Annotated in this window: 164 protein-coding genes and 1 rRNA gene; 67 read left to right on the forward strand and 98 right to left on the reverse strand. The window is 68.7% G+C overall.

The genetic code is table 11. The annotated features are described in order from the left end of the window. A 5S ribosomal RNA gene (gene rrf, locus U9J66_RS22370) occupies nucleotides 1-109 on the forward strand; the annotation flags it as partial. Nucleotides 110-320: 211 nt separating this feature from the next. On the opposite strand, the gene serB is transcribed toward rrf, so the two are convergent. From serB to U9J66_RS22385, 3 genes are all read right to left on the reverse strand, one after another. Further along, the gene (gene serB / locus U9J66_RS22375) at nucleotides 321-1532 is read right to left on the reverse strand and encodes a phosphoserine phosphatase SerB (protein WP_014912366.1); all 1212 of its coding nucleotides are present in this window, start codon (nucleotides 1530-1532) and stop codon (nucleotides 321-323) included. A 101-nt stretch (nucleotides 1533-1633) separates the two neighbouring features. Then, nucleotides 1634-2293 carry a DUF1707 SHOCT-like domain-containing protein gene (locus tag U9J66_RS22380; RefSeq protein ID WP_014908908.1) on the reverse strand — a complete coding sequence of 220 codons (660 nt, stop codon included), beginning with the start codon at nucleotides 2291-2293 and terminating at the stop codon, nucleotides 1634-1636. 211 nt (nucleotides 2294-2504) lie between these two features. Continuing rightward, nucleotides 2505-3266: a hypothetical protein gene (locus tag U9J66_RS22385; protein ID WP_017532963.1), complete on the reverse strand. Its 762-nt coding sequence runs from the start codon at nucleotides 3264-3266 to the stop codon at nucleotides 2505-2507. A 55-nt stretch (nucleotides 3267-3321) separates the two neighbouring features. On the opposite strand from U9J66_RS22385, the gene U9J66_RS22390 reads away from it, so the two are divergent. The 3 genes from U9J66_RS22390 to U9J66_RS22400 all read left to right on the forward strand — a co-directional run bounded on the left by U9J66_RS22390 (nucleotide 3322) and on the right by U9J66_RS22400 (nucleotide 6275). Next, complete coding sequence (locus U9J66_RS22390) at nucleotides 3322-4107, forward strand: ABC transporter ATP-binding protein (RefSeq protein ID WP_326338617.1); 786 nt, start codon at nucleotides 3322-3324, stop codon at nucleotides 4105-4107. Between the two features lie 323 nt (nucleotides 4108-4430). Further along, nucleotides 4431-5357, forward strand: a complete 927-nt coding sequence (locus tag U9J66_RS22395) for an SPFH domain-containing protein (protein WP_014913130.1) — start codon at nucleotides 4431-4433, stop codon at nucleotides 5355-5357. Nucleotides 5358-5516: 159 nt separating this feature from the next. Further along, nucleotides 5517-6275, forward strand: a complete 759-nt coding sequence (locus U9J66_RS22400; RefSeq protein ID WP_014911264.1) for a sulfite exporter TauE/SafE family protein — start codon at nucleotides 5517-5519, stop codon at nucleotides 6273-6275. Nucleotides 6276-6294: 19 nt separating this feature from the next. Here the strand turns inward: U9J66_RS22400 and U9J66_RS22405 are convergent, their stop codons facing one another. The 3 genes from U9J66_RS22405 to U9J66_RS22415 form a co-directional block, all read right to left on the reverse strand. Then, nucleotides 6295-6918, reverse strand: a complete 624-nt coding sequence (locus U9J66_RS22405) for an HD domain-containing protein (RefSeq protein WP_014912646.1) — start codon at nucleotides 6916-6918, stop codon at nucleotides 6295-6297. A 199-nt stretch (nucleotides 6919-7117) separates the two neighbouring features. Further along, nucleotides 7118-7996, reverse strand: coding sequence for an alpha/beta hydrolase family protein (locus tag U9J66_RS22410; RefSeq protein WP_161110896.1), 879 nt, complete (start codon nucleotides 7994-7996; stop codon nucleotides 7118-7120). Beyond that, nucleotides 7990-8580: a TetR/AcrR family transcriptional regulator gene (locus U9J66_RS22415; protein ID WP_017532965.1), complete on the reverse strand. Its 591-nt coding sequence runs from the start codon at nucleotides 8578-8580 to the stop codon at nucleotides 7990-7992. Before U9J66_RS22415 ends, U9J66_RS22410 begins: the two co-directional genes overlap by 7 nt. A gap of 450 nt (nucleotides 8581-9030) precedes the next feature. Between U9J66_RS22415 and U9J66_RS22420 the strand changes: the two genes are divergently transcribed. Further along, the gene (locus U9J66_RS22420) at nucleotides 9031-10491 is read left to right on the forward strand and encodes an aldehyde dehydrogenase (NADP(+)) (protein ID WP_326338618.1); all 1461 of its coding nucleotides are present in this window, start codon (nucleotides 9031-9033) and stop codon (nucleotides 10489-10491) included. Between the two features lie 145 nt (nucleotides 10492-10636). Then, nucleotides 10637-11668 carry an adenosine deaminase gene (add, locus tag U9J66_RS22425; RefSeq protein ID WP_161110894.1) on the forward strand — a complete coding sequence of 344 codons (1032 nt, stop codon included), beginning with the start codon at nucleotides 10637-10639 and terminating at the stop codon, nucleotides 11666-11668. 45 nt (nucleotides 11669-11713) lie between these two features. Here add and U9J66_RS22430 read toward each other — a convergent pair whose 3' ends face one another. Further along, a complete protein-coding gene (locus U9J66_RS22430; RefSeq protein ID WP_326338619.1) occupies nucleotides 11714-12886 on the reverse strand; it encodes a DUF418 domain-containing protein in 1173 nt (390 codons plus the stop codon). Nucleotides 12887-13168: 282 nt separating this feature from the next. Between U9J66_RS22430 and U9J66_RS22435 the strand changes: the two genes are divergently transcribed. Next, a complete protein-coding gene (locus tag U9J66_RS22435; RefSeq protein WP_042285799.1) occupies nucleotides 13169-14176 on the forward strand; it encodes a TetR/AcrR family transcriptional regulator C-terminal domain-containing protein in 1008 nt (335 codons plus the stop codon). Nucleotides 14177-14278: 102 nt separating this feature from the next. Further along, complete coding sequence (locus U9J66_RS22440) at nucleotides 14279-16261, forward strand: amino acid transporter (protein ID WP_326338620.1); 1983 nt, start codon at nucleotides 14279-14281, stop codon at nucleotides 16259-16261. Nucleotides 16262-16304: 43 nt separating this feature from the next. On the opposite strand, the gene U9J66_RS22445 is transcribed toward U9J66_RS22440, so the two are convergent. Further along, nucleotides 16305-17420 carry a CapA family protein gene (locus U9J66_RS22445; RefSeq protein WP_326338621.1) on the reverse strand — a complete coding sequence of 372 codons (1116 nt, stop codon included), beginning with the start codon at nucleotides 17418-17420 and terminating at the stop codon, nucleotides 16305-16307. Between the two features lie 832 nt (nucleotides 17421-18252). Here U9J66_RS22445 and U9J66_RS22450 point away from each other — a divergent pair. The 5 genes from U9J66_RS22450 (at nucleotide 18253) to U9J66_RS22470 (ending at nucleotide 22512) form a co-directional block, all read left to right on the forward strand. Continuing rightward, nucleotides 18253-19326, forward strand: a complete 1074-nt coding sequence (locus U9J66_RS22450) for a chaplin family protein (protein ID WP_326338622.1) — start codon at nucleotides 18253-18255, stop codon at nucleotides 19324-19326. A 115-nt stretch (nucleotides 19327-19441) separates the two neighbouring features. After that, a complete protein-coding gene (locus tag U9J66_RS22455; protein WP_199806192.1) occupies nucleotides 19442-20293 on the forward strand; it encodes an SURF1 family cytochrome oxidase biogenesis protein in 852 nt (283 codons plus the stop codon). Nucleotides 20294-20300: 7 nt separating this feature from the next. Continuing rightward, on the forward strand, nucleotides 20301-21134 hold the full coding sequence (locus U9J66_RS22460; protein ID WP_014909176.1) for a class I SAM-dependent methyltransferase: 834 nt from the start codon (nucleotides 20301-20303) through the stop codon (nucleotides 21132-21134). 83 nt (nucleotides 21135-21217) lie between these two features. After that, nucleotides 21218-22027, forward strand: coding sequence for a TIGR02452 family protein (locus U9J66_RS22465; protein WP_326338623.1), 810 nt, complete (start codon nucleotides 21218-21220; stop codon nucleotides 22025-22027). Next, a complete protein-coding gene (locus U9J66_RS22470; protein WP_014912757.1) occupies nucleotides 22027-22512 on the forward strand; it encodes a GNAT family N-acetyltransferase in 486 nt (161 codons plus the stop codon). The genes U9J66_RS22465 and U9J66_RS22470 overlap by 1 nt, the downstream gene beginning before the upstream one ends. Nucleotides 22513-22570: 58 nt before the next feature. On the opposite strand, the gene U9J66_RS22475 is transcribed toward U9J66_RS22470, so the two are convergent. Further along, complete coding sequence (locus tag U9J66_RS22475; RefSeq protein ID WP_326338625.1) at nucleotides 22571-23188, reverse strand: TMEM175 family protein; 618 nt, start codon at nucleotides 23186-23188, stop codon at nucleotides 22571-22573. Nucleotides 23189-23454: 266 nt separating this feature from the next. Beyond that, nucleotides 23455-24462, reverse strand: coding sequence for an STM4015 family protein (locus U9J66_RS22480; RefSeq protein ID WP_326338627.1), 1008 nt, complete (start codon nucleotides 24460-24462; stop codon nucleotides 23455-23457). A gap of 173 nt (nucleotides 24463-24635) precedes the next feature. Between U9J66_RS22480 and U9J66_RS22485 the strand changes: the two genes are divergently transcribed. Continuing rightward, nucleotides 24636-24887, forward strand: a complete 252-nt coding sequence (locus tag U9J66_RS22485; RefSeq protein WP_014912425.1) for a Smr/MutS family protein — start codon at nucleotides 24636-24638, stop codon at nucleotides 24885-24887. A 299-nt stretch (nucleotides 24888-25186) separates the two neighbouring features. Then, entirely contained in the window at nucleotides 25187-26338 is a 1152-nt protein-coding gene (locus U9J66_RS22490) for a DUF308 domain-containing protein (protein WP_326338628.1), read from the forward strand. A 136-nt stretch (nucleotides 26339-26474) separates the two neighbouring features. Here U9J66_RS22490 and U9J66_RS22495 read toward each other — a convergent pair whose 3' ends face one another. Together U9J66_RS22495 and U9J66_RS22500 are read right to left on the reverse strand one after the other, a co-directional pair. Continuing rightward, nucleotides 26475-27950, reverse strand: a complete 1476-nt coding sequence (locus U9J66_RS22495) for an ATPase (protein ID WP_017532977.1) — start codon at nucleotides 27948-27950, stop codon at nucleotides 26475-26477. Nucleotides 27951-28062: 112 nt separating this feature from the next. Then, nucleotides 28063-28992, reverse strand: a complete 930-nt coding sequence (locus tag U9J66_RS22500) for a PfkB family carbohydrate kinase (RefSeq protein WP_326338629.1) — start codon at nucleotides 28990-28992, stop codon at nucleotides 28063-28065. Nucleotides 28993-29142: 150 nt separating this feature from the next. Here U9J66_RS22500 and U9J66_RS22505 point away from each other — a divergent pair, with 150 nt between their 5' ends. After that, nucleotides 29143-29943, forward strand: coding sequence for a VOC family protein (locus U9J66_RS22505; RefSeq protein ID WP_326338631.1), 801 nt, complete (start codon nucleotides 29143-29145; stop codon nucleotides 29941-29943). A gap of 97 nt (nucleotides 29944-30040) precedes the next feature. Continuing rightward, the gene (locus U9J66_RS22510) at nucleotides 30041-30832 is read left to right on the forward strand and encodes a VOC family protein (protein WP_017532980.1); all 792 of its coding nucleotides are present in this window, start codon (nucleotides 30041-30043) and stop codon (nucleotides 30830-30832) included. Nucleotides 30833-30871: 39 nt separating this feature from the next. On the opposite strand, the gene U9J66_RS22515 is transcribed toward U9J66_RS22510, so the two are convergent. From U9J66_RS22515 to U9J66_RS22535, 5 genes are all read right to left on the reverse strand, one after another. Next, nucleotides 30872-32443 carry a long-chain-fatty-acid--CoA ligase gene (locus tag U9J66_RS22515; RefSeq protein ID WP_042285822.1) on the reverse strand — a complete coding sequence of 524 codons (1572 nt, stop codon included), beginning with the start codon at nucleotides 32441-32443 and terminating at the stop codon, nucleotides 30872-30874. 72 nt (nucleotides 32444-32515) lie between these two features. Then, nucleotides 32516-33406, reverse strand: coding sequence for an amidohydrolase family protein (locus U9J66_RS22520; protein WP_161110882.1), 891 nt, complete (start codon nucleotides 33404-33406; stop codon nucleotides 32516-32518). Between the two features lie 83 nt (nucleotides 33407-33489). Next, nucleotides 33490-34131, reverse strand: a complete 642-nt coding sequence (locus U9J66_RS22525) for a hypothetical protein (protein ID WP_326338632.1) — start codon at nucleotides 34129-34131, stop codon at nucleotides 33490-33492. Nucleotides 34132-34192: 61 nt separating this feature from the next. Continuing rightward, the gene (locus U9J66_RS22530; protein WP_017532984.1) at nucleotides 34193-35032 is read right to left on the reverse strand and encodes a DMT family transporter; all 840 of its coding nucleotides are present in this window, start codon (nucleotides 35030-35032) and stop codon (nucleotides 34193-34195) included. A gap of 71 nt (nucleotides 35033-35103) precedes the next feature. Next, nucleotides 35104-35580 carry an Lrp/AsnC family transcriptional regulator gene (locus U9J66_RS22535; RefSeq protein WP_014910270.1) on the reverse strand — a complete coding sequence of 159 codons (477 nt, stop codon included), beginning with the start codon at nucleotides 35578-35580 and terminating at the stop codon, nucleotides 35104-35106. A 188-nt stretch (nucleotides 35581-35768) separates the two neighbouring features. Between U9J66_RS22535 and U9J66_RS22540 the strand changes: the two genes are divergently transcribed. Both U9J66_RS22540 and U9J66_RS22545 read left to right on the forward strand, forming a co-directional pair. After that, a complete protein-coding gene (locus tag U9J66_RS22540; RefSeq protein ID WP_042285824.1) occupies nucleotides 35769-37076 on the forward strand; it encodes an MFS transporter in 1308 nt (435 codons plus the stop codon). Nucleotides 37077-37598: 522 nt separating this feature from the next. Continuing rightward, a complete protein-coding gene (locus U9J66_RS22545) occupies nucleotides 37599-38888 on the forward strand; it encodes an MFS transporter (RefSeq protein WP_017532985.1) in 1290 nt (429 codons plus the stop codon). A gap of 69 nt (nucleotides 38889-38957) precedes the next feature. Here U9J66_RS22545 and U9J66_RS22550 read toward each other — a convergent pair whose 3' ends face one another. From U9J66_RS22550 to U9J66_RS22570, 5 genes are all read right to left on the reverse strand, one after another. Continuing rightward, nucleotides 38958-39698, reverse strand: a complete 741-nt coding sequence (locus tag U9J66_RS22550; protein ID WP_326338636.1) for an anti-sigma factor — start codon at nucleotides 39696-39698, stop codon at nucleotides 38958-38960. Then, on the reverse strand, nucleotides 39692-40282 hold the full coding sequence (gene sigK / locus U9J66_RS22555) for an ECF RNA polymerase sigma factor SigK (RefSeq protein ID WP_084570331.1): 591 nt from the start codon (nucleotides 40280-40282) through the stop codon (nucleotides 39692-39694). The genes U9J66_RS22550 and sigK overlap by 7 nt, the downstream gene beginning before the upstream one ends. A 154-nt stretch (nucleotides 40283-40436) precedes the next feature. Then, a complete protein-coding gene (locus U9J66_RS22560) occupies nucleotides 40437-41075 on the reverse strand; it encodes a fasciclin domain-containing protein (protein ID WP_326338639.1) in 639 nt (212 codons plus the stop codon). Nucleotides 41076-41130: 55 nt separating this feature from the next. Further along, nucleotides 41131-42756: a molybdopterin-dependent oxidoreductase gene (locus U9J66_RS22565; protein ID WP_326338641.1), complete on the reverse strand. Its 1626-nt coding sequence runs from the start codon at nucleotides 42754-42756 to the stop codon at nucleotides 41131-41133. A 109-nt stretch (nucleotides 42757-42865) separates the two neighbouring features. Further along, on the reverse strand, nucleotides 42866-43456 hold the full coding sequence (locus U9J66_RS22570; protein WP_042285836.1) for a fasciclin domain-containing protein: 591 nt from the start codon (nucleotides 43454-43456) through the stop codon (nucleotides 42866-42868). Between the two features lie 274 nt (nucleotides 43457-43730). Between U9J66_RS22570 and U9J66_RS22575 the strand changes: the two genes are divergently transcribed. Continuing rightward, nucleotides 43731-45323: an OmpA family protein gene (locus U9J66_RS22575; RefSeq protein WP_017532987.1), complete on the forward strand. Its 1593-nt coding sequence runs from the start codon at nucleotides 43731-43733 to the stop codon at nucleotides 45321-45323. Nucleotides 45324-45392: 69 nt separating this feature from the next. Here U9J66_RS22575 and U9J66_RS22580 read toward each other — a convergent pair whose 3' ends face one another. Then, nucleotides 45393-46181 carry an SDR family NAD(P)-dependent oxidoreductase gene (locus tag U9J66_RS22580; protein ID WP_326338643.1) on the reverse strand — a complete coding sequence of 263 codons (789 nt, stop codon included), beginning with the start codon at nucleotides 46179-46181 and terminating at the stop codon, nucleotides 45393-45395. Nucleotides 46182-46318: 137 nt separating this feature from the next. On the opposite strand from U9J66_RS22580, the gene U9J66_RS22585 reads away from it, so the two are divergent. Further along, the gene (locus U9J66_RS22585; RefSeq protein ID WP_326338645.1) at nucleotides 46319-46972 is read left to right on the forward strand and encodes a TetR/AcrR family transcriptional regulator; all 654 of its coding nucleotides are present in this window, start codon (nucleotides 46319-46321) and stop codon (nucleotides 46970-46972) included. On the opposite strand, the gene U9J66_RS22590 is transcribed toward U9J66_RS22585, so the two are convergent. The 9 genes from U9J66_RS22590 to U9J66_RS22630 all read right to left on the reverse strand — a co-directional run bounded on the left by U9J66_RS22590 (nucleotide 46969) and on the right by U9J66_RS22630 (nucleotide 58393). Beyond that, nucleotides 46969-47571: a mismatch-specific DNA-glycosylase gene (locus U9J66_RS22590; protein WP_017532990.1), complete on the reverse strand. Its 603-nt coding sequence runs from the start codon at nucleotides 47569-47571 to the stop codon at nucleotides 46969-46971. The genes U9J66_RS22585 and U9J66_RS22590 overlap by 4 nt on opposite strands. 14 nt (nucleotides 47572-47585) lie before the next feature. After that, on the reverse strand, nucleotides 47586-48275 hold the full coding sequence (locus U9J66_RS22595; protein WP_014911397.1) for a hypothetical protein: 690 nt from the start codon (nucleotides 48273-48275) through the stop codon (nucleotides 47586-47588). Between the two features lie 193 nt (nucleotides 48276-48468). Further along, nucleotides 48469-49875 (reverse strand): dihydrolipoyl dehydrogenase, encoded by a 1407-nt coding sequence (gene lpdA / locus U9J66_RS22600; RefSeq protein ID WP_326338647.1) that lies wholly within the window; start codon nucleotides 49873-49875, stop codon nucleotides 48469-48471. A 127-nt stretch (nucleotides 49876-50002) separates the two neighbouring features. Beyond that, nucleotides 50003-50923 carry a DedA family protein gene (locus tag U9J66_RS22605; RefSeq protein ID WP_161110873.1) on the reverse strand — a complete coding sequence of 307 codons (921 nt, stop codon included), beginning with the start codon at nucleotides 50921-50923 and terminating at the stop codon, nucleotides 50003-50005. 131 nt (nucleotides 50924-51054) lie between these two features. Continuing rightward, complete coding sequence (locus tag U9J66_RS22610) at nucleotides 51055-52707, reverse strand: hypothetical protein (protein ID WP_326338649.1); 1653 nt, start codon at nucleotides 52705-52707, stop codon at nucleotides 51055-51057. Nucleotides 52708-52781: 74 nt separating this feature from the next. Beyond that, the gene (locus U9J66_RS22615; protein ID WP_326338651.1) at nucleotides 52782-53885 is read right to left on the reverse strand and encodes a winged helix DNA-binding domain-containing protein; all 1104 of its coding nucleotides are present in this window, start codon (nucleotides 53883-53885) and stop codon (nucleotides 52782-52784) included. A gap of 93 nt (nucleotides 53886-53978) precedes the next feature. After that, complete coding sequence (locus U9J66_RS22620) at nucleotides 53979-54470, reverse strand: hypothetical protein (protein WP_017532995.1); 492 nt, start codon at nucleotides 54468-54470, stop codon at nucleotides 53979-53981. 89 nt (nucleotides 54471-54559) lie between these two features. After that, a complete protein-coding gene (locus U9J66_RS22625) occupies nucleotides 54560-56938 on the reverse strand; it encodes a trehalase-like domain-containing protein (RefSeq protein ID WP_017532996.1) in 2379 nt (792 codons plus the stop codon). A 723-nt stretch (nucleotides 56939-57661) separates the two neighbouring features. Beyond that, the gene (locus U9J66_RS22630; RefSeq protein ID WP_014911906.1) at nucleotides 57662-58393 is read right to left on the reverse strand and encodes a class I SAM-dependent methyltransferase; all 732 of its coding nucleotides are present in this window, start codon (nucleotides 58391-58393) and stop codon (nucleotides 57662-57664) included. A gap of 123 nt (nucleotides 58394-58516) precedes the next feature. On the opposite strand from U9J66_RS22630, the gene U9J66_RS22635 reads away from it, so the two are divergent. From U9J66_RS22635 to hisG, 3 genes are all read left to right on the forward strand, one after another. Continuing rightward, nucleotides 58517-59347 carry an SDR family NAD(P)-dependent oxidoreductase gene (locus U9J66_RS22635; protein ID WP_026124706.1) on the forward strand — a complete coding sequence of 277 codons (831 nt, stop codon included), beginning with the start codon at nucleotides 58517-58519 and terminating at the stop codon, nucleotides 59345-59347. Between the two features lie 120 nt (nucleotides 59348-59467). Next, the gene (locus U9J66_RS22640) at nucleotides 59468-59731 is read left to right on the forward strand and encodes a phosphoribosyl-ATP diphosphatase (RefSeq protein WP_014913038.1); all 264 of its coding nucleotides are present in this window, start codon (nucleotides 59468-59470) and stop codon (nucleotides 59729-59731) included. A gap of 94 nt (nucleotides 59732-59825) precedes the next feature. Beyond that, complete coding sequence (gene hisG / locus U9J66_RS22645) at nucleotides 59826-60680, forward strand: ATP phosphoribosyltransferase (RefSeq protein ID WP_017532998.1); 855 nt, start codon at nucleotides 59826-59828, stop codon at nucleotides 60678-60680. Between the two features lie 52 nt (nucleotides 60681-60732). Here the strand turns inward: hisG and U9J66_RS22650 are convergent, their stop codons facing one another. Then, nucleotides 60733-62202: a cellulase family glycosylhydrolase gene (locus tag U9J66_RS22650; RefSeq protein ID WP_326338654.1), complete on the reverse strand. Its 1470-nt coding sequence runs from the start codon at nucleotides 62200-62202 to the stop codon at nucleotides 60733-60735. Nucleotides 62203-62256: 54 nt separating this feature from the next. Here U9J66_RS22650 and U9J66_RS22655 point away from each other — a divergent pair, with 54 nt between their 5' ends. Next, nucleotides 62257-62796 carry a hypothetical protein gene (locus tag U9J66_RS22655; protein WP_017533000.1) on the forward strand — a complete coding sequence of 180 codons (540 nt, stop codon included), beginning with the start codon at nucleotides 62257-62259 and terminating at the stop codon, nucleotides 62794-62796. A gap of 42 nt (nucleotides 62797-62838) precedes the next feature. On the opposite strand, the gene U9J66_RS22660 is transcribed toward U9J66_RS22655, so the two are convergent. Next, nucleotides 62839-63714, reverse strand: coding sequence for an NAD(P)-dependent oxidoreductase (locus U9J66_RS22660; RefSeq protein ID WP_326338655.1), 876 nt, complete (start codon nucleotides 63712-63714; stop codon nucleotides 62839-62841). Continuing rightward, complete coding sequence (locus U9J66_RS22665) at nucleotides 63711-64589, reverse strand: NAD(P)-dependent oxidoreductase (protein WP_161110867.1); 879 nt, start codon at nucleotides 64587-64589, stop codon at nucleotides 63711-63713. Before U9J66_RS22665 ends, U9J66_RS22660 begins: the two co-directional genes overlap by 4 nt. Nucleotides 64590-64662: 73 nt before the next feature. Between U9J66_RS22665 and U9J66_RS22670 the strand changes: the two genes are divergently transcribed. After that, a complete protein-coding gene (locus U9J66_RS22670) occupies nucleotides 64663-67737 on the forward strand; it encodes a BTAD domain-containing putative transcriptional regulator (protein WP_326338657.1) in 3075 nt (1024 codons plus the stop codon). 136 nt (nucleotides 67738-67873) lie between these two features. Continuing rightward, nucleotides 67874-68587 carry a spermidine synthase gene (locus tag U9J66_RS22675; protein ID WP_161110865.1) on the forward strand — a complete coding sequence of 238 codons (714 nt, stop codon included), beginning with the start codon at nucleotides 67874-67876 and terminating at the stop codon, nucleotides 68585-68587. A gap of 64 nt (nucleotides 68588-68651) precedes the next feature. Here the strand turns inward: U9J66_RS22675 and U9J66_RS22680 are convergent, their stop codons facing one another. From U9J66_RS22680 to trxA, 7 genes are all read right to left on the reverse strand, one after another. Beyond that, entirely contained in the window at nucleotides 68652-68870 is a 219-nt protein-coding gene (locus tag U9J66_RS22680; RefSeq protein WP_017533003.1) for an EF-hand domain-containing protein, read from the reverse strand. 131 nt (nucleotides 68871-69001) lie between these two features. Further along, nucleotides 69002-69907, reverse strand: a complete 906-nt coding sequence (gene pstA / locus U9J66_RS22685; RefSeq protein WP_161110864.1) for a phosphate ABC transporter permease PstA — start codon at nucleotides 69905-69907, stop codon at nucleotides 69002-69004. Then, nucleotides 69904-70908, reverse strand: coding sequence for a phosphate ABC transporter permease subunit PstC (gene pstC / locus U9J66_RS22690; protein ID WP_017533005.1), 1005 nt, complete (start codon nucleotides 70906-70908; stop codon nucleotides 69904-69906). The genes pstA and pstC overlap by 4 nt, the downstream gene beginning before the upstream one ends. Nucleotides 70909-71028: 120 nt before the next feature. Beyond that, the gene (gene pstS, locus U9J66_RS22695; protein ID WP_017533006.1) at nucleotides 71029-72126 is read right to left on the reverse strand and encodes a phosphate ABC transporter substrate-binding protein PstS; all 1098 of its coding nucleotides are present in this window, start codon (nucleotides 72124-72126) and stop codon (nucleotides 71029-71031) included. Nucleotides 72127-72530: 404 nt separating this feature from the next. Then, on the reverse strand, nucleotides 72531-73313 hold the full coding sequence (locus U9J66_RS22700; protein WP_014908144.1) for a response regulator transcription factor: 783 nt from the start codon (nucleotides 73311-73313) through the stop codon (nucleotides 72531-72533). 49 nt (nucleotides 73314-73362) lie between these two features. Further along, nucleotides 73363-74235, reverse strand: coding sequence for a phosphate ABC transporter ATP-binding protein PstB (gene pstB, locus U9J66_RS22705; RefSeq protein WP_014912682.1), 873 nt, complete (start codon nucleotides 74233-74235; stop codon nucleotides 73363-73365). Nucleotides 74236-74646: 411 nt separating this feature from the next. Next, a complete protein-coding gene (gene trxA, locus U9J66_RS22710) occupies nucleotides 74647-75018 on the reverse strand; it encodes a thioredoxin (protein ID WP_014912214.1) in 372 nt (123 codons plus the stop codon). Nucleotides 75019-75315: 297 nt separating this feature from the next. Between trxA and U9J66_RS22715 the strand changes: the two genes are divergently transcribed. Together U9J66_RS22715 and U9J66_RS22720 are read left to right on the forward strand one after the other, a co-directional pair. Next, entirely contained in the window at nucleotides 75316-75672 is a 357-nt protein-coding gene (locus U9J66_RS22715) for a DUF202 domain-containing protein (RefSeq protein ID WP_017533007.1), read from the forward strand. Further along, nucleotides 75669-76034 carry a DUF202 domain-containing protein gene (locus tag U9J66_RS22720; protein ID WP_014913454.1) on the forward strand — a complete coding sequence of 122 codons (366 nt, stop codon included), beginning with the start codon at nucleotides 75669-75671 and terminating at the stop codon, nucleotides 76032-76034. The genes U9J66_RS22715 and U9J66_RS22720 overlap by 4 nt, the downstream gene beginning before the upstream one ends. 269 nt (nucleotides 76035-76303) lie before the next feature. Here the strand turns inward: U9J66_RS22720 and U9J66_RS22725 are convergent, their stop codons facing one another. The 3 genes from U9J66_RS22725 to U9J66_RS22735 form a co-directional block, all read right to left on the reverse strand. Continuing rightward, nucleotides 76304-77287, reverse strand: a complete 984-nt coding sequence (locus U9J66_RS22725) for an NAD-dependent epimerase/dehydratase family protein (RefSeq protein ID WP_014908572.1) — start codon at nucleotides 77285-77287, stop codon at nucleotides 76304-76306. 101 nt (nucleotides 77288-77388) lie between these two features. Continuing rightward, nucleotides 77389-78102, reverse strand: coding sequence for a PIG-L deacetylase family protein (locus U9J66_RS22730; RefSeq protein WP_014912052.1), 714 nt, complete (start codon nucleotides 78100-78102; stop codon nucleotides 77389-77391). Nucleotides 78103-78217: 115 nt separating this feature from the next. Continuing rightward, on the reverse strand, nucleotides 78218-79036 hold the full coding sequence (locus U9J66_RS22735) for a WbqC family protein (RefSeq protein ID WP_042285860.1): 819 nt from the start codon (nucleotides 79034-79036) through the stop codon (nucleotides 78218-78220). Between the two features lie 271 nt (nucleotides 79037-79307). Between U9J66_RS22735 and U9J66_RS22740 the strand changes: the two genes are divergently transcribed. Further along, on the forward strand, nucleotides 79308-80849 hold the full coding sequence (locus U9J66_RS22740) for a glycosyltransferase family 2 protein (RefSeq protein ID WP_014911317.1): 1542 nt from the start codon (nucleotides 79308-79310) through the stop codon (nucleotides 80847-80849). A 161-nt stretch (nucleotides 80850-81010) separates the two neighbouring features. Beyond that, nucleotides 81011-81406, forward strand: a complete 396-nt coding sequence (locus tag U9J66_RS22745; RefSeq protein WP_014913372.1) for a DUF3817 domain-containing protein — start codon at nucleotides 81011-81013, stop codon at nucleotides 81404-81406. On the opposite strand, the gene U9J66_RS22750 is transcribed toward U9J66_RS22745, so the two are convergent. The 3 genes from U9J66_RS22750 to U9J66_RS22760 form a co-directional block, all read right to left on the reverse strand. Beyond that, nucleotides 81382-82182 (reverse strand): SURF1 family protein, encoded by an 801-nt coding sequence (locus U9J66_RS22750; RefSeq protein WP_326338662.1) that lies wholly within the window; start codon nucleotides 82180-82182, stop codon nucleotides 81382-81384. The genes U9J66_RS22745 and U9J66_RS22750 overlap by 25 nt on opposite strands. 455 nt (nucleotides 82183-82637) lie before the next feature. After that, nucleotides 82638-82832: a type II toxin-antitoxin system VapB family antitoxin gene (locus U9J66_RS22755; protein ID WP_014909542.1), complete on the reverse strand. Its 195-nt coding sequence runs from the start codon at nucleotides 82830-82832 to the stop codon at nucleotides 82638-82640. 104 nt (nucleotides 82833-82936) lie between these two features. Continuing rightward, the gene (locus U9J66_RS22760) at nucleotides 82937-83467 is read right to left on the reverse strand and encodes a DinB family protein (protein WP_326338663.1); all 531 of its coding nucleotides are present in this window, start codon (nucleotides 83465-83467) and stop codon (nucleotides 82937-82939) included. 152 nt (nucleotides 83468-83619) lie between these two features. Between U9J66_RS22760 and U9J66_RS22765 the strand changes: the two genes are divergently transcribed. Next, nucleotides 83620-84387, forward strand: coding sequence for an alpha/beta fold hydrolase (locus U9J66_RS22765; protein WP_161110861.1), 768 nt, complete (start codon nucleotides 83620-83622; stop codon nucleotides 84385-84387). A 34-nt stretch (nucleotides 84388-84421) separates the two neighbouring features. Here U9J66_RS22765 and U9J66_RS22770 read toward each other — a convergent pair whose 3' ends face one another. After that, nucleotides 84422-84865, reverse strand: a complete 444-nt coding sequence (locus U9J66_RS22770) for a VOC family protein (RefSeq protein ID WP_014908197.1) — start codon at nucleotides 84863-84865, stop codon at nucleotides 84422-84424. A gap of 252 nt (nucleotides 84866-85117) precedes the next feature. Here U9J66_RS22770 and U9J66_RS22775 point away from each other — a divergent pair, with 252 nt between their 5' ends. The 3 genes from U9J66_RS22775 to U9J66_RS22785 are packed head-to-tail and all read left to right on the forward strand — an operon-like array spanning nucleotide 85118 to nucleotide 87199. Further along, nucleotides 85118-86086 (forward strand): ABC transporter ATP-binding protein, encoded by a 969-nt coding sequence (locus tag U9J66_RS22775; RefSeq protein ID WP_326338664.1) that lies wholly within the window; start codon nucleotides 85118-85120, stop codon nucleotides 86084-86086. Then, a complete protein-coding gene (locus U9J66_RS22780; protein WP_326338666.1) occupies nucleotides 86083-86940 on the forward strand; it encodes an ABC transporter permease in 858 nt (285 codons plus the stop codon). Before U9J66_RS22775 ends, U9J66_RS22780 begins: the two co-directional genes overlap by 4 nt. Next, a complete protein-coding gene (locus U9J66_RS22785) occupies nucleotides 86930-87199 on the forward strand; it encodes a helix-turn-helix transcriptional regulator (protein ID WP_014911179.1) in 270 nt (89 codons plus the stop codon). Before U9J66_RS22780 ends, U9J66_RS22785 begins: the two co-directional genes overlap by 11 nt. A 93-nt stretch (nucleotides 87200-87292) precedes the next feature. On the opposite strand, the gene U9J66_RS22790 is transcribed toward U9J66_RS22785, so the two are convergent. Further along, nucleotides 87293-87958: a class II aldolase/adducin family protein gene (locus tag U9J66_RS22790; protein ID WP_014910374.1), complete on the reverse strand. Its 666-nt coding sequence runs from the start codon at nucleotides 87956-87958 to the stop codon at nucleotides 87293-87295. A 315-nt stretch (nucleotides 87959-88273) separates the two neighbouring features. Here U9J66_RS22790 and U9J66_RS22795 point away from each other — a divergent pair, with 315 nt between their 5' ends. The 7 genes from U9J66_RS22795 (at nucleotide 88274) to U9J66_RS22825 (ending at nucleotide 98079) form a co-directional block, all read left to right on the forward strand. Next, the gene (locus tag U9J66_RS22795) at nucleotides 88274-89800 is read left to right on the forward strand and encodes an aldehyde dehydrogenase family protein (RefSeq protein WP_161110858.1); all 1527 of its coding nucleotides are present in this window, start codon (nucleotides 88274-88276) and stop codon (nucleotides 89798-89800) included. Between the two features lie 173 nt (nucleotides 89801-89973). Next, complete coding sequence (locus tag U9J66_RS22800; RefSeq protein WP_017533015.1) at nucleotides 89974-91551, forward strand: GMC family oxidoreductase; 1578 nt, start codon at nucleotides 89974-89976, stop codon at nucleotides 91549-91551. Beyond that, the gene (locus tag U9J66_RS22805; RefSeq protein ID WP_017533016.1) at nucleotides 91548-92714 is read left to right on the forward strand and encodes a quaternary amine ABC transporter ATP-binding protein; all 1167 of its coding nucleotides are present in this window, start codon (nucleotides 91548-91550) and stop codon (nucleotides 92712-92714) included. The genes U9J66_RS22800 and U9J66_RS22805 overlap by 4 nt, the downstream gene beginning before the upstream one ends. 1 nt (nucleotide 92715) lies before the next feature. Further along, complete coding sequence (locus tag U9J66_RS22810; protein WP_326338668.1) at nucleotides 92716-94677, forward strand: ABC transporter permease; 1962 nt, start codon at nucleotides 92716-92718, stop codon at nucleotides 94675-94677. Beyond that, nucleotides 94670-95641 (forward strand): glycine betaine ABC transporter substrate-binding protein, encoded by a 972-nt coding sequence (locus U9J66_RS22815; protein WP_026124709.1) that lies wholly within the window; start codon nucleotides 94670-94672, stop codon nucleotides 95639-95641. The genes U9J66_RS22810 and U9J66_RS22815 overlap by 8 nt, the downstream gene beginning before the upstream one ends. Nucleotides 95642-95779: 138 nt before the next feature. Continuing rightward, nucleotides 95780-97660, forward strand: coding sequence for an endonuclease/exonuclease/phosphatase family protein (locus U9J66_RS22820; protein WP_161110856.1), 1881 nt, complete (start codon nucleotides 95780-95782; stop codon nucleotides 97658-97660). 98 nt (nucleotides 97661-97758) lie between these two features. After that, on the forward strand, nucleotides 97759-98079 hold the full coding sequence (locus U9J66_RS22825; RefSeq protein WP_326338671.1) for a helix-turn-helix domain-containing protein: 321 nt from the start codon (nucleotides 97759-97761) through the stop codon (nucleotides 98077-98079). A gap of 63 nt (nucleotides 98080-98142) precedes the next feature. Here U9J66_RS22825 and U9J66_RS22830 read toward each other — a convergent pair whose 3' ends face one another. Continuing rightward, the gene (locus U9J66_RS22830) at nucleotides 98143-98391 is read right to left on the reverse strand and encodes a hypothetical protein (protein ID WP_161110854.1); all 249 of its coding nucleotides are present in this window, start codon (nucleotides 98389-98391) and stop codon (nucleotides 98143-98145) included. A 174-nt stretch (nucleotides 98392-98565) separates the two neighbouring features. Between U9J66_RS22830 and U9J66_RS22835 the strand changes: the two genes are divergently transcribed. Further along, complete coding sequence (locus U9J66_RS22835; RefSeq protein ID WP_326338673.1) at nucleotides 98566-99126, forward strand: hypothetical protein; 561 nt, start codon at nucleotides 98566-98568, stop codon at nucleotides 99124-99126. A 75-nt stretch (nucleotides 99127-99201) separates the two neighbouring features. Here U9J66_RS22835 and U9J66_RS22840 read toward each other — a convergent pair whose 3' ends face one another. The 7 genes from U9J66_RS22840 to purS all read right to left on the reverse strand — a co-directional run bounded on the left by U9J66_RS22840 (nucleotide 99202) and on the right by purS (nucleotide 107041). Continuing rightward, entirely contained in the window at nucleotides 99202-100458 is a 1257-nt protein-coding gene (locus U9J66_RS22840; RefSeq protein WP_326338675.1) for an outer membrane protein assembly factor BamB family protein, read from the reverse strand. 49 nt (nucleotides 100459-100507) lie between these two features. Next, nucleotides 100508-101935 (reverse strand): hypothetical protein, encoded by a 1428-nt coding sequence (locus U9J66_RS22845; protein WP_326338677.1) that lies wholly within the window; start codon nucleotides 101933-101935, stop codon nucleotides 100508-100510. A gap of 195 nt (nucleotides 101936-102130) precedes the next feature. After that, entirely contained in the window at nucleotides 102131-104425 is a 2295-nt protein-coding gene (purL, locus tag U9J66_RS22850; RefSeq protein ID WP_326338679.1) for a phosphoribosylformylglycinamidine synthase subunit PurL, read from the reverse strand. A gap of 81 nt (nucleotides 104426-104506) precedes the next feature. After that, the gene (locus tag U9J66_RS22855; protein WP_042284306.1) at nucleotides 104507-105034 is read right to left on the reverse strand and encodes a hypothetical protein; all 528 of its coding nucleotides are present in this window, start codon (nucleotides 105032-105034) and stop codon (nucleotides 104507-104509) included. Nucleotides 105035-105093: 59 nt separating this feature from the next. Further along, the gene (gene purQ, locus U9J66_RS22860; RefSeq protein WP_014913193.1) at nucleotides 105094-105789 is read right to left on the reverse strand and encodes a phosphoribosylformylglycinamidine synthase subunit PurQ; all 696 of its coding nucleotides are present in this window, start codon (nucleotides 105787-105789) and stop codon (nucleotides 105094-105096) included. A 286-nt stretch (nucleotides 105790-106075) separates the two neighbouring features. After that, the gene (locus U9J66_RS22865) at nucleotides 106076-106561 is read right to left on the reverse strand and encodes an ATP-binding protein (RefSeq protein ID WP_017533028.1); all 486 of its coding nucleotides are present in this window, start codon (nucleotides 106559-106561) and stop codon (nucleotides 106076-106078) included. A gap of 237 nt (nucleotides 106562-106798) precedes the next feature. Beyond that, entirely contained in the window at nucleotides 106799-107041 is a 243-nt protein-coding gene (gene purS, locus U9J66_RS22870; protein WP_014910038.1) for a phosphoribosylformylglycinamidine synthase subunit PurS, read from the reverse strand. Nucleotides 107042-107317: 276 nt separating this feature from the next. Between purS and U9J66_RS22875 the strand changes: the two genes are divergently transcribed. Next, a complete protein-coding gene (locus tag U9J66_RS22875) occupies nucleotides 107318-107953 on the forward strand; it encodes a sigma-70 family RNA polymerase sigma factor (protein WP_017533029.1) in 636 nt (211 codons plus the stop codon). A 252-nt stretch (nucleotides 107954-108205) separates the two neighbouring features. Here U9J66_RS22875 and U9J66_RS22880 read toward each other — a convergent pair whose 3' ends face one another. From U9J66_RS22880 to U9J66_RS22890, 3 genes are all read right to left on the reverse strand, one after another. Next, nucleotides 108206-109273: a CPBP family intramembrane glutamic endopeptidase gene (locus U9J66_RS22880; protein WP_326338683.1), complete on the reverse strand. Its 1068-nt coding sequence runs from the start codon at nucleotides 109271-109273 to the stop codon at nucleotides 108206-108208. Nucleotides 109274-109398: 125 nt separating this feature from the next. Then, nucleotides 109399-109785 (reverse strand): VOC family protein, encoded by a 387-nt coding sequence (locus U9J66_RS22885; protein ID WP_017533031.1) that lies wholly within the window; start codon nucleotides 109783-109785, stop codon nucleotides 109399-109401. Continuing rightward, a complete protein-coding gene (locus U9J66_RS22890) occupies nucleotides 109782-110075 on the reverse strand; it encodes an ArsR/SmtB family transcription factor (protein ID WP_017533032.1) in 294 nt (97 codons plus the stop codon). Before U9J66_RS22890 ends, U9J66_RS22885 begins: the two co-directional genes overlap by 4 nt. Before the next feature lie 468 nt (nucleotides 110076-110543). Between U9J66_RS22890 and pdhA the strand changes: the two genes are divergently transcribed. Genes pdhA through U9J66_RS22905 form a run of 3 tightly spaced genes read left to right on the forward strand, consistent with a single transcriptional unit; the run spans nucleotide 110544 to nucleotide 114048 of the window. Continuing rightward, nucleotides 110544-111659: a pyruvate dehydrogenase (acetyl-transferring) E1 component subunit alpha gene (gene pdhA, locus U9J66_RS22895; RefSeq protein WP_014912602.1), complete on the forward strand. Its 1116-nt coding sequence runs from the start codon at nucleotides 110544-110546 to the stop codon at nucleotides 111657-111659. A 3-nt stretch (nucleotides 111660-111662) separates the two neighbouring features. Further along, nucleotides 111663-112643, forward strand: coding sequence for an alpha-ketoacid dehydrogenase subunit beta (locus U9J66_RS22900; RefSeq protein ID WP_326338684.1), 981 nt, complete (start codon nucleotides 111663-111665; stop codon nucleotides 112641-112643). Nucleotides 112644-112662: 19 nt separating this feature from the next. Beyond that, on the forward strand, nucleotides 112663-114048 hold the full coding sequence (locus tag U9J66_RS22905; RefSeq protein ID WP_161110846.1) for a dihydrolipoamide acetyltransferase family protein: 1386 nt from the start codon (nucleotides 112663-112665) through the stop codon (nucleotides 114046-114048). A 212-nt stretch (nucleotides 114049-114260) separates the two neighbouring features. On the opposite strand, the gene U9J66_RS22910 is transcribed toward U9J66_RS22905, so the two are convergent. The 8 genes from U9J66_RS22910 to eccCa form a co-directional block, all read right to left on the reverse strand. Continuing rightward, on the reverse strand, nucleotides 114261-115193 hold the full coding sequence (locus U9J66_RS22910; RefSeq protein WP_326338685.1) for an AEC family transporter: 933 nt from the start codon (nucleotides 115191-115193) through the stop codon (nucleotides 114261-114263). A gap of 77 nt (nucleotides 115194-115270) precedes the next feature. Further along, a complete protein-coding gene (locus U9J66_RS22915; protein WP_014913479.1) occupies nucleotides 115271-115714 on the reverse strand; it encodes a GerW family sporulation protein in 444 nt (147 codons plus the stop codon). A gap of 110 nt (nucleotides 115715-115824) precedes the next feature. Then, the gene (locus U9J66_RS22920) at nucleotides 115825-116940 is read right to left on the reverse strand and encodes a hypothetical protein (RefSeq protein WP_326338686.1); all 1116 of its coding nucleotides are present in this window, start codon (nucleotides 116938-116940) and stop codon (nucleotides 115825-115827) included. Between the two features lie 124 nt (nucleotides 116941-117064). Then, complete coding sequence (locus U9J66_RS22925) at nucleotides 117065-119398, reverse strand: serine/threonine protein kinase (RefSeq protein ID WP_326338687.1); 2334 nt, start codon at nucleotides 119396-119398, stop codon at nucleotides 117065-117067. Nucleotides 119399-119450: 52 nt separating this feature from the next. Next, nucleotides 119451-119810 carry a hypothetical protein gene (locus U9J66_RS22930; protein WP_042284323.1) on the reverse strand — a complete coding sequence of 120 codons (360 nt, stop codon included), beginning with the start codon at nucleotides 119808-119810 and terminating at the stop codon, nucleotides 119451-119453. An 11-nt stretch (nucleotides 119811-119821) separates the two neighbouring features. Then, nucleotides 119822-120115 (reverse strand): WXG100 family type VII secretion target, encoded by a 294-nt coding sequence (locus U9J66_RS22935; RefSeq protein ID WP_042284325.1) that lies wholly within the window; start codon nucleotides 120113-120115, stop codon nucleotides 119822-119824. A 46-nt stretch (nucleotides 120116-120161) separates the two neighbouring features. After that, nucleotides 120162-120500 (reverse strand): hypothetical protein, encoded by a 339-nt coding sequence (locus U9J66_RS22940; protein ID WP_159068798.1) that lies wholly within the window; start codon nucleotides 120498-120500, stop codon nucleotides 120162-120164. Between the two features lie 296 nt (nucleotides 120501-120796). Further along, a complete protein-coding gene (gene eccCa / locus U9J66_RS22945; RefSeq protein ID WP_442789871.1) occupies nucleotides 120797-124717 on the reverse strand; it encodes a type VII secretion protein EccCa in 3921 nt (1306 codons plus the stop codon). Nucleotides 124718-124997: 280 nt separating this feature from the next. Between eccCa and eccD the strand changes: the two genes are divergently transcribed. The 8 genes from eccD to U9J66_RS22985 all read left to right on the forward strand — a co-directional run bounded on the left by eccD (nucleotide 124998) and on the right by U9J66_RS22985 (nucleotide 137057). After that, nucleotides 124998-126338, forward strand: a complete 1341-nt coding sequence (gene eccD / locus U9J66_RS22950; protein ID WP_161110838.1) for a type VII secretion integral membrane protein EccD — start codon at nucleotides 124998-125000, stop codon at nucleotides 126336-126338. Nucleotides 126339-126473: 135 nt separating this feature from the next. Beyond that, nucleotides 126474-126794, forward strand: a complete 321-nt coding sequence (locus U9J66_RS22955; protein ID WP_161110837.1) for a hypothetical protein — start codon at nucleotides 126474-126476, stop codon at nucleotides 126792-126794. Beyond that, the gene (locus tag U9J66_RS22960; protein WP_326338688.1) at nucleotides 126764-129373 is read left to right on the forward strand and encodes a TPR repeat region-containing protein; all 2610 of its coding nucleotides are present in this window, start codon (nucleotides 126764-126766) and stop codon (nucleotides 129371-129373) included. The genes U9J66_RS22955 and U9J66_RS22960 overlap by 31 nt, the downstream gene beginning before the upstream one ends. Nucleotides 129374-129406: 33 nt before the next feature. Next, entirely contained in the window at nucleotides 129407-130789 is a 1383-nt protein-coding gene (locus tag U9J66_RS22965; protein WP_326338690.1) for a hypothetical protein, read from the forward strand. A gap of 77 nt (nucleotides 130790-130866) precedes the next feature. Continuing rightward, nucleotides 130867-132198: an outer membrane protein assembly factor BamB family protein gene (locus tag U9J66_RS22970; RefSeq protein WP_326338691.1), complete on the forward strand. Its 1332-nt coding sequence runs from the start codon at nucleotides 130867-130869 to the stop codon at nucleotides 132196-132198. A gap of 655 nt (nucleotides 132199-132853) precedes the next feature. Continuing rightward, a complete protein-coding gene (locus U9J66_RS22975) occupies nucleotides 132854-133177 on the forward strand; it encodes a hypothetical protein (protein WP_042284337.1) in 324 nt (107 codons plus the stop codon). 98 nt (nucleotides 133178-133275) lie between these two features. Continuing rightward, the gene (locus U9J66_RS22980; RefSeq protein WP_159068802.1) at nucleotides 133276-135675 is read left to right on the forward strand and encodes a TPR repeat region-containing protein; all 2400 of its coding nucleotides are present in this window, start codon (nucleotides 133276-133278) and stop codon (nucleotides 135673-135675) included. Beyond that, the gene (locus U9J66_RS22985; RefSeq protein ID WP_326338692.1) at nucleotides 135675-137057 is read left to right on the forward strand and encodes a hypothetical protein; all 1383 of its coding nucleotides are present in this window, start codon (nucleotides 135675-135677) and stop codon (nucleotides 137055-137057) included. The genes U9J66_RS22980 and U9J66_RS22985 overlap by 1 nt, the downstream gene beginning before the upstream one ends. Nucleotides 137058-137127: 70 nt before the next feature. Here U9J66_RS22985 and U9J66_RS22990 read toward each other — a convergent pair whose 3' ends face one another. From U9J66_RS22990 to U9J66_RS23025, 8 genes are all read right to left on the reverse strand, one after another. Beyond that, on the reverse strand, nucleotides 137128-138942 hold the full coding sequence (locus tag U9J66_RS22990; protein ID WP_326338694.1) for a protein kinase family protein: 1815 nt from the start codon (nucleotides 138940-138942) through the stop codon (nucleotides 137128-137130). Between the two features lie 299 nt (nucleotides 138943-139241). Beyond that, a complete protein-coding gene (locus U9J66_RS22995) occupies nucleotides 139242-141272 on the reverse strand; it encodes a protein kinase domain-containing protein (RefSeq protein ID WP_161110832.1) in 2031 nt (676 codons plus the stop codon). Between the two features lie 455 nt (nucleotides 141273-141727). Next, a complete protein-coding gene (locus tag U9J66_RS23000) occupies nucleotides 141728-143764 on the reverse strand; it encodes a tyrosine protein kinase (protein WP_326338696.1) in 2037 nt (678 codons plus the stop codon). Nucleotides 143765-143810: 46 nt separating this feature from the next. After that, nucleotides 143811-145862, reverse strand: coding sequence for a serine/threonine-protein kinase (locus U9J66_RS23005; RefSeq protein WP_326338698.1), 2052 nt, complete (start codon nucleotides 145860-145862; stop codon nucleotides 143811-143813). Between the two features lie 16 nt (nucleotides 145863-145878). Beyond that, complete coding sequence (locus U9J66_RS23010; protein WP_161110829.1) at nucleotides 145879-147978, reverse strand: WD40 repeat domain-containing serine/threonine protein kinase; 2100 nt, start codon at nucleotides 147976-147978, stop codon at nucleotides 145879-145881. A gap of 195 nt (nucleotides 147979-148173) precedes the next feature. Then, complete coding sequence (locus U9J66_RS23015) at nucleotides 148174-150243, reverse strand: protein kinase domain-containing protein (RefSeq protein ID WP_326338699.1); 2070 nt, start codon at nucleotides 150241-150243, stop codon at nucleotides 148174-148176. A 151-nt stretch (nucleotides 150244-150394) separates the two neighbouring features. Next, nucleotides 150395-151585: an N-methyl-L-tryptophan oxidase gene (gene solA, locus U9J66_RS23020; RefSeq protein WP_326338700.1), complete on the reverse strand. Its 1191-nt coding sequence runs from the start codon at nucleotides 151583-151585 to the stop codon at nucleotides 150395-150397. A gap of 74 nt (nucleotides 151586-151659) precedes the next feature. Further along, the gene (locus tag U9J66_RS23025; protein WP_014910506.1) at nucleotides 151660-152031 is read right to left on the reverse strand and encodes a hypothetical protein; all 372 of its coding nucleotides are present in this window, start codon (nucleotides 152029-152031) and stop codon (nucleotides 151660-151662) included. 584 nt (nucleotides 152032-152615) lie between these two features. Between U9J66_RS23025 and U9J66_RS23030 the strand changes: the two genes are divergently transcribed. Together U9J66_RS23030 and vapB are read left to right on the forward strand one after the other, a co-directional pair. Continuing rightward, nucleotides 152616-153908, forward strand: a complete 1293-nt coding sequence (locus tag U9J66_RS23030; protein ID WP_017533053.1) for an MFS transporter — start codon at nucleotides 152616-152618, stop codon at nucleotides 153906-153908. A 99-nt stretch (nucleotides 153909-154007) separates the two neighbouring features. Next, nucleotides 154008-154229 (forward strand): type II toxin-antitoxin system VapB family antitoxin, encoded by a 222-nt coding sequence (gene vapB, locus U9J66_RS23035; RefSeq protein WP_042284504.1) that lies wholly within the window; start codon nucleotides 154008-154010, stop codon nucleotides 154227-154229. A 104-nt stretch (nucleotides 154230-154333) separates the two neighbouring features. On the opposite strand, the gene U9J66_RS23040 is transcribed toward vapB, so the two are convergent. Further along, nucleotides 154334-155146: a VanZ family protein gene (locus U9J66_RS23040; protein ID WP_326338701.1), complete on the reverse strand. Its 813-nt coding sequence runs from the start codon at nucleotides 155144-155146 to the stop codon at nucleotides 154334-154336. Between the two features lie 388 nt (nucleotides 155147-155534). Between U9J66_RS23040 and U9J66_RS23045 the strand changes: the two genes are divergently transcribed. Beyond that, complete coding sequence (locus U9J66_RS23045; protein WP_326338703.1) at nucleotides 155535-157034, forward strand: DUF4190 domain-containing protein; 1500 nt, start codon at nucleotides 155535-155537, stop codon at nucleotides 157032-157034. A 106-nt stretch (nucleotides 157035-157140) separates the two neighbouring features. Here the strand turns inward: U9J66_RS23045 and U9J66_RS23050 are convergent, their stop codons facing one another. From U9J66_RS23050 to U9J66_RS23115, 14 genes are all read right to left on the reverse strand, one after another. Next, nucleotides 157141-158958, reverse strand: a complete 1818-nt coding sequence (locus U9J66_RS23050) for an acyl-CoA dehydrogenase (RefSeq protein ID WP_014913041.1) — start codon at nucleotides 158956-158958, stop codon at nucleotides 157141-157143. 257 nt (nucleotides 158959-159215) lie between these two features. Then, nucleotides 159216-160916, reverse strand: coding sequence for a thiopeptide-type bacteriocin biosynthesis protein (locus tag U9J66_RS23055; RefSeq protein ID WP_326338705.1), 1701 nt, complete (start codon nucleotides 160914-160916; stop codon nucleotides 159216-159218). Beyond that, nucleotides 160913-162328, reverse strand: coding sequence for a hypothetical protein (locus U9J66_RS23060; protein WP_442789870.1), 1416 nt, complete (start codon nucleotides 162326-162328; stop codon nucleotides 160913-160915). The genes U9J66_RS23055 and U9J66_RS23060 overlap by 4 nt, the downstream gene beginning before the upstream one ends. Continuing rightward, on the reverse strand, nucleotides 162280-164103 hold the full coding sequence (locus tag U9J66_RS23065; RefSeq protein ID WP_326338708.1) for a YcaO-like family protein: 1824 nt from the start codon (nucleotides 164101-164103) through the stop codon (nucleotides 162280-162282). Before U9J66_RS23065 ends, U9J66_RS23060 begins: the two co-directional genes overlap by 49 nt. An 11-nt stretch (nucleotides 164104-164114) precedes the next feature. Further along, nucleotides 164115-165710 carry a hypothetical protein gene (locus tag U9J66_RS23070; RefSeq protein WP_326338709.1) on the reverse strand — a complete coding sequence of 532 codons (1596 nt, stop codon included), beginning with the start codon at nucleotides 165708-165710 and terminating at the stop codon, nucleotides 164115-164117. Next, nucleotides 165703-166857, reverse strand: coding sequence for a lantibiotic dehydratase C-terminal domain-containing protein (locus U9J66_RS23075; protein WP_042284370.1), 1155 nt, complete (start codon nucleotides 166855-166857; stop codon nucleotides 165703-165705). Before U9J66_RS23075 ends, U9J66_RS23070 begins: the two co-directional genes overlap by 8 nt. Nucleotides 166858-166861: 4 nt before the next feature. Beyond that, complete coding sequence (locus U9J66_RS23080) at nucleotides 166862-169543, reverse strand: lantibiotic dehydratase (protein WP_326338711.1); 2682 nt, start codon at nucleotides 169541-169543, stop codon at nucleotides 166862-166864. Further along, nucleotides 169540-170430 carry an ABC transporter permease gene (locus U9J66_RS23085; RefSeq protein ID WP_014912034.1) on the reverse strand — a complete coding sequence of 297 codons (891 nt, stop codon included), beginning with the start codon at nucleotides 170428-170430 and terminating at the stop codon, nucleotides 169540-169542. The genes U9J66_RS23080 and U9J66_RS23085 overlap by 4 nt, the downstream gene beginning before the upstream one ends. Further along, nucleotides 170427-171344 carry an ABC transporter ATP-binding protein gene (locus tag U9J66_RS23090; RefSeq protein WP_017533063.1) on the reverse strand — a complete coding sequence of 306 codons (918 nt, stop codon included), beginning with the start codon at nucleotides 171342-171344 and terminating at the stop codon, nucleotides 170427-170429. The genes U9J66_RS23085 and U9J66_RS23090 overlap by 4 nt, the downstream gene beginning before the upstream one ends. Nucleotides 171345-171432: 88 nt before the next feature. Next, a complete protein-coding gene (locus U9J66_RS23095; protein WP_017533064.1) occupies nucleotides 171433-171615 on the reverse strand; it encodes a thiazolylpeptide-type bacteriocin in 183 nt (60 codons plus the stop codon). A gap of 159 nt (nucleotides 171616-171774) precedes the next feature. Beyond that, nucleotides 171775-171957 carry a thiazolylpeptide-type bacteriocin gene (locus U9J66_RS23100; RefSeq protein ID WP_017533065.1) on the reverse strand — a complete coding sequence of 61 codons (183 nt, stop codon included), beginning with the start codon at nucleotides 171955-171957 and terminating at the stop codon, nucleotides 171775-171777. Between the two features lie 208 nt (nucleotides 171958-172165). Beyond that, complete coding sequence (locus U9J66_RS23105; RefSeq protein WP_326338712.1) at nucleotides 172166-173182, reverse strand: hypothetical protein; 1017 nt, start codon at nucleotides 173180-173182, stop codon at nucleotides 172166-172168. A 152-nt stretch (nucleotides 173183-173334) separates the two neighbouring features. Then, the gene (locus U9J66_RS23110; RefSeq protein WP_017533068.1) at nucleotides 173335-174033 is read right to left on the reverse strand and encodes a DedA family protein; all 699 of its coding nucleotides are present in this window, start codon (nucleotides 174031-174033) and stop codon (nucleotides 173335-173337) included. A 111-nt stretch (nucleotides 174034-174144) separates the two neighbouring features. Continuing rightward, nucleotides 174145-174981, reverse strand: a complete 837-nt coding sequence (locus tag U9J66_RS23115; RefSeq protein ID WP_042284380.1) for an aldo/keto reductase — start codon at nucleotides 174979-174981, stop codon at nucleotides 174145-174147. Nucleotides 174982-175129: 148 nt separating this feature from the next. Here U9J66_RS23115 and U9J66_RS23120 point away from each other — a divergent pair, with 148 nt between their 5' ends. Beyond that, the gene (locus tag U9J66_RS23120) at nucleotides 175130-175732 is read left to right on the forward strand and encodes a suppressor of fused domain protein (RefSeq protein WP_326338713.1); all 603 of its coding nucleotides are present in this window, start codon (nucleotides 175130-175132) and stop codon (nucleotides 175730-175732) included. Between the two features lie 50 nt (nucleotides 175733-175782). On the opposite strand, the gene U9J66_RS23125 is transcribed toward U9J66_RS23120, so the two are convergent. Further along, nucleotides 175783-176298: a hypothetical protein gene (locus U9J66_RS23125; protein WP_161110816.1), complete on the reverse strand. Its 516-nt coding sequence runs from the start codon at nucleotides 176296-176298 to the stop codon at nucleotides 175783-175785. A gap of 82 nt (nucleotides 176299-176380) precedes the next feature. On the opposite strand from U9J66_RS23125, the gene U9J66_RS23130 reads away from it, so the two are divergent. Continuing rightward, nucleotides 176381-177040: a TetR/AcrR family transcriptional regulator C-terminal domain-containing protein gene (locus tag U9J66_RS23130; RefSeq protein WP_326338714.1), complete on the forward strand. Its 660-nt coding sequence runs from the start codon at nucleotides 176381-176383 to the stop codon at nucleotides 177038-177040. Between the two features lie 302 nt (nucleotides 177041-177342). On the opposite strand, the gene U9J66_RS23135 is transcribed toward U9J66_RS23130, so the two are convergent. From U9J66_RS23135 to U9J66_RS23150, 4 genes are all read right to left on the reverse strand, one after another. Beyond that, the gene (locus tag U9J66_RS23135; protein WP_326338716.1) at nucleotides 177343-182355 is read right to left on the reverse strand and encodes a DNA repair ATPase; all 5013 of its coding nucleotides are present in this window, start codon (nucleotides 182353-182355) and stop codon (nucleotides 177343-177345) included. 11 nt (nucleotides 182356-182366) lie between these two features. After that, the gene (locus U9J66_RS23140; protein ID WP_326338717.1) at nucleotides 182367-184412 is read right to left on the reverse strand and encodes a flotillin family protein; all 2046 of its coding nucleotides are present in this window, start codon (nucleotides 184410-184412) and stop codon (nucleotides 182367-182369) included. 201 nt (nucleotides 184413-184613) lie between these two features. Further along, nucleotides 184614-185258 (reverse strand): OB-fold-containig protein, encoded by a 645-nt coding sequence (locus U9J66_RS23145; protein ID WP_017533073.1) that lies wholly within the window; start codon nucleotides 185256-185258, stop codon nucleotides 184614-184616. Between the two features lie 239 nt (nucleotides 185259-185497). Then, nucleotides 185498-185938: a nuclear transport factor 2 family protein gene (locus tag U9J66_RS23150; protein WP_161110814.1), complete on the reverse strand. Its 441-nt coding sequence runs from the start codon at nucleotides 185936-185938 to the stop codon at nucleotides 185498-185500. Between the two features lie 349 nt (nucleotides 185939-186287). Here U9J66_RS23150 and U9J66_RS23155 point away from each other — a divergent pair, with 349 nt between their 5' ends. Beyond that, the gene (locus U9J66_RS23155) at nucleotides 186288-189278 is read left to right on the forward strand and encodes an AfsR/SARP family transcriptional regulator (RefSeq protein WP_326338719.1); all 2991 of its coding nucleotides are present in this window, start codon (nucleotides 186288-186290) and stop codon (nucleotides 189276-189278) included. Here U9J66_RS23155 and U9J66_RS23160 read toward each other — a convergent pair. Beyond that, complete coding sequence (locus U9J66_RS23160) at nucleotides 189247-189384, reverse strand: hypothetical protein (protein ID WP_014911456.1); 138 nt, start codon at nucleotides 189382-189384, stop codon at nucleotides 189247-189249. The two genes, U9J66_RS23155 and U9J66_RS23160, sit on opposite strands and share 32 nt — an antisense overlap. A gap of 317 nt (nucleotides 189385-189701) precedes the next feature. Between U9J66_RS23160 and U9J66_RS23165 the strand changes: the two genes are divergently transcribed. From U9J66_RS23165 to U9J66_RS23190, 6 genes are all read left to right on the forward strand, one after another. Continuing rightward, nucleotides 189702-191027 carry a helix-turn-helix domain-containing protein gene (locus U9J66_RS23165; RefSeq protein WP_161110812.1) on the forward strand — a complete coding sequence of 442 codons (1326 nt, stop codon included), beginning with the start codon at nucleotides 189702-189704 and terminating at the stop codon, nucleotides 191025-191027. 57 nt (nucleotides 191028-191084) lie between these two features. Next, nucleotides 191085-191591 (forward strand): cobalamin B12-binding domain-containing protein, encoded by a 507-nt coding sequence (locus tag U9J66_RS23170; protein WP_326338722.1) that lies wholly within the window; start codon nucleotides 191085-191087, stop codon nucleotides 191589-191591. Further along, entirely contained in the window at nucleotides 191588-192850 is a 1263-nt protein-coding gene (locus tag U9J66_RS23175; protein ID WP_326338723.1) for a methylaspartate mutase, read from the forward strand. Before U9J66_RS23170 ends, U9J66_RS23175 begins: the two co-directional genes overlap by 4 nt. A 58-nt stretch (nucleotides 192851-192908) precedes the next feature. Further along, nucleotides 192909-193913 (forward strand): asparagine synthetase A, encoded by a 1005-nt coding sequence (locus U9J66_RS23180; RefSeq protein ID WP_326338725.1) that lies wholly within the window; start codon nucleotides 192909-192911, stop codon nucleotides 193911-193913. Beyond that, nucleotides 193910-195175: a glutamate synthase-related protein gene (locus U9J66_RS23185; RefSeq protein ID WP_326338726.1), complete on the forward strand. Its 1266-nt coding sequence runs from the start codon at nucleotides 193910-193912 to the stop codon at nucleotides 195173-195175. The genes U9J66_RS23180 and U9J66_RS23185 overlap by 4 nt, the downstream gene beginning before the upstream one ends. A 100-nt stretch (nucleotides 195176-195275) precedes the next feature. After that, a partial coding sequence (locus U9J66_RS23190) for a condensation domain-containing protein (RefSeq protein ID WP_326338727.1) occupies nucleotides 195276-197202 on the forward strand: 1927 nt, incomplete at its 3' end.

Below are 197202 nucleotides of genomic sequence, written 5' to 3' on the forward strand. Positions count from 1 at the left end.
GTTATTGCTGGAGGGTCACACCCGGTCTCATTCCGAACCCGGTCGTTAAGTCTCTTTGCGCTGATGGTACTGCCCTGTGGTGGGGTGGGAGAGTAGGTCGCTGCCACGGTTTTTCTTGGAGGAAGGGATGCCCCTGTTGTGGGGGTGTCCCTTTCTTTTTTGTGTGTTGGGGGGTGCCTTGGGGTGCCCCCCTTTTTTTGTGCCCGAAGGTCGATTCGACGGCACCGTGTTCCCCGGATGGACGAAGGCCCCTGGAAGAGGCTGTCCCTCTCCAGAGGCCTGGATGGTCGGTCGGGCTCCCGCCCCTGCCGGGGCGGTTCTCAGCCGTGCAGGTCGGCCGCTTCGATCTCCTCGCGGGTGATGCCCAGGATGAAGGCGATCGTGTCCAGGTAGGGCACGTTCACGGAGGTGTCCGCCTGCTCGCGGACCACCGGTTTGGCGTTGAAGGCCACGCCCAGACCCGCGGTCTGGAGCATGTCCAGGTCGTTGGCCCCATCGCCGATGGCGACGGTCTGGTTCAGTGGGACCCCGGCCTGTTCGGCGAAGTCCCGGAGCGTGATGGCCTTGCCCTTGCGGTCGATGATGGGGCCGACCAGTTCACCGGTCAGGACGCCGTCGACGACCTCCAGGGTGTTGGCCGCGGAGTAGTCCAGCCCGAGACGTTCCACCAGGACGTCGGTGATCTGGGTGAAGCCCCCGCTGACGATCCCGCACTCGTAACCCAGGTGCTTGAGGGTGCGCACGAGGGTGCGGGCTCCCGGCGTCAACCGGATCTCGTCGCGGACCTTCTCGATGGCGGATGCGTCCAGCCCCTTCAGGAGGGCCACCCGTCGGCGGAGGGACTCCTCGAAGTCCAACTCGCCGCGCATGGCCTCCTCGGTGACCTTGGCGACCTCGTCCTCGCAGCCGGCGTGCGCGGCCAGGAGTTCGATGACCTCGCCCTGGATCAGGGTGGAGTCCACGTCCATGATCACCAGGTGCTTGCTACGCCGGTGCAGGCCACCGGCCTGAACGGCGACGTCCACACCCTGGGTGGCGGACTCCATGGCCAGTTCGGCCCGGAGCTGGTCGGCGTTGCCGCCGGAGATCTCCATCTCGACGGAGGTCACCGGGTAGGCGGAGAGTCGTTCGATCCGGTCGATGTTCGCGCCGGAGCGGGCCACGCACGAGGCGATGGCGCCGAGAGCCCCCGGTCGCAGTGGAGAGGCCAGCACGGTGACGTGCAGCCGTTCCTCTCCGGAGGCGTTGACACGCCCGTTGCCGTCCGCGTACTCGACGTCCATCTCGAGGTCGATCGCGGTCTTGTCGAGGGCCGAGCGGACCTCTTCGTAGACCCGCCGGTGACTCACCCCCGGGGCGACCCGTTCGTCCACTTCGAGAACGGCGCCCAGGACGAGGCGACCACCGAGGACGACCTGCTCCAGGTCGACGATGGTCACCGGAAAGACGGAGAGCGTGCTCAGAAGACGTGCGCTGATGCCCGGGCGGTCGTGCCCGGTCATCGTTACCAACAACGTGGATTCATCACTCATGGCATACTCCACGGTACTCGGCCGCGGTGTGCGAATGATGTCGAGGGGGCGGAGTTTGCCCAGCTAGTCCAGCATGTGGACGGTCGATCGGGAGGCGTGGGTCACTTCTCGCGACGGTCCTTGCGCTTCTTCTTCGACTTCTTGGCCTTGACGTCGACCCCGCCCAGCATGCAGGATCCGGTCAGATGTACGACGGGGGCGTTCGGGTCGGTGACCTGGTCCGTTCCGTGCAGATCGGCACCCCCCAGAATCGCCGACGTGTTGTTGATCACCCGGACGCCGTGCGGCACGGTGATGTCGACCCCGCCCATGATCACCGCGAGCTGGATGGTCACCTCGTGGCGGCTCAGCACCGCCTCGCGCAGGTCCAGTTCGACCCCGCCGCAGAGCACCGACACGTTGGTGCGCGGTTCGACCAGCCAGCGGCCACGGCGCTCGGCTCCGCCGAACACCGCCACGAGGTTCTCCGACCCCTTGCTCTGTCCGGCCAGGTCACGGGCGTCACTGCCGAGGATCTCCATGCCGTCGGGACCGTCGGAGCGGTCCGTGCCGCCGTATCCCGGTACGGGTCCGGGGGCGCCGGGCGAGGGCAGATCGGACACGATGGGCGCGAGTTCGCCGATGGTCTTGGCCCGGTAGAGGGTGTCCAGTCGTTCCTCGTGTTCGACGGGGGTGAGGCGCCCCTCGGCCAGGGCCTCCCGGAGCCGTTCGGCAACCTGGTCCCGGTCCGCGTCGGAAGCTCGGATGTGCTCGGGTTGCATGATGACGGCTCTCCTCCTCGGTGGGTCGACCATGAAAGGTCTCACACCCAAGTATCGACGTGGGGGCGTGGTTCGGGATCAGGTGTCGCCCCTGGTTCATCCCGGAGACTCCCCGCGCTCGATACCAGGGTCCCACCCGGTGCCCTCGGGGGCCAGACCCTTCTTCCGGCTCACGAGGGACGCGGGGGCGGGTTGCCGGTCGGGAGCGCTCTCAGGGGAGCGCGATGGCGGCGTGGGCGGCGATGAGGGCGCGACGCACGCTCGCGTCCAGTTCACGTAGGGCGGCGTCTCTCAGGCCCATCTGGTGCGCGCTCACGCCGCGCCCCCGGCCGGGTTCGGCGAGCCGCAGCACGCGGGCCAGTCGTTCGGCCTGGGCGGCGACCCGATGGGCCCGGGGCGGATACCCGTGGGCGAGGGGCGGGGTTCCCATGTCGCCGAGGTCGTCCAGGGCCCGGTGGACGGCCGGCCCGAAGGAGGCGATGTCGTCCACTCCCTGGAGGCGTTCGGCGGTCTCCATGAGGGTGAGTTTCAGTCGACGTTCCGCTTCGGGCAGATCGGGCACTCGGGGTGTGACGTTGTTCGCCGGATATGGGGTCCAGGAGACACCGACATAGGATGAACCACGCCGGTCGGCGGAGGGTACGAGTCCCACCTGTCGGTCGGACAACTGCACCAGTACCCCCTCCTGAGCCTCGATGGCGGCCTGGTTGAGCTCGGCCGGGCCGACCAGGCCGCAAGGGTCACCCCAGGTGGGCAGTGCCAACCGGAACGCGGACAACCCCAGACCACGAAGGCGTACCAGCGCGCCGCGCAGCGGTACGTCGCTGTCGAAGGGCAGGTCTCCCGGGGGTACTGTCCCGATCAGGTTGGGGCCGCCCCTGCGTTCGACGGCGTCGACGGCGTCGTCCAACCCGACGTGTCCCGACAGCCAGGCGTTGCCCCAGGCGACGAGCGGTGCGGACGTTGATTGCATTGCTTCAGGGTAGGGCGGCCCGTGCACCGGCGTGGGACGTGAGCGAAGGAGGATGATGGACGGGCGTGTTCTGGGCCTGAACGGGGTCACGGTACGACGTGGCGGGGGCCACCTGCTGGACGGCGTGGACTGGTCGGTGCTGGAGGGGGAGCGCTGGGTGATCCTGGGCCCCAACGGCGCGGGGAAGACCACTCTGTTGAACGTGGCCTCCAGCCAGACGTATCCCACCGCGGGCGGTGTGGAGATCCTGGGGGAGCGGCTCGGCGGGGTCGACGTGTTCGAGCTGCGTCCGCTGATCGGTTACGCGGGTGCCTCGGTGTCCTCGCGGATCGAGGAGGACACCCCGGTCCTCGATCTGGTCCTCAGCGCCGCCTACGGCTATCTGGGCCGTTTCCGGGAGGAGTACGGCGTCCCCGACTACGGTCGTGCCCGGGCCCTGCTGGGGCACTGGGGCGTCGGCGATCTGGCGGATCGTTCCTTCCACACGCTCTCCGAGGGCGAGCGCAAACGGGTCCTGATCGCACGTGCGCTGATGTCCGATCCGGAGTTGCTGCTCCTCGACGAGCCGGCGGCCGGGTTGGACCTGGGCGGGCGCGAGGACCTGGTGCGCCGGATGGGCAAGCTGGCGATGAGCGATGTGGCTCCGGCGCTGGTGGTGGTCTCTCATCACGTGGAGGAGATCCCCCCGGGCTTCACCCACGGTCTGCTGCTTCGTGAGGGGCGTGTGGTGAAGGCGGGTCCTCTGGGTGAGGTGATGACCGCCGAGCACCTGAGTGAGACTTTCGGGCTTCCGTTGAAGATCGAGCGTGATGGTGATCGTTGGACGGCCCGGGCTATCTGATTCCCCGTTCGTCTCGTGTTCCGCTCCGTGTACCTCTGGTACCGGGGCGGTACTCATGTGACGAAAGTGATTGGGGATGCATTTATGACAGAAAATTATTGTCCGTAAATCCTATTTCCGTCCGGATGTGGTCGACCCGGATGGGTATGGGGTAGCGTCGACGTTCAGTGAGCGGATCGCTCTATTTCGGCGCGCCCGACGCGGATCGCTGGAGCGGGTCCGCTCCCATGCTGCCTGTCACCCCCGTCAGGAGATCCGGAGCCGCCGCAGATGCCGCCACTGAACAACGCCACCCGGTCCGACGCCGGAGGGGGCCGGTAAATATGACCTCCATCATCATCGTCGCACTCTTCGTCGCCGTCCTTCTCATCATTTTCTGGCGCAGCGTGCGTATCGTCCCGCACTCGATGGAGGACGTGGTCGAGCGTTTCGGTAAGTTCCACCGCACGCTCAGCTCCGGTTTCAACATCGTGATCCCCGGGGTCGACCAGGTTCGAGAGCGGATCGACCGCCGTGTCCAGGTGGTCAGCTTCCCGCCGCAGTCGGCCATCACCGAGGACAACCTCGCGGTCGAGGTCGACTCCGCCGTGTATATAAGGGTCGCCGACGCCTACCGGGCCACCTATGAGGTCGCCAACTTCATCCAGGCCGTCGAACAGCTCACCCTGGCCACCCTGCGCAACGTCATCGGTGGCATGAACCTGGAGGGCACGCTCACCTCGCGTGACCAGATCAACCGCGAGCTCAAGTCCGTCCTGGACGAGGCGACGCGGGACTGGGGCATCGAGATCAGCCGTATCGAGCTCAAGGGCATCGAGCCGCCGTCCTCCGTGCAGGAGGCGATGGAGATGCAGATGCGCGCCGATCGGGAGAAGCGCGCGCAGCTCCTCAGCGCCGAGGGCGAGAAGCAGGCCGCGGTGCTGCGGGCCGAGGGTGAGCGTTCCTCCTCCGTGCTGAGGGCCAAGGGTAACGCCGAGGCGCAGATGCTCACCGCCAAGGCGGACGCCGACGCCCAGACCCTGCGGGCCCGTGGTGAGGCCGACGCCATCCACATGGTCTTCAAGGCCCTGCACACCAGCCGGGTCGACCCGGACGTGCTGGCCTACCAGTACCTCCAGAAGCTTCCGGAGATCGCCAAGGGCGACGCCAACAAGGTGTGGATCGTCCCGGCCGAGATGGGCCAGGCCCTTCAGGGCGTGAGCAGCGCCTTCGAACGCATCCAGAGCGAGGTCGTCAGGCTTCCGACCTGACCCGGACGAGAACGTCGAGGGCCCGCCGTGTTCCGCACGGCGGGCCCTCGTGCGTCCGGCTCCGACAACGCGCCCCCGAGCCGATCACCGGATGATCGTGTCTCGTAGGCTGTTCGGGCCCTCGACGGTCGGGGTAGCGGCTGAACGGAAAGCGACGCGATGGAACTCTGGGAGGCCGCGGCCATCCTTCTCGCGGGGATCGCCGCCGGCGGTATCAACGCGATCGCGGGGTCGGGGACCCTGTTCACCTTTCCCGTGCTGCTGGCGCTCGGCTATCCGCCCATCACCGCGACCGTCTCCAACAGCATCGGCCTCGCTCCCGGTTCGCTCAGCGGGACCATCGCCTATCGGCGGGAGCTGGTCGGACAGCGTTCCCGGCTGATCCGGTTCGGCGGCATGTCCTTCATCGGCGCGATCACCGGCGCGATGTTGCTCATCTATCTGCCGCCGGGGGTCTTCGAGGCGGTGGTGCCGTTCATGATCGGCGCCGCCTGTGTCCTGATCGTGCTCCAACCCCGGATCACCAGGTGGGCCAGGTCGCGTAGGCCCGCCTCCAAGGACGGCGGCCCCTGGATGCCGGTGGGCGCCTATGTCACGGGCACCTACGGCGGGTACTTCGCCGCCGCGCAGGGGATCCTGCTGATCAGTCTCCTGGGCGCGACCCTGGACGAGGATCTCCAGCGGCTCAACGCCCTGAAGAACGCGCTCACCACCATCGCCAACAGCACGGCCGCCGTGTTCTACATCGTGCTGGCCTCGCCCGCGTGGGCGGTGGTCGGGTTGATCATGGCCGGGACGATCATCGGGGGTTACCTGGGCGCCCACTTCGGGCGCAGGCTCAGCCCCACGGCGTTGCGGGTGTGCCTGGTGCTGGTGGGGCTGACCGCCGCGATCCAGCTCCTCATGGGTCGGGTCTGACCGAGGTCCGCCGCCGGGTTCAGGCGCCGAGGTAGCCGCGTCGGGTGGCGTCGTCGATCAAGGCGGTCGCGTACGCGCCGAGCGCCTCGGAGCCCTCCGTGATGAGCTTCACCTTCGCCATGACCTCGGCGCGGGTGATCCCGAAGCGCACCCAGGTGCCTCCCTCGTTGTGCCAGTTGGCGAGCATGGGGGAGAGGCGGTCGATCGCCCGGGCGAAGCGTGCCTCGGGGGTGGTCCTGGCCTCGAACTCGTCCCACAGTTCGCGGGCGCGCAGGGCCTGGTCCTCGGGGAGCAGCGGGAAGAGTCGGTCGGCGGCGGCGCGCTCGCGCTCGGCCTGGGACTCGGAGTCGCGCTGGTCGTAGACGAAGGTGTCGCCGGCGTCGATCTCCACGATGTCGTGGATGAGGAGCATCTCGGTGACGCGTTCGATGTCGGTGCCCTCGGGCGCGTACTCGGCGAAGGTACGGGCGGAGAGGGCCAGATGCCAGGAGTGTTCGGCGGAGTTCTCCCGGCGGGAGCCGTCCACCAGCAGGTTCTGCCGTAGGACGCGCTTGAGTTTGTCCACTTCCAGGATGAAGCGCAGTTGCGCGTTCAACCGTTCGTTGTCGACCCCGCTGGCAAAGACCGGTGCCGGTTCCGTCACGTGGTTCGCCCTCCTGAAGGATGAACGGATCAGGTGGGACCGCTGGGCGCGGTCGCCACTGGATGATCCCATGGAACACGCGCCGCCTGTCGCGTCGGCGACCGGCGACCGACCTGAGAGAGAAGGCGGCGAGGTCCCTTGGGTGAACGCGCGGTGACCCCGGCTCTTCCGGGTTCGCCCGGACACCGAGGGGGAGCGCTCATCCTCCGGGGTCCGTGCGGACCTGGGAGGAAACGGTCAGGTTCCTATGGAACCATTCTGTCAGCGCCCGGTCGGTGAGGACCCCCGCCGGAGTGATCGGTCCGGGTTCGAGGCCCGGTTCGGGGCCGATCGAATGCGCCAGGTCCGGTACGACGATGTGACGGAGCGCATGTTCTCCGTCCTGATGGGCGAGCCGATCGTGGAGGGCCCGGCCCGAACGGGGCGGGGCGACCTCGTCCCGGCCGCCGTTGATCACGAGCAGGGGCGTGGAGCCCGGGGAGAGCTCCTCGGCCCGTGCGATCAGGTGCAGCCGTTCGTGGGCGCCCCGGGCCCGCGGTGTCCATGGGTAGGGGACACCGGTGCGTCGTTCGCGTGCGGCCATCAAGAGGGCCGGATCGACGATCGGGTTGATCACGGCGGCGGCGCCCACCGGCATCCGTCTCTCGGCCAGGGCGAGAAGGACCGCGGTGGCTCCGGCGCCCACGCCGACCAGGCCTGTGGGGGCGTCGGTCACGGGAAGGGCGGACCGGAGCTCTTTCTCGACCTCGCTCAGTTCGGCGGCGGCCCGCTCGACCACGGGGCCGAAGAGTTCGGTGAGGTAGTCGCGTTCACCGAGCCCGTTGACCTCGGCCACGCCGCCGGGGGGCAGGCGTGCTCCGAACAGGGGCAGACCCAGGTAGACCCGCCAGGCCGGTAACGAGGCCATGGGGACCGTCCCGGCGAGGGCGGCCTCGCTCCGGGGCGGTTCGAAGGCGTGCAGTCCGATGACGAGGGGCGCCGGGGCCTCGGTGGGGGCGGCCGGGGGCAGGACGAGGTAGGGGACGCCCGCGGCGGTGCCGGTGCGGGGCGCCGCGAGGGTTCTCGCCTGGTCTACCACGGATGGTCGCTCCCCTCCTGCTCGGAGAACTGGGACAGGTAGCCGCTGACCAGGCGCTTGGCCTCGTGGATCAGGTCGGGGTCCCCTTCGGGGTTGCCGCGGAAGGCCAGTTTGAGGACGGCGTCGGCGGCCTCCACGGAGACGTGGATGGCGCGGTCGAGTCCCTCGTCGTCCGAGATCTCCGCGGAGGAGACGATGATCTTGCGCAGTCGCTCCGAGATGACCCGGTTGTTGTCGCTGCCTCCGTTGAGCAGCCGTTGGTCGACGATGTCGCCGAAGTGCAGGCTGCGAAAGCCCGGGACGTTCCGGTGCATGTCGATGTACTCGTCGATGATCGCGTCGACGGCGACGGTCCAGTGGGTGAAGGAGACGTCGGCGAGGCGTTCGGTGACCCTGGTGCCGAACTGGTCGAGAAAGCGCAGGCCCAAGGCCTGGGTGATCGCCTTCTTGTCCGGGAAGAACTGGTAGACGGAACCGATGGCCACGCCGGCCCGTTCCGCGATCCGCGTGGTGGACAGGTTGTCGTAGCCGACCTCGTCGAGGAGTTCGGCGCAGCAGTCGAGCATGCGCTGCACGCGGACCATGCTGCGTTGCTGTGCCGGCAGCCTGCGTAGAGGGGCTTGCGCGAACGCGAGATCGTCGTGGGCGACTCTGTCTGGTCCACGGCTCTCGCGCCGTGTGGAGGTCCCCTTCTCCGACTCGGGGGACCGTCGCGCGCGGGGGGGTGCTGAGCTTCGGGAATTCGTCGTCACACCACCTATGATGCCTTTCCGGAATCACCTGGTTCCGGGAAATTCGAGTTTCGTTCGAGCGGCCTCCGGAAAGCGTGGTCGTCTTCTCTCTTGGTCGGTGTTCGTGCAGGTGAAACCGGTTGGAGAGGTATCCACCGCCCTCTTTTGTCGGGTTTCTCCAGGGCGTCGCGGTGTGTGACCGCATCGTCGCTCACCGAACGTTCGCCCCCGTGCGCTTCTTCGATGCCCGTGGCATCGTGGTGCCGTACCGCGTCGTCGTACCCACCCCCTGGAGGTTCCGGCATGACCGATGAGACGTCCGAGACGACGATGGAGGAACTCGACTCCGTCCTGCGGCGCGCGGCCGAGGCGGCGCCGCTCCTCGCGTCGACCACACCCGCCGACCGGGCCCGGATGTTGCGTTCGGTGGCCGACGCCTTGGACGGTGCGGCCGATCGGCTGGTCCCCGTGGCCATGGCCGAGGCGCACTATCCCGAGACACGTTGTCGGAGCGAGCTGGGCCGCACCACCTTCCAGCTGCGCCTGTTCGCCGACGTGCTGGAGGACGGCGGGTACCTGGAGGTCATGGTCGATCCGGCCGATCCGGAGTGGGGGACGCCCCGCCCCGACGTGCGCCGGTTGCTCGTGCCCCTGGGCCCCGTGGTGGTGTTCGGGGCGAGCAACTTCCCCTTCGCCTTCTCCACCGCCGGGGGCGACAGCGCCTCCGCCCTGGCGGCCGGCTGTCCCGTCGTGGTCAAGGCCCACCCCGGCCATCCGGAACTGGCCCGGCTCACCACGGACATCGTCGTGGAGGCCCTCGCCGAGGCGGGGGCACCCGAGGGTGTGTTCGCCCTGGTGAGCGGGTTCGAGGCGGGGCGCGCCGCGGTGCTCCACCCGAATACGCGCGCGGTCGGCTTCACCGGTTCCATCCCCGGCGGCCGTGCCCTGTACGATCTGGCGGTCTCGCGCCCCGATCCGATCCCGTTCTACGGGGAGCTCGGCAGCGTCAACCCCGTCTTCGTGACCCGGGCGGCGATGGCCGGGCGCGGTGCGCGGATCCTGGAGGAGTACGCCGCTTCGGCCACGTCGGGGTCGGGTCAGTTCTGTACCAAGCCGGGGGTCGTCTTCCTGCCGGAGGGGGCCGAGACGGAGTCCCTGGTGGCCGACTTCGAGGCGCGCGCGGCGGCTCCGCTGCTCAACGACCGGGTGGCCGACGGGTTCGCCCGAGGGTTGGACGCGTTGGCCGCCCATCCCGCCACGAAGGTCCTGGTCCAGGGCGTGCGGACCGAGGAGGGGTGGACGCCGAGCCTGTTGAGCACGGACCTGGACTCCCTGTTGGAGCACTCCGAGGAGTTGCTGAACGAGTGTTTCGGCCCGGCCACGCTCGTGGTCTCCTACCCGGACGAGCGGCGTCTTCTGGAGGTGGGCGGTGTCCTGCACGGCCAGTTGACGGTGACCGTCCATGGCGAGGAGGACGATCCGATGGCCCCGGCGCTGTTGGCCTTGGGCGCCTCGGTGGCGGGTCGGGTGATCTGGAACGGTTGGCCGACCGGGGTGGCGGTCACGCACGCGATGACCCACGGAGGCCCCTATCCGGCGACGACGGCCTCGACCCACACCTCGGTGGGCTCGACCGCGATCCGTCGGTTCCTGCGTCCGGTCACCTACCAGGCGGTGCCGGAGGCCCTGCTGCCGGCCGAGTTGCGGGACGCCAATCCGCTCGGCGTGCCCCGGAGGGTGAACGGGGGGACCCCATCGGCCTGAAGGCGCGCCGGCGGTCCGGTTCGTCCGGACCGCCGGCCCGGCGGTCCTGCTCCCTCACCGCCGTGGTGGGGGCTTTCTGACGGATCGGCGTGAGGTCGGGCCGCGAAGGGTCGGGAATCGGTCTCCGCGTGCGTACGCTCACGCCATGAACAGCCACGCGACCGCCCATGACATCGAATCGTTCGTCCGCGAACTGCCCAAGGTGGAGCTCCACGTCCACCTGGAGGGCTCGATGCCCGCCGAGACCCTCTTCGAACTGGCCGCGCGCCACGAGGTCACCGAACTGCCGGACACACTGGAGAAACTCAGGGAGTGGTACGCCTTCACCGACTTCCCGCACTTCGTGGAGGTGTACCTGGCCTCGGTGCGCACTCTGCGGGAGGAGGCGGACTTCTCCCTGTTGGCCTCGGTCGTCGCCGAGCGCCTGGCGGCGCAGAACGTCCGCTACGCCGAGGTCCACGTCAGTCTGTACACCCACTTGATGCGCGGGGTCCCGGCCAAGGTCGTCTTCGACGGGATCGAGCAGGCCAGGATCAGGGCCGAGCGTGAGCACGGGATCCGGCTGCGCTGGATCCCCGACTTCCCCTCCGACTTCGGGCCGGAGGCGGCCGAGGCGACGGTGGAGGCCGTACTGCGGGACGGTCCGCCGAGCGTGGTGGGTTTCGGGGTGGGCGGGATCGAGTCCCCGATGGAGCCCTACACCGAGGTGTTCGCGCGGGCCCGGGCGGCGGGTCTGGCGAGTCTGCCGCACGCCGGGGAGCACGGTGGGCCGGTACGGGTCCGTGAGGCTCTGGACCTGCTGCGCGCCGAGCGGATCGGGCACGGGATCGACAGCATGAGGGATCCGGAGCTGGTGGCCCGCCTCGTCGATGAGCGGATCCCGGTGGACGTCAGTCCCACCTCCAACCTCCGGACCCGGGCGGTGGAGCGGATCGAGGATCATCCCCTGCCCGCGATGCTCGACGCGGGGCTGGCGGTGACGCTCAACAGTGACGACCCGACGATGTTCGGCAGCGACCTGACCGGCGAGTACCTGCTCGCCCACGATCTTGTGGGCGCCGAGGGGCTGGTGCGGCTGCTCCGTAACGGGGTCGAGGCCTCCTATCTCGGAACGGCCCATCGACACGCCCTCCAGACCGAGATCGACGGGGTGGTCGAGCGGCACGGGGTGGCCTGAGCGGCTCCGGGCCCGGGGGTCTGGTCTCCCGGGCCCGGGAGACCCCTATCGGGTGGGGCCGTAGGTGAGCCGGCGCAGGGCGGTCTCGGCCGGTCCGCGTCGGTCGCCACGACGCATGAGGTCGGCCAGTAGCACGGTGGCCCCCCATACGGCCACGGCGATGGCGACGCCGAGGGCGGAGGAGGTGAGCTGCACGTGGAGCGCGTAGGAGGAGAACAGCACCGCCCACACCACCGACTGCGCCAGGTAGAAGGTCATGGAGCGTTGCCCCAGGGCGGACAGGGCGTCGGTCACCCGCCCTCGCCGGTCGTTCAGGTGGACCGCGATCAGGGCGATGAGCGCCGCGTAGCCCAGACCTCCGGCGTAACCGGTCACCTGGTGCAGCGGGGTGATGAGGAGGAGGTCCAGTGGTGTGGCGTCGGTCCACACGCCGGTCTTGGTCAGTGCCAGGGGGACCCCGCCCAGGACGGCCAGGGGGATGCCGACGAAGGCGGTGGCGCGCAGTAGGCGCAGGTGTTCACGAGGCTTCTCCAGGACCCGGTGCCGGGCCGCGAGGACCCCGACCAGGAACGGCACGACGGTGCTGAGGAACATCAGCACGATGAGGAACGGGTAGAAGGACAGGCGGAAGAGGAGCTCGTCCACGAACCCGTCGGGCATCAGGGGCGTCCCCTGGCCGTTCATGGCCTCGTCGGCGGCGAGCAGGGCGTGGGCGGCCGCGGCCAAGGGCAGCCAGAGCGACGCCAGGATCACCAGGGTCCGGTCGCGGAGACGCAGCACCCCGACGAAGAGCAGGGCCACGATGCCGTAGACGGCCAGGATGTCCCCGAAGAAGAGCAGCGCGGCGTGGGCGATCCCGAAGACGATCAGCCAGAGGCCGCGTCGACGTAGGAGGGCCCGGGTCGGACGCCACTCGTGTCCCTGATCGGTCCGACGGCGGTGGATCTGGGCGAGGCCGTAGCCGAACAGCGCCGCGAACATCGGGTACGCGCGCAGGTCCACGAACACGATGGTGCCGCCGGTGGCGATCCGGTCGAGGACGGTGGGGGCGGTCTCGTCGCCGCCGATGAACACGGTGAACAGGTGCGCGTGGGCGAGCGCGATGAGCAGGAGCATGATCCCGCGCGCCAGGTCCGGAGCGAGCGATCGGTCGGCCGCGGGGAGCGGGCGGTTCGTGGTGTCCGGTGCGCGGGGCACGGACGCGGACGTCTGGGACATGGCGGACTCCGGACGATCGTGGGTGAGGGGGTGGAACGGTGTACGCGATCAGGGTCGATGAACGCGGTGCCAGGGGGTGGTGCGCCTCGTGCGTACACAATAAACAAGAAACTCCCTCCATGAAAATCCTCTGTAAATCGGGAATAACATCGCAAGTGCACTAGTGCTCTCTGGGGAGGCCCAGGTGCGGAGCGGGGAGGGTGCGCATGTGTCGCGACGCTCTTCAAGGGGTGGTGCACTAGTACACTTGAGGTTCTCGTCGTGTGATCCGAGAGGAGGACGATGAACGAGGACACGGAATCGGGACTCGCGCCCTACGCGCGGATCGTCGCCGATATCCGCTCGTGTATCGACACGGGGGAGCTGCGACCGGGGGACCGGGTGCCCTCGACCAGGGAGATCACCCGACGATGGGGGGTCGCCATGGCCACCGCCACCAAGGCGCTCACCGTCCTGCGTCGAGAGGGGCGGGTCGAGGCCGTGCGCGGAGTGGGGACGGTCGTTCGAAGAGCACCCACGACGGACCCCGTGCCCGCCGACCCCGCCGGACCCGTGGCCGAGACGTCCGAAGACGGAGGATCGAGGGGACGATCGCGTACCACCCCGGGCGCGGAACGTCGGCCCCACCCCGAACCGCACCTGACCCGCGAGGGCATCGTGCGGGCCGCCATCGCCATCGCCGACGACGAGGGCATCGAAGGCCTGTCCATGCGTCGGGTCTCGACCGAGCTGCGGGTCAGCACCATGGCCCTGTACCGGCACGTCGCGAGCAAGGGAGAACTGCTGACGGAGATGGTCGACCATCTCTACACGGTCGACGCTCTTCCCGAGCCCCCGCCCGATGATTGGCGGCGAGCGCTCGAGGTGGCCCTGCTCGGCGAGTGGGAGATCTACCGCAGACATCCCTGGGCGGCGCGGCTGACCGTGATGGCGGGCGGTGTCGTCTCTCCCGGGCTCATGAGGAACGCCGAGTGGATGATGAGGGTGATCGTCGCTCAGGGCAACACGCCCGACGAGGCCTTGGAGATCCTCACCATCGTGTCCGCCTACACCTCCGGCATGGCCTTGCAGGCCACCCGGGTGGCCTTGGAGGAACACGAGATCGGCATGGACGCCGCGCAGTGGTGGTGTCACCGGGGGCCGGATCTTCATCGACTCGCCGATCAGGGCGCCTATCCCACCATGTTCGGTGTGTCCGGCCCACCCGACGTCGACGGGATGTTCGAGCCCGGAATGCGAAGGCTCCTCGACGGGATCGCGCCCCTGATGGAGAGGACCGGGACGCTCTGAGGTCCTCCCGGTCGCTCCGGAAGGACCGACACGCCCACGACCTGCCCTCCTTCGACCGTTCGGCCACGCAGACTTGGGCGAGGACGTTCGGTCGGGGGAGACGTGTTGAAGCAGGACGCCGCGCGGGACGGTTACCACTGGGAGGTCCCCTGCCGGGGGCGCAGGCTCGGACGGTGGTCGGCCCCGGTGGCCCGGTGGATGACGGCGCACCAGGTCGACGACGTGGGCGGCGCGGGCTCCCGCCCGCGGGCGGAGCGACAGCACGCCTGGTGGAAGGTCATGTGCCTGACCGGGGTGGACTACTTCTCCACGCTGAGCTACCTCCCCAGCATCGCCCTCCTCACGGCCGGAGCCCTCTCCCCGATCGCCACCCTGCTGATCGTGTTGCTGACGCTGTTCGGCATGTTGCCGATCTATCGGCGTGTGGCCGAGCGCAGCCCGCACGGTCAGGGGTCGGTGGCGATGCTGGCGCACCTGTTGCCGGAGTGGCGGGGCAAGTTCCTGGTCCTGTGTCTGCTCGGGTTCGTGGCGACCTCCTGGATCATCACCATCACCCTGTCCACGGCCGACGCCACCGCCCACCTGGCGGCCAACCCCTACACGCCCGCGATGATGGCCGAGCACCCGGTGCCGGTCACCCTGGTTCTCCTCGCCCTGCTGGGGGCGGTGTTCCTGGCGGGGTTCAAGGAGGCCGTGAGGTTGGCGATCCCTCTGGTCGTGCTGTTCCTCGCGTTGAACCTGGTGGTCGTGGTGGCGGCGTTGGGTCACATCGCCGCCGACCCGCGGCTCCTGTCCCAGTGGGAGGGCGGCCTGTTGGACGGCGGTCTCTGGTCGACCACCACCGTCGTGCTGCTCGCCTTCCCGCTTCTGGTCCTGGGGCTGTCCGGGTTCGAGACCGGCGTGAGCATGATGCCTCTGGTGCGCGCGGAGGGGGAGACCGCCGAGGAGCGGCTACGGGCGCGGATCGCGAGCACCCGCAGGCTCCTCACCACCGCGGCGGTGATCATGAGCGTCTACCTGCTGGCGACGACCTTCGTCAGCGGGGTACTGGTCCCCCGCCAGGACGTGGTGGCCGGCGGCCCGGCGGCCGACCGCGTCATGGCCTACCTGGCGCACGACCTGCTCGGACAGGGGTTCGGTACCGTCTACGACGTCTCCACGATCCTCATCCTCTGGTTCGCGGGCGCCTCGGCGATGGCCGGACTCATCAACATCGTGCCGCGCTACCTGCCCCACTACGGGATGGCCCCGGCCTGGGGGACCGCCGTCCGACCGGTGGTCCTGGTCTACACGGCCCTGACGATGGTGATCACGATCGTCTTCGGCGCCGGGGTGGACGCCCAGTCCGGCGCCTACGCGACCGGCATCCTGGCGATGCTGGTGACCGCGGCCGTGGCGGTGACCGTCATCGTGCACCGCAAGAGGGCGAGGTGGGCCACGCTCGGGTTCGCGGTCCTGACCTTCGTGTTCGGGTTCGCGCTGGTGGACAACATCGTCACCAGGCCGGACGGGTTGGCCATCGCCCTGCTGTTCGTGGTGGCGATCATCGCGGTCTCCCTGATCTCCCGGGCTCTGCGCAGCACCGAACTGCGCGCGCACTCGGTGGATCTGGACGCGACCGCCCTGCAGTTCGTCCGTGAGGCCGCGCGTCACGGACGCCTCTTCCTCTTCGCGAATCGGCCGCGTTCGGGCGAGGCGGACGAGTACGCGGCCACCGAGGCCGAGCAGCGCCGACTCAACCCGGTGTCGCTGCGTGTGCCGCCCCTGTTCGTCGAGGTACGGGTCCACCACCCCTCGGACTTCGAGGGGACGCTCGGTGTGAGCGGTACCTGGGTCCACGGGCATCGTGTGCTGAGGGTGAGCAGCCCGGCGGTCCCCAACGCCCTGGCGGCCGTCCTGCTGTGCCTGCGCGACGCCACCGGCACGATCCCGCACTGTTACTTCGCCTGGTCCGAACGGTCGCCGGTGCGGGCCTTCTTCCGCTTCCTGATGCTGGGCAACGGAGGCACCGCCGGGTTCACCCGGGAGATCCTTCGGGAGAACGAGCCCGACGCCGAACGCAGGCCCGTGGTGCACGTCAGTTGAACGGGCGGGCCCGGGACGAGCCGTCCCGGGCCCGCCCGTCGTGTCAGACGGGGGAGTCGCTCAGGGGCAGGTCGCACTGGACGCGCATATCGGTCCAGGTCCGTTCGGCCCGTTCGGCGTCGACCCCCTCGTAGGGGATCGGGACACCCTCCTGGATCCGGGCGGGGGTCCAGTCGGACTCCAGGACCCGGCCCTCGTGGAAGGTCAGTGTGAGCACGCCGGTCTCGGCGGTCGGGCCGCTGAAGTTGTAGAACACGAAATTGCTCAGGCCGTAGTGGGCGTATCCCTCCCCCTGGAACCCTCCCGGGGAGAGCACGTGGGCATGACCGCCGACGACGGCGGCGGCCCCCGCCTCGAAGAGCTCGTCGGCCAGTGAGGGGGCGTGCGGAAGCGGGCAGTGCGCGCCCTCCAACCCCCAGTGCAGGAAGACCACAACGTTGTCGTGCTCGTCGGCGGCCTCGGAGACCGCCTCCAGCATCCGCTCCCTCATCTCGCCCTTGGTGGAGGCCAGCCCCGGTGAGCCCTCTCCCGCGGTCCACTCGGGGATGAGGTGGTCGTCCATGACGTCCGTGGCGCCGAACAGGGCGACGGTCTGTCCGTTCACCTCGGCGACGTGCGGTGTGTAGGCCTCGTCGATGTCACGGCCGGCGCCCACCAGGGCGACCGGAGACCCGTCCCCGTGGTCGAGGGTGTCGAGCAGGCCCGACTCTCCGTAGTCCATGCCGTGGTTGTTGGCGACGGTGGCCACGTCCACGCCGGCGGCGTCCAGGGCCTCCAACGCGCTCGACGGCGCGCGGAAGACGAACTCCTTACCGGGTACGGGGACCCCGCCCTCGGTGACGGCGGTCTCCAGGTTGACCATGGCCAGGTCGGCCGCCGAGAGGTGTTCGGAGACGGGGCCGAGCGCGGTCGCGGGGTCGGCGAGACGGGGGCGGAGGATGCCCTCGAACATCACGTCCCCGCCGAAGGCGATGGTGAAGGGCTCTGTGGCGGGTTCGTGGGAGGACTGTGGGGCCGCGGTGGCCTCCTCTTCGTCGACGGAGCCCCGTTCGAGTGGTTCGGGGGTCTCGTTCGTCGAGCAGGCGGCGGCGAGGACCAGGGCCGAGAGAGCGGCGCTCATGGTGAGGAGCCGGCGCGGTCGTGGCTGTTCGAGGTTCATGCGTGCTCCAAGAGGGGGACGGAGGGCATGGCCGTCGGTGGAGCACGCGGCCGTGGAGCCCGGTCGTCCGTGGGGTCGGATGCCTGCGGTGATCTTCGGCCCCGTCGTCGCCTCGTGTCCCGGGTGCCGGAGACGGTCGGACTCTCCTCTCGGGGCAGGGGAAAGTGTCGGGAGCGGACAGGTCCAACGTCAGGATAAACGCTTCTGACCAGCGAATTCATTGTTCTTTCCGTGGTGTTCCGGGGTTCTGGTGGGCAAAGGTTCGGAGGGGGCCCTTGTGCCATGAAGAGGCGAATCGGTCAATTTTCTCTCTTCGGACTTCTGTCTTTTTCAAGACGATTATGGACGCAAGGAATGAGGCGCTCTCCTGGGGTGGGGAAAACGAATCTACGAAGTCCTTTCGTAGTCTTCTTTTCGATGAACTCCCGAAATTTTTTCACCCCGAGTCGTGACACAGGGTCACTGTAATGCGACTTGTAGTAGCTCTATGCAACCCTTGGGCCTGCGAGTATGCCCGTTCGTAGTGGAGCATGAGCATATGGTGATGATGTGTGTGGTGGGCGATTCCTGAAACGGCCTGCGCGCCCGCCCGCTCTGCTCTAACGTTTCGGTCCGTTGGCGGTCGTCCATGGAACGAACTCCGAAAGGGTCGAACCGTCACCCCTGCACGTATACGCGGGCCACCCCGCCGTCCCGACTCCGTCGCGGACGGGCCCGCCCACCGTGCGACCCGTCCACGCGGCCGTACAGAGACCGCCGGGAATCGGGCGCACGGACCTCGCGCTCCGCTCGGCGCGTCCTCTGGCAGTCTTCAGAAAGGTCCAGCCGCACCATGCGCAACACGTTCCGTTACTCCTTCGCCACCGCTTTGACCGCGGGTCTGGTGATCGCGCCGCTCAGCGCCGCCTTCGCCGACGCCACGACCAGCGGTGCCGGCGGTGTGGGAAGCGGCAACCAGATCGTCGTCCCCGTGGACGTCGAGGCCGACCTGTGCGGTAACTCGATCGCGGTCCTCGGCATCTCGCAGGCCCAGTGCACCAAGGTGTCCGAGGTCCTCTACGAGACCAGCGGCCAGAGCGCCTCCACCGACGGTTCCGGAGGCGCCGCCTCCGGCAACCAGATCGTCGTCCCGGTCGACGCGGCCCTGGACATGTGCGGTGACTCCGTCGCCGTGGCCGGTGTCTCCGAGGCCGACTGCGTCTCCGTCGTCGAGGCCCTCCAGGAGGAGTCGGAGAAGACCCCCTCCACCCTCGACACCGACGGTTCCGGCGGCATCGCCTCCGGCAACCAGCTCAACGTTCCGGTCGGCGCCGCCATCGACATCTGCGGCAACTCCGTCGCCGTCCTGGGCGGGGCCAGCGCCGAGTGCACCACCATCATCAACATCATCCAGGCCACCCCGGAGAACACGGGGAACCCGGCCAACAGCGCCTCCACCGACGGTTCCGGAGGCATCGCCTCCGGCAACCAGGTCTCGGTCCCGGTCTCCGCCGCCGTCCAGATCTGCGGCAACGCCGTCTCCGTCCTCGGCATGGCCGAGGCCGCCTGTGTCACCAAGATCTCCGACGAGCGCGAGAAGCCCGAGGAGGAAGAGGAGCAGGAGGAGACGGAGACCGAGGAAGAGACCGAGACCGAAGAGGAGACGGAGACCGAAGAGGAGACCGAGCAGGAGAAGGGCGAGGAGAAGGAGACGGAGAAGGAGGAGGAGAAGAAGGAAGAGGAGACCTCCTCCGGCACCTCCGACGACAAGCCCGCCCCCGTCGACCAGGCCGGTGGCTCCGAGCTCGCCGTCACCGGCGGTGCCCTGAGCGGTCTCGTCGCCGCCGCCCTGGCCGCCATCGGCGCCGGTGGCGCCGGTCTCTACTTCGCCCGCCGCAAGCGTCGGGCCGCCGCCGAGGAGATCTAGGCTCCCGCGCCTCGGAAACGACCCCGACCGGGGGAACACCGCTCCGGCCGCATTGACACCTCCCCGACACGGGGGCGGTGTGGTGCGGTCGGAGCCGTCTCATAACCTCGAAGACGTGCTCAAAGTCCTGTTCTCCCGTCGCATGCTGGCCTTCCACGCGCTGGTCGTACTGCTCGTGCCCGCCTTCATCTGGCTGGGCTTCTGGCAGCTCGACCGGGCCGGTCAACGCGCTTCGGCCGTCGACCTCCAGCGGGGCAACCTCGCCGCCGAACCCGTCTCGGTGGACGAGATCGCCTCCGTGGACGAACCGGTCTCCCGCGACGACCGCTGGCGCACGATCGAGGCCACCGGAACCTGGGACACCGACCACCAGCTCCTGCTGCGCAACCGGGACGGCTCCCAGGGGGTCGGATTCCACGTCCTCACCCCTCTGATCACCGAGGACGGCACCGGCCTGCTCGTCAACCGGGGCTGGATCGAACGAGGGGAGACAGCACAGGACACCCCCGAGATCCCCGAGGTGCCCGAAGGAACCGTCGAGTTGACCGGGCGCCTCCAGATCGGCGAGACCGAGGAGAACACCGGCCTGCACGGCCGCGACGGACTGCCCGAGGGGCAGATCATGATCGTCGACGTGGCGGAGCTCTCCGACGAGCTGCCGTACCCGATCTACGACGGCTACATGGAGCTCACCGGCCAGGACCCGGCGCCCGAGTTCGTCCCCGAGTACGTCGAACTGCGCGAAGAGGACAGCGGGATGAGCGCCTCCTACGCCGTCCAATGGTGGGTGTTCAGCGTCGTCGCCGTCATCGGGTGGATCGTGCTCATCCGCCGTGAGCTGCGCGATGCCCGACAAGAGGACTCCGAGGGCGACGGCGCGCTCACGAACGGCGACACTGGTGGGGGACCCGCCGGGGAGACCTCCGGCGTCGACGAAGAGGAACAGGTCCCTCGGACCCGGACGTAGGAGCGGTGTGCACGACAGCGTGAACGAGGAGCCGGAGTACCCGACGCCCGGCGGGGTGGAACGGCGTTCGATGACGACCGAGGAGAGCGCCAGAGCGGGACGCCGCTGGTGGGACGGGGCCGCCGACGCCTACCAGTTCGAGCACGGCGACTTCCTGCGCGACGTCGGGTTCGTCTGGTCGCCGGAGGGCGTCGACGAGGCCCGTGCCCGGCTGCTCGGCGACGTCGCCGGGGCTCGGATCCTGGAGATCGGCTGCGGGGCCGGGCAGTGCTCCCGTTGGCTTCGCGACCAGGGCGTGGGCGAGGTCGTCGCCTTCGACGTGTCCCTACGGCAGCTTCAGCACTCCCGTCGGATCGACGAACAGACCGGACTGCGGGTGCCCACGGTCCAGGCCGACGTCCAGAGGCTGCCGTTCGCCGACGCCTCCTTCGACGTGGCCTTCTCCGCCTTCGGGGCGTTCCCGTTCGTGCCCGCGGCCGAGGCGGCGCTCGCCGAGACGGCCCGGGTCCTGAAGCCCGGCGGTCGCTTCGTGTTCTCGGTGACCCACCCGATCCGGTGGTGCTTCCCCGACGATCCGACCGAGCACGGGATGACCCTGCGCCAGTCCTACTTCGACCGCCGAGCCTACGTCGAGGAGGACGAGCACGGTCGGGCCCTGTACGCCGAACACCATCACACGGTGGGCGACTGGATCCGCGGTCTCGTGGCGGCCGGCCTGGTCGTGCGCGACATGGTCGAACCCGAGTGGCCCGAGGACAACGATCAGGTGTGGGGCGGCTGGGGGCCGGTCCGCGGCCGTGTCCTCCCCGGTACCGCCATCTTCGTCACCACCAGACCCTGACCTCCCGCCCCGGGCGCGGTGAAAATCGCTTGGGGGCGGTGGGGCCGGTTCGTTAGCGTCGGGGGCCGATGAGAGGAGCGACGGTGTCCCAACGCTTGCGTGAGGTGTGGCGACAGACCAGGGAGGCCTACGAGAGGGGCTCCTACCCGGTGGAGGGGCGGGAGGTGGACCTGACCGCGCCGCTGACCGAGATGCGGTCCGGCACCCGCCTGCACACGCCCGAGGAGATCGCCTCGCTTCCGCTGCCCGAACCGCGGTTCGAGACCCGGTACGAGGTGACCGGAGAGGACACCCTCGCGGCCGCGCGAAGACTGACCGTCGAGACCGGCGGCCGTGTCGCGGCGCTCAACTTCGCCTCCGCGCGCAACCCCGGCGGCGGTGTGGCCAACGGCGCGCGGGCCCAGGAGGAGAGCCTGGCCCGATCCAGCGCCCTGTACGACTCGCTGATCCGGTGTCCGGACTTCTACGCTCACCATCGGGCCGAACGGAGTCTTCTGTACAGCGACCGGGTGATCTGGTCGCCGAGCGTGCCCGTCTACCGCGACGCCCGGGGAGACTGGCTGCCCGAGGCGGTGCCGGTCGACATGCTCACCTCGGCCGCGCCCAACCGAAGGATGGTGGAGCGCAACCAGCCCGAACAGGCGGATTCCGTGTCGCCCGCGCTGGAGTCCCGGGCCCGCGCGGTGCTCGCCGTGGCGGCCCACCACGGGGCCTCGCGCCTGATCCTGGGGGCCTGGGGATGCGGGGTGTTCGGCAACGACCCGGCCGACGTCGCCGGAGCGTTCGGGAAGGGGCTCCACGGAGAGTTCGACGGGATCTTCGAACGGGTCGTGTTCGCGGTGTTGGACCGCGATCCGGGGGTAGGGCGACCCTTCGAGGAGGTCTTCACCTGATGAACGCGTGGAGCGGTGACTGGGAGAGCGAGGGGCCCGAAGGGGTCCTGATCAGGAACGCGGTGCCCGAGGACTACGGGCGGATCGTCGCGGTCTGTGACGAGTGGTGGGGGAGACCGGTGGCGCACATCCTGCCCCGGCTGTTCCTGGACCACTTCCACACGACGATCCTGATCGCGGAGAAGGGCGGGGAACTGCTCGGTTTCCTGGTGGGGTTCCCCAGCCCGACGAAGGCGGACGAGGCCTACGTGCACTTCTCCGGTGTGGCTCCGGAGCAGCGTCGGTCGGGGCTGGGCCGGGAGATGTACCGGCTGTTCCTCGACGCCGCGAGGGACGACGGACGAACCGTCGTCCGGGCGGTCACCTCTCCCGTCAACGAGCGGTCGATCGCCTTCCACCGTTCGATCGGGTTCGCCGTGACGGGGCCGCACGAGGGGTACGACGGCCCCGGCACGGATCGGATGGCCTTCGAACTGCGGCTCTGACCGGGCCCGGAGGGCAGGAGACCCCGCGCCCGATCCGGCTTCGCCCGCTCCGTCCGGACTATGCGTCCCGCTCGGGGCTCTCTCGGTAGAAGCGGTGGATGCGCCGGTCGGGGATCACCCAGAGGACGGCGACGAGCACGAAGGCGACGAGCGCGATCCCGATACCGACCCCCGCCTCACCGGGGTCCAGGATCGCCGCGACGATCCCGACGAGATACAGGACGGGCGAGGCCTTGCCCTTCCAATCGCTTCCGATGGCCCTCTTGAGGGGGGAGTCCTTCCCCTGGACCCGGATGATCGTGCTCTGGAGGACGAAGTAGGCCAGGGCCATCAGTAGAAGAACGACGCCGTAGAGGATCACAGGGACCTGCGCGAAGCTCGTACTGTCCATCCACGAGGTGGTGAACGGCAGCAGGGAGATGAAGAACAGCAGGCCGAGATTGGCCCATAGGACCCTGCCGTCGACGCGGTCGGCGACCTGGAACATGTGGTGGTGGTTGTTCCAGTAGATGCCGACGTACACGAACGACAGCAGATAGCTGAGCAGGCCGAGGCCGGTGGTGGCGAAGAACGACTCGAAGGTCGCGGCCTCGGGCTGGACCAAGCCCAGCACCATGATCGTGATCACGATGGCGAGCACGCCGTCGCTGAACGCTTCGATCCGTCCGGTATCCATCGCACCCGTCCCGCGAGTCGGCGAGGCCCCGCCGGGAGCCCCGTGTCGAGGCGGCCTCGATGATCGGTGGAAGGCGAGCACCATCGACCAGGGCTGAGCGGCCCCGGCGAGGAACCTTCACTCTTCCGATGCTGCCACCCTCGGCGTTCTCGGCGATGTTCCTCGGCGCGTGTCCGTGTCTTCGAAGGTGGAGGACGGGCCCCGGGAGACCCTCCGGTCTTCGAGGCCCGCCTCGACACACGAGTGGGGCGGGATGCCCCCGCTCTCTATTCGGAGGCCGAGGTGTAGTACATGGGCCCCTCGTCGGGATCCTCGTCGTCCGGCTCCAACCGGTCCGACAGGTCGACCTCCACACCGTTCTCGGCGAAGGCGGCGCGCACCCGCTCCTCCATCTCCTCGCTCAGGTAGTGGTGGTGCAGGTCGAGTTCGCGCAGCCCGGAGAAGGCCGCGGCCCGTTCGACGAGCACCCGACCTCCCTCATCGGTGAGGATGCCCAGGGACAGGTCCAGCACCTCGAGCCGCTTCAGGAGGGGCGCCTCGGCCAGGACCGGGATCCACTCGTCCAGCCTCTCGGCGTTGCGCACGCCCAGATAGCGCAGCTCGGGGAAGCCCTCTCCCGAGAGCAACGGGGCCAGGTCGCCGGGTGAGGTGTCGCCGCCGTAGTCCTCCACCCCCAGCCACAGCTCCAGGCGCTCCAACGCCGGCAGTCCGGAGGAGGCGATCCCCCGGGTGGCGGAACCGGGCAGCCCACCGCTCTCGACGGTGAGGGAACGCAGCGACCCGTGCGAGGGCACGTGCAGGGAGAGCTCTCCGGTCCTGATGGCGCCCGCGGCGCCCCGCACGCCCAACTCCTCCAGGTGGGGGAAGGCCTCCAGGAGAGGACTCAGGTCGGTCTGGCAGATCCAGGAGAGTTCGCACTCGTCCCAGCCGACGTCGCCGACGAAGACGGAACGCAGGTTCGGAAACGCGTCGGCGTGCTCGACGAGCAGATCCACCGGCTCGGCCATCTCCCTGCCGCCCCAGAGACCGAGGGTCATCGCGGACACCCGCTCGCCCCCGACCTCGGAGAGGAAACGGGTGAGGTGCCGGGCTCGTTCGTCCGGCTCCATCCACGAAGTGCCGTCGACACGCAGCCGCCAGGCCACGGAGCCCACGTCGGCGGGGGTGCCATCAGAGCCCGCGGCCTGTCGCAGTTCGCGCCGCCACTCCTCCTCCGTCGTCTCTTCGGGGAAATCCACCACGGGCAGGCCTGTGAACTCGGTGAGGTTGTCCAAGGGAACTCTCTTCTCAGGAGGTGAAATGCCTCCCATGCCTAACAGTTCCGGGCGACAGATGGACACGGCCTCGGTGGAGACCTTGTGGCCTCGCCCCGGGGCGGGTGGCGTGCGCGGGCCCTGCGGGGACCGTGCGCGTATCATCCGTGCCAACCGGACCGGGAGGTACGAACGTGCGACTCAAGCTCGACCTGCATGACATTTTCAATAAGGGACGTGACATCGATCGGGCACTCGACGACATCATGGACGAGGCCGAACGCAAGAAGGCCAAGACCATCGAGATCATTCCGGGCAAGGGATCGGGCCAGTTGAAGAAGCGGGTCCTACGCTTTCTCGACCGGAAGGACGTCAAAGCGCGCTACCACCGTGTGGAGAAGGACTCGAAGAACTTCGGCCGTCTGTTCGTGCACTTCAAACACTGATTCATGTTCTCGGAGAGCGTCGAATCGGAGCGTTCTCGAGGTGGGCCGTCCCTTCCGTGTCCAAGGGTCTTGAGCCACCTCTGAACTGGGAAGACGCCGATTTTCGCTCTTGGTCGTCCTGTTCATGGACGGAAAGCGGAGCGGTGCTCGTTCCGTCTCGGCGTCGACGCTTTCGAGGCACGGCAGGGCGGTTCGAGTCGAGTATCACCCCGCGAGGCGGCCGTTTCCACGGAAAGGCCGCTGGTACTTTGTGCTCTGATGCGCCGAGCATCCTCCACCCCCCTCCCCGAGGAGCACGAATGAACTCGCCCGGGCCACGCGATCCCGCCGGGTATTCCGCCCAGGAACTGGCCGACCCGCGCATCGACTCCGAGACCCTACGGCGGATCGCCGCCGTCCGACCGGACCTTTGGCCGTCGATCCTGCGTCACCCGAACTGTGATGGAGGCCTGGCCGCGCACATTCGGCAGAACACGCCCCAGGCCGCCCCGCCGTCGCAGACCGGCCCCCGCCCGCCGATGGGAGGGCCGCCGCAGAGCGGTCCCCAGGCCCCTATGGGCGGTGGCCCCCTCCAGACCGGCCCCCAGGGGCCCGTCGGCGGGCCGCGGAACGGACCCGTGCCTCCTGTGGGCGGACCCGGGCGGCCCGGGCAACCTCCGATGGGGGGAGCGCCGCAGACCGGGGCGCAATCCTCGCAGGCGGCCTCCGGTGCCAAGGACCTGGCGAACGGCGCGAAGACCTACTTCGCCGACACCGTCGCGCCCGCCGCCATGAGCGCGGCCCGGACGGTGAGCGAGAGGTCCGGTGAGGGTTCGGGCGCCGTGCACTGGACGATCTGGGTCCGCTTCGCCGTCCCCGTGCTCGCGCTCATCGGGGTCATCTCGCTCTTCATGCCGATCGCCTCCGCGTCCTACCGGGGCTACTCGGTGAGCGTCAACTACTTCTCGGAGGAGGCGCCCCCCGGCGAGGGGGCCGTCATGCTCATCGGGTTCATCGCGGTGATCGCCTTCTCCGTGGTGTCGCTGATGACCGGTAAGAAGTGGGCCGTCATCACCGCGGGCGTCCTCGCCATCCTCTTCGGCCTCGTCGGTACGATCAACGGCTTCGGCAGCGGCTCGTCCGCGAGTGGTCAGGCCTACGCCTCCGCCGGTTCGGGCGCGATCCTGCTGGGGATCTCGGGGCTCCTGTTGCTCATCGCGGCGATCGTGACGCTTCTCCCGAAAAAGGTGTTCGCCGCCGGGCAGCAGCCCGTTCGGCCTCAGGGGTTCGCCCCGCCGCAGCAGTACCCGCAGCAGCAGGCGCCTCCGCCTCAGCAGCCTCAACAGCAGGGCTTCCCGCCCCGGCAGCAGTTCCCCCCGCCTGGGCAGTACCCCCAGCAGGCGCCTCAGCCTCAGCGGCCCCCGCAGCAGCAGGAGCCTCCGACCAGGCCCTTCCCGCCGCAGCAGCCCTGACGGGAGCGGAGACGAACCGATGTGCCCCTCGGCCCCGCCGAGGGGCACATCGCCATCTCGGACCGTTTCGCCCACATGCCTCTTGAGGAGCGCGGAGCGTTTCGTGCGCCGGGGAGATCCGGACGCCGGTGAGAACTCACGCCCGACCGTACAGGGTGGGTAGGTCGATCAGTCGGATGTCGTGAGACGTCTCCGCCTCGGCGCGGGCCTTGTCGTTGAAACCGCCACCGCTGAAGCAGAACAGGCGGGTTCGCTCGGTGTCGTAACGTCCGCCTCTGGCGATCAGTTCACGGATATGTCGGAGACGCTCGATGTGGGCGGCGCCCATGGTGTCGTTCCACTTGGCCTCACCGATACCCAGCAATGGCGGCCTCCGGCTTCCATCGGGGATACCGACGATGGCCACGTCCACCTCATGACCGGTGCGCGCTCGAGTGTCGTGCACGATTCCGTGTCCGACCCGGGCCGGCAGGCCGCCGAGAAGATCAGGATCGGCGTGATGCAGGGCCCACTCACGACAGACCTGCTCGAAGTGCGGCCCCAGGACGTTGCTGACGAAACGGCGACGGCTCGCCTGCCAGACCCGGGACGCGCTTCCCGGGCGTTCCAACTGGTCCCATACGGGGCGCATGATCGCGTGGTAGAAGGCGATCAACGGTTCGGAGATGCGATAGGTGGGGCGGTTCTCCCGAAAGGCGTCCGAGTCTTTGTGCAGTAGGCCCGCGTCTTCGAGAACGTTGATGGGGTGGGCGATGTCCGTGGCCTTGCGTTCCATGTGGCTCGCGATGCCACCGCGAGTGGCGTTGCCGTCGGCCACGGCTCCCAGAACCGAGAGATAGAGGGCGGTATCGCGCAGATCGGGTTCCTCCGCCAAGAGATAGCGTGCCTCTCGGAAGAGCGGGGTCTCGGGGTTGAGGACAGTACGGACGACCCAGTCGTCGAAGTCTTCCGGCCCGCTCGGTGAGTCGCCACGGGCGAACTCACGACGGTAGGCGGGGGTGCCACCGACGATCGCGTTGACCTTCATCGCCAGATGGGGGTCGGTGATGTCCCAGAATTCGGCGGCGAGTCGATGATCGAGAGGGCGGACGACCAGTTCCAGGCCGGCGCGCCCTCGAAGGGGAGCGTTTCCGGACAGCAGCCTGCCCATGAACGACAGGGCCGAGCCGCACAGCAGCATCCGGGTACGTGAGGAGGCACGCTGTTCACGCAGTGGACGGAACGCCTCCTGGATGATGGAGGGGAGCTCCGGATTGGCCTTGACCAGGTAGGGGAATTCGTCGATGACCACGGGTACCGGCCGCTCCGCTCCGAGTGCCAAGAGCGAATCGACGACCTCTGACCAGTCGGCGAAGTGGTAGGGGGTGGGGGGACGGACATGCGCGGTGAGCGCGGCACTGATTCGGCGCAACGACTCGGTATCCGTTGCCTCGGTCGCTCCGAAGTAGAAGCCTTCCTCGGCCCGACAGGCGGCGTCCAGAAGGAAGGTCTTGCCCTGACGGCGACGCCCGGAGACGACACCCAGGGTCGCGCCGGGCTGTTCGTCGGTGATGAACCGGGACAACGCCGACCACTCGTAGTCGCGGTCGAACATCTCGGAGGGCTTGCGCATGACGACCACCCTGAGCGATTAATAGAAGTACAGTTAATAGAAGTGTACTCCTATATTTGATCCAGGCTATGGATCGTCCCGCTCAGCGGCCTGAATCGTCCTTCGGGAACCGCTACCGGCGGTGCTTTGCGAGGAAGGCCTCCAGCTCCTCGACGCGGGGGGAGGTCGACGGGCCTCGGCGGGTGACGGCGAGGGCGGCGGCCGCGTTGGCGCGGCGGGCGGCCTCGACCGGATCGGTCCCCCGGGACAGCCCCGCCGTGAACACGCCCACGTGGGCATCGCCGGCGCCGTTGGTGTCCACGGCGGACACCGGGAACGCCGGAACCGGGACGACCCCGGTCTCCTCCCGGGCGACCAGGCAGCCCCGGGCGCCCCGGCGCAGCACCACGACACCGCCGGGGGCGATCCGCTCGACCAGCAGGGCGGCGGCCTTCTCCTCGTCCGTCTCGTCGGAGAGCGTCGCGGCCTCGTCGGAACCGAGGCTGAGGACCTCCACTCGGGGCATGACCCGCTCCAGGGTCCGTGTCGGGATCATGCCCGCGACCGGGGCCGGGTCGAGCACGAGTCGCGTCCCGTCGGCGAGCCCTTCGAGCCAGGTCGCCAGTTCGTCCGCGCGTTCCCCTGGCAGGAGCGAGTACCCGACCGTGTAGACGAAGTCGCCCGATGCGGGGCGCAGCCGCCGCAGATCCGCCAAGGGCAGGTCCACCTCGGCCCCGAGCCTCGTGACGAAGGTGCGTTCGGCGTCGGAGTCCACCATGACGACGCAGAAACCGGTGTCCTCCGGCCTGGGCGGGTGCGCCACCGCCACCCCTTCGTCCCGAAGGGCGGCCCTGACCAGGTCTCCGTTCGGCCCTGTGCCGTGCGCCCCTCCGTAGACGACCTCCATGCCGGCCCGGGCGGCCGCCGCGATCACGTTGAACCCGCCGCCCGGCAGTGTTACGGCCGAGCTCGCGAACGCGCCCCCGCCGGGCACGGGCACGGAGTCCACCTCCATCACGACGTCGATGATCACCGGTCCCACATGGTGGAGGCGTCCGTGCACGGAGGGTTCCTTCCTCGAAGGGCGGTGGTTACGTCCGATGATCATCCCGCACTTCTCACATGGGGTGATTGTCGAGTTTTTGCCGGTCGATCTCCTTCCGGTGTGCTCATGCGCCTCAGACTCGTGGGGGAGGCGAGAAGGAGGAAGCACATGATCACCACCGACTTCGTCGTCGGCTCGCCCCGCTGGCTCGAGTTGGGGTCCGACGCCCCGATCGTTTCGGCCGACTTCTACGGGAGGGTCTTCGGCTGGCGCACCCAGACGATGGGGGAGCGTTTCGGGGACTACCTGGTCATGAGGTCGACGGGGGAGGCCGTGGGCGGGATCGGTCCGCGCATCGTCGACGACGAACCACCGGCCTGGACGCCCTACTTCCACACCGACGACGTGGAGACGAGCGTCCACCGGGCCCGCGACCTGGGCGCGACCCTGGAGGTGGAGCCCACCGACGTGCGCGAGCTGGGACGTATGGCACACCTGACGGATCCCCAGGGAGGCTGGTTCGCCCTCTGGGAGCCGGGGACGTTCTCCAGCCTGCAAGCGGTCGACCGGCCCAACACCCTGTGCTGGGTCGAGATGTGGACCCCCGACGTCCAAGGCGCCAAGGAGTTCTACCGGGGCCTGTTCGGCTGGCGCTACGACGACATCCTTCTACCGGGCGGCGACAGCGCGTACACGACCCTGCGGCCGATCGGCATGGGCGAGGAGCGCTATTTCGGCGGGTTCATGGGGGTCGCCCCGGAGCAGCTCCCCAGGACCGACGGCGCCGCCGACTGGCATCCGATCTTCCAGGTGGCCGACTGCGACGCCACCGCGAGCGCGGTCCTGGACGCGGGAGGCCGGGTGCACATGGGCCCGGAGTACGCGCCCGGGGTGGGTCTGACCGCGGTGTGCTCGGACCCGTCGGCGGCGGGCTTCGTGCTCCTGGATCCGGAGGGCGGCCACGGCTGATCCGGGGCGAGGGATTGTCGAGACTTTGCCGGTCGGATCCCCGGAATGTCGGCGTCGCGAAGCACACTCGTGGGGGAATCTTCACTGGAGGCGGAGCATGATCACCACCGACCATCTTCCCGGGTCACCCTGTTGGATCGACGTGGCGAGCCCGGATCCCGAGATCACGGCCGAGTTCTACCGGCGCCTGTTCGGTTGGGAGGCGGAGTCGGCCGGTCCGGAGGCCGGCGGGTACGTGAACTTCAGGCTGAACGGGGCCCTGGTGGGGGCGATCAGCCCCACGAGGGACGAGGAGCAGCCGATCGTCTGGTCCATCTACCGGTACACCACGGATCTGGACGAGACCCTGCGCGAGGCCACCGCTCTGGGCGCCACCGTCCACGTCGAGCCCATGGACGTGCTCGATCTGGGCCGGACCGCCTACCTGACCGATCCCCAGGGGGGAGATCTCTCGCTCTGGCAGCCCCGTTCGTTCTCCGGCCTGGAGTTGACGGACGCGCCCGGCGCCCTCATGTGGACCGAGATGTGGACGCCCTCCGCCCAGGGGACCAAGGACTTCTACGGTGGCCTCTTCGGCTGGGAGTTCACCGACATCGAGCTGGAGGGCTCCCAACGGTACTCGATGATCCGTCCGGCCGGCACGGGGGAGGACCGGTACTTCGGCGGGGCCATGGAGATGACGCCGGACCAGCTGCCGCAGACCGACGGGAAGGGCGACTGGCATCCGGTCTTCCACGTCATGGACTGCGACGCGGTGATCGCCGAGCTCCGGGACGCGGGCGGCCAGGTTCTCATGGGGCCGGAGGACGCCCCGGGCGTGGGACGCCTGGCGGTCTGCTCCGACCCGTTCGGGGCCGGGTTCGTGCTGCTCACCCCGTCGCCGATGTGAGGGCGTGGCGCCCGGCGTCCGACGCCGGGCGCCACGACGCTACTGGCGGGAGACGGCGGAGGCGCCGCCGCGCAGCACGTACTTCTGGATCTTTCCGGTGGCGGTCTTGGGCAGGCTCTCCACGAACTCCACCTGGGTGGGCGCCTTGAAGTGGGCGAGGTTGTCACGGGCGAAGGCGATGATCTCCTTCTCCGTGGCGGTCTCCCCCTCGCGCAGGACCACGGAGGCGCGCGGGGTCTCGCCCCAGCGTTCGTGCGGCACCCCCACGATGGCGACCTCCAGGACCGCGGGGTGTCGCAGCAGCACCCCCTCCACCTCGACGGAGGAGATGTTCTCCCCGCCCGAGATGATCACGTCCTTGATCCGGTCCTGGATCTCCACGTAGCCGTCCGGGTGGGTGACCGCGGCGTCACCGGTGTGGAACCAGCCGTCGCCCATCGCCTTCTCCGTGGCCTCGGGGTCGTTGTAGTAGCCGCTCATCACGACGTTGCCGCGCACGGTGATCTGGCCGACGGTCCTTCCGTCCCAGGGCACCTCGACGCCTTCGTCGTCGACCACACGCAGCTCGCCCGAGGTGATGAGCTCGACCCCCTGCCGGGCCTTGAGGGCGCCGCGTTCGCGCGTGGACAGCCCTTCGTGCTCGGGTCGTCGCTCACAAACGGTGATGAAGGGCGTGGTCTCCGTGAGGCCGTACACGTGGGTGACGGTCCAGCCGAAGTCGCCCTCCAATCGCTCGATGGTTTCGGCGGCGGGAGAGGCGCCGGCGGTGACCACGTGCACGCCGGACGGCACGTCGCCGCGCACCCTCTCGGGGGTGTTGGCGAGCATGATGAGCACGGTCGGGGCCGCGCACAGCCAGCTCACCTCCTCCTCCCTGATCAGTTCGAACACGCGTGCCGGGTCCATGGCGGGCAGGCACACGTGGGTGCCTCCGGCCGCCGTCACCGTCCAGGTGTAGGTCCACCCGTTGGCGTGGAACATGGGCAGGGTCCACAGGTAGCGCTGTCCCAGCTCGATCCGCAGGTGCAGCAGGGTGCCCACCGAGTTCATGTACGCGTTGCGGTGGGTGATCATCACCCCCTTGGGGCGGGCCGTGGTCCCCGAGGTGTAGTTGATGGTGAGCAGGTCGGTCTCCGAGATCTCCGGGCGCTCGAAGCCGGGGGAGGCGTCGGCGATCAGCGCCTCGTAGTCCTCCCAACCCTCGCGGGCGCCCTCCAACGCGATGAAGCGCTCCACCCCCGGCATCCGGTCCCTCACCGAGTCCACGGCGTCGAGCTGATCGGCGTGCACGCACAGCACCTTGGCGCCGGAGTGCTCGACGATGTAGACGAAGTCCTCGCCGGTCAGCCGGAAGTTGACGGGGACGAGCACCGCGCCCAGCTGGGGCACCGCGTAGAACGATTCGAGCTGGGCGTGGGTGTTGGGCGCGATGTAGGCGACCCGGTCGCCCTTGACGACCCCCATGCCCTGGAGGACGGACGACCAGCGGTCACAGCGGTCGAAGAACTGCTCGTAGGTCAGGCGTAGATCCCGGTCGACCACCGCCTCGCGCTGCGGGTACAGCCTGCGGGTGCGGCGGGCGAACTCCAGGGGGGTCAGGGTGAGCTCCACGGTGCCCTCTCTCCTTGGACGACGTCGTTGCGAACGTGGACGGATGATGGTTCTCGGGCCGGCGGGCCGGTCTCAGATCCCGAACAGGGCGGCGGCGTTGTCGTGCAGGACGCCGCGCAACCGTTCGGGCCCCAGATCGAGCGCGATCAGGGAACGGATCTGCTCGACGTAGGCGTAGGGGATGTTCGGGAAGTCCGTCCCCAGCAGGACCCGGTGGGAGAGGTCCCGCAGCCGGGGGAGTTCGGCGCGTGGGAAGGGGGCCGAGCGTTCGGTGTAGGGCGTGAACGCCATGGTGGTGTCCAGGCGTACCTGCTCGTACCGCTCGACCAGGTCGAGGAAGGCGGAGTACTCCGGAGCCCCGGCGTGGGCGACGATCGCGGTCAGGCGGGGATGGTCGCGCAGAACCTCGGAGAAGGGGCCCGGGCCGGTGAACCTGCCGGGCAGCGGGCCCGAACCGCAGTGGACCACCACCGGGGTGCCGGAGTCGGCGAGGGCACCCCACACGTCGGAGAGCAGTGGATCGCGGGGGTCGTAGGCGCCCACCTGGAGGTGCGCCTTGAAGATCCGGGCCCCGGAGGCGATCTCCTCGGCCACGTAGGTCGCGGCGTCGGGCTCGGGGTGGAAGGTGGCGCTGCGCAGACAATCGGGGTGGTCGGCGGCGAACCCGGCGGACCAGGAGTTGAGCCATCGCGCCATGTCCGGACGGTGGGGGTAGGACAGCGCGGTGAAGCGTCGCACCCCCAGGTCGCGCAGGACCGCGAGACGTTCGTCCTGGTCGAACCGGTAGGTGATGGGCCACACGCCCTCGCCGAGGGCGTCGAAGTAGGCCCAGACCTTGCGCAGGACGTTGTCGGGCATGAAGTGCGTGTGCACGTCGACGAGGCCGGGGAGTCCGAGTTCGCGCTGGATACGGCGGACCTCGGCGGCTTCGCCCACTTCGTGCGGTGATGAGACTTCGGTCACAGGGCACACCCTACGCCGCCCCCGAGCCGGGTTCGGGGGCGGGTGGATCCGAGGGTGTGTCACCGGAGGACGCGGGCGGAGGCTCAGACCCCGTCGATGGAGGTCACGCCCAGGAACATGGTGATGAGAAAGCCGTTCTCCTCCCACTCGTCGGAGGGGCATGAGGCGCTGACCAGGAGCTCGGTGTCGTCGAACCACTGCGCCGCCGCGCGGACGGTGCGGTTCTCCCCGTCGCTGTCGAACGTGGCCAGCCTGGTCTCGAAATCGAAGGTCTCACCCGATTCCGCCATGAGGGAGAGGGGTTCGGTGGGCTCCTCGACCGGGGTGTCCCCGGTCTGTTCGGCGACGGTCGTCAGCAGCCGGTCCACGGTGTCGATCGGCTCGTGCCCCTCCTCGCCGGCCCTCGCCACCCCGGTGGTCCGGCTGTGCATGACGTCGCAGCCGGTGTCGTCCAGCGTGGACCGGTACAGGTCCTGATCGGCGTCGTAGGTGGTCGTCCACTCGGTGCTGTGCGGTACCAGCCACACCACCTCTCCGGCTTCGGACGCCTCGGGGGTGGTGGCGGAAGAGGTCGCCTCGGCCTCGGGGGAGGACTCGACCGGCTCGGCCGTGGGGGAGCCGTCGATCTGAGCGGGGGAGAGGGGCGGGAACGTGCAGCCGGTCAGGAGCAGGCCGGCGCCGACCGTCACGAGGAGGGCGGAGGGGAGGTGCCTGTGCGTCTTCATGTCCGGTGAGACCACCGACGACGGGCCCGCGCCTCTGAGTACTTCTACTCACCCTGTCCGTTCACAGGGCGAGCAGGAGGACCCCCGCGACCACCACGGCCGCGGCCAGGATCCGCACCGGACCGAAGCGTTCGCGGAAGAACACCAGGCCGATCAGGGCGGCGAAGACGATGCTGGACTCCCGCAGGGCGGCGATACCGGCGACGGCCCCCGACAGTTGGGCCCACAGCACCAGGCCGTAGGCGCCGGCGCTGACGGCGCCGCCCGTCAACCCGACCTTCCAGATGGGGCGCAGCTGCGCCACCAGCCTCCGCCGTCGGGTGGCGATCGCGACCAGGAGGAACACCGGCCCTTGGAGCATCATCACCCAGGTGATGTAGCCGAGCGGATTCTGGGTCAGTCGCACGCCGTAGGCGTCCACCACGGTGTAGCAGGCGATGGCCAGGCCGGTGGCGAAGGCCGCCGCGAGCGCGGGGACGTGGTGCCGCTTCGGCATGCCGCCGGCGAACACCAGCACCATCAGACCCGCCGAGATCACCAGTACCCCGATGAACTCCCGAGGCGGCAGGGTCTCACCGAGGAACACCACCCCGATGAGGGCGACCACCCATGGGGCCGTCCCCCGGGCCAGCGGATACACCTGCCCGAAGTCGCCGGTCCGGTACGACAGCATCAACAGGCCGAGGTAGAGCAGATGGGTGAGGAGGGAGCCCAACAGGATCGGCCAGGCCTCGACCGGCGGCAGGCCGACCACGAACAGGAACGGCAGGGTGGCGAGCATCCCGCCCGCTCCGATGAGGGCGAACCCCAGGAGACGGTCGGTGATGGAGTGCGCGATCGCGTTCCAGGAGGCGTGTAACAGGGCCGCGATCAGGACCGCGACGACGATCGGTGTGGTCATGGGGCCTTTCGAGCCGGGAGCGAGGACGCCGCAAGGCTAGCCCCCGCCGCTCGGAGCCCCGCCGACCGGGGTCAACGCCTCCGTGTGTTGGTGGGGGTGACGCGGTGGTTGCGCAGATGTTCGTAGACGATCGACGCGCGCACGTCGGCGACCTCGGGTCGTTCGGTGAGACGGTCCACCATGAACGAGTACAGGCTGTTGTTGTCGGGGAGGGCCACGTGGACCAGGAAGTCCTCGTCGCCCGAGGTGACGAAGACCGACAGGGTCTCGGGCAGGGAGCCGACCCAGTCGCGGAAGGACTCGATGTTGTGGCGTGAGGGCTTCTCGACACTGACGGTGACGAGCGCCTGAACCGGCCGGCCGATCTCCTCCAGGTCCACGTCCAACAGTGCGCCGCGGATCACACCCTTCTCCCGCAATGCCCGGGTCCGATCCAGCGTCGTGGTGGGGGAGGCGCCCACCGCCGCGGCCACGTCGCGGTTGGTCTTCCGTGCGTCCGACTGGAGTTCGGCCAGAATCGCCGCATCAAGTTCATCAAGATCAGCCATATGGGGAGTTTACACGTACTTAATACGGTGCTTTGTTTTCTGGTCCGGCGTGTGCATAACATCTAAGGGAAAAGGTCGTATTTGGCTCGCCAGGGGGAGAACCTCACCTGGCAGGCACCGTCGCCCGCCGGTCGGCCCAGCAACGGTGCGATGACGCACCACCGCACAACAAAGGGACGTCCGTCACCATGAGACCTTCCTCTGTCGCGGCCGACACCGACCGACCGTCGGTGCGCCCTGAACCCCGGGGCCGGGTCCTGGCCCTGGTCGCGATCGTCTGCGCGGCGCTCAACCTGCGCCTCGTCGTCACCTCCCTGTCGCCCCTGTTGACCACGGTGGGCGACGAGTTCGGCTTCGCCGCCACCGTCATCGGTGTCTTCGGCACCCTGCCCCTGGTCGCCTTCGCGATCTTCGGGCTGATCACACCGGCGATCATGCGCCTGCTGGGCCCCGAGGCCACGGCGGCGCTGAGCATGCTGCTCACCGGGGTGGGCCAGGTCCTGCGCGCCTTCGCGCCCGATACCGGAACCCTGCTCGCGCTCACCGGTGTCGCGCTCACCGGAGCCGCCCTGGGCAACGTCGTGCTGCCGCCGCTGATCGCGCAGTACTTCCCCGACCGTCTCGCCGCCCTGAGCACCGTCCAGATGGTCGCGATCCACCTCGGAGCGCTCTTTCCGCCCCTGGTCGCGATCCCGCTGGCCGAGCTCGCCGGTTGGCGGATCGCTCTCGGAGCGTGGGCGGGCATCGCCCTGATCGCCTCCCTCCTGTGGATCGCCCAGTGGGTCGGTCGCGGCCGTGGAGGAACCGGAAGCCGGACGGCCACCGCCACGGGAGGTCCGGCCCTGGCCCGACCGATCCTCCGGATCGGCATGGCCTGGCGGATGGCGTTGCTCTTCGGCATGGTCACCTGGAACGTCTTCACGCTCTTCACCTGGTTGCCCACCCTGTTGAGCGACGCCGGGCACAGTCCCGCCGCGGCCGGGAGCCTGGTCTCCCTGATGGTGGGCGCGAGCCTGATGTTCGGGCTGGTCGCGCCGACGATCACACTGCGCGCGGGCAACACCTTCCCGATCGTCGCCCTCGGTCTGGCCGGCTACGGCGTCGGTTACCTGGGCGTGGCCCTGGCGCCGGGGTTCGCCCCGTTGTGGGTGCTCTTCCTCGGTCTGGGCACCAGCCTGTTCGTGGTCACCATGACCATGATCAACGCCCGCAGCTCCACACCGCGAGGCGCCGCCGCCCTGTCCGGTTTCGTGCAGGGGGTGGGGAGCGGCATCGCCCTCGGCGGGCCGCTGCTGTTCGGACTGCTCGGCGAACTCACCGGTGGGTGGACCGCCTCCTACGTCCTGGTCGCCGGGGGATCGCTGCTGGTGGCGTTGGTCGTCGCCTACGTCGAACGCACCCCGTGGACCATCGAGGCCGCCGCCGAGAGCGCACGTCCTCCGCGCGCCTCCCAGGAGCCCCGGACGGCCCTGGACCCGCTCCCCCTCCGCGGCTAGGTCGAAGGGTGTTCGTGCCGCTCGGCTTCGGGAACACGGGGGTCGTGCTTCGAAAGGTCGCGTGAGGGGCACACGAAGAATACGGAACCCGGTGGTACGCGGTGCCCCGCCGGGTCGGAACACCCGAACACGGTCGGCGTGCCCTTTCGGGGCGGCCGTCGTCGCGATCCGAGGGATCGAGGGAAGGACCTCGGGTCACATCGCCGGTGACGTCACGCGTCGGTGGGTGGACGGGGACGGTACGTGTGCGCGCGGAGTCGTTCCGTGCGCCTGAGCGGCCGATAGTGGCCATTCGCCCGGAAAAGTCAGTCATACAGTCCGAGAACCTGGCAAGTGTCCACAATGTGCGCATAATGACGACATGAACACCCCGCCCTCCGACCCCTCCTCCGTGGCCCCCGTTCTCCGCCCCTGACGGTCCCACAGCGTTCGAGGCACCGGCGATGTGGGTGGAGCAGACCGATCAGTGGGTCCGAGCCCCTCTCCGGTACCCGACGGCCACATCACGGGAAGCCGCACGCCATGACCACGGACCGGCCACAGCCGTACCTGTCCCCAGGACAGCCGGAGGACGGGGAGGGCGCGACCACCCCGCTCATCAGGAACCAGGACTTCCAGGCCCTGTGGACCAGCCGCTTCCTCGCGGGGCTGGGCAAGGAGAGCGGTGAGGTCGCCTACCCGCTCCTCGTCCTCCTCCTGGCCGGATCGGCCTCTCAGGCCGGGGTGATCGGCGCCGTCCAGGTGGCCACCACCATGATCACGGCGGTGGTCGGCGGGGCCCTCGCGGACCGGGCCGACCGTCGCGCCATCCTTCTCTTCTGCGACCTGGGACGCCTCGTACTGCTGGTCTCCTTCGCGGGACTCCTCCTCGGCGGCGACGACGTCGGGGTGCCTCTGGTCATCGGAGTCGCGGCCGCCTCCTCCGCTCTGATGGGCGTCTCCAACCCCGTGGCGGTGGCCGCGATCAAACAGCTCGTGCCCGCCTCCCAGATGGCCGACGCCTCGGCACAGAACCAGATCCGTTTCTTCAGCACCACGGCGCTCGGAGCGCCCATCGCCGGTTCTCTCTTCGGCCTGGGGCGGGCCTTCCCGTTCGTCACCGAGGCCGTCTGCTACCTGCTGTCGGCCGCGCTCCTGCTCCGTATCCGCAGACCCATGCAGGCGTCCAGGGAACCCGAACGGGAACCGTGGAGCCCGCGCGAGACGGTGAGCGGCTTCGTCCTGCTCGCCCGGCACCCCGTACTCCGCCCGATGATCGGATGGATCGTCGGATTCAACATCGCCTTCGCTCAGGCGGGGGTCTTCCTCGCTCTCATCGCCACCGCGGACGAGCGCGGCGCCTCCCACCTGGTGGTCGGTCTGACCGTGTCGCTGGCCGGGATGGGCGGGCTGGTCGGCTCCCTGCTCGCCGGCCCGGTGGTGCGGCGGCTGAGCCCCACCCGGATCTTCCTGATCACCGCCTGGTCGGCGCCGGTCTGCGCGCTCGCGCTCGTCGCCGTCCCGGGAACGCTCCCCCTCGGCCTCATCGTGGCGGTGGTGTTCGCGTTGGTGCCCGGTGTCAACGCGGTCTTCTTCGGCTATGTCGCGGCCGCCGTCCCGGACGGCTACCAGGGGCGGGCTCTGGGGGCGGTGACGTTCATGTCCCTGCTGTCCCAGCCGATCGGCATCGTCGGGATCGGGGTGGTGTTCGACCACGCGGGCCCGGTGCCGGTGTTCCTGGTGATGGCCTCGGTGTCGGCGTTGGCGGCCCTGTTCACCCTCGGCCCCACCATGCGCTCACTGCCCCCGCCGGAGGAACTCGTCGTCGCCTGACACTCACGTGCGGGACGCGGCCCCCACCGGGGAGGACGGGGGCCGCGGGTTCGGGGAGGGCTCGAGAGGTCAGTCGGTGACCGGCATCGCCATCACCGGATCCGAGGTGGGGTGTTCCGAACCGCCCTCGGGCTCGATCGTGACCGCGATGCCCTCATCCTCCTCACTCGGAGCCGCCAGCACCGGCGACACGAATCCGGAGGCGTCGACGGAGAGCACCCCCGCAGAGACGACGCCGCCATCGGCCCTGGTCAGCCAGAGCTGGTAGTCCTCCTCATCGAGGGCCTCCAGGCCGTGTGCGCTGAACACCAGGGCGCCCTGGATCTCGGAACTCACGACGGTGACGCTCACCCCCTCCATGGGTTCGGCCCTGGTGGAGATCGAGTCCGGAGAGGCGAGTACGGCGGCGATCCGCTGCTCCTCGGCCCGGAGTTCGTCCACCTGACGGCTCTGGTCGATGACGACCGCGCCCAGGACGAGGATCAGGAGCAGGCAGGCGGCCAGGGCGAGCGTCGGGAACAGGGAACGACCACGTCGTCGCGGTTCGGGGAGGCGTTCGGGGGCGGGGGCCAGCTGTCGGGTCTCGGCCACCTCCGCCAGTACCCGCTCCCTCAGCCCGGGGGGCGGGGTCCGAGCGGTGGCCGACGCCAACAGCGCCGAGGTCTCGAAGAAGCCGCGCACCTCCTGAAAACAGGACTCGCAGTGGGCCAGATGGTCCTCGAAGCGCAGGCTCTCACTCGGAGTGAGGGCGTTCAACGCGTAGGCACCCGTCAAGGTGTGCGGGTCCTGGTTCAGCGTCCTTCTCACCATTCCACCCCCAGACAGTCCCTCAGCCGGATGAGCCCGTCGCGCATGCGCGTCTTGACGGTCCCCAAGGGAGCGGAGAGCAGGCCGGCCACCTCACGGTAGGAGTATCCGCCGTAGAAGGCCAGACGTACCGACTGCTCCTGGAGTTCGGTCAGGGTCTCCAGACATCGGCGCACGCGTTCCCGTTCGAGCCGCCCCGTGGCCTCCTCGGCCACCTCGTCGTAGGGGCGTTTCGTGTCGGTGGCCGCGGCGCGGGCCTCACGGTCCCTACCGGCCTGTTCCGATCGCACGCGATCCACCGCCCTGCGATGGGCGAGGGTCATCACCCAGGCACGCGGACCGCCACGCCGTTCGTCGTAACGGCAGGCGGTGCGCCAGACCTCGACCAGGACCTCCTGGACGACCTCTTCCGACTGGGCCGGGTCGCGCAGGATCCGGCGCACCACGCCGTACACGGAAGGGGAGATCAGATCGTAGACCCGACCGAAGGCCTGTTCGTCGCCGCGCGCCACGAGGCGCAGCAACTCCTCCAGCCCGAGCGGGGCGGGATGGGCCGCGTCCTGCGGCGCGGTCACTGCCCTGTCCATCCGGATCCTTCTCGTCTCGGGGATGAGGCTCTTGGTTCGGGCGGGATACGGGAGCGACGTTCGGCCCCGGCCCGTGGTCGTGATCGGTCGGAGGGCCGGACGGTCCACGCGTCATCGCGTGGACCGTCCGGGGCCGGTTCGGTCCATCCTCCTATCAGGAGGGCATCAGCACCGTGTCGACGATGTAGACGGTCGCGTTGGAGGTCTGGACGTTGCCGCAGACCACCTTCGAGTCTCCGTCGACCGTGAACTCCTCGCCCGCGCCCTCGGTGGTGACGTTCTCGCCCTGGAGGGAGGTGAACGTGCCGTCCTCAAGCGCCTCGGGGGCCTGCTCGCCCTCCACCACGTGGTAGGTCAGCACCTCGGTGAGCCGCTCCTTGTCGTCCAGCAGGGCGTTCAGGTCCTCCTCGGGGATCTTGGCGAAGGCGTCGTCGGTGGGAGCGAAGACGGTGATGTCCTCGGCCGTGTTGAGGGTGTCGACCAGATCGGCCTCTCCCACGGCGGTGACGAGGGTGGACAGGAGCGGGTTGTTCGACGCGGCGGTGGCGACCGGGTCCTGGGCCATACCCTCGAAGCTCCCGTCGCCGTCCTCGGGCACGGCGGCGCAGCCCGGTCCGAAGTTCTCACCCGCGACCTGCGTTCCTTCGTCCATGCCTCCGCCGGTGGTCTCCTCGGTGCCGCCCGCCTCGGTGTCCTCCTCGGTGGCGGAGCCGTCCATCCCCCCGCAGGCGGTCAGGCCGAAGGCGATCGCGGCGGCAGCGGCGGCGACGGTGAGCGTGTTCTTGCTGATCATCGTTCTCTCCTCGGTGGGTGTTCGTGTTCTCGGGTTCGTGAGGCCGACGTCGGGTTCAGTCGGCGGTGAAGCGGATGCGGTGTCGGCCCGTCGCCCCGTCGGGGATCGGGTCGACACGCTCGGCGGTCTGGGTGTAGCCGGTGGAGTCGGTGGCCCTGACCTCGACCGAATGGACCCCTGGGCCGACCGTGGTCTCGGCGATCCATTGGACCCAGGTGTCGATGCCGGGCACCTCGGCGAGTTCGGCCTCCCACCAGTCGCCGTCGTCCACTCGGACCTCCACCGCGTCGATCCCGCGGTGCTGGGCCCAGGCGACCCCGGCCAGGACGACGTCTCCGGCCTCGACCCGGCCCAGCGGGGCCGGTACGTCGACGCGGGACATGGTCTTGATCGGGGCCTGTACGCCCCAGCCGCGCCGTGCCCAGTAGGACCGTTCGTCGGCGAAGCGGGTGAGCTTGATGTCGGTGACCCATTTGGTCGCGCCGACGAATCCGTACAGGCCGGGCATCACCATCCGGGCGGGATATCCGTGGACGTGGGGGAGCGGCGCGCCACCCATGCCCACGGCGAGAAGGGCGTCGCGACCGTCCATGACCGCTTCCGTGGGAGTGCCACAGGTCCAGCCGTCGGTGGAGGTACTGAGGATCTGGTCGGCGTCTGAACGGACACCGGCCTCGCGTAGAAGGTCGGCCAGGGGGAAACCGAGCCAGCGGGTGTTGCCGATGAGGTCCCCGCCGACCTGGTTGGACACACATGCCAACGTGATGTCCGCCTCGATCACGTCGCGCGTCATGAGTTCGTCCATGTCGATCTCGAAGGGGCGGTCGACCATGCCGTGCACGCGCAGTCTCCATCGGGAGGAGTCCACCCTGGGGATGGTGAGCGCGGTGTCGATCCGGTAGAAGTCCCGTTCGGGGGTGGTGAAGGGGGTCAGCCCCGGGACGCCGAGGTCGGTGCCGGGAGGTAGGTCGGACAACGGTCGGGCCGGGATCGGCAGGGCCGCCCCGGGACGGGAGGCGGCATCGGCCCCCGCCAAGGCCGACAGGCGCCCGAGGACACCGGCGGAACCGGAGACGGCCAGGACCCCCGCGGCCGTGATGACGAGACCGCGTCTCCCGGGCCCTCGGTACTCCTCCGGAGCGGGTGCGGGAAGCGGGTCGCCCCCCGTGTCCGCCGGTGTCCCGGTCTCCCTTCCTCCCTCTGGTCCGAAGCGGCGGCGCTCGGCTCGCAGCAGGAGCGTGAGCGCCGCGGCCCCCGCCACCGCTCCGGCGACGACGGCCGCGGCCGCCCCGGGGTCGTCGGAGCGGCGGAGGGCGACGGCGGCCAGGCCGGCCGCCGTGAACAGCCCCAGCCCCACGTATCCGACCGCGGGACGGATCGACGCCATGATGCCCAGGACCGCCCCGACCAGGACGAGGACGGACAGGATTCCGGCGATCAGTACCGCCTTGTCGGCGGTTCCGAAGAGCGAGATCGCCCACTCCATGAGGAGAGGGGGGCTGTTGTCGACGAGCGCGTCGCCGACCGTGACCACCGGGGACGTCACACGGAAGAGCCCCGCGGCCAGTTCGCCGAAGCCGAGCGAGGCTCCGACGACGAGCAGGCCGACGCCCGCCCCGACGGCGGTCCGTCGTCGCCCTTCGTGTCGCGGGGCCCGCCCCCCGCTCGTCTCGTTGGTCACATGGGGGGTTCGGTGCCGGACACGGACCGGATGGGTGAAGGGACGATCTTTTTCGAGAATTCTTCGAGCGTGCTCGGCGGGCGCCGTTCCGAGACCGTGTTACGTCGGGTCAGGTGGGGATGAGGAGCATCCCCACCATGTGCACGGTGGCGTCGGTGGTGCGGACGTCCGCGCAGACCACCGGGGAGTAGCCCTCGATCGTGTACTCCCCGTCCTTCTCCGCGGTGCTGATCCGGTCTCCGCCGAAGGTCGGGAGGGAACCCTCGACCAGATCGCGGCTGCCGTACTCGCCCAGGGTCACGTGGTGGCCGATCAGGTAGGCCAGCAGGTCGGCGTCGTCGAAGAGCTCCCGTACCTGTTCCTCGGGGTAGATGTCGAAGGCGTCGTCGACGGGTGCGAACACCGTCATGTCGTCGATCTCGGCCAACTCCCGCTCCAACCCGCTCCGTTCCAGGGCGGAGGCGAGGCGGCTCAGTCCCGGGTTCTCGGCGACGGCGGTGAGGAAGGGCTGTTCGGCCATCGAGGCGAGACTGCCGGGGCCCTCGCTCGGGAGGTCGGCGCAGTCCGGTCCGAAGGCGGTGGACTCGACGGGGCCCTTCGAGGCCTCCCCGAGCTCGTCCGGCGCCTCGGTCCCACCGGAGCACGCGGTCAGAGCGAGGGCGATCACGACACCGCAGCCCGCCAGGGTGGTCCGACGCATCCGAGGCCCCTCACCGTCGCACGTCCTTCCGTCGTCGACCCATGACGTTACGTGCCCGACGTGGGAGGACGGGGCTTCGACGCGCCCCCCTTCACGGGGCGGAGAGGGACGACGGGTACCGTTTCCGGGCGGTATCGGCGAAGAATCTCCCATAGGGGTCGTCGCTGGCCAGGCCGGTGCCCGAAGCCCGTGACAGGGCACTATGGTCGGTTCGACCCCGCGAGTACAAGAGGATGTTTCCGGTACGTCCTCTCAATGATCGGAGTTCCCCCACATGGCGCGCAAGACGCCCCTCACCGTGGTCGCGCTCATGGTCTCGGGCAGCCTCCTGCTCAGCGGCTGCACCGTCGTGTCCGACTGGTGGTCCGAGACCTTCGGAGAAGCGTCCGGCCCGCCCGAGGTCAAGGAGGAGTTCCCCTACGTTCGTGAGGGACGCATCTTCCAGGACACCGGCCAGGACGCCGAGATGCGTTTCGCCATCACCGGCCTGGAGCGCACCGACGACTACACGGTCATGCACTACGAGGTCTCCTACCCGGACGACTTCTCCGGACCCAACCGGAACCTGAGCATGGCGCACACGCTGGTCGACCCCCTGACCGGCCGCGTGTACCGGCAGTTCCTCGACGACGAGGGCCTCAAGTACGGCTCGGAGAGCCCCAACGAGGACGGCCTGTACCCCGTGCACGATGGGGTCACCAACGAGTACACCCGCTACTTCCCCCGCCTGCCCGACGAGGTGTCCCAGGTGACCTTCGTCGGCAGCGGTCTGGGCGCCATGACCGGCATCCCGGTCCAGGACGTGGAGAACGAGCGCGAGGATCCGGAGGACCCCAACGGGCCGAAGCACCTCACGCTCGACGACCCGCCCCCGCGAGGCGAGAACCTCACCTTCGCCAACCGTCGGCCCGACGAGGACGCGGTCGCCGACGAGGGTTGGGTGCAGAGCTTCGTCGACTCCGAGATCGCCTCGACCACCCGTGACGGGGATCGGGAGATCATCTCCCTGCACTCCGACGTGATGTTCGAGTTCGACCGCTCGGATCTGACCGCCGACGCCGCGGACGTGGTCCGGCGCGCCGCCACCACGCTGGCCCGCAACGTCGACCCCGACGACCCCACGATCACCGTGGTCGGTCACACCGACGGCATCGGAAACGACTCCTACAACGACAACCTGTCGGTGGAGCGCGCCGAGAGCGTGCGCGACCTGCTCGCGGAGGAGCTCGGCACCGACTACAAGCTGGAGGTCGAGGGGCGCGGCAAGCGCGAGCCCATCGCCCGCGAGGGCGGCCCCGACGACGAGGAGGCCCGCGCCCGTAACCGTCGGGTGGAGTTCTCCTACGTCTTCAACCCGACGGTCGAGGCCACCGAGGACGAGGAGTACGACGACGACGGTCTGGGCGTGGCCCAGCGCAACGTCACCTGGCCCGCTCCTTACAGCGACGACCCGGGTTCCGTGGTCGCCGACGGCGAGAAGGACGGCATCCGGCTGGAGATCTACCCGCTCCGTCGGGACGGCGCCTACGTCATCGGCACCGTGGCGATGACCAACACCACCGATGAGCCGCTCGCCCCCGAGCTGGGCGGCAGCGAGACGGTGGCGGGCGGTCCCGAGCAGTTCAACAAGGGCACCCTGGGCGGCTTCCAGCTGTTCGAGCCGGAGAGCGGCCTGGTCCGTTACGTGGCCCAGATGGACTTCGGCGAGAACCGCTACAGCAGCTTCGCCGAGGAGGTGCACACGATCCAGCCCGGCAACACCCACGAGCTGGTCGCCGTCTTCCCGGCGCCCCCGGTGGACGTCGAGGAGCTGACGCTGCGCGCCGGACCGTTCGGCGAGTTCGAGGAGATCCCGGTCGAGTACTAGGAACACACGGAGAAAGGGGGGGCCGTCGACATCGTGTCGACGGCCCCCCTTCTCGTGTATCCGGGGCGGTCAGAAGTGGGTGCCGCCGTCGACGCGCAGTTCGGTCCCGGTCACGAAGGCGGCGTCGTCGGAGGCGAGCATGGCCACGATCGAGGCCACTCGGTCGGCCCCGGCGAAACCGCCGTCGCCGAGGGCGGGGGAGAGCTTCGCGAACAGGCGCATGTCGGCGTCCTCGGGCAGTCCGGGGCCCCGGCTCAGTCCGCTGGCCCCGCTGCCGTCGGTCATGCCGCTGGAGACGGAGCCGGGCTGGACGGAGTTGAAGCGGATCCCGTCCCCGGCGTACTCGCTCGCCAGGGCGTGCGTCATGGACTGGATCCCGCCCTTGCTGGCGGCGTAGGCCGCCATGTACGGGTGGGCGAAGGCGGCGGAGGTGGAGCTGAAGTTGACCACGGCGGGGCCTCGGCCGCCGCGCAGCGCCGGTAGGGACTCGCGGATCACCAGGAAGGTGCCGACCAGGTTGATCCGCAGGATCCGTTCGAAGTCCTCGAGCGAGGTCTCCTCGGTGTGCGACGAGCGCAGGACGCCGGCCGCGTTGACCAGAGCGTCCATTCCGCCGAGCGTGTCGACGGCGGAGCGCACCCCGGAGCGGACGGAGTCCTCGTCGGCGATGTCCATGACGAGGGTGGTCAGCCGGTCGACGGCGGTGCCGGCGCGGGCGAGCGTGTCCTTCAGTCCGGTCTCGCTCACGTCGGCGGCGACGACGGTGCCGCCCTCGTCGAGCAGGCGCAGCACCGTGGCCTGGCCGATACCCGAGCCGGCGCCGGTGACCAGGGCGCGTCGTCCTTCGAAGCGGTTCATGGCTTCCTCCACTCTTCCGGCGGTCGGGCCCTCTGTCCGGCCGCACGTGCGACGACTGCATAATATGCCTTGATGGCACAATGTGCCACAAATGCATGAAAGGTCACCCTGGCAGTGGTGGGCCTACCATGGCGGTGATGAACACCGAGAACCCACGAGAACGGGGCCGGCCCTCGCTCACCGAGCGACGCAAGGCCATGACCCAGCTGGAGATCGCCCGTACGGCCGCGGAGCTGTTCACCGAACAAGGTGTCGACGGCACCACGGCGGAGGACATCGCCCGCGCCTCCGGGGTCTCTCCGCGCACCTTCTACCGCTACTTCCGCACGAAACAGGAGGCGGTCGCCCCTCTGCTGGTCACCGGGGCCGATCGGTGGCGTGAACGGTTGGTCTCCTTCGAGCCAGGGGGGAACCCGGCCGAGGCGGTGGAACGCTCGATCCTCGCGGAGCTCACCCCCGAGAGCGCCGAGGAGACGGAGGAACTGGAGAGGGCGCGAGGGCTGGTCCGCGCGGCGCGGGACGACGTCTCCCTGCGCGCGGTCTGGCACCGGGTCAACCGGGAATCGGAGGTGCTCCTGGTGCCCGTGCTCGCCCGGCTGACCGGGCGGGAGGAGGACGACATCGTGCTGAGACTGGCCGCGGCGGCCGTCACCGACGCGGTACGGCTGTCGATCGAGGACTGGGCCGCCTCGGACGCTCCGGAGCGGGGCGGGGAAGGGCCCGCGGCGCGTGTCGCGCGCTGTCTACGGGCCCTGGACACGGGGTTGTGGGGCGCCCCGGCGGTCGGCTAGGAACGTCCTGTGGGGAGGGATCGGTCGGGCAGGCCCGCCGCGGCACGCAGCCGGCCGAACTCCTCCGCCAGCCCCTCGGGCGTCCAGTGCGCGTTGCGTCCGCTCGGGTTGGGCAGCACCCACAGCCGGGTCCCGCCGATCGTGGTCTCCTGAGGACCGACCTTCGCGCGCCGGTCCCCGAACCCCGCCCTGTACCCGGTGATCCCCAGGAAGGCCAGCCACCCCGGACGCAGTTCGAGGACCTTGCGGCGCAGCTCCTCGGCACCGCGGACGAACTCCTCGGGCTCCAGCTCGTCCGCACCCCGGGTGGCCCGGGCCACGAGGTTGGTGAAGCCCATCCCCAGCTCCGGAAGAGTGCCGTCCCGGTCGGGGGAGTAACGGCCCGGGGTGAACCCCGAGCGCGCCAGGGCCGGCCAGAACCGGTTACCGGGTGAGGCGAAGTGGTGCCCCCGGACCGCGCTGGTCAGCCCGGGGTTGAGCCCGCAGAACACCACCGGGAGCCCTTCCGAGAGGACGTCGGGCAGCAGGAGGTCGCGCCCGGCCTCCAGCTCGGCCCGACTCAGTCCGCCGACCCCGCGTACGGGCCCCTCCCGGTCCACTCCGGCCCCCTTCGTCAGTTACGGATCTGCCCGGCCGCCTGGAAGACGACACGCTCCAGGTCGCCCCGCTCGACGTCGTCGAAGTAGGCGATGGCGGTGACGTAGAAGTCGCCCGGCAGTTCCAGGTACAGGTGGCGGCTGGAACCGTCCACGGTGCCCACGTACTCCAGGTCGCCGCCGAGGTCGTCGGACTCCTCCGTGTGGTAGGTGTCGACGTCCACGTCGACGTCCACCTCCCAGTTCATCTCGGCCTCGGCTCCGGGCACCTGGACCAGGTCCGGGGAGGCGCTCGGGTCCGCGCCGGAGGTGAAGACGATGGTGAAGGAGGGGGTGCCCGGCTCGGTGCCGCCCTCGCTGAAGGTGCAGGAGAGCTGCTCGGCGTCCTCGAACCCGTCGATGGGCCCGCTCTCCTCGCTGAGGACCGGGCCGGGGGCCAGGTCTCCGACGATCTGGGCGGCGGAGGCCGCCTCACAGGACTCGGGGAGCCCGTAGGACGAGGCGTCCTGCTCCTCCTCGTCCTCCGCTTCGGGGCTCGGGGAGGCGCTCGCCTCCTCGTCCGGGGCGTCCGCGCCGTCCCCACTGGACAGACTCAGGTCCAGGTCGAGGTCGACCACGTCGCAGCCGACGAGTACGACACCGCCGATGACGACCGCGGCGACGGCCGTGCCCAGGCACGACAGGGGTGTGGACGGGATGAGGCGCATGGGTGGCTTTCGGTTCGGGGTGCGCCGTGCTCGTGTGAGGGGAGACGGCGGGGGACACAGGGAAACTTAGCAAGTCCCGCGTCCTCGGGGAGCCCGGACCTCTCCGCCCCCGGAGGCCCCGAGGATCGCCCGCCCGATACGAAGGGGCCGGCCCCGGGACGACCCGGGACCGGCCTCGACGAACGACGTCGGATCAGAAGTTGATCATGTGACCGGCCAGGCCGTGCACGGCCTCCTTGACCGCTTCGCTGAGCGTCGGGTGGGCGTGGATGTTGCGCGCCACCTCGTGCACGGTCAGGTCCCACTGCTGGGCCAGGGTCAGCTCGGGCAGCAGCTCGGTGACGTCCGGCCCCACCATGTGGGCGCCGAGGAACTCGCCGTACCTGCCGTCCGAGACGATCTTGACGAAACCGCGGCTGTCGCCCAGGCCGTGCGCCTTGCCGTTGGCCACGAAGGGGAACTTGGCGACCTGCACGTCGTAGCCCGCCTCCTTGGCCTCGTTCTCGGTGTAGCCGAAGGAGGCGATCTGCGGCTGGCAGTAGGTCGCCCTCGGGATGAACCGGTAGTCGATCTCCTGGGTCTCGGCGCCGCCGATGGTCTCGGAGGCGACGATGCCCATGGCCTCGGCGGTGTGCGCCAGCATGAGCTTGGCGGTGACGTCGCCGATCGCGAAGATGTGCGGGACGTTGGTGCGGCCCCGGGAGTCGATGGCGATGGCGCCGCGTTCGGTGAGCTCCACACCGGTCCGCTCCAGGCCGTAGCCCTCGACGTTGGGGGAGAACCCGATCGCCTGGAGGAGCTTGTCGGCCTTCAGGACCTGCTGCGCGCCGTCGGTGCCGGTGACGGAGACCTCGACCCCCGAGCCGGTGTCCTCGACCTTCTCCACCCGGGTGGAGGTCATGACCTTCACGCCGAGCTTCTTGTAGGCGCGGGCGATCTCCTTGGAGATCTCCTCGTCCTCCATGGGCACCACGCGGTCGAGGAACTCCACGATGGTGACGTCGACCCCGTAGTTGCTCATCACGTAGGCGAACTCGACGCCGATGGCGCCCGCGCCCGCGATGATGATGCTCTCGGGCAGCTTCTCCTCGAGGATCTGCTCCTCGTAGGTGACGACCCGCTCGGACAGCGAGGTGCCCGGGATGAGCTTGGTGGAGGAGCCGGCCGCGATGATGGCGTTGTCGAAGGTGACCGTCGTGGTCTCCCCGTCCGCGCCCCGTACCTCGATGGTGCGGTCGTCGAGGAAGGTGCCGCGCCCTTCGAGCTCGGCGATCTTGTTCTTCTTCATCAGGAAGTGAACGCCCTTGACCCGGCCGTCCGCGACCTCGCGACTACGGCTGAACGCCTTGCCGTAGTCGAACTCGACCTTGCCCTCCACCTTGATGCCGAACGTGTCGGCGTCGTTGTGGAACAGGTGCGCGAGCTCGGCGTTGCGCAGGAGCGCCTTGGACGGGATGCAGCCGACGTTGAGGCAGACACCGCCCCAGTACTTCTCCTCGATGACCGCGGTCTTGAGGCCGAGCTGGGCGCCTCGGATGGCCGCGACGTAGCCGCCGGGTCCGGCTCCGAGGACCACCAGGTCGAAGTGTTGCTGTCCCATGACGGGATCTCCTTGAGAGTGTTGGTGACGCACCAGGTGCAGCCGGCGTTGCCCAAGGTGACGGATTGCCGTCTGCCAGCCTATCCGCGTACGCCCCACCTGTGGGCTACCCGTGGTCGCGGACGGGTCACCGAGGGTTCTCTTCGCCGGTGGGGGCGGTCGGAGCGATGGTGGACTCCGTGGAGCGGCCCTCGGCCTCCAGACGGGCGGTCTCGGCGTCGTACTCGGTGGCGGCCTTCTCCAGCGCGGCCGTCTTACGGGCCTTCTGATCGCGGCTCGCGGTGAACGTCGGGTACAGCGCCATGCCGAAGATGAGCGCGAGCATGATCCACAGCGCGTACTTGTCGATCAGCAGCACGACGTCCACGCCGGTCTGACCGGAGGAGTGGCCGACGAGGGCGACGATGGAGGTGACGAAGGCCGCGCCGAGCGCGTTCAGCAGCATGTAGACGTGCAGGCGCATCCCGTTGGCTCCGGCGATCACGTGGGTGATGCCCGCGGGGACGCCCGGCAGGTAGCTCAACGGTACGAGGGCCCGCATGACCCAGGGGTTCATGGTCTCCAGACGGTCGGCGAAACGGCGCCCGCGCTCCCCCTGGATCAGGAAGTTGACGATGCCGCGCCCCCAACGTCGGCCCAGCCACCAGAAGATCCAATCGATCTTGATCTTGCCGATGACACCCGCCAGGATCACCACCCACAGGGCGCCGCCCTGCCCGACGCCGATGAAGGCCGAGGCGGCGCCCACGGCCGCGTGGCTTCCGGTGATCAGGGCCAGCGCCAGCGGGTGGTCGGCGATGAACAACGGGCGCAGCGGCAGGGTGAGGAGGAGCAGCGCGGGGAGCAGGAGCGCCACCGTCAACAGGACCTTGTCCTGCCGCTGGGCCTTGCCCTTCCACGGCTTGAGGGAGCGGAGCGCCTCGCGGCCGAGCTCCTGCTCGTGCTCCATCCAGGCCTGCTCGGCGGCCTTGAGGGCCTGTTCACGGGTGGGCCGGTCGTCGCCGGACCTATCGGAGTCGGAACGGGGAGCGGGCGTCGTCGTCATCATGTACCCAGATTCTCGCCGGAGCGCTTCTCACGACAGTCGCATCGGTCACCGACTCCGTGTGAGAGAAGCGTGGGATCGGCATGACAACTGTCATATGCGCTCTTCACGGGTGGTGTGGGGCGCGGTTCGGGTCAGGGACGCCGCGGCGGGGCGGGCCACTTCCAGTGCGGAGCCCAGGAGAAGCTGTCCGAGACCCCGGGAGGAAGAGGCGGCAGCAGGCGGGAGCCGGGGGCCGGCCCCTCGGTCTCGACGTTCTCGGGCGTTCCCTCGTCCGAGGTCGTCGAGGGCGGCGGGTTCTCGTTCTCCACCGGGGCGGGGGAGAAGAGGTCGGACGTCGCCTCGGGGCGGTCGTCGAAGAGGTCGGAGGGCGGTTCGATCGGTCCGCCGAGCGGATCGGGGTCGCGGAAGGGGCCCGCGTCGGGGACCGGGAAGAGGTCCTCCTCGTCGATCCGGGTCACCGGAGCTCCGGCCCAAGGGGCGGCTCCGGGGAACTCCTCGTCCTCGTCCTCGTCCAAGGGCTCGGGGTCGGGGTCGAAGGGGAGGGCGGAGGACGGTCCGGGCTCCACGAGCGCGGCCGCGTCGGGGCCGGAGGGATCCGCCTCCGGGGACAGCGCCGGGAAGGGCACCGACGAGGGGCCGGGGTCCACCTCGGCGAAGTGCGCGGCCTCCCCGAAGTGACGGGGGGCCGGGTCCGTGCCGGCGTCGTCGTTCTCGATCGGCGGGGCCTGCGGGTGACGGACCGCCCCGGCCGGATGGAGACGGGTCCACCAGGAGGCCGCCTCGTCCGGGGTCAGTTCGGACAGGACGGTGAACTCTCCGGTGATGTGCGGGTGGCGCCGTCCGGCACGCCACGAGTGCAGCAGCGACTGGGGCTCCAGGACCAGGACCCGCTCGCCGTTCACCTCGGGGATGTCGCCGGGGCAGGCCTCGTTGCCGACCCAGGTGCCGTCCCCGCCGACCAGGTCCCACTCGCCGCGCACCACGTCGGCCAGCGGGTCGACCGGGGCGTCCAGAGAGGCCGCCACCCAGCGGGGGTCGGGGCGGGATCCCGGGAGTCGCATCCCCTCCTTGCCGATCAGGGCGTCGGCGAGCAGGGTGTGGAGCTGGAAGTTGTCGCCGACCCCGTCGAAGCGCACCCGGAACCCTCGTCGGGAGGCGCGGTCCAGGACCAGGACCCGGCTGACCTCGGCCATCCGCAGCAGTTCGGAGATCTCGCCGAACTCGCTCAGTCGCGTCGAGAGCGCCTGGACGATCTGACCGAGCCCCTTCATCGCCCCGGCGTCCGCGCGGACGGCGGAGCGCACCCCCGCGTCGCACAGCATGGCCTTGGCGGCCAGGCCGTAGCGCTGGACGGTCCACCAGCCCATGGTGGCCAACGGGGCGTTCTCACCGAGGACCTCCTCGACCCTCTTCTCCTCGGTCTCGCTCACCTCGGAGGGGGCGGGAAGGGGGCCTCCGCCGGTCTTCTCCCACGCGTGCAGGAACGCCACGGCGGCCTGTCCGTAGCTTCCGACCTGACGCAGTACTTCGAGACCGACCTGGCCGGCGGGGGCGCCCGACTCGACCAGTGCTCCGGCGAGGACCGAGAGGTCGGCCGCCACACCCGGGTAGGGCTCGCAGTCGCCCAGCACCGGGGCCAGCGCCTCCAGGGCCGTCTCCAACTCCTCGGTGGGCACGTGGGAGGACAGCCGGAAGGCTTCGCGCACGGCCTCGGGGAAGTCGGGTGTCTGGCCGGCGGCGGTGTCGAGCACGCGTTGGAACGCGGCGCGGAACTCTTCAGTCACCCTCGAATCCTGTCACATACCCGTGTAGGCCCCGTGATCCGGATACATATGTAGAAAACGGGTGAAGCGCCGGGTCAGTCGGGGGTGACGAACTCGATCCGGCCGTCGTCACGGTCCGGCCGGAGGAAGGCGAGGAGCGCGAGTCCCTCCTCGGCGACCCGCTCGGCCTCGCCGGAGGGGAGGGGAGCGAAGGGGGCCACCTCCACCACCGGGGCGGTGCCCCGGAGCACCCTCCAGGTGGCGGCCACGGATCCGTCCATGAGCACGGTGGCCGGGGGCATGCCGTTGCGTACGGCGATGCGTCGCAGCCCCTCGTCGGAGATCACCCGGCTCCGGTCGGCGTGGGCGCGCAGCAGATTGTCGAAGTCGTAGAGGAACCGCGGCGGGGCGGGGACGTCGGGCCCCGGACGCGGCGCCTCGGGCAGGTCGAACAGCTCCACGCCCCGCTCGTCGTGGAAGGACACGAGCCGGTCCCGCATCCCCTCCACCACCGCCTTCAACCGGGTCAGCCCGGACCATGCCTGTACGTCGCGCACGCTCGCCGGTCCGAAGGCGGCCAGGTGGCGCAGGACCAGGCCCTCCCGGTCGGGTTCGACCTCCATGTCGAGCCCGGTCCACCGGTCGGCCGGGGCCAGCAGGGGGCGTCCCGAGGCGCCCCAGACCCCGCGCGGCGGTGTCTGCACGACCGGGAGCAGACAGCGCACCACGTAGGCCAGGTGCTCACCGGGAACGTCCGGCCAGTCCTCGCCGAGCCGTTCTCCCAGTTCCCGCGCGGTGAGCGGCCGTTCCTCCAGCAGTTCCCGGCCCCGCGCCACCACCGCGGCGTGGTCCACACCGACGGTGGCCCTGCCATGCCGGCTGTTCCGCAGGTCCCGGGCCATGACCTCCCGGGTGACGGAGCGCAGCGCGCGGGCGTCCTCCGGGGTGACCAGGTGCAGGGTCGAACGCATCAGCGACATGCGCACGAGCGCGCCGTCGGTGAGCAGACGGCCCACCTCCTCCGGATCCGGTCGGATCAGCCGGTTCTGGAAGGCGACGTACCAGCTGTGGGTGGTCTGTGCCTGAAGCCCGGCCAGGTGGGAGACCAGGTCGGTGACCGGCCGATCCACCCTTTCGAGCAGGAACTGGCGTGCCAGGGTGGCGCGGTTGAGCGCGCGGCGATCGAGGACGGCGACCATCCGGGGGCCTCTCAGGTGTCCGATGGGTTCCGGAACCCTACCCGTCACCAGGGACATTCCACCGTGGCGACGCCCCGGACCCCCGGTCCGGGCTCAGTGGGCGCGGCCGAGCAGGGTGAGCGGCGGGTAGCGGTGCTCTTCGGTCGGATCGTCGAAACGCACCGTGTACGCCCACCAGCGGCCCGAGTCGGGGGAGGGGCACGAGTCCGACCAGTAAGTGACCTGTCCGGCCGGGACGACGACGCTCTCGGTGTGCTCCATGGGAGACCCGGGCGTCCCGACGTCTTCGGGCGGCATGACGTGCCGACAGGCGGTCGTCGGGTCCAGGACGAGGTCGGTGTCGCCGGGGTTGTGGAGTTCGACGCTCCAGGTCACCAGGTGCTCTCCGTCCTCGTGGGTGTGCGCGATGCTCAGCAGCCTCACCCCGAGCCCGTTGGCGAACTCGTGCGGCCTGTCGGCCGGGACGATCGGGAGGACCGACGGCCCCACGAACGCCTGGAAGCCGATGACGGACAGGGCGAGGAGCAGGAAGGTGACCAGGACCTTGTTCGGAGCGGAGGTCCTTCGGGCGCGCGGGGTCGACATGACTTCTCCTGGGGGAAGGGAGACGGGGCGTCCCGTGCGGGACGCCCCGTGGGGTCGGTGTCGACGCTACCGGTCGAGCGGGGTGGCGCTCAGAGGTGCGTGTCCAGCAGGCGGGCGCAGCGGATCAGGCCCAGGTGCGAGTAGGCCTGCGGGTGGTTGCCCAGCGCCCGCTCGGTGACCGGGTCGAACTCCTCGGGGATGAGACCGGTCGGACCCGCGGCGTCGACCAGGTGCTTGAACAGCTCCTCGGCCTCCGCGCGGCGGCCCGTGAGCAGGTACGCCTCGATCAGCCAGGTGGTGCACAGGTGGAACCCGCCCTCGCCGCCGGGCAGACCGTCGTCGCGGTGGTAGCGGTACACGGTCGGCCCGCTGCGCAGCTCCGCCTCCACGGCGGTGACCGTGGACTGGAAGCGCTCGTCGGTCGGGTCGATCATTCCGGACAGGCCGATGTGCAGAGAGGCGGCGTCCAGGTCGGTGCCGTCGTAGGCGGTGGTGTAGGCCTGTACGGTCTCGTTCCAGCCCTTGTCCAGCACCTCCTCGGCGATCTCCGCGCGCAGACCCGCCCAGGACGCCTCCGCCCGACGACCGTAGGTCTCCGCGAGGGTGAGCGCCCGGTCGAGGGTGACCCAGCACATGACCTTGGAGTAGACGCGCTGACGGGGTTCGTCGCGCTCCTCCCAGATCCCGTGGTCGGGCTCGTGCCAACGACGGGCGACCGCCTCGGCCATGGAGCGGACCAGCTCCCAGTCGCGGTCGGCCAGCGTGCCGCGCTCCCGGGACAGGTGGGCGATGAGTTCGACCACGGGGCCGAACACGTCGAGCTGGACCTGGCGGTCGGCGAGGTTGCCGATCCGGACCGGGCGGGAGCCCGCGTACCCGGACAGCGACTCGATGACCTCCTCGGGGCCCAGGTCGGTGCCGCGCAGGGAGTACAGCGGACGCAGGAGCTCCGGGCCGGGCAGGGAGTCCACGACACGGTGGACCCATTCCAGGAAGGCCTCGGCCTCGACGGTGGAGCCCAGGGTGACCAGGGACTGGACGGTCAGGGCGCCGTCGCGCAGCCAGCAGTAGCGGTAGTCCCAGTTGCGGACGCCGCCGATCTCCTCGGGCAGCGAGGTGGTGGCCGCGGCCATGACCCCGCCGGTGGGGGTGCACAGACCCCGCAGCGTCAGCGCGGAACGCTCGGCCAGGGCGCGCTCGGTGGCGGGGAGCTCCAGCGTCTCCAGCCAGTCCGACCAGTGGTGCGCGGCGAGCTCACGGCGCTCGGACTCGGTCCGCTCCTCTGCGGCCAGGGAGTCGGTGCCGCAGCGCATCTCCAGGATCACGGGGCGCTCGGACCTGGGGTGGACGGTGGCCCGGGCGATGTCGTCGGTGCCGTCGTGGTCGATGTGCCACTCCACGCCGGGGGAGCGCAGCACCATCGGGAAGTCGGCGCCCTGGACGCGCAGGCCCTCGGGCTCGACGGTGATGCGGATCGGAGCACGGCCGAAGTCGGGGCGGGGGGCGAACTCGATGGTGGCGGGGGTGACGCCGCCGATCACCCGCACCAGGTCGGTGCGTCCGGGCTCGGTGTCGTGGGTGAGGTAGTCGGTGACCTCCAGGCGCGACCAGCGGGTGCGCACGGTCATCGTTCCGGGCAGGTAGCGCTGGCCGAGGGGCAGCCCGCCGTGCGCGGGGGCGATCGAGAAGACCCCGGCCTGGCGGCCTCCGAGCACCTCGGCGAACAGGGCGCCCGAGTCGGGCTCCGGGTGACAGAACCAGAGCAGGCGCGCGTCCGGGCCGACCAGGGCCACGGAGGCCTGGTTGGACAGCATCGACATGCGCTCGATGGGCGTGGGACGTTCGCCGAAGACCCAGGAGCGGCGCTCGGTGGCGAGCAGGGCCAGGAGGGTGGCGGCGGTCGGGGTGTCCGGGACGCTGTGGGAGGCGACCGTGGGCTCGGCGCCGACACGGATGCCGGCGTCGGCTCCGGTGTTCAGGTTCATGAACACCGGCTCCTCGCCCTCGCCGCCTCCGATGTAGAGGAGCGCGGTGGCGTCGACCTGCTCGCGCAGCAGTTCGAGGGCGGCGGACTTGTCCGAGGGCGGGGCCCCGGGACCCGGACGCGAGGGGTCGATGGTCAGGTCGGTGTCGAACTCTGTGCCGTAGGCGCCCACCAGCCGGACCTCGGCCGGAAGCCGGGAGAGGACGGCGAGGTCGCGCAGGGGACGGGAGGAGACGACCGCGCACACGGTGCCGGGCAGGTCGGCGAGGTCGCGCAGGGCGCGGACCGCTCCGGGGAGCGGCCCGTGCCGGTCGGTACCGAGGGGGGCCAGCGCGCCGTCGTAGTCACAGGCCACGAGGAGCCGTGAGGTTCGCGCGAGGGCGGAGACGCGTTGGCGCACGTCGAGGGGCATGGCTTCGAGCGTGGTGTCGGTCGCCCTCGTGGGCGTGACCGAAGCCCCCTCGACCGCCTGGGTGAGCGTCACGTTGCCTCCTCCGCTGGTCTATGGCATGACCTGGGAAAATAGGTGAGATATGGGACTCCGCGCGCATGCTTTCCGTTCACACGGGTTTGGTGTGAAAAACGTAGACGCAGGGATGGTGGCGCGGGATGAGCCTCGGGGGACTTTGAACAGACATCAGGAACTTTTAACGCCCGCTCTGGCGAACCGGGTGATGCCGGTCGTTCCGGAAAAGGTCATCTCCCCCAGAAGTCAACGCGAGACTACCGGCGTCACAGAGGACACGCGACTCGAGCTTCCGGTGATGCGGCCCACAAGCTGACCTGGGGTGGGTCACTCGTCGCGGAGTGCAGTGACGCGGGCTTCGGGGTGTGGCCTCCGAGGCCGGGGAGGCGCTCGCTTCTGTGGAACCTCTCCGCTCTGACCTGCTTCGATGTGCTTCCTTCCCGCTCGCCCCTCATGGTGCGCGGAACTCTGAGGGTGGGCGGGAGGGCGTGGGAAAAAAAGTCGTCCACAGCCTGTGGACGATCTTCGAGGGTGCTCGACGTGGGGAGGTCGAGGTCGGCGCCCTTCCGGTCATTGCACGCAACTCGGGTGCATCAATGGGTAAAATTCCGACATTTCCCCGCAAAGCGCGCACAATTGGCTTGGTTCGTGAAGAGACGACCAAGGTCCCGCCCCGGACGAACGGCGTGGTGGCCGTTCATGCGAGACGGGACCGGAACATATCGGGTCGGGAACCGGGGATCAGAGTGCGCGCGGACGCTCCCCGGAGGACTCCCATTCCGGTTTGCGCAGGTGGTGCACCCAGGCCGGTGGGATGTTGGCGTAGACCCTCGCCGAGTCGATCCGGTAGCGGTCGATCCAGTCCTGGACCACCCAGCCGCTCCGGGCCTGACGGAGGTAGTCCTCGCGCTTGGCGATGACCGCCTTGACCTGCTTCGTGTACAGGTACCCGTAGAACGACAGCGTTCCGCCGGGGCGGAGCACCGTGAAGTAGTGGTCGAGGATGCTCTCGACCTGCTCGGCGGTGAAGTTGGCGAACGGCAGCCCGGAGACGATCACGTCATAGGTGCGGTCGGTCCCCATGTCGTTCACCAGGCAGGCGTGCACGGCGGCGGAGTCGGCGACCCGGGACATCTCGGGGTCGGTCTTGAGCAGCTCCTCGACGTGGGCGGCGAACTCCGGATTGGCCTCGACGAGGTCGATCGTGTCGCCGGGACGCATCGCGGCGGCGATCCCGCGGCTGATGGCGCCCGTGCCCGCGCCCGCCTCCAGGATGCTCAGCGACTGTTCGGGGTCGGGGCGTCGGCGGACGTACTCGGCCATCTCATAGGCCAACGCGCCACTGCTGGGCACGATGGAACCCGTGGCGTGGAAGGTGCGCAACGCCTGGCCGAAGAACAGCCTGGTGTCACGCAGACGTTCCTCCAGCCTGAGAGCGGAAAGGGGTCCGGCAGGGCTCTGTGTCTCGGACATGGTTGAACGCTAACGCCTCGTCGCCCCCATGGGGAGAGCGAGGAAGGGTTTGTCCGGGAAACACCGGGTGGTCATCACCACGGCGCCATCGGGAACCGAGGGCCCACGCCCTACGCTGGAGCCATGAGCGAAGCGGACAGGACCCGAAACCGGCCCGACCCGTCCCGTACGGCGTTGGTCACCGGCGCCTCCCGCGGCATCGGCGAGGAGTACGCGCGCAGCCTCGCTCAGCGCGGCTACTCCCTGGTCCTCGTGGCGCGGAGCCGGGAGAACCTCGAAGACCTCGCAGGGGACCTTCGCGGGAGCTACGGCACCGACATCGAGGTCCTGGCCGCGGACCTGGGCACCCCCGAAGGGCTCGCCACCGTGGTCGAGCGCGTCTCCGCCCACGGCTCGGACGGGACCGCCCCCATCGACCTGTTGGTCAACAACGCGGGGCGCGGCGACGGCGGCGTCTTCGTCGACCAGGAACCGGACGACATCGACGCGATGATCGACCTCAACGTCCGCGCCGTCCTCCATCTGACCCGCGCCGTCCTGCCGGTCCAGATCGCCCGCGCCGCCTCCGGAGCGGACCGTCGGCTCGGTGTGATCAACGTGTCCTCCATGGCCGGGGAGGTCCCCTCCAACCCCGGAGGGTCGGTCTACGGCGGGGGCAAGAAGTTCATCGCCCTGTGGAGCGAGAGCGTCTCCGCCGAGGTGCGCGGAAAGGGCGTGTACGTCACCACGGTGTTCCCCGGGTTCGTCCGCACCGACATGACCCGCGGCGTCCAGGAACAGGGGATGCCCGAGTTCGCCTTCGTGGCCAAGGAACAGGTCGTCCGGGACTCCCTGAGGGCCTGGTCCGCGGGGCGCTCCGTGGTCGTCCCCGGGGCCGCCTACAAGACCGCCGATGGGCTCTTGCGCGTGCTGCCGCGCTCCCTGGTGCGGGCCGTCGCCCGTCGTATGGCCTGAGCTCCGACGCCCGCTCGGCGCGCCGGCCCTCCCACATGGTGAGACTTCCGGTCCCCGGTTGGTCACCGGGTGTCGGAAGCGCCTACCCTGGTAGCGCACTGTCGGTCGAGGAAAGAGACCATGAAGACCTTCGAAGAGCTGTTCGCCGAGCTGTCAGAGAAGGCACGCTCCCGCCCCGAGGGGTCCGGGACCGTCGCCCAACTCGATGCCGGCGTCCATGCCATCGGCAAGAAGGTCGTCGAGGAGGCGGCCGAGGTCTGGATGGCGGCCGAGTACGAGTCGGACGAGCAGGCCGCCGAAGAGATCTCGCAGCTCCTCTACCACCTCCAGGTTCTGATGCTGGCCCGTGGCCTGCGCCTCGAGGACGTCTACAAGCATCTCTAGGCCGCTCGTGCCCCACCGCGCCCACCCGGGTGCGGGACACGCGCCGGCCACAGACGTCCCCGTACACGCGAGAGCCACAGAAGGAACCCAGAACATGCCCGACATGCTCCGTATCGCCGTGCCCAACAAGGGGCAACTGTCCGAACCCGCCGTCCAGATGCTCACCGAGGCCGGGTACCGGCAGCGCAAGAGCAGCCGCGACCTGGTGCTGGTCGACCCGGACAACAACACCGAGTTCTTCTTCCTGCGCCCCAAGGACATCGCCGTCTACGTCGGTGAGGGCATCCTCCAGGCGGGGATCACCGGACGCGACATGCTGCTGGACTCCGGCGCCCCCGTCGACGAGGTCCTGGCCCTCGGCTTCGGCGGCTCCACCTTCCGTTTCGCGGCCCCCGGCGGCGGCTCGATGAGCGTCGCCGACCTCGACGGCAAGCGCATCGCCACCTCCTTCGACGGTCTGCTCCGTTCCTACCTCGACGCCCAGGGCGTGGACGCGCGCGTCATCCACCTCGACGGCGCCGTGGAGAGCTCGGTGCAGCTGGGGGTGGCCGACGCGGTCGCCGACGTGGTCTCCACCGGGACCACGTTGCGCAACGCCGGAATGGAGACCTTCGGCGACCCCATCCTCGTCTCCGAGGCCGTCGTCATCCGGCCCACCGACGCCCCGGACGACCCGCAGATCGACCAGTTGCTGCGGCGGCTGCGCGGTGTTCTGGTGGCGCGCGACTACGTGATGATGGACTACGACGTGCACGCCGAGAACCTGGAGGCGGCGGTCGCGCTCACCCCGGGCATGGAGGGGCCGACGGTCTCCCCGCTGCACCGTGAGGGCTGGGTCGCGGTCCGTTCGATGGTGCCCCGCAAGGAGGCCCAGCGGATCATGGACGACCTGTGGGGTCTGGGCGCCCGCGCGATCCTGGTCACCGACATCTACGCCTGCCGGCTCTGATCCGGTCCGTCGGGCCCGGCAGCTCCTTGGGGGCCGCCGGGCCCGAGGTGTCTCACTCGGGGGTGACGGTGAGGACGGTCTCGTCTCCGTCGGCGGCTCCGGTGACGGTCACGCGCAGGACCCGCATCCCCTCGTCCCACTCGGCGTCCCAGGAGCCGTCCCCGCCGAGAACCACGGTCGGCTCGTGGCCCTCTCCGAAGACGTCCGAGGGCAGGTACAGCTCGGTGGCCCCCGACACCCCGTCCCGTTCCGTGTAGCGCACGGTCAGCTCTCCGGCCTCGGCGTCGTATCCCCAATCGAGGGGTTCACCTGCCACGGCGCGCGGGTAGGCGCGGTTCATCACGTGGGCGAGCGGACCGGGGTCGAGCCCGCCGTCGTCGGCCTCCTCCCACGGTCCCCAACCGTCCAGGTCGTTGGACCAGTAGGTGCGGCCCGCCGCCATCGTCTCGGTCTCCTCCAACATCCGTTCCACGAACTCCGGGGCCCCGGCACCGGACATGTCCAGCCCGAACTCGCCGAGCACGATCGGGGCCTCCAGCCGTTCGCCGACCAGACGGACGTGCTCGGACCACGCCTCGACGCTCGCGTCGATCCCGCCCTTGGAGTCGCCTTCATAGGGCTGTCCCAGGTCCATGGGCAGGGCGTACATGTGCGGGGCGTAGACGACGCGCGGCTCCCCCTCGCGCGGATCCTCCAGGTGGGGGAGGGCGGAGGGCAGACCCCAGTTGACCCCCACGGCCTGTCCCTCGACGAAGATCCACGTGTCCTGGTCGACCTCGCGGATCCGCTCCATGGAGCGTCGGTAGAGCTCGGCGAGGGGACCGGCCTCGAAGTCGGTGCCCTGGAGGCTTCCGCCGAAGGGCTCGTTCATCAGGTCGTAGCCGATCACGGCCGGTTCGTCGGCGAACCGGCCGGCGACGTGTCGCCAGGCGTCCGCGTAGGCGTCCATGAGGTCGGTGTCTCCGCCGGCGGTGCCCCAGAAGTGGTCGAAGGCGCGCATCACGCCGGGTTCGAGGTAGACCAGTTCCCACTGTTCCCGGGGCCGTACGGGCAGGCCGTCGGTCCTGGTGGCCCACTCGGGGGCCCCGTTGCCGGAGTGCTGCTCGGTGTTGGTGAAGCGGCCGTAGAGATCCTGGTGCATGTCGAGGAGGACGTGGTAGCCGCGTTCGGCGTACCAGTCGACCCGTTCGGCGACCTCGTCGAGGTAGTCCTCGTCGTAGGCCCCCTCCTCGGGTTCCAGGGCCTGCCACTGGATCAGGAAGCGGACGAAGTTGGTCCCCATGGCGTCGTACTCGGTCTGGACGTCCTCCTCGGTGATCCAGGGGAGACGGTCCGGATCGTCCTTGGCGGAGCCGGAGGTGTTGAGACCGTGGAGGAAGAGGGCACGCCCCTGGTCGTCGGTGAGGTATCGGACGGGCGCGTCGGTGTCGTGCCGGGTGAGGGCCGCGACACCGCTCCCGAGAAGGAGGACGAGGACGATGAGGGCGGCGGGGACGAGCCCGCGCTTTCCGGGGGGCTGCATCTGGCTCCTGTGGACCGGACTCGGGGGTGTGAAGATGAGACCTGGATCACTAGAATGCAGAAGGTGAATAATATTCGCAATCCCCTGCCCCCCATCGCCGGACTGTCCGCCCTCCTCCCCTGCCTCCTCTTCGGGAACGTCGCCTTCGTGACCTGGCTGGGCGCGCGTGCGGCCTGGCTGCTCCTGCCCACTTCGCTGGGCGTGCCCTTCGCCTTCCCCCGACTGCGGTTCGTCGCCTTCGTCGGTCAGCCCGGCTGGAACCTCACGGTCGAACTCCTGGCCGTGGCCGTCCTGGCGGTGGTCGCCGCCTGGTGGGTGCGCAGGGCGGGTCTGCTGAGGCCCGCCGCCAATACGTGGAGGGTCTTCCTCTCCTCCTGGGCCGGGGTGGTCCTCGGCCTCGCCGCGGCCAACGCCCTGCGGTCCGGGGCGGCGGTCCTGGCGTTGGGTTCGGGACCCCTGTTGTTCCTGTCCTACGTTCTGCTCGGGGCCGTGACCGGGGCCCTGTGGGCGATCGCGCTCGGCTGGCCGTGCGCCCTCCCCGTCGCGCTGGCCCACCGGTTCCGCCGCTCCCCGGCGACGCCCGTCCCGGCCTGAGCCCTCCCCTTGCGGGGAGAGGCCCGGGCCGGGAGGCGACGCTCACTCCGAGCGGTGCGTCCGCAGCACCCCGATCAGACTGGTCAGGCTGTCCCCACCGTGTCCTTCGGCGATACCGCGCCCGACGAGGTCGATCAGGGCCCGGGTGAGGAGACCGTCCACACCCGAGGACTCGCCGGTGTGGAGGACGTGCTCCAGACTCGCCCGCCCCATGGTGAGCGTGTCCACGTCGCCACCGTGCTCGCCCGCGTCGATCCGCGCGGCGTAGAAGCGCAGGAAGTACCCGAAGTCCATGTTCTTCAGGGCCCGGGGGAGGAACTCCTCCGCGCCGATCCCGTTGGCCTGGGCGAGCGCCTGGCCCTGGACGTAGCCGAGCAGGCCGGACCAGAACATGGAGACGCCGATCTGGTAGTACAACGGAGCCAGGCCGGGGTCCTCGCCCAGGTGATCGAGCCCGGTCAGGACCTCCAGGGCCGCCCGGTGCTCCTCCAACGCCGCCTTGGAACCGCTGTAGTAGCTCACCGCGTCGGGTGTACCGATCAGCGGCGGCGGCACCTGGACGCCTCCGACCAGGTGGACCGCGCCCTTGGCGGACATCCGCTCCGTCGTCCGCCGGGCCCGCTCGGGGGTGTCGGAGGTCAGGTCGGCGATGGTGCTTCCGGCCAGGGCCGCGTCGGGGACCCGATCGAGGATCGCGTCCACGGCGTCGTAGTCGGTCAGGCTCATCACCACGGGGCCGCCCGCGCCGAAGGCCTCCTCCAGGGTGTCCGCCCGGTGTGCACCCTCCCGGACCAGGTCCCCGGCCTTCTCCGGGGTCCGGTTCCACACCGTGACGGTGTATCCGGCGGACAGGTAGGCCCGCGCCATGGCCCGGCCCATCGGCCCCAGGCCGATGACGGTCACCTTGCGATCGCTCATTCGGAGTCCTCCTCCTTCTTCAGGACCTCGACGAGGGCGGCGATGGAGTCGTCGTGGTGCCCCAGGTCGACCGCGCGCTGAAGGAGGTCGTGGATGGGTCGGTGCCACTCGACGTCGAGGTTCCCCTCGACGCCGATCTCGTGGTCGCCCGGAATGGTGTCGTAGAACAGGCCGAGGGCGGACTCGGGCTCGCCGTAGTCGCGCTCGTCGATCCGACGGGCCTGCTCGGGGAGGAGCGCGATGATCATCTCCAGCCACTTCGTGGCGTAGGGGACGATGCTCCGCGCCGTGACGCCCCGGGAGCCGACCAGGGCGGCCCCCTGGTAGAAGCCGAGGAGCGAGGGCAGCAGGATGCCGCCGACGCCCAGCTCGTGCAGGGCGGCCAGGTCGGGGTCGGCGCCCAGGTGGACGGTGTCGCCGCCCATCACTCTCAGGGTCTCCTCGTACTCGTCGAACACGTCGCGGTCGCCGCTGTAGTACAGGAGCGTGTCCGGCAGACCGACCGCCGAGGGGACGTTCTTGACCGCTCCGCCCAGGAAGCGGACCTCGCGCTCGGCCGCCCACTCCGCCATGGCACGCGCACCCCGAGGCGTGCCGGAGTTCAGGGTGACGAGGGTGCGGCCGGCGGGCTTCGCCTCGGCCAAGGCCTCCATGGTCGCCTCGTAGCCGGACAGGCAGGCGATCACGAGATCGTTCGCCTCGACCGCCTCGGCGGCGGTGGCGGCGCCGATCGCGCCTTGGGCGACGAGCGGTTCCATCCTCTTCGCGGTGCGGTTCCACACCGTCGTGGGGTGTCCGGCGTTCAGGTAGGCCTCGGCCAGGGCGGTGCCCATGGCGCCGAGGCCGATGATGGTGACGGGTCTCTTCGATGTCATGTCGTCAGCGTGCGCGGGGCCGCTCTCGAACCGCTCTCGGTCCGCTCTCGGCCCGGGTGGATACCATGAGCCGGTGCGTTTCGAGGTGCTCGGCCGGCTCGTCGTCCGATCGTCGGACGGTGAGGCCGTGGGCGTTCCCGAGACGAGGGTCCGGGCGCTGCTCGCCGACCTGCTCACCGTCGCCGGCCGCCCGCTCTCGGTCGACCGGCTCGTCGACGACCTGTGGGACACCCCTCCGGCCAGGCCCGCGGCGGCGGTGCAGACCAGGGTCTGGCGGTTGAGACGGGCGCTGGAGGCGGCCGAACCCGGAGGGCGGTCCCTGGTGGTCTCCGGACCGGCCGGTTACCGGCTCGACGTTCCTCGGGAGGCCATCGACGCGCACCGCTTCGAGGACCTTCTGACCCGAGCGCGGGAGGACGGGGACCTCGCGAGGCGGGTCGCGCTCTTGGACGAGGCGCTGGGGCTGTGGCGGGGGTCCGCCTACGCCGACTTCGGCGACGAGACGTTCGCCCTTCCCGAGGTCCGGCGGTTGACGGAGCTACGGATGCTCGCCCTGGAGGAGAGCGCCGAGGCGCGTCTGGCCCTGGGCGGGCACGGACCGCTCGTCGGTGAACTCGCCGTCCTCGTGGCCGAACACCCGTTGCGCGAGAGACTGCGCGCGGCCCACATCCGGGCGCTGTACGCCTCGGGACGGCAGAGCGAGGCCCTGGAGAACCATCGCGATCTGAGCGAACGGCTCCGTGAGGAGCTGGGAGTGGACCCCTCCCCGGAACTGGTCGACCTCCAGCGCGCGATCCTCACCCAGGACCCGGCGCTCGAACCCCGTGGGCGGGACGAACCCCCCGAACCGCTGACCGAGCTGGTCGGGCGCGAGGACGCGGTCGCCCGGGTGCGGTCGCTCTTCGACGAGGGGCGTCGTCTGGTCACCCTCACCGGACCCGGTGGCGTGGGAAAGACCCGTCTGGCGTTGGGGACCGCCACCCGGGCTCCCGAGACCTTCCCCGGGCGGGTGCGGCTCGTCGAACTGGCCGGCGCGGGCGGTGTCGCCGAGATCGTCGACACCATGGCCGCCGCCCTGGACCTGCGCGAGGACGCGGTCGTGGGTTCTTCGGCCGTCGAACGCCTGGTGGAGGCCCTCCGCACACGCGAGACCCTTCTCATCCTCGACAACTGCGAGCACGTGATCGGACCGGTCGCCGAGCTCACCGGCCGCCTGCTCCGGGAGTGCCCGAGGCTGCGCGTGCTCGCCACGAGCAGGGAACCGCTCAACCTCGCGGGGGAGACGGTGTGGCCGGTGCCTCCTCTCGACCTCGCCTCGGCGACACGTCTGTTCGTCGCCCGTGCCGCCGACGCGGTCCCCGGGTTCGTCGTACACCCTGAACGGCGTGAGGCGGTCGAGGCGATCTGCCGCCGCTTGGACGGTCTGCCGCTGGCCCTGGAGCTGGCCGCCACCCGGGTGCGCGCTCTGGAGGTGCACGAGCTGGCCGACCGCCTCGACGATCGCTTCCGGATCCTGGACGTCGGTCGGCGCGGCGTCCCCGAACGGCAGCAGACCCTGCGCGCCATGATCGACTGGAGCTGGGAGCCGCTGACGGAGCCCGAGCGCACGGTGCTGCGCCGATTGGCGGTCCACGCCGACGGATGCTCCCTGGAGGCCGCCGAGGCGGTCTGCTCGGACGAGGAACTGTCGCGATCGTCGGTGCTCCCACTGTTGGCCACCCTGGTGGACCGATCGTTGGTGACCGTGGTGCGCGGGGCCTCCGGTACCCGCTACCGCCTGTTGGAGTCGGTGGCCGCCTACTGTCTCGAACGGCTCGACGAGGCCGGCGACCGGGAGGAGACGGAGCGTCGACACGTCGACCACCACATCGCTCTCGCCGAGGAGGCCGAACGCGGGCTGCGCGGTCACGGTCAGCGCGCGTGGTCGGAACGGCTGGACCGGGAGACCGCCGACCTTCGACTCGCCTTGGACAGGGCCGTCCGGTCGGGGGAGGGCGAGACGGCGCTGCGCCTGGTGAACGCCCAGGCCTGGTACTGGTTCCTGCGGGGACGCCTCTCCGAGGGCCGTAGATCGCTGGACCGGGCCCTGGAGGTCGCCGGGCGCGGGCCGGACACCGAGGGGGTCCGTACCGCGCGGGTCTGGGAGAGGATCCTGGCGCTGTGGGGCGGCGACCCCGTCCATGGAGACCCGTTCCGGGCCGCGGAGGAACTGGACGGGCCGAGGGAACGGGCCCGGGCGATCTGGCTGATGAGCACCGCCGTGACCGGGGGGCACGACGTCTCCGCCAACGTCGCCCGCTTCGACCGGGCGCTGGAGGCCTCACGGGGAACGAACGACCGGTGGGGGACGGCCGGGGCGTTGGCCGGCCGCGCGGAGCAGGCGATCCTGCTCGGAGATCTCGACGGTGCCCGGCGGGACGCCGAGCGGAGTCTGGCCCTGTTCGAAGGGCTCGGCGACGCCTGGGGCCGTCTTCAGGCCATGGACGTGTTGGCCAAGCACGCCGAGATCACCGAGGACTACGAGGAGGCGGCCCGACTGCACCGTGAGGGGCTGGGGGCCGCCGAGGAGCTCGCCCTGTGGCCCCAGGTCTCCTATCGACTGTCCGGCCTGGGCCGTATCGCCCTGCTCACCGGTGACCTCGAAGCGGCCCGGAGCCTGCACGAGCGGGCCCTCCGGGTCGCCGTCGACCGGTCCGCGACCAGCGCCGAACAGTTCGCCGAGGTCGGACTCGCCATGGTGGCCCGACGGCAGGGACGTCTGGACGACGCGGAACGGTACCTGCAACGGTGGGTCGGCTGGCTGGACGATCTCGCCGGAGACGCGGGGACCGCTCTGATCAAGGCCGAGCTCGGGTTCGTCGCCGAACTGCGCGGGGACGTCGCCACGGCGTACCGGAGGCACGAGGAGGGGCTCGTCGCGGCCCGACGCACCGGGGACCCTCGTGCGCTCGCGCTCGCGATGGAGGGGCTGGCGGGGGCCGAGGCGCTGGCCGGCCACCACGAGAAGGCCGCCCGCCTTCTGAGGGACGCCGCCGAGGCCCGCGCTTCGGTCGGGGTGCCGTTGCCCGTGGCCGAACGCGGTGACATCGACCGGATCACGGCGGTGGTCCGCGAGGCCCTCGGCGCGCACGACGGGAAACCGGTGTGAATCGTGAGGTCCATGGCCCCGACCTGCCCGGTCGCTCCTCTCGACCCCCGACCGGCCGGCACGCGTCGCGCCGTGCCGGTCGCCGAACGCCCGGTACCGGACACACACCGTACGGGCCATGGGCACAATGGGGGCCATGAACCAGCGAACGCGGGGCCTCGCGCCCGAGGAGGAGACGGTCACCCTGGCCCGGGTGACCGGTGAGACCGGTGGTGACCTGGTACTACGCCGGGTGGGTGCCCACTACGAGATCTACTCCAACGGCGTCTTCCTCATGGACACTCGGGACGGGACCTCGGAACGGGAGATGGTGCGGGCGAGCCTGGCCGCCCTGCCGAAGGGCCGCTCGCACGCCCGTGTACTGATCGGTGGTCTGGGCGTGGGCTTCTCCGCCCGTGAGGCGCTGGACCATCCGAGGGTCTCGCGGGTGGACGTCGTCGAGCTGGAACCGCAGGTGATCGCCTGGCACGACGACGAGCTGGGAGAGGCCGCCGACCACGTCCATCGGGATCCGCGTTGTCGTGTGTACAACGCCGACATCGTCGCCTGGCTGGCCGAGGCCGCGTCCGCCGCGGAACCCGTCCTCTACGACGTCATCTGCCTCGATACCGACAACGGCCCCGACTGGACCGTGGTGGAGAACAACGACCGTCTGTACGAGGCGGCCGGGATCGAACGGCTCTCCCGCCTGATGGCGCCTGAGGGCGTGCTCGCCTTCTGGAGCGCCAACGCCGTCGACGCCTTCGAGGGGCTGCTGCGCGACCGCTTCACGTCGGTGGAGGTCGTGGAGGTGGTGGTCGCCCGGGGCGTGCCCGACGTCGTCTACCTCGCCTCGGACCCCCGGAGCTAGGCGGAGACCGACCCGGTGGTGATCGCCGTCCGTGCGGTCACCACCCGGGGACGGTGGGGGTGCGTCAGTTCCGGCCGCTCGACATGTAGCGGGCGAACTCCTCCAGGGAGATCCGCTCGTCGCCGTCGGAGTCCATCGCCCGGACCACCTCGGCGGCCTGCTCGTCGGTGGTCTCGTCGCCCAGGTTGCGCATCAACCGGGACAGCTCCTGAGCGGAGATGAGGCCGTCGCCGTCCGCGTCCACGAGGGCGAAGGTGGCGGCGTACTCGGTGGTGTCGGGCATTCGGGGTCACTCTCCGTCTGGTGCGGGGGCGTCGGCTCGCGCAAGGCTACCGCCGTCGGACCGCCCCTCGAAAGGCCCGGGGGGCCGCGCTCCCGAAGGAACGCGACCCCCCGGATCGGATGGTCGTACGGTCAGCCGTTGGTGGAGGCCTTGGAACCGATCCACCGGGCGACGATGGTGAACGCCAGGACCAGCAGGAACAGGCACAGGGCGGCGCCCCAGGCCCGGTCGATCCCCGCCTCGAACGGCTGGGCGGCACCCCGGTAGAGCTGCATGGGCACGGCGCCCTGCGGAGAGCCCTGGAGCGAGGTGACGATCAGACCCGAACCGAAGGCGGTCAGCAGCAGCGGCGCGGTCTCACCGATGCCTCGGGCGATCGCCAACATCGAACCCGTGGTCAGACCGGGCGCCGCGGCCGGCAGTACCGTGTGCACGATCGTCTGCCACTTGCGGGCGCCGAGACCGTAGCTGGCGTTACGGATCTCGTGGGGGACCAGCCGCAGCATCTCCTCCGCCGACCGGGTCACGATGGGCAGCATCATCACCGCGATGGCCACCGCGCCCACGAACGTACCGAAGCCCATGCCGCCCCAGCCGATCACCAGCAGGCCGTACACGAACAGACCCACGAAGATCGACGGGATACCGGTCATCACGTCGGTGAAGAAGCGGATCGTCGAGGTCAGCCGGTTGGGCCCGTACTCGACGATGTACACGGCGGTGGCGATGCCGAACGGGATCGACATCAGGACGGCCAGCGCCATGATGTACAGGGTCCCGAAGAAACCGGCCGCGTAACCGCCGCCCTCGCGCCGGGGCGGGGGCTCGGTCTGGGTGATGAAGTCCAGGCTGAGCACGCCGATGCCGCGCCGGGTCACCTCGAAGATGATCAGCACGAGGGGGATCATCGCGAGGATCATCGCGCCGGTCAGGGCGACGGTGGCGGCGCGGTCCTTGAAACGTCGGTACGAGGAGCCCGGAGGGCGGGTGCTCAGCGGAACGTGCGGACGCGGGGGAGTCGTGGTCATGGTGCTCATACGGCGGCGTCTCCCGTCATGCGCCCCAGACGCCAGACGATGACGCGGGCGAGGATGTTGACGATCATCGTGACCAGGAACAGCGCGACTCCGATGGCCATCAACCCGGTGCGGGCCTCGGGGCCCGCCTCACCGAAGGTCGCGGCGATGTGCGAGGCCATGCTGCTGCCGGTGCCGAACAGGCTCGCGCCCCAGGACTGGGAACCGCCGATCAGCATGAGGACCGCGATGGTCTCGCCCAGCGCGCGTCCCAGGCCCAGCATGGCCGCGGCCACGATCCCGGAGAAGCTCGCGGGGAGGACCACCTTGCGCATGACCTCCCAGCGGGTCGACCCCAGGGCGTAGGCGGCCATGCGCTGGTCGATCGGGTGCACCGCGATGACCTCGCGGATGATCGCGGTCATGATCGGCAGGATCATGATGGCCAGCACGATGCCGGCGGACAGGTAGCCCACGCCCCGGATCGGGCCTTCGAAGAGGAAGAACCAGCCGAGGACGCTCTCCAGGACCTCGAAGAAGGGGCGCAGCACGTTCGGGAGGAACCAGTGCAGACCCCAGAGGCCGAAGATGACGCTGGGCACCGCGGCGAGCAGCTCCACCGTGTAGGAGAGGGGCTTGGCGAGCCGGCGCGGCGCCAGGTGGGTGATGTAGAAGGCGACCATGATCGCCAGGGGCAGCGCGATGACGATCGCGATGGTCGAGGTGACCAGGGTGCCGTAGATGAAGGGCCAGGCGCCGTAGGTGCCGGTGATCTCGGTACGGGAGTTCCCCGTGGTCCATTCCTGGCCGAAGAGGAACCCGAAGAAGCCCTCCTTGACGAAGACCGGCCAGGCCTCTGAGGTGGTGCGGATCACCATCAGGGCGAGAATGACCAGGACGATGGTTCCGCAGGCCGCGACGGCCCACTTGAAGATCGGGTCGGCCATCCTCCCCTTGCCGGAGTGGAGCGACCCTCGCCGGGGTTCCTCCGGGGCCGGGGCCTCGGGGGCCTCAGTGGACATGGTGCTTCTCCTCTTGATGGCTTTCGTGGGAGTCGGAGAGCGGTTCACCCCTGTGACCCCGGGGCGGAGGGAGGGGGTGGGGCCGGGAACCCGCGTTCCCGGCCCCTGAGGGGGAGGGGTCTAGCCCTCGTCGCCGTTCTCGGAGTTGGTCTTCTCCAGTTCGGCGATGACGCGCTCGGTCAGCTCGTCGCCGAGCGGGGCGTAGCCCAGCTCACCGGCGAGGTCCTGAGCGGACTCGTCGGTCAGGGCCCAGGTCCAGAAGTCGATGATGGCGTCGGCCGACTCCTGGTCGTAGCCGCAGGTGTAGGTGAAGATCCAGTTGGTACCGGCGATCGGGTAGCCCTCGCCGCCGATGCCGTCGATCGCGAACTGGAAGTTGTCCGGAACATCGGCCTCCTCGGAGGCGGCGATGGTGGACTCCAGGGTCGGCTCGATCGGGGTGCCGTCGGCGTTCACGACCTTGGCGACGGACAGCCCCGCCTCCTGGGCGTAGGACTGGTTGACGTAGCCGATACCGCCGGGGTTCTGGCTGATGCCCTGGGCGACGCCGTCGTTCTGCTGGCCGCCGACCAGGCCGGAGGCCCAGTCGAGCTCCTTGCCCTCGCCGTACTCGTCGGCCCACGACTCGACCTCGGTGGCCAGGTAGTGCGTGAACACGGCCGTGGTGCCGGAGCTGTCGGAGCGGTGGACCGGGACGATCTCGTCGCTCGGCAGGTCCATGTCCGGGTTGAGCTCGGCGATCGCCGGGTCGTCGAAGCTGGTGATCTCGGTGGAGTAGATGCCGGCGATGGTCTCGGCGTCCAGCACCAGACCGTCGAGGTCCGGGTTGTTGAAGGCGATGACCACGGAGCCGAACACGACGGGGAACTGGACGGCCTCGCAACCGCGGGCCTCGGCCGCGGCCTCCAGGCTCTCCTCACCGAGGTACTCCTCGGAGGAACCGAAGTCGACCGTCTGCTCCAGGAACTGCTCGATCCCGGCGCCGGAACCGACACTCTGGTAGTTGATGTCCACGCCCGACTGGACGTCGGAGTTGTAGGTGTAGATCCAGTCCTGGAAGAGCGGGTCCGGGAAGCTGGCGCCGGCGCCGGTCAGCGACGCGCTGAGGTCGCCACCACCGTCACCCGTCGCGTCGGTCTCCCCGCCCCCGTTGCTGCACGCCGCCGCGAGCAGAGGGATGGCCGCCAGAACGGCGAGCTTGGAACGCCCGTTGCGCATGTCGTAGTTCTCCTCGTTGAATCACCGCTGTCGGGGCTGACGTGAAACGACAGTAAGCGCGTAGAAAGTCGTGGTGACATCGAAATAGAGGACGTTCGGTAGAAGAAGGGTGAATGCCGGGTGAATCAGTGTCACCATTCGATAACGGGTACGGTGTGTGGTGGCGACGGTGATTCTCGGTGATCGTCCCGATCGAAGCATCGATCCGCCCTGAGCTGCGGTGACGTCGGGGCTCTCGGTCTTGTCACGTGGGTGACCCGGAGATGTCGATGACACCTCGGATTTCTCTTCGGTTCACCTCTCCATGTGTCTTCGAAGAAAATGACCCGGACATGTGAGAAGGGCCTCCCCGGTGTTCACCGGGGGGCCTGTTCGAGAAATCCTTGGATGCTTTTTCGGTGCGGTCAGCCCTGTCCGGTGTCGAGCCGGTAGCCGATACCGCGCACCGTGTGGATGAACCTCGGGCGGGCCTCGGAGTCACCGAGCTTGTGCCGCAGCCGCCGGATGTGCACGGCGATCGTGTTGTTCACCGGAGGCAGCGGCTTGTGCCACACCTCGGTCCACAACTCCTCCCGGCTGACCACCCGTCCGCTGTGCCGGAGGAGGAAGTCCATGATCCCGAACTCCCGCAGCGCCAGGTTGACCGGCTGTCCGTCCACGAACAGGCGGTGTCCCAGGGCGTCCAGCTCCAGGTCGCCCGAGCGCAGCGCCGTCGGCCGGGGCGTCCCCACCTCGGGGAGCCCCTCCGAGCCGGGCAGCGAACCGCGCAACAGCGCCGCCAGCTCCGGGATCCGGTAGGGCCGGCTGACGCAGGCGGTCGCGCCCGCGGCCAACGCCCGGACCGCTCGCTGGGAGTCGCCCGGCCCCACCCCGATCAGTATCGGGATGTCGATGGCCCGGCGGGTGACCCGCACCAGCGTCTCCAGGTCGACCTCGGGCGGATCCGCACTGGTCAAGAGGGTGTCCGGACGCAGCATTCCGACCCGCAGCAGGGCCTCCGCGCCGTCCACGCACACGGTGATGTCCACATCGTGCCCGCTCAGCGAGAGCACCAGCCGGTGGGACTGCTCCGACTCCGGTTCCACCAACAGCACCCTGAGCGGACCCTCCATCCGCTCCACACGTCCTTCGTCGTCCGGCGCGCCCATAGGGGAGGGGACCGGGGAGGAAGAGGTGAGCGCGGTCATGAGCGGGGTCCACTTCGTCGAGGGGGCGGTCGGGTGGAACGCGGAGGGTCTACCCGAAGCGGCCCGAGATGTAGTCCTCGGTGCGCTGGTCGGCGGGCTTGCTGAAGATCTTGGCGGTCTCGTCGAACTCCACGAGGCTGCCGTAACGCTCGTTGTCGTCGTCCACGGAGGCGGTGAAGAACGCGGTCCGGTCCGAGACGCGGGCCGCCTGCTGCATGTTGTGGGTGACGATGACGATCGTGTACTCGGCCGCCAGCTCGTACATCAGGTCCTCGATCTTGAGCGTGGCGATCGGGTCCAGAGCCGAGCAGGGCTCGTCCATGAGGATGACCTCGGGGTTCACCGCGATGGTGCGGGCGATGCACAGGCGCTGCTGCTGGCCGCCGGAGAGGGCGAAGGCGCTCTCCTTCAGCTTGTCCTTGACCTCGTCCCACAGGGCCGCCTTGGTCAGGGTCTCCTCGACCAGGTCGTCCATGTTCCCGCGCATCCCGTTGATCCGGGGACCGTAGGCGATGTTGTCGTAGATGGACTTGGGGAACGGGTTGGGCTTCTGGAAGACCATGCCGATCCGGCGGCGCACCTCGATCGGGTCCACGTCGGGGGCGTACAGGTCCTCACCGTGGTAGGTCACCCTGCCCTCGACCCGGGCGCCGGGGATGAGGTCGTTCATCCGGTTCAGGGTGCGCAGGACCGTGCTCTTGCCACAGCCGGACGGGCCGATCATCGCGGTGATCTGGCGCGGCCCCACCTTCATGTTCACATCGCGCACGGCCTTGTTGGTCCCGTAGTGGATCGACAGGTCGACGATGTCGAAGACGGGGTCGCCCAGGCCGGGGACCTCACGGTTGTACCGGACGGTGTCGGGGGCGATCCCGCGGCCGGACTCGGTGCCGCGAGCGGACGCGGTGTTGCTGACAGACATGGGGCCACTTCCGGTTGGGACGGTGCTTGCGCGGTGGTGTCGTTCGGGGGGTGGAACCCGCGGAGCGCGGTCGAGTCCCATGGAAAAGGGTGTGCATGAAGCGAAGGTGAACGAACCTCGTGGCCAAGATGAACGTGGGCGGTGGAGTGGGAAGCATCCGGTGACGTCTCGGTGTCCTCCCACTCCGGAGAGCGTCCGAACGTCCTGCGGCGCACCGGATCGGACAGTGACCGGCGGGTCCGGGCGGGTCTCGCGAAGGGCGCGGTACGGCGGCGCGTGCGACCTCTTCGGCGGGGCGATGGTGATCGGGGCGCGGGGGACTCCCCCCGGAATGACATGCGCCCCGGTGGGCCCTCCGAGGGGGCCCGCCGGGGCGGGGTCGACGTGCCCCGTTCCCGGGGCGGCGCCTCGTTACTTCTGTCCTTCGCCCTGCTCGGCGATCTTCTGCTTGACCTCGTCCATGTCGAGCTCCTTGGCCTGGGTGATCAGGCTCTCCAGGGCCTCGGAGGGCAGCGCACCCGGCTCGTTGTAGATGACCGTCTGGTCACGGACGATCATCAGGGTCGGGATGGACTGGATCTTGAATTCGAAGGCGAGCTCGCGCTGGGCCTCGGTGTCGACCTTCGCGTGCACGATGTCGGTGTGCTTGTCCGAGGAGTTCTCGAACACCGGGGCGAACTGCCGGCAGGGCCCGCACCAGTCCGCCCAGAAGTCGATGAGAACGAAGCTGTTGTCCTTCAGCGTTTCGGCGAAGTTGTCCTTGGTGAGTTCGACGGTGGGCACGTGGTCTCCTGCTCTTCGTTCGTACTGTGGTGTCGACCGGTGGCCAACTGCCATCCTCCTGGGTGCTACAGCGGTCGTGCCCGCTCGTTTGTTCCGCATGCCCGATAAGACGACCGAATAGCCGGACGGCCAGGGTTTTTCCTACCCAACACGTGGTTCATATCTGTTTGGGAGGAAAGCCCTCGCGAGGTTAGTGTCGGCCGGAGCGACATGAGTTCATCGTCGTGACCGTGGACTTCGGTCGGGGGACCGGATCCACGCGAGACAGGGATCGAACACGAACCGTCCGGGGGAGCGATGGGCACGGAGGACGAGGGCGGCCCCGAGAAGGCCGGAACCGTCGACTACCGCTTCACCCTGGCCAATGAGCGCACCTTCCTGGCCTGGATCCGCACCGCCCTCGCCCTGTTGGCGGGGGCCGTCGCCGTCCTTCACCTGCTGCCGCTCGGATGGGCCGAGGGCCCGCGCACGGCGGTGGGACTGCTCCTGGCCCTTCTCGCCGGGGCGGTGACCGTCTACGCCCCGGTGCGCTGGTACAGGGTGCAGCGGATCATGAGCAGTGGCGGCACCCTCCGGATGAGCGGGCTGCCGCTCATCACCGCCTTCGCGGTGGGGCTGGTGTGCCTGCTCGTCCTGCTGGGCAACCTGCTGTGACCGAGGAGGGGCGGGACCCCGGCCTCCAACCGGAACGCACCCTGCTGTCCTGGCAGCGCACACTCATCCTGCTGGTCCTGGTGGGGTTGCTCTACCTGCGCGGCCCCCTGGTGCCCGGGGCCGCCGTCCTGCGCGAGGCCCCGGTCCCGCTCCGTGTGGGCGTCCTGGCCCTGGTCCTTCTGCTGGTCGCGCTCCTGGGGCTGCATCTGTGGCGGAGATGGCGACGGACCGACCATGGTCTGCGTGAGCCCGGAGGAACCGGACCGCCGGCGAGTGTGGCCCGCCCCTGGGCCATGGTCCTGTTGGGGATCGGCGTCCTCTCCCTCACCGTGGCCGTGACGATGACGGCGATCCTGCCCTGAGAACGGGCCGAACGGGGGCGCCGTCCTTCGCGGTCGTGGAGCCCGGTGCCATGCCCTGGAACGGGCGGAACGGGCCGGAGGAGAGAACGGTCGGTGCCGCCTCCCCACTCCCTACGACGGGTGTGGTCCTCGTCCGAGGCGATACGGGGGAACGGGCCCCGTGCTCGCCCGGTCTCGCGGTTCGACGCGCGACGACGGCCGGTCATGGGAGAAAGGGGTCGGGCGGCGGGGCGCCCGGTTCGTTCCCCTCCACGGCGGCCGGATGCTCTCTAGGCCGGCGTGGGCACGGCCTCGACGGAACGGCGGTACTCGATGATGGAGTCGATGATCGCGTTCAGGTCCCGGGTCGGCTCGTAGCCGATCAACCGTCGGGCCAGCGAGGTGTCGGGGTAGCGACGCTGCATGTCCTCGTACCCCTCCCCATAGGCCTCTTCGTAGTCCATGTAGGTGATCTCGCTTTCGGATCCGGTCAGCTCCACGACACGGTCGGCCAGCCCCTTGATCGAGATCTCCTCGTGCCCGCCCAGGTTGACCGCCTGGTGGTAGGCCTCCGGGGTCTCCAGGAGACGGGGCAGCGTGGGGACCACGTCGAACACCGAACCGAAGCAGCGGCGCTGGGTGCCGGTGCCGTACACGGTGATGGGCTCACCGGACACGGCCTGGTCGACGAACCGCGGGACGACCATGCCGTAACGGCCGGTCTGGCGGGGCCCGACCACGTTGAAGAAACGGGTGATGACGCAGGGCACGTCGGACTCGGTCCCGTGGACGTAGGCGACCAGCTCGTCCAGACCCTTCGCGGCGGCGTAGGACCACCGGCTCTTGAGCGGTGAACCGTAGATCCGGTCGTCGTGCTCGGTGAGACCGTCGGCGTCGTTCTTGCCGTAGACCTCGCTGGTGGAGGCGACCATGTAGGGGACGCGGTGACGTACCGCGGCCTCGACGACGTTCTCGGTCCCGTGCAGGTTGGTCCTCAGTGAACGGAGCGGGTTGTCGACGATCGTGTGCACGCCCACCGCGGCGGCGAGGTGATAGACGGCGTCGGCCCCCTCGACGAGGGAGTCCACCAGATCTCGGTCCAGGATGTCCCCTTGGACGAAGCGCAGCGCCGGTGAACTCCGGATCCGGGACAGGTTGTCCAAGGAACCGGTCGATAGATCGTCGATGACGACGACCTCGTGCCCTTGGGCGATCAGATGGTCGCTCAGGTGCGAGCCGATGAAGCCGGCGCCGCCGGTGATGACAGCCTTCATGGTTTCCCCTCCACTACGGGCGATGTTGGTTGGTGCTCTTCACAAGGGATGAGAGTTCGGGTGACGGGTGGGGGAGCCCCGATGGGTGTCCCGGGGCGTGCTCATGCCAGGTGGCGCAGCACGTGATAGCCCTCGCCCAGACAGACCCCGGCCTGCATGCCCCGCAGGACGGAGAGACTGCGCAGGGTGAGTTCGGAGCGGGTGTGCGGGTGCGAGTGGGTCTGGGAGCCGTACAGCTCCATGCCGTGGAGCTTGGCCAGCAGGTCCTCCTCCTCCAGTTCGACGATGAGGTTGGGAGAGTCGGCGGGCTCGGCGCGCCACTGGTCGGCGGCCTCCTCGTAGGCCAGGACCAGGCGCGGGTGGTGTCGCAGGCGGGTGTCGGAGGGGCGCAGCGCGGTGTGCACCGCCTCGGCGGTGGCCTGGTGGTCCTGGTTGTAGCTGGTGCGATGCGGTACGAGCACCACGGTCGGTTCCAACCGCGCGATCGATATGGGGCTCTCCCGTTCGATCAACCGGGTCAGGTCCACCCGGGGGACCGAGTCGAGCCGCAGGTGGTAGGCGTCCCCCGGCAGCGCCATGTGCCAGTCGTCCCAGAGGAAGTGTTCGGAGACCTTCTTGATCTCGGTGTGCCGTTCCATGGCCGTGGAGAAGCCCTTGGGCGACTCGTCGGCGGTGTCCCCGACCGTCATGAACTGCACGTAGACCTCGGCGCCCGCCCGTTTGGCCTTGCTCATGAGACCGCCACAGCCGAGGGTCTCGTCATCGGGGTGGGGAGCGTAGATCAGGAGGCGTTCCTGAGACCAGTCCGTCGTCATGCTGGGTTTCCCGTTCTTAGCCGAATGATCAGGGCGATCGTGGTCACCCGGGCCGTCGTCGAACCGCACCGCGATCGTGGTCCGGGAGATCGGTGATCCATGTCACCGAACTTTGTCAGGTGCCGGTTCTCGCTTGTCGGAGGACATGCAGTGAGTTCGGTCCGGCGTTGAGCAGGAGATCGATCGCGGACAAGCGGGGAACGAACGTTTCGGTGGCCTTACGGGTGTGCTGTGGATATCGCGGATGGCGGAAGTCCTGCCATTCGACCTCCACCCCGTAACGCCGCAGAATCTCGGGGTCCAGGTAGCCCCTGGCCCCGTTTCCCGAGATCAACGTGTTCGCCCCGACCTTGGCGCAGATCTGGGCCAGCAACTCGCTCTTGGTCCCGGGGAAGTCCCCGAGCTCTCCGGCGCGCAGGATCGGCGTGTCGATGCCGAATCCGCGCAACAGCAGGCGTGTGGTCGCTATCGCCAGATCGGACAGGTCCTCCCACTCGCTCTCGTACAGATGGGCGATCTCCTCTTTGTGGTCGTTCCAGTACGGTGCCTTGCGGTAACAGTGTTCCGCGAGTGCTCTATAGTGCTTCTCTCTCCATTTTCGAGTGTTATCGATCTTTTTGTCCCGAATGAGCTCGGAGCGACTCTCCTGCACCACGGGCACGGTGAGCAGCACCGGTTCCCCGGTTCCCGATATGTAGTTCCGGTTCTGCCAGCCCCGACGTTCGAACTGAACCGTGTCGAGCATGACGAAGTGGTCAGAGCGGTCTATCTTGTCGATAAGCCCCGACCAGGGCCAATAGTGGGGCTGGTGGATCGCCACGCGCGTACGTCTTTCGTTTTCGCAGGTGGCGTCGGTGTTCTCGCGATCGTTCCGGAGGTCGGGGTGGGCAGGATCGGGCGAGGATGAACGCGATTCGCCGATCATGCCGGTCATTCTCCTTCTTCGTTGGCTCACGATTGACGAGGATTTTCCTGATTCCATAGCGGAAGCGGATAAACCGGTGGTAGTAGTGCTCCTCCGGAGTCTCGCCACAAATTATCCTCTAATGGTTACCACTGATCGCATCCCGATGTATACGATTTTCGTGGCCTACATAGGACGTGAGGTCGGGTGAACCTCGCGCCCGCGTGGGGCGTCAACCTAACGCCGACATCGCGGGTTAATGTCGGGCCGAAACCGATAACTTTCGGAGGGTCCTAGGGCTGTGCGTATCGCGCGTTTCATCGGTGGCCTGCTGACCGGGTTGACAGCCCTGGTCCTGGTCGTCGCACTCTTCGTCTTCTGGTTCGATTTCGCCACGGGGCTCGCCGCCGCCTCCGGTCTCGGAGCCCTCGGCTACGTTTTCCTGTGGATGGCCTTCGGGCTCAACCTGTTGCTGTGGACGATCCTCGGCCTACTCCGCCTGGCCGAGGACGGTGCCAGGTCCGTGTTCCGTCGCGGGCCCGAACGTCGCGGAAGCCGGACCGCGGTCCGCGGCCGCGAACACGAGAAGGTGCTCGTCGGGGCGGGCGGACCCGTCGAGATCGCCGGTTCCGACACCACGTCGGGCGACGAGGGCGGCGCCCTCGCCGCACCCGACTCCTCCGGCGGCCTCGCGCCCAGGGACCCCGATGACATCACCATCGCCGTCATCATCCCCGCGCACAACGAGGAACCGGTGATCGACACGGCCATCTCCTCGGCTCTGGGACTGTTCCCACGCTGGGACGTCTACGTCGTCTCCGACTCGTCCAAGGACGCCACCGCCGACATCGCCGCCAAGACCGGGGTGAACGTCCTCGAACTCCTCACCAACCGGGGCAAGGCCGGCGCCATCGAGGCGGTCATCGAGGAGTTCTCCCTGACCGATCACTACGACGGGGTCCTGATCCTGGACGCCGACACCGAACTCGACGCCGGCTACGTCGAGGGGGCCAAACGGCAACTCGCCGACCCCTCGGTGGCCGCCGTCGCCGGCTTCGTGGTCTCGGAGTGGAAGCCGAGGGAACGCTCCCTCGTCGGGCGGATCATCTCGGCCTACCGGGACCGCCTGTACTTCATGCTCCAGTACTTCATGCGTTTCGGTCAGACCTGGAAACGCGCCAACGTCTCCTTCATCGTGCCGGGCTTCGCCAGCGTCTACCGCAGCAGCGCGTTGGAGAAGATCACCGTCAACCCGCCGGGGCTGGTGATCGAGGACTTCAACATGACCTTCGAGGTGCACCACAAACGCCTCGGCCGTGTCTCGATGAACCCGGACACCAAGGCCTACAGCCAGGACCCGTTCACCTTCCGCGACTACCGGAAACAGGTCGGCCGCTGGACGCTCGGCTTCTGGCAGACGATTCGCCGCCACCGCCTGTGGCCCGGCCTCTTCTGCCTCTGCCTGGTGCTCTACGTGATCGAGGTCGTCCTGGTCTCGCTGATGTTCCTGTTCACCGTCGCGCTGGCGGCCTTCGTGCTGCTCGGCACGTTCGCCGGGGACCTGCTGTCGGGGGTCCCGTTCTTCACCGACTCGTTCACCGCGGTGACGGCGCTCCTACCGCTGACCGCCCTGGCCATCGGTCTGCTGGTGCCGGACTACATCCTCACCTGCGTCATGACCATGGTCCGGCGTCGCCCGTCCTACCTCTTCTACGGGCTGTTCTTCTTCCCGATCCGGGTGGTGGACGCCTACCTGTCCCTGAGGATGATCCCGAAGGCCTGGACCGCCAGGTCCGACGGACGCTGGAGCAGTCCCGTGCGGGTCTCGGGCAAGGGTCGTTGACGACGGCGCTCCGGGGTGGGGCGAACACGGATGTGAGATTGTCCGGGTCGTGCCCACCCCGGCGTCGTGCGGTTCCGAACAGCGCTTAGCCTCGATGGAGGGGAACCCGACCCTCCTCGGGTGAAGTCGTCGAATGGGTGTGTGCAGTGGACAAGAGCCGTGTGTCGTTCACGTTGTACCGGGTGCTGGCGTACGTGACGGGTGTCTTCCTGCTGGGGTTGACCTTCCTGGCCATGCCCGCCAAGTACCTGGTCGGCGAGAACTCCATGTTCGCCCTGGCGCCCGCCCCGCGGGGGGCCGAGCACTGGTTCGGGCCCGAGTCCCCGCTCATGCTCTTCATCGCCATGCCGCACGGCTACATCTACATGCTGTACGTGCTGGTCGTGCTGTGGGTGGCGCTGGACCGGCGTTGGGGGGCCGGTCGCACTCTGGGCGTGGTGCTCGCGGGCACCATCCCGATCCTCGGCTTCGTGGTGGAGCACCGTGTGGTCAAGAGTGAGCGGGCCAAGGAGGCCGCCGCCCTCGCCGGCGCTCAGGAATCCGCGCCCACCGGCTGATCCGGCCGCGCTCCGTCGTCCTTCGAGGCCCCACCCGACTCCCGGGTGCGGGCCTCGCTCGCTTCACGGCGCATGAGGATGATCCAGAAGACCACTCCGGAGACCCCGAACATCGCCCACTGGATCGCGTAGCTGAGGCTGCGCCAGTTGATCTTGAACTCGGTGGGCGGCTCCGGCGGCGGCACCGGGGTGAGGCCGTCCCCTCCGGCGGCCCCCTCGGGCAGCGTGAGGTAGGCCGCGTACAGCTGCTCGTCCCACGAGGAGGTGAGCACGGAGGGCGCGATCCGCTCGGCGGTCCCCTCCGGCGGGTCGCCCATGGGGATGTAGCCCTCCGAGGCGTCCTGCGGAGGCTGGAGCCATCCGGTGACGGTGACCTCTCCCTCCGGGGGAGCCGGAACGGCCTCGGGGTCCTCGACCCAGCCCCGGTTCACCGGCATCGCGGCGTTCTCGTCGGTGACCAGCGGGATCACCACGGCGTACCCTTCGACCCCGTCCAACAGCCACGGGACCAGCAGCTGCTCTTCGACGTGGAAGTCGCCGGTGATCTCGACCGCGGTGTTCGCGGTGAGCGCCGGGTGCAGGTAGGCGCCGGGCTCGCCCAGGTCGTCCACGGGGATCGCGTCGGCGAGCTCCTGGACGGGGTTGGTGATGACGTCCCGGTCGGGCTCGAAGGCGCGAGTGCCCTGCCAGTAGGTACCGGCGGTGCACACGACGGCCACGAGCACGGCCGCCAGGTGGATGCCGAGCCAGCGTGGATTGAGGAGAGGTGAGCTCACCCGTCCAGGCTATGCGTGACCTTCGAGGAGGCGCCCATGACCCCTGGTTGACGATCGCCACAGTGGCTTGGCGGTTCATGCCCCGAGGAATGACGATCACTTTAAGTGATTTCTCGTGACGGAGGGTTGTTCTTCGTGGTCGTGGTGGGTACTGTTTCTATCAACGCGGAACGACAAGGTCGCTTCCGCGGAGAGACCTTCCAGGCCGCGACTCCAGGGGGGAGGAGTCGTGGGCCGCTTCCCAGAGCGGGGGTCGCCTCCGTACTTTGAGGGGGGATGCGGAGGCGACCCTCGCCACCTCGTAACGGGGGCGTTCTCACCGAAGGGTGAGGGCGCCCCCGTCGCCTTTCCCGTGGTCTCGTCCGCCTCGTGCGCGAAAGTCCGTCCGAGGGACGACGGGCGCCCCGGCCGAAGAGGCTTCGACCGGGGCGCCGTCTTTCCGGGGGCGTCCGCCGTCAGTCCTCCGGGGCCCGACGTTTGGCGGCGGCCTCCGCCCGGTTGCGCTCGTGCATCGTCTCGGCCCGGCTCCGGTGGCGGGCCGCGTAGACCCGCAGGGCCAGGTTGACCGCCTCGTCCTCGCTCCGGGCCCCGGAGAACCGTATGGTCTCCCGGAGGGCCTCGTCGTCGATGTCGATCCAGGTCGGGCTCACTCCGCGCTCCTCGGGCTCTCGGGGGTGGGACGACCCCATCGTCCCGCATGCGGAGGGTGACGAGCGCGCTACGGAGAAAAGCGACCCGGGCGTGTCGCGGGTGGTCAGCCCATGGTCTTCTGCCCGTCCAGGGACTCCCGGACGATGTCCGCGTGACCACAGTGCTGTGAGATCTCACGGAGCATGTGCAGCAGGACGTCGCGCGCGGTCCAGGAGACACCCTTCTCGAACCAGGGGGCCTCCGGAAGCGGGTGCGAGACCTCCAGGTCGGGGAGCGAACGCACGTACTCCTCGGTGGCCCGGGCGGTCTCCGCGTACTCGGCCAGGATTCCCTCCAGGGTCTCGCCTTCGAGGAGTCGGAAACCGTTCTCGTGCTTCTCGAAGGTCTCGGGGTCCTCATAGTCGACCTCGACGGGCCCGTCCTGGATGAACGCGATCCAGGAGCGTTCGACCTCGTTCAGGTGCTTGACGATCCCGGCCAGGTGCAGGGAGCTGTCCGTGGTGCGCCGGGTGGCCCGCTCCTCGTCGAGGCCCTGGAGAGTGGTGAGCAGGAACTCGCGCTGCTCGGCGAGGAACGTCAGGAGCGCCTCCCGCTCGACGTCGATGGTGCCGTTCACGCTGCTGTTCGTCGTCATGGTGGTTCCTTCACAGCTCGCCGTCTCGGATGCCTCGACACTAGAGAGCGTGGCGGTCGATTCCCGTCCTCCACTCCACGCGGGCCCTGGAACCTTCTGGCCCTCCCGAAAGCACTACGGATAACCTGGCGTTCCGGCGACCCGGAGGTTCCATGGCTCTGATTCCGCTCCAGTACCGACTCGACGGCCCCGCCCACGCCCCCGTGGTCCTGCTGGTACCGCCGTTCGGCACGACGATGTCGGTCTGGGAACCACAGCTTCCCGAGCTCACCCGCGACCGGCGGGTCCTTCGGGTCAACCATCGGGGCCACGGACTCTCGCCGACGCCGGAGGGGCCCTACTCCGTCGAGGGTCTGGCCTTGGACGTGCTGGGGCTCTTGGGAGAGCTGGGCTTCGGTCGGGTGGCGGCGGTCGGGGCCGGTTTCGGATCCTCGCTCCTGCTGTGGATCGCGGCCAACTCCCCCCGCTCCCTGGACCGGCTCGCGCTGCTGGCGTCCGCGTCGCGCACCCCGCCCATGCACCACTGGGCCCGGGTCGCCGACCGGGCGCGTGAAGGTGGGATGGAGGCGGTGGTCGAGGAGGTGACCCTGCCCTGGTTCACCCCCGGCTTCACGGCCGACGCCCCCGAGGTGGCGGCTCTGCTCACCGATGAGCTCCGCGGGGTCGACCCGGTCGCCTACGCGTCGCTCTGTGACGCGATCGTCCATATGGATCAGCGCGACCTGGTCTCCGGTGTGCGGGTTCCGACCATGGTGCTCTCCGCCGCGCACGACCCCCTGCTCCCACCCGGACACGGGCGCAGACTGGCCGACGGGATCGCCGATTCCCGGTTCGAGGTGGTCTCCGGGGCGGCGCACCTTCTCGGTGTGGAACGCGCCGACCGGGTCAACGAGCTGCTGAGGGAGTACGTGGCCTCCTGAACGGCCGCGTTCCGGTCGGCCCGGGTCGGGCGGCTCAGCCCTCGGAGGACTCCATGTCCCGCACGGGTTCGTCCAACTCGACCATGGGGATCAGGGGCCGGTTGATCTCCAGGAGGTAGCCGTCCGGGTCGCGGAAGTGCGCGGCCCGGATGCCCCAGGCGGTCCAGTCCCGGGGCTCCATCACCTGGCGGGCTCCGCCGGCGGTCAGCCGCGCGGCCTCCTCGTCCACGTCGTCGACCTCGAAGATCACCGCGAGTCGATCCTGGTGGGGCAGTTCGGGGTCGGCCGTGTCGGTCTCCAACGCCTCGGCCATGACCTCGCGCTGGTTGAGGGCCAGGCGGGTCCCCGAGCGCACATCGAATTCGGCGTACCTGCTCTTCTCGTCGCCCCAGAGCACCGGGAGTCCGAGGACGTCGGAGTAGAAGTGGAAGCAGGCCTCGTAGTCGTTCACGAGAAGCCGGATGTAACTACAGCGCATGGGAGCCTCCTGCCGTGCGGGTGGGTGGTCGGCACCATTGTCATGTCCGAGAGTGGCGGATTCCCGGCTATCCGTACCCGCATCCCGGGTGGCCGAATGTGGTCACGTCCTTTCATTCCCCCATCGACCTGCGTGGACGGGTCCGGTTCTCTCTGATCTTCGCATGTGCTCGCCAACAGCGGCTGTACTCATAGATGTAGTACACCTACTATCAAAAGAAGAAGAGATCCTATGGATAGGAGGAGGTGCGCTATGGGAACACCGGTCACACGACGGTCCGAGGCCCTGGCCGCCGGAGTCGAAGCGGAGATCGTCCTGCGCGTCGAGGACCTGCGGATGAACTACGGGAGGAAGGAGGTCCTCAAGGGGATCGACCTCACCGCCCGGCGCGGCGAGATCATCACGCTCCTGGGTCCGAACGGGGCCGGGAAGACCACCACTCTGGAGGTCCTGGAGGGCTTCCGGCGCCGCTCCTCCGGGAAGGTCGACGTCCTCGGTTCCGACCCGGAACACGGGGACGAGGCCTGGCGGGCGAGGTTGGGCGTGGTCCTCCAGTCCTGGCGCGACCACGGCGCCTGGAAGGTCCGCGACCTGCTCCACCACTTCGGTCGCTTCCACGCCCCCTACTCCACCCCCGACCGGCTCCGCCCCTACGACACGGACACGCTGCTGGCCCTGGTCGGCCTCACCGAGCACGCGGGGCAGCGGATCAAACACCTCTCCGGTGGACAGCGGCGGCGCCTGGACGTGGCGATCGGCGTGGTCGGTCGTCCCGAGATCCTCTTCCTCGACGAACCCACCGCGGGCTTTGACCCGAAGGCCCGTCAGGCGTTCCACGACCTGCTCTTCCGGCTGGTCGACGAGGAGGACACCACGATCCTGCTCACCACCCACGACCTGGACGAGGCCGCGAAGCTCTCCGACCGCGTGCTCCTCCTCGCGGGCGGCAGGATCGTCACCGAGGGCAGCCCCGACGAACTGGCCGCCTCGGTGGCCGGGGACAGCGAGGTCACCTGGACCGTCGACGGGCGGCGTCACGTGCACGGCACGGACGCCCCGGCCCGGCACATCGCGGAACTGTACGCGGTGCACGGCGACGGGATCACCGACCTGAAGGTCACCCGGACGTCCCTGGAGGACGTGTACATGACCATGGTCCGGCGGTACGAGAGCGGGGACGCGGAGGTCGCCCCCGCCGACCTCGACGAGGAGAACCGATGAACCCCACTCTCAACGCGGTCCGCGCCGGTCTCTCCCGCGGTCGGATCGAGTACGGACTGTCCTTCCGCAACGGTCAGGAGCTGTTCGGCTACCTGTACATGCCGTGCCTGTTCCTGGGGTTGGCCCTCATCTTCCAGACGATGGGTCTGGGGGAGGGCGAGGTCCAGATGCCCGGGGCGTTCGTCCTCAGCGGCGGGTTGGCCTTCTCTCTGACGATCCTCGGTATCGCCACCGTCCTACAGACCCTGGCGAGCGAACGTGAGGACGGGACGCTACTGCGTGCCAAGGCCGTCCCCCGCGGGCTCTTGGGCTACACCGTCGCCAAGTCCACGCACATCGCGGCCGTGGCCGTCACGATGGCGCTCCTCACGGTGGTGCCGGGGCTGCTGCTCGTCGACGACTTCGGTTTCGAGCGGTGGACCGACGTGCTGGTGCTGCTCTGGGTGTGCGTCCTCGGGGTGCTCGCCCTCGCGCCCATCGGCGCGATCATCGGCGCTCTGGTCGGAAACGCCCGAACGGGTGTCTCTCTGGCGATGCTGCCCACCGTCGTCGTCCTGATGTTCTCCGGCCTGGTCATGCCCTTGACACTCATGCCCGACTGGATGTTGGACATCGGCCGTCTCCTGCCGGTGTACTGGCTCGGCCTGGGGCTTCGCGCCGCCCTCCTGCCGGACTCCTACGCGGCCTTCGAACTCGCGGGTTCGTGGGAGTTGCCGTTGGTCGCCGGTGTCCTGGCAGGCTGGGCGGTGGTCGGACTCCTCCTCGCACAGTGGGTGCTGCGGAGGATGGCCCGGAAACAGTCGGGGTCGAGGGTCCAGGAAGCCCGGGAGAAGGCGATGAAGCGTGCCTGGTGAGAAGAGCGTCGGTCGCCGTGACAAGGCGTCCACCGAGATCATCCACAACCGGATCGCGATGCTGCGGGCCGAACGCGGGGTCTCCCGTCGGCAGCTGGCGGAGGCCCTGGGCGTCCACTATCAGACCGTCGGCTACCTGGAGCGGGGCGAGTACAGTCCGAGCCTCCACCTGGCGCTGCGGATCTCCCGCTACTTCGAGGTCCCCGTGGAGGTCGTCTTCTCCATCGAGCCCTTCCCCCGTATCGGCCACCGACCGTAGATCCCCCGACCCGACCGGAACGAGGGGTCGGCCTTCACGGGAACGGGGCCCGCGACATCGTCGCGGGCCCCGTGGGCTTCGGTGGGGGAGGAACTAGAGGAAGGGGTCGGGTCCGGCCCAGCCGTAGGTGTCGCGGTGACGGATCTCGGCGAGCTCCTCCTCGGACAGCACGCGCGGTTCGCCGACCTGACGGGCGCGCAGGTAGGTGCCACTGAGCCAGTCGAGCAGCCGCAGGTTCTCCAGGGCGTGCTCCAGGTTCCGGCCGAGGGCGAGACCTCCGTGGCCGGCCAACAGGGCGGCGTCGCGCCCCTTGAGGGCCTTGACCGCCTGGTCGGAGATGTCGCCGGTGCCGTAAGGGGCGTAGGGGGTGACGGCGACGGCGCCGCCCAGACCGGCGGCGCGGTGGTGGATGGGAGGGAGCTCGACCAGCACGGTCGACACGGCCACGGTGTCGATGGTGAAGGCGTTGACGACCGCGCCGACGTCGCGACCGTGTTCGGCCGCGTCGCGGTGGACGGCCAGGTGGAGGGTGGCCTCGGCGGCGGGGTCGCGCCGTCCTTCCAGCACACGGTCGTCCAGGGACATGACGGGGCAGTCACCGGGGCCGAGCTGTTCCAGGGGGATTCCGTGCGGGGTGACGACCACGAGGTCCCCGCTGCGAACGCTGATGGTGCCCGCCTCGCCGGGCGCGGTGCCGGGGTGTCGGGCGATGGACCGGGCCGTCAGGCAGACGTCGCGACGTTCTTGTTCGAGCAGCATGCGTTCCTCGATCGGGTTCGCGGTCGGCACTCCAAGGGGTGCCCCGGATGAGCGGGACGAACCGACTTAGGTACACCTAAATGTACGTCAAAGTCTCGTTCCGGTATTCCCCAGTGCGGTGTGTTCCAAGACCGTGAGCGCGGGGTGGGACGTAGGTCTGTCCTCGAAGGGCCGGTGATACAGACCACCAAGGGGTGTCCCATAGTCCACCGGTCGGCGTTTCGCCTGATCAGTGATGCCTATGGCAACGTTGGGGTGAGTGTGACTTATGAGACGAGGCAGTTTGTGACTACCGATCTTGGGCAAAAGGGATCCGTGAAGCACCCTTACGTAACCCTGCCGTCCGCGCCGTACCTGGCAGAGCCCGGTTCGGCCACCGCCACCAGCCTCTACATCGACGGTGAGTGGCGAGCGGCGAAGAACGGGCGGGTCCGGGAGATCCTGGACCCCGCCGACGCCTCCGTCCTGACCATCGTCAGCGAGGGCGGAAGAGCGGACACCGAGGCGGCCATCGCCGCGGCCCGACGCGCCTTCGACACCGGTGAATGGCGTCGTACCTCCGCGGACGAACGCGGACGCGTCCTCGAGAAGATCGCCGACCTGCTCCAGCGCGACCGTGAAGAGATCGCGATCATGGAGTCGTTCGACACCGGCAAGACCATCGAGGAAGGCGGGATCGACGTCGACGACGTCACCAACGTCTTCCGCTACTACGCCGGTCTCGCCGACAAGGACGCGGGCCGTCTGGTCTCCGCGCCCGAGGGCGTCCACAGCAAGATCGTCTACGAGCCCGTCGGTGTCTGCGGCATGATCACGCCGTGGAACTACCCGCTGCTCCAGCTCGCCTGGAAGATGGCCCCGGCGATCGCCGCCGGCAACACCATGGTGATCAAGCCCAGTGAGGTCACCCCGGTGACCACCGCCAAGCTGGTGGAGCTGTCCACCGAGGCGGGCATCCCCGCCGGTGTGGTCAACCTGGTGATGGGCAGCGGCCCCGACGCGGGCGCGCCCCTGTCCGAGCACCCCGATGTCGACCTGGTCTCCTTCACCGGTGGCCTGGTCACCGGGCGCCGGATCATGGCGGCCGCCTCCGAGACGGTCAAGAAGATCGCCCTGGAACTGGGCGGGAAGAACCCGAACATCATCTTCCCCGACGTCGACCTGGACACGGCCGTGGACTACGCGCTCAGCGCCGCGTTCTTCCACTCCGGCCAGGTGTGCTCGGCCGGCGCGCGACTCATCGTGCACAACGACATCCACGACGCCTTCACCACCGAGCTGGCCCGCCGCGCCGAGGCCATCCGGATCGGCCGAGGCCAGGACGAGGGCGTGCGTTGCGGGCCCCTGGTCTCCGCCGAGCACCGGGCCAAGGTCGAGAAGGCCGTGGCCCGAGGCGTGGAGGAGGGCGCGCGGGTGATCGCCGGAGGCAGGCGCCCCGACGACCCCGGGCTCCAGGACGGCTACTTCTACCGTCCCACCGTGTTCGTGGACTGCGACCGCGCCATGGACATCGTGCAGACCGAGGTGTTCGGTCCGGTCGTGACCGTCGAGCGCTTCGAGACCGAGGCCCAGGCGATCGAGCTGGGCAACGACACCGACTACGGCCTCTCCGGCGGCGTATGGACCGACGACACCGCCCGTGGTGAGCGTGTGGCGGCCGCCCTGCGCCACGGCACCGTCTGGATCAACGACTACGGGCCCTACTTCCCGGGTGCGGAGTGGGGCGGCTTCGGTCGTAGCGGCGTCGGCCGCGAGCTCGGCCTGGCCGGTCTCGACGAATATCGCGAGGCCAAGCACATCTATCGGAACCTGGCTCCCGAACCGCAGCGCTGGTTCGGCTGACCTTCCCAGGCCCCGGGGTTCGAACGATCCCGGGGCCCCGCCCGTTCGGGGGCACGAGCGCTTCCGCCGTGCCCTCGGCCGGGCCTTTCCACGAGAAGAAGAGACACCCGACGCAGCACAGGTCGGTTTCCCCCGACGCCCCCCATGCGTGACACAACGAGAGGAACCGGGTCGTGTCCAACGAAGAGACCGTGTACGACTACGTCATCGTCGGTGGTGGCACCGCGGGTTCGGTGATCGCCAACCGGCTCACCGAGGACCCCGGCACCACCGTCTGCGTGATCGAGGGCGGACCCGACGACCGGAACCTGGAGCACGTGCTCCGACTCCGCGACTGGCTGAGCGTCCTGGACGGTGAACTCGACTACGGGTACACCACCACCGAGCAGCCCAACGGCAACTCGCACATCCTGCACTCGCGCGCCCGGGTCCTGGGCGGCTGCTCCTCGCACAACACCCTGATCAGCTTCCGGCCTTTCGCCGAGGACCTCGACGAGTGGGTCGCCGCCGGCGCCGAGGGCTGGGACAACGCCACCGTGCAGTCCTACGCCGACCGGATCAAGTGCAACATCATCCCGATCGCCGAGAAGGACCGCAACGACATGGTCAAGGACTGGGTGTCCTCGGCCTCGGAGGCGGCGAACGTCCCGGTGATCGAGGACTTCAACGCCCTCACCTCGCACGGCGACGGTTTCTCCGGTGGCGCGGGCTTCCTGTCCATCGCCTACGACCCCTACACCGGCTACCGCTCCTCGGCCTCGGTCGCCTACATGCACCCGATCATGGACGTGCGCGAGAACCTCACCGTGCTGCTGGAGACCTGGGTCGGACGGATCCTCTTCGACGGCGACCGCGCCACCGGGGTCACCGCCACGACCAAGGACGGCGAGCGGATCACCGTCAAGGCCCGTCACGAGGTCATCGTGTCGGCCGGCGCGATCGACAGCCCCCGACTGCTGATGCTGTCCGGTGTCGGTAACGCCGAGGAGCTGGGCGCCCTGGGCATCGAGTCGCAGCACGACCTGCCGGGTGTGGGGGAGAACCTCCAGGACCACCCGGAGTCGATCATCATGTGGGAGACCACCCGTCGGATCCCCGAGAACACCGTGATGGACTCCGACGCGGCCCTGTTCGTGCGACGTCACGAAGGCGACGACCCGCGCCCGGACCTGATGTTCCACATCTACCAGATCCCCTTCGACGACAACACGAAGCGGCTGGGCTACGACTCGCCCGAGGACGGTTACGCGGTCTGCATGACCCCGAACATCCCCCGGTCCCGCTCCCGAGGCAGGCTCTACCTCACCAGTGGCGACCCCGAGGCCAAGCCCGCCCTCGACTTCCGCTACTTCACCGACCCGGAGGGCTACGACGAGCAGACCATCGTGGACGGCCTGAAGATCGCCCGCGAGGTCGCCGAGACCGAGCCGTTCAAGTCCTGGATCAAGCGCGAGGTCGCCCCCGGGCCGAAGGTCCGGACCGACGAGGAGCTCTCCGAGTACGGCCGTCGCGCCGCGCACACCGTCTACCACCCGGCGGGCACCTGCCGTATGGGCGCCGTCGACGACGACGCGGCCGTGGTCGACCCCCGCCTGCGCGTGCGCGGGCTGAAGGGGCTGCGCGTGGCCGACGCCTCGGTGTTCCCGACCCTGCCCACCCCGAACCCGATGGTCATGGTGCTCGCGCTCGGGGAGCGCGCCGCCGACCTGATCCGCGAGGATCGGCGGGCCGAGGAAGGTGAGGCCCGATGAGCGCGCAGACCGCCGAGGAGAGCACGCCCCCGGGCGCCACGGACGTCACCTTCTCCGTCCGCAACCTGTGGAAGATCTTCGGTAAGAACGCCGACAACGTCATCGGCACCGAACTGGAGCGGGCCGACCGCGACCGCATCAAGGAGGAGACCGGCTGCACCGTCGCGGTGCGCGACGTCTCCTTCGACGTGCGCCCAGGCGAGACCTTCGTGGTCATGGGGCTGTCGGGGTCCGGCAAGTCCACGCTCATCCGCTGTCTGACCCGCCTGATCGAGCCCACCTCGGGTTCGGTCCTGCTCGACGGCGAGGACATCGGGGACGCCTCCGACCAGCGTCTGCGCGAGCTGCGTCGGCGCAAGATGGCGATGGTCTTCCAGCATTTCGGACTCCTGCCCAACCGCAAGATCATCGACAACGTCGCCTACGGGCTGGAGGTGCGCGGAATGCCGCGCGCCGAACGCTACGAGCGGGCCCGCGAGATGATCGAGATGGTCGGCCTGAGCGGGTACGAGAGCTCCCGTCCCGGCCAGCTCTCCGGAGGTATGCAGCAGCGCGTGGGCCTGGCCCGCGCCCTCGCCGTCGACCCGCAGGTGCTGCTGTTCGACGAGCCGTTCAGCGCGCTGGACCCGCTGATCCGCCGCGACATGCAGAACGAGGTCGTCCGGCTCCAGAAGGAGCTGAACAAGACCTCCGTCTTCATCACCCACGACCTTCAGGAGGCGCTCAAGCTGGGCGACCGCATCGCGATCATGCGCAGCGGAGAGATCGTCCAGGTGGGCACCCCCGAAGAGGTGGTCGGTCGTCCGGTCAACTCCTACGTCGCCGACTTCACCTCCGACGTGGCCCGCACGACCGTGCTCACCGCCCGATGGCTGGTCCGCGACGCCTACCCGGAAGAGCGCACCGACGGCCCGACCACCGAACCCGGCACCGTCCTGGCGGAGGTCCTGCCGATGCTCGCCGCGAGCACCGCCCCGGTCCGAGTCGTGGAGGGCGACACCCTCCTCGGCTACGTGGGCCGCGACGACGTACTGCGCGCCATCGCGGAGGATCAGCTGGAGGGCTCCGAGCAGGTCGACGCGATCGTCGAGGAGACGGTGGAGGAGATCTCCGACGACGTCGTCGACCCCGGGGGCGCCGCCTCGACGGGGAACGGTGGGTGACATGGCCACGGTGACCGAACCCGCCGGCACCAAGGAGGCCGGCACGGAGAACACGGAGAACGGCGACGGCGGGCTTCTGCGCAGGAGCTGGTTCCAGGCCCTGCTGGTGGTCGTGGTGCTGATCCTGGGCTACCAGCTGACCCGCCTGATGGGCTCCCCGTCCTGGGCGGGCGGCTTCCCGGGCGCCACCGGCAGCGCCTTCATGGCCTGGCTCGACGGTGTCTACGCCTGGATCGTCGCCAACCGCAACGACAGCCCGCTGTTCCTCTACTTCTTCAACTACATCTCCGTGGGCCTCGGATCGGCCGTCGTGCTGATCAACCAGGTCCTGAACACGTTCACCTGGCTCGGCGTGACCGTCATCGGCGTGCTCGCCTCCTGGCGGGTCGCGGGATGGCGGGTGGCCCTGCTGGTCCTCGCCACCTTCGCGGTGTTCGCGCTGACCGGGCTGTGGAACGAGTCGATGACGACGTTGTCGCTCATCATCACCTCGGTGTTCATCGCCCTGCTGTTCGGCATCCCGCTCGGCATCCTGGCCGGTCGGAGCGAGGGGTTCTACCGGGCCATCCGTCCGGTGCTGGACTTCATGCAGATCATGCCGGCCTTCGCCTACCTGCTGCCGTTCGTGCTGCTCTTCGGCATCGGTAACGCGTCGGCCGCCGTGGTGACCGCCGTCTACGCGCTCCCGCCGGTCGTACGGATCACCGCGTTGGGCATCCGCGAGGTGAACAAGGGCGCCATCGAGGCGACGACCTCGTTGGGCTCCACCCCGTGGCAGATCCTCACCAAGGTGCAGCTGCCGCTGGCCAAGCGCACCATCCTGTTGGGCGTCAACCAGACCATCATGCTCGCGGTCTCCATGGTCGTCATCGCCTCGGTCATCGGAGCGGGCGGTCTCGGCGACGCCATCTATCAGGCGCTGTCCAAGATCAACGTCGGTCAGGCGTTCCAGGCGGGTCTGGCGATCGTCATGCTCGCCATCGCCATGGATCGGGTCACCGGCGCGGTCGGCCACGGAGCGCACACACCGCGGATCGAAGCACGTTATCGGCTGCCGCTCCTGGGCGGCATGCTCGCCGCGGCCGTCGCGGCGATGGTCGTGGGCCGTCTCCTCGACCTGGGAGGCTGGCCGCGCGACCTGTCGCTCCGGATCGACATCCCGGTGAACGCCTTCGACAAGGCGATCGAGGCGGCGATCGGCCCGGCCGCCGCCGCTCTGGGCTCCTGGACACAGAGCTGGATCCTTGGACCGCTCGACAACCTGCTCAGCGGATCGCCGTGGTGGTTGGTGACGCTCGCCGCCGCCGCGCTCGGGCTGATCTTCGCGGGCAGGCGGGTCGCGGTGATCTCCGCGCTCTGCTTCATCGCGATCGGCCTCCTGGGTGTGTGGGACAACGCCATGGCCACGCTCTCCCAGGTGCTGGTGGCCACGGTGGTCACCATCGCGCTGGGCGTGGTCCTCGGTGTCCTGATGTCGCGCAACGACGTGGTCGCCGTGGTGTTCCGCCCCGTGCTCGACTTCATGCAGACCCTGCCGCCGTTCGTCTACCTGATCCCGGCGGTGGCCCTGCTCGGACTGGGCCCCGTGCCCGCCCTGGCGGCCGCGGTCATCTTCGCCCTGCCCCCGGTGATCAGGTTGGTGAACGACGGTATCCGCGGGGTGCCCGAGGGCACCCTCGAAGCCGCCGTCTCCCAGGGCTCCACGAAGTGGCAGCTGCTCACCAAGGTGGAGCTGCCCATGGCGCGCGGCTCCCTGCTGTTGGCGGTCAACCAGGGCATCATCCTGGTCCTGTCCATGGTGGTGATGGGCGCCCTCGTCGGCGCCGGCGCGCTCGGTAACGACGTCGTCCTCGGGCTGGCGCAGAACGAGCTGGGCCTGGGTATCGCCGCGGGCCTGGCGATCGTGTTCCTGGGTCTGTTCCTGGACCGGGTGACGCAGGGAAGGAGGGCACCCCGTGCCTAGGTTTCTGAAGAGGGGCGTCCTGCTCCGGTCGCTCGCCGTGGGGTTGGCTCTGGTGATGGTGAGCTCCTGCGCGGTGCGCACCGATCAGATCGCCCGCGACCCCAACACCGTCCGGATCGCCGTGAACGGCTGGGTGGGCTACGAGGCCAGCGCCGAGGTACTGGCCAACATCCTGCGGGAGGAGATGGGCTATGAGGTCCAGCTCATCCGCGTGGACGAACAGCCCTCCTGGCAGGCGCTCGATCAGGGCGTCATGGACGTGATCGTGGAGAACTGGGGCCACGAGGAGCTGTTCGAGCTGTACGGACCCGACGGCAACGGCACCGCCGTGGACGGCGGTCCCAACGGCAACGAGGGTGTGATCGGCTGGTACGTCCCCGCCTACCTCGCGGAGGAGTACCCGGAGATCACCACCCTGGAGGGTCTGAAGGCCAACACCGACCTGTTCCGGACGGCCCAGACGGGCGACAAGGGCGAGTTCCTGGCCGGAGCCCCCGGGTTCGTCAGCCAGGACCAGGGGATGATCAACGCCTTCGACCTCGACCTCGAGATCGTCTACGCCGGGTCGGAGGCCGCGCAGATCACCGAGGTGCGGCGCCGTTACGCCAACGAGGAGCCGGTGCTCTTCTACTTCTACGACCCGCAGTGGTTCCAGGAGGAGGTGGACCTGGTCAAGGTCGACTTCCCCGACTATCACGAAGGTTGCGACGCCGACCTGGACGACGTTCCCTGTGACTACCCGGTCTACGACCTGAACAAGATCTTCAGGGCCGGTTTCGTGGAGGAGGACGACTACGCGTACCGCTTCCTCGACAACTGGAAGTGGACCAACTCGCAGCAGAACGAGGTCGCGCAGATGATCGCCGACCAGGGGATCTCTCCGCCCGAGGCGGCCGAGATCTGGGTGAGCGAGAACCGCGACGTGTGGGAGAAGTGGCTTCCGGAAGGCCACGAGACCCGCTGACGCGTGGACGACGAGTGGGGGCGGCGACCGGTGTGGTCGCCGCCCCCACCCGTGCCCGGGGTCTTCGCCCTTGCCACGGGCCGGGGGAGAAGGTGAGAATCCTTCGGAACCTCGCCTGCCCCCACAGAGCGGAGCACCATGCGTCAGGGACGCCTCGCCACACTCCTCGGAACCGTCCTGCTGCTGGACGTGCTCCGGGTCTTCCTCCCCTCGCTCATCACCCTCTTCGGGCAGGCGGGCTCGACCGGCCCCGAGGTCATGGGCGCCTACGCCCTCGCCTGGTTCCTGCTCCCCTTCCCCGCCGTACTCCTGACCCGGCGGGTGCCGCCCGCCACCCTCGCCCTGGTCACGGCGGGCCTCCTCGCGATCGGTCGGATCGCGCTCCAGGCCACCGAGGGAGGAGACCCCCAGCTCTACCTGTCCTCGGCCCTCGTGGGGCTGGGCGTCGTCTGGCTGACCTGCGTCGTGGCCGCCACCGCCACCGACGGTCGAACGAACGCGCACGAGGTGATGATCGGCGTGGTCGCCGGTACGGCCGCCTCGACCGTCGCGCACACGGCGCTCGGCACCGTCGACCCGCTCTGGCGCGAGGGCGTCCTCGTCTGGACCGGGGTCGTGGTCGTGTGCGCGGCCTTCCTCGCCGCGTCCCTGTGGACCCTGCGGGCCGAGGCGGGAGAACCCGCCCCCGTCGGCCCCCGCGCCTGGCTCTCCCTGGGGCCTCTGCTCTTCCTGACCGGCCTCTACACCGCCAACCCGGCCGTGGCCCGCACCCTCGCCGAGACCCCCTACGCGTCGGTCGTGATCGCGGTCGTCGCGGTCCTGTCCGTCGCCGTCACCGCCCGACCCCGCGCCTTCGTCCCGGGCCCCCTCGTCCCCTTGACCTTGATGCTCGTGGTCCTGACGGCGTTGTCGCTCGCGTCCTCACTCGACGGCGACGTGCCCGGAGTGCCGCCCACCTGGACCTGGGCGCTCCTCGTCCCGGGACAGCTCGCCCTGGCCGCCTGCGCCGGGCTGGCGGTGTCCCGCCCCGCCCCTGGGGCCACCGCGGCGCGCACCGGGACCCTCGCCGCCTCGGGGCTCCTGCTCTTCGTCGTCCTGGTGTTCGCCTTCTACGCCGCCTACGACCTGCACATCCCCAACACGTACGTACCGTTCCTCGCTCTGCTCCTCCTCGCCGCGGCGCTCCCGCTCCGCCCCGGAACGGACACGACCCCACCGGCCCGGACCATGCCCGGGGCCGTCGGCGCCGCCGCCCTCGCCCTGGTCGTCACGCTCGCACCCCTCTTCGTCCGAGCCGAGACCACCCCCGCCGAACCCGGCTCCGAGGGCCTACGGGTGGCCGCCTACAACGTGCGCATGGGGTTCGGCATGGACGGACGCCTGTCCACCGCCGAACAGGCCGAGACCCTGCGCGCTCTGGACGCCGACGTCATCGCGCTCGGCGAGGTGGACCGGGGCTGGCTGCTCAACGGAGGTCACGACCACCTGTCTGCGCTCGCCGAACACCTGGGCATGACCGCCTACTGGGGGCCCGCCGACGGCCCGTTCTGGGGAGACGCCCTGCTCACCGACCTTCCGGTCACCGAGGTGCGCGGCCACACCCTTCCCGCGAGCGGACCCACCGGCGCCCAGGCTCTGGAGGCGACCCTGACCTGGCGGGGCGCCGATGTCACGGTGATCGCCACCCACCTGCAACCCGAGGGCTACGACCTGGCCGACCCGAGCTCCCGAGCCCAACTGGCCGCCCTCATGGAGATCGCCGAGACCGCCCACGGCCGCGGCACGCCCGTGGTGGTCGCGGGCGACCTCAACCTCGAACCCGAGGACCTGCCCTTGGGGGAGACCCTCCACGACGCCTTCGCCGACGCGCGCCCCTTCCCCACCATGGTCGCCGCCGCCCGCTCCGAGCAGCAGATCGACCACATCCTGGTCACCGACGACTGGAGGCCGAGCGACCCCGCCGCCCCGGACGTGCCCCACTCCGACCATCGCCCCATCGCCATCACCCTCCACCCCTGACGGTGACGGAGCAGGGTTCTCCCGATATCCCCGAACAGGGGCTTTAGGATCTTCTCGAACCCTGCACCGCATGGGGAACGGCGAGAGGCGGACGAGGCATGAGCATGGGCCGAAGCCGGCGTGACAGCGGCCATCTGGAGAAGGCCGTCGAGACCTCTGGCGGGGTGGAGCGGTTCGAGGCCGAGGTCGCCCGTTTCCAAGACCAGGCCAGGGCTTGGCGTCTGGTCGAGATGCGGAGGCATCGAGGGCTGGGGCAGGCCGAGGTGGCGCGTCGAATGGGGGTCTCGGTCTCCAGGGTCTCCCAGATCGAATCCGGTGACATCTCGACCCGCGATGTCCTCGACCGTTACGTCACGGCCTTGGGCGGAACACTCGTTCTGGTGGCCGACTTCGGGGACGAACAGCTGAAGGTCGGCTGAACGGAGAAGGGGGAGGCCGGAGCGGCTCCGGCCTCTACCGTCCTCTTCGCCCGACGGTGTGGATCAGTGGTGCGGGCGCTCGTAGTGGAGCCGCCGGTTCACCCAGTAGACGTTCACACAGGCGGCGACGAAGCCCGCGCCGAGGAGCACCGCCAGCCAGAGCTGGTCGGTCCAGAGCACGGCGGCGATGGTGCCCAACAGGAGTACCAGGGCCCCGAACACCGCCAGGACCCGCCGGAAACCCAGGGCGCTGGCCGGGCGGTCATGGCTGCCGAGCGCGCCCTTCAAGCTGCCACGTCTGGCGCGTTCCATCTTCCTCCACCTCCTCCTAGTAGTCCTACCCCAGTGGGACCGGGTCCTTCCTCCGGGGTGCCCTTCAGGCAGGGGCCGTTAACGCGCACGGCGGGGGAGGGGCGGTGCGCGGTGGGCCCGTCTCCTTCAACAGAATGGGGTGGACCTTCCGACCATCGCCCCCGAAGGAGCAGCTTGTTCCGCCACCCGGGCCGCGGGCCCGCCTTCTCGATCATCGCTCTGTCGATCGTCCTGGCTCTGGCAGGTTGCTCCTCCGCCGAACCCGAGCCCCCACCGGACACCGAGTACGCCTCCGAACTCGTCTCGGTCTTCTGGGTCGAACGTCAGGTGCGGGTGGTCACCCTGGACCGGATGTTCGACGAAGTGGGATCGGACGAGGTGCTCGTGAACATGGGCGGTGCCCGTGAGCTCCTGTTCGACCAAGGGATCATCGTCCCCGAAGGAGGGGGTGACGCGGACGTGGACTGGGAGGCCGGCTACCAGGACGGTGACCTGGACGGGTACGTCGTCGAGCTCGACGAGGACGCCTGGGACACCACGATCGACTTCAGCCGGATCGACGGCGCCCTGAACGACGCCATGTACCACAACGAGGTCACCTGGTGCGGGGACGACGTCACCGGCGAGGAGTTCGTCGACGCCTACATGGACGAGCACCAGGGGGCCTTCGACACCCACGACGCCTACGAGGCGAGCGTCGCCGACCACGTCGACTGCGGCGACGGAAGGATCTGACCCGCCCCGAGGACGGAGAGACCCGCGCCCGCCCGAGGGACTCGGGCCGGCGCGGGCGGGTTCATTCGTAGGTGCTCACCTGAGCGCCACGACGCCCTCGATGGTGTCGATGCCGGCCCCGCGTTCCACCGGGACATAGGCGATGACCGACCCGGGCACGGAGAGCAGCCGACCGGGATCGAGACTGCTCGCCGTGGCGGTGGTGGTCGCGGTGATGACGTCCTCCGCGCCCTCGTCGTCCCAGGGGGTCACCACGACGTCGATCGCGTCCTCGTCGGAGCCGCGTTCCATGTCGATGGTGAGCAGGTGGTCGGGCAACCCGACGGCGGTCTCCGGTGTGTCTCCGGAGAAGCGCCCGTCGGGAAGGGTGACCGAGGAGAGCACCTCTCCGTCGAAGGTCCGCAGCTCGTGGCTCGGATCCTCCGCCAGGTGATCCGGACCGGCGAGGTAGGTGCCGTCCCCGAGCTCCAACACCGGTTTCGGGGACTCGGCGAGGACCTCACCATCGGCGGGGTCGATGATCGTCCACCCCTCCTCACCCGGAAGGTCGGCCACCAGGCGGCCCTGGAGGAGCTTCGCCTCCGCCAGGCCTCGGCCCTCGGTGTCCTCGGCCTCCCGACGCCAAAGTTCCTCGCCGTCCTTCGGGTCCAACGCCACCAGGGCGTTCACCGTGTCGGGGGCGGGAACGCGGAGCGCGTCCTCGGAGGTGTCCTCCGAACAGTGCAGGAGCAGGACGATCGCCTCGGGGAAGGAGAGCGTGGTGATCGTCCGGGAGGGTCCGCCTTCGGAGCAGGTGAGGGACTCCTCCTGCCGCCAGAGGGAGGCTCCGGTCTCCAGGTCGGTCACCTCGTGGAGGGCTTCGGTGGCCTCGCCTTCACGGTGGAACAGGAGCTCGCCGTCCAGAAGACGACCCGCGCCGTTCCAGTCGAGGTCCCGGGCCGCGGCCTCCCCGGTAGAGGTGTCCAGTAGCAGGGCGGGCTCGTTCGAGGCCGAGACGAGGACGCGTTCCCCCGAAGGAGAGAAGGAGGCGGAGAACCCCTCCGCCTCGGGCGTCTGGTAACGCCACAGTTCGTCGCCGGTGTCGCCGCGCAGGCCGACCAGTCCGTCCGTCAGTTCGATGATGGTCCCGGTCGGTCCCGCGTGCACCTTCGAGACACGTTCGCCCTCGCTGGGACTCCACCCCCAACCGACCTCGCTCACGGAGACCACGGCCTCGGGCGTCGTCGGCGAACCGTCGGCGACCCGGTGGATCACGGACCCACCGGAGCCGGTACAGGCAGGTGTCGCCAGGGCCAGGCAGAGCGCGGTCGCGGAGATCCTCCGTTTGTTCATATCGCGGGTTCTCCTCGTGATGCGGGGGTCGAGTGACGGGGGCGCGTCGTCATGCGAGGCCGATGAGGTGGCCCTCGGAGCCGGGCCGATAGAGGACCACGCTTCCAGGGGTCTCCACGAAGACCCCTCTCCCGCTCTGGACGATCGCTTCGACCTTCTCGGACCCGATGGCCCGCGGCGGGGTCTTGCCCTCCCAGGGGAGGAAGAGGACCGTTTCGTCGATGTTCCTCTCCGCGCACTTGTCGACGCATCCCGGCGTGACGACTCCGCCGTCGAGGGGGAGGGAGTAGGAGGCGCTCCCGGCCGGTCGGATCCGGTGGTATTCGAAGGGGTCGCCGCTGAGAGGGTCTTCCGTCGAGGTTCGTCGAAGGATCTCTCCGTCTCCTGTTCTCGTGTTCGTGAACTCGGGGAGGCCTGTGCTCCCGGGTGTCTTTTCGGAGACGACGACGTTCTCGTCGTCGAAGTCGATGATCCTGCCCGGTCCCTCGTCCCTCTGAAGACTCCGGAGGTCATCGTGGAGGACCTCTCCCGTGGCCGGGACGAAGAGGGTGGAGCCGGAGGTCGTCTCGGCCAGGAGCGCGCTCTCGTCACGAGAGACGTTGATACCGGCGGAGTAGGGGACGTCGATCTCCGAGCGGGTCTCCCTCTCGAGAAGGAGATCGTCCTCGACGGTCCAGGAGACCTCTCCGTTCCACGCGTCCAGGACGACGAGATTCCCCGGTGAACGCGGAGCGTCGGGTTCACCCTCCTCTCGATGCTCCTCGCACAGTTCGGCCATGACGTAGTGTTCGCCGCTGGTCGCCACGGAGTAGTCGGCCGTGTCTCCGAAGGTGTTCGATCCACGGAGCGCCTGGATCTCGCAGCCCCGCTCCGGTAGGTGCTCCCAGGCGATGTCCCCGCTGTGCAGGTCGCGGGCGACGATGCCGCCGTCCCGGGCCTCGATCCAGTCGTGGTCGGACAGGTTCAGGAGACTCGGAGGTTCGGAGTCGAGGGGGTATTCGTATCTCTCCTGGATCTCTCCGGTACCGCTGTCCAGCAGGGAGACTCGGTTCTCGCCCTCACGGACCTCCGCGATGACGGCGGAGCGCCCATCGGGGGTGACCGACGCGCTGACATCGGAGCCATCGAGGTCGCTGAGATAGCCCCAGAGCTCCCCGCCGGTGGTCCCGTCGAGTCCGATGACGCCTCGTTCCATGACCACGACCGGTCCGGCGAGCCCGGGCATCACTGTGACGATCGAGTGGTCCTCGGGGGTGTCCCATTCCCAGGCGATGTGGTCGATCTCGCGAGGAACGTCTCCGATCTCGGGCTCTCCGTCGGAGGTGAAGTGTTCGTGGTCGCGGGGCAGGAGCGTGAACACGCCGATCCCGACGATGAGGGCCAGCGCGGCCGCGACCGCCAGGGCCACCTTCCATCGGGTGATCCACGCGATCGGTCCGTGTCCGTCCTCGCGGCGCTTTCGGGGGGTCTCGTTCATGGTCCGGGGGATGTCCTCGTCGTCCGTTCGGGGGCGGTCGATCCGGCGGAACGGGCGAAGGGCGCTGGACGCCGTTCCGGCCGGAACCGCGGTCGTACGATCCCATAGCGTCGCGAAGGGGACCCGGACGGCCTCCCTCTTCAAGACATGCGAAAGGGGGCGCCCCGGCCGGGACGCCCCCTCGGTCGTTCGGTTCTACACGCCGTCCATCAGGGCGGGCAGGGCCGCCTCGTAGGAGGAGCGCAGGTCGTCGAGGTCGACCTCCACGGAGCCGCCGGGGTGCTCGACCACGAGGGCGTCGCCGCCGACGGTGCCGATCCGCCGGAGCGGAACGCCGTGCTCGGCGGCCAGGGCCGTGAACGCCTCCGCCTGCTCGGGGCCGACCGAGACGATCGCGCGCGCGGCCGACTCGCTGAACAGTTCGGTGAACACGTCCTCGGTGACCTCGACCCGGATGCCCCGGCCACCGCGCAGCGCGGACTCGGACAGCGCGACACCCAGGCCGCCGTCGGACAGGTCGTGCGCGGCCGTGGCCAGGCCCCGCTCGGCGGCGGTGGCCAGGACCTCGCCCAGCGCGGCCTCGGCGGCCAGGTCCACCTCGGGCGGCAGCCCGCCCAGGTGCTCGTGCACCACGTCGGCCCAGGCCGAGCCGCCGAACTCGGGGCGGGTCTCGCCGAGCAGGAACACGTGGGCGCCGTCGACGTCGAAGCCCGAACGCAGACGGGCGTTGACGTCGTCGATGACACCCAGCACGCCGATGACCGGGGTGGGGTTGATCGCCACGTCACCGGTCTGGTTGTAGAAGCTGACGTTGCCGCCGGTCACCGGGGTGCCGAGCTGCTTGCAGGCGTCGGCCAGACCGCGGGTGGCCTCGGCGAACTGCCACATGACCCCGGGGTCCTCGGGGGAGCCGAAGTTGAGGCAGTTGGTGACGGCCAGCGGGCGGGCGCCGGTGGAGGCGACGTTGCGGTAGGCCTCGGCGTAGGCCAGGCGGGTGCCCGTGTAGGGGTCGAGTCGAGTGAAGCGGCCGTTGCCGTCGGTGGCCAGGGCCACGCCCCGGTCGGAGTCGTCGGCGATGCGGATCATGCCGGAGTCGTGCGGGGTGGACACGACGGTGTCGCCGCGCACGTAACTGTCGTACTGGCTGGTGACCCAGGTCGGGTCGCCCACACCGGGGGCTCCGAGCACGCGCAGGAGCTGTTCGCGCAGTTCGGTGTCGTCCTTCGGGCGGGGCAGTGCGGCGGCGTCGTCCGACTGGAGGGCGTCCTGTGAGTCCGGGCGCGCGTAGGGGCGCTCGTAGACGGGGCCCTCGTCGGAGGCGGTCCTCGGCGGCATGTCGACGACGGTCTCGCCGTGCCAGGTCATCACGAGGCGGCCACCGCGTTCGGCCTCCTCGGGGGTCACGTCGGTGACCTCGCCGATCTCGGTGGCGAGGATGCCCCACTTGTCGCAGACGGCCAGGAAGGCGTCCATCTTGGCGGGCTCGACGATCGCCATCATGCGCTCCTGCGACTCGCTCATGAGGATCTCCTCAGGCGTGAGTCGGTGGTCGCGCAGCGGGACCCGGTCGAGCTGGATCCGCATTCCGCCGGTGCCTCCGGCGGCCAGCTCGGTGGTGGCGCAGGAGACGCCGGCGGCGCCCAGGTCCTGGATGCCCACCACCATGTCCTCGGCGTACAGCTCGAGGCTGCACTCGATGAGGAGCTTCTCCATGAACGGGTCGCCGACCTGGACGCTGGGCCGCTTGGCCTGCGACTCGTCGTCGAAGGTGGCGCTGGCCAGCACCGAGGCGCCTCCGATGCCGTCGGGACCGGTGGTGGAGCCGAACAGGACCACCTTGTTGCCGGGGCCGGGGGCCTGGGCGAGCTTGATGTCCTCGTGCTTCATGACGCCCACGCACAGGGCGTTGACCAGCGGGTTGCCGATGTAGCCGGGGCCGAAGCCGATCTCACCGCCGATGTTGGGCAGGCCCAGGCAGTTCCCGTAGAAGGAGATGCCCGAGACGACGCCGGGCAGGACCCGCTTGGTGTCGTCGGCGTCGGCGGGGCCGAAGCGCAGGGCGTCCATCACCGCGACGGGGCGGGCGCCCATGGTGAGGATGTCGCGGACGATGCCGCCCACACCGGTGGCCGCGCCCTGGTGCGGTTCCACGTAGGAGGGGTGGTTGTGCGACTCGATCTTGAAGGTGACGGCGTTGCCCTCGCCGACGTCGACGACGCCCGCGTTCTCGCCCATGCCCACCAGCAGGGCGTCGCTCTCGGGGGCCTTCTCCCCGAACTGGCGCAGGTGCACCTTGGAGGACTTGTAGGAGCAGTGCTCGCTCCACATGACCGAGTAGATCGCCAGCTCGGCCGCGGTGGGTCGGCGGCCCAGGATCTCGCGGACCCGCTCGTACTCGTCCTTGGCCATGCCCAGTTCGGCGTACGGCTGAGGGGTGTCCGGGGTGTCGTGCGCCGTGGCGACGGTGTCGAGGCCGGGTACTTCAGACATGCGGTGGTTCCGTTCGGGTGTCGCGGAGTTGCGCGGGTTCTTCGGGCCGGGCCTTGGCCGTGTCCGCCGCCCGGTGTCGGATCAGTAGGCGGGCATGCCCGCGTTGCCCAGCATGAGGACCGGCACTGCGCCGGCGGCCGGGGCGGAGGAGTCGGCGACCAGGGTCTCGCCGTCGGTGAGGACGGAGTCGGCGAGTGCGATGTCGTCCGAGGATTCGGCGTTCTCGGGGAGCTCTTGGCGCCAGCCGTTGCCGAGCAGGTGTTCGTACACCGTCTCGACGGCCTCGTTAGCGTCGACGTCGAGTTCTTCGCCCTCCTCGCCGGCGATGAGGATCAGGCGGAAGCACTGGCCCTGGGCGCAGTGCGCCTCGTCCTGGTCCACGTAGGTGAAACCGGACGGGGGGCTGCCGAGGGCACCGACCTCCGGCGGCGGTTCGGGCTGTTCGCCCTGCGCCTGGGGCGGGGGCTGTTGCCCCTGCGCCCCGGGCGTGGCCACGGGTGCCGAGTTGAACGACTGGAAGAGGCCGATGGCCCCGGAGACCACGAGGCCGATCACGACCAGTCCCACCAGGACGTACATGGTCTTCCGGGAGCGCAGCAGCGCCATCATCGCGAGTCGTCCCCCTGTCGGGTGAGGTCGGTTCGGCGGTCGCGCCGATCCGGTGTGCGTCAGGCGTGGGCCGGGGTTCCGGCCGCCAGGTGTCCGAGGATCGAGGTGAAGAAGCCCAGCCCGTCGGTGGAGGGGCCGGTGAGCGCCTCGACGGCGTGCTCGGGGTGGGGCATGAGCCCGACGATGTTGCCGTGCTCGTTGGTCACCCCGGCGATGTCGCGGCGGGAGCCGTTGGGGTTGGAGCCGACGTAGCGGGCGATGACCCGGCCTTCGCCCTCCAACCGGTCGAGGGTCTCCTCGTCGGCGACGTAGCCGCCCTCGCCGCTCTTGAGGACGACCAGGATCTCCTGCCCCTCGTCGTAGGAGCTCGTCCAGGCGGTGTTCGTGTTCTCCATCCGCAGGACCTGGTCGCGGTTGACGAACCGCAGGGAGGAGTTGCGGGTGAGGGCACCGGGCAGCAGGTGGCTCTCGCACAGGATCTGGAAGCCGTTGCAGATGCCCAGGACCGGGAGGGCGCCCGAACGCGCCGCCGGGATCAGTTCGGACATCAGCGGGGCGAACCGCGCGATGGCTCCACAGCGCAGGTAGTCGCCGTAGGAGAACCCACCGGGCAGGACCACGGCGTCGACCCCCTTGAGGTCGGCGTCCGCGTGCCAGAGGGAGACGGGCTCGGCACCCGCCAGGGACACCGCGCGGGCGGCGTCCTTGTCGTCAAGGGTGCCTGGGAAGGTGACGACGCCCACACGGGCTGTCATGAGCACACTCCGGGGTTGTTGTTCGACGGGGAGGGGTCGGTGCCTGGCCCCGTCACGGGAACGGAGCGTCCGCTACCCCCGCAGCGTACCCGCTCACCTGTACTCGGGTACGACCGTCACCCCTTTCCGAGGCGGTGCTCCTGTGCGATCCTCCCAAGGAACCCCCTTCTGGGAGGGGTGGAGGTGTACGACCGGACAGGTCCGTGGGATGCGTCACGGCGTCCGGAGGGCGGGGTACCGCGCCCCGTGTGGACGGTCCACGGGGCGCGGGGCCGGTGCGGGGGCATCAGGACAGGGCGAGCTGTCCGGACGAGGATCGGTGGTCCCGCGGCGGTGCCCCGTTCGCGGCCGGGTCGCACGCGGTGAGGCGTTTGCGCAGGACGACGGTGGTGTGCGGTTCTCCGTGGAAGGCGACCTCGTCCATGAGGTACCGCATCAGCAAGATGCCCCTGCCCGATTCCGATTCCAGACCCGGGAGGGGCGTGCGGTCCGAGGTGAACCTCGCGGCGAGCGCGCCGGGGTTCGGCGCTCTTCCGGTATGGGAGATCCGGAGTCCGCACCAGCCGGGGGCGAACTCGGCCCCGACCTCGTAGTCGGCGGCGGGGTCGCCGTGCTCGACCGCGTTCGCACAGGCTTCGGAAGCGGAGAGCAGGATGTCGTCCACGCAGGCCCGGCACATCCCCATCCTGTCCAGGAGGGCGCCGAGCACGTCGCGTACGACGGCGACCGTGTACGCCTCTCGGGGGAGGGAGATCGAGAAAACGGTGTCCATCCGTGTACCTCTCGTGCTCCGTGTCGGTGACCGTCTCGGCACGTTAGGGAGCCTTCCCGAGGTCGCTCCGGGTAAAACGAACAGCCGCGCCCTCGGGGGACGCGGCCGAACAAGCCGGACACTTCCGGCACGTGGGACCAACGGTGTGTCCGTTCCCGCCGTCCGATTACCCGTCGAAGGGCGGTCCCCGCCGGTGAGGGCGGGGAAGACCGGGGCCGTTGGGGAGGTCGAGACCGATCAGGCGGGACGGACCTCGAAGTCCTCGATGACGGTGTTGGCGAGCAGGGTCTCGGCCAGACGACGGACGTCGGCGAGCTTGGCCTCGTCCACCTCGCCCTCGACCTCGACCTCGAAGCGCTTGCCCTGGCGGACCTGTTCGACCCCCTCGAAGCCGAGTCGGGAGCAGGCCCCGGCGATGGCCTGGCCCTGAGGGTCCAGGATCTCGGGCTTGAGCATGACGTCAACCACGACGCGGGCCACAGGTCCTCCACAGGAAAAACGGGTATGCCACTGGATCCACCGTCCGAAGGGCGCCTCGTCGGGACGCGCCTGGTGGCGACGTCAGCGTATGACACCGGAGGACGGTGTCGCGTTCCGGCCAGTCGCCACGCGGGACTTTTACCGCACACTTACGGGTATCGGGGACGGTTTCGGTACGTTCGTGACCCGTATCACGGACATTGATGTCATCATTGGGAAGGTGAAGCTGCGTCTAACAAGGTGGAAGTGATCGTTCGGTCGTCCCTAGGGGGAAACTTGACGACTCTCGAGAAAGATCAGACCTCCACGGCCGGTGGAGCCCGCGACGAGGGCCAGACACTGGACTTCGCCACCGCGGTCACGCCGTTCGCAGACCAGCTCTACCCGACGGCTCTGCGTATGACGCGCAATCCGGCCGACGCCGAGGACCTCGTGCAGGAGACCTTCACGAAGGCCTTCGCCAATTTCCATCAGTTCCGGGCCGGCACCAACCTGAGGGCCTGGCTTTACCGGATCCTGACCAATACCTTCATCAACGGCTACCGCAAGAAGCAGCGGGAGCCCCGTCAGGAGACCACCGACGAGATCAAGGACTGGCAGCTCGCCGCCGCCGAGGCGCACACCTCCTCGGGAATGCGGTCGGCCGAGACCGAGGTCCTGGACCACCTGCCCGACTCCGACATCAAGCAGGCCCTGGCCCGTCTTCCGGAGGAGTTCCAGGAGGTCATCTACCTCGTGGACATCGAGGGCTACGCCTACAAGGAGGTGGCCGCGCGCATGGGGACCCCGCTGGGCACGGTCATGTCCCGCCTGCACCGAGCCCGCCGTCAACTGCGCGAGATGCTCGCCGACTACGGGCGTGAGCGTGGTATGAGGGTGCCCGCTCCGAAGGCGCGTACAGCGGCCGAGTGAACGGCCGTTCCGGGCCCGAGGAGAGGGTGGACGAGGGCCCGGGAAGAAGGCCTGGACGAACGCCTTCGCGGCGTTCGGAAAAGGCCGTGACCCCTCTTTCTCCGGACGTTTCCCGGACCGACCGGGAACGACCCCCGAAGAGGCGACGACGAACACGCCTCCGCCGTTATCCGAACCTCCGGATACGGCGGCGAAGGGCGGCCGTCCCCGCGAATGCGTGCGCCCCCTCCGCCTTTTCCCCGAAACGACCCGTCACCGTTCTCGCGGGGCCTCGTGCGTCTCCCTTTCCGAAGGTGTGAGCGCGGGTCCCGTTTCCCGTGTGCGCGCCCACACCACGATGGTGATCAGGATCAGAAGGACGCAGGGCACGAGCATGATCGCCGAGCCGGCGCCCACCGAGCGGTCCATCCCCTCGACGAGGTCGCTGCGGGTGACGAGCGTCAGCAGGAAGGCGATCGTGTTGTTGACCGCGTGGACGACCACCGCCACCTCCAGACCTCCGGTCCGCCACGTGATCAGGGCCAGGGTCACGCCGAAGGTGAGGTAGTAGAGGTTGAGCCACGGATCCAGGGCGAAGTGCGCGAGCATGAACAACAGACCGGAGACAGCGACACCGAGGAGGAGCGCGGCGCGCGGGCCCTTGCCCCAGCTCGCGGCGACCCGGAAGGCGAGACCGCGGAAGCCGTACTCCTCACCGGCCGACTGCAACGGTGTGAGCAGGAGGACGATGCCGAACATCAGGACGAGGTCCGAGGGCCGCCACACCCCCTCCGGCATCGGGGTGAACATCGAGAAGACGGTCATGTAGACCGCCCAGATGGGCAGGATCACCAGGAACGCCCGGCCGAAGACCGCCGGCCTGAAGACCGACAGCACCGAGTGCAGCGAGGCCCCCTTCACCCCGTAGAGCCATCGCTGGATCAGCATGCTCCAGGGCACCAGCAGGGCGAGCCCGATCAGGGCCGACGCCTGGGTGGCCGGGGTGAACTCGTCGCCGCCGAGGAGCACGCTGGGGCGGCCGAGCGCCATGTCGACGAGCGATCCGAGGATCGTGAACCCGAACGAGAAGGCGAGCATTCCGCCGAAGAGCAGGACGAGCGCGGCGATACCCCGCCAGATCCGGCGCCGGTCGTCGGCGAGGACCCGGTGGTACTCCACTCCCGGCGGGACGGGGCGAGGGCCCCGTCGTCTCGGGGCCGGAGCGGCGGCCCCGACGGGGGCCGAGGGCGCGTGGCCCGTCGGGTCGATCCCCGTCGGGGGGAGGCCTCCGGCCGGTTCCGGTGAAGGTGTCGGGGTGCTGCGGTCTTCTTCGCGGTCCATGTCTCGAATCTAGATTTCCGAGGACCACCGCGAGTAGTGGCGCGCGTAACCGGTCGTCTCCGTGTTCCTCATCGGACCGGTGATGACGGATGTCATGCGTCGATCCGAGCCGACACCTCGACCGGTCAGGCCACTCGCATGATCTGGATGAGGTTGCCGCAGGTGTCGTCCAGGACGGCCGTGGTGACCGAGCCCGCGTCGATCGGCGGCTGGGTGAACCGCACCCCGTGAGCGCGCAGGCGTTCGTATTCGGCGTGCACGTCGTCGACGGAGAAGGCGGCGGCGGGGATCCCGTCCGCGACCAGGGCCTCCTTGTACGGACCCACGGCCGGGTGGCCGGAGGGCTCCAGCAGCAGTTCGGGCCCCTCGGGGGCCTCGGGCGAGACCACGGTCAGCCACCGGGCGTCCCCCACGGGGACGTCGTTCTTCTTCTCGAAGCCCAGCACGTCGGTGTAGAAGTCCAGCGCCTTGGCCTGGTCGTCGACGAAGACGCTGGTCAGGTCGATCCTCATGTGTCGTTCTCCCGTGTACGGGGACCGGTCCACCGTTCGACGAGGTGTCGCAACGGCTCGGGGTCCAGGTCGTGGAATCGGTAGCGTCCCTCTCGCCGGATCTCGACCAGCCCGGCCTTCTCCAGCACCGCGAGGTGCTGCGAGACGGCCTGGCGGGACATGGTGAGCCCGTGTCTCATGTTCAGGCGCGAGCAGATCTCGAACAGGGTCTGTCCGGACCGCTCGGTGAGCTCGTCGAGGATGCTCCGGCGTGTGGGATCGGCGAGGGCCTTGAAGATCTCGTCGTCCACGTCGCCACTATAGGCAAGTTTTCACTTGCCTATCAAGCTCTGATCTGCCCGTTCTCGGTAAAGATCGTGCACATGCGAGTGGGATCCGGTCCTTCGACGAGGTCCCCGTCCGGAACGGCGGATACGTCGGGATCGGGGGAGGCTCGAGGTCCTCTCACCCCGAATCCCGGAGGTCCGAGGGTGTTCACGTGGTAGAGCTGGGGCAGGGCGCGGCCACGTTGTCACAAAGTTGTTGGAAGTCCTTGTAAATGCTAGGAAGCCCTGATAATCGGCCTGGCCGGCGATGAGAGAACATGGCTCGCGCAGCGTAAAAGGTGTCGCTGGGGGCTTGCGCTCTCCATAGTGAGTTCTGTCACGATATGGGGAGGACTGTCCGCGCCCATCCGACACCCCGGGTGCGCGTGGACCGTTAAACGGTCGATCAGCGTTCACCCACGCGAAGTCGGCCCCGAGAACCCGAGGAGCGACGTGTCGGACACCGCCGCGCACGAGGAACCGGAGCTCATCCAGCTCCTGACACCGGAAGGGGAGCTCAAGGAGCACCCCGACTACCCCCTGGACATCAGCGCGGAGGAGATCCGCGCCCTCTACCGTGACCTGGTGCTGGTCCGCAGGGTCGACAGCGAGGCCGTCTCCCTGCAGCGTCAGGGCGAGCTGGGCCTGTGGGCCTCGCTCCTGGGCCAGGAGGCCGCGCAGATCGGCTCCGGCCGCGCTCTACGCGCCAAGGACATGGCCTTCCCCTCCTACCGTGAACACGGCGTCGCCTGGTGCCGCGGGATCGAGCCCAAGGAACTCCTCGGCATGTTCCGCGGGGTCACCAACGGCGGTTGGGACCCGCACGAGCAGGGCTTCCACCTGTACACGATCGTCATCGGCAGCCAGACGCTGCACGCCACCGGCTACGCCATGGGCGTCCAGCGCGACGGCGCCGTCGGCGAGGACGGCACCGCCGTCATCTCCTACTTCGGCGACGGGGCCACCAGCCAGGGCGACACCAACGAGGCGTTCAACTTCGCCTCGGTGAACAACGCCCCGGTGGTCTTCTTCTGCCAGAACAACCAGTGGGCCATCTCCGAGCCCCTGGAGCGCCAGGCCCGCGTGCCGATCTACCGACGCGCCGCCGGCTTCGGCTTCCCCGGCGTACGCGTGGACGGCAACGACGTCCTCGCCTGCCTCGCGGTCACCCGCGCCGCGCTGGACAACGCCCGCAGCGGCAACGGCCCCACCCTGGTGGAGGCGTTCACCTACCGGATGGGCGCGCACACCACCAACGACGACCCCACGCGCTACCGGGACGCGGCCGAACTCGACGAGTGGAAGGCCAAGGACCCGATCCTGCGGGTGCGCCGCTACCTCGAACTCAACGGTCTGGCCGACGAGGACTTCTTCACGGCGATCGACGAGGAGGCCGACAAGGTCGGTGAGCGGGTCCGCACCGAGTGCCGCTCGATGCCCGACCCCGAGCCTCTGGACATCTTCCACGAGGTCTACGCCGAACCCAACGTCCACATCGACCGACAGCGGTCCGAGTTCGCCGACTACCTGGCCTCCTTCGAGGACGCCGGCGCGGAAGGGGGCCGCTAGGCCATGGGAACCAACCTCACGATCGGCAAGGCCATCAACGCCGGCCTGCGCGCCGCCATGGAGCACGACCCCAAGGTCCTGGTCATGGGCGAGGACGTCGGCCGGCTCGGCGGTGTCTTCCGGGTCACCGACGGCCTGCACAAGGACTTCGGCGCGGACCGCGTCATCGACACCCCGCTGGCTGAATCCGGCATCGTCGGCACCGCCATCGGCATGGCGCTGCGCGGCTACCGCCCCGTGGTGGAGATCCAGTTCGACGGTTTCTTCTTCCCGGCCGCCAACCAGACCTTCACCCAGCTGGCCAAGATGCGTCGCCGCTCGGCGGGCAAGCTGAGCATGCCCCTCGTCATGCGCATCCCCTACGGCGGCGGCATCGGCGCGGTCGAGCACCACAGCGAGTCGCCCGAGGCGTACTTCCAGCACACCGCCGGTCTGCGCGTGGTCAGCGTCGCCAACCCCGAGGACGCCTACTGGATGATCCAGCAGGCCATCCGGTCCGACGACCCGGTCATCTTCCTGGAGCCCAAGCGGCGCTACTACGAGAAGGCCGAGGTCGACACCGAGGCCTCCTTCCAGGAGGTCACCCCCCTGAACTCGGCCCGGATCGCGCGTTCCGGCACCGACTGCACGCTGCTGGCCTACGGGCCGATGGTCAAGACCGCCCTCCAGGCGGCCGAGGCCGACACCGACCACTCCATCGAGGTCATCGACGTGCGCTCACTCTCGCCCGTCGACTACGACACCATCAACGCGTCGGTCAAGCGCACCGGCCGTCTGGTGATCGCCCACGAGGCCACCCTCACCGGAGGACCCGGCGCGGAGATCGCCGCCCGGGTCACCGAGGAGTGCTTCTACCACCTGGAGTCGCCGGTCATCCGCGTGGCCGCGTTCGACACCCCCTACCCGCAGTCCAGGCTGGAGGAGTACTACCTGCCGGACCTGGACCGCGTCCTTGACGGGGTCGACCGGGCGTTCGCGTACTAGATCGGGGAAACCGCAAGACATGGCGATTCAGAAGAGCACGCCCGCGGTCGACGGCGTGCACGCGTTCAAACTGCCCGACGTCGGCGAAGGGCTGATCGAGGCCGAACTCCTCACCTGGTACGTCAAGCCGGGTGACGAGGTCAAGGACGGTCAGATGATCTGTGAGATCGAGACCGCCAAGGCCGTCGTCGAGCTGCCCTGCCCGTACTCGGGCACCGTCAAGGAGCTGTTCGCCGCCGAGGGCGAGACGGTGGAGGTCGGCACGGTCATCATCACCGTGGACGACGGCACCGGTGGTTCCGGCGGCGGAACCGCCGAGGCCGACACGGGCGCCGAGACCGAGGAGCGGGAGAAGCCGCTGGTCGGCTACGGGGAGAAGGCGGCCTCGACGCAGCGCCGTCCTCGTCGCCGACCCGCCGCCACGGCCCCGACCCCGGCGGCGCCCGCGCCCCGACCGGCTCCGGCCCCCACCACGCCGGAACCCGCGGCTCCCGCGGCCCCGGTCCGGAGCGAGGGACGTCCGCTGGCCAAGCCGCCGGTGCGCAAGCTCGCCAAGGACCTGGGGATCGACCTGGCGACGGTCTCGCCCACCGGCAAGGACGGGATCATCACCCGCGACGACGTCCACGCGGCGGTCGAGGCCGTCCGCGCGCCGGAGGCCGCCCCGACTCCGGAGACCCCGGTCGAGACGGATCGGAGCGCTCGGGAACAGCGGATCCCCATCAAGGGCGTGCGCAAGCACACCGCGGCCGCCATGGTGAACAGCGCGTTCACCGCCCCGCACGTGACCGAGTTCCTCCAGGTGGACGTCACCCGGACGATGAAGGCCGTCGCCCGCCTGCGCGAGCGCCCGGACTTCGCCGACGTCAAGGTGTCGCCGCTGCTCCTGGTGGCCAAGGCGCTGCTCATGGCGATCCGCCGCCACCCGGGGATCAACGCCTCCTGGGACGAGGAGAACCAGGAGATCGTGGTCAAGAACTACGTGAACCTGGGGATCGCGGCGGCCACCGAGCGAGGCCTGGTGGTGCCCAACATCAAGGACGCCGAATCCCAGACCCTGCCGGAACTGGCGGCGTCCCTGAAACGGCTCACCGAGACGGCCCGGGCGGGCAAGACCGGCCCGGCCGACATGTCCGGGGGCACCATCACGATCACCAACGTCGGTGTGTTCGGGGTGGACGCCGGTACCCCGATCATCAACCCGGGCGAGGCGGCCATCCTGGCCTTCGGCCAGATCCGCGACATGCCCTGGGTGCACAAGGGCGAGCTGAAGATCCGCAAGGTGACGACCCTGTCGTTGTCCTTCGACCACCGACTGGTCGACGGCGAGCTGGGGTCCAAGGTGCTGCGTGACATCGGCACCGCGCTGGAGGACCCGGAGCTGACCGCTCTGGCCTGGGGATAGTCTTCCCCAGAGCCACGGACGAGGGGCCGGCACGTCGCGACGTGCCGGCCCCTTCCACGTTGGAAGGGCCCGTCCCCCAAGGGGGTGGGGGCGGGCCCTCGAAGTCGGTATTCCCGCAACCGGACCATGACCAACCTTTGGCCGACGTTTTTATCGACGGATCGCGGAGCCGACCGACGCCGCGTGGGCCCGCCTTCCGTTCAGGGGCCGGATCAGCCGAGCAGAAAGGTGATGGCGAACAGGACCGGGACGGTCAGCAGCGTGGTCAACAGGACCACCTCTCGTGTCAGCACCTCGCCCGTCCGGTACTGGGTGGCGTAGTTGAACACGTTCTGCGCCGTGGGCAGGGCGGCCAGGACCACCACGGAGAACAGGGCGGCGCCCTCCATACCGAACACCAGAGCCCCCAGGACCCAGGCGACCAGCGGCTGGATCACCGACTTCAAGGCGACGGCCAACAGGACCGGGACCTGCTCGGGGCCGCCCTTGCCGGGCATGGCGCTTCCGTGCAGCGAGATCCCGAAGGCCAACAGCATCGCCGGCACCGCCATGCCGCCGACCAGGTCGAAGGGTTCCATCAACGGTTCCGGCGGCACCCACCCCGAAGCCGACACCGCCACCCCGGCCAGGGAGGCGATCACCACCGGGTTGCGCACAGGGGTGCCCAGGGAACGGCGGAACACCGGCCACACCCCGCGCACGTTCCCGTTGTTCAGGTCCAGGACGGTCAATGAGACGGGCGCCAGGACCAACAGCTGGAACAGCAGGATCGGCGCCACCAGGGAGGCGTCGCCGAGCACGTAGGAGGCGATCGGGATGCCGAGGTTGCCCGCGTTGACGTAGGAGGAGCCCAGGACGCCCACCGTGGTGCGGCCGACGCCCCACCTGCGGATCACGCCCACCACGAGGAAGGCCAGGGCCACGACCACCACGCTCAACACGCTCACCAGGACCGGCGGCGAGAGCAGGATCGACAGGTCCGTCCGCGCCAGGATCGTGAACAACAGAGCCGGGCTGGCCACGTAGAACGCCAGCCGACTGAGGACCTCCCTGGCACCCGGCCCGAGGAGGGAGAGTCGGCCCAGCATGTACCCGATGGCCACGATGCTGGCGATGACCCCGAAACCGACGATGACCCCGGACAAGAGGCGACCTCCGTACGACCGTGCCTCACGAGCCCGGTAACGCTACAGGAGGCCGTTTCGCGACGGTACGGCCCAGGTCACATCTCCGGTGATCCGCAGCACGATTCCGACTCCCGACGGGCGGATTCCAGGGCTTTGCGCCGACGCGCCTCACGCAGGGAGACCCCGACGATCCGGGCCGCGGTCAGGGCGCCGATCGCCGCCAACGGCAGGACCAGCCTCGTGACCGGCTGCCGGATCGACCGGTAGGCGGCGCCCTCGGGCGAGACCACCAGGAACCCCGAAGGCCGGGCCCGCACCAGGCCGGTACCGCCGGCGCCGTCGCCGTTCGAGACGACGAACCGTCCCGTGCCGCCGCCCATCAGGGTCAGCGCGCTGATCCGCGCCACCGGCACCACGGTGGTCGCGCCGGACGTGACCGGATCACCGAAGACAGTCGTCGCCCTTCCCAGCGCACGGGTGCTCTCGATCAGCCGGTCCAGAGCGGCCATCGTTCCGCGCGGACGGTCCTGCTTCGACATGATCCGGGTCCTCTCCGGGCATGGGCCATGGAATTTCACGCTATAACCGTTTCCCGCGAGCGTGGGGAAAGGAGGACACCGGTGTGTCCGATGGCCGGAAACGGCCCCGGTCAGTCCTCGGAGGCGTCCGAGGGCTCGGCGCTCGGATCGCCCGGAGGGTTCTGGGCCCAGCGCACGACCAGGGGCCACCCCTCCATGGAGGCGTCCTGGTAGAGAGGGAAGACCTCCTCGGCCTCGACCGCGCCCTCCTCCCCCAGGTCCACCCGGAACCAGGCGTTCTCGGTCTGGAGCAGGACCGCGTCACGCTCCTCGGCCGGCGCGTACTGCACGACCGGTCCGGGCTCGTCCTCCAACAGGCGGGTCGCGGTGTAGCCCTGCCCCTCCGTCGACAACAGGTACAGCCCGTCGGGCGCCTCACCGTTGCCGTCGGGACGCAGCAGCGCGTCGCCGCCGCCCCACACCTCGGTGCCGTCGAAGGTCTGCCACTGCTCGCCATTGGTCGTCAGGGTGGCGTTGACGACGGTGCCGTTGGTCGCCCTGACCACCGCCGAACCCTCGCCGCCGGTCAACTGCTGGGTCGGCACGCTGTTACGGATGTGCAGGGACCCATCGGGTGTGAGGGCCCAGTCGCTGGGACGGTTCCCCTCGCCCAACGCCAGACTCCCCTCCTGGTTGGGGGTGCCGTTGGGCGCCTCCAAGGGGACCGACATGACCTGCGGCGGCTGACCGTCGCCGTTGCCGAGGACGTACCAGAGGCGCTCCCCGTGGATCATCGGCCGTGACACGAGCCCACCCTGAGAGGAGGCGATCGTCTCGACCGGCTGATAGGAGAACCCCTCCACCTCGTCGTCCTCCGCCTCGTCCGGATCGGTCAGGACCGCCAGGTGCACGGCGTTGGGCTCACGGGTGGCGAAGGCGAAGTACTGCCAGTCCTCCGAGAACTGTCCGTACACGGGCACGTCGGGCGACATCGGGTCCACCGCGCCGTCGGGCAGCTCGATCCGCTGGAGCGGAACGCCGCTCTCCGGGTCGTGGAAGACCAGGACCTGGTCGGTCTCCGGGTCACCGCCCTCGAACCCTCGATGCAGCAGGGCCAGGCCGACCAGCCCGTCCTCGGTGAGCTCCTCGACCGTGCCGGGGGTGCCGTCCGAGGAGTCGGAGGAGGAATCACACGCGGTCACGGCGAGCAGACACACGGCCGAGGCCAGAGCGAGGGAACGCCGCATGGGGTCGCCTTTCGGGGGAGAGGGGGCTGAGGAACCTGTCCGAGACATGGGATCACCGATGTCATGCGACGGTTCTCCCGGTTCCTCACGTTATCCGGCGGACGTCACCGGAGCGGGGCCGAACTCAGTCTTCGCTGCTCGGAGAGGGTGCGTCCGACGGCTGGGCGTCCTCCTCCTCTTCCTCCTTCGCTTCCTCTTCCTCCGCCTCGGCGGCGGCCTCCTCCTCGGCCCGACGCTCGGCCTCGGCGCGTTCGGCCGCGCGCGAGGTGCACACCTCGTCGGCGGGTGCCGACCCACCCTCGACCGCCACCACGACGAAGCAGTACTCGGCGACCGTGTTCTCGGTGCTCACCTGCGCCGTCACCGCGCCGGGTCCGGTTCTGGCCAGGGTCATCAGATCGTGCCCCTGCTGCCCGCCGAGCACGAAGTACGACCCCGTGCCACCGGTGCGATCGGTCCAGGTGAGGGTGACCCCGCTGAGCGTGTCGTCCAACGCGACGTCGGTGGGCGGATCCACCGACGGGAGCGGAGAGGGCTCGGCCGTGACCGCGGGGGCCTCGGCCTCCTCGCCCTCGGCCCCTTCGGCGGTCTCCGTCTCCTCGTCCTCCGCCGCCGCGACCACAGGTCCGGAAGAGGAGGTCGCCGCGAACGCGCTGGCCACCGAGGTGACCAGGAGGATGCCGCAGACCGTCACCGCGATGTGCAGGTGTTCCCGCCAACGCGGTTGTCTTCCGGAGGCCGGGTCGGGGGCGTCCCAGACGGGGTCCGTCCCCTCCCGCTTCTCCTCCACGACCTCGTCCACCGGCAGCCGGGAGTCCTCGGCGCCACCGGTCCAGCCCTCCAAGCGGGCCCAGGCCACACGCGGGGAGATCTCCTCGCCCCGAAGACGCGCCATCGCGATCTCGGCCGTGGTGTTGGGCGACTCTCGCTCGGGTACGGCCCCGTGCCGCTCACGCTCCTCCGGGGTGGGGAGCGGACGGTTCGGGAAACGGAGACTCGTGGAGGTCTGGAGGCGGGCCGGGGTCTCGGAGCGCAGGCTCCGCTCTTCGGGCTTCGGGGGGTCGGGCGGGAACCAGGATCCGGCTGGCGGCTCCTCGACGGGCGGTGGTGCTGCGGGGCGCTCGGGGGCCTGGAAGGGCCTCTGAGGTCCGCTCGCGGGCTCTTGAGGACGCTCCTGGTGCACGGGCTCCGCCGGGCCCCGGTGCTCTCCGAAGGACGGAGCCTCGGGGCCGCCGAAGGCCGGGTTCGGACCGGAGAACGGGGCGTGCCCACCGGTGGCGGACGCACCGGTTCCCGGGCCGAAGGAGGCGTTCCCTCCGGTGATCGGGGCGTTCGGCCCGGTCGACCCGGACAGGGACGGATGGGGCCCGGAGAAGGCCGCGTGGCCTCCGGTGGCGCCACCCTGCGGACCATGTCCTCCGGTCGGATGGTTCAGAGAGGCGTTCGGGCCGGAGAGGGGAGGGTTGGGTCCGGAGAACGCCGTGTTCGGACCGGACAGGGGGGTGTTCGGTCCCGAGAACGCCGCGTTCGGTCCCGACAGGGGAGGGTGGCCACCGGACGGATCCCGCACGGGCTCGTTCGGGCCCGACAGAGGGGCGTTCCCTCCGGTGATCGGGGTGTTCGACCCGGACATGGTGGTGGCCGGTCGCGAGGTGCGGGCCTGCTCGAAGGCGGCGCTGAACTCCGCCGCGTTCGCGTAACGCTCCTCCGGACGCTTGGCCAGCGCACGGGTCAGGACCCCGCGCAGCTTCCGCGAGACGTCCTGACGACCGATCGGACGAGGGGCCTCGCCCAACACCCGATTCGCGTAGGCGTGCGGATCGAAGGGGCCGCCGTCGGTGGACGAGAAGGGCGCCTGCCCCGTCAACATCGTCCAGATCGTCGAGGCGAGCTGATAGACGTCGGACGCCGGCGTCCGTGCCTCGCCCCGCAGAGCCTCCGGGGACGAGTGCAGGAACACCTCCTCCGAGGCCTCCGGCGGCGAGAAGGCCTGCCCCACGGGCATCACGAAACCGAACCCGGTCAGCACCGGGGTCCGACCGGCCCGCAGGACGTTGCCCGGGGTGACGTCGTTGTGCGTCAACCCCCGGGCGTGCATGGCCCCCAGCGCCACAGAGATGCTCCTGGCGACCGCCGCCGCCTCCTGGATCGGCGCGGGGCCCACCCGGGAGAGCATGTCGGCGAAGGAACCATCGGGGTAGTGGGGCAGGACCACGAACATGTCGCCCGCGGTGGTCGTCCCCGCGTCCAACAGCGGAACGACACCGGAGACCCCGCCGAGCGTGCGCAGACGGTCGAGCTCGTTGCGCCCCGCGTCGGCGGCCAGCACCTTGAGCACGACGTCGGCGCCGCTGGTGGCGCGGGTCGCGCGCACGATCACGGCACGACGTCCCTGCTTCAGGACGTCCGAGGTGTCGTACCCGGGGGCCCAGGAAGGGCCGGGCGCGGAGTCGGACACGAGAGATCGACCCCCTGTTCATGGTGGAGAGGTGAGAGGGGTCCGACGAACGTCAGACCCGATCCGGCAGCAGGGGGGCTTCGAACACCGAGACCGGGGCCGACTGCTGTCGGAACTGCCCGATCCCGCGTTGTTCGTTGACCTCCTGCTGCCGCTCGAAGGCCCCGATCAGGGCGATGACCCCGCAGACCAGAGCGGTGATGATGAGACCGCCGATCACCGCCGGCCACACCCGTTGCCGACGGCGCCAGTAGCGACTGGAGCCGTAGAGCATCGCCGACCTCAACTGCCGATGCCGGAGAGCGTCCGCCTGGAGGACGTACTTCTCCTCGTCGGGCGTGTAGTGGAATGCCTCCGGGAGCTGAGGATCAGGGTCGGGCGGAGGTGTCGGGGAGGTGGCTGCGGTGGACATCGATTTCGAGTTTACCGGGTGAAGATCGTTTCAAGGTTTTTGTGCAGGTACGACATCTTGTCGATGACCTCGTCGTTGGAGCTGATGAGGTTCTGGAACGCCTGCTGAACTTCTTCGTACTTGGTCTGGAACTCTTCGTTCTCGGTCATCGCGGTTTCGCGACCCGCGCCCTCCCAGGCCCCGAAGGTGGAGTTGGCCGTGGTCATCAGGGCGTCCATGATGTTCTGGAAACGTCCGTTGGTGTCGGACAGGTCCATGGAGGTGTTCTCCATGGTGCTGATCCGGCTGTAGTGCTGATCCGACATGATCGCCTTTCTCTTTTCCTGAAAAGTCTTTTCTCGCTGAAACGGATCAGCGGTTGACGCCGCGGGCCAGGGGGTCGATCTCGGCGGCGGCGGCGCTGTAGGTCTCTTCGGCCTCGGAGGTGAGACGGTTCAGTTCGTTCTGAGCCTCGCCCAGGTTCATCCCGTTGGTCTGGCACCAGGTCAACAGCCCGGAGAAGGCGTCCACGAGGTTCGCGCCCGCAGCGCTGAAGGGGGCCTCGGGACCGCGGAGACCCTCCGGGATGCCCTCGACGTCACCGATGAGGTTACGGATGTCCTGCGTCATGCTGTCGGCCTGGTCGAGGGTGCCCTGGCTGCCCTCGCCCATGGCGTTGACGTTTGAAAAATCGAGATGATCGCTGCTCATGCGCTTTCCTTCGAGGGAAGTGGGGAATTCGGCTACCTGGAACAGGGGCAGGGCATCGCGAACCGATGCCATTCACTACCGGACGTGGAGGACGATAGCCAGTTCGTACTCGCGAGGTCAATGAACCTCATCTCTTCCTCCACACGGTGTGAGTGAGACCCTGCCGGTTGTCACCGGCCCGGGCCGGAGCACGGGCCCGTCCGCTTTTGGGACGCCTTTCCCATCGGGATGGTTCTGATCCATGGGAATCCAGGGGCTCGTGTGTTCACCCGAACCGGGTGAACACACGAGCGGACTCAGGCCGGCGGATCGCTCCATCCGGCCTGGAGGAGCTCCGGTCTGCGCCCCCGCAAGGAGAGCTGGGCACGACCGGGTGGAAGTTCCTTGGAGGCCACGCCGTTGGAGATCCGGCCCTCTCTCCGGTCTCCGGAGAAGAGGACGCCCGGGGTGGCCATGTCGTTCAGAGCCTGCATCACCGCTTCGAACATGGCACGCCCGGCGCCACCGGTACGCCTGGCCACGATGAGGTGCAGACCGAGATCGGCGCCCTGCGAGATATAGGGGGCCAGGGGGGCCAGTGGATTGTTCCTGCTCCCCAGCATGTCCATGTCGTCGACCACGATGTACAGGTCCAACCCCTTCCACCAGCTGCGCTCGCGCAACTGCTTCGGGGTGACGTCGGGGCCGGGCAGACGTTCCTTGAGGGCCTTGGCCAGACTCTTGGCGACGGCCGCGGTCTGGTCCACGTTGGTGCAGTAGGAGAGGAGGTGGTCCTGCGGCACCAGCTCCAGATGGCTGCGCCGGAAGTCGACCATGACCACGCCCACCTCTTCGTGTGAGCGTTGGATGATCTGTTTGACCATTCCTCGGACGAAGGTGCTCTTGCCGCTCTTCGGGTCACCGAAGACGAGCAGGTGCGGGTCCTTGGCCAGGTTGGTCCGCGCGGGGCTCAAGGTGCTCTCGGCCAGCCCCAAGACCAGCTCGTTGCGGCGGGCACTCATCTTATGGCCTCTGAGCAGGCGTTCCAGTTCGACCTTCTCGGGCAGGGTCTTGACACCCTGGACGGCCTTCTGGGGCCAGCGCGTCTTCACCCGTTCGATGAGATCCCGGATGCCATCGGTGACGCTTTCGGCGTCGGTGATCCCGTCCACACGGGGAAGAGCGATCTGGAAGTGACGCTCGTCCGCGCCCATACCGCGTCCGGGCTGGTCCTTGGGCAGGGTCTCCGCGACCCTGCGGCTGAGACCGGAGTCCATGGGGTCGCTCAGACGCAGCTCCAGACGACCACCGAACAGGGCCTGGAGGCGGGAACGGATCTGTGTGTTCGAGGCTCCGGACAGGACACAGTGGATCCCGAGAGAAGGACCCCGCGTGGCGATGTCCATCAGCAGCTCGTCGGCCTCCTCGAAGTCCTCCCGGACCGCGGACCAGCCGTCGATCAACAGGAAGATGTCCCCGATGGTGCCGCTGGGAACCTTGCCCTCGGAGCGAGCCTGACGGAGGGCTGCGGGAGAGTCGAGGCGGTGTTTACGGAAGAGGCGCTGACGACGGTCCAGCTGGGTCTTGACGTCGATCAGCACCCGCTGCACACGCTCGGGGTCGGTCCGCCCGGCCACACCGGCGACATGCGGCAGGTCCTCCATCGCCTGCAGCGCGCCGCCTCCGTAGTCGATCGCGTACACGGCCACTCGGCCGGGCGGGTAACGCCAGGCCAAACTCGTGATCATGGTCCTGAACAGCGTCGACTTACCGGACTGGGGCCCGCCCAGAAGAATGACGTTGCCCTCACCACCGGTGAAGTCCAGCTCGGTGGGGACGACCTTCTGCTCGCGGGGGATATCGGTCAGACCGAGGACCGCGCGAACCTCGGACGGTTCCGGTTCGACCCCTTCGTCGCTCAAACCGGTCCCCTCACCCAGGTGCTCCAACACGGTGTCGAAGGTGAGGAGCTCGGGCAACGGGGGCAGCCAGACGGGACGTACACGCTCGGCACCGGAGGCGACGATGCGGTCGATGGTCACCTGGAGGGTCGTACGGGACTCCTCCTTGGCCTCCTTCTTCGCCTCCTTGGCGTCGATCCGCATGGACTGGACCAGCGACTCGACGAGAGAGCTGTCGGTCCCCATGGCCTTGTCCAGCCCATTGAAGGACAAGAGCGGGAGGATCGGAACGTCCTCCTCGGTCTCCTCCTCCGGGTCCGGCGGGACGTAGGGCTGAGAGACCATGGCGGCCTTGAACCGCTCGAACACCGAGGTGTCCACCTTGAGATAGCCCGAACCCGGCTCCGGAGGCAGATGGTAGGCGTCGCCCACACCGATCGCCTCCCGGCTCTCGGCCTCGGAGAAGGTACGCAGACCCACTCGGTAGGACAGGTGGGATTCCAGCCCCCGGATCTTGCCCGCCTCCAGGCGTTGAGTGGCCAAGAGCAGGTGTACACCGATGGAACGTCCGATACGGCCGATCGCCACGAACAACTCGGCGAAGTCGGGGTGGGCCGTGAGGAGCTCGGAGAACTCGTCGATGATGATCAACAGGTGCGGGAGCGGCTTCAGGTCGGGGTTCTCCTCCCTGGCCGCCTCATAGGCGTGCAGGTTGGGCAGGTTCCCCGCTTCCTTGAGCACCTGTTGCCTTCGCGTCAGCTCACCGAAGGTCGCCTCGCGGAACCGCATGACGAGAGAGTCGTCGTCGGCCAGGTTGGTGATCAGGCCCGCGCTGTGCGGAAGCCGGTCGGTGTCCGCGAAGGTGGCGCCACCCTTGAAGTCCACCAAGAGCAGGGCGAGGTGATCCGGGTCGTGGTTGATCACCAACGACGCCACCATCGTCCTGAGCATCTCGGACTTACCCGAACCGGTCGCGCCGACCACGAGACCGTGCGGCCCCATACCGCCGAAGGCCGACTCCTTCAGGTCCAAGAGCACGACGTTGCCGTGCGGACCCACACCGATGGGGACACGCAGGTAGTCACCGGTGCTACGGGGTCTCCACGTCTTACGGGTGTCCAACTGGGCCACGTCCGGCACGCCCAGGATCTCCGGAAGACCGACGGTCTCGTGCATGGCGTCGTCGGCGTCGCTGACCGAGATGCCGTACGGGGCAAGGGTCCGGGACAGCGTGGTCAGGTGTGCGACCGTGGCGTTGTCGGCCTGCCCCGCCAGAGGGGTGCGATCTCCGTTCTCGGAGTCGTCGGCGTCCTCGACGTCCTCTGTCAGGGTTCCGTCCGCCGAGACCGTCAGCCTCAGATCCACCGCCTCCGGTTCCTCGCGCTTGTCACCGACCAAGGCGATCACGTGGATACCGAGGTCCGCGAGCGAGGTGACGGGGGGCTCGGCCTGGAGACCCGAGAGCGTCGACTGGTGTTCTCCGTCCAGGATGACGACCAGGCGCCGAGTACCGGGGCCGGGCGCCTTGTTCCTACGACGTTGCAGGTCGACGGTGCGGCTTTCGATCTCCTCGGCCATCATCTCGGCCATCTGCATGCTGTTCACGCTGACGAACCGAGCCGGGAACGGCCCGTCCTTGGCCTCATCGAAAGTGTTGTGGGGAAGCCACTTGAGCCATTCCCATTGGGCTCGGAGCTTCTTGTCGCGGACGACGCCCACGCGTAGGTCGTGGGGAGAATGGAAGGTGGCCATCTGTGCCACGAGGGCTCGGGCCAGACCACGACCCGCGGTACGGTCCCCCACGATCGAGATGACACCGTGCTGACGCAGCGGGATCACGAGAGGCATCTCGGGGACGTCGGCGTACAGGTCGATCAACTGCTCCGCAGCACCCTGACAGACGGGGTCGTAGACCACCAGCGGGTTGGAGGTGTCGACCTTGAGCTGCAGTCTCCGTGACAGGGGGCGGGTCCCGACACCGGCCCGCACCTCGAGGAAGTCCGGATCGCTCGCCCTTCGCTCCCATCTTCGAGCCCTCGAGCGGGACGGTTCCGTCAGGAGTTCCGGTCGAGGATGTCGGAAGGCGTTGTCCGCCCGCTGGGTCGAGGCGACCTCACGAATGATCTCTCGAAGTTGATCCAGATAATCGACATAACGTTCCCGTTGTTCACGGATGCGTTTACGCGGTCCGTTGTACTGGGACACGAACATGATGATGCCGACGATGACGCTCGCCACCATGATCATCACACCGGCGACGGCCATGAGCGGTCGATGACCCATGGTGATCGACATCAGCAACGACCCCGAGCCCGTGATGATGGGCATGATGATCATCGCGCCGGAGCTTCCGGCCGGAGTGTTCTCCGGCATCTGCGGCGGCGTCGCTATGACCAGGGGTTTGTCGCCTGGCGACTTGGGGGTGCTGCGGGCGGGCCGCGGGACCGATCTGGTCGCCACAGTTCTCTCTCTTCCGTCCACCGTCGGGGGCTCTGGTGTCTGGTGACTACGCTCGGGGCTCAGGATAATCTCGCGAACGCCGTGAACCATCCTATTCACGGCCGACCTTCGCGAGGTCGGAGTGTCACCCTCAGTCGAGAACAAAGGAACCCTTGGTGTGAGCGGATACTGCCGAGTCACGGTCACCGGCCCGCAGAAATGGGCTGACCTGGCCTTGCCCGGAACAGTCCCTGTGGCGACATTGATGCCTCGGATCATCGAGGTCTGCGTTCCGGACGATGAGAGCACCGAACCGGGGACCTGGACGCTCAGCACCGCCGACGGGGAACCCATCCACGGGGACGAACCCCTGGAGAACGCCGGTGTCTACGACGGTGACGTGCTCCTGCTCAATCGGCACAGCGCGCCGCAGCGCCCACAGAACGTCGACGACGTACGAGGCGCGGTCGAGGACGAGGTCGACGAGCACGCGTGGATCTGGAACTCCACCGTCACGCTCTCCTTCGGCCTGATCGTCGCCGCGGTCGGCCCCCTGTTGATGCTCGCGCTGATGATGTGGCTGCGACCGTCTCCTCTCTACCTGGCGACCGCCTCACTCGGCACCGCGTTCTCCCTGGCGATCATGGTGTACGCGGCACGTCGGCCACTGCCGGTGGTGGCCCACATACTGTTCTCCGCCGCCTGTCTCTGGGGAGCCGCGACCGCCCTGATCGGGGGGCGTCTGGTGAGCGGCCCCGACCCCTTGGTCGCCGGTGCCTTCGCTCTCTCCGGGGCACTACTGGTGGCGATCGTCGGCTGGTCACTGCACAAGACGGGGCTCGCCTACATCGCGGGCCTCGGGGTCCTCGCTCTGGCCGCTGGTGTCCTGGTGACCGTCGGGATCTTCGTGGAACCGATCCAGGGCGCGCGTGCGATGGCCCTGGCCCTGGTGCTGTGCGTGGGCGTGCTGCCCAGGACCGCGATGGTGATGGGCGGGCTCTCCGGCCTGGACTACGAGGTGGGCCGGTCCGGGCAGGTCTCCACCGACCGCTTCGAGGAGACCTTCGGTAACAGCGATCGCCTTCTACTGGGCATCATCACCGGCGCGGGGGTGAGTGCCGGAATGGTGCTGCTCCTCCTCGCCTATTACGCGGACGGTCTCCCCGACCTGTTGCTCTGTGTTCTGATGTCTGCTCTTCTCCTTCTCCGGTCGCGTGTATTCGATCGGATCCGTCACGTCCTCCCTCTGCGGTTGGCCGGGGTTCTGGGAATCGGCGCCGCAGGAGTGGCCACAATCGGTCAATACCAGGTTCTTGGCCCCTGGCTGCCTCCGGCGGTACTGATGGTGGGGGCGACCGTGGGAATCTTGAGCGGTATCCGTCTCACGGATGTCCCGAGAGCCTCTCTGCGGAGGTTGCTCAACTGGACGGAGATCGTCGTCGTTCTCGCCATGGTTCCCATTTTCGCGTGGGGAATGGGGCTCTTCCAGTTCGTCGGCGAACGCACGGGAACCTTCTGATAAGAAACACCATCACAGTAAGAATATCGTGCACCAAGAGGGAACTCCCTGCTCAGGCGGGGAGCTCTTTCTTTGTCGTACCCATGAGGTGGTATGGGTGGAGAACCCAGCCCACCAGAAGAGGAGGACATGAACATGGATGAGTTGAGCGCGAACCCAGAGGAAGGGTTCCTCAAAGGGAACGAGGCCGAGATCCTGGCAGAGGCCATGGTGGGACTCGAAGATACTTTCGAGCTGCTTATGAATGAAGCTGTGGGCAAGACGGGTTCTTTGATCGGCACGGCCTATATATCGTTCAGGAATAATGTTCAGCCCACGATTAGAACCGTCCAGGAAAATGGTCTTGCCCTGGCCAATGACATTCAGTCGGGATCTGCTCAGATAGCCAAAGAGGACTATGAGGCGAGTGAAGTTTACAATGGGGCATGGAACGAGATGCCCGAAGTGAATTTCTGATATTTATTTTTGGAGTTTTTGTGGATATTGTTAGGTCCGTGACCTTCAATGGCGAGACCAGTACGGCCATGGAGGTTTCCAGTTCGACCGGTCTGTACAGTACAAGGTCATTCAATCTATTGATGAACTCAGATCCGGATTTCAACCCTGCGGCCATTAGTAAGCTCGCAGAAGATATGATCGAGTTGGAAGCCAGAATCCTGGGTCGTGCACACGACCTGGGTGGAACCTTCGATGAGTCCGCTCAGGCGTTCACCGACCTTATTCAGTGGAGTATTACGGGTGACTATACGGATGATCTTGACACATGGATGGACGCTGCAGCGAGTATGAGGTTCTGCGCGGCAATTACCGAGGAGTGGTATGACGCTGCAAAGGCCTATAAGGATGAAAGGCTCAGGATCATCAATCGCTGGAACAATGAGGCTCCAGCGCTGGCCGAAGGTCTGGACAAAGCCCCTCCCATGATCTCTTTGATGGGAACGAAATCTCCGGCAGAGAAGGCCGAAGCCGATTTGGATGCTCTAAAGAGTGAGCTGGAGGGTGAAGAAGCAGAAGCCTATAGAACACTTGACTCCACATCCCTAACCTTGGGTGATGATCTGCGTAATGGCCCGACGCCCGATGCTGTACTTCGTCTCATGAACGGCGGATATATCACTTGGTCCTACTTTAATATAACCGGAGACGAGCAAGCTCTCCCTAAGGAATTTGACCCAGAAGAAATGGCAGAGAAGGTGGGTGACGCCTGGAGCCTTAATGATCCGTCTGAGATGGATGAAGAGTATGATGAAATGTTGGCTGTTCTTTCTTCTCTGGGGTGGCGTGCTATGCAGGCCCAAGAGATCGATGAGATCGATATGAGCCCTTCAGAGATGCAGTTTTTGAAGGATTTCTACGATGCTTTGGAAAGACAGAGCAACGGTATTATCTATCTTCCCAGCGCGATCCAGGAGAATTTGGACCCCGAAGACGCTTCAGCAGCGCTCGCAGCGTTGGGCGGGGGACTTCTCGCGCTCTCTGATAAGAGTCTGTCTATTGGTGGATCGCCTGGAGGTTATTCTGATCTTCCAGAGAGCTTTCGGAACGCTGTGGAGGCGAATCAGGAGAACACTCCCATTGGCGTCGATCAGTGGGAGGCGGTTCGTGATCTACTGGCTCACACTCCTTCTGACCTTTCCGGTGGTCGAGGCCTTTCAGTGACTTTGAGTCTTTCGGTAGGTGGGTTCCTGGCCGGAGAGCTCGGGGGAGCCCCGGCAGACCCCGAAACGCGTCCGGACGGAGAGAATATGACCAAGGTTCTCGAGGACATCCTAGAGGTTTCCACGAGAAATAAGGATGCGAACGCCGACCTTATATCAGGGCCCAATAGAAGCGACAACGAAAGCGTGTCGAGTGATGATAAAGACATTTGGTATAACCACCCGAGTGTCGACCCTGATGATCTCGACGAACTGAGAAAAACAGCTCTGGATCACATCCTTATTAATGATTGGGATGATGGAGGAGAAGCTGCGGGAGGCCTTACCAGATGGATTGCGGAAGACGCCTTCAGTGATGATCCGGAAGATAATGAGCGTGCTGGTCGTGCTAGTGCGGACTTCATTGACCATATTACTGATGACGAAGAAAGGAGTATTCGGAGAGATGGAGAGATGGTCACTCGTTTTGACTTTTTGACAAACGTTGAAAACGGAGACAAGGATGATCCGGATCTTTCCTTTACTCAATTGAATCCTGAGCTCGCGAAGTCGCTTCTTCCTATTTTTGACGCCTATCGACATGAATTTGGCGAGGAAGGGGGTGGGGCATCAGTTTCTTATGATGCTGAGAGAGGTAGCTTCGAGGTCGGAGATGAAACTTCCAAGAAGTTCTTTGAAATTATCGCTGGTGGTGAAGAAGCGGCAGTAGCAATGGTTGCCATAGCGGAAACCCGGGTTAATGAAGAGATTGAAGAGCTGATCAGGCTTGATGGCGACTACGATGCGCAATTTGCTAAGTCGAAGGAAGCTGGTCAAGAGAATTGGAGGATTCAGCACCTTATTAGAGAAGCTTTGGAGAATGAGGCTGCCAGCAGAAATATGAACGCCGAGGCTGCAAAGATTGAAGCCTATAACAGGCAGATCGAAGGTAGAGAGGCGGCGGTCGCTCTGGTCTTCTCGGCGGGCAACGGAATAAGTGGAACAAATCCGTTGACTGATGCCACTATCGGTGTTGTTCTGGAGCTGGGAGAAAATATTGTCAAGGACGCGGCGACCAGTCCGATCGTTCTTGACCTTGGAACCGAGGAAGAAGTCAAGGCCGGAATTAATTCCAGTGAGAATGTAAACGGACTTCGTGTGGGTGTGGCTTTGCTCGACCACTATGTCAGTAGTGATGACTACGGCGTGACAAGGAAAGATATCGAAAATTCGGAACATCTTATCATGGGGGAAAATGGAATTGGCATCCGTAGTGATATTTCAGCAAAGGATAGAGTGGATGTGATAAATGAAATCGAGAACATTATGAGGAATAACGTCGACGAGGGGCAGTACGAGCTCTTCAATAGATACATCGACGCTTTTCCAGTTGAGTAGCCTTCATCTATTGAATTTGGATATCAAGTGAACTTGCAGCTCAAGGAAAATGGGAAACTGGGGAGACTTTGGAGAGTCATCCTTCTCTCGATATTTATCGTTCTTGTGCTTATTGTTTCATATTTTTTCCTGGTTGTCGATCAAGGTGTCGAACGTAGGGAGTTGGTAGGGGAGCCGGAGAATTATCAGATTCCCAAAGAGATTGGGGGTCTGTCGTGGACCTGGGTCGGTGAAGACCCGAATCGAAACTCGAGTGTTCACGCGATTCCTCAGGGAGCCCTGATCGCCACGGCTCATGGTGTATTTGCGCTGGACGGGAAAAGCGGAGAGGAGATCTGGTCCTTCAGTGATTCATCAGTGGGGGAAATATCATCCGAATGGCACGAGCTTCTTGATGAGGCGACTCAGGTATCTCCGGATATGCAGCATGTGATGCACGTCACTGAGTATGTGAATGGCGATGGTGGGGACGGTTCCTCGAGGTTCGGGTTCGAGGTGCTGGATTCTGTGAGCGGAGAGTCTGTACAGAGCGGATCGCTGGACTCGCAGGGGCCTGAAGAAGCACTTTATGAGGCCGGTGTCCTGACAGATAAGGGTAGAGCTTTTTTCTCAGTAGATCAGGAGATTGGAGAATACTCGCTAGGTCTTGTTTCCTTTGATTCTGAATCAGTCTGGGATAAGAATGCTGTAGAACTTTGTGATTCAGGAGATCCTTCTTCTGTGGATTTCTCCGCCTTCCCTGAAGTTCTCATTTCCTCGGTCGAATGCTCTGAAGGAACTTTTCTTCTCGGTTTCGACATGGATTCCGGAGAGGTCTCTTGGAGAATCGACTCCGGGTCGGTCGCTCTTCCCGATAGTTTCTTGCGGGTCAGGAATGTCGGAGATTATGCTGCGCTCTCGAGTTCCGATAGTGATTTCTCTGCTCCTGGAAGCCTTGGTGTCGAAGAGGTCGTGATCGATCCGCAGACGGGAAATATCATCTCCGAGGGCCCTGTTCTCGATGAACGAGAATACCCTGTTCTCACAACGGGAGAAGGGTACTTGATCGATGTTAATGATCGAGAAGGGGAAGAGTCTGATCGCGGTTACATCCTCCAAGATTTTCAGGGGGATTTCGTGAAGGATGTTGTTCGCTCGGATGGAGAGATTTCCAGAAGTCCGAGTGATATTCTTCTCCTGGAGGGGGGTGTTGTTGAAAGAAAGTTGCGTGATCTTGTTTCGAAGGAATATTTGGATAGTGGGGTTATTCGTTTTGTCTCTTGGCGTGGAGAAGAGGTCGAGATAGAACTTCCGTGTCCGGAGGCTCAAGGTGGGTTGCAGAATTTTCTAGCGGTTCCCGGGGCTGTTGTATCAATCGATCGTGATGCCGGATGTGGCTCAGGGGAAGGAAAAGTGACTGTTAATGGGTTTCGCTAATTGATCAAATTTTTATTATTGAAATCTATTTTTTGCTCATTTTCGTGGTGGAATCTCTTGTCATTCGGGTTCTGAGTATGAAGCACGGACTTCTTTGGTCGGCGGGTGTGCTGGTGATGGTCGCCGCCACGGGTTGCTCGACCGTGGAGACCTCTGATGCCGATGGGGGAGAACCCGCTGTCGGTGAGGTCGTCCATGTGAGGAACGATCGCCTCGATGGGGGCGAGGAGATCCCGGAAACGGTCTCCGAACAGGCATGGGTGTGGGAGGGGGTGGGCTATGAGGAGATGGTCGTGGAGAGGATCCTTCCTCTCTCCGAGGGCGCCCTTCTGGTCTTTGACGATGGAGTGGTGGCCCTGGATACGAGTACCGGCCGGGAAGCCTGGAGCTATCGGAAGGTAGGCGTCTCTTCCGCCTCGGCGGTCTCCCCCGACGGCTCTTTGGTGGCGATCGCCTCTCCGGGGTCGATGATCCTTCTGGACTCGGCGGATGGCGAGTCGGTGCGAGAGATCGAGGACACGAACTTCCAAGAGGGAGCTTTCGTCATCCAGGACCTGGGGCTGATGGCGGACGACGGATTCGTTCTCGCCCGCTTGGAGGAGAGGAAGGCCGCTTCTGTCCGGCGGGAGGACTGGGAGGACGGGTCCCGATGGTCGAGTGATGAGATCACATGTGACGGGGGATCGAGCGGAGTGGTCTCGATCCTGGGCGGGTTCTTCTCTCCCACCGGGGTCGTGGTCCACCTGGAGTGCGGGATGGACGAATCGATGCTGGTCTCGTTCGATCCTGACAACGGTGTTGAGGACTGGCGGTTGAGTTCGGGGAAGGATTTCTCCCTCCCCTCTGATCATTACGAGACGCTCGATGAGGTCACCTTCGCTCCTGTCGGTGATAAAGCGGTTCTGCAGAACCACGCTCGACTGCGTGGAACCGTCATCATCGACACGGAAAAGGGGGAGGTTTTGGTAGACGACATTCCCGCTTTGGTCGGGGACGATCCGGTGCGTGCCCTGGAGGACGGTTATCTGGCCAGTCGTTCTGAGAAGATCGAGGAAGATCTTTGGCGTCGGCACCTGGAGGTTCGCGACTTCTCCGGTGAAGTCGAACGGTCGGTCACAGTGGATGGCTATCAGGGGCACCCGGTCACCGGCCTGCTCCCCTTGAACCGGAGCCTGCTCTCCTTGCGGAACGATCAGCAAGAGGGGAACGCGAGGATCTCGGTCTTCCCTTGGGGCGATGAAGGGGAGAGGGTCGTGGACCTTGACGTACAGGTCGACGTCAGCGACATGTTCTCGCGTTGGGAGCAGGATCGGGAGTTCGGGCCGGGGACCTTTCAGGAGGTTCCGGGGGCGGTCCTGGTGCGGGAGTACCCCTTCGACGAGATCCCGAGAGTCGCGGGTCTCTCTTGAAGCCGCGAGCGTAGACGGGGGTCCCGCCCACCGATCCTCCGTCCATCGCGCAGACCCTGCCGGGCTTCGACCTGAGGGAAGAAGTCCGGCTTTCGTGTTCCTTCGGTCGGGCGCCCGCTCATCCCCTGTACACCGCCACCTCTCGGGCTCTTGCCGGTAAGAGGAGGCGAGACCGATACCGGTCGGTGACGACGCGTTCATGTGCCTTCGGTAGGATCCTCCTGCCCGACCGATCAGATGTCGATCGGTCGTTGTGCGCCCCTTGTCCCGTGGCCGCCGCTTGTTGTATTGGTTCTGAGGTACCGCGGGACGCCGGCCGTACGCCGTCGGGTGAGGCGGATCAAGGTGTTCCCGGACCTTCTTCCGGTCGGATCGAAGTCGAGGTCGACAATCTGATGTCCCTATCCCCCACATGTTCTGCGTCGGTCTTGGTGGTCTCCTCGGGGGTAGCGGCGTTCTCGGCCGGATGATGGCTTTCCGTGTTGGACGCATGAGGAACTTTTCGTGTGTTCCTGTAGTCGAATATCGGGAACCGAGGGCCGTCTCGGATGCCGGAGCGTTCATCTCCAGATCAGAGCTCTGTGTGGCGTCTCGATCATTCTCTGTAATTGCCCGGTCGATTTTTCATTGGTGAAGGAAACGGAGTGGATGGCTCGTGGACGAGCTCGAAGCCAATCCTTGGCAGGGATACAGCAAGGGTGAGGTCGCCGAGGGGCTGGCGCAGGCGATGGTCGGTCTGGACGATGACTTCGATCAGCTGATCACTCGGATCATGTCCGCGGCCGGCGACGCCTCGAGCGGCTACAGCGGTTTCAGGTCCGAGGTGAAACCGGAGCTGGAGATCATTCAGACCAACGGTCTGAACCTCGCGGAGGACACCCAGAGCGGTGCGGCGGAGATCGCGAAGGCCGATTACGAGGCCGAGGACGTCTACCGCGGAGCCTGGCCCGATATCCCTGAAGTCAACTTCGGAAACTGACGTAGGAGGAGAGAGCTGTGCCTGGTGAGTCTCAGGGCGGAGACGCTTCGATCCCGGGGCTGGTCTCCTATAAGGGGTTCCGGCCGGAGTTCAACGAGGTGGTGGAGGGAAGCCCCTCTCTGCTGAGGACCTATGCCGAAGACCTCACAACGATGGAGGCCAGGATCCTGGGCAGGTCCCACGACCTGGAGGGGGCCCACGACGATGCGGCGATGGAGTTCTCCAGCCTCATCATGTGGAACATCAGCTCCATGGGAACCGAGGATCAGGTCCAGTGGCAGAAGGCGGCCGGCGCGATCAACTTCTGCGCGGCTCTGACGGAGGAGCTCGCCGACGTGCTCCAGACCTACAGGGACGAGCGGACCCGTCTTGTCGAGAGGTGGAACACCGAGGCTTCCGAGGTCGGTGAGGACTACGGCTCGACCTCGGCGATCGACTTCCCGAATCTGCCTTTTTGGACTTCGAAGTCGGAGAAGGCGGAGCAGGCCTTGAGGGCTCTCATAGAGGAGCTCGAGGGCGATGAGCAGACCGCTCATACGAAGGCGACCGAGGAGGTCGGACAGATCTCGGACGACCTTCGGGGTGGGGCTCCTTCCCCCGACGCCATCGAGAGGTTGAAGAACGGCGGTTACATCAACTGGTCCTACTTCAACCTCGGTGGTTCGTTCGGTGATATTCCGGAGGACATCGACCCGGAGGAGATGGTCGATGAGGTGCTCGAATACGTCAACGGCGATAAGCCGTTGGACGATCGCTACTATGAATTGATGGCGATTCTCTCGAGTGTCGGTTGGCGGGCCGAGGAAGCCCGGAACGTCGACGGTGCGGAGATGGATCCTCAGGACATGGAATTCCTCAAGGAATTCTATGACAAGCTCGAGGAGACAGTGGATGTCGCTCATCTGGCGAACATCGCTCCGGAGTTCATGGGGAAGGAGGACTCGGAGCTGTTCCTGGGTGCCCTCGGCACCGGGCTTCTCGTTCTCAGCGATCCGCGGCTCAAGCACGGAGATGACTCCGTTCCCGGCGGCTACTATGACCTTCCCCCGAGTGTGCGGCTCGCCGTCGAGGGCGATCCGAACTTCGGGATGCAGGATCACAACTGGGAGAGTCTCGGCAATCTCTTCGGCCATGTGCCCGAGGGGATCGAGGGTGGCCGGGGCCTGTCGTTGACCATGGGCCTGACGGTCGGAGACGCCCTCTCCGATCCCCACGCGCTCCACTCCTTCGAGACCATCGAGCACATGGAGTCCGTGCTGGGCGTGGCTACGAGGAACGCCGACGCGAACGCCGACATGATCTCCGGTCCCGGAGATTGGTACGAGCACCCGAGGCTCGGCTCCGACATGCACGGCGAGGAGAAGCGGCACGCCGCCCTAGAGGCCATCTTCACTCAGGAATGGACCGATGGGGGCGCCGCGGCCAGTGGTTACACGGACTGGATCCTGGAGGCCAGAGAGGCCGCCGGGGAGGACACCCAGAAGGTGGACGAGGTCGCCAAGGACCTGATCGAGTTCTTGACCGACAAGGACCGCTACGAACGTATGACCGACCTCACCGGCGGTGTGTACAGCGGGAACCAGGGTGAGTTCTTCGGCCAGAGCGGTCTCTCCTTCACCCAGGTCAACCATGAGATGGCCAATGGCCTGGTCAACGTCTTCGGAGCCTACGTCGAGGAGTTCAGCCTCAACAACACCGAAGAGGGCGTTCGTTTCAGTGACGCGAGCGGGAGGATGCTCATCGGCGAGGACGAGAGGATGAGGTTCCTCGAGTACGTCGCGGGTGGGCCGGAGGCGGCCACCTCCATGGTCGCCATCTCCGAGATGCACTCTCAGGGGTTGGTCTCCGAGATGTTCGAGAACGACCTCTCCCCGCGTGGAGCCGGTCAGGACACCAGCCGACTCGACTGGTTGATCAACAGCGCGTTGATCAATGAGGCCGAGAGCCGGATGAGCTCGGAGGACGACGCGAAGAAGGAGGCCTATGACAGGAAGGTCGCCGGACGTGAGCTCTTGATCGATCTCGCCTTCAAACCGGCCTCGCTCATATCGACGAAGAGTCCTGTGACGGATCTCGTGATCGGCGAGATGATCTCCGGCGCGCAGAGCGCGATCACCAACGCCGCCACCGATTCCGTGAGTCTCGACCTCGGCCCGGTGCCGGACACCAACGCCCAGAGCGAGACCTCTATCAGCGCCAACCACATCGGCATGGGAACTTCGATCGTCGATTACTACATCGAGAACGACGTGCTGAGCGCCGAGGATCTCGCGGGCTACGATCACCTCGAGTACCGGGACGGGGGAGTGGCGATCGTCGGCTATGACAGCGATGTGATGTACGACGTCCAGGACGAGATCGTGGAACTCCTCTCAGGGGTCGATGACGGAAGAGGAGCGGAGATCCTCGAGACCTATAAAGAGGGGTACAGCGACTCGAAGGTCGATAACAACAACAATCCCAGCGTTGACGACAGCGGTAGGCCGGAAGAGGACTGATGATCGGGTCGTTGTTGCGTTCCTGGTGGTGTCGGGGCGCGGTGATCGTGCTCGTGGTGGTGCTCGTCGGGGGCTGGCTGGTGCTACGAGGGGACTCCCGTGTCCGGCACGAGCCCTTGTCGGGGGAGTGGTCCTCCGACGGGATCCCGGGAACGGTCACGGAACAGGCGTGGGAATGGTCCGACGAGGAGGCCGTGGGTTTTCCGACCCTTTCCCCCCTGCCGAGCGGTGTTCTGGTGCGCTTGGAGGACGGCGTCGTCGCTCTCGATGGGGCTTCGGGAGAGGAACGATGGAGCTATCGGGTGGAGGGCACCCGTGTGTGGACGGACGTCTCCGCCTCGGGGGAGAGAGTCCATGTGCTCTTCCCGGACGAACCTCAGGACCGGTCGGAGAACGGTGCGGCCTCCGAGGGGAGCGAGGGGGTCGCCGGCCGCCGGGTGGTCCTCGACGGGGCCACCGGTGAGGTCATCGGGGAACACGAGGAAATGTTGCTGGACGACGTCTCCGAGTTGGGCGTCTTCGACGTGGACGCGGCGACCGACGCGGGTCTGTTGTCCCTTCCGCCCGAGCCCCGCTTGGACGCGCTCCTGCGTTCTGACGTGGACGGTGAGGAGCTCTGGCTGACCGAGGATCTGTTCTCCTGCGGAGACTCGAAGGTCGAGCGGACGGAGCGTCCCGTCGTCTTCCCCGAAACGGTGGTCGTAAGGGCGGTCTGCGGTTCGGGTGAGACGGAGTTGACCGCTCTGAACCTCGACGACGGTTCCGTTCTGTGGTCCATGACCGGGGCCGATGAAGAGTTCCTGGTGTCGGATGGTGGTCTCCGTCGGATCGGGGGGCTGCTCGCCGTCGACGAGGCGGGGTCCGTCTATGAGCCCGAGGGCGGCACACGATACGCCGAGACGGTGGTCATCGACCCCGTCTCCGGAGAGGTCGTGGGCGAAGGGGTCGAGGAACGGGGCGACCGGTTCCTCGTCAGGACCTTGGAGACGGGCTACCTTCTGTCGGGCCGGACCGATGAGGAACGGGTCTACAACTACGAGCTGCGCGGTTTCGACGGAGAGACGGTGGCGGCCACGGGCGAGTACGCGGTGAGCACACAGGCCGTGTCGGCCTATCTCCTTCCTCTGGAGGAGTCGTTGCTCAAGCTCGAACCGGGGAGAGGGACGGGAGACCTCCTGACGGTGGCCCCTTGGGCGGGGGAGACCGAGCCCGAGCAGGTCGCTCTTCCTCGAAGGTTGGACACCTCCCTGGCGTCTCAGGACCGCGAGGTCACGATGGATCTTCTGGGTGAGGACCGGTTCCTGGCCGTACCCGGTTCCGTGGTCATGGTCGAGCGTCCAGAGGAGGACAGGGGCGGGGTCACGGTCCTGGGCTTCCGATAACAGGACCTCCCCCGACCCGAGAGAGTCGGCCCGAGGGCCCGTGATCGTTCGGAGGTCACCGAAGTCGGTCTCATCCGATGACGTCGGTGACCTTCAGGGTCTCTGGGTCGATCAGATCGACGCCGCCGTCCTGGTTCACGGAGGCGATCACTTCGGGGAGGAAGGCGACGGGGCGGGTCATCAGGGTCTCGTTCCCGTCGAGCAGGTCCTTTCCGCTCTCGACCTCCCAGAGGTGGCCGTGAGTCTGATTCTCTCGGTCGGTGCCCAGATCGTCCGGGTCCGGATCATCGCTTCTGGTGCTCCATGAGAAGTGGACCAGGCCGCGTTCCCCGTCGACGGACAGGTCGTTGATCCACGCGCCCTGCTCGGTCTCGTCGGCCTTGGAGTAGTCGTCCAAAGGGAACGAGACGATCGTCGATTCGTCCTCCAGATCCAACCAGTCGATCCGGCCATCACGGATGAGGACGATCTGGTCCTCTCCCTCCACCACCGCCATCCTGTTCTCGATGACATTTCGAATTCTCTGTACCTCTTCGCCCGTCTCCACGTCCCAGAGGGAGATCTCCCCTCCCGTGGCGACGGCGAGTCGACTCTCGTCGAGGAACGCGAGGTTGTAGGCGGATCTGAGGGCGAGGGTGGTGCTCATCTCTCCGGTCCGCATGTCGATGATCCCCACGGCCTCACGATTCTCCTCCATGAAATCGGGTCGGTTGCCGATGGCCAGGTAGGCGCCGTCGGTGCTGAAGGAGAAGTCCCATAGGGAACGGCGGGTCAGGCTTCCGTCGGGGCCCGGGGGAGGCTGGACTCCGAGATGGTCCACGGCCTCACCCGATGGAAGGTCGTAGGTGGTGGTGACCCGGTAGTCCTGTTCCTGGTCGGCGTCGTCGCGCAGGGATGTCGCCGCGACCATGCACCCGATGGGGGCGAACTCCATGGAACCTATGCCGTTCAACTCCTCGATCGGCCGTGCGAACTCCTCGCCCTTCCGCCAGTCCCAGAGCGTGAGCCCGTGATTGAAGCTGCCGATGGCGAGAAGACGCCCATCAGGTGAGAACTCCACCTGCATGGCGTCCAGGTCCTCGATCGGACCGGAGGGCGAAGGAAACGCCGATTCCTCGGAGCAATCGGCGTTCGTGATCAGTCCCTCCGTCCCGGTCTCAGGCTCTTCGGAGCCGAGGCTCTCGTCTCCGTCGTTGAGGCGCAGGTAGCCCCAGGTGATCCCGGTACCGGCTACCAAGGTCAGGGCCAGAGCGGCCCCCGCCATGCCGAGCAGTCGTTTTCGATGATCGGTCGTTCGGGGAGCGGGTGTCTCGGGGATCAGACGGCGCATCTCGTCCGCTCCCCGGGTGATGAGGGAGCCGAATTCGGGCGGCCATGAGGTCGAGGAGGCGGCGCCACCGAGCATCTCGATCAGGTCGGTCGCGCTCGGTCGCATCCTGGTGGAGGCCTGGAGACAGGAGTCGACGACCCCGCGCAGGTGAAGGGGCATTCTCTCCACCCCTCTCGGGTCGGTGGTACCGCTCACGGCGAAGCACAGGACGGCCGCCCAGGAGAACACGTCCCCCGCCGGGGTCCCCTGCCCTTCCGGTGGGGTGAGAGAGGTGTACGTGTCGTTCGAGCTGTCCAGAGAGGACGCGGCCGGACTCGACAGGAGGGCCCGGGTCTCATCGAGCAGTACGTTCTGTGGCCGCAGTTCGGTGTGCGCGTGTCCTATGGAATGAAGGGACGCCAGGCCTCGAGCGGTGGTCACCGCGAGGGCGTGCAGAGCGGAGACGGAGAGCGGGCCGTGTGTCCGTACGAATGTGGCCAGGTCCGTTCCGGGAGGGTTCTCGGCCGCGACCCAGGGGACGGGTGAGGTCGGGTCGAAGTCCACGACGCGGGCCACGTCAGGTCCGGAGACCGCGAGGGATACTTCCATCCTTCGGGCGAAGGCGGCTCGGAAAATCGGGTCGGTGGCCCTTTCCGGTCGTGCGATCCGTACCCGGACGGGTGGTCGGTTCGGGCCGGTGGCCCAGTAGGAGCGTGTGTCGACGTCCTCGCCCAGCCGGGCCAAGAGGCGGTAGGGGCCGACAAAAGGGGGGTCGTGGGGATGGAGGGGGAGCATGAACGCCTTGTCGATGTCGCGTGGACCGAAGGAACCGGCGGGTGTGCGAACCACCCGTCAGGTGTGGAGGGGGGAGGCCGTCAGCCGATCTCGGAGACCAACTCGAAGGTCTCGGCATCCAGAACGAGGAGGGTCTGGTCCTCCACGGTGACCAAGAGCTCTCCGTCCGGATGGGGTGTGACCTTCTCCAAGAGCAGAGTGTGTCCGGAGGTCAGTTCCTCCCCGGACGCCACGTCCCAGGCTCGCCCACCGGATTCGTCACCGGTCGCTCGAGAGGCCCCGGAGGAGTACAGGATGGTCCCGTCGGGTGAGAAGACCAGGCCGCCGGTGTGAAGGGGAAGCGGGATCTCGTGGAGGTTCTCCCCCTTCTCCAAGTCGTACACGAGGACATGGTCGTCCATATGGATCGACATGATGTCTCCGGTGGGGGAGATCGCCGAGGGGTAGAACTGAAAGTCGTACTCGCTGTCCGGTGCGCTCCCCGGGCCGCTGACGACCTCTTCGAAGGTCTCGACGTCATGTACGAAGACCCGGGGATAGATGTCACGGTAGGTCAGGAGGAGAAGTTCCCCGGTCTGGTCGAACCTCATGTCGAGCAGTGGTTCCTCCAGTTCCGTGGAGAACACGACGGTGTCCTCCCGCCAGTCCCATAGGTAGAGGCGGGAATCCCTCTCCTGAGTGACCACGGTCAGAGCGACGAGGGACGCGTCCGGGCTGATCGAGACGGTGTCATGGAAGAGGATGTCCTCGCTGGGCTCTTCTGCGAGCTTGAACTGGGCGAGGGTCTCGAAGTCGGGATCACGCACCAGTACGGTCGGTTGATGAGCGGTGACGACGGTTCCGTCGTCCGCGATGTCCAAGGAACCCGGGTAGGTGGAGTAACGTTCCAGCATCTCCCCGCTTTCCCAGGCCCAACGGGTCAGTTCGGTAGCGGTGTGAACGTACAGTTCGTCCCCGTCCGGGGTGAAGAACAGGCCGTAGACCGAACCGTTGATCCCGGGGGCGTCCTCTTCCTCCACGGAGTCCTCCGGTGATCCTTCCTGTCCGGTGGCGATCTCCTCGGTCGTTTCGTCTCCCTTCCAAGGAGAGACGACGGCCAAAGCCACCCCTGCTCCGAGGATGAGCGCGGCCGTACCGGCCCCCGCCGCGATGAGACCGGCGCGCCGCCTCTTCGGTCTCGGGACATCGGAGCCGGAGGCTCCCCGAGAGGTGGCCCCTCCAGAGTGGACGGCCTGCCGAGCCTCCTGCTGCCGTACGTCGATCGAGCGATTGATCTCGATGGGAAGCCAACCATGTTCGGCGGCGGGCAGCGGAAATGAGGAGAGTTCGCTGAGGATCTCGTCGGAAGAGGGGCGTTCGGTGGGGTTCTTGGCGAGGCAGCGGGTGAGGAGGGGGCGCAGGTTTTCCGGCACTCCATCCAGATCCGGGTCCCGGCTCACCAGTCGAGACAGGACCTCGGCCGCCGGACCCTTCCCGAAGGGAGCCCGACCGGTGGCGGCGTGGACCACCACCCCGGCGAGGGAGAAGACATCGCTTGTTCGGCCGACCTCCTGCCCCAGTACCTGTTCGGGGGATGTGTACGAAGGGGTGCCGAAGGACTGGCCGGTCTTGGTGAGGACGGTGCCCTCGACGGCGCGGGCGATGCCGAAGTCGATGACCTGGGGCCCACGCGGTGAGAGCAGGACGTTGCTCGGTTTGAGGTCACGGTGCATCAGCCCGGCGGCGTGGATCGACTGAAGGGCACGGGCCAGACCGAGGGTGAGTACCAGGAGGGACGGCTCCGGGAAGGTGCCGTTCTCGCGCACGGCCTCCTTGAGGGTGGGTCCGGGAACGTACTCGGTGGCCATCCAGGGGGCCGGCGCGTCGGGGTCGGCGTCCACGACCGCCGGGGTGAAGGGGCCCGTGACCATACGGGCGGTTCGCACCTCGCGGGCGAACCGGGCGCGGAACTCACGGTCCTGGGCCAACTCGGCTCTGGTCACCTTGACGGCGGCCAGACGGTCGGCCGGGGTCCGGGCCAGATAGACCTCGCCCATGCCTCCCGCCCCCAGTCGAGCGAGGAGACGATGCGGTCCGATACGGACGGGGTCCGAGGGGGCCAGGGGATGCACGGTGGATCGTTCCTTGTGGTCGTCGTGGTGTCGTCGCGCCGAGGCGGTGGCCCCGTTTCACCGGTGCCGGTCGGCCGACCCGGTGGGGGAGGGGTGGTGGGGCCGTGTCCTCGTGGCCGGTATCGGCCACGGAAGCCGGGGTGCGTCCGGCCGGAGGCCGGGAGCCGCCGGGGGCGGAGGCGGGACCTCGAGAGGGGGTGCGGGCCTGTTCGGCGCGGACGACCTTGATGGCGGCGGTGCGTCCGTCCCGGTCCAGGCCCAGGTGGACGCGTTTTCCGCCGCCGGTTTCGAGGGGGCGACGATCCGGTGGGGGTCATCGGCGGAGGGCTGACGCATGAGGGCTCTCGTGACGATGCGGTACGGCGTTCCGGGCGAAGTCTACTGGTGCGTTCTATAACGGGGCGTACGCCGTCCCTCGCCCGCCCTTCCCAGGTCGGGAGGGGCGGGCGGCGGGTTCAGTGGAGGGTGTCGATCGGTTCGAAGGTCTCCGGGTCGAGCAGGACGAGACGGGAGTCCGCGGCGGTCGTGGCGGCGATGACCTCACCGTCGGGGTGGAGGGCGAGCCCGGAGTAGCGGACGGGGTCCTCCGCCTCGGCCCACAGGTCCTCGCCCGTCTCGATGTCCCACGCGTAGGGGTGGTGGTTCCAGGCCGCGTCACCGACGGAGACCATCCAGTTGGCGTGGAGGACGTTCCGCTCGGGGTCGATGACCAGGTCGAGGAGGAGGGGGGAGTCGTCGGTCTCGAACTCCTCGCGGGTGAAGGAGGCGATCTCGCCGCCGTCGGAGGTGTCGACGAGGACGATCCGATCGTCGTCGAGGTAGGCGAGGCGGGAACCGGCGACGTCCACTGCCAGCGAGGTGGACGTGGACCCTCGGAACTCGCGGACCTTCTCGCCGGTGTCGGCGTTCCAGATGGCGATCTCGTCGCCGGTGCTGGTGGCGAAGTGGTCGTCGTCCACGAAGGTGGTCGTGTACTGGAGCCTGGAGAGCATCGGCTCTCCGGCCTCGCCGGTCTCGGTGTCGACGACGTGGGTGTTCGCCTCGGCCCCGAGCCGGGAGTCCAGGGTGACGGCCAGGCGTCGGCCGTCCGGAGAGAAGCCGAAGGCCTGCACGTTCAGCGGCTTGCTCATCCAACGTCCCTGTTCGTCCGGGCCGTCCTGGGGGCCCAGGAGTTCGGTGTCGGTCCCGGCGGCCAGGTCGTATCCGTGGGCGAGGGTGATGCTGTCGTCGCGCCCTTCCGGCTCCACGAGCTCGGGGACCACCACGGTGCAGCCGAAGGGGGAGAACACCGGGGTGCTCCGGGAACCGACGCTCACGGAGTCGGTGGGGCGGGCGATCTCCTCGCCCTCGCGCCAGTCCCAGATCGAGAGCCCCTCGGTCGAGGTCGTGGCCAGCACGTCCCCGTCGGCGGAGAACACCGGGTTCGAGAGGGAGACGCCCGAGGGCAGGGGGGTCTCCGGGGCGGGGTGGGCCGAGGAGTCCGGACAGTCCGCGTCGGTGACCAGGGCGGTGCCTTCGGGCTCCGGGTCGTTCGTCTCGGAGGGGCCGCCGAGCCGGTCGTAGGCGATCACCGCGCCCACCGAACCGAGCACGACCAGGGTCAGCGCGCCGGCGCCGAGGGCGAGAAGACGACCACGTCCGGGCCTCTTCCCCTCGCCCGCGTCCGTCGTGTCGGAAGGGTCGGAAGGGGAGGCGAGCGCGTTCCGCTGGCGGTCGGCCACGGCGTCGATCACGGAGCGGAGCCGAGGAGGCCAGGCGGGCGGTTCGGCGGGGCCGCCCAACATCCGCACCAGGTCGACGGCGCTGGGGCGTAGTCGCGGATCGAGTTTGAGGCAGGTGTCGACGAGTCCTCGGAGTTGGAGCGGGACGTGGGCCAGGCCCGCGGGGCCCTCCACCCCGCCGGCGGCGTAGCAGAGGGTGGCGGCCCACGAGAACACGTCCGTCGCGGGGGAGGCTCCCCCTTCGGGTGCCGCGAACGCCGGATGCGGCGCGCGTCGTCCGGCGTCGGAGGTCGCCCATTCCAGGCCGGGGTCGGCGAGGAGCGCCGATCGGGAGGCCATCAGTACACCGTCCGGCCAGAGCGAACCGTGGACCAGGCCGGCCGCGTGCAGGTCGGCCAGGCCTTGGGCGAGCGCCTGGGCCAGCGGGGGGAGGGCGTCCGCCGGAAGCGGACCGTGGTCGCGGACCAGGTCGGTCAGGGAGGGGCCGAGGGGGCGGGAGACGGCGGCCCAGGGGACCGCGCCTCGGACGTCGGTCTCCCGGATCGAGCACACGTGGCGTCCCGGAAGGCCGCGGGCCGCCTCCACCTGGCGGGAGAAGGCCGAGCGGAACCCGGGGTCGGTGGCGTACTCGGGACGGACGATCTTCACCGCCACCGGGTCGCGGCCGTCGGCCGTCCCCAGGTACACGCGGGCGTAGGCGTCCTCGCCCAGGCGGGCGCACAGACGGTAGGGACCGACGGAGGGCGGATCGTGCGGGTGGAGAGGGAACATGGGCCTTACCGGGTGACGAGGTGCGTGTGGACGTCGACGGGCGCGCTCATAGCCGGTCCAGGATCCGCAGTTCGGTGGCGTCCACGACCCACATGCCGTTGCCGTTGCCCGGGACGCCGATGAGGACCTCGCCCTCGGGATGCACGCTGATCTCGTGCATGTAGCCCTCGTTCGCCTCGGCGGTCAGGTCCTCTCCGGTGGAGTACTCCCACACCTTCATGTACGCCTTGGAGAAGTCGTAGTCCCCCGGGACGTAGGTGACGTAGACCCGGTCGGCCTCGAGGCTGTACTCGACGTCGTGCACCCTGAAGTCCTCCTCCATGTCCTCGTCGACGAACCGGGTGACGTCGGAGGTGTCGGTGAAGTTCTGCCGTCGGGCCCCCGTCGCCTCCGGTCGGAGGAGGTTCCGGTCGTCCACGAAGTACACGGCCTCGGGGTTGAGGGCGGGGCTGTCGGTGCCCTCGGCGATGATCTCCCCGCTCTCCACGTTCCACAGGTAGAGCCGTTCGAGCCAGTCCTGGGCGACGACGTGGGAGCCGTCCGCGCTGACGGCGAGGGCTCTCACGCTCGTCGGCCCGTCGGCGAGGGTGGTGCCCAGTTCTCCGGTCTCCAGGTCGTACAGCAGAACGGTGGAGTCGGACGAGGCGTCGCCCGACCCGACGACCAGCCGGCCGCCGTCTCGGGTGAAGGCGATCGATCCGATGTCGAACCCCTCCGCGTAGACGGTGTGCTCCCCGCTCTCCAGGTGGTAGACGTGCGCGCCGTCGTCGGAGGCGTAGGCCAGGAGGCAGTCGTTCGGGCTGAACGTGGGGTGGCCGTACCGTGCCGGGATCTCCGTCTCGATCCGCGCGACCTCCGTCTGTTCCCGCCAGTCCCATAGGGCCAGGCCCCCGGTGCCGGCCACCGCGAGGACCTCGCCGTCGGAGGAGAAGTTCGTGTAGAACATGCCCTCGTCCGTGTTGGGCGGGGTGAGTTCGTCCTCTGCGGCCTCGGCGAACTCGGGCGCCAGGTGTTCCTTCGGAGAGCAGACCTCGCGTTGGGCGACCCCCGGGTCCTCCTCGGGATCGCCGGGGAGGCCACCGATCAGGCCGGCCTGGCCCGCGGTCCACGTTCCCAGGCCGGCGACCATGGTCAGGGCGAGGGCCGCCGCCCCCGCGATGAGGAGTCGGCCGCCCAGGCGTCCCCGGCCTCCGGCCCTCGAACCCGTCGCCACGGCGTCGCGGTACTCGTCGGCGATCCCGGCGATGCGTTCGGCGGCCGCGGGAGGCAACCAGGAGGAGGCGATCGGGGCCGGTGACACGGGGCCTCCGAGGTCCCGCACCACCTGCGCGGCGGTGGGCCGGGACGCCGGGTCCTTGGCCAGGCAGGCCGAGACGATCCCGCGCAGCGACTCCGGGACGTCCTCGAGGTCGGGTTCGAGGTGGGCGATCCGGTACAGGACGGTGGAGGGGTGCCCGTCTCCGAACGGCCCTCGCCCGGTGAGGGCGTGGATCAGGACGCCGCCGAGCGCGAAGACGTCGGCGGGCGGCCCTGGAGCCTTCCCGCCCACGGCCTCGGGGGACATGAAGCCGGGGGTGCCGACGAACCGGTCCTCGCCGCCGTCCTGGGCGTCGCCCAGGGTGTGGGCGATCCCGAAGTCGATCACCTGGGGTCCCTCGCCGGCGACCATGACGTTCCCGGGCTTGAGGTCACGGTGGACCAGCCCGGACGCGTGGACGCGTTCGAGCGCCTGGGCGATGGCCCGACCCATGAAGCGCACGGTCTCCTCGGGGAGGGGGCCGGTGTCCTGCACCAACTCTTGGAGGGAGGGCCCCATCACGTACTCGGTGGCCAGCCAGGGGGTCCGGCCCGAGGTGTCGGCGGCCAGGACACGGGGGGTGAAGAGCCCGTGGACCCGCCGGACGAGGTCGAGCTCTCGGGCGAACCGTTCGCGAAAACCGGGGTCGTAGGCGTATTCGGCGCGGACCACCTTGACCGCGGCCGGGGTGCCGTCGGGGCCCAGCCCGAGGTGGACGCGGCCCATGCCGCCCGACCCCAGCAGGGCGACGACACGGTAGGGGCCGATCTCTCGGGGATCGTTCGGCGCGGATGGACGCATGACTGCCTTCCGGGGATCAGGAGATCTCGGCGACGATCTCGAAATCGCCGTTCAGGATCTGGACGCTCGTGACTCCACCGTCGGTGGAAGTGGTGGCGAGGTACTCCCCGCCGGGGTCGACCCCGATGACGGAGTCGAACTCCAGGCCCTCGGAGGGCAGGGGTTCTCCGGTGGCGGTGTCCCACATGTAGCCCTCGGAGGTGCCGAAGAGGGACGAGGCGCCGTAGGCGACCGAGCCGTCGGGGGAGAGCGCGACGTACCCGAGCTCCCCCACCGCCTCTTCGGGGACGTCCAGGTCCTGGACGTCCCCGCCGGCGAGGTCGACCACGAAGGCCTTCTCGTCGTCGGCGGCCACCACGAGCGTCTCGCCGTCGCCCGACACCCTGGCGTCGTAGGTCTCGGCGTCGTCGAAGCGGTGGAGTTCCTCCCCGGTCTCGGGGTCCCAGACGACCGTGGCGATGGACTCGGAGTAGTCGCGTACGGCGAGGACGCCCACCAGGACCGAATCGTCCAGCGCGTACTCCAGGTGGGTCAACATGCCCTCCACCTCGAAGTCGGAGGTCACCTCGCCCTTCTCCACGTCCCAGATCTGGATGAAGGGGTCGCCTTCGACGGTCCCGTCCTGGCTGGCCAGGGCGGCCAGCGTGGAACCGTCCCTCGTGATCGCCGGCATGTCGAACATGCCGAACTCCTCGGTCCGCCCCAGGACGGCGATCCGGTCGTCCACGCCGCCGTCCCAGACACGGATGTACTGCTCGACGGTGGACGCCACGTAGCCGGTGGAGGTGAATCGGGCGCCGGTCGCCGGTGGGTAGTCCTCGATCAGCTCTCCGGTGCGCCAGTCCCAGGTGGACAGGGTGCCCGAGCCGAAGACGTGGACGAGGTCCCCGTCCTCGGAGAAGTCGATGGTGTAGACGAAGCCGGCGAAGTGGTCGGAGGCCGGACGTTCCTCGTCGTCGGCCCCCTCACCCGGCGGCTCGGCGTCCGAACCGTCGGAGTCGGTGTCCTCTCCGCCCCCTCCCGCCGTGGGCGGGGGGTCTTCGGCCCGGTCCGGAAGGACGGTCCAGGCGAGGGCGCCCCCGCCGAGCAGGATCAGGGCGCAGACGGCGGCGGCCGCGACCACCACCGACCTGCGGCGCCACCACGACTCCGGGCCCTGCCGGGCCTGTTCCGCCATGGGGACGGTGGCCGATCCGCCGCCCATGGGGACGGTGGTGTGCTCGTTCGCGCCGGCCCGCTCCGTCTCCACGGCCTTGGCGTCGATCTGTCGGTCGACCCGGGTGGGCAGCCATCCGTGCTCGGCCGAGGGCAGTGGCGTTCCGGACAGTTCGTGGAGGATCTCGTCCGCGTCGGGACGTCGAGCGGGGTCCTTCTCCAGGCAACGCGCGAGCAACGGTCGCAACGGTCCCTCGGGGAGCGCTCCGAGGTTCGGTTCCCCGTTCATGACCTTGTTCAGCACGCTGATCGACGTGCCCTCGCCGAAGGGCGGGAGCCCGCTCGCCGCGAAGAGCACCGCGCCGGCCATCGAGAACACGTCCGCTTTCGGGGTCACGTTCTCGCCGACGATCTGTTCGGGCGAGGTGTAGGAGGGGGTGCCGAAGGTCTGGCCGGTCCTGGTGAGCACGGTGCCCTCGACGGCGCGGGCGATACCGAAGTCGATGACCTGGGGCCCGCGTGGCGAGAGGAGGATGTTGCCGGGTTTGAGGTCGCGGTGCATCAGCCCGGCGGCGTGGATCGTCGACAGGGCGCGGGCCAGCCCCAGGGTGAGCACCAGCAGGGATTCGGCGGGGAAGGGGCCGTTCTCCCGTACGGCCTCCTTGAGGGTGGGGCCGGGGACGTACTCGGTGGCCATCCAGGGGGCCTGCGCGTCGGGGTCGGCGTCCACGACCGCCGGGGTGAAGGGGCCGCGCACCCGTTGCGCGGTGCGCACCTCGCGGGCGAACCGGGCTCGGAACTGGGCGTCGTGGGCGAGCTCCTCCTTGACCACCTTCATGGCGCACAGGTGGCCGTCGGGGGTTCTCGCGAGATAGACCCTGCCCATGCCTCCGGCGCCGAGGCGGGCGAGAAGTCGGTGGGGTCCGATGGAGGAGGGGTCGTCGACGGCGAGGGGTTGCACGGCTGCGGGTCCTTACTGCGTGCGGGACCTGGTGTTCCGGCTGGTCCAGGGGCGTACGAGGGAGGAGGTACCCCGTCAATGTAGCCGGTCGAGGACAAAGCCCCCAGGGAGATGACCTCTTCCGGACGGCGCTCGCACCCCTCCGGGGGAGGTGGACTCGCCCGCGGTGACGGGGCGGGGCCGGGCGGAGAGGGGTCAGGGGTCGCCGACCCGACCCAGGGCGATCGTCTCCAGGAAGACCACCTCGTCGACCTTCGGATGCCCCGAGGCGATCACACGCCCCTTCGGCCCCACCGCGAGGATCGGGAAGAGGGTGGTGGCCCCGACGGTGAGGAGCTCACCGGTCGCGCTGTCCCACGCCGAACCCCCGGTGAGGCCATGCGGCCCCTCGACGGGTGCCTGCCCGCCGATCAGGGTCGCTCCGTCCGGGGTGAACAGCAGGGATCGGGCCCTGGAGCCGGGCGGGGTGTCCGAGGGGCGCTCCAAGGTCATGGTCGAGGTCAGGGCGGCCAGGTCGTACAGGGCCAGGTCGGCGTCCTCGCCGTACTCGACGGCCGCGAAGTCCCGGTCGGGCGCCGTGGCGAAGGCCGTGACCCGTGAACGTCGGGCGTCGTCGCCCGGGTCGGCCTCGATCACGCCGTGCGGTGACAGATCGGGGGTGTTCCACACCGACAGCACGGAGCCGCCGGAGGCGTCGGAGACGAGCGCGACCAGCCGGGTGCCGTCGTGGTTGAAGGACGGCGCCTCGGGGATGCCGTCGACGACCGTCTCCGCGAGAAGCCCTCCGCCCGTCAGGTCCCACAGGAGGAGAAGGTGCTCCCCCGCACCGGCCGGATCGGTGTTGGAGAGGGTGGCGGCCATGGTGCCGTCCGGGCTCAACGCCAGGGAACGCAGCATGCCCCGATCCGGCTCCTCCTCGACCAGGACCTCGGGGGCGTCTCCGCTCGCGGGCCACAGCTCCACCCGGTCGAAGGAGGACAGACCCACCAAGGCCCCGTCGGAGCGCACCGCGAACTCCCGGGGAGCGGGTTCGTGGACGGACAAGGGGGATCCGGCCCCCCGTTTCCACAGTTCGAGCGAGGTCCGGGTGTGCACCCACAGTCCGCCTTGGGGCGTGAAGGCCAGCCCGACGAGTGGATCGTCGAGGGCGAGCGGAGCGAAGCCCGCTGCGGCTCCACCGCCCCCTTCGGCGCCGGGCCGTAGGACGAACAGCACCAGACAGAGCACGGCGACCAGCGCCATCGCGCACATCGAGATCGGGGCCGTCGGGAACCGCCGCCTCGGTTCCCGGGAGATGGGGCGGACCGGAGCACCGGAGTGGGCGGGCGCGGGGGATCCCTCCTCCCGGAGGTCCACAGGGTCGACCGGAGGGGGCGCCGACGTGGGCGGAGGCTCCTCCTCGGGGGCCAACCGGACGAGCGGGTTCAGGTGGGGAGCCCGGTAGGGGGGATCCCCTGTCAGCGTCGAACGCAGGTCGACGACGGTGCGATCGATCTGCTCGGTGAACGCCTCGGGCAGTCGACCGTCTCCGGGAACGGCCGACACCCGCAGACGCAGCAGCAGACTTCCCGCGCTCGGTCGGTCGGCGGGGTCCTCGGACAGACAGGACGCGAGCATCTCCCGCAGCGGGACGGGCAGGACCTCGCCCAAGCGCGAGCGGACCCGTGCGGCCCGCAGCGGAGGCGGCGGAGCGAGGTCCGGGGCGGGGGTATCGGCCCCGGTCGCGGCGAAGACCACGACCTCGGCCAGACGGAACACGTCGTCGGGCAGTGGGGCCCGGGTCCCCGCACGTGATCCGGCGAGGCCGGGGCCGAGGATGCGGGAGAGGGGACCGGCCCCCTCGACGGCGTCCGCGATCCCGAAGTCGATCACCTGTGGGCCGTGCGGTGTCAGGAGCACGTGGTCCGGGCTCAGGTCCAGATGCGCGAGACCCACGTCGTGGGCCGTGCGCAGAGCCTCGGCCAGACCCAGCGTCAAGGGCGGCAGGGCGGAGGAGGGGAGCGCGCCGCACTCGGTGACCGCCTGGGCGAGCGAAGGGCCGGGAAGGTATTCGGTGGCCATCCACGGGATCGACGCGTAGGGGTCGGCGTCCAGAAGCGCGGGGGTATGAGGGCCGCGGATACGCCGGGAGGCGTGGATCGCGCGGACGAAGCGTCGACGGAAACGGGGATCACGCGCGAGTTCCTCGTCGACCGGCTTCACGGTGGCGGGGTGGCCGTCGGGTGAGGTGCCGAGAAAGACCGTTCCCATACGATTCGTGCGCACTCGAGCACGGAGAGTATAGGGTCCGATGAAGAGAGGGTCCCTGGGCGAGAGAGGTTGCACGATACCGACCTGGGGGTGGGTGGCGCCCCTGGTACGGGGCCGGTCACGACGGGGCGAGGGAGGTCGCCGACGAGAGGCGTCGGGGTGGGGGTCACCCGTCCCAACGATGTGGGTCGAACATACCGATCGGCAGGTCCGTGCGTCCCTCTCCCGTCAGATCGGCCAACGCCTCGCCCACGGCGGAGGCGAACTTGAAGCCGTGGCCGGAGAAGCCTCCGGCCAGGACCAGACCGGGCAGTTCGTCATGACGGCCGATGAGGAAGTGCTCGTCGGAGGTCATCGTGTACATGCAGGAGACCGTTCGTTCCGGTGTCGGGGCCACCCCGCGCAACCCGGTGACGAGTGCGCCGAGACGACGGGCATCGGCCGCGTCCGGGGGACGGGGGCCGACGTCGGGGTCGACGGGTTCGCCCCACTGGCTTCCGGGGCGGCGGCCTTCGGGTGCCCGGGTCTCGGGGCCCTCGGCGTGGATCCCGATCTTGAGGGTACGCCCCCCGTCCATGCTGGGGAAGCCGTACCAGAGAGTGCCGTCGGCCTCGTCACGTGCGAAGACGGGTTCGAGCGAGGCGGAGAGCGGGTCGGTGATCGGGAACCAGCCCAGTACACGGCGCTCCACCCGGATGCCACCGCCCAGGTCGGCCAGGCCGGGGAGCAGTCGGGTCAGCCAGGCCCCGACGGTGACGATCACGCGTCGAGCACGGATCTCGGTATCGCCGATCCATACGCGAGGTCGGTCGGGGTCGGGTTCGATCCGGGTGACGGTCCGTCCGGTGAGGACGCGGGCTCCGGCACGACGGGCCTCGTTCACGGCGGCCAGGACGGCCCGTTCGGGCAGGACGACGCCTGCGGCCTCCTCGAACACCCCCTCCTCGTCGTGACGGACACGGTGTCGAGGGTGAAGTTCGGCCAGGTCGGCAGGGGAGAGACGCGCATAGGAGAGTCCGTGCCGTTCCGCGGCGGTGACGGATCCGGCGATCGCCGGGCTCTCGGGGCGGCCGAGCATCAGGGCGCCCGTGCGTACGACGAGTTCGGTGCCGGCGGCCTCTTGGAGCTCGTCCCAGGCACGCCAGGCGGCGCGGACGAGGGGAACGTACTCGGAGCCTTCGAGATAGGCGGTCCGGATGATGCGGGACTCGCCGTGGGAGGACCCCCGGTCGTGGCCGGGGGAGAAGCGTTCGACGCCGATCGCGTCGACACCGTTACGGGCCAGGCGCCACAGGGCCTGGGAGCCCATCGCGCCCAGGCCGACGACGACGGTGTCGGTGTCCAGGCGGGGACTCACGCGATGACCCGGGCCTCGGCCGTCTCACGCGCGTGGAGCGGTGTGCGCGTGTGCCGGCCCGGGAGTGACACGTCCTAGGCGGCGACCGGCTGGCGGTGCGTGTAGTAGTGCGCGGGCTCGGGGATCCGAGCGAAGGGGTTGAGCAGGGCGGCGGCCCCGGCGGGGTCGCTCGCGGGATGCGAGACGGTGCCGCCCTGGAGCAGGTCGTTCCAGAAGAAGCGGCCGTCGCGGCACCAGACGTTGACGTCGCGCATGACGGAGGCGACGGCCATCTCCGAGGTACCGGACCAGTACAGGGGACGGGTGGCCACGGAGGCGAGCTCCTTCAGCAGCGCCGTGATGGCGCGCTGGGCGCAGAAGGCGTGGCGGGGCTTGTGCTTGACCCGTCTGGCGAGTGCCGACTTCGCCCGGGAGGCCCGGGGGTTGTTCAGGCGCCAGTGACTCAAGGTCGTCTCCAGTAAGTGTCGGGTACCGCGGGGTGTGCTGACCGTGTGCGCTTGTTGCGGCCACGACGCCGCGGTGTGAGAGGGGTGTGACGCCTTACGGAGCCGACGGGCCCTTCTCCGCGAAGTTGGTGAGGTGTGAACCAAGTCGTTACCTCGTAGTTATCCTTCGCGTTCCGGATGCTAGCAGCAACCAACCCCATGTAGTCGAGGCTTCAAAGAGTGGTGCATCTCACATCTAACAGATGCGCATCGACCTGTTTGGAATACGAATGTCCATGTCATGTGGGGTTATTCGAACATGCGTTCATGGTCTTGAAGTGGGATATCGGGCCCTTGGTCCCATGTCGGTTGTCGTCAGTCTCACCCGATTCGACGACTCTGGGGCTGTTTTCGATCACTCAGGGTGACTTATTGCCGCTTGTTGGGGATGGGGGCACCTGAGAACGGTCTTTACCAAGGGCGGACCCGCCGCACAGGCGGACATTCCCGTTCGTTTCGCGTTCCTGGTCACCCCCGGTGCGGTGGGCCTTCACCCGCGTGGAGGACACTGGTGGGCGCTCCGAAAGCAAGAGAGAAGTGGCGAAGTGACCCAGACCGAGACATCCGGTGGCAGGACGACAGCAAACGGAGACTCTTCCGCCGAGCCCGTGGGCGGGTCGCGCGCCTGGTTGGTCTGGGGTGTCGCGGTGGGCGGCTACTTCCTGGCGATGCTGCACCGTAACGGTCTGGGGGTCGCGGCCCTGGAGGCCCAGAGCCGGTTCGACGTGGGACCCGCCCTCCTTTCCCTGCTTCCGATGCTCCAGCTGCTGATCTACGTGCTGCTCCAGGTGCCGGCCGGACTGCTCGCCGACCGGCTCGGCCCGCGCTACACCCTGGTCATGGGTGCGATCGCGATGGCCCTCGGGTCGCTCCTCTTCGCCCTCGCCCCGGGGATCGAGGTGGCCGTAGCCGGGCGGTTCCTCATCGGGCTCGGCGACGCGCTCGTCTTCCTCAACGTGATCCGTCTGGCCGCCCTGTGGTTCCCCCGGTCGCGCTACGCGCTGGTCAGCGGGTTGACCGGTGTGGTCGGCGGCAGTGGGCAGGTGGCCAGTGCCGCACCGATGGCCTGGGCCCTCGACAACGTCGGTTGGGTCGCGGCCTTCCTCGCCACCGGTGGTCTCACCGTGCTCATGGCGCTCCTGGTGCTTCTGGTCGTACGGGACCGTCCCGAGGGCGCGGCCGGTCGTTCCACCGTCGCCGAACCCATCTCCGTGTGGGAGGCGCTCAAGGAGGCGTTGAGGGCGGACGGCCCCCGGATCGGGATGGCGCACCACGCGGCCGTCATGGCTCCGTTCACGATGATGATGGTGCTGTGGGGCTACCCGTTCCTCGTGAACGGCCTGGGCCTGGCCGAGGGGACCGCCGCGCTCGGACTCACCGGACTCGCCGCCGGGGCCCTGTGGGTGGCGCCGGTCGCCGGCGCCCTGATCGGACGGCGGCCGGGAGTACGCGTCCACCTGGCCCTGATCTTGGGCGGATCGCTGAGCCTGGGGTGGCTGCTGTTGGTGGCGTGGCCGGGAGGGCCGCCGGTGGCACTGGGGATCACGGTGCTGGCGGTGAGCGCGCTGGGGCAGACCGTCGCGCCCACCATCTCCTTCGACTTCGCGCGCGACGGGATCCCGGCGAGCCGCACCGGGGTGGCCTCCGGTCTCGTCAACATGAGCGGCTTCAGCACCGCGGTCGTCTGCACCGTGGCGGCGGGCCTTCTCCTTCAGGCGCTGCCCGACGAGCCGACCTCCTACCAGTGGGCGTTCACCCCGATGGCGGTCGGCACGACCCTGGCCACGGTGGCGCTGGCGTTCTTCATCCGCGCGCGCTCCCGGAACCTCGCCTCCTGACGGACGGACGATCGAGAGGACCCCATCGGCGGTCGATCGGAGATCCGCACGACCACCGCCGGGCTTGAGATCGTTGAGCGTCACTTGGAGGTGGTCCTCATGGCCGACATCCTGATCCGCGATGTGCCGGACAGTGTTCTACGGGCGATCGACGCCGATGCCAAGAGACAGGGGTTGTCTCGGAGCGAGTATCTGAGGCGTTCTCTGGAGCGGACGGCCCGCTCTTTCGAGGCCTCGGTGACCGTCGGTGACCTCGAACTCTTCGCGGAGGCCTTCTCCGACCTTCAAGACCCGGATGTCATGAAACGAGCCTGGGAATGATCTGGAGGATCGCGCGGTGAAGGTTCGGTCCGATGCTCGCGGACAGAGGACGGCACCGCGCTCCGGGCGTCCTCGTTCTCGTCCCTCGCATCGACGGGGCGCGCTCACGCAGGCTCGGGGTGAGAGGGGGAGGGGCGACGTGGAGGGAGAAGGGAGACCACGCCGACGGCGACCAGCGCGAACAGGGTGCCGAGCAAGGAGCCCACTCCGTTGACCAGCAGGTCGCCTGTGTCCGCCAGTCGGCCGGTCGCCAGGGCCCACTGGCCCGTCTCGATGAGCAGGGAGAGAACGGGGCCGAAGAGCAGGCGGGCCGCCCAGGAGCCGAAGGCGAAGAACGCCGCGACCCCGATCGGTACGAACAACAGGGTGTTGAGGACACGCTCTTGCAGGGCGAGCCCGCCGCTGTGGCCCCAAAGGCCCTCCTGTTCCAGCCGCTCCGCATAGTCCGCCTGCTGTTCCAGTTCCTCCTCGACGAGCGCCACCGTCGGAGGCGACTCCATCCGGTCTCCGTTCACGTCGGTGACGGTCAGCTCTCCCGGCTCCCCGTGGACGAACAGCGCCTCGGTGCCGGGGGTGCCCCATGTGTCGCGCTCCCGTGGGGTGAGCTCCTTGTGGGAGTAGTGGACGGTGCTCCCGTCTTCGAGGGTCACTCCGAAGCTCGCGAGGGGGTCGGGGGCGTCGCCGATGTCCTGGAAGGAGAGGGTGGGGTCCCAGATCACCGAACGGCCCCCCTCGCCGGGCGACAGGTGGGCGGAGAGCGGGGCGATGAGGACCGCTATGTAGAGGGCGCCCGAGAGGAGGGTGAGGGCGCGTATCGGGGGTCGTGCGCGGGCGAGGAACAGCGCCACTGTGAACGACAGGAGGAGGGCCACCGTGACGGTGGTCGGGTTCACGAGGTAGAGAACGGTCCATAGCACCCCGAAAGGCTAGTGCCGAAGTGGGCGGTCTCCCAGGGGCCGAAGCCACTTCGAAGAGCGGATGTCCTCCCATCGGATTTCGGGATCTCCGTTGATTCGATGAGCCCTTTGGGAGGGCGTTTCGAAGGAACGGGTGCTTTATCTGCAATCCCCGATCGTTCGGCGGTGGTGTGCCAGGATCCACTGTGATGTAGGGCCTCCAACGAGGTGGGAGTGTGTGATGTTGTTCCTCTGGTATGGAAAATAAGAGGACACGTTCGGATTGGGGAATCCGTTATCGAATTCTGTCTTGTTCTCTTTCGGTGCGTCGTTATAGTGGTGCTCTCTTCCGAAGCGCGGACGTGTGCGCCACCGTGACGCCTGCCATCGGACCCGAACGGGGGCACCTTTGTCAGACGTCGAGACGCTCGTTTCCCAGGTCCTTCCGTACATCCGGAGCGCGATCGACGCCTACGGGCGGGCGGTGCTCTCACAGACGGGGAAGGTCGCGGCCTCCGGCACCGTGGGCCTCGGGCAGCGGATACTGTCGGCCCTCCTGCGTCGTGGCGGGAAGGACTCGGAGGTCGGTGTCGCGGTCGAGAGGCTCGCCGCGGCGCCGAACGATCCCGCCGCGCTCGGAGACCTCCACGCCCGGATCGGGCGGGCCCTGCGCGAAGAACCGGGGCTGGCGGCGGAACTCTCCGCCATGGTGGAGACGCGGGTGTCCTGGTCGACGGTCTCGGGACACCACAACGTGGGTGTGGGCGGCGACCACCAGGGGCCGATCCACCTGGGCGACAACACCAGCAACGTGCACCACACGGTGCACAACACCGTCCACGAGAGAAAGATCAGTGGTCTTTCGATCGCGGCGCTGGTCCTCGGGCTGCTGGGCTTCCTCATCCTGCCCATCCCCGTCGCCGTCGTTCTCGGGATCATCGCCCTCGTCCAGGTGTTGAGGGCCCCGTCCTCGACACAGCTCGCGGAGACGGGCCGGGCGGGAGGGACCCCTTCCGGCCCCGGCGGCCCCTCCATGTCGCCGGAGGCCCAAGGGTCGATGGCCGGCCCGCCGGTGTCCACGGGCCCTTCCGGCCCCGGTGCCTTTCCACCCTCCCCTACCCCTTCCGGCCCCGGCACGCCCTCCGATACCGGCGCTCACACCGGCCCCTGGACCCCCTCCGCCGGAGGCCCCGGCGCTCCGGCGGACCCTGGAATCGGGGCGTTCCCGCCGCCGCTCCCCGAGCCGGCGGGCGCGGCGGCCTCGTTCACTCCGTCGGCGGCGCCCGCTGCTGCCTTCGCCCCGGCGGCCGGTGGGGGAGGGGCCGCGGCCGGAGGCGGTTTCGCGGCGGCCAAGGCGATCAGTGTGGTCTTCGCGGTGTTCGGGCTCCTGGCGGCCTGCCTGTGGGGCCTGGGCTGGACGGCCGCGGTCGTGGTCCTCGTCGAGGCGGAGACCGTCTCCCAGGCGTCGGGGGACACGGACACCGGGATGTCGGGCACGGAGGACCCCTTCGCCGGCGGGGAGGAGATCTCCCCGGCCGATCTCTGCGAGCCCTCTCCCGGGTACGCGACGGTCTGCACCCTGGAGTCGGGGGACTGCTTCCTCGAACCCGCGGGCACGGAGTTCTACGAGGTGGAGCTCACCTCGTGCGGCGAGGCGCACGACGCCCAGGTGATCGGCTCCTACTCCCCTTCGGGCGAGGTGTGGCCCGGGTGGGGGTCCTTCGACGCCGACATCGACGCGACCTGTGGCCCCATGAGCGAACAGGCCCTGGATCCGGCGTTCACGCCGTCCACGTACTACGTCGGCTACATCGCGCCGAACGAGTCCGCCTGGGACTACGGGATCAGGGAGGCCTTCTGTTACGTGTCCGCCGACGGAGAGTCGTGGACCACGTCCCTCCTGTGGTGACCCCGGGCGGGCCCGGGAGACGCCGAGGGGCGGGACGGTCGTCGGACCGTCCCGCCCCTCGGGCGATGTTCTCCTCCGGTGGCCGCGGGCCTCCGAAGCGTGGAGACTAGAAGGCCTCCTCGGGGACCTCCATGACGCCCAGGTTCACGTTCTGGGCGATCTTCAGCTCGGCGGTCACGCGCGGCAGGAACTGCTCGGCGAAGAAGGTCGCGGCGGCGATCTTGCCGGTGTAGAAGTTCTTGTCGTCCTCGTCGGCGCCGTCGATGCTGTTGAGGGCGACCTCGGCCTGGCGCAGCAGCAGCCAGGCCAGGACCACGTCACCGAAGGCGAAGAGCAGGCGGACCGAGTTCAGGCCGACCTTGTACAGCTCGCGGGAGTCCTCGGCGGAGCCCATGGCGTGGCCGACCATGATCTCGACCATCTTCTCGACGTCGCCGAGGGCCTTCAGCAGGAGCGCGCGCTCCTCCTTCAGGCGGCCGTTGCCGGCCTCGCTCTCGGCGAAGGCCTTGATCTCGGCGGACAGCTTGCCGATGGCCTGGCCGCCGTTCTTCACGATCTTGCGGAAGAAGAAGTCCTGGGCCTGGATCGCGGTGGTGCCCTCGTAGAGGGTGTCGATCTTGGCGTCGCGGATGTACTGCTCGATCGGGTATTCCTGAAGGAACCCGGAGCCGCCCAGGGTCTGGAGGGACTCGGCGAGCAGCGCGTAGGAGCGCTCCGAGCCGACACCCTTGACGATCGGCAGCAGGAGGTCGTTCATGGCCTCCAGCTCGGTGACGTCCTCGCCCTTGGACTTGGCGACCTGGATCGCGTCCTGCTGGGTGGCGGTGAAGATGACCAGCGAGCGCATGGCCTCCACGTACGCCTTCTGCGTCATGAGGCTGCGACGCACGTCCGGGTGGTGGGTGATGGTGACCTTCGGGGAGTTCTTGCTCCCGGCGAGGTCGTTGCCCTGGACGCGGTTCTTGGCGTACTCCAGGGCGTTGAGGTAGCCCGTGGAGAGGGTGGCGATCGCCTTCGTCCCGACCATCATGCGCGCGTACTCGATGATGAGGAACATCTGACGGATGCCGTCGTGCTTGTCACCGACGAGGTAGCCGATGGCGGGGTGCTTGTCGCCGAAGGTCAGCTCGCAGGTGGTGGAGGCCTTGAGGCCCATCTTGTGCTCGACGTTGGTCACGTAGGCGCCGTTGCGCTCACCGAGGGAGCCGTCCTCGTTGACCAGGTACTTCGGCACGAGGAAGAGCGAGAGGCCCTTGGTGCCGGGGCCGGCGCCCTCGGGGCGCGCCAGCACCAGGTGGAAGATGTTCTCGGTCATGTCCTGCTCGGCCGAGGTGATGAAGCGCTTCACACCCTCGATGTGCCAGGTGCCGTCGCCCTGGTCGACGGCCTTGGTGCGGCCGGCGCCGACGTCCGAGCCGGCGTCGGGCTCGGTCAGCACCATGGTGGCGCCCCAGCCGCGCTCGATGGCCTGCTCGGCGAACTTCTTCTGCGCCTCGTTGCCCTCGGAGTGGAGGATGCTCGCGAAGCCGGGGCCCGCGGAGTACATGTGGATGGAGGGGTTCGAGCCCAGGATGAGCTCGGCCGCGGACCAGACGAGGGAGCGGGGGGCGCCGAGGCCGCCGAGCTCCTGGGGGAGGTCGAGGTTGTACCAGCCGGCGTCCATGTAGGCCTGGTAGGACTTCTTCAGGCTTTCGGGGATGGCGACGGTGTTGGTCTTGGGGTCGAAGACCGGCGGGTTGCGGTCCGCGTCCTCGAAGGACTCGGCGACGACACCGGTGGCGAGACGGTTGATCTCGTCCAGGATGGTGCGCGCGGTCTCCTCGTCCAGCTCCTCGAAGGGGCCCTGGCCCAGCAGGTCCTGGCGCCGGAACAGCTCGAAGAGGTTGAACTCGATGTCGCGCAGGTTGCTCTTGTAATGCGTCATGGACAGCTCCGCTGTGTCCCTTGCCGCGGTGTCTGTACACGCGGATCTACCGACTAGTAACAAGTCAATGTTACTACTGAGTAGCCCCCGGCGCCAGTAGCGAGGTGCGCGTGTGACGCCAAGTACGCGTCAAAAGTGCGAAAGTAAGGAAAGTGCAACTTTCGGACATCCGTGACGATCGGCATCGGTCGTGCCGAAAAGGGGGCCGGGCGGTCCGGAGCCGTCGGGACCTGCCGGACCGCACCTCACCCTGTTATCTACCCTCGTTCGCCGGAGCCCACCGGGATCAGGGAGAGCACCGTCCGGTCGATCCCGTCCAGGTGCAGCAGCGCGTTGGCCGCGTCGTCGGCGAACCCGGAGACCACCAGGGACCGCAGCCCCAACGCCGTGGCGCACAACGACAGGTTCTGCGCCACGTGACCGCACTCTTGGAGCAGCAGGCGCAGCGCCCTCTGCCCGTACCCCTCGCGCAACCGGCCCAGGTCTCCGACCAGCACCACCAGGGCGCCCAGGCCGTCGGCCACCACGCCGGGCCGTCCGTCGGCCTCCGCGCGCAGGAAGGGGGAGAGCTCGATGAGCCGCTCCACGTCCGCGGGGCCGTCCGCCCTCAGTAGCCGGTGCCCTTCCGCACGGTAGCGGTAGGTGCCGGCCTCCAACCCCTCCACGTGACGGACCAGCACCCACACCTCCGTGGCGTAGGCCGCACCCGGCGAGGGGTGCGTACGCGGGGGGCGATGTCGTCCCGTCCGTCCGCCCCGGGTACGGCTGAGACCGGCGGAGTGCCCGAGCAGGTCGGAGAGCTCGGACAGGTCCATCCGAGACGAGAGGTCCCCGTGGGCGCTCTCACGCTCGGCCAGAGCCTCGCCCAACGTCATGGTCAACGGCCCGGGCTCGGGCAGTTCCACGACCGGGGCCGCCAGAGCCCCGGGGCGTTCGCCCTCCGGCGCCACCTCCCGAGGGGCGTGCTCGCCCGCCATCGTTCCGGGAAGGTACTTGCCGGCCTCCAGGTACACCCGATCCGGGGCGCTCACGCCGGGCTCGAAGTAGTCGCCCGGCGGCTCCCAGCGCGGGTAGGACAACGACAGCAGCCAGGAGATCCGACGCTCGTCGTCGATGTCCAGGCCGAGCCGGTTGCAGGTCATGTGCAGCAGCGACCACATGATCCGATCGATGCCGTTGGCCAACCCCTCCTCCGCGTCGATCCGACGCAGCCGGTCGACCGTCGCGCGCATCTCCCGGTGCCACAGATGGTGGGTGGACGACCCCTCGCCCGCCACCAGCCGCTCCACCTTCGGTCGACGCTGCAACCAACGAGAGGGGGAGGCGTGGAAGAGCCGTTCCGCCTCCGACCGGGCCCGGGCGTCACCACGCGCCACCTCCGCCGAGAAGTCCCAGGTGGAGTGGTAGCCGCGCGCCTGGCGGACCGCCTCCACGTCGTCGAACCCCAGCGCCCCGAACGCCAGGGTGGCGAGGTCGACCGCCACCACCTGACGCTGCCCGGGCTGGGGGGCCGAGCGCAGGACCGCCAGGGAGATCCTGGTGCTCGCGCAGAAGAAGTCCTCACAGACCTCCAGGGCCCGGGGGCCGCCGTAGCGTTCGGTCTCGGGTTCGTAGATCGCCTCCAGCACGTCGCCGTCGGTGTGCCACCGCTCCGGGTCGGCCTGGGGCAGATCCGAATAGTAGGAGTCGCGGTCCAGTTCCAGGGCGCTCGCCGAGGTCTCCTTGGCCAGGACGCGCATGCGTTCGGCGAAACCCGCCACGGCGTCGGGGTCGGCGTTGAGGAAGCGGGCGCGAACATGCGGTCCGCCGTCCCAATAACGCAGGTAGAACCAGTCCTCGGCGTGACCGCCCTCGACCAGCTCCCGCGCCGCCGGGGCGAGGTGTTCCAGGAGGAAGGAGTCGATGTCGGCACGACCGCGGTGCAGGTGGACGTACACGGCCGACCAGGTGCGGGTCATGGGGCCTCCGGGGGATCGGCGTCGACGGGGATGTCCATGTAGGTGCCGCGTTCGGCGCGCACCCACAGTTGGTAGGCGGGGGTCTGCCCGGGCTCCAGCCCCAGGACCGCCCCCCATTCCTCCTCGGCGTAGTTGCGCATGGGGCGGGCGCACAGCCCGGTGGCGGCGGCACCGAGGCACCCCCATTGGGCGATCCAGCCGAGAAGGGTGTGCAGGATCGGTTCGGCGTGCCGGCCGTGGGCGCGTGCCCACGAGGGGAAGTCCACGGCGAGAGTGTGTCCGAGCGTGGCGGAGAAGTTGGTCTCCCCGGTACGCGGGACCTCGCGCTCGGGGCCCGCGCCGCCGTCGGGGGCCAGTTCGCGTACCACGCGGTCGTCGACCCGATCCTCGCGCAGGGCGTGCCGGTACAGGCGTGGCGCCCCGGCCGTCCCGGCGGCCGAGTGGACCTCGGCGAGCGCCGCGACCAGCGACGACGTCACCCCGTCTCCCTCCTCGGGGGAGACGTGGGCACTGGTCACCAGGTTGGCGGTGGAGACCCCGCTGGTGCGCTCGTCCAACCAACGGCGGAGGGAACGTCCGGGGCGTGCCGCGACGGAGGCCGTGCGCGCCGTCGCCTCCGATGAGAGCTCCACCGTTCCAGCCGTCCCCGCCCCTTCCGAGGGCTCCAGGGTGAGCGCCGCGCTCGGTTCCATGCCCTCGGGCAGGAAGGGGGCGGCGTCGACGCAGGCGGGATGGGCCGGACCCACGTGGGTCCGGGGCGCCAGCCCCGCCCTGGTCAGGGTCAGTCCCAGGGTGGCCAGGAGATGGCCGCCCTCCAGGAGGGCCAGCGAGGGCCGCAGTCCGCCGTATTCGGGCGGATAGCGTCCGTGGTCCACCGCTACGACCACGCGGGCCCCGGCCAGCGCCGTCTCCGGATCGTCGGGTGCTCCGGAGTCGGTCAAGGGCTGGAGCGCGTGCGACAGCGGATCGACGCGCAGACACCAGTCCGTTCCGTGCCGGGGCAGGAGGAACAGGTCGGCTCCGAAGAGCCCCCGGGGCGACGGGTAGGCGCGGTGCACCGGGTAGCGGTCGGCCGCGGAGAGGCGCCGGACCCGCACCGCCTCGACGCAGGCGGCGAGCAGCCGCCGGCCCGAGGTCCACGACCCGCCGAGGTCGGGACCGGCGGCGTCGACCGCGCGGAGCGGGGCCAGGGCCGGCGACACCGGACGGACCTGCCCCGGAACCGGCCGGGCCAGGCCGTTCGAGATCTCTTCGCCGAAGAACAGTGTCTCCACGGCGGCCACGTCCTTGGCGTACGACTGCCGGTGGAAGTGCGCGAGCGCCTCGGCGCGGCCCCGCCCTTCGGGACCGCCGGTCGCGGCGATCACGGGAACGGATGCGGGATCGGGTACACCTCGCCGGGCGTCTCCCACGGGATCCCCCCTTCGATCAGCTCGGAGGCCCGCGTCAGCCGCTCCAGGGAACGAATGCGCAGATGGGTGTGGCCGAAGGTCATCGGCAGGGCGCCGGGCACGATCACCTTCACCGAGTGCGCGCCCACCGCCTCGGTATAGGGGGCGCCGCTCTGGTCCACGACGATCACGTCCAGGCCGAGCGCGTGCACGGCCGCCAGACGTTCGCGCAGTACGGCGGCCAGGTCGACGCCGGCGAAGGACGAGGGCCGACCGGCGACGAGTTCGTCCATGCCGACGACGCCGGCCGGGCGGCGCAGGAACTCCCACATCGGTCGGGCCTCCCAGAGACCGAACACGCCGGTGTGGTCCTCCAGGGTCCGAATGAGCGTGAAGTCGTCGAGCATCGGCCGGCAGCGCTCCACGGACACCGACTCCCGCATCCGCACCCACTTGGGGTACATCAGGGCGTTCGTGGCGGTCTCCTCGACGGCCGCCATCAGCGCCCGTCGAGGGTCGAGGTGGGTTCCGGTGGCCAGACTCAACGCGGGCGCGAGCCCTTCGCGCACCGCCCCCTCCTCGGCGGTGACCATCGCCAGGACGGTCGGAACACCCAGGTCGGAGGTGATGTCGAGCAGGGACAGCTCCAGGCCGCGCTCGGTGATCAGGTCGGTGAGGTGGTTCAGGTCCGGGTCGTCGACGCCCTCGATCCGGCGTGGTCGGGTGCGCGAGTACCAGGTGAGCAGGAAGGCGTCCCGTTCCACCACCTCGAACAGGCCGTACAGGACGGCCTCGGCCGGGGAACCGCCCACGGCGCAGCCGTTGGAGGACTCGTACAGGAAGCGCTCCTCGCGCGGTCCGGCGTGCCAGTAGGCGACGTGTTCGGGCACCAGGACGCGGCGGCGTTCCCGGGTGGACCAGCCCCACACCCAGGTGGTGGGGGTGGCCGGTGTGTAGGGGACCGGGTCGAAGGAGGGATGGCCGTACCACTCCTCCTCGTGGAGCCCCAGCAGGGCCGGGTCGACGGCGTCCGAGGCCAGCTCCGCGTAGGAGCCGCGCACGGTGGGTGTTCTCGACAGCCGACGCCCGCCGGTCACCCGTTCCACGCCTTCGAGGAGGGCGGGGACCTCGCTGTCGGTGAACCGGGTGGAGCGCCCGTAGCCGCCCTCGCGGGACGTGCGTCCTGGAGCGACGGTCTCACAGGTCACGAGGGCCAGTGGGGACTCCTCGTCCCGGTACATGTGGGCGGCGGGGCCGAACCGGAAGTCGAGCAGTCTCTCGCGCAGGACCTCGCGGTCCATCCTTCGAACACGCAGGGAGTCGCCGACCGTCGGCGCGGGTGTTTCCAGGCCGAGCGGGTCGGTGTCGTCCGCGCCCGCGCTCTCGTCACCGTTCCGAGGGCAGTGGTCGCAGTGCGGATGGGGGACGAAGCGGTGCCGGGTCAGGGTTCCGTCCCGGCGGTCCAGGGCGATCAGGGACAGCCGGAGGTCGGTCGGGTCGGTGGCGGTGACCAGCGCGTCGAACACCCCCTCCCACAGGTCGAGGAGGCCGTCGGGGGTCGGCCGGTGGACGGCCGTCTCGCCCTCGACGTCGTACCGCCAGAGACCGGCGCATCGCGCGCAGCCGCTCGCGCCGTCGGGGGTCCAGGGGCCGAGGAAGAGCAGCGGTCCACCCGTCGCGGTGTGCAGGATCCCTCCGTCGACCGGGAACTCGCGCGGGTGGTCCAGCGTGGCGCCGACCGGGAGCGCGTTCGCGTCGTCGGGGCGGGGCGGGATCGTTCCTCGAGTGTCGGCCACGGGGACACGTCCTAGCTCCATGAGGCCACCGCCGAGTGCACGCCGAGGTCGCGGAGCCGGTCCGCGCCCTCCGGAGCGGACAGGCGCACCGCGCGTGTCCCGAACGCCCAACGGGCGAGGTCGGAGAGCGTCCGCGAAGTGCCGCCGCCGCAGGCGTCCAGGGGTGGCCCTGGAGGCTCCTCGGCGAGTCGGGCCGAGGCGACCGCGCGGAGCAGCGCCTCCTGGACGGCGGTGTCGGGGTGCGGGGCCACGCCCTCGCCCGAGAACGCGTCCTCGGTCTCCGGGAGCACCCGGGCGCGGTGGAGCCCGTCGTCCGTGGCGTGGACGACCAGGCTCGCGGTCACACCCAGTCGCAGGGTGAGCGCGGCCCACAGACGGCGGGAACCGGGGGAGAGATCGGGCGCGGCCACGTCCTTCCAGCGCTCCCCGGGCATGCGCAGGGCCAGGTCGGCCACGGCCGCGCCGATCGCGGTCTCGGGCGTCAGCCCCAGCCCCAGGCCCACCGGGGCGGCGGAAGGGAGCCACACCTCGGGGCGCAGGGCACGGAGCAGGGCGTCCAGACGCGCCTCGGCGGTGGTGGGGCCGCAGCCGACCACCGTGCCGGAGCGGGCCAGACCCACCGGGAGTTGGGGCAGCGAGCCGGGGCGCGGCTCGGCCACCGGGCCGAACACCCGGTCCCACAGGTGGGTCACCGAGTCCAGGAGGGCGGGCACCTCGGGGGGCTCGGCCGCTTCCCACACGGGGACCGGGCCGGTGGCCTCGGGGTTCAGCGGGGAAAGGACCGAGAACACGCGCGGTTCGCTGACGAGCTCGTCCGTGGTCACCATGAACTCCGCGTCCTCGGCGGGCGCGGCGTCCTCGGCGTCCCTGGCCACGTGGGCCACCAGGGCCAGCGCCAGTTGGGCGCAGACCAGGGTGTGGACGAGCCGGGACGCGCCCTCGTCCGGGGCGGTGCCGTTCGCGGTCTCCTTTCGGGAGGCGAACCATCTCCGCAGCGGCGCGACCAGGTCCGGGCCGGCCGACCGATCACGGGGACCGGACAGCCACAGGCCGCCGCCCGAGGCGATCAGGTGCTCGGCGGGTTCGCCCTCGGCCGGCTCCCACCGGGTGGTCAACAGAAGGGGGCTCTCCGGAGCGTCCTCGGGGTCGACCCGGACCGTGCCGACGCCGGCCCTCACCAGAGCGCGCGCCGCCTCGGCGGCCAGCTCCGGGTGGGACGAACGGACACGGACCGTGCCCTCGCGCAGCGCCGCCAGCGCGGCGTGCGGGCGGCGGGTCAGGGACTCCAGATGCGGGTAGGCGGCCCGTTCCGCCGGGTCGAGGTCCTCGGGCTCGGGTTCGAGTTCGCGGAGGAAACCGTGCTCCTCCAGTTGGTCGAGGATGCTCGCCAGGAAGGGACGGCCGCGTTCGGGGAAACCGCCCAGGAGGGTCTCCCGTTCGAAACCGGCGCGCAACGTCGGCTCCAGGGCGCGCCACACCGTGTCGGCCCGGGACCCCCGGACCACGACGGCGGTGGCGCCCATGCTCAACGCCACCCCCTCCTCGGCGAGGGAACGCGCGCGCACGGCGCTCTTGAGACGGACGGGGTTCGTGGAGGGCTCAGACATCGCCGTCACCCCTCCACGGCAGGGTCGGCCGCAGCTCGGGGTCCCGACTCTGGTGGTCGACGACCCTGCGGACCGTCTCCTCCCAGGACTCGCCCACCACCTCTTGGGCGGCCTCGGTGAGCAGGTACGCCACCGAGTAGCGCTGGATCGGCGTCACGCCCATCAACGGAAGGAGGTCGAAGAAGCAGTTGATGACGAAGCGGAACGCGGCGAACCCGTGCCCGTCACCGAGCCGGGTGAAGTCCAACTTGCGGAACTCACGGTGGAAGTCGCTGTAGGAACGCTCGTCGGAACCGCTCCACCGCACGCCCACGTCGTCGCCGAGCCGGGCCGCGGTCTCCTGCCGTTCGGGGTGCGGAAAGGGCAGGATGTGTCCCTGCCGGGCCAGCGCGACCGCCTCGGGCAGCCAACGGTCGACCCAGGTGCCCCAGGCCTCGGCGTAGGGGTCGGCGCCGTCGCCCTCGTGGATCCCGCGCAGGGTCGCCACCAGGTTCTCCCGCTGCCCTCGGTAGGAGGCGGCCAGCCGTTCCTGGGCCCGCCCTTCGGAGTCCGACCAGTGGAAGTACTCCTTCCAATGCGACAGGAACGCCTGGTAGCCGGACCTGAGCCCCCACTCGGGGTAGCGCGTGGCGATCGCGCCCATCCCGGAGAACACGTTCGCCGTCACCGCGCTCCGGCCTCCGCGTCCGTCGACCTGGTCGGCGACCCGGTCCAGGCCGTCGGTGAGCACCCGGCCCTTGAGCGCGATCGCCTCGGGGCCGCGCAGGAACGTGTCGACGGGATCGCCGGGCAGGCGGAGCACGGAGTTGTCCGGTGTCAGAGGGGAGTAGGGGCCCTCCACCAGCTCCAACCGGCCCATGCTCCGGGAGAAGCCCTCGTATTCGGCGGGGTCCAGCACCCTTCGCGAGGGGTGTCGTTCCACGAAGGCGGAGAGCCGTCGTTCGGCCCGGTCGGCCGCCTCGGCCACCGCCTCGGGGGATCCGTCCAGGTAGAGCACACAGTGCGGGCCGAGCCGCCAGTGCAGGTGGAGCCACGCGGCGGTGACCCCTTCCCTGGCGGCGGCCTCGCGCGCGGCGGGCACGAGACAGTCGCCCAACAGCGCGCTCTTGTCGCTGTCGTAGTAGGTCACTCTGAGTCCGACGGTCAAGGGGTCAGCCTCGCTTCGCCTGGGGGTTCTCTGGGGGACGCACGGTTCCGGGGGCGCCGGGGACCGTGGAGAGTTCGAGGAAGACCTCGGCCGCGTGCCGACCATCGGGGCTGTCGACCCCCGAGGTGGCCGGGTGCGGGGACAGTTCCTCCGCCATCAGGGTCGGGCCCAGATGGGCCAGCCGTTTGGCGGCGGTCGTGGTGTGCAGCCGGCTCAGGAAGTCCACGTGCTGCGGTTTGGGGGCCATGGCCCGCTCCAGCGGACCGAGCCTGGACCCCTGGAGGGGCCGGACGAACACCTCGTCGGGCAGCCCCCGACGCAGACGTTCGACGTTCACCCGCCGGTACAGTCCGGCCGGTGACTCGCCGTCGCGGGCGGTGAACATCGACGTGTCCAGGCCCCAACGGCGACGGAAGAGGGTGAGCGAACCGAAATCGATCCTCGGCGCCTCACCCGTCCCGTTCCGCTCGGTCCATCGTTCGTGCAGGTCGATGCTGAGATCGCCGAAGGAGAAGAACGGGGAGTCCGCCACCATCGCCACGAGCATCTCGTCGTAGGGCAGCGCGTGGGGGACCAGGAAACCGGTGTAGACCGGGTCGATCCCGGACCCGTCGGACCGGACGAGACGGAGCCCGTTCGGTGTGTGGACCAGGGCGAGGTCGCGGGTGGCCGGACCGGGGGACAGGGTCGGCTCGTCGCGCAGCGCCACCTCCTCCCCGGCCAGGGCCGGGGACAGGTTGGCGTTGAAGCCCAGGGCCGACCGCATGTGCACGGTGTCGGAGTCCTCCGGCCCGAGCCGGCCCACGTGCTCGGCGACCCGGGCGCGGACCTCTTCCGGCAGGTGCCCGAGGAAACGGCTGAAGTAGCGTGCCCGACCGCCGTAGACGTGGTTGATCACCAGACGGTCGTCGTGCTCCGTCCGCTCCGAGGTCAGGGCCTGGCCGAACACCGCGAAGGAACGGCGGGCGAGGAACTCGCGTTCGGGCAGCAGCGACGCCACCTCGTCCACCGTCGCCGGGTCGACCTCCATCCGCTCCGCGTCGGAACGTCCCAGCCCCACCAGATGGTCGACCGCGCGAGCCCGCGCGGCCAGCACCCGCCGCAGACCCTCGTCCGCGTCGGCCAGGGCGGCGGGGTCGCCGCCCATGAGCCGTTGGGTGAGGGGGAAGGCGGCCCGGGCGTGCTGGGCGAAGGCGTCCAGGTCGGAGCAGCGTCCGCCCCGCCCGTAGTGGGCCACGAACACCTGCTCGAGGGCGCCGGAGAGCACGCGCTGATCGTCCAAGGCGAACAGCAACGGCATCAGTCGTTCCAGGTCGGCCGACCACCGTCGCGTCACGGGGCGCTCCACCGGAACACCTCGCGATACCAGACAGTCCTCCACCACCGGCGAGGTCGCCGAGCCCTCGACACCCACCGCCGACGACCACACCGTCTGGAGCCGACGCACACCACGGGCGCGTTCGGCCCCGTCGGCCTCGGCGAAACCGGACAGGACCTCTTCGGTGGCGTCGAAGGCGGAGGCCACCCGTTCGGCCGTCGCGCCCGGCAGGCTCCGGGCCAGTTCGTGCCAGCGGCGCCCGTACCCGGGCGACTGCTCGGGCGCGGGTGCCCAGGGCACCAGGACCCCGACGTCGACCAGCCGCTCCAACACGGACGGCACCTGCTCCGGGGCGTACCCGAGGTCGGCGGTGACGGCCTCGCACAGCAGGTCCCAGCGCACCGGCGTGGCCGCCCTCTTCTCCAGGGCCTCGACGAACCGTCCCCGGGCCCCGGTCAACGGGAGTCGGACCTCCTCCTCGCCGAACGCCTCGGCGCGCAGCCCGGAGGAGGGCGGTGTCCAGCGACGACGGCGCACCACGAGCAGAGGGCCGCCCTCGGCGTCGGTGATCCGTCGGGCACCACCGGTCAGCACCCACTCCAGCCCGGGGCGGGCCTCGGGGTCGGCGGCCAGCGCGCGACCGGCCTGGCGGATCAGCAGTCGTCGCAGATCCGCGTGGGGAGAGGGGGAGAGGGGGCCGCCCGCGAGACCGGGGGAGGAGGGCTCCTCCAGATCGTCGAAGTGCACGGCCGTGTACAGCGAGTACGGGCTGACCTTCAGCGTGGAGCGCGAGAAGTACCGCACCAGCGACGCCTCGGCCTTGCGCATCCGCTTGTCCGGATCGGCGTCGGTGGCGGCCCGCGCCGCCACCGCCCGATGCAGATCGGCGCTGGACAGCGCGGTCGAACGGTCCACGTACGGATGACGGGACCACTCCGCCAGGACGGCGCGCTCGGCGCTCAGGGCGGCCTCGTGACCGTCGTCCATACGTGCGGCCGCGGCCTCGGATCGTCGCCGACTCTCCGTCCACTCCGCCAGGCCGGGCACCTCGGCGGTGACCGGATGCCCGTACAGGGTCGGACGCGGTGGGCGACGGTTGAACACCGCGCGTTTGGCAGCCAAGGCCTCGCGTCGATGGCCCTCCCGACCCGGGCCGCCCTCGTCCAGAGTGGGAGCGGCCCGGTGCAGTGCCTCCAACAGGTCCTCGCGAAGCCGCTCGCGCGCGTGTTCCTCCTCGACGAGGGAACGCGCCAGAGCGCCGTCCTCCCGGGCCCCCTCGTCGGACGCGCGCAACCACCGATGGGGGTACAGGTTCACTCGGGAGACCAGGTAGGGGCCCTCCACCAGGGTGAACGAAGGCGTGCTCAACCCTTGGCCTCCGTGCCCTCGTCCTCCCGCTCGGAGGTCTCCGCCCGGCGCTTGGCCGAACCGAAACCGCGCGGCTCACGTTCGGAGGCCCACCGGAACCAGCGCAGCGCGACCACCGTGCCCACCAGCGACCAGGCCGACAGCAGCCAGACCGACGGCCAGTCCCAGACGGGACCCGCCTCGGAGAGCGAACCCTGGATCAGCACGGTGAGCGGACGGCCGGGCAGCAGGTCGACCACGGCGCTCACCGCGTCGCCCAAGGGCAGGATGACGAACCCTCCGGCCAGGAAGGCGGCGGGGAAGAAGATGCCGTTCACCATGGGCACCGCCGCGTCGGCGTTGGGCGGCAGCAGGGAGACGGCCGCCCCCAACGGAGCCATGCACACGAAGCCGAGCATCAACGCGACCAGTAGTTGCGGGATACGCGCCGGGTCGATGGTCACACCCATACCGAGCAGACCGATGGCGGTGACCACTCCCAGCACGATCACGGCGGTGAGCAGCGTGTTCACCAGATAGGCGCCCATCACCGTCGCCGGACTCACCGGGGTGGTGCGGAAACGCTTGAACAGACCGTGGTGGCGTCGGATCGCCAACCCGATGGCGACGTTGGCGAAGGCCACCGACATCAGGGCGAACCCCAGAATGCCGCCGAAGCTCAGATTGGCCTGGGTGATCTCGTGCTCGCCCACCAGCCGGATCTCGTCGGCCTGGGAACGGAACGCCAACCCGAAGCCCACGTAGAACATCACCGGCATCGCCACGATGAACGCCAAGGTGATGGGGGAGCGCCAGAACTCCTTCAGCTCCCCGTCCACGTGCAACAGGAAACTGCTCGGACGTCGCGTGCGGGGCGAGCGGCGGGCCCCGGCCTCGGTGGTGCTCATTCGGACCTCTCCGTCTCGGGTCGCCGGTTCTCCAACATCGCCACGTAGGCGTCGTCCAGACTGGGCGGAACGATCGTCAGACCGCTGATGCGCGTCCCCTCGTCCCGGGCCCAGGTCTGCACGCGTTCGACCACGGCGTCCTGGTCGTCGGTCTGGATGCGCGCGCGACCGTTGACCAGCGCGGCCCCCTCGGGCAGGCGTCCATCGACCCCCTCGGGAACGGCGAACTCCACCACGGTGAAGGCCGACGAGTCCCGGACCAGCTCGTCCGGGGTGCCCGAGGCGATGAACTCCCCGTCGCGGATCACGTCCACGCGGTCGGCCAGTTCCTGTACCTCGGCCAGGTCGTGCGAGGTCAACACGACCGTGGTGCCGCTCTCCCGGAGACCGGCGACCAGCGCGCGGATCCGACGTCGGGAGACGGGGTCGAGCCCGGTGGTGGGCTCGTCGAGGAAGAGGAGTTCGGGGCGGCCGGTCAGGGCCAACGCCAGGTCGAGACGGCGGCGCTGACCATCGGAGAGGGAGCGGACCAGAGCGCTCCTCTTCTCGGTGAGCTCCACCTGGGCGAGCGCCTCGTCGACGTCGAGAGGGTCCGGGTAATAGGAGGCGTGCCGGCGCACGATGTCGCGGACCGACAGGCCCGGCTCCAACATGGTCTGCTGGAGCACGACGCTCATCCTGGTGCGGAGCTCGGCGAAGTCGCGCCGGTTACCGGGATCGAGGCCGAGTACCTCGACGGTGCCCGAGGTACGACCGCGGTGCCCCTCGAGGATCTCGATCAGCGTCGTCTTGCCCGCCCCGTTGGGGCCGAGCAGCGCCGCGATCCGTCCGGCGGGTACCCGGTAGGAGATGCCGTGGAGCACCTCTCCCTTCCCATAGTCCTTGGTGATGTCCGTGGCGTTGATCGCGTACACGTGCGGCCCTCGTCCTGCTTCTTCTGGGGGCGTGGGGGACGGTGAGAGGGGGCGACCCCGACGGAAGCGGGGTCGCCCTTGGAGAAGGTCAGCCGCACGATCCCGACGAGCAGCAGCTGCTGGAGCCGCAGCACGAGGTGGAGGTGCAGGAGCTGGAGCCACTGGTGGCGCCGGTCTCCGGGACGGCGACCGCCTCGCGGACGCTCATCACCTCCATGTCGTCGAAGTCGAGCTCGGGCAGGTCGATAACAGCGGTTTCCTTGGTGGCCATCGGGCACCTTCTTCTGGACGGGGGAAGGGGATGTGGGCGCGATACAACCGGTGCGCCCATGGAGAATTCACGCTTTCCCGTGAGAGAGCGCGAATTCCGTCTGGGGTTGTGTGGGGATGGTGAAACGGGGTACGGAGGTTGGTCCGTGTCGTGTGCGGGTCAGCCGCAGGAGCCACCGGAGCAGCAGCTGCTGGAGCCGCAGCACGAGGTGGAGGTGCAGGAGCTGGAGCCACTGGTGGCGCCGGTCTCCGGGACGGCGACCGCCTCGCGGACGCTCATCACCTCCATGTCGTCGAAGTCGAGCTCGGGCAGGTCGATCGCGGGTGCCGTCGAATGGGGCATCAGGACCTCTTTGTCGGTATCTGCCAATCGGATCCCCCGGGAGAGAAAGAAAGTAACATGTAAGTTCGCAGGTCGATAGAGGTTGTATTGATCCTTTTCTGGAACGTGGCCTTCGGTTCTTCTACGTGTTACCGAGGGAACTACGAGAAACAAAAGTGGGCTCTGGTCCCATAAGAGACCAGAGCCCGTTCTATTCGACATTCCGTGATCAGCAGGCTCCACGACCCGCGGTCGTGTCGCACACCCCCTGGCCATCGGTCCAGGTCAGGGAGTCACGCGCGTTTCCGCCGAACGGCCGTGTCACGCTCACGTGCGTTCCGTGACCGGAATCCTCGGCCAACCAGACGCGCACTTCCTCGCCGCCGGCCCTGAACACGTAGAACGGATGCGGCACGGGAGAGCGTCCGCTTCCCGGATTGGTCCACCAGGTCGCCCCTTGGGCCTTGGAGACGTCCACGAACAGGCAGTCGTACGAGGTCCCGCCGAAGGCGCAGGTGCGGGGCTCGGCCCCGCCATAGCGGTTCACCGACGGGTCCGAGGTGATCCCGGTGTTCATCGCGCGCCAGTACATCGTGTCGCAGTCTCCGCCGCGGCAGGCGTTCCAGTCCGCCCACGCCCGGGCGCGGGCGTCGGGGGCGGCGGCCCCGCCTTCGAGGGCGGCGCAGTACTTGTTCACGATGTAGGGCACCACGAAGTCGGAGACCCACACCGAGTCGATGGCCTCGCCGGCGGTGTTGTTCGTGCCCAGGCCGGCCGAGTCCATCTGCCACAGGCCCACGCCGGGGTTGAAGAACAGCCCGTCGCGTCCGGCGGGATCGTAGAGGCCGGACTGGTTGTCGTAACGGGACAGGGTCATCGGCGAGGGCGGAAGCGGGGAACTCGCCGACACCTCCGGCCAGACCGGGGCCAGGGCCAGGGCGGTGGCCGATTCGGAGGTGATGGAGCAGGAGGCGTCGGCGGCGGCCCGTTCCGCCGCGCTCCTGGCGGCGGCCAGGGGCTCGGCCCCGAAACTCAACGGGCCGGGAGGGATGGCGGTGGCGGCCAGCTTGTCGTTCAAGGCCTGACGGTCGGCGGCCTCACGCTCGGCGGGGGTGTCGGCCGGAGTGGGCACGAAATCGGGGGTGTCGGCCAAGGCGGTCTGCGGCGCGTAGAGCAGCGCGGCCGCGGCCAGGGCGGTGAGTGTGGTCAGAGCGCGTCGCAGGCGTCGCGGTCGGGGGGTCTTCACGGATCCACCTCTTGAGCGGGTTCGAGGGGAGAAGGAACACCGACCGGAGCACTGTCGGCGGTTTTCTTCATGGGCGTGTGACTCGGAGGAAAGTTACAACCGTTCCCCGAAGCCCGACAAGACCCCTCGCCGCGGCGCCCCGGACTCTCACCTCAAGGACAGGAGAATGTGTCCTCCTCCTCGTCGGGACGGGCCTCTCCGCCCTTGCCGCCCTCTCTTCGCGCGCGCCGACGCTCCCTGACCCGGGCCACCACGAACCAGACGCACGCCACCGCGACCGCCCCCAGGACCACCTTGGATCCGATCCCGACGTACCCCTCCACCAGGTGCCACCGCTCGCCCAAGTGGTAGCCGAGCAGGATGAAGAGCGTGTTCCACAGGGTGCTGCCCAGAGCGGTGAGGAACAGGAAGAGGGGCGGGTTCATCCGCTCGATCCCGGCCGGGATCGAGATGAAACTACGGAACACCGGCACCATCCGCCCCAGGAACACGGCCTTGGTGCCGTGCCGCAGGAACCAGGCCTCGGTCCGGTCGATGTCGGAGACCTTCACCAGAGGCACCCGCCCGGCGAGCGCGCGAAAACGCTCCCGACCCAGCCAGGCCCCCAACCCGTAGAGGATCACGGCGCCTGTCAACGACCCGATCGTGGCCCAGACGATCACCTCGACCAGCCCCAGCTCCCCGCGGGACGCGGTGAACCCCGCCAAGGGGAGGATCGCCTCACTGGGGATCGGCGGAAAGAGGTTCTCCAGAGCCAGAGCCAGCGCCACTCCGGGGCCGCCCAACGGCTCGATCAGGCCGACCACCCACCCCACGACGCCCCCCGCCGCGGTCGGATCACTGCTGCTCACTCGGTATCTCCCGTTCGGTCCCCTCTCCTGCCGTCGAGGAGAGGGGGAACACACTACGGAGGGTGATGCAAGGTCCTCGTAAAGACCGACATCGCCGTGTCGTCCGAGGGATCAGAGGATCTCCAACGGCACCTTCCCGGTGGGAGCGGGGAAGCGCTCGTCGAGGGCCCTCAGATCGTCCGAGGTCAGACGCAGGTCCAGAGCCGCCCGGTTGGCCTCGACGTGCTCGACCCTGCTCGCCTTCGGAATGGCGCACAGGTTCCGGTCCGTCAGGATCCAGGCCAGGGCCACCTGAGCGGGCGAGGCCCCGTGCTCCTCGGCGATCCGGCCCAGCACCTCGTCGCCCAGAAGGCGCCCCTGCTCGATGGGGGAGTAGGCCATCACCGGGATCCCGTGCTCACGGCACCAGGGGAGCAGGTCGAACTCCGGCCCCCGACGCGTGAGGTTGTACAGGATCTGGTCGGTGGCGCATTCCTCGCCGCCGGGGACCGAACGCAGCTCGCGCATGTCGTCGGTGTCCAGGTTGCTCACCCCGAACGCCCCGATCTTCCCCGCGTCCCGCAGCTCGGCGAAGGCCTCCAGGGTCTCCTCCAACGGGTGCCCGCCACGCCAGTGCAGCAGGTACAGGTCCAGGTGGTCGGTGCCCAGGCGACGCAGGCTCCGCTCACAGGCGGCCACGGTGCCCGACCGGTCGGCGTTGTGCGGTAGTACCTTGCTGACCAGGAACACCTCGTCCCGGCGTCCACGGATCGCCTCGCCGACCACCTCCTCCGAGCCGCCGGAGCCGTACATCTCGGCCGTGTCGATCAGCCCCAGACCCAGGTCCAGCCCGTGCCGCAACGCCGCCACCTCGTCCGCCCGCGCCGAGGCCGTCTCGCCCATGCCCCAGGTCCCCTGACCCAGGACCGGCAGTGGTCGCTCGCCGGACGGAGTGTTCAGATCTCGCATGGTCCTCTTCCCGTTCGTCTCTCAGGGCCCGCGTGGTCTCTCTCACCCCGAGGGCATGATCGAAACACACACGTCGGTCGGGGTGCCCCCGGGGCACTCGTATCCTCTGGGGTGCGACGTCGTACATCGAGCAGGAGAGCGACACACGATGCTGGAGATCCTTCCCGGACTCACCCGGATCTACGAGGGATGGGCGGAGAAGTACCCGGACGTGCGTCCGTTGACCGTCCAGTTCGCCGCCGACGGCTCCACGGAGGGCCTGAACGGGGTGCTCGCCTACCCCCTGGAGGGACACTGGCTCCTCGTCACCTTCGGCCTCACCGAACTGGGCGAGAAGACCAGCGAGGAGAAGCGCGTCTCCGGAGCCGGGTTCGAGTTCACCTGCCGTATCCCGCGCGAGGACGGCGACGAGACCGTGCCCGCGTGGATCCTCCGCGTCCTGCACGCGCTCGCCTCGCAGTTCCTCGCCGGTACCGCCCTGGACGTCGGCCACTGGATCGTCACCCCCGCCCCGCTGGGCGGCGAGCCCGCCAACGGCGACATGACCTCGCTCGCGATCGTGCCCGACGTCGACATCCGTGTCATGGACACCGACAACGGCCTGGTGCTGTTCTTCCAGGTCGTGGGGCTCAAGGCCGAAGAGGGCGAATACGCTCAGAAGGCCGACACCGTCGCCCCGATCGTCGCCCTCCTGCGCGACCGCGACCCGAAGATGATCACGGACCCGAATCGCGAGACCATCCGTCTCTGACGAGGTTCGCCCGAGAGTGGCCGGAAGGTCGCTCCGAGTACGACCGCCCGTCACCCGGGGGCGTGAGCGGGGCGCCTCCTCGCCCAGGTCGTCCGGTAGGCGAGGAGGAAACCCAGCAGGACCACCAGAAGGACGAGGGCACCGCCGTCTGTGATCAGGGTGGGTAGTAGACCGGCCGGGCCGTACAGGTCGGCCGAGGCACGGAAGACCTCAGGCGGGATCATCACCACTCCGGCGGCCTGTCCCGCGTTGATCGCGAGGGCCCACCAGTAGACCCAGGGGCGCCCCCACAAGGCGAACATGCCCAGGGCGTTTCCGACGATGAACACGCAGCCGACGGCGCGGAACCCCGTGAGGAAACCGGGAACGCTCTCGGCGGCCTCCGCCGGACCCAGACCGGCCAGCTCCATGGTGTGGCGCAGCATCGCGGCATCGACGATGACGAAGTTCTGAAGGGTCGTGCCGATGGTGAAGACGAGAGAGCAGACGAAGACGAGTATCTGGAGTCGACGCGTCCAGACCGTGTCGTTCGAGGAACCTCGCCTCGGTAAGGAAGAGGTGTTCACCCTGTCCTCCACTTGTTCTCTATCACTGATAGGGAAACGCTACCAACGATAGGTCTCTCTGTCACTGCTAATGTCCGGTCCCATGGAACCCGGCTCGACCCAGCAGCGGCATCGTCATGCCCTGGACCGCCCCCGGATCACTCGTGCGGCCGTGGAACTGCTGGACGAAGTGGGTCTGGCCGGGCTGAGTACGCGCAGGCTCGCGGCCAGACTCGGTGTCCGATCGCCCACGCTGTACTGGCACGTCAAGAACAAGGAGGAGCTGCTCGACCTGGTGGCCGAGGCCATCTGCGCCGACGCGATCCATATCGACGAGGGCCTTCCCTGGCCCGACCAGCTCATCAGTGGCCTGCGCCAGTTCAGAACCTTGTTGCTCGCACACCGTGACTCGGCCGCTCTATTGCGAGAGCGCCCGCCCACGGGTCCCCACCGGCTCGGTCACATCGAGACGACGCTGGGCATCCTTCTCCGGGCGGGATTCGACGAGGAGGAGGCGGTGGCGATATCCCAGCTGCTCACCGCCCACGTACTCTCCTCGGTGGAGGGGTTCACTTCCAGGAACCCTCCGAAGGGCGAGGCTCCCGGGCGCACAGGTCCTTCGGCCGAGAGCCTGGAGAGCCACCCCTACCTCAGGCGCAGTCTTCCGGCCTTCGGCCGGGTCGACGCCGCGCAGGTCTTCGAAGAGGGGGCGGAGATCATCATCGACGGGCTGATCCAGCGGATCGAGCGTCGATCCCCCTGAGGTCGGGGAGCCTCCCGTGCCGGAGCCCATCGAACATGAGGGCGTCCCTGTGGAACCGAGCCGTTCCGGGGGAGGCGATCGTGTTCCCCATATCGTAGAGGCTTGCGGCCGGTCCGGGCCCCTGCTCCGTTCACGTTCGGAGCGGCCCGCGCAGCACAGGGCACCTTCTTCTCGACGCCTTCCGACACCGACGCCGGATCCTTCCCGAGGGCGACCGGTAGGAGGGGACCCTTACGGACGGAGACGAGCCGTGGCACACGAAGGGCCGCCGTGGGGGTCACGGCGGCCCTCGGGGTGGGTGATCAGCGTCGGTCGTGGTCGAGGGCGGCGCCGATCTCGCCGACACGGTCGGCCAGCAGGCCCATCGCGCCGATGGCGCGGGTCATCGGGTCGTCCTCGGCGCCGCCCAGCGCACGGCCCCGACGGAAGCCCTCCTTGACCTCGGTCCAGCGTCGTTCCTGCTCGGGGGTCATCACCCCGCGCAGCTCGGCCAGCTTCAACAGGTTGGCCTCCGCGCCCGACGTGAGGGTCTGGGCCTCGCCCACGTAGTGGTCGTCGATCGCGGCCTCCACCTCGGCGTCGTTCATGACCGGCACGATCTTCTCCGCGAGCCGGTTCATGTTCCGGTACGACCCCTGGAGTCGGAACGGCGGTTCGGTGCGCGAGTCCTCGGACTGGGCGGCCGAGGCGATGTAGGCCTGGTTGTTGGCCAGCACGACCTCCTGCACCCGCAGCATCTTCCGCAGCACCGACACGATCCGGTCGACCTCGGCGGCCGAGTACGGATGCTTCAACCGGTCGGTGCCGACCGAGTCGTCGCCCTGGGCCATGCGCACGAACGTGTACACGTCCTCACGGTCACGCGTCGACAGCGGGGCCAGGGTCGGGTTGGAGGTGAGCGCGTTCTCGATGTAGCTGAGCGCGAACAGTTCCTCCTTGCCGGACAGCACGTCGCCCAGGTTGTACACGTCGGCGCGGTTGGCCAACATGTCCGGGATCCGGAAGCGCTTGCCCTGTTCGGTGTAGGGGTTACCGGCCATGCACACCGCGAACCGTTTGCCGCGCAGGTCGTAGGTGCGGGTACGGCCCTCCCAGACGCCCTCCATCCGCCGTTGGCCGTCGCAGAGGGAGATGAACTTCTGCAACAGCTCGGGATCGGTGTGCTGGATGTCGTCCAGGTACAGCATCGTGTTCGAGCCCATCTCCAACGCGAAGGAGATCTTCTCGACCTCCTGGCGGGAGGTGGCGTCCGGTGCCTCGGCCGGGTCCAACGAGGTGACCCCGTGCCCGAGGGCGGGCCCGTTCACCTTGACGAACACCAGGCCCAGGCGGCTCGCCACATACTCCATGAGCGTGGTCTTGCCGTAGCCGGGCGGGGAGATGAGCAGCAGGAGCCCGCTCTGGTCGGTGCGCTTGTCGTCGCCGGCCGCCCCCAGCTGTTTGGCGAGGTTGTTGCCGATCAGCGGCAGGTACGACTCGTCGAGCAGACGGTTGCGGACGAAGCCGCTCATCACCTTCGGTCGGTACTCGTCCAACCGGAGACGTTCGCGTTCGGCGGCCACCAGTTCGTTGCGTCGCCGCTGGAAGTCCCGGTAGGCGGGCACGTCCAGGGTCCGGAACCGTCGGGTGCGCGGCAGGATCTCGTCCAGCCGGACCGTGAGGGACCGTTCGGTGACGCGGGGGTGGGAGCCGAGCAGCCCCGCGACCCGCTCCTCCACGGCGGCGGACGACTCGTAGCGGTCCACGGAGGCCAGCTCGAGGGCGACGGCCTCGGGCAGGTCGCCCTCGGCGATCGGTTCCTCCAACGTGGTGCCGTAGGCCTCCAACCACGCCGTCACCAACTGGTGACGGGCGGACACGTCGTCGCCCAACCTCCGCAGGTCCTCCTCGAAGGCCTTGCGGGTGGTCTCCCTGGTGCTGCCGAGGGCACGGTGGAAGCGGTCCAGCAGGGTGCGGGCACCCGCGCCGGAGACGAACCCCCGCTCGTTGGGGCCGTCCAGTGCCAGCTCCTCGAACAGGTACTCGCCCACCAGGTCGAGGTCGGTGTCCTGGTACAGCCCGGTCTCGACGAGGAAGGAGTCCACACTCCCGGCGAGTTCGGCGCGCAACGCCTCGATCGCCGACGACCGTCGGGCCCCGAACACGCTCCGGGCCCGCGCCAACGAGCCGGCCCGGGTCCGCCAGGCGCGCTGACGCTCCTTGTCGGCGCCGAACGCCCAGAACATCTGGGCGACCGCGCGCACCCCTCCCGGGTAGCGCAACAGTCCGGCGCCGGCGCGCAGACGGAGCAGCGCGGCCAGGATCCGGGCGGCGTCCTGGTCGTGCACGCCCCGTTCGTAGCCCTCGTCGTAGCGGCTCTCGGCGACCCCGCGGACCAGAGAGGCCAGGGAGTCGCCGTTCTCGGGGTGCAGGACGGCCTCGTTCAGGGCCTCCAGGGTCGGCGTGCCCTCGCCGTCCTCGGCCCTCGCCAGGATCGACGTGGCCAGGTACTCGGACCGGTACACGTCGGGGCTCTCGGAGACCAGCAGCCGGTCCCACAGCCGTTCGGTCTCCTGGAAGGCCTCATCGGTGACGGGCGACCGGAAGTCGGTGCCGGTGATGGCCACCGACATACGCCCGTCGTGCGGGGTGAGGGTGAGGTCGATCGGCTGGGTGTTGACCGCGAAGCGGTGGCGGCCCAACCGGATCGTCTCGCCGCCGACGCCGCCCTCGAACAGGTCGGCGCGGTCCTGGAGGGCCCGTCCCGCCTCCTGTCGGGCGGCGAGGATCCGCCCCTCCAGCTCCTCGGCGCGCACGGTGTCGCCGAGTTCGCGCATCTCCTCGACGGTGCGGCGCAGCCGCGTCACCATCGCGTCCGAGGCGAAATAGGTGTTGATGTCCTCCAGGGTGGTCAGCGTGGCGACCCGCCGGTGCACCCCCTCCAGGACCCGGGCGGCGGAGGAGGCCAGGCGGTCGGCCCTGCGGGACCGTTCGTCCACCAGGGCCTGTTTGCGGGTGGAGAACGCCTCGTAGACGTCCTCGCGCTTGTCGGCCAGCTCTTGGAGGAAGTCGTCGAACTCCGCGAAGCGCGACTCCAGGTTCTCCAGTTGCAGCATGATCCGGCCGAGCTGCTCGTCGCAGCCGTCCGGGGTGTCCGCGGCGGCGATCGCCCCGGTGACGGCCTGACCGAGCAGGGCGAACTCGGCGGCGAACTCGGCCCGCCCCTCCAGGGCGAGCAGCTCCTTGCGCCGGGAGTCCAGGGTGGCGCGGGCGCGGTTGACCCCGCCCATCACCTCGCTGATCCGCTCCAGGATGCGGGTGCGCACCTGGGCGTCGCCGATGTCCAGGGAACCGATCACCTCGGTGACGACCTGGAGCCCTTCGGTCTGTTCGGCGATGCGCTCGCCGACGGCGGTGGCGGCGCTGACCGCCTCCAGGGCCTCGGCCTCCTCGACCAGCCGCTCCACCTCGGAGTGGTAGCCGTCGAAGGCGTCCTCCTGTTCGAGGAAGGACACCGTGCGCCGGCCGGTGGAGGCGATCTCCTCGTCGAGACGCCCTTCGAGCGCGTCGATCCGGTCGGTGTCCACGTAGCGTGTCTCGCGCAGCGTGGCGGTCCGCCCCTGGGCCCGGCGCAGCTCGGTCAGCCGGGTCACCCATCCCTCCGCCGACCGGGGGGTCTCCCCTCGGGACCGGCGGATCAGCGAGGTGACCTTCTCCTCGGTCTCGGCGAGGGTCTCGGCGGCCTGACGGGTCAGGGCCTGGACGGTCTCGAACTCCTCCAGCACCCGCTCGGCGGTGCCGCGCACCTCGGTGAGCGGGGAGGCGAGGTCGCCGAGCTCGTCGTCGCCCAGCCAGTGGAACCGGTCCAGGACCCGGCGGCAGGAGGCGATGAGGGCGGCGAACACCTCGCTGGAGGGGGTCATGTCCTCGGCGATCCGGGCCACCGACAGACACTCGGAGACACCCTGGACCAGTTCGGCGTTGCCGATCCGCTCCAGTGGTCCGGTGCCCACGGGTTGGGCCGCCGCGTAGACGTCGGAGACGAACGGGGTCCGCCAGACCTGCATCGGGTGGACCCGTGTGGGTTCGCCCGAGTTGTCGCGGAAGACCGTCATGGTCCCGTCGTCGAACAGCGAGTAGCCGTGACAGACGATCGGGTTGGCGACCTCCTTGCGGATGGTGTTGTACGGCAGCAGCAGACTGCGGCCGTCCGCCCGCGAGTGGAAGACGTACAGCACGTCCTCGCCGTTGGGCGAGCGCACGACCCGCTCGAACTCCAGGTCGGTGACGTCGGTGTCGAAGGTGCGCGCCACCCCGGTGGACAGGTAGTAGCCGCCGGGGAAGATGAGCCCCTGGTCGTCGGGCAGACGCTGACAGGACTGGCCGATGCCGTCGAGACGCTCGACCCCCTTGGTCCGTGTGTTGAAGACCAGGTAGCGCCACGTGGACTCGTTGTAGGGCAGGATCCGCAGCAGGATGAGCGGGCCGACCTCGGCGTGGAACACCGCCGCGTCGGCCAGACTCTGGAGCGGCTCGTCGACGGGCTCGCTGTAGATGCCCTCGCCGACCTCGGTGTTGTTCTCGATCTTGATGGTCAGGTCGCCGCCGACCGTCTCGACGAACAACTCGTCGTGGATCGAGATGTGCGGGTGCCGCCCCTGCACGTGGTCCTCGCGGGTGGCCTCCACCCACTCGAACTCGTGCGAGGGCGGGAACACGTGGTCGCGTTCGCCCCGGTCGTCGAGGTAGGCGATCTTCCCGGTGGGGGAGACCGACCACCGCAGCACCCGGACGTCCTCCGTGCTCGGCCCGGTCTGGAAGACGGCGAGCAGACGCTCCTCCACCCGCCTCAACTGGAGCAGGCGGGCGTCGCGGTAGTAGCGGTAGAGCCGCTCGAACTCCTGCCGGAAACGCTCGTCGGAGAGCAGTCCGGAGACGGCGTCCTCGGGTGCGTCGACGAACGAGAAGGAATCGCCGTCGTGTTCGTATCGGTGCAGCGAGAACACGTCGGAGACGTGCGTGGTGCTCTGCATCCCGATGTAGACGTTGTAGCCGAACAGGAACACGGCCCCGTCGGTACCGTCCCCCACGCTCACCAGGTCGCGGGGTGCACAGTTGTGCTCGGTACGGATGCGTTCGGTGCCGAGCAGGGAGAGCTCGGTGCCGCCGAACACCTCCAGACGGCGGTCGTTGAGCTCCTCGGTCCGCCGGGCCAGCTCGCCGGTCTGTTCACGGAGCCGGGCGCGGAGCACCTCGTAGGTGCCCGCGTCCAGCGTCCGCGCGTCCTCGGCTTCGGGCCCGGGGCCTTCGGTCTCCTGGGACTGGGCCTCGGTCACGGAGGACTACCTCACTGCTTCACGGGGGCGAGAGTGGTCACGGGCAGCTGGTCCAGCCCCAGAGAGCGGGCCGTGCCGAGCAGCCGGTTCAGCTTGCCGGTGTCCTCGCCGCCCGCGCCGATCAGCTTGAGCAGCAGGGCGGAGACGGTGAGGTTCTTGAGGTCCTCGGTGTCCACCGCGGCCAGGATCCGCTTCATGTCCGCGGCGAAGTCGCCCTCGCCGTTGAGCCAGCCGTTGCCCAGAGCCTGGACGGTGTCGGAGCCGTTGACGAAGCCGTCCACGGCCTTGCCCATGCCGATCGAGTTGACCATGCGGTCGAAGAAGGCGCCGTCGCCACCGACGATGTTGATGTCGGCGCTCTCCAGGCCGGCGGCCATGGCCGTGGCCTGGGCCTCGGCGATGTGGCGGTGCACGTCGATCCCGGCGAGGCGGACCTCCTTCTCCGCGTCCAGGCGGAGACGGTACTCCTCGTGCTCGCGGCTGACCTGGTCCAGGGCGGCCATCGCCTCGGCCTTGTCGGTCAGACCCGCGGCCTCGGCGCGCAGCTTCTTCTCGATGGCGTCGGCCTCGACCTCGGCCTTCTCGCGGGCCACGACGGCCTCGGCGCGGCCGAGCTTCTCGACGGCCTCGGCGTCCTGCTCGCGGACCTGGACCTCGGCCAGACCGGCGGCCGCGGCCTCGGCCTGGAGCCCCTCGGCCAGACGGATCTTGGCGCGGGTGTCCAGCTCGGCGGCCTGCTGACGGGCCTCGGCGAGCGTGAGCTCCTCCTGGGCCTTGTGCTTGGCCGCGGCCTCGGCGGCCTCGGCGGCCTTGATGTCCTTGACCAGGTTCTCCTGGGCCTCGGCCTCGGCGTGGATGATGATGGCCTGACGCTGGCGCTCGGCCTCCTCGACCGCGCGCAGCTTCTTGATCGCCTCTTCCTGCTCGGCGACGGTGCGGTCGACGGCCACACGCTCACGGATGACGTCGGCGACCTCGCGCTTCTCGGCCTCGACCTCCTTGTCCTTGGAGATCCGGCTCAGCTCGGTCTCGCGTTCGCGGCCGATGACCTCCAGCAGACGGTCCTTCTCGATGCGCTCGCTCTCGATGGCGATGACCCGCTCGCGGTTCTTCTCGGCGACCGCGATCTCGCGCTGCTGGTTCTGGTGCTGGACGCCGAGCTGCTCGTTGGTGCGCAGGTTGGCGGTCTCCGCCTTCAGCCGCTCCTCGGCCTGGACGCGGGCGGTCTCGGCCTCCTCACGGGCACGGATGATCTCGATCTCGCGCTTGGCCTTGGCGGCCGCCTCCTCGCGACGCTTCTCCAGCTCGGCGAGGGTCTCGGCGGTCTCCGTGTTCTGGCGGTCGATCTCCTTCTTGCGGTCGTTCTCGAACTCGTTGGTGCGCTTGTGCTCCTTGGAGGTGCGCTCCGTGATCTTCGAGATGCCCTGCGCGTCCAGGATGTTGTTGGAGTCGTGCTGGTGCAGCGGGGTCTGCTCCAGCTCGTCGATGGCGACGTCTTCGAGGATGTAGCCGTTGAGGTCGGTGCCGATCAGGGAGACGATCGCCTGGCGGAACTCCTCGCGGTGGGTGAACAGCTCTTCGAAGTCGAACTGTTTGCCGACGGTCTTGAGGGCCTCGGAGAACTTGGAGTTGAAGAGCTCCTGGAGGGTGTCCTGGTCGCTGGCGCGCTCGGTGCCGATCGCCTTCGCGACCTTCTTGACGTCCTCGGCGGTCTCGTTCACCCGGACGTAGAAGAACACCTTGATGTCGGCGCGAATATTGTCCTTGCAGGTCAGGCCTTCGCGGCCACCGCGCTCAAGGGTCAGGGTCTTGAGCGAGATGTCCATGACCTCGGCCTTGTGCAGGACCGGAAGGACGATGGCGCCGGTGAAGGTGACGTGGACGTCCCGCACCTTCGAGATGATCAGGGCCTTGCCCTGTTCGACCTTGCGGAAGAGTCTGGTCACCATCAGGAGCAGGGCGAGGAGGACGACGATACCGATGGCGAGGGCTACGCCGACGGTCATGAAGGCGGCGTCGGCCGCGTCCTGACCGGTGGTGGGGGCGCTCAGCAACACGTAGGGGTCTCTTTTCTACGAGTGACGTGGGTCTGGACGCGCGGTACCGGGAGGCTGGAGGACGGTCGCGGGAGGGCCGTACCGGAAGCGCTCGTCACGGGGTGAGACGCGTCGATGGGACGAACGGTTCCATTCGGACGAAAGAAAGTCCCTGCTCACGGCGGGTGAAAGGGAGCGGAACCGGTGGAACGGGGTGTGGCGTCAGGAGGACTGTCCGGGATCCAGCGCGGGATCGAAGGCGGTCACCAGGAAGACGTCGTCCTCCTGCCGGTGGTCGAAGATGAGCGCGGTACCGCCGACGGGGAGGATCTCGCCGCCGGTGGTGCGCACGGGGATGGAGATGGCGGCCCCGCCCGCGGTGGTGATCTCGGCCTGGCCGAAGGACCCGTGGGCCTCACCGATACGGATGAGGCAGGTGCGGCCGACCAGCTCGTGTTTGGACCCGCCGGCGCGCTTGGGCAGGAAGCGCTGGAGGCCCATCACCAGGCCGCTGGTGACCGCCCAGGCGGCGACCAGCGCGATGAGCAGGACGACGGCCCCCAGGGCGTACAGCAGGGGGGTCGAGGTGGTGCCGACGAGGCTGGTCACGATGCTCCCCATCATGCTGACGAACCAGGCCACGGAGACGAGCATGGTCAGGGCCACGGTCACCGGGACTCTTCCCATCCCCGCCCGGCTCAGGAAGGCGCTCAGCCCGGTGGCGTCGCCGTCGGCGTCCACGCTGTCGAGCGTCTCGGTGTCGGCCGCGCCGACGATCACGAAGATCCAGTAGCCGAGGACGACGATGAGCAGCGGGGTGAACAGGACGGTGGGGAATCCGAAGGCGGTGCTCAGGAAAAGTCCCATCCCGCCCGACCCACTCTCCTCATGCCCTCCGGGGTCGGACACGCCGAGACCCCGGTACACCGTCGTTCCGTTCGGGAACCGTGTCGGAACTCTACCGAACGTCCCAGTTCAGGAGGGTCTCAGGGGCTGGTTTGACCGCTTGTGGCCATGGCCGTCGCACTGCGCTCCGGCCCCGTCACGCAGAAGACCCGCCCGGCGGACGGACACCGGGAGGGTGGGCGCCGGCGTGGACGGGCGTGTCATCGGGGAGAGGTCTCGTCGAAGCGTCGGCCGTGGGGGTACGTCGGTGACAGGAAACGGCGTTGGCCGAGGATCAGGCCGTTCTCGGCCAAGGTGAAGATATCGACGAAGTCCGTCTCCTCTCCGCCGAGGAGATGTCCATTCCGCGCGGACGCGAACCGGCCGACGGCGGCGATGTTCCCGGCCTCGCCGAACACCCTGTAGAGGGTGTGGACGCCGCGTGGCCCGAGGTGGGCGCCGCAGAACCTTTCCGCCTCGGAACGCCCGTGGGCCAGAGGCATGTCCGGCCGCTTTATCTGCACATCGGGTGCCAGAAGCGACACATATCCATCAATGTCACCGGTATCCAAATAGTGGTAGGACAGGCGAACGTGTTCCACTCCCAGTGAGGTGATCGTTGCTTTTGGTGATGGGAAGTCACAACCGTTTCCGATTGACACGTCCGTCACCTCCTCTCTTCTCCGGTGTCTTCGATGGCCGTGATCCGGGATGAAAACGGGGAGGCCGCAGGGGCGTGCAGGCCTGGATGATCATGATCCCGGTTCCGGCTATTCATTCACTATCATCTCGCTACCAGGGATTTCCCGGCTTTTCGCGTTGGTGGCGTTGACGCCTCGGCTTTGGCATGGCTAAATTATTCGACGGGATTTTTCAGGAAGTTTTGTTCGGCCTGTTCTGGCCCTGGCGGGAAGAGGGTTCGGTATCAGATCAGGAACACTTGCCGAGGATTTGGGGGACCCTCCCTTCAGAATTCTCGGCCCTCTGGAGGTCGAAGGATCCGCTGGTCATGTGCGTATCCCTCCGGGCCGACAACAGGTCGTCCTCTCCGCCCTGCTGCTGGACGCGGGACGCGTCGTTTCCACCGATTCGCTCGTCGACGCGATATGGGACGAAGATCCACCTGGTACCGCGCGCACTCAAGTGCAGATCTGTATTTCCCGGTTGCGCAAGAGCCTCGCCTCCACCGGTGCCGTCCTCGTGACCCGGCCGCCCGGATACCTGTTGCAGGCGGACGCCGACGCCATCGACGTTCGCCGCTGTGAGCGGTTGGCCGCCGAGGCCGAGGTCGTCATCAGGGAGGGACGTGACGCGGAGGCGGCGGTCCTCCTGCGCAAGGCCACGGGCCTCTGGCGGGGGGCGACGCTCAGCGGTGTCTCCAGCCGCAGTCTGGGAACCAAGGCCACCCGTTTGGACGAGAGCCGGATCAGCCTCATCGAGACCTACCTCGATCTCGAACTCGGACTCGGGCTCCACCACGGACTCATCGGCGAGATCACCGCACTCGTCGAGGACTTCCCCCTGCGCGAGCGGCTGAGGGGGCAGTTGATGGTCGCCCTGTACCGCTCCGGGCGCCAGGCCGAGGCGCTGGAGACCTACCGCAGGGGGCGGGATCTGCTCATCGACGAATTGGGGCTGGAACCCGGCGGGGAACTGAGGTCGTTGGAGTCGGCCATACTCTCCGCCGACCCCTCTCTCCTCGGTCGGATCCGGACCCCCGATCCCGGGGCCTCCTCGGTCTCCACGCCTTCGACCGTGCCCGTCCGGACCGGCGTCGCGCGGCCTCGGTCCGAAGAGGCCGTGGACGATCCGGGCTCGTCCCCGGCTGGCATCGAAGCCCGCCCCCGCCAGTTACCGGCGGACACCGCGGACTTCGTCGGACGTTCCGAGTGGATCAAGGCCGTCGAGTCCACCCTCACCGTGCCCGAGCGCGGACACGCCGTCGGTGTCGCCGTCGTCATCGGCCGGCCCGGGGTCGGGAAGAGCGCCATGGCCGTTCACGTCGCGCACCGGTTGGGCGAGGAGCGGTTCCCCGACGGACAGCTCTACTGCGACCTGAGGGGCAGCCGCGACCAACCCACGGAGACCGCGGACGCGCTCGCCCGCTTCCTGCGCGCTCTGGGCATCCCCGGCCAGGCCGTTCCGGAGGGACGTGACGAACGGGCCGAGATGTACCGCAGTCTCCTGTCCGATCGCCGGGTCCTGGTGGTACTCGACGACGCCCGATCGGAACGCCAGGTCGAGGACCTCCTCCCAGGTTCCTCGGGCTGTGGTGTGATCGTCACGAGCCGGGCCAGACTCACCGGGGTGCCGGGGGCGGTCCTCGCCGAACTCGACGTCTTGGAGAAGGGGCCTTCCCTCGACCTCCTCCGCCGTATCGTCGGTCCTGACCGGGTGGACGGAGAGCCCGCCGCGGCGGAGGCGTTGGTGCGTTCGGTCGGCAGGCTGCCTTTGGCACTGCGTATCGTCGCCGCGCGCCTGGCCGCGCGGCCGCACTGGTCGCTGGCCTCCATGGTCAACCGTCTCTCCGACGAGCGTCACCGCTTGGACGAACTCACCCATGGCGAGCTGGGGGTGCGTGCCAGCCTCTCCCTGACCTACGACGGTATGGACGCGTTGACACGAAGGACTCTGCGCCTGTTCGCCCTCACGGAGGGGGCGAGCCAGCCGGGCTGGGTCGCGGGAGCGCTCTTGGACGACCGTCGCCTCTATCCGTCGGACCTGCTCGAACCGCTCGTGGACGCGCAGATGTTGGACGTCACCGGGATCGATCCGGGCGGAGACCCTCGTTATCGCTACCACGACATCATTCGACTGTTCGCCCGAGAACGTCTCCTCGAACAGGAGACGGAGTCCGATCGGGCGGAGGCCACCGTCCGTCTGGTCGGAGGCTGGCTCGGTCTGGTGGACGAGGCCAATCGTCGTATCCACGGCGGGGACTATCTGCTTCTGCACGGTGAGGGGTCGCGCTGGCGACCGCCTCGTCGGTTGGTCGAACGGGTGCTCGTCGATCCGATGGACTGGCTCGAAGGCGAGCAGGACAACCTGTACGCGGCCGTGGACATCGCCGCGGCGGCCGGTCTGGACGAACTCTGCTGGGACCTGGCCGTCTCGCTGTTGACGCTGTTCGGACGGCGCTGTCACACCGACGAGTGGGCGGCGGCCAACCGATCCGCGATGGAGGCGGTGCGTGCCGCGGACAACCGGAGGGGGATCGCCGCCCTCACCTTCTCCTACGGCTGTCTCTACCTGGACCAACGGCGCAATGACGAGGCCGAGCTCGCCATGACCACGGCGCTCGAAGCCTTCACCGGGCTCGATGACACGCTCGGCCGGGCCAAGTGCCTGCGCGAACTCGCGCATCTGGCGAACATGGGCGGCGATCGGCGTCGCGCGCTGGAGTACTGCGAGCGGGCGCACACGGGCTTCGAGTCGATCGGCGATATCGCGGGCATGGGCCGGGCCCTTTTGCTCAGCGGGCACCTGTACATGTCTCTGGGCGAGGAGGAACGGGGTATGGACTGTCTCCTTCGCGCACGTGAGTACGCCGAGACCACCGGAGATCCACGGAGCCGGGCACAGGTGATGCGACGTTTGGGTCAGTACGCGCTTTTGAGGGGAGAGCACAAGGAGGCGTTCGGGATCCTCTCCGAGTCGTTCGAGCTGGTGCGCGAGCTACGCGACCCGATCGGGGAGGGCTACCTTCTGCACGACCTGGGTCGGGTCAGTGGATCGTTGGGGCGCACGGACGAGGCGCGGGGCTTCCTCGGCCGTTCCCTCGCCGTGCGCGAGCAGATCCGGGATCGGGAGGGTCGGGCCGAGGTGGGTCTGGACCTGGCGCGGCTGCTGGCGGGCCTGGGGGAGCGGGAACAGGCCATCGAGTTGGCGGAACAGGCGGCCGGAGTCTTCTCCGAACGAGGATCGAAACGGGAACTGGCCGAGGCCGAAGAGATCATCGGGACGCTACGGCCTAGGGCTCCCAGGGGTCGTTCTTCAGGCTGATCTGGACCGTCGAGGCATCGGCGTGGGCGGTCCCGGTGAGGACGACCGGGGAGGCGAGGGCGAGGGCGGCGAGGAGGACGGCGGCGATGCTCAGGGGGAGTCTCATCGTGCTGCCTTTCGTGTTCGTTCCTTCGATGAACACGAATCTAGGGACGAGGAGCATCCCCGGATCGATGGTTTCGCTATCACGTCGCTATCCCTGACGACGATAACGCGTGGCCGCTCCTCCGAGCACGACACGGGCCATGATAGGAGCCGCGTCATCGCAGGTGAACGGTGGTGGTGACGGGTGTGCTCCCTCGCCGTCGTGGACCGGAACGCGCCGGATCGGTCGGGGGTTCACCGGAGGATGCGCCGGGGATAGCGCTTCTTTCCAGGATGGGTCGCGTTCGGAAGTGACTCAGAGGAAAGAGGGCGCGCAGGATGGCATCCCGTATCGAGAACCACCGTTTCGGCGATCTGCTCCGTCGGCATCGCTCTCGCATCGGATTCACCCAGCAGGAGTTGGCGGACTTCTCCACGATCAGTGTCCGGGCCATTCGGGACCTGGAACACGGTCGGGCCCGTCACCCCCGCAAGGACACGGTCCGCCTGCTCGCGAGGGCGCTGCGACTCAACGAGCGTGATGGCGCCGACCTCTTGGCCGCCGCCGGTAGACGTACCGGCCACCCGGTCGATCTCTCCGGCCCGTACGCCGCGGAGGCGCCCCCTCCGGTCCCGCGCACCCCGATCCTGGGACGCCGGAACGAGGCCGATGCCCTCGCCACGGCGCTCGCCTCCCCCGGTCGACGGCTTGTGACGGTGACCGGGGCCCCGGGGGTGGGCAAGAGCCGTTTCGCGGTCGAGGTCGCGCGGCGCTGCCACCGTTCCGGAGCGATCCCCGTCCTATGGGCGATGGGTACAGGGCACACGCCCTTCTCCCCTTGTGCGGAACATGGCACGGGGCTGGGCGAGTTGGTCGAGCGTGCGGTGGAGGACCTGTTCTCCCCGTTCGGTGTCGTGGACGGGGGGCACCGTGGGCTGGCCGCGCTCTCCCGCGCGGTGGGGGACCGGCCGGCCCTCCTGGTCCTGGACGAGCCTCGCCCGGGTGCCCCCGATCCTCTGGCCTTGGCGCGTTTGCTGCGAGAGTGCTCGGAGATGCGTGTGCTGGCCGTCGCGGAGCGTCCCTACGGAGAGCCCGGAGAACAGGTCTTCCCACTGGCTCCGCTCTCTCCCGCCGCCGCCATCGACGTCCTCCTCTGGCACCTGAGGGACACGCGCATCGCGCCGAGCCCGGACCCCGAGGACACCGCGTGCCTGGCCGAGATCTGTTCCCTTCTGGACCGGCTGCCCGGCGCGCTGGTCTGCGCGGCCACCTGGTTGACCCTGTACGACCCCGCGACACTGCTCTCCTGCCTGCGGGAGGACCCTCTGCCGTTCCTCACCCCGTTGACCGGCGCGGGTGTCTCCGGGCCCGCAGACGCTCTGAACAGGGTCGCGACCTCCTGCACCCCACAGGAGGAGGTCGTCCTGGACCTGCTCTGCGCGGATATCGAGGGTGAGCGCACCGACGACCTGGCCCGGAACGGCGGTCTTCCGATCGCGGACTGTGGTCGGGTGCTGAACGGGCTCATCACCCGCGGGCTGGTCCGCTGCGAGAGGGGGACGGGCCGGTCCAGGGTCCACGCCCTCAACCTGGTGCGTGTTCTGCGCGCACGGCGCGTACCGGGCGGGCTCACCGTCGACGGGCCCGTACGCATCGCGGTCTGAAAGTCGACCGGCGCATATGCCGCCGAACCTGCCGATGGCTCTTCCCGTTCTCCGGCCATGAGAGAAGTACGTTCTCTACAGAAAAGCAATCAACTGCTCGGCACCATTTTCGAGGTGGGATCAATGTTCGGTGACGGCGCTACGGGATTCCGTCCCAAATCGATCGTTTCCAGTACCGTTTCCGACTCCCATACCTGGAACCTGATCTTTCTTCAGCTTCTGCTGGAGGAAATGGGGCACGAAGTGGTGAACATCGGATCCTGTGTTCCGGAGGAGACATTGATCCGAGAATGCCTGGAGCGGCGTCCGGACCTGGTCGTGGTGAGCAGTGTCAATGGGCACGGGTTCAACGACGCCCTCGGCCTCATCCGGAACGTACGGTCCGTGCCCGGTCTCGAACGGATCCCCTTCGTCGTGGGCGGAAAGCTGGGCGTCGACGGTGTCCGTGACGTCGGGTTCACCCGTCGCCTTCTACAAGAGGGATTCGACGCGGTCTTCGGCGAGGACGATCTGGCCGGTTTCCGTGAGTTCGTGTCGGCGCGTGGACTGAGAGCGGTGTCGTGATCGGCGCGGAACGGATCACCGGGGCCTCGTTCGGTGATTTCGTCGCCGAGGCGGAACGCAGGGGGCGTCTGGTCGTCCAACCACGGATGGGCTTCGGCGACCTGGCCCGTATGCGTTCCGGGTTGGAGAGGACCAGAGCCGCCGACGCGGTCGCCGTCGGCACCCTGACCCTGGACAGCTATACCCGGATCGGCGACCACGAGGCGGCCCGTCGAGCTCTGAGGGACGGGATCGAACTCAACGGCTACCCCATCGTCGCCCGGCCGGACGAGGAGACCGTCGCGCTTTTGGACGGGGTCAGGGACGAGTGTTTTCCCGTGCAGGTCCGACACGGTTCGTCACGGCCTCAGGACATCTTCCGTGCGCTCGGACGCCTGGGGCTGGACGCCACCGAGGGCGGTCCCGTCTCCTACTGCCTTCCTTACAGCCGTACCCCTTTGCGGGAGGCCGTCGACTGTTGGGCCGAGAGCATGGAGGTCTTCGCGGCGTCCGGCTCCGACGGCGTCCGACCCCACATGGAGAGTTTCGGCGGCTGCATGCTCGGTCAGCTCTGTCCGCCCGGTCTGCTCGTCGCGATCAGCCTGCTGGAGGGGATCTTCTTCCGGCAGCACGGTATCGACAGCGTCTCTCTCAGCTACGCCCAGCAGACCGACCCCCGGCAGGACGAGGAGGCCGTACTCGCCCTGCGCAGGCTCGCGGGGGAGTATCTGCCCGATACCCAGTGGCACGTGGTGTTCTACGCCTACATGGGCGTCTACCCGCGTACGTCGTGGGGCGCGAGGCGCCTACTGGAACAGGCGGCCCGCACCGCGGTACGGGCCGGGGCCGCGCGCGTCATCGTCAAGACCGAGGCCGAGGCCCACCGTATCCCCACCATCGAGGAGAACGTTCGAGCGTTGGAGGTCGGCGCCCGAGCGTCGGAGGGGGGCGGGCCCCGGGTGTACGACGCCGGTGACGGTGGTGTTCTCGCCGAGGCCAGAGCACTGGTCGAGGCGGTTCTGGACATCGACCGCGACGTAGGACGCGCCCTGCCGAGAGCGTTCGAACTCGGCCGTCTCGATCTCCCCTTCTGCCTGCACCCGGACAACCGGGGAGAGGCGCGCGGCTACATCGACGACGAAGGTCGGCTCCGCTGGCTGACCACGGGGAACATGCCGATCGCCCCCTCTCTGGGCGCCGCCCGCCCAGCTCGACTGACCGCGAACGCCCTGCTCACGATGCTCCATCACGTCGAACAGCGCTACGACCGGGCCGGGTGAACGACCGGCCCGCCCACCGACGCGACCGGTGCGACCGGCGCTCCGGAACGGAGGAACCATGCACGACCACGGCACCCTCGAAGAGATCGCGCAGATCCCGCCCCTGGGAGCACACCTCACCGCGAAGAGGACGCGCGACATCATGCTCGTCCAGCAGGAGGCGCTGGCCGCCGCCCGCGACCATCTGCGCGGACAGGGGTTCGTCGAACTCCTGCCGCCCCTGACCGGGCCGGTCACCGACCCGGGAGGCCGCGGGGCCAAACAGCTCGACGTCGATTTCTACGGGCACCGCTACAAGCTCATGACCAGCGCGATCCTCTATAAGCAGGCGTCGCTGCGAGGCTTCCCCAAACTCTTCTACATCGCTCCGAACGTGCGCGCCGAACCTTTGGAGACCGCTTTCACCGGACGCCACCTCTTCGAGTTCCACCAGATCGACGTGGAGATCGCCGGAGCCTCGCGGGAGGAGGCCATGAGGACGGCCGGCGGCCTGCTCGCCCACGTCGTCCGACACGTGATCGACACGGTCCCCGAACTGCTGCGCGGCCTGGGGAGGGACGCGGTCTTCTTCAAGGAACTGCTCCAGGAGGACTTCGAGACCCGGACCCATGCCGAGGCCGTCGAGGCGCTCCGCGAGGTGGGCCACGACCAGGACGCCGGCACCGAGATCGACTGGGAGGGCGAGACACTCCTGTCCCACAAGTTCGACAAGCCCTTCTTCATCACCGACTACCCCAAGGGTTCACGCGGGTTCTACGACATGGAGGATCCCGAACGTCCCGGGGTCCTGCGCAATTTCGACCTGCTGGGCCATGGCGGCTATGGAGAGCTGGTCAGCGGCAGTGAGCGTCGATGCGACTACGCGTCCATCGTCACGGCCATCAGGGAGAGTGGAGAGAATCCGGCCAAGTACGGCTGGTACCTGAAGGAGGCCCGCCAGGGCCTGCCCGCGAGCGCCGGGTTCGGAATGGGACTCCAGAGACTCCTGCGCTATCTGACCGGTATGGAATCCCTGTGGCAGGTCACCGCCTACCCGAAGCTTCCCGGGGTGGTGTCGGCATGAGTCGCCTACACGCCCGCGGCCTGCCCGAAGAGGCGATCCGAGAGCGGGCCCGGAAGGGCGCCGCGGCGATCTTCCCACCGGAGGACGAGTACGGAAGGGCGGTCCTGGGGGCCGACGTGATCTCGCGTATCACCGACGATCCGCTCGACAGGGCACGGCTCGTGCCGCCGGTCTTCATGCCCCGCCGCCTGGAGAAGCTCATAGACCTGGCGCGCGAACCGCTCTTCGGCGACGTCGACCTGGAGACCCGGATCGGAGGTTTCGACTCCACGCTCCCCGTCTACGTCTCGGCGTTCGGATCCACCCGGGTAGGCACCGAGCTCGCGCTATCGGTGGGGCGGCAGGCCGGCCGGCTGGGCATCCCCATGGTCGTGGGCGAGAACGTGGCGCCCGTCCACGGAGCGAGGGCGGACTCCTCTCTCGTGAACAGGCTGGAGTCCTACGTCGAAGGCCTGCCCGCGGGCAGGGGCGGCGTGGTCGTCCAGCAGAGTACGGAGGACGCCGACGCCGAGGTATGGAACCAGCTCTACTCCTCCCCGTCGGCGACCCCGTTGTTGGAGTCGGGCCGTCTGGGCTTCGAACTCAAGGTCGGCCAAGGCGCCAAGCCGGGGCTGGGCGGTATGACCCTGATCGGCGACGCCGACGCGGACCGCCTCACCGACCGTTATGCCGTCGGAGACCCCTGGGGGCCGGAAAGCGGTCTGCGACTGCGCGGTTCCAGCCCCGGGACCTTCACCGAGGAGATCCTCCACCAGCAGATCCGGTTCACACGGAACAACTTCCCCAGGGCCTCGATCTGGGTGAAGCTGCCGCCCGGCCGCGACGTCGGGCACGCCTCACGTGTGGCGTGGGCCGCCGGCGCCGACGCGGTCACCGTCGATGGGGCCGAAGGCGGGTCCGGCTGGGCCCCGACGGTCTTCCTCGACCGTGTGGGCCTGCCCTTGGGCGAGTGTCTGCGTCGTATCGGGGAACCGGAGGGTTGCCTGCTCGCCTCCGGACGGATCTGGGAGGCGGGGAGGGCCGTCGTGGCCTTGGCCCTGGGGGCACGCGCCGTGGGTCTTGGACGCGCAGCGCTCATCGCGGTGGACGAGGACCCGGAGAACGGTCTGATCAACCTGGTCGACGCTCTGGCCATGGAGGCCAGGCTGCTCATCAGCGCCCTCGGTGTGTACTCGCCCGACGCGCTCTCACCGGAGGACGTCCTTCTGCACTCCCCCTCGTCGCCCGCGCGGACCTCGAAGGAGGAGACGCGCGCTCTGTGAAGGTCCCCGCCCTCGTACAGGGCCGGGATCCTCCATGTCCGGTGTCCCTCGGTGAACCGGAATCGTTCAGCCGATCTGGAAAAGGAAAAAGGGAGAAACGATGCTCCGCGACTTCGATGAAACCCGTCCGCTCAACGAAGCGCAGAGCGGTCTCTGGTTCATCCGGGAATCGGACCCCGAAAGCCCGATGCTCAACAACGGCGAGTACTACGAGCTCCGGGGGGCGATCGACGCGGGAGCCCTCGAATCCGCCGTGAACACGATGGTGGAGGAGTGCGAAATCCTGCGGATGCGCTTCCTCGTCACGGAGTCGGGACCCCGTCAACGTCTCGACCCCGACCTGACCTACCCCATGCGGACCGTCGACCTCACCGACGTGGAGGATCCCCGGGCCTCGGCTCTGGAGATCATGAGGAAGGACCTGGCCACGCCCCTGGACGTGACCCGGGACCCCCTCTATACCCACACGCTGTTCCGTCTGGGACCGGATCATCACCTCTGGTATCAGCGGGCGCACCACCTCATGGTCGACGGTTATACGTTCATGCTCCTGGCCAGGCGCGTCGCGGAGGTGTACTCGGGGATGCTCGCCGGCACGGGGGCCGGTGAACCCCTGGGCTCCTTCCGTGAACTCCTGGCCGAGGCGCGGGACTACGAGAACGGGCCGGAGAAGGAGGAGGACACCCGCTTCTGGGCCGATTACCTGAAGGGGGCTCCGCACCATACCTCGCTCATGCCGCGCCGTGAGGAGCCCCGTCGCCACTACCTGCGCTCCACCCGGCTGGTGGGAGAGGAGGACGTGGCCGAGATCGAAAGGGCGGCGAAGAAGGCCGGGACGGGGTGGAAACAGCTGTTGATGGCGGCCGTCGCCGCCTACACCCAGCGCTGGACGGGGGAGAGCGACATTCTGATCAGCCTTCCCGTGGCCGCGCGCACCACGGGGTTGAGCCGTCGGACCCCGGGCATGTCCTCCAACGTCATCCCTCTGCGTCTGAACGTGGACCCGGTCGGAACCGTGGCCTCCGTGGCCCGGGACGTGGCGGATTCCCTGCGGGCCTGCCTGCCGCACCAGAGGCATCCGGTCGCGCTGACCCGACGGCTACTGGGCCAGACCCCGCAGACCCGCCGCGAGTTCGGGCCGCTCATCAACATCATGTCCTTCGACTACGACGTCGATTTCGGTGGGCTTCCCTGCGTACCGCACAACATCTTCCAGGGACCCATCGAGGAATTGAGGATCGACATCCTGCAGCGGCGCAGGGGAGGCGCCCTGCACATCGACTTCGACGCCAACCCGTCGGTCTTCTCCCAGGAGGAACTGGAGCGGTACACGGACTCCTTCATCCGTGTCCTTGAGGCGATCCGCCGGGACCCGGACGTCGTGCTCGGGGATCTCGACCCGGTCTCCGAGGACGAGTCCCGGAAGGTGGTCGAGGGTTTCGGTCGGGGAGAAGAGACGACGGAGGGTCACCGAGTCCTGCACGAGGTGTTCGAGGAGAGGGTGGTGCGGGCGCCGGAGGCGGTGGCGTTGGTGTTCGAGGGTGAGGAGGTCTCCTATGGGGGGTTGAACGCTCGGGCGAACCGGTTGGCTCGATATCTGTGTGCGGAGGGGGTGGGGTCGGGCGAGATCGTGGGGGTGCATCTGTCTCGGTCGCCGGAGATGGTGGTGGCGTTGTTGGCGGTGCTCAAGGCGGGTGCGGGGTACACGGTGCTGGATCCGGCCTTCCCCAAGGCACGGTTGGAGGCCGTGGTCGACGGCGCCGGTATCCGCACCCTGATCGGGGACTCGGCGTCGTCCTCCGTTCTGGAGGCGCCCGAGACGCGCAAGGTGGCGGTCGACATCGAGGCGGAGAGGATCGGGGCTCTCGATCCCGAGAACCTCGGCCTGGACGTGTCTCCGGAGGACGTGGCGTGTGTGATGTTCACGTCGGGTTCTTCCGGGGTGCCCAAGGGGGTGGTGACCGCTCATCGGGGGTTGGTGGGCACGTTCCTGGGTCAGGACTATCTGGACTTCGGTGCGGATCAGG

Origin of the sequence: Nocardiopsis sp. LDBS1602 (genome assembly GCF_035818715.1) — a bacterium.
Classification (GTDB): Bacteria; Actinomycetota; Actinomycetes; order Streptosporangiales; family Streptosporangiaceae; genus Nocardiopsis; species Nocardiopsis alba.

Bases quoted from the DNA above. Each gene is read 5' to 3' on its own strand.
- serB (WP_014912366.1), bottom strand. From the start codon at position 1,532: ATGAGTGATGAATCCACGTTGTTGGTAACGATGACCGGGCACGACCGC.
- U9J66_RS22380 (WP_014908908.1), bottom strand. From the start codon at position 2,293: ATGCAACCCGAGCACATCCGAGCTTCCGACGCGGACCGGGACCAGGTT.
- U9J66_RS22385 (WP_017532963.1), bottom strand. From the start codon at position 3,266: ATGCAATCAACGTCCGCACCGCTCGTCGCCTGGGGCAACGCCTGGCTG.
- U9J66_RS22390 (WP_326338617.1), top strand. From the start codon at position 3,322: ATGGACGGGCGTGTTCTGGGCCTGAACGGGGTCACGGTACGACGTGGC.
- U9J66_RS22395 (WP_014913130.1), top strand. From the start codon at position 4,431: ATGACCTCCATCATCATCGTCGCACTCTTCGTCGCCGTCCTTCTCATC.
- U9J66_RS22400 (WP_014911264.1), top strand. From the start codon at position 5,517: ATGGAACTCTGGGAGGCCGCGGCCATCCTTCTCGCGGGGATCGCCGCC.
- U9J66_RS22415 (WP_017532965.1), bottom strand. From the start codon at position 8,580: ATGGTCCGCGTGCAGCGCATGCTCGACTGCTGCGCCGAACTCCTCGAC.
- U9J66_RS22420 (WP_326338618.1), top strand. From the start codon at position 9,031: ATGACCGATGAGACGTCCGAGACGACGATGGAGGAACTCGACTCCGTC.
- add (WP_161110894.1), top strand. From the start codon at position 10,637: ATGAACAGCCACGCGACCGCCCATGACATCGAATCGTTCGTCCGCGAA.
- U9J66_RS22430 (WP_326338619.1), bottom strand. From the start codon at position 12,886: ATGTCCCAGACGTCCGCGTCCGTGCCCCGCGCACCGGACACCACGAAC.
- U9J66_RS22435 (WP_042285799.1), top strand. From the start codon at position 13,169: ATGAACGAGGACACGGAATCGGGACTCGCGCCCTACGCGCGGATCGTC.
- U9J66_RS22445 (WP_326338621.1), bottom strand. From the start codon at position 17,420: ATGAACCTCGAACAGCCACGACCGCGCCGGCTCCTCACCATGAGCGCC.
- U9J66_RS22450 (WP_326338622.1), top strand. From the start codon at position 18,253: ATGCGCAACACGTTCCGTTACTCCTTCGCCACCGCTTTGACCGCGGGT.
- U9J66_RS22470 (WP_014912757.1), top strand. From the start codon at position 22,027: ATGAACGCGTGGAGCGGTGACTGGGAGAGCGAGGGGCCCGAAGGGGTC.
- U9J66_RS22475 (WP_326338625.1), bottom strand. From the start codon at position 23,188: ATGGATACCGGACGGATCGAAGCGTTCAGCGACGGCGTGCTCGCCATC.
- U9J66_RS22490 (WP_326338628.1), top strand. From the start codon at position 25,187: ATGAACTCGCCCGGGCCACGCGATCCCGCCGGGTATTCCGCCCAGGAA.
- U9J66_RS22495 (WP_017532977.1), bottom strand. From the start codon at position 27,950: ATGCGCAAGCCCTCCGAGATGTTCGACCGCGACTACGAGTGGTCGGCG.
- U9J66_RS22505 (WP_326338631.1), top strand. From the start codon at position 29,143: ATGATCACCACCGACTTCGTCGTCGGCTCGCCCCGCTGGCTCGAGTTG.
- U9J66_RS22510 (WP_017532980.1), top strand. From the start codon at position 30,041: ATGATCACCACCGACCATCTTCCCGGGTCACCCTGTTGGATCGACGTG.
- U9J66_RS22525 (WP_326338632.1), bottom strand. From the start codon at position 34,131: ATGAAGACGCACAGGCACCTCCCCTCCGCCCTCCTCGTGACGGTCGGC.
- U9J66_RS22530 (WP_017532984.1), bottom strand. From the start codon at position 35,032: ATGACCACACCGATCGTCGTCGCGGTCCTGATCGCGGCCCTGTTACAC.
- U9J66_RS22535 (WP_014910270.1), bottom strand. From the start codon at position 35,580: ATGGCTGATCTTGATGAACTTGATGCGGCGATTCTGGCCGAACTCCAG.
- U9J66_RS22540 (WP_042285824.1), top strand. From the start codon at position 35,769: ATGAGACCTTCCTCTGTCGCGGCCGACACCGACCGACCGTCGGTGCGC.
- U9J66_RS22545 (WP_017532985.1), top strand. From the start codon at position 37,599: ATGACCACGGACCGGCCACAGCCGTACCTGTCCCCAGGACAGCCGGAG.
- U9J66_RS22550 (WP_326338636.1), bottom strand. From the start codon at position 39,698: ATGGTGAGAAGGACGCTGAACCAGGACCCGCACACCTTGACGGGTGCC.
- sigK (WP_084570331.1), bottom strand. From the start codon at position 40,282: ATGGACAGGGCAGTGACCGCGCCGCAGGACGCGGCCCATCCCGCCCCG.
- U9J66_RS22560 (WP_326338639.1), bottom strand. From the start codon at position 41,075: ATGATCAGCAAGAACACGCTCACCGTCGCCGCCGCTGCCGCCGCGATC.
- U9J66_RS22570 (WP_042285836.1), bottom strand. From the start codon at position 43,456: ATGCGTCGGACCACCCTGGCGGGCTGCGGTGTCGTGATCGCCCTCGCT.
- U9J66_RS22575 (WP_017532987.1), top strand. From the start codon at position 43,731: ATGGCGCGCAAGACGCCCCTCACCGTGGTCGCGCTCATGGTCTCGGGC.
- U9J66_RS22580 (WP_326338643.1), bottom strand. From the start codon at position 46,181: ATGAACCGCTTCGAAGGACGACGCGCCCTGGTCACCGGCGCCGGCTCG.
- U9J66_RS22585 (WP_326338645.1), top strand. From the start codon at position 46,319: ATGAACACCGAGAACCCACGAGAACGGGGCCGGCCCTCGCTCACCGAG.
- U9J66_RS22595 (WP_014911397.1), bottom strand. From the start codon at position 48,275: ATGCGCCTCATCCCGTCCACACCCCTGTCGTGCCTGGGCACGGCCGTC.
- lpdA (WP_326338647.1), bottom strand. From the start codon at position 49,875: ATGGGACAGCAACACTTCGACCTGGTGGTCCTCGGAGCCGGACCCGGC.
- U9J66_RS22605 (WP_161110873.1), bottom strand. From the start codon at position 50,923: ATGATGACGACGACGCCCGCTCCCCGTTCCGACTCCGATAGGTCCGGC.
- U9J66_RS22615 (WP_326338651.1), bottom strand. From the start codon at position 53,885: ATGGTCGCCGTCCTCGATCGCCGCGCGCTCAACCGCGCCACCCTGGCA.
- U9J66_RS22620 (WP_017532995.1), bottom strand. From the start codon at position 54,470: ATGTCGACCCCGCGCGCCCGAAGGACCTCCGCTCCGAACAAGGTCCTG.
- U9J66_RS22630 (WP_014911906.1), bottom strand. From the start codon at position 58,393: ATGTCCGAGACACAGAGCCCTGCCGGACCCCTTTCCGCTCTCAGGCTG.
- U9J66_RS22635 (WP_026124706.1), top strand. From the start codon at position 58,517: ATGAGCGAAGCGGACAGGACCCGAAACCGGCCCGACCCGTCCCGTACG.
- U9J66_RS22640 (WP_014913038.1), top strand. From the start codon at position 59,468: ATGAAGACCTTCGAAGAGCTGTTCGCCGAGCTGTCAGAGAAGGCACGC.
- hisG (WP_017532998.1), top strand. From the start codon at position 59,826: ATGCCCGACATGCTCCGTATCGCCGTGCCCAACAAGGGGCAACTGTCC.
- U9J66_RS22650 (WP_326338654.1), bottom strand. From the start codon at position 62,202: ATGCAGCCCCCCGGAAAGCGCGGGCTCGTCCCCGCCGCCCTCATCGTC.
- U9J66_RS22655 (WP_017533000.1), top strand. From the start codon at position 62,257: ATGCAGAAGGTGAATAATATTCGCAATCCCCTGCCCCCCATCGCCGGA.
- U9J66_RS22660 (WP_326338655.1), bottom strand. From the start codon at position 63,714: ATGAGCGATCGCAAGGTGACCGTCATCGGCCTGGGGCCGATGGGCCGG.
- U9J66_RS22665 (WP_161110867.1), bottom strand. From the start codon at position 64,589: ATGACATCGAAGAGACCCGTCACCATCATCGGCCTCGGCGCCATGGGC.
- U9J66_RS22675 (WP_161110865.1), top strand. From the start codon at position 67,874: ATGAACCAGCGAACGCGGGGCCTCGCGCCCGAGGAGGAGACGGTCACC.
- U9J66_RS22680 (WP_017533003.1), bottom strand. From the start codon at position 68,870: ATGCCCGACACCACCGAGTACGCCGCCACCTTCGCCCTCGTGGACGCG.
- pstA (WP_161110864.1), bottom strand. From the start codon at position 69,907: ATGAGCACCATGACCACGACTCCCCCGCGTCCGCACGTTCCGCTGAGC.
- pstC (WP_017533005.1), bottom strand. From the start codon at position 70,908: ATGTCCACTGAGGCCCCCGAGGCCCCGGCCCCGGAGGAACCCCGGCGA.
- pstS (WP_017533006.1), bottom strand. From the start codon at position 72,126: ATGCGCAACGGGCGTTCCAAGCTCGCCGTTCTGGCGGCCATCCCTCTG.
- U9J66_RS22700 (WP_014908144.1), bottom strand. From the start codon at position 73,313: ATGACCGCGCTCACCTCTTCCTCCCCGGTCCCCTCCCCTATGGGCGCG.
- pstB (WP_014912682.1), bottom strand. From the start codon at position 74,235: ATGTCTGTCAGCAACACCGCGTCCGCTCGCGGCACCGAGTCCGGCCGC.
- U9J66_RS22715 (WP_017533007.1), top strand. From the start codon at position 75,316: ATGGGCACGGAGGACGAGGGCGGCCCCGAGAAGGCCGGAACCGTCGAC.
- U9J66_RS22725 (WP_014908572.1), bottom strand. From the start codon at position 77,287: ATGAAGGCTGTCATCACCGGCGGCGCCGGCTTCATCGGCTCGCACCTG.
- U9J66_RS22730 (WP_014912052.1), bottom strand. From the start codon at position 78,102: ATGACGACGGACTGGTCTCAGGAACGCCTCCTGATCTACGCTCCCCAC.
- U9J66_RS22735 (WP_042285860.1), bottom strand. From the start codon at position 79,036: ATGACCGGCATGATCGGCGAATCGCGTTCATCCTCGCCCGATCCTGCC.
- U9J66_RS22760 (WP_326338663.1), bottom strand. From the start codon at position 83,467: ATGACGACGAACAGCAGCGTGAACGGCACCATCGACGTCGAGCGGGAG.
- U9J66_RS22765 (WP_161110861.1), top strand. From the start codon at position 83,620: ATGGCTCTGATTCCGCTCCAGTACCGACTCGACGGCCCCGCCCACGCC.
- U9J66_RS22770 (WP_014908197.1), bottom strand. From the start codon at position 84,865: ATGCGCTGTAGTTACATCCGGCTTCTCGTGAACGACTACGAGGCCTGC.
- U9J66_RS22775 (WP_326338664.1), top strand. From the start codon at position 85,118: ATGGGAACACCGGTCACACGACGGTCCGAGGCCCTGGCCGCCGGAGTC.
- U9J66_RS22780 (WP_326338666.1), top strand. From the start codon at position 86,083: ATGAACCCCACTCTCAACGCGGTCCGCGCCGGTCTCTCCCGCGGTCGG.
- U9J66_RS22790 (WP_014910374.1), bottom strand. From the start codon at position 87,958: ATGCTGCTCGAACAAGAACGTCGCGACGTCTGCCTGACGGCCCGGTCC.
- U9J66_RS22805 (WP_017533016.1), top strand. From the start codon at position 91,548: ATGAGCGCGCAGACCGCCGAGGAGAGCACGCCCCCGGGCGCCACGGAC.
- U9J66_RS22810 (WP_326338668.1), top strand. From the start codon at position 92,716: ATGGCCACGGTGACCGAACCCGCCGGCACCAAGGAGGCCGGCACGGAG.
- U9J66_RS22820 (WP_161110856.1), top strand. From the start codon at position 95,780: ATGCGTCAGGGACGCCTCGCCACACTCCTCGGAACCGTCCTGCTGCTG.
- U9J66_RS22825 (WP_326338671.1), top strand. From the start codon at position 97,759: ATGAGCATGGGCCGAAGCCGGCGTGACAGCGGCCATCTGGAGAAGGCC.
- U9J66_RS22830 (WP_161110854.1), bottom strand. From the start codon at position 98,391: ATGGAACGCGCCAGACGTGGCAGCTTGAAGGGCGCGCTCGGCAGCCAT.
- U9J66_RS22840 (WP_326338675.1), bottom strand. From the start codon at position 100,458: ATGAACAAACGGAGGATCTCCGCGACCGCGCTCTGCCTGGCCCTGGCG.
- U9J66_RS22845 (WP_326338677.1), bottom strand. From the start codon at position 101,935: ATGAACGAGACCCCCCGAAAGCGCCGCGAGGACGGACACGGACCGATC.
- purL (WP_326338679.1), bottom strand. From the start codon at position 104,425: ATGTCTGAAGTACCCGGCCTCGACACCGTCGCCACGGCGCACGACACC.
- U9J66_RS22855 (WP_042284306.1), bottom strand. From the start codon at position 105,034: ATGATGGCGCTGCTGCGCTCCCGGAAGACCATGTACGTCCTGGTGGGA.
- purQ (WP_014913193.1), bottom strand. From the start codon at position 105,789: ATGACAGCCCGTGTGGGCGTCGTCACCTTCCCAGGCACCCTTGACGAC.
- U9J66_RS22865 (WP_017533028.1), bottom strand. From the start codon at position 106,561: ATGGACACCGTTTTCTCGATCTCCCTCCCCCGAGAGGCGTACACGGTC.
- U9J66_RS22880 (WP_326338683.1), bottom strand. From the start codon at position 109,273: ATGGACCGCGAAGAAGACCGCAGCACCCCGACACCTTCACCGGAACCG.
- U9J66_RS22885 (WP_017533031.1), bottom strand. From the start codon at position 109,785: ATGAGGATCGACCTGACCAGCGTCTTCGTCGACGACCAGGCCAAGGCG.
- U9J66_RS22900 (WP_326338684.1), top strand. From the start codon at position 111,663: ATGGGAACCAACCTCACGATCGGCAAGGCCATCAACGCCGGCCTGCGC.
- U9J66_RS22905 (WP_161110846.1), top strand. From the start codon at position 112,663: ATGGCGATTCAGAAGAGCACGCCCGCGGTCGACGGCGTGCACGCGTTC.
- U9J66_RS22915 (WP_014913479.1), bottom strand. From the start codon at position 115,714: ATGTCGAAGCAGGACCGTCCGCGCGGAACGATGGCCGCTCTGGACCGG.
- U9J66_RS22920 (WP_326338686.1), bottom strand. From the start codon at position 116,940: ATGCGGCGTTCCCTCGCTCTGGCCTCGGCCGTGTGTCTGCTCGCCGTG.
- U9J66_RS22930 (WP_042284323.1), bottom strand. From the start codon at position 119,810: ATGTCCACCGCAGCCACCTCCCCGACACCTCCGCCCGACCCTGATCCT.
- U9J66_RS22935 (WP_042284325.1), bottom strand. From the start codon at position 120,115: ATGTCGGATCAGCACTACAGCCGGATCAGCACCATGGAGAACACCTCC.
- U9J66_RS22940 (WP_159068798.1), bottom strand. From the start codon at position 120,500: ATGAGCAGCGATCATCTCGATTTTTCAAACGTCAACGCCATGGGCGAG.
- eccCa (WP_442789871.1), bottom strand. From the start codon at position 124,717: ATGATCATCATGCCCATCATCACGGGCTCGGGGTCGTTGCTGATGTCG.
- U9J66_RS22955 (WP_161110837.1), top strand. From the start codon at position 126,474: ATGGATGAGTTGAGCGCGAACCCAGAGGAAGGGTTCCTCAAAGGGAAC.
- U9J66_RS22960 (WP_326338688.1), top strand. From the start codon at position 126,764: ATGGAACGAGATGCCCGAAGTGAATTTCTGATATTTATTTTTGGAGTT.
- U9J66_RS22970 (WP_326338691.1), top strand. From the start codon at position 130,867: ATGAAGCACGGACTTCTTTGGTCGGCGGGTGTGCTGGTGATGGTCGCC.
- U9J66_RS22985 (WP_326338692.1), top strand. From the start codon at position 135,675: ATGATCGGGTCGTTGTTGCGTTCCTGGTGGTGTCGGGGCGCGGTGATC.
- U9J66_RS23000 (WP_326338696.1), bottom strand. From the start codon at position 143,764: ATGTTCCCTCTCCACCCGCACGATCCGCCCTCCGTCGGTCCCTACCGT.
- U9J66_RS23005 (WP_326338698.1), bottom strand. From the start codon at position 145,862: ATGCGTCCATCCGCGCCGAACGATCCCCGAGAGATCGGCCCCTACCGT.
- vapB (WP_042284504.1), top strand. From the start codon at position 154,008: ATGGCCGACATCCTGATCCGCGATGTGCCGGACAGTGTTCTACGGGCG.
- U9J66_RS23050 (WP_014913041.1), bottom strand. From the start codon at position 158,958: ATGACGCATTACAAGAGCAACCTGCGCGACATCGAGTTCAACCTCTTC.
- U9J66_RS23055 (WP_326338705.1), bottom strand. From the start codon at position 160,916: ATGACCCGCACCTGGTCGGCCGTGTACGTCCACCTGCACCGCGGTCGT.
- U9J66_RS23070 (WP_326338709.1), bottom strand. From the start codon at position 165,710: ATGTCTGAGCCCTCCACGAACCCCGTCCGTCTCAAGAGCGCCGTGCGC.
- U9J66_RS23085 (WP_014912034.1), bottom strand. From the start codon at position 170,430: ATGAGCACCACCGAGGCCGGGGCCCGCCGCTCGCCCCGCACGCGACGT.
- U9J66_RS23095 (WP_017533064.1), bottom strand. From the start codon at position 171,615: ATGGCCACCAAGGAAACCGCTGTTATCGACCTGCCCGAGCTCGACTTC.
- U9J66_RS23100 (WP_017533065.1), bottom strand. From the start codon at position 171,957: ATGCCCCATTCGACGGCACCCGCGATCGACCTGCCCGAGCTCGACTTC.
- U9J66_RS23115 (WP_042284380.1), bottom strand. From the start codon at position 174,981: ATGCGAGATCTGAACACTCCGTCCGGCGAGCGACCACTGCCGGTCCTG.
- U9J66_RS23120 (WP_326338713.1), top strand. From the start codon at position 175,130: ATGCTGGAGATCCTTCCCGGACTCACCCGGATCTACGAGGGATGGGCG.
- U9J66_RS23130 (WP_326338714.1), top strand. From the start codon at position 176,381: ATGGAACCCGGCTCGACCCAGCAGCGGCATCGTCATGCCCTGGACCGC.
- U9J66_RS23145 (WP_017533073.1), bottom strand. From the start codon at position 185,258: ATGGGACTTTTCCTGAGCACCGCCTTCGGATTCCCCACCGTCCTGTTC.
- U9J66_RS23160 (WP_014911456.1), bottom strand. From the start codon at position 189,384: ATGAGACTCCCCCTGAGCATCGCCGCCGTCCTCCTCGCCGCCCTCGCC.
- U9J66_RS23165 (WP_161110812.1), top strand. From the start codon at position 189,702: ATGGCATCCCGTATCGAGAACCACCGTTTCGGCGATCTGCTCCGTCGG.
- U9J66_RS23170 (WP_326338722.1), top strand. From the start codon at position 191,085: ATGAGAGAAGTACGTTCTCTACAGAAAAGCAATCAACTGCTCGGCACC.
- U9J66_RS23180 (WP_326338725.1), top strand. From the start codon at position 192,909: ATGCACGACCACGGCACCCTCGAAGAGATCGCGCAGATCCCGCCCCTG.
- U9J66_RS23185 (WP_326338726.1), top strand. From the start codon at position 193,910: ATGAGTCGCCTACACGCCCGCGGCCTGCCCGAAGAGGCGATCCGAGAG.